Source organism: Agromyces kandeliae, from assembly GCF_009674665.1.
In the GTDB taxonomy this organism is placed as follows: domain Bacteria; phylum Actinomycetota; class Actinomycetes; order Actinomycetales; family Microbacteriaceae; genus Agromyces; species Agromyces kandeliae.
The window spans coordinates 1-226,685 of sequence record NZ_WKJD01000004.1; the positions used below are offsets into that span (position 1 = coordinate 1).

Annotated in this window: 224 protein-coding genes, 4 tRNA genes and 1 other RNA gene (1 of these 229 running past the window's edge); 148 read left to right on the forward strand and 81 right to left on the reverse strand. The window is 71.7% G+C overall.

The window, feature by feature from the left end:
• Nucleotides 1-439 precede the first annotated feature (439 nt).
• The 17 genes from GJR97_RS01090 to GJR97_RS01170 all read left to right on the forward strand — a co-directional run bounded on the left by GJR97_RS01090 (nt 440) and on the right by GJR97_RS01170 (nt 16,465).
• Nucleotides 440-1,393, forward strand: coding sequence for a hypothetical protein (locus GJR97_RS01090; protein WP_195760577.1), 954 nt, complete (start codon nt 440-442; stop codon nt 1,391-1,393).
• The gene (locus GJR97_RS01095) at nt 1,390-2,421 is read left to right on the forward strand and encodes an HAD-IIA family hydrolase (RefSeq protein ID WP_154344726.1); all 1,032 of its coding nucleotides are present in this window, start codon (nt 1,390-1,392) and stop codon (nt 2,419-2,421) included. The genes GJR97_RS01090 and GJR97_RS01095 overlap by 4 nt, the downstream gene beginning before the upstream one ends.
• An 83-nt stretch (nt 2,422-2,504) precedes the next feature.
• Nucleotides 2,505-2,693: a hypothetical protein gene (locus GJR97_RS01100; RefSeq protein ID WP_154344727.1), complete on the forward strand. Its 189-nt coding sequence runs from the start codon at nt 2,505-2,507 to the stop codon at nt 2,691-2,693.
• 3 nt (nt 2,694-2,696) lie between these two features.
• Entirely contained in the window at nt 2,697-3,506 is an 810-nt protein-coding gene (locus tag GJR97_RS01105; RefSeq protein ID WP_324612964.1) for a TlyA family RNA methyltransferase, read from the forward strand.
• Complete coding sequence (locus GJR97_RS01110; RefSeq protein ID WP_324612965.1) at nt 3,503-4,417, forward strand: NAD kinase; 915 nt, start codon at nt 3,503-3,505, stop codon at nt 4,415-4,417. The genes GJR97_RS01105 and GJR97_RS01110 overlap by 4 nt, the downstream gene beginning before the upstream one ends.
• Nucleotides 4,410-6,107 (forward strand): DNA repair protein RecN, encoded by a 1,698-nt coding sequence (recN, locus tag GJR97_RS01115; RefSeq protein WP_324612966.1) that lies wholly within the window; start codon nt 4,410-4,412, stop codon nt 6,105-6,107. The genes GJR97_RS01110 and recN overlap by 8 nt, the downstream gene beginning before the upstream one ends.
• A gap of 148 nt (nt 6,108-6,255) precedes the next feature.
• Nucleotides 6,256-7,950 carry a CTP synthase gene (locus tag GJR97_RS01120; RefSeq protein ID WP_324613038.1) on the forward strand — a complete coding sequence of 565 codons (1,695 nt, stop codon included), beginning with the start codon at nt 6,256-6,258 and terminating at the stop codon, nt 7,948-7,950.
• Between the two features lies 1 nt (nt 7,951).
• The gene (locus tag GJR97_RS01125) at nt 7,952-8,626 is read left to right on the forward strand and encodes an NUDIX domain-containing protein (protein WP_154344729.1); all 675 of its coding nucleotides are present in this window, start codon (nt 7,952-7,954) and stop codon (nt 8,624-8,626) included.
• Nucleotides 8,587-9,528, forward strand: coding sequence for a site-specific tyrosine recombinase XerD (gene xerD / locus GJR97_RS01130; RefSeq protein ID WP_324612967.1), 942 nt, complete (start codon nt 8,587-8,589; stop codon nt 9,526-9,528). Before GJR97_RS01125 ends, xerD begins: the two co-directional genes overlap by 40 nt.
• A 45-nt stretch (nt 9,529-9,573) precedes the next feature.
• Nucleotides 9,574-10,461, forward strand: coding sequence for a ParA family protein (locus GJR97_RS01135; RefSeq protein WP_324612968.1), 888 nt, complete (start codon nt 9,574-9,576; stop codon nt 10,459-10,461).
• Complete coding sequence (locus GJR97_RS01140; protein ID WP_407643561.1) at nt 10,445-11,329, forward strand: segregation and condensation protein A; 885 nt, start codon at nt 10,445-10,447, stop codon at nt 11,327-11,329. The genes GJR97_RS01135 and GJR97_RS01140 overlap by 17 nt, the downstream gene beginning before the upstream one ends.
• A complete protein-coding gene (gene scpB / locus GJR97_RS01145) occupies nt 11,319-12,059 on the forward strand; it encodes an SMC-Scp complex subunit ScpB (protein ID WP_229275898.1) in 741 nt (246 codons plus the stop codon). Before GJR97_RS01140 ends, scpB begins: the two co-directional genes overlap by 11 nt.
• Nucleotides 12,046-12,843: a pseudouridine synthase gene (locus tag GJR97_RS01150; protein WP_324612969.1), complete on the forward strand. Its 798-nt coding sequence runs from the start codon at nt 12,046-12,048 to the stop codon at nt 12,841-12,843. The genes scpB and GJR97_RS01150 overlap by 14 nt, the downstream gene beginning before the upstream one ends.
• Nucleotides 12,844-13,926, forward strand: a complete 1,083-nt coding sequence (locus GJR97_RS01155; protein WP_324612970.1) for a prephenate dehydrogenase — start codon at nt 12,844-12,846, stop codon at nt 13,924-13,926. It abuts the gene before it with no gap.
• Nucleotides 13,923-14,618, forward strand: coding sequence for a (d)CMP kinase (cmk, locus tag GJR97_RS01160; protein WP_407643562.1), 696 nt, complete (start codon nt 13,923-13,925; stop codon nt 14,616-14,618). Before GJR97_RS01155 ends, cmk begins: the two co-directional genes overlap by 4 nt.
• A gap of 50 nt (nt 14,619-14,668) precedes the next feature.
• Complete coding sequence (gene der / locus GJR97_RS01165) at nt 14,669-16,180, forward strand: ribosome biogenesis GTPase Der (RefSeq protein WP_154344731.1); 1,512 nt, start codon at nt 14,669-14,671, stop codon at nt 16,178-16,180.
• A gap of 48 nt (nt 16,181-16,228) precedes the next feature.
• Entirely contained in the window at nt 16,229-16,465 is a 237-nt protein-coding gene (locus GJR97_RS01170; protein ID WP_154344732.1) for a DUF167 domain-containing protein, read from the forward strand.
• Here the strand turns inward: GJR97_RS01170 and GJR97_RS01175 are convergent.
• Nucleotides 16,437-17,234, reverse strand: coding sequence for a YqjF family protein (locus GJR97_RS01175; RefSeq protein WP_324612971.1), 798 nt, complete (start codon nt 17,232-17,234; stop codon nt 16,437-16,439). The genes GJR97_RS01170 and GJR97_RS01175 overlap by 29 nt on opposite strands.
• An 84-nt stretch (nt 17,235-17,318) precedes the next feature.
• Between GJR97_RS01175 and GJR97_RS01180 the strand changes: the two genes are divergently transcribed.
• Nucleotides 17,319-18,275, forward strand: a complete 957-nt coding sequence (locus tag GJR97_RS01180; RefSeq protein WP_195760578.1) for a CHAD domain-containing protein — start codon at nt 17,319-17,321, stop codon at nt 18,273-18,275.
• A 36-nt stretch (nt 18,276-18,311) separates the two neighbouring features.
• Here the strand turns inward: GJR97_RS01180 and GJR97_RS01185 are convergent, their stop codons facing one another.
• Together GJR97_RS01185 and GJR97_RS01190 are read right to left on the reverse strand one after the other, a co-directional pair.
• Nucleotides 18,312-18,953 (reverse strand): GNAT family N-acetyltransferase, encoded by a 642-nt coding sequence (locus GJR97_RS01185; RefSeq protein ID WP_154344734.1) that lies wholly within the window; start codon nt 18,951-18,953, stop codon nt 18,312-18,314.
• Between the two features lie 9 nt (nt 18,954-18,962).
• Complete coding sequence (locus GJR97_RS01190; protein ID WP_154344735.1) at nt 18,963-19,475, reverse strand: nitroreductase family deazaflavin-dependent oxidoreductase; 513 nt, start codon at nt 19,473-19,475, stop codon at nt 18,963-18,965.
• Nucleotides 19,476-19,578: 103 nt separating this feature from the next.
• Between GJR97_RS01190 and GJR97_RS01195 the strand changes: the two genes are divergently transcribed.
• From GJR97_RS01195 to GJR97_RS01205, 3 genes are all read left to right on the forward strand, one after another.
• Nucleotides 19,579-20,055, forward strand: a complete 477-nt coding sequence (locus tag GJR97_RS01195) for a MarR family winged helix-turn-helix transcriptional regulator (protein WP_154344736.1) — start codon at nt 19,579-19,581, stop codon at nt 20,053-20,055.
• Entirely contained in the window at nt 20,052-20,312 is a 261-nt protein-coding gene (locus GJR97_RS01200) for a hypothetical protein (protein WP_154344737.1), read from the forward strand. Before GJR97_RS01195 ends, GJR97_RS01200 begins: the two co-directional genes overlap by 4 nt.
• A tRNA-Pro gene (locus GJR97_RS01205) sits at nt 20,290-20,363 on the forward strand. Before GJR97_RS01200 ends, GJR97_RS01205 begins: the two co-directional genes overlap by 23 nt.
• A gap of 97 nt (nt 20,364-20,460) precedes the next feature.
• Here GJR97_RS01205 and GJR97_RS01210 read toward each other — a convergent pair.
• On the reverse strand, nt 20,461-20,664 hold the full coding sequence (locus GJR97_RS01210) for a hypothetical protein (RefSeq protein ID WP_154344738.1): 204 nt from the start codon (nt 20,662-20,664) through the stop codon (nt 20,461-20,463).
• Nucleotides 20,665-20,728: 64 nt separating this feature from the next.
• Here GJR97_RS01210 and GJR97_RS01215 point away from each other — a divergent pair, with 64 nt between their 5' ends.
• Both GJR97_RS01215 and GJR97_RS01220 read left to right on the forward strand, forming a co-directional pair.
• On the forward strand, nt 20,729-20,953 hold the full coding sequence (locus GJR97_RS01215) for a hypothetical protein (RefSeq protein WP_154344739.1): 225 nt from the start codon (nt 20,729-20,731) through the stop codon (nt 20,951-20,953).
• A gap of 76 nt (nt 20,954-21,029) precedes the next feature.
• The gene (locus GJR97_RS01220; protein ID WP_324612972.1) at nt 21,030-21,767 is read left to right on the forward strand and encodes a restriction endonuclease; all 738 of its coding nucleotides are present in this window, start codon (nt 21,030-21,032) and stop codon (nt 21,765-21,767) included.
• Nucleotides 21,768-21,841: 74 nt separating this feature from the next.
• Here GJR97_RS01220 and GJR97_RS01225 read toward each other — a convergent pair whose 3' ends face one another.
• Together GJR97_RS01225 and GJR97_RS01230 are read right to left on the reverse strand one after the other, a co-directional pair.
• Nucleotides 21,842-22,270, reverse strand: a complete 429-nt coding sequence (locus tag GJR97_RS01225; RefSeq protein WP_154344740.1) for a hypothetical protein — start codon at nt 22,268-22,270, stop codon at nt 21,842-21,844.
• A gap of 140 nt (nt 22,271-22,410) precedes the next feature.
• Nucleotides 22,411-22,824, reverse strand: coding sequence for a hypothetical protein (locus tag GJR97_RS01230; RefSeq protein ID WP_154344741.1), 414 nt, complete (start codon nt 22,822-22,824; stop codon nt 22,411-22,413).
• 134 nt (nt 22,825-22,958) lie between these two features.
• Here GJR97_RS01230 and GJR97_RS01235 point away from each other — a divergent pair, with 134 nt between their 5' ends.
• The 3 genes from GJR97_RS01235 to GJR97_RS01245 are packed head-to-tail and all read left to right on the forward strand — an operon-like array spanning nt 22,959 to nt 24,813.
• Nucleotides 22,959-23,348 carry a hypothetical protein gene (locus tag GJR97_RS01235; protein ID WP_154344742.1) on the forward strand — a complete coding sequence of 130 codons (390 nt, stop codon included), beginning with the start codon at nt 22,959-22,961 and terminating at the stop codon, nt 23,346-23,348.
• Nucleotides 23,349-23,355: 7 nt separating this feature from the next.
• On the forward strand, nt 23,356-23,931 hold the full coding sequence (locus GJR97_RS01240; protein WP_154344743.1) for an HIRAN domain-containing protein: 576 nt from the start codon (nt 23,356-23,358) through the stop codon (nt 23,929-23,931).
• A 9-nt stretch (nt 23,932-23,940) separates the two neighbouring features.
• Nucleotides 23,941-24,813, forward strand: a complete 873-nt coding sequence (locus GJR97_RS01245) for a hypothetical protein (RefSeq protein WP_154344744.1) — start codon at nt 23,941-23,943, stop codon at nt 24,811-24,813.
• On the opposite strand, the gene GJR97_RS01250 is transcribed toward GJR97_RS01245, so the two are convergent.
• Nucleotides 24,810-25,193, reverse strand: coding sequence for a hypothetical protein (locus tag GJR97_RS01250; protein ID WP_154344745.1), 384 nt, complete (start codon nt 25,191-25,193; stop codon nt 24,810-24,812). The two genes, GJR97_RS01245 and GJR97_RS01250, sit on opposite strands and share 4 nt — an antisense overlap.
• Nucleotides 25,190-25,534, reverse strand: a complete 345-nt coding sequence (locus GJR97_RS01255; protein WP_154344746.1) for a hypothetical protein — start codon at nt 25,532-25,534, stop codon at nt 25,190-25,192. Before GJR97_RS01255 ends, GJR97_RS01250 begins: the two co-directional genes overlap by 4 nt.
• 185 nt (nt 25,535-25,719) lie before the next feature.
• On the opposite strand from GJR97_RS01255, the gene GJR97_RS01260 reads away from it, so the two are divergent.
• Nucleotides 25,720-26,388, forward strand: coding sequence for a hypothetical protein (locus tag GJR97_RS01260; protein WP_154344747.1), 669 nt, complete (start codon nt 25,720-25,722; stop codon nt 26,386-26,388).
• A 604-nt stretch (nt 26,389-26,992) separates the two neighbouring features.
• Here the strand turns inward: GJR97_RS01260 and GJR97_RS01265 are convergent.
• From GJR97_RS01265 to GJR97_RS01290, 6 genes are all read right to left on the reverse strand, one after another.
• Nucleotides 26,993-27,646 (reverse strand): hypothetical protein, encoded by a 654-nt coding sequence (locus GJR97_RS01265; RefSeq protein ID WP_154344748.1) that lies wholly within the window; start codon nt 27,644-27,646, stop codon nt 26,993-26,995.
• A 40-nt stretch (nt 27,647-27,686) separates the two neighbouring features.
• A complete protein-coding gene (locus GJR97_RS01270) occupies nt 27,687-27,935 on the reverse strand; it encodes a hypothetical protein (RefSeq protein ID WP_154344749.1) in 249 nt (82 codons plus the stop codon).
• Nucleotides 27,932-28,309, reverse strand: a complete 378-nt coding sequence (locus GJR97_RS01275; RefSeq protein ID WP_154344750.1) for a DUF7169 domain-containing protein — start codon at nt 28,307-28,309, stop codon at nt 27,932-27,934. The genes GJR97_RS01270 and GJR97_RS01275 overlap by 4 nt, the downstream gene beginning before the upstream one ends.
• Nucleotides 28,306-29,139, reverse strand: coding sequence for a hypothetical protein (locus GJR97_RS01280; protein ID WP_154344751.1), 834 nt, complete (start codon nt 29,137-29,139; stop codon nt 28,306-28,308). Before GJR97_RS01280 ends, GJR97_RS01275 begins: the two co-directional genes overlap by 4 nt.
• 179 nt (nt 29,140-29,318) lie before the next feature.
• Nucleotides 29,319-29,582 carry a hypothetical protein gene (locus tag GJR97_RS01285; protein WP_154344752.1) on the reverse strand — a complete coding sequence of 88 codons (264 nt, stop codon included), beginning with the start codon at nt 29,580-29,582 and terminating at the stop codon, nt 29,319-29,321.
• Nucleotides 29,583-30,070: 488 nt separating this feature from the next.
• The gene (locus GJR97_RS01290; protein WP_154344753.1) at nt 30,071-30,247 is read right to left on the reverse strand and encodes a helix-turn-helix domain-containing protein; all 177 of its coding nucleotides are present in this window, start codon (nt 30,245-30,247) and stop codon (nt 30,071-30,073) included.
• Between the two features lie 156 nt (nt 30,248-30,403).
• Between GJR97_RS01290 and GJR97_RS01295 the strand changes: the two genes are divergently transcribed.
• Nucleotides 30,404-31,555, forward strand: a complete 1,152-nt coding sequence (locus tag GJR97_RS01295; protein WP_154344754.1) for a tyrosine-type recombinase/integrase — start codon at nt 30,404-30,406, stop codon at nt 31,553-31,555.
• Nucleotides 31,556-31,844: 289 nt separating this feature from the next.
• The gene (locus tag GJR97_RS01300) at nt 31,845-32,684 is read left to right on the forward strand and encodes an NUDIX hydrolase (protein WP_154344755.1); all 840 of its coding nucleotides are present in this window, start codon (nt 31,845-31,847) and stop codon (nt 32,682-32,684) included.
• A gap of 18 nt (nt 32,685-32,702) precedes the next feature.
• Here the strand turns inward: GJR97_RS01300 and GJR97_RS18640 are convergent, their stop codons facing one another.
• Nucleotides 32,703-33,518 (reverse strand): 2-oxo acid dehydrogenase subunit E2, encoded by an 816-nt coding sequence (locus GJR97_RS18640; protein WP_195760579.1) that lies wholly within the window; start codon nt 33,516-33,518, stop codon nt 32,703-32,705.
• Nucleotides 33,515-35,068, reverse strand: coding sequence for a carboxylesterase/lipase family protein (locus GJR97_RS01310; protein ID WP_154344757.1), 1,554 nt, complete (start codon nt 35,066-35,068; stop codon nt 33,515-33,517). The genes GJR97_RS18640 and GJR97_RS01310 overlap by 4 nt, the downstream gene beginning before the upstream one ends.
• Nucleotides 35,069-35,393: 325 nt before the next feature.
• On the opposite strand from GJR97_RS01310, the gene lepB reads away from it, so the two are divergent.
• On the forward strand, nt 35,394-35,909 hold the full coding sequence (gene lepB, locus GJR97_RS18645; protein ID WP_195760580.1) for a signal peptidase I: 516 nt from the start codon (nt 35,394-35,396) through the stop codon (nt 35,907-35,909).
• 65 nt (nt 35,910-35,974) lie between these two features.
• Nucleotides 35,975-36,556: a mismatch-specific DNA-glycosylase gene (locus GJR97_RS01320; RefSeq protein WP_154344759.1), complete on the forward strand. Its 582-nt coding sequence runs from the start codon at nt 35,975-35,977 to the stop codon at nt 36,554-36,556.
• Between the two features lie 17 nt (nt 36,557-36,573).
• On the opposite strand, the gene GJR97_RS01325 is transcribed toward GJR97_RS01320, so the two are convergent.
• The gene (locus GJR97_RS01325; protein WP_154344760.1) at nt 36,574-38,082 is read right to left on the reverse strand and encodes a hypothetical protein; all 1,509 of its coding nucleotides are present in this window, start codon (nt 38,080-38,082) and stop codon (nt 36,574-36,576) included.
• Between the two features lie 155 nt (nt 38,083-38,237).
• Between GJR97_RS01325 and GJR97_RS01330 the strand changes: the two genes are divergently transcribed.
• From GJR97_RS01330 to GJR97_RS17995, 4 genes are all read left to right on the forward strand, one after another.
• On the forward strand, nt 38,238-38,672 hold the full coding sequence (locus tag GJR97_RS01330) for an ArsR/SmtB family transcription factor (RefSeq protein ID WP_154344761.1): 435 nt from the start codon (nt 38,238-38,240) through the stop codon (nt 38,670-38,672).
• On the forward strand, nt 38,669-40,327 hold the full coding sequence (locus GJR97_RS01335; protein WP_324612974.1) for a SulP family inorganic anion transporter: 1,659 nt from the start codon (nt 38,669-38,671) through the stop codon (nt 40,325-40,327). Before GJR97_RS01330 ends, GJR97_RS01335 begins: the two co-directional genes overlap by 4 nt.
• Nucleotides 40,328-40,490: 163 nt before the next feature.
• Nucleotides 40,491-40,658, forward strand: a complete 168-nt coding sequence (locus GJR97_RS17990; RefSeq protein ID WP_229275899.1) for a hypothetical protein — start codon at nt 40,491-40,493, stop codon at nt 40,656-40,658.
• 185 nt (nt 40,659-40,843) lie between these two features.
• Nucleotides 40,844-41,773, forward strand: coding sequence for an aggregation-promoting factor C-terminal-like domain-containing protein (locus GJR97_RS17995; protein WP_229275900.1), 930 nt, complete (start codon nt 40,844-40,846; stop codon nt 41,771-41,773).
• A gap of 30 nt (nt 41,774-41,803) precedes the next feature.
• Here the strand turns inward: GJR97_RS17995 and GJR97_RS01350 are convergent, their stop codons facing one another.
• On the reverse strand, nt 41,804-42,322 hold the full coding sequence (locus GJR97_RS01350; RefSeq protein ID WP_154344763.1) for a MarR family winged helix-turn-helix transcriptional regulator: 519 nt from the start codon (nt 42,320-42,322) through the stop codon (nt 41,804-41,806).
• 40 nt (nt 42,323-42,362) lie between these two features.
• Between GJR97_RS01350 and GJR97_RS01355 the strand changes: the two genes are divergently transcribed.
• Genes GJR97_RS01355 through GJR97_RS01365 form a run of 3 tightly spaced genes read left to right on the forward strand, consistent with a single transcriptional unit; the run spans nt 42,363 to nt 45,738 of the window.
• Nucleotides 42,363-43,328: a DMT family transporter gene (locus tag GJR97_RS01355; RefSeq protein ID WP_154344764.1), complete on the forward strand. Its 966-nt coding sequence runs from the start codon at nt 42,363-42,365 to the stop codon at nt 43,326-43,328.
• A gap of 54 nt (nt 43,329-43,382) precedes the next feature.
• On the forward strand, nt 43,383-44,651 hold the full coding sequence (locus tag GJR97_RS01360; protein ID WP_229275901.1) for an AI-2E family transporter: 1,269 nt from the start codon (nt 43,383-43,385) through the stop codon (nt 44,649-44,651).
• Nucleotides 44,652-44,682: 31 nt separating this feature from the next.
• Nucleotides 44,683-45,738, forward strand: coding sequence for a YihY/virulence factor BrkB family protein (locus tag GJR97_RS01365; RefSeq protein WP_154344765.1), 1,056 nt, complete (start codon nt 44,683-44,685; stop codon nt 45,736-45,738).
• Nucleotides 45,739-45,767: 29 nt separating this feature from the next.
• Here GJR97_RS01365 and GJR97_RS01370 read toward each other — a convergent pair whose 3' ends face one another.
• Nucleotides 45,768-45,929 (reverse strand): hypothetical protein, encoded by a 162-nt coding sequence (locus GJR97_RS01370; protein ID WP_154344766.1) that lies wholly within the window; start codon nt 45,927-45,929, stop codon nt 45,768-45,770.
• Nucleotides 45,930-46,084: 155 nt separating this feature from the next.
• Between GJR97_RS01370 and GJR97_RS01375 the strand changes: the two genes are divergently transcribed.
• The 3 genes from GJR97_RS01375 to ligD are packed head-to-tail and all read left to right on the forward strand — an operon-like array spanning nt 46,085 to nt 47,996.
• Nucleotides 46,085-46,642, forward strand: a complete 558-nt coding sequence (locus tag GJR97_RS01375; RefSeq protein ID WP_324612975.1) for a nitroreductase family deazaflavin-dependent oxidoreductase — start codon at nt 46,085-46,087, stop codon at nt 46,640-46,642.
• A 10-nt stretch (nt 46,643-46,652) separates the two neighbouring features.
• The gene (locus GJR97_RS01380) at nt 46,653-46,931 is read left to right on the forward strand and encodes a DUF2277 domain-containing protein (protein WP_129235046.1); all 279 of its coding nucleotides are present in this window, start codon (nt 46,653-46,655) and stop codon (nt 46,929-46,931) included.
• A gap of 36 nt (nt 46,932-46,967) precedes the next feature.
• A complete protein-coding gene (gene ligD, locus GJR97_RS01385) occupies nt 46,968-47,996 on the forward strand; it encodes a non-homologous end-joining DNA ligase (protein ID WP_154344768.1) in 1,029 nt (342 codons plus the stop codon).
• A 3-nt stretch (nt 47,997-47,999) separates the two neighbouring features.
• Here the strand turns inward: ligD and GJR97_RS01390 are convergent, their stop codons facing one another.
• Together GJR97_RS01390 and GJR97_RS01395 are read right to left on the reverse strand one after the other, a co-directional pair.
• Nucleotides 48,000-48,704: a GTP pyrophosphokinase gene (locus GJR97_RS01390; protein WP_154344902.1), complete on the reverse strand. Its 705-nt coding sequence runs from the start codon at nt 48,702-48,704 to the stop codon at nt 48,000-48,002.
• Nucleotides 48,705-48,832: 128 nt separating this feature from the next.
• Nucleotides 48,833-49,237, reverse strand: a complete 405-nt coding sequence (locus tag GJR97_RS01395; RefSeq protein ID WP_154344769.1) for a YchJ family protein — start codon at nt 49,235-49,237, stop codon at nt 48,833-48,835.
• A gap of 170 nt (nt 49,238-49,407) precedes the next feature.
• Here GJR97_RS01395 and GJR97_RS17810 point away from each other — a divergent pair, with 170 nt between their 5' ends.
• The gene (locus GJR97_RS17810) at nt 49,408-50,247 is read left to right on the forward strand and encodes an aggregation-promoting factor C-terminal-like domain-containing protein (protein ID WP_195760581.1); all 840 of its coding nucleotides are present in this window, start codon (nt 49,408-49,410) and stop codon (nt 50,245-50,247) included.
• Nucleotides 50,248-50,292: 45 nt separating this feature from the next.
• On the opposite strand, the gene GJR97_RS01405 is transcribed toward GJR97_RS17810, so the two are convergent.
• Genes GJR97_RS01405 through idi form a run of 9 tightly spaced genes read right to left on the reverse strand, consistent with a single transcriptional unit; the run spans nt 50,293 to nt 56,703 of the window.
• Nucleotides 50,293-50,583: a GNAT family N-acetyltransferase gene (locus GJR97_RS01405; protein ID WP_324612976.1), complete on the reverse strand. Its 291-nt coding sequence runs from the start codon at nt 50,581-50,583 to the stop codon at nt 50,293-50,295.
• A 36-nt stretch (nt 50,584-50,619) separates the two neighbouring features.
• Entirely contained in the window at nt 50,620-50,991 is a 372-nt protein-coding gene (locus GJR97_RS01410; protein ID WP_154344770.1) for an RNA-binding S4 domain-containing protein, read from the reverse strand.
• Between the two features lie 40 nt (nt 50,992-51,031).
• Nucleotides 51,032-51,934 carry a prenyltransferase gene (locus tag GJR97_RS01415; RefSeq protein ID WP_154344771.1) on the reverse strand — a complete coding sequence of 301 codons (903 nt, stop codon included), beginning with the start codon at nt 51,932-51,934 and terminating at the stop codon, nt 51,032-51,034.
• On the reverse strand, nt 51,931-52,257 hold the full coding sequence (locus GJR97_RS01420) for a lycopene cyclase domain-containing protein (protein WP_154344772.1): 327 nt from the start codon (nt 52,255-52,257) through the stop codon (nt 51,931-51,933). Before GJR97_RS01420 ends, GJR97_RS01415 begins: the two co-directional genes overlap by 4 nt.
• On the reverse strand, nt 52,254-52,610 hold the full coding sequence (locus tag GJR97_RS01425; protein WP_154344773.1) for a lycopene cyclase domain-containing protein: 357 nt from the start codon (nt 52,608-52,610) through the stop codon (nt 52,254-52,256). The genes GJR97_RS01420 and GJR97_RS01425 overlap by 4 nt, the downstream gene beginning before the upstream one ends.
• Complete coding sequence (crtI, locus tag GJR97_RS01430; RefSeq protein ID WP_154344774.1) at nt 52,607-54,223, reverse strand: phytoene desaturase family protein; 1,617 nt, start codon at nt 54,221-54,223, stop codon at nt 52,607-52,609. Before crtI ends, GJR97_RS01425 begins: the two co-directional genes overlap by 4 nt.
• Complete coding sequence (locus GJR97_RS01435; protein WP_154344775.1) at nt 54,220-55,125, reverse strand: phytoene/squalene synthase family protein; 906 nt, start codon at nt 55,123-55,125, stop codon at nt 54,220-54,222. Before GJR97_RS01435 ends, crtI begins: the two co-directional genes overlap by 4 nt.
• Entirely contained in the window at nt 55,122-56,168 is a 1,047-nt protein-coding gene (locus tag GJR97_RS01440) for a polyprenyl synthetase family protein (protein WP_324612978.1), read from the reverse strand. Before GJR97_RS01440 ends, GJR97_RS01435 begins: the two co-directional genes overlap by 4 nt.
• Nucleotides 56,161-56,703 (reverse strand): isopentenyl-diphosphate Delta-isomerase, encoded by a 543-nt coding sequence (idi, locus tag GJR97_RS01445; RefSeq protein WP_154344776.1) that lies wholly within the window; start codon nt 56,701-56,703, stop codon nt 56,161-56,163. Before idi ends, GJR97_RS01440 begins: the two co-directional genes overlap by 8 nt.
• 160 nt (nt 56,704-56,863) lie before the next feature.
• On the opposite strand from idi, the gene GJR97_RS18000 reads away from it, so the two are divergent.
• The 5 genes from GJR97_RS18000 (at nt 56,864) to GJR97_RS01470 (ending at nt 59,832) form a co-directional block, all read left to right on the forward strand.
• Nucleotides 56,864-57,331: an NUDIX domain-containing protein gene (locus tag GJR97_RS18000; RefSeq protein WP_324612979.1), complete on the forward strand. Its 468-nt coding sequence runs from the start codon at nt 56,864-56,866 to the stop codon at nt 57,329-57,331.
• A 9-nt stretch (nt 57,332-57,340) separates the two neighbouring features.
• Complete coding sequence (locus tag GJR97_RS01455; RefSeq protein WP_324612980.1) at nt 57,341-57,961, forward strand: CDP-alcohol phosphatidyltransferase family protein; 621 nt, start codon at nt 57,341-57,343, stop codon at nt 57,959-57,961.
• 17 nt (nt 57,962-57,978) lie between these two features.
• Nucleotides 57,979-58,479 (forward strand): FHA domain-containing protein, encoded by a 501-nt coding sequence (locus GJR97_RS01460; protein WP_154344777.1) that lies wholly within the window; start codon nt 57,979-57,981, stop codon nt 58,477-58,479.
• Complete coding sequence (gene ftsR / locus GJR97_RS01465; RefSeq protein ID WP_324612981.1) at nt 58,476-59,168, forward strand: transcriptional regulator FtsR; 693 nt, start codon at nt 58,476-58,478, stop codon at nt 59,166-59,168. The genes GJR97_RS01460 and ftsR overlap by 4 nt, the downstream gene beginning before the upstream one ends.
• Nucleotides 59,169-59,277: 109 nt before the next feature.
• Entirely contained in the window at nt 59,278-59,832 is a 555-nt protein-coding gene (locus GJR97_RS01470) for a MerR family transcriptional regulator (protein ID WP_154344778.1), read from the forward strand.
• A 95-nt stretch (nt 59,833-59,927) separates the two neighbouring features.
• Here GJR97_RS01470 and GJR97_RS01475 read toward each other — a convergent pair whose 3' ends face one another.
• Nucleotides 59,928-60,770: a ParA family protein gene (locus GJR97_RS01475; RefSeq protein ID WP_324612982.1), complete on the reverse strand. Its 843-nt coding sequence runs from the start codon at nt 60,768-60,770 to the stop codon at nt 59,928-59,930.
• A 78-nt stretch (nt 60,771-60,848) separates the two neighbouring features.
• On the opposite strand from GJR97_RS01475, the gene GJR97_RS01480 reads away from it, so the two are divergent.
• Genes GJR97_RS01480 through def (GJR97_RS01490) form a run of 3 tightly spaced genes read left to right on the forward strand, consistent with a single transcriptional unit; the run spans nt 60,849 to nt 66,158 of the window.
• On the forward strand, nt 60,849-64,253 hold the full coding sequence (locus GJR97_RS01480; RefSeq protein ID WP_154344779.1) for a pyruvate carboxylase: 3,405 nt from the start codon (nt 60,849-60,851) through the stop codon (nt 64,251-64,253).
• 38 nt (nt 64,254-64,291) lie between these two features.
• The gene (locus GJR97_RS01485; RefSeq protein ID WP_324612983.1) at nt 64,292-65,653 is read left to right on the forward strand and encodes a MinD/ParA family ATP-binding protein; all 1,362 of its coding nucleotides are present in this window, start codon (nt 64,292-64,294) and stop codon (nt 65,651-65,653) included.
• A gap of 13 nt (nt 65,654-65,666) precedes the next feature.
• Entirely contained in the window at nt 65,667-66,158 is a 492-nt protein-coding gene (gene def / locus GJR97_RS01490) for a peptide deformylase (RefSeq protein WP_154344780.1), read from the forward strand.
• A gap of 107 nt (nt 66,159-66,265) precedes the next feature.
• Here def (GJR97_RS01490) and GJR97_RS01495 read toward each other — a convergent pair whose 3' ends face one another.
• Nucleotides 66,266-68,101, reverse strand: a complete 1,836-nt coding sequence (locus GJR97_RS01495; RefSeq protein WP_324612984.1) for an AMP-dependent synthetase/ligase — start codon at nt 68,099-68,101, stop codon at nt 66,266-66,268.
• A gap of 142 nt (nt 68,102-68,243) precedes the next feature.
• Between GJR97_RS01495 and GJR97_RS01500 the strand changes: the two genes are divergently transcribed.
• The 3 genes from GJR97_RS01500 (at nt 68,244) to GJR97_RS01510 (ending at nt 71,408) form a co-directional block, all read left to right on the forward strand.
• Nucleotides 68,244-69,191 carry an ROK family glucokinase gene (locus tag GJR97_RS01500; RefSeq protein ID WP_324612985.1) on the forward strand — a complete coding sequence of 316 codons (948 nt, stop codon included), beginning with the start codon at nt 68,244-68,246 and terminating at the stop codon, nt 69,189-69,191.
• A 49-nt stretch (nt 69,192-69,240) separates the two neighbouring features.
• Nucleotides 69,241-69,936, forward strand: a complete 696-nt coding sequence (locus GJR97_RS01505; protein WP_324612986.1) for a lysophospholipid acyltransferase family protein — start codon at nt 69,241-69,243, stop codon at nt 69,934-69,936.
• Nucleotides 69,937-70,079: 143 nt separating this feature from the next.
• Nucleotides 70,080-71,408 carry a class II 3-deoxy-7-phosphoheptulonate synthase gene (locus GJR97_RS01510; RefSeq protein WP_324612987.1) on the forward strand — a complete coding sequence of 443 codons (1,329 nt, stop codon included), beginning with the start codon at nt 70,080-70,082 and terminating at the stop codon, nt 71,406-71,408.
• A 132-nt stretch (nt 71,409-71,540) separates the two neighbouring features.
• On the opposite strand, the gene pknB is transcribed toward GJR97_RS01510, so the two are convergent.
• Entirely contained in the window at nt 71,541-73,418 is a 1,878-nt protein-coding gene (gene pknB, locus GJR97_RS01515; protein WP_154344912.1) for a Stk1 family PASTA domain-containing Ser/Thr kinase, read from the reverse strand.
• A gap of 124 nt (nt 73,419-73,542) precedes the next feature.
• Nucleotides 73,543-74,766: a LysM peptidoglycan-binding domain-containing protein gene (locus GJR97_RS01520; RefSeq protein WP_229275902.1), complete on the reverse strand. Its 1,224-nt coding sequence runs from the start codon at nt 74,764-74,766 to the stop codon at nt 73,543-73,545.
• 133 nt (nt 74,767-74,899) lie between these two features.
• On the opposite strand from GJR97_RS01520, the gene GJR97_RS01525 reads away from it, so the two are divergent.
• On the forward strand, nt 74,900-75,238 hold the full coding sequence (locus GJR97_RS01525) for an Rv2175c family DNA-binding protein (protein WP_324612988.1): 339 nt from the start codon (nt 74,900-74,902) through the stop codon (nt 75,236-75,238).
• Between the two features lie 13 nt (nt 75,239-75,251).
• Here GJR97_RS01525 and GJR97_RS01530 read toward each other — a convergent pair whose 3' ends face one another.
• Nucleotides 75,252-76,361 (reverse strand): polyprenyl synthetase family protein, encoded by a 1,110-nt coding sequence (locus GJR97_RS01530; protein ID WP_324612989.1) that lies wholly within the window; start codon nt 76,359-76,361, stop codon nt 75,252-75,254.
• A 76-nt stretch (nt 76,362-76,437) separates the two neighbouring features.
• Here GJR97_RS01530 and GJR97_RS01535 point away from each other — a divergent pair, with 76 nt between their 5' ends.
• The 24 genes from GJR97_RS01535 to GJR97_RS01650 all read left to right on the forward strand — a co-directional run bounded on the left by GJR97_RS01535 (nt 76,438) and on the right by GJR97_RS01650 (nt 103,340).
• Nucleotides 76,438-76,824: a DUF3040 domain-containing protein gene (locus GJR97_RS01535; RefSeq protein WP_154344782.1), complete on the forward strand. Its 387-nt coding sequence runs from the start codon at nt 76,438-76,440 to the stop codon at nt 76,822-76,824.
• 408 nt (nt 76,825-77,232) lie between these two features.
• Nucleotides 77,233-77,664 carry a division/cell wall cluster transcriptional repressor MraZ gene (gene mraZ / locus GJR97_RS01540; RefSeq protein ID WP_154344783.1) on the forward strand — a complete coding sequence of 144 codons (432 nt, stop codon included), beginning with the start codon at nt 77,233-77,235 and terminating at the stop codon, nt 77,662-77,664.
• Nucleotides 77,665-77,767: 103 nt separating this feature from the next.
• Nucleotides 77,768-78,721: a 16S rRNA (cytosine(1402)-N(4))-methyltransferase RsmH gene (gene rsmH / locus GJR97_RS01545; RefSeq protein WP_154344784.1), complete on the forward strand. Its 954-nt coding sequence runs from the start codon at nt 77,768-77,770 to the stop codon at nt 78,719-78,721.
• Entirely contained in the window at nt 78,718-79,296 is a 579-nt protein-coding gene (locus tag GJR97_RS01550) for a hypothetical protein (protein ID WP_154344785.1), read from the forward strand. The genes rsmH and GJR97_RS01550 overlap by 4 nt, the downstream gene beginning before the upstream one ends.
• Nucleotides 79,297-79,372: 76 nt before the next feature.
• Nucleotides 79,373-81,142 carry a peptidoglycan D,D-transpeptidase FtsI family protein gene (locus GJR97_RS01555; protein ID WP_195760583.1) on the forward strand — a complete coding sequence of 590 codons (1,770 nt, stop codon included), beginning with the start codon at nt 79,373-79,375 and terminating at the stop codon, nt 81,140-81,142.
• A gap of 13 nt (nt 81,143-81,155) precedes the next feature.
• The gene (locus tag GJR97_RS01560; RefSeq protein ID WP_324612990.1) at nt 81,156-82,700 is read left to right on the forward strand and encodes a Mur ligase family protein; all 1,545 of its coding nucleotides are present in this window, start codon (nt 81,156-81,158) and stop codon (nt 82,698-82,700) included.
• A complete protein-coding gene (locus tag GJR97_RS01565) occupies nt 82,697-84,109 on the forward strand; it encodes a UDP-N-acetylmuramoyl-tripeptide--D-alanyl-D-alanine ligase (RefSeq protein ID WP_154344914.1) in 1,413 nt (470 codons plus the stop codon). Before GJR97_RS01560 ends, GJR97_RS01565 begins: the two co-directional genes overlap by 4 nt.
• On the forward strand, nt 84,106-85,200 hold the full coding sequence (gene mraY / locus GJR97_RS01570) for a phospho-N-acetylmuramoyl-pentapeptide-transferase (RefSeq protein ID WP_324612991.1): 1,095 nt from the start codon (nt 84,106-84,108) through the stop codon (nt 85,198-85,200). Before GJR97_RS01565 ends, mraY begins: the two co-directional genes overlap by 4 nt.
• The gene (gene murD, locus GJR97_RS01575) at nt 85,185-86,741 is read left to right on the forward strand and encodes a UDP-N-acetylmuramoyl-L-alanine--D-glutamate ligase (RefSeq protein WP_154344788.1); all 1,557 of its coding nucleotides are present in this window, start codon (nt 85,185-85,187) and stop codon (nt 86,739-86,741) included. Before mraY ends, murD begins: the two co-directional genes overlap by 16 nt.
• Complete coding sequence (gene ftsW, locus GJR97_RS01580) at nt 86,698-87,945, forward strand: putative lipid II flippase FtsW (protein WP_154344789.1); 1,248 nt, start codon at nt 86,698-86,700, stop codon at nt 87,943-87,945. Before murD ends, ftsW begins: the two co-directional genes overlap by 44 nt.
• Entirely contained in the window at nt 87,942-89,042 is a 1,101-nt protein-coding gene (gene murG, locus GJR97_RS01585; protein WP_154344790.1) for an undecaprenyldiphospho-muramoylpentapeptide beta-N-acetylglucosaminyltransferase, read from the forward strand. The genes ftsW and murG overlap by 4 nt, the downstream gene beginning before the upstream one ends.
• Nucleotides 89,043-89,085: 43 nt before the next feature.
• On the forward strand, nt 89,086-90,492 hold the full coding sequence (murC, locus tag GJR97_RS01590; protein ID WP_324612992.1) for a UDP-N-acetylmuramate--L-alanine ligase: 1,407 nt from the start codon (nt 89,086-89,088) through the stop codon (nt 90,490-90,492).
• 10 nt (nt 90,493-90,502) lie between these two features.
• On the forward strand, nt 90,503-91,558 hold the full coding sequence (locus GJR97_RS18650; protein ID WP_154344791.1) for an FtsQ-type POTRA domain-containing protein: 1,056 nt from the start codon (nt 90,503-90,505) through the stop codon (nt 91,556-91,558).
• 149 nt (nt 91,559-91,707) lie between these two features.
• Nucleotides 91,708-92,907, forward strand: coding sequence for a cell division protein FtsZ (gene ftsZ, locus GJR97_RS01600; RefSeq protein WP_154344792.1), 1,200 nt, complete (start codon nt 91,708-91,710; stop codon nt 92,905-92,907).
• A 46-nt stretch (nt 92,908-92,953) separates the two neighbouring features.
• On the forward strand, nt 92,954-93,619 hold the full coding sequence (locus GJR97_RS01605) for a YggS family pyridoxal phosphate-dependent enzyme (RefSeq protein WP_324612993.1): 666 nt from the start codon (nt 92,954-92,956) through the stop codon (nt 93,617-93,619).
• A gap of 39 nt (nt 93,620-93,658) precedes the next feature.
• Entirely contained in the window at nt 93,659-94,135 is a 477-nt protein-coding gene (locus GJR97_RS01610; protein ID WP_129234144.1) for a cell division protein SepF, read from the forward strand.
• Between the two features lie 10 nt (nt 94,136-94,145).
• Entirely contained in the window at nt 94,146-94,463 is a 318-nt protein-coding gene (locus GJR97_RS01615; protein WP_324612995.1) for a YggT family protein, read from the forward strand.
• A 114-nt stretch (nt 94,464-94,577) separates the two neighbouring features.
• Nucleotides 94,578-95,249: a DivIVA domain-containing protein gene (locus GJR97_RS01620; RefSeq protein ID WP_154344793.1), complete on the forward strand. Its 672-nt coding sequence runs from the start codon at nt 94,578-94,580 to the stop codon at nt 95,247-95,249.
• A complete protein-coding gene (gene lspA / locus GJR97_RS01625; protein WP_229275904.1) occupies nt 95,239-95,847 on the forward strand; it encodes a signal peptidase II in 609 nt (202 codons plus the stop codon). Before GJR97_RS01620 ends, lspA begins: the two co-directional genes overlap by 11 nt.
• 1 nt (nt 95,848) lies before the next feature.
• A complete protein-coding gene (locus tag GJR97_RS01630) occupies nt 95,849-96,769 on the forward strand; it encodes an RluA family pseudouridine synthase (RefSeq protein ID WP_324612996.1) in 921 nt (306 codons plus the stop codon).
• Nucleotides 96,770-96,906: 137 nt separating this feature from the next.
• On the forward strand, nt 96,907-100,377 hold the full coding sequence (dnaE, locus tag GJR97_RS01635) for a DNA polymerase III subunit alpha (RefSeq protein WP_154344918.1): 3,471 nt from the start codon (nt 96,907-96,909) through the stop codon (nt 100,375-100,377).
• A gap of 48 nt (nt 100,378-100,425) precedes the next feature.
• A complete protein-coding gene (hisD, locus tag GJR97_RS01640) occupies nt 100,426-101,739 on the forward strand; it encodes a histidinol dehydrogenase (protein ID WP_154344794.1) in 1,314 nt (437 codons plus the stop codon).
• A 24-nt stretch (nt 101,740-101,763) separates the two neighbouring features.
• Complete coding sequence (gene nrdR, locus GJR97_RS01645) at nt 101,764-102,237, forward strand: transcriptional regulator NrdR (protein ID WP_129233566.1); 474 nt, start codon at nt 101,764-101,766, stop codon at nt 102,235-102,237.
• Between the two features lie 47 nt (nt 102,238-102,284).
• On the forward strand, nt 102,285-103,340 hold the full coding sequence (locus GJR97_RS01650) for a quinone-dependent dihydroorotate dehydrogenase (protein WP_154344795.1): 1,056 nt from the start codon (nt 102,285-102,287) through the stop codon (nt 103,338-103,340).
• Between the two features lie 57 nt (nt 103,341-103,397).
• Here GJR97_RS01650 and GJR97_RS01655 read toward each other — a convergent pair whose 3' ends face one another.
• Complete coding sequence (locus GJR97_RS01655) at nt 103,398-104,456, reverse strand: App1 family protein (protein ID WP_154344796.1); 1,059 nt, start codon at nt 104,454-104,456, stop codon at nt 103,398-103,400.
• Between the two features lie 106 nt (nt 104,457-104,562).
• On the opposite strand from GJR97_RS01655, the gene GJR97_RS01660 reads away from it, so the two are divergent.
• The 5 genes from GJR97_RS01660 (at nt 104,563) to GJR97_RS01680 (ending at nt 108,484) form a co-directional block, all read left to right on the forward strand.
• The gene (locus GJR97_RS01660; protein WP_324612998.1) at nt 104,563-105,222 is read left to right on the forward strand and encodes a TetR/AcrR family transcriptional regulator; all 660 of its coding nucleotides are present in this window, start codon (nt 104,563-104,565) and stop codon (nt 105,220-105,222) included.
• Nucleotides 105,223-105,325: 103 nt separating this feature from the next.
• Nucleotides 105,326-106,138, forward strand: coding sequence for an ABC transporter ATP-binding protein (locus GJR97_RS01665; RefSeq protein WP_154344797.1), 813 nt, complete (start codon nt 105,326-105,328; stop codon nt 106,136-106,138).
• Nucleotides 106,135-106,821, forward strand: a complete 687-nt coding sequence (locus tag GJR97_RS01670; RefSeq protein WP_324612999.1) for an ABC transporter permease — start codon at nt 106,135-106,137, stop codon at nt 106,819-106,821. Before GJR97_RS01665 ends, GJR97_RS01670 begins: the two co-directional genes overlap by 4 nt.
• Complete coding sequence (locus tag GJR97_RS01675; protein ID WP_154344798.1) at nt 106,818-107,561, forward strand: ABC transporter permease; 744 nt, start codon at nt 106,818-106,820, stop codon at nt 107,559-107,561. The genes GJR97_RS01670 and GJR97_RS01675 overlap by 4 nt, the downstream gene beginning before the upstream one ends.
• Nucleotides 107,558-108,484, forward strand: a complete 927-nt coding sequence (locus tag GJR97_RS01680) for an ABC transporter substrate-binding protein (protein ID WP_154344799.1) — start codon at nt 107,558-107,560, stop codon at nt 108,482-108,484. Before GJR97_RS01675 ends, GJR97_RS01680 begins: the two co-directional genes overlap by 4 nt.
• Here GJR97_RS01680 and GJR97_RS01685 read toward each other — a convergent pair.
• From GJR97_RS01685 to GJR97_RS01695, 3 genes are read right to left on the reverse strand one after another with little or no spacing between them, the layout of a single operon-like run.
• On the reverse strand, nt 108,481-109,230 hold the full coding sequence (locus GJR97_RS01685) for a DedA family protein (protein ID WP_324613000.1): 750 nt from the start codon (nt 109,228-109,230) through the stop codon (nt 108,481-108,483). The genes GJR97_RS01680 and GJR97_RS01685 overlap by 4 nt on opposite strands.
• Nucleotides 109,231-109,264: 34 nt before the next feature.
• A complete protein-coding gene (locus GJR97_RS01690; RefSeq protein WP_195760584.1) occupies nt 109,265-110,197 on the reverse strand; it encodes a M56 family metallopeptidase in 933 nt (310 codons plus the stop codon).
• 1 nt (nt 110,198) lies between these two features.
• Complete coding sequence (locus tag GJR97_RS01695; protein WP_154344801.1) at nt 110,199-110,570, reverse strand: BlaI/MecI/CopY family transcriptional regulator; 372 nt, start codon at nt 110,568-110,570, stop codon at nt 110,199-110,201.
• Between the two features lie 111 nt (nt 110,571-110,681).
• Between GJR97_RS01695 and GJR97_RS01700 the strand changes: the two genes are divergently transcribed.
• From GJR97_RS01700 to holA, 10 genes are all read left to right on the forward strand, one after another.
• Complete coding sequence (locus tag GJR97_RS01700; protein WP_324613001.1) at nt 110,682-112,094, forward strand: cytochrome ubiquinol oxidase subunit I; 1,413 nt, start codon at nt 110,682-110,684, stop codon at nt 112,092-112,094.
• 12 nt (nt 112,095-112,106) lie between these two features.
• Nucleotides 112,107-113,111 carry a cytochrome d ubiquinol oxidase subunit II gene (cydB, locus tag GJR97_RS01705; RefSeq protein ID WP_154344802.1) on the forward strand — a complete coding sequence of 335 codons (1,005 nt, stop codon included), beginning with the start codon at nt 112,107-112,109 and terminating at the stop codon, nt 113,109-113,111.
• A 1-nt stretch (nt 113,112) separates the two neighbouring features.
• Nucleotides 113,113-114,774: a thiol reductant ABC exporter subunit CydD gene (cydD, locus tag GJR97_RS01710; protein ID WP_324613002.1), complete on the forward strand. Its 1,662-nt coding sequence runs from the start codon at nt 113,113-113,115 to the stop codon at nt 114,772-114,774.
• Nucleotides 114,767-116,569 carry a thiol reductant ABC exporter subunit CydC gene (cydC, locus tag GJR97_RS01715; protein ID WP_324613003.1) on the forward strand — a complete coding sequence of 601 codons (1,803 nt, stop codon included), beginning with the start codon at nt 114,767-114,769 and terminating at the stop codon, nt 116,567-116,569. The genes cydD and cydC overlap by 8 nt, the downstream gene beginning before the upstream one ends.
• A gap of 70 nt (nt 116,570-116,639) precedes the next feature.
• On the forward strand, nt 116,640-118,493 hold the full coding sequence (locus GJR97_RS01720; protein WP_154344804.1) for a PA domain-containing protein: 1,854 nt from the start codon (nt 116,640-116,642) through the stop codon (nt 118,491-118,493).
• Between the two features lie 89 nt (nt 118,494-118,582).
• Nucleotides 118,583-120,031, forward strand: coding sequence for an aminodeoxychorismate synthase component I (pabB, locus tag GJR97_RS01725; protein ID WP_154344805.1), 1,449 nt, complete (start codon nt 118,583-118,585; stop codon nt 120,029-120,031).
• A 117-nt stretch (nt 120,032-120,148) separates the two neighbouring features.
• Nucleotides 120,149-122,722 (forward strand): leucine--tRNA ligase, encoded by a 2,574-nt coding sequence (gene leuS / locus GJR97_RS01730; protein WP_324613004.1) that lies wholly within the window; start codon nt 120,149-120,151, stop codon nt 122,720-122,722.
• 106 nt (nt 122,723-122,828) lie between these two features.
• Entirely contained in the window at nt 122,829-123,518 is a 690-nt protein-coding gene (locus GJR97_RS01735; RefSeq protein ID WP_324613006.1) for a ComEA family DNA-binding protein, read from the forward strand.
• A complete protein-coding gene (locus GJR97_RS01740; RefSeq protein WP_154344807.1) occupies nt 123,519-125,921 on the forward strand; it encodes a ComEC/Rec2 family competence protein in 2,403 nt (800 codons plus the stop codon).
• A 29-nt stretch (nt 125,922-125,950) separates the two neighbouring features.
• Entirely contained in the window at nt 125,951-126,967 is a 1,017-nt protein-coding gene (gene holA / locus GJR97_RS01745) for a DNA polymerase III subunit delta (protein ID WP_324613007.1), read from the forward strand.
• Between the two features lie 75 nt (nt 126,968-127,042).
• Here the strand turns inward: holA and rpsT are convergent, their stop codons facing one another.
• The 4 genes from rpsT to GJR97_RS01765 form a co-directional block, all read right to left on the reverse strand.
• Entirely contained in the window at nt 127,043-127,303 is a 261-nt protein-coding gene (gene rpsT / locus GJR97_RS01750; RefSeq protein WP_129235614.1) for a 30S ribosomal protein S20, read from the reverse strand.
• 162 nt (nt 127,304-127,465) lie between these two features.
• Nucleotides 127,466-128,215: an alpha/beta fold hydrolase gene (locus GJR97_RS01755; protein WP_154344809.1), complete on the reverse strand. Its 750-nt coding sequence runs from the start codon at nt 128,213-128,215 to the stop codon at nt 127,466-127,468.
• A gap of 3 nt (nt 128,216-128,218) precedes the next feature.
• Nucleotides 128,219-128,845, reverse strand: coding sequence for a response regulator (locus GJR97_RS01760; RefSeq protein ID WP_154344810.1), 627 nt, complete (start codon nt 128,843-128,845; stop codon nt 128,219-128,221).
• Nucleotides 128,842-130,068 carry a sensor histidine kinase gene (locus tag GJR97_RS01765; protein ID WP_154344811.1) on the reverse strand — a complete coding sequence of 409 codons (1,227 nt, stop codon included), beginning with the start codon at nt 130,066-130,068 and terminating at the stop codon, nt 128,842-128,844. Before GJR97_RS01765 ends, GJR97_RS01760 begins: the two co-directional genes overlap by 4 nt.
• 79 nt (nt 130,069-130,147) lie before the next feature.
• Between GJR97_RS01765 and lepA the strand changes: the two genes are divergently transcribed.
• From lepA to hemW, 3 genes are read left to right on the forward strand one after another with little or no spacing between them, the layout of a single operon-like run.
• Nucleotides 130,148-132,004: a translation elongation factor 4 gene (gene lepA / locus GJR97_RS01770; protein ID WP_154344812.1), complete on the forward strand. Its 1,857-nt coding sequence runs from the start codon at nt 130,148-130,150 to the stop codon at nt 132,002-132,004.
• 8 nt (nt 132,005-132,012) lie between these two features.
• Nucleotides 132,013-132,663, forward strand: a complete 651-nt coding sequence (locus GJR97_RS01775; RefSeq protein ID WP_154344813.1) for a DUF1990 family protein — start codon at nt 132,013-132,015, stop codon at nt 132,661-132,663.
• Entirely contained in the window at nt 132,663-133,889 is a 1,227-nt protein-coding gene (gene hemW, locus GJR97_RS01780; protein WP_154344814.1) for a radical SAM family heme chaperone HemW, read from the forward strand. Before GJR97_RS01775 ends, hemW begins: the two co-directional genes overlap by 1 nt.
• On the opposite strand, the gene GJR97_RS01785 is transcribed toward hemW, so the two are convergent.
• Complete coding sequence (locus tag GJR97_RS01785) at nt 133,886-134,332, reverse strand: DUF4870 domain-containing protein (protein WP_154344815.1); 447 nt, start codon at nt 134,330-134,332, stop codon at nt 133,886-133,888. The genes hemW and GJR97_RS01785 overlap by 4 nt on opposite strands.
• A 114-nt stretch (nt 134,333-134,446) precedes the next feature.
• Nucleotides 134,447-134,860: a DUF4870 domain-containing protein gene (locus GJR97_RS01790; RefSeq protein WP_129235505.1), complete on the reverse strand. Its 414-nt coding sequence runs from the start codon at nt 134,858-134,860 to the stop codon at nt 134,447-134,449.
• 203 nt (nt 134,861-135,063) lie between these two features.
• Here GJR97_RS01790 and hrcA point away from each other — a divergent pair, with 203 nt between their 5' ends.
• The 13 genes from hrcA to leuA all read left to right on the forward strand — a co-directional run bounded on the left by hrcA (nt 135,064) and on the right by leuA (nt 148,421).
• The gene (gene hrcA / locus GJR97_RS01795) at nt 135,064-136,083 is read left to right on the forward strand and encodes a heat-inducible transcriptional repressor HrcA (protein WP_154344816.1); all 1,020 of its coding nucleotides are present in this window, start codon (nt 135,064-135,066) and stop codon (nt 136,081-136,083) included.
• Nucleotides 136,084-136,141: 58 nt separating this feature from the next.
• The gene (dnaJ, locus tag GJR97_RS01800; RefSeq protein ID WP_324613008.1) at nt 136,142-137,245 is read left to right on the forward strand and encodes a molecular chaperone DnaJ; all 1,104 of its coding nucleotides are present in this window, start codon (nt 136,142-136,144) and stop codon (nt 137,243-137,245) included.
• A 19-nt stretch (nt 137,246-137,264) separates the two neighbouring features.
• Nucleotides 137,265-137,999: a 16S rRNA (uracil(1498)-N(3))-methyltransferase gene (locus GJR97_RS01805; protein WP_154344817.1), complete on the forward strand. Its 735-nt coding sequence runs from the start codon at nt 137,265-137,267 to the stop codon at nt 137,997-137,999.
• Nucleotides 138,000-138,023: 24 nt separating this feature from the next.
• Nucleotides 138,024-138,380 (forward strand): histidine triad nucleotide-binding protein, encoded by a 357-nt coding sequence (locus tag GJR97_RS01810; protein WP_154344818.1) that lies wholly within the window; start codon nt 138,024-138,026, stop codon nt 138,378-138,380.
• A gap of 76 nt (nt 138,381-138,456) precedes the next feature.
• Nucleotides 138,457-139,491: a PhoH family protein gene (locus GJR97_RS01815; RefSeq protein ID WP_154344926.1), complete on the forward strand. Its 1,035-nt coding sequence runs from the start codon at nt 138,457-138,459 to the stop codon at nt 139,489-139,491.
• Entirely contained in the window at nt 139,488-139,949 is a 462-nt protein-coding gene (gene ybeY, locus GJR97_RS01820) for an rRNA maturation RNase YbeY (protein WP_324613009.1), read from the forward strand. Before GJR97_RS01815 ends, ybeY begins: the two co-directional genes overlap by 4 nt.
• Nucleotides 139,950-139,951: 2 nt before the next feature.
• Nucleotides 139,952-141,271 (forward strand): hemolysin family protein, encoded by a 1,320-nt coding sequence (locus GJR97_RS01825; RefSeq protein ID WP_154344819.1) that lies wholly within the window; start codon nt 139,952-139,954, stop codon nt 141,269-141,271.
• Nucleotides 141,268-142,161 carry a GTPase Era gene (gene era, locus GJR97_RS01830; protein ID WP_154344820.1) on the forward strand — a complete coding sequence of 298 codons (894 nt, stop codon included), beginning with the start codon at nt 141,268-141,270 and terminating at the stop codon, nt 142,159-142,161. Before GJR97_RS01825 ends, era begins: the two co-directional genes overlap by 4 nt.
• Before the next feature lie 118 nt (nt 142,162-142,279).
• Nucleotides 142,280-143,479 carry a sensor histidine kinase gene (locus GJR97_RS01835; protein WP_154344821.1) on the forward strand — a complete coding sequence of 400 codons (1,200 nt, stop codon included), beginning with the start codon at nt 142,280-142,282 and terminating at the stop codon, nt 143,477-143,479.
• Complete coding sequence (locus tag GJR97_RS01840) at nt 143,476-144,144, forward strand: response regulator transcription factor (RefSeq protein ID WP_324613010.1); 669 nt, start codon at nt 143,476-143,478, stop codon at nt 144,142-144,144. The genes GJR97_RS01835 and GJR97_RS01840 overlap by 4 nt, the downstream gene beginning before the upstream one ends.
• Before the next feature lie 100 nt (nt 144,145-144,244).
• Nucleotides 144,245-145,006, forward strand: a complete 762-nt coding sequence (locus tag GJR97_RS01845) for an ABC transporter ATP-binding protein (RefSeq protein ID WP_154344822.1) — start codon at nt 144,245-144,247, stop codon at nt 145,004-145,006.
• Entirely contained in the window at nt 145,003-146,403 is a 1,401-nt protein-coding gene (locus GJR97_RS01850; RefSeq protein WP_324613011.1) for an ABC transporter permease, read from the forward strand. The genes GJR97_RS01845 and GJR97_RS01850 overlap by 4 nt, the downstream gene beginning before the upstream one ends.
• Nucleotides 146,404-146,645: 242 nt before the next feature.
• Nucleotides 146,646-148,421, forward strand: a complete 1,776-nt coding sequence (gene leuA / locus GJR97_RS01855; protein ID WP_154344823.1) for a 2-isopropylmalate synthase — start codon at nt 146,646-146,648, stop codon at nt 148,419-148,421.
• 101 nt (nt 148,422-148,522) lie between these two features.
• On the opposite strand, the gene GJR97_RS01860 is transcribed toward leuA, so the two are convergent.
• Nucleotides 148,523-149,269 (reverse strand): SDR family oxidoreductase, encoded by a 747-nt coding sequence (locus tag GJR97_RS01860; protein WP_324613012.1) that lies wholly within the window; start codon nt 149,267-149,269, stop codon nt 148,523-148,525.
• A gap of 124 nt (nt 149,270-149,393) precedes the next feature.
• Here GJR97_RS01860 and recO point away from each other — a divergent pair, with 124 nt between their 5' ends.
• The 3 genes from recO to GJR97_RS01875 all read left to right on the forward strand — a co-directional run bounded on the left by recO (nt 149,394) and on the right by GJR97_RS01875 (nt 151,775).
• The gene (recO, locus tag GJR97_RS01865) at nt 149,394-150,131 is read left to right on the forward strand and encodes a DNA repair protein RecO (RefSeq protein ID WP_324613013.1); all 738 of its coding nucleotides are present in this window, start codon (nt 149,394-149,396) and stop codon (nt 150,129-150,131) included.
• Entirely contained in the window at nt 150,128-150,955 is an 828-nt protein-coding gene (locus GJR97_RS01870; RefSeq protein WP_324613014.1) for an isoprenyl transferase, read from the forward strand. Before recO ends, GJR97_RS01870 begins: the two co-directional genes overlap by 4 nt.
• A 154-nt stretch (nt 150,956-151,109) precedes the next feature.
• A complete protein-coding gene (locus tag GJR97_RS01875) occupies nt 151,110-151,775 on the forward strand; it encodes a DsbA family oxidoreductase (protein WP_324613015.1) in 666 nt (221 codons plus the stop codon).
• 240 nt (nt 151,776-152,015) lie between these two features.
• On the opposite strand, the gene GJR97_RS01880 is transcribed toward GJR97_RS01875, so the two are convergent.
• Nucleotides 152,016-152,501, reverse strand: coding sequence for an aminoacyl-tRNA deacylase (locus GJR97_RS01880; RefSeq protein ID WP_154344827.1), 486 nt, complete (start codon nt 152,499-152,501; stop codon nt 152,016-152,018).
• Between the two features lie 93 nt (nt 152,502-152,594).
• Between GJR97_RS01880 and dusB the strand changes: the two genes are divergently transcribed.
• The 12 genes from dusB (at nt 152,595) to GJR97_RS01940 (ending at nt 166,015) form a co-directional block, all read left to right on the forward strand.
• A complete protein-coding gene (dusB, locus tag GJR97_RS01885) occupies nt 152,595-153,749 on the forward strand; it encodes a tRNA dihydrouridine synthase DusB (RefSeq protein ID WP_154344828.1) in 1,155 nt (384 codons plus the stop codon).
• Nucleotides 153,750-153,753: 4 nt separating this feature from the next.
• A complete protein-coding gene (locus GJR97_RS01890; RefSeq protein WP_324613016.1) occupies nt 153,754-155,013 on the forward strand; it encodes a deoxyguanosinetriphosphate triphosphohydrolase in 1,260 nt (419 codons plus the stop codon).
• A gap of 48 nt (nt 155,014-155,061) precedes the next feature.
• Nucleotides 155,062-157,089, forward strand: a complete 2,028-nt coding sequence (gene dnaG / locus GJR97_RS01895; protein ID WP_154344829.1) for a DNA primase — start codon at nt 155,062-155,064, stop codon at nt 157,087-157,089.
• A 214-nt stretch (nt 157,090-157,303) separates the two neighbouring features.
• Nucleotides 157,304-158,938, forward strand: coding sequence for an ABC transporter substrate-binding protein (locus GJR97_RS01900; protein ID WP_154344830.1), 1,635 nt, complete (start codon nt 157,304-157,306; stop codon nt 158,936-158,938).
• 86 nt (nt 158,939-159,024) lie between these two features.
• Entirely contained in the window at nt 159,025-160,116 is a 1,092-nt protein-coding gene (locus GJR97_RS01905; RefSeq protein WP_154344831.1) for an ABC transporter permease, read from the forward strand.
• 1 nt (nt 160,117) lies between these two features.
• Nucleotides 160,118-161,188 carry an ABC transporter permease gene (locus GJR97_RS01910; RefSeq protein WP_154344832.1) on the forward strand — a complete coding sequence of 357 codons (1,071 nt, stop codon included), beginning with the start codon at nt 160,118-160,120 and terminating at the stop codon, nt 161,186-161,188.
• Entirely contained in the window at nt 161,185-162,879 is a 1,695-nt protein-coding gene (locus GJR97_RS01915; RefSeq protein ID WP_154344833.1) for an ABC transporter ATP-binding protein, read from the forward strand. Before GJR97_RS01910 ends, GJR97_RS01915 begins: the two co-directional genes overlap by 4 nt.
• Nucleotides 162,876-163,742: an ATP-binding cassette domain-containing protein gene (locus GJR97_RS01920; protein WP_229275905.1), complete on the forward strand. Its 867-nt coding sequence runs from the start codon at nt 162,876-162,878 to the stop codon at nt 163,740-163,742. Before GJR97_RS01915 ends, GJR97_RS01920 begins: the two co-directional genes overlap by 4 nt.
• Before the next feature lie 59 nt (nt 163,743-163,801).
• The gene (locus tag GJR97_RS01925; protein ID WP_324613017.1) at nt 163,802-164,749 is read left to right on the forward strand and encodes an NAD(P)-dependent oxidoreductase; all 948 of its coding nucleotides are present in this window, start codon (nt 163,802-163,804) and stop codon (nt 164,747-164,749) included.
• A gap of 71 nt (nt 164,750-164,820) precedes the next feature.
• Nucleotides 164,821-164,893: transfer RNA gene (locus GJR97_RS01930), tRNA-Asn, on the forward strand.
• 112 nt (nt 164,894-165,005) lie between these two features.
• On the forward strand, nt 165,006-165,713 hold the full coding sequence (locus tag GJR97_RS01935; RefSeq protein WP_324613018.1) for an AzlC family ABC transporter permease: 708 nt from the start codon (nt 165,006-165,008) through the stop codon (nt 165,711-165,713).
• On the forward strand, nt 165,710-166,015 hold the full coding sequence (locus GJR97_RS01940; protein ID WP_154344835.1) for an AzlD domain-containing protein: 306 nt from the start codon (nt 165,710-165,712) through the stop codon (nt 166,013-166,015). Before GJR97_RS01935 ends, GJR97_RS01940 begins: the two co-directional genes overlap by 4 nt.
• Nucleotides 166,016-166,051: 36 nt before the next feature.
• Here the strand turns inward: GJR97_RS01940 and def (GJR97_RS01945) are convergent, their stop codons facing one another.
• On the reverse strand, nt 166,052-166,618 hold the full coding sequence (gene def, locus GJR97_RS01945; RefSeq protein ID WP_154344836.1) for a peptide deformylase: 567 nt from the start codon (nt 166,616-166,618) through the stop codon (nt 166,052-166,054).
• 40 nt (nt 166,619-166,658) lie between these two features.
• On the opposite strand from def (GJR97_RS01945), the gene GJR97_RS01950 reads away from it, so the two are divergent.
• The 3 genes from GJR97_RS01950 (at nt 166,659) to GJR97_RS01960 (ending at nt 169,098) form a co-directional block, all read left to right on the forward strand.
• Nucleotides 166,659-167,576 carry a DMT family transporter gene (locus tag GJR97_RS01950; RefSeq protein ID WP_324613019.1) on the forward strand — a complete coding sequence of 306 codons (918 nt, stop codon included), beginning with the start codon at nt 166,659-166,661 and terminating at the stop codon, nt 167,574-167,576.
• A 196-nt stretch (nt 167,577-167,772) separates the two neighbouring features.
• Nucleotides 167,773-169,014, forward strand: a complete 1,242-nt coding sequence (locus GJR97_RS01955) for a glycosyltransferase (RefSeq protein ID WP_324613020.1) — start codon at nt 167,773-167,775, stop codon at nt 169,012-169,014.
• 10 nt (nt 169,015-169,024) lie between these two features.
• A tRNA-Ile gene (locus GJR97_RS01960) sits at nt 169,025-169,098 on the forward strand.
• Here the strand turns inward: GJR97_RS01960 and GJR97_RS01965 are convergent.
• From GJR97_RS01965 to GJR97_RS01995, 7 genes are read right to left on the reverse strand one after another with little or no spacing between them, the layout of a single operon-like run.
• Nucleotides 169,080-170,327: a HoxN/HupN/NixA family nickel/cobalt transporter gene (locus GJR97_RS01965; RefSeq protein WP_229275906.1), complete on the reverse strand. Its 1,248-nt coding sequence runs from the start codon at nt 170,325-170,327 to the stop codon at nt 169,080-169,082. The two genes, GJR97_RS01960 and GJR97_RS01965, sit on opposite strands and share 19 nt — an antisense overlap.
• On the reverse strand, nt 170,324-171,094 hold the full coding sequence (locus GJR97_RS01970; protein ID WP_154344837.1) for an urease accessory protein UreD: 771 nt from the start codon (nt 171,092-171,094) through the stop codon (nt 170,324-170,326). The genes GJR97_RS01965 and GJR97_RS01970 overlap by 4 nt, the downstream gene beginning before the upstream one ends.
• On the reverse strand, nt 171,091-171,882 hold the full coding sequence (ureG, locus tag GJR97_RS01975; RefSeq protein ID WP_324613021.1) for an urease accessory protein UreG: 792 nt from the start codon (nt 171,880-171,882) through the stop codon (nt 171,091-171,093). The genes GJR97_RS01970 and ureG overlap by 4 nt, the downstream gene beginning before the upstream one ends.
• Nucleotides 171,875-172,540 carry an urease accessory protein UreF gene (locus tag GJR97_RS01980; RefSeq protein WP_154344838.1) on the reverse strand — a complete coding sequence of 222 codons (666 nt, stop codon included), beginning with the start codon at nt 172,538-172,540 and terminating at the stop codon, nt 171,875-171,877. The genes ureG and GJR97_RS01980 overlap by 8 nt, the downstream gene beginning before the upstream one ends.
• The gene (locus GJR97_RS01985) at nt 172,540-174,243 is read right to left on the reverse strand and encodes an urease subunit alpha (protein ID WP_154344839.1); all 1,704 of its coding nucleotides are present in this window, start codon (nt 174,241-174,243) and stop codon (nt 172,540-172,542) included. Before GJR97_RS01985 ends, GJR97_RS01980 begins: the two co-directional genes overlap by 1 nt.
• Nucleotides 174,230-174,580, reverse strand: a complete 351-nt coding sequence (gene ureB, locus GJR97_RS01990) for an urease subunit beta (RefSeq protein WP_324613022.1) — start codon at nt 174,578-174,580, stop codon at nt 174,230-174,232. Before ureB ends, GJR97_RS01985 begins: the two co-directional genes overlap by 14 nt.
• 9 nt (nt 174,581-174,589) lie before the next feature.
• Complete coding sequence (locus GJR97_RS01995; RefSeq protein WP_154344840.1) at nt 174,590-174,892, reverse strand: urease subunit gamma; 303 nt, start codon at nt 174,890-174,892, stop codon at nt 174,590-174,592.
• A 490-nt stretch (nt 174,893-175,382) separates the two neighbouring features.
• On the opposite strand from GJR97_RS01995, the gene urtA reads away from it, so the two are divergent.
• The 6 genes from urtA (at nt 175,383) to GJR97_RS02025 (ending at nt 181,534) form a co-directional block, all read left to right on the forward strand.
• Entirely contained in the window at nt 175,383-176,651 is a 1,269-nt protein-coding gene (gene urtA, locus GJR97_RS02000) for an urea ABC transporter substrate-binding protein (RefSeq protein ID WP_324613023.1), read from the forward strand.
• Between the two features lie 102 nt (nt 176,652-176,753).
• Entirely contained in the window at nt 176,754-177,638 is an 885-nt protein-coding gene (urtB, locus tag GJR97_RS02005) for an urea ABC transporter permease subunit UrtB (protein WP_324613024.1), read from the forward strand.
• Nucleotides 177,635-178,726 carry an urea ABC transporter permease subunit UrtC gene (gene urtC / locus GJR97_RS02010; protein ID WP_154344843.1) on the forward strand — a complete coding sequence of 364 codons (1,092 nt, stop codon included), beginning with the start codon at nt 177,635-177,637 and terminating at the stop codon, nt 178,724-178,726. Before urtB ends, urtC begins: the two co-directional genes overlap by 4 nt.
• Nucleotides 178,723-179,505: an urea ABC transporter ATP-binding protein UrtD gene (gene urtD, locus GJR97_RS02015; RefSeq protein ID WP_324613025.1), complete on the forward strand. Its 783-nt coding sequence runs from the start codon at nt 178,723-178,725 to the stop codon at nt 179,503-179,505. Before urtC ends, urtD begins: the two co-directional genes overlap by 4 nt.
• Nucleotides 179,505-180,191 carry an ATP-binding cassette domain-containing protein gene (locus tag GJR97_RS02020; RefSeq protein WP_154344844.1) on the forward strand — a complete coding sequence of 229 codons (687 nt, stop codon included), beginning with the start codon at nt 179,505-179,507 and terminating at the stop codon, nt 180,189-180,191. Before urtD ends, GJR97_RS02020 begins: the two co-directional genes overlap by 1 nt.
• Nucleotides 180,192-180,301: 110 nt before the next feature.
• Nucleotides 180,302-181,534, forward strand: coding sequence for an aminopeptidase (locus tag GJR97_RS02025; protein WP_154344845.1), 1,233 nt, complete (start codon nt 180,302-180,304; stop codon nt 181,532-181,534).
• A gap of 103 nt (nt 181,535-181,637) precedes the next feature.
• Here the strand turns inward: GJR97_RS02025 and dinB are convergent, their stop codons facing one another.
• Nucleotides 181,638-182,834 carry a DNA polymerase IV gene (dinB, locus tag GJR97_RS02030; protein ID WP_154344937.1) on the reverse strand — a complete coding sequence of 399 codons (1,197 nt, stop codon included), beginning with the start codon at nt 182,832-182,834 and terminating at the stop codon, nt 181,638-181,640.
• A gap of 199 nt (nt 182,835-183,033) precedes the next feature.
• On the opposite strand from dinB, the gene GJR97_RS02035 reads away from it, so the two are divergent.
• On the forward strand, nt 183,034-183,483 hold the full coding sequence (locus GJR97_RS02035) for a hypothetical protein (protein WP_154344846.1): 450 nt from the start codon (nt 183,034-183,036) through the stop codon (nt 183,481-183,483).
• A 70-nt stretch (nt 183,484-183,553) separates the two neighbouring features.
• On the opposite strand, the gene GJR97_RS02040 is transcribed toward GJR97_RS02035, so the two are convergent.
• The 4 genes from GJR97_RS02040 to GJR97_RS02055 form a co-directional block, all read right to left on the reverse strand.
• Entirely contained in the window at nt 183,554-184,042 is a 489-nt protein-coding gene (locus tag GJR97_RS02040; RefSeq protein WP_154344847.1) for a hypothetical protein, read from the reverse strand.
• Between the two features lie 130 nt (nt 184,043-184,172).
• Nucleotides 184,173-185,429, reverse strand: a complete 1,257-nt coding sequence (locus GJR97_RS18010) for a Fic family protein (protein ID WP_324613026.1) — start codon at nt 185,427-185,429, stop codon at nt 184,173-184,175.
• Between the two features lie 81 nt (nt 185,430-185,510).
• Entirely contained in the window at nt 185,511-186,956 is a 1,446-nt protein-coding gene (locus GJR97_RS02050; RefSeq protein ID WP_154344848.1) for an MFS transporter, read from the reverse strand.
• Nucleotides 186,957-187,020: 64 nt separating this feature from the next.
• Nucleotides 187,021-188,361 carry a M20/M25/M40 family metallo-hydrolase gene (locus GJR97_RS02055; RefSeq protein WP_154344849.1) on the reverse strand — a complete coding sequence of 447 codons (1,341 nt, stop codon included), beginning with the start codon at nt 188,359-188,361 and terminating at the stop codon, nt 187,021-187,023.
• 95 nt (nt 188,362-188,456) lie between these two features.
• On the opposite strand from GJR97_RS02055, the gene GJR97_RS18655 reads away from it, so the two are divergent.
• On the forward strand, nt 188,457-191,345 hold the full coding sequence (locus tag GJR97_RS18655; RefSeq protein ID WP_195760585.1) for a helix-turn-helix transcriptional regulator: 2,889 nt from the start codon (nt 188,457-188,459) through the stop codon (nt 191,343-191,345).
• Nucleotides 191,346-191,369: 24 nt separating this feature from the next.
• Here GJR97_RS18655 and GJR97_RS02065 read toward each other — a convergent pair whose 3' ends face one another.
• Nucleotides 191,370-192,608, reverse strand: coding sequence for a hypothetical protein (locus GJR97_RS02065; RefSeq protein WP_154344851.1), 1,239 nt, complete (start codon nt 192,606-192,608; stop codon nt 191,370-191,372).
• A complete protein-coding gene (locus tag GJR97_RS02070) occupies nt 192,605-193,873 on the reverse strand; it encodes a TolB-like translocation protein (protein WP_154344852.1) in 1,269 nt (422 codons plus the stop codon). The genes GJR97_RS02065 and GJR97_RS02070 overlap by 4 nt, the downstream gene beginning before the upstream one ends.
• 38 nt (nt 193,874-193,911) lie before the next feature.
• On the opposite strand from GJR97_RS02070, the gene GJR97_RS02075 reads away from it, so the two are divergent.
• The gene (locus GJR97_RS02075; RefSeq protein WP_324613039.1) at nt 193,912-194,259 is read left to right on the forward strand and encodes a GntR family transcriptional regulator; all 348 of its coding nucleotides are present in this window, start codon (nt 193,912-193,914) and stop codon (nt 194,257-194,259) included.
• A gap of 85 nt (nt 194,260-194,344) precedes the next feature.
• Here GJR97_RS02075 and GJR97_RS02080 read toward each other — a convergent pair whose 3' ends face one another.
• From GJR97_RS02080 to GJR97_RS02090, 3 genes are all read right to left on the reverse strand, one after another.
• Entirely contained in the window at nt 194,345-195,805 is a 1,461-nt protein-coding gene (locus GJR97_RS02080; RefSeq protein ID WP_154344854.1) for a flotillin family protein, read from the reverse strand.
• A gap of 64 nt (nt 195,806-195,869) precedes the next feature.
• Nucleotides 195,870-196,349 carry an NfeD family protein gene (locus GJR97_RS02085; RefSeq protein WP_229275907.1) on the reverse strand — a complete coding sequence of 160 codons (480 nt, stop codon included), beginning with the start codon at nt 196,347-196,349 and terminating at the stop codon, nt 195,870-195,872.
• A gap of 85 nt (nt 196,350-196,434) precedes the next feature.
• Entirely contained in the window at nt 196,435-197,196 is a 762-nt protein-coding gene (locus tag GJR97_RS02090) for a hypothetical protein (RefSeq protein WP_154344855.1), read from the reverse strand.
• Nucleotides 197,197-197,338: 142 nt separating this feature from the next.
• Here GJR97_RS02090 and GJR97_RS02095 point away from each other — a divergent pair, with 142 nt between their 5' ends.
• Nucleotides 197,339-199,078: a bifunctional 3'-5' exonuclease/DNA polymerase gene (locus GJR97_RS02095; protein WP_324613027.1), complete on the forward strand. Its 1,740-nt coding sequence runs from the start codon at nt 197,339-197,341 to the stop codon at nt 199,076-199,078.
• Here the strand turns inward: GJR97_RS02095 and GJR97_RS02100 are convergent.
• Nucleotides 199,057-199,677: a PadR family transcriptional regulator gene (locus GJR97_RS02100; RefSeq protein ID WP_154344856.1), complete on the reverse strand. Its 621-nt coding sequence runs from the start codon at nt 199,675-199,677 to the stop codon at nt 199,057-199,059. The two genes, GJR97_RS02095 and GJR97_RS02100, sit on opposite strands and share 22 nt — an antisense overlap.
• 211 nt (nt 199,678-199,888) lie before the next feature.
• Here GJR97_RS02100 and GJR97_RS02105 point away from each other — a divergent pair, with 211 nt between their 5' ends.
• On the forward strand, nt 199,889-200,410 hold the full coding sequence (locus GJR97_RS02105) for a DUF3145 domain-containing protein (protein WP_229275908.1): 522 nt from the start codon (nt 199,889-199,891) through the stop codon (nt 200,408-200,410).
• Between the two features lie 154 nt (nt 200,411-200,564).
• Here the strand turns inward: GJR97_RS02105 and GJR97_RS02110 are convergent, their stop codons facing one another.
• The 6 genes from GJR97_RS02110 to aceE all read right to left on the reverse strand — a co-directional run bounded on the left by GJR97_RS02110 (nt 200,565) and on the right by aceE (nt 208,213).
• Entirely contained in the window at nt 200,565-201,800 is a 1,236-nt protein-coding gene (locus tag GJR97_RS02110) for a beta-ketoacyl-[acyl-carrier-protein] synthase family protein (protein ID WP_154344857.1), read from the reverse strand.
• Between the two features lie 89 nt (nt 201,801-201,889).
• On the reverse strand, nt 201,890-202,138 hold the full coding sequence (locus GJR97_RS02115) for an acyl carrier protein (RefSeq protein WP_154344858.1): 249 nt from the start codon (nt 202,136-202,138) through the stop codon (nt 201,890-201,892).
• 69 nt (nt 202,139-202,207) lie between these two features.
• A complete protein-coding gene (locus GJR97_RS02120; RefSeq protein WP_154344859.1) occupies nt 202,208-203,212 on the reverse strand; it encodes a beta-ketoacyl-ACP synthase III in 1,005 nt (334 codons plus the stop codon).
• Between the two features lie 30 nt (nt 203,213-203,242).
• Nucleotides 203,243-204,166: an ACP S-malonyltransferase gene (locus GJR97_RS02125; RefSeq protein ID WP_324613028.1), complete on the reverse strand. Its 924-nt coding sequence runs from the start codon at nt 204,164-204,166 to the stop codon at nt 203,243-203,245.
• A gap of 91 nt (nt 204,167-204,257) precedes the next feature.
• On the reverse strand, nt 204,258-205,472 hold the full coding sequence (locus GJR97_RS02130) for a PucR family transcriptional regulator (protein ID WP_324613029.1): 1,215 nt from the start codon (nt 205,470-205,472) through the stop codon (nt 204,258-204,260).
• Nucleotides 205,473-205,486: 14 nt separating this feature from the next.
• Nucleotides 205,487-208,213 (reverse strand): pyruvate dehydrogenase (acetyl-transferring), homodimeric type, encoded by a 2,727-nt coding sequence (gene aceE / locus GJR97_RS02135; RefSeq protein WP_324613030.1) that lies wholly within the window; start codon nt 208,211-208,213, stop codon nt 205,487-205,489.
• Between the two features lie 159 nt (nt 208,214-208,372).
• Between aceE and GJR97_RS02140 the strand changes: the two genes are divergently transcribed.
• The 5 genes from GJR97_RS02140 to rnpB all read left to right on the forward strand — a co-directional run bounded on the left by GJR97_RS02140 (nt 208,373) and on the right by rnpB (nt 211,092).
• Entirely contained in the window at nt 208,373-208,834 is a 462-nt protein-coding gene (locus tag GJR97_RS02140) for a peroxiredoxin (RefSeq protein WP_324613031.1), read from the forward strand.
• A 63-nt stretch (nt 208,835-208,897) separates the two neighbouring features.
• Nucleotides 208,898-208,970: transfer RNA gene (locus GJR97_RS02145), tRNA-Val, on the forward strand.
• Between the two features lie 82 nt (nt 208,971-209,052).
• A complete protein-coding gene (locus GJR97_RS02150) occupies nt 209,053-209,874 on the forward strand; it encodes a Nif3-like dinuclear metal center hexameric protein (RefSeq protein ID WP_324613032.1) in 822 nt (273 codons plus the stop codon).
• Between the two features lie 64 nt (nt 209,875-209,938).
• Nucleotides 209,939-210,676: a zinc ribbon domain-containing protein gene (locus GJR97_RS02155; RefSeq protein WP_324613033.1), complete on the forward strand. Its 738-nt coding sequence runs from the start codon at nt 209,939-209,941 to the stop codon at nt 210,674-210,676.
• A gap of 40 nt (nt 210,677-210,716) precedes the next feature.
• Nucleotides 210,717-211,092: RNase P RNA component class A (rnpB, locus tag GJR97_RS02160), an RNA gene on the forward strand.
• A gap of 28 nt (nt 211,093-211,120) precedes the next feature.
• On the opposite strand, the gene ppgK is transcribed toward rnpB, so the two are convergent.
• Together ppgK and map are read right to left on the reverse strand one after the other, a co-directional pair.
• The gene (ppgK, locus tag GJR97_RS02165) at nt 211,121-211,876 is read right to left on the reverse strand and encodes a polyphosphate--glucose phosphotransferase (protein ID WP_154344861.1); all 756 of its coding nucleotides are present in this window, start codon (nt 211,874-211,876) and stop codon (nt 211,121-211,123) included.
• A gap of 62 nt (nt 211,877-211,938) precedes the next feature.
• Complete coding sequence (gene map, locus GJR97_RS02170) at nt 211,939-212,802, reverse strand: type I methionyl aminopeptidase (protein WP_154344862.1); 864 nt, start codon at nt 212,800-212,802, stop codon at nt 211,939-211,941.
• 11 nt (nt 212,803-212,813) lie between these two features.
• Between map and GJR97_RS02175 the strand changes: the two genes are divergently transcribed.
• The gene (locus GJR97_RS02175; protein WP_129233531.1) at nt 212,814-212,999 is read left to right on the forward strand and encodes an SPOR domain-containing protein; all 186 of its coding nucleotides are present in this window, start codon (nt 212,814-212,816) and stop codon (nt 212,997-212,999) included.
• Between the two features lie 25 nt (nt 213,000-213,024).
• Here GJR97_RS02175 and panB read toward each other — a convergent pair whose 3' ends face one another.
• On the reverse strand, nt 213,025-213,912 hold the full coding sequence (gene panB / locus GJR97_RS02180) for a 3-methyl-2-oxobutanoate hydroxymethyltransferase (RefSeq protein WP_154344863.1): 888 nt from the start codon (nt 213,910-213,912) through the stop codon (nt 213,025-213,027).
• A gap of 87 nt (nt 213,913-213,999) precedes the next feature.
• Between panB and GJR97_RS02185 the strand changes: the two genes are divergently transcribed.
• Both GJR97_RS02185 and GJR97_RS02190 read left to right on the forward strand, forming a co-directional pair.
• On the forward strand, nt 214,000-215,337 hold the full coding sequence (locus GJR97_RS02185; RefSeq protein WP_154344864.1) for a glutamine synthetase family protein: 1,338 nt from the start codon (nt 214,000-214,002) through the stop codon (nt 215,335-215,337).
• 13 nt (nt 215,338-215,350) lie between these two features.
• The gene (locus tag GJR97_RS02190) at nt 215,351-218,365 is read left to right on the forward strand and encodes a bifunctional [glutamine synthetase] adenylyltransferase/[glutamine synthetase]-adenylyl-L-tyrosine phosphorylase (RefSeq protein ID WP_154344865.1); all 3,015 of its coding nucleotides are present in this window, start codon (nt 215,351-215,353) and stop codon (nt 218,363-218,365) included.
• Nucleotides 218,366-218,502: 137 nt separating this feature from the next.
• Here the strand turns inward: GJR97_RS02190 and glnA are convergent, their stop codons facing one another.
• Nucleotides 218,503-219,927 (reverse strand): type I glutamate--ammonia ligase, encoded by a 1,425-nt coding sequence (gene glnA, locus GJR97_RS02195; protein ID WP_154344866.1) that lies wholly within the window; start codon nt 219,925-219,927, stop codon nt 218,503-218,505.
• A gap of 138 nt (nt 219,928-220,065) precedes the next feature.
• Here glnA and GJR97_RS02200 point away from each other — a divergent pair, with 138 nt between their 5' ends.
• On the forward strand, nt 220,066-220,497 hold the full coding sequence (locus GJR97_RS02200; RefSeq protein WP_324613034.1) for an RDD family protein: 432 nt from the start codon (nt 220,066-220,068) through the stop codon (nt 220,495-220,497).
• A gap of 72 nt (nt 220,498-220,569) precedes the next feature.
• Here the strand turns inward: GJR97_RS02200 and GJR97_RS02205 are convergent, their stop codons facing one another.
• The 3 genes from GJR97_RS02205 to lipB all read right to left on the reverse strand — a co-directional run bounded on the left by GJR97_RS02205 (nt 220,570) and on the right by lipB (nt 223,006).
• Nucleotides 220,570-221,292, reverse strand: a complete 723-nt coding sequence (locus GJR97_RS02205; RefSeq protein WP_154344867.1) for a DUF4191 domain-containing protein — start codon at nt 221,290-221,292, stop codon at nt 220,570-220,572.
• A gap of 86 nt (nt 221,293-221,378) precedes the next feature.
• Nucleotides 221,379-222,368, reverse strand: a complete 990-nt coding sequence (gene lipA, locus GJR97_RS02210) for a lipoyl synthase (protein WP_154344868.1) — start codon at nt 222,366-222,368, stop codon at nt 221,379-221,381.
• Nucleotides 222,365-223,006 (reverse strand): lipoyl(octanoyl) transferase LipB, encoded by a 642-nt coding sequence (lipB, locus tag GJR97_RS02215; protein ID WP_154344869.1) that lies wholly within the window; start codon nt 223,004-223,006, stop codon nt 222,365-222,367. The genes lipA and lipB overlap by 4 nt, the downstream gene beginning before the upstream one ends.
• Nucleotides 223,007-223,120: 114 nt before the next feature.
• On the opposite strand from lipB, the gene GJR97_RS02220 reads away from it, so the two are divergent.
• Nucleotides 223,121-224,782 (forward strand): protein kinase, encoded by a 1,662-nt coding sequence (locus tag GJR97_RS02220; protein ID WP_154344870.1) that lies wholly within the window; start codon nt 223,121-223,123, stop codon nt 224,780-224,782.
• Here the strand turns inward: GJR97_RS02220 and sucB are convergent.
• A complete protein-coding gene (sucB, locus tag GJR97_RS02225) occupies nt 224,779-226,260 on the reverse strand; it encodes a 2-oxoglutarate dehydrogenase, E2 component, dihydrolipoamide succinyltransferase (protein WP_154344871.1) in 1,482 nt (493 codons plus the stop codon). The genes GJR97_RS02220 and sucB overlap by 4 nt on opposite strands.
• Before the next feature lie 67 nt (nt 226,261-226,327).
• Nucleotides 226,328-226,685 carry the end of a dihydrolipoyl dehydrogenase gene (lpdA, locus tag GJR97_RS02230; RefSeq protein ID WP_154344872.1) on the reverse strand. Its footprint extends 1,016 nt past the window's final position, so the window shows 358 of its 1,374 coding nt (coding positions 1,017-1,374); its start codon lies beyond the right edge, outside the window — the gene reads right to left on this strand; it ends in the stop codon at nt 226,328-226,330.

Below are 226,685 nucleotides of genomic sequence, written 5' to 3' on the forward strand. Positions count from 1 at the left end.
CGGTCAGCGTTCGTACGGTTCCCGTGACGGCCGTGGCGGGGAGCGGAAGTACGGTTCGCGGGATGACCGTGGCGGGGAGCGGAAGTATGGTTCGCGGGATGACCGTGGCGGGGAGCGGAAGTATGGTTCCCGGGACGACCGTGGCGGGGAGCGGAAGTACGGTTCGCGGGATGACCGTGGCGGTCAGCGTTCGTACGGTGCGTCGGATCACCGTGGGGGCCCGCGTTCCGCCGGTTCCCGCGATGATCGCGGAGGGGAGCGGGGATACCGGCCACGCGACGCCGGTGATCGCCGATACGGCTCCCGCGACGATCGTTCCGGCCGCGAGGAGCGCCGGTCCGATCGGCCCGGTGGGTCGCGCGAGCATCGCTCCGGCGGTCGTGTCGCAGGCCGTCCCGCCCAGCGCTCGTCGGACCGCGAGCGTGCCCCGCGTCAGGCCGTGCACGGCGCGGCCGAGCTCGCCGTTCGCCCACGGCACGATGATCCGCCGATCGCCGATCGCATCACGCCGAAGGATCTCGACCGGGCTGCTCGCGCGGAGCTGAAGACCCTCTCCAAGGAGAACGCGGAGACGGTGGCGCGGCACCTCGTCGCGGCATCCGAGGCACTCGAGGACGACCCGATGCTCGCGCACCGGCACGCGCTGTCGGCGTCGCGTCGCGCCGGCCGCGTCGCCGTCGTCCGCGAGACGCTCGCGATCACCGCGTATGCGACGGGCGACTTCGCGCTCGCACTCCGGGAACTGCGCACCTATCGCCGCATCTCGGGCAACGACGACCAGATCGCGCTCATGGTGGACAGCGAGCGCGGCGTCGGACGCCCCGACCGGGCCCTCGAGCTCGGCAGGTCGGTCGACCGTTCGACGCTGCCGGCCGCCGTGCAGGCCGCACTCGCGATCGCGATGTCGGGGGCCCGCCTCGATCTCGACCAGCCCGACCTGGCGCTCGCGGAGCTCGAGGTGCCGCAGCTCGACCCGGATCGCGCGTTCTCGTACAGCCCCGCCCTCTTCGCCGCGTATGCGGAGGTCCTCGAGGAACTCGGGCGTTCGACGGATGCCGCGCACTGGCGCGCGCTCTCCGAGCGTGCCGAGGCGGCGCTCGATGGCGCGCGTCCCGACTTCATCGAGGTCTTCGAGCTCGAGGTCGAAGAGGAGCTGGTCGCGATCGACGCGAACGAGGCGCGGCCCGAGGGCGACGAGTCCGCCGTGGCGGACACCGACGGCGCCGGCGCCGACACGGAGGCCGAGGCCGAGTCCGAGCCCCCTGCCGACGCGGATGCCGTTGGCGAGTCCGATCCGGCCGATGCGATCGAACCCGAGGTGGCCGCGATCCTCGCGGAGACTGCGGACCTCGACGACGAGCAGGGCGGCGGTCCCGACGCCGAGCGCGGATGAGTCCGCTCTTCGCATCACGGCGCGCCGCGTCGACCCCGCTCGACGGCGTCGACGCGGTCTTCGCCGACCTCGACGGCGTGGTCTACGCGGGGCCCCACGCGGTCCCGCACGCGGTCGAGAGCCTGAACGCCGTCGCCGAGTCGCTCCCGGTCGCGTACATCACCAACAACGCCTCGCGCAGCGACGAGCAGGTCGCTGCGCACCTGGGCTCGCTCGGGCTCTCGCCCGCGGCGCGCGACGTCGTGACCTCGCCGCAGGCGGCGATGCGGCTGCTCGCGGCATCCGTCGCCCCGGGTGCGCTCGTGCTCGTCGTGGGCGGGGACGGCATCATCACGGAACTCGAACGCGGCGGCTACCGCGTGACGCGCTCCGCGGACGACGCGCCCGATGCGGTCATGCAGGGCTTCCACCCGGACGTCGGCTGGCGCCAACTCGCCGAGGCCGCGTTCGCGTTGAACGCGCACGGTGGCCCCGGAGAGCCCGGCGGCATCCCCTGGATCGCGACGAACATGGACTGGACGATCCCGGTCGAGCGCGGCATCGCACCCGGCAACGGCACGCTCGTGTCCGCGGTGCACACGGCCGCCGGCCGATTCCCGGAGGTCGCCGGCAAGCCCGAGACGCCGATCTTCGACGAGGCGCGCGAGCGGTTCGGCGCGGAGCGCCCGCTCATGATCGGCGACCGTCTCGACACCGACATCCGCGGCGCGAACCGGGCCGGCATCGCCTCGCTCGTCGTGCTCACCGGCATCGACCGTGCGAAGCAGGTGCTGGCAGCGGATGCCGCGAGCAGGCCGGACTACATCGTCGCCGATCTCCGCCAGCTCCACGAGCCCTACCCGGAGGTCGAACGCCGCCGTGGCGGCGTGCGCGTCCGCGGGGCGGAGGTGCGGGTCGACGGGCGGCGCGTCGTGATCGAGCGCGATGGCGACGACCCGCTCGACCTCCTGCGCGCCGCGTGCGCGGCGATCTGGGAGAGCGGGACGGCGATCCATGCACTCGACGTTCCGGAGCGGCTCTACCGCTGACCGGGGCGATCGCCGGGCCCGTGGTGCGCGCTGTGCGCGTGGGGCCGGCCTCGTCGACGGTGGCACCCGGTAGCGTGGACGTCGTGAGCACAGGAGACTTCGACCCTGACGACCCGGTGGAGGCGCCGGAGGACCTCGCGGTCGCGGCCGCCGATGCGCTCTCGTCGATCGAGGCGTCGCCGCTGGAGGAGCGCGCGGCCGGGTTCGACGCGATGGCGGAGCAGCTCCGGCGCGAGCTCGAGCGATCCGACCCCGCCCGTTCCACGAGCTGATCGGTGTCGACGCAGCGACTCGACGCGGCGCTCGCGGCGCGAGGACTCGCGCGCTCGCGAACGCACGCGGCCACCCTGATCGCCGACGGCGCGGTGCGCGTCGACGGGCAGCCGGTCACGAAGTCCGCGCACCGCGTCGCGGCCGACGCCGTCATCGAGGTGGCCGCCGCGGACCACTACGTCAGCCGTGCCGCGCACAAGCTCATCGCCGCACTCGACGCCTTCGGCGTGGACCCCGGGGGTCGGGTCGTCCTCGACGCGGGGGCCTCCACGGGCGGGTTCACGCAGGTGCTGCTCGAGCGGGGCGCCGCGACGGTGCTCGCGGTCGATGTCGGGCACGGCCAGCTCGCGCCGGAACTGCACGGCCTCCCCGGCCTGGTGCCGGTGGAGGGATGCAACGTGCGCCACCTCGACGCGGCGACGCTCGCGCGCCTGACCGGTGTCGACGAGCGGCCCTCGCTGGTGACGGCCGACCTGTCGTTCATCTCGCTCACGACCGTGCTTCCCGCGCTGCATGCGACGGCGGCGTCCGACGCGGAGTTCGTGCTGCTCGTCAAGCCGCAGTTCGAGGTGGGGCGCAGCGGCACGCGCGAGGGTGTCGTACGCGATCCTGCAGCCCGCGGCGACGCGGTCATGAACGTGCTGTGGGCGGCACACGACCTCGGGCTGCGCACGGCGGGCGTCCTGTCCTCCCCGATCGCCGGAACGCACGGCAATCGCGAGGTCGTGGTCCTGCTCAGTCCGACGCGGGGTGCCGATCCGTCAGAATGGACCAGTCAGGTCCGAGCAGCGACGGGAGGCGTCACGGCGTGAGCGATGCGCGGTACTTCCTCGTGGTCTCCCACACCGGTCGGTCGTCGGCCCTCGAAGCGACCGCAGACGTGTGCGGGCAGTTGGCCGCAGCCGGAGCGGTGCCGGTCGTCGCTGCGGAGCAGTGGCACGACGTCATGACGGCGCTGCCCGAACTCGAGGGCGTGGTCAAGCGGTTCGAGGAGGTCTCGCCGAAGCACATCGAGCTCGTCATCGTCCTCGGCGGCGACGGCACGATCCTCAGGGCTGCTGAACTCACCCGCGAGCACCCGGTCCCGCTGCTCGGGGTCAACCTCGGCCACGTCGGCTTCCTCGCCGAGAGCGAACGCGACGACCTCGGCTACACCGTCGGCCGCGCGCTCGCGCGCGACTACACGGTCGAGGAGCGCATGACGCTCTCGGTGCGCGCGAAGGTCGGCGAAGAAGTCGTGTACGAGGGCTGGGCGCTGAACGAGGCGACCATCGAGAAGGCCGAACGCGAGCGCATGCTCGAGGTGGTGATCGAGGTCGACCGTCGACCGCTCTCGTCGTTCGGGTGCGATGGTGTCGTGATGTCGACCCCGACCGGATCGACGGCCTATTCCTTCTCGGCCGGAGGTCCGGTCGTGTGGCCGGCGGTCGAGGCGCTGCTGCTCGTGCCGCTGAGCGCCCACGCGTTGTTCGCGCGTCCGCTCGTCGTCGGCCCGGATTCGTCGCTCGCCGTCGAGGTGCTCCAACGGGCCGAGGCCGCGGCGGTGATCTGGTGCGACGGCCGCCGGATGTTCGAGCTGCCGCCCGGTGCGCGCGTCGTCGTCCGCCGATCCGCGGTGCCCGTGCGGCTCGCACGACTGCACCAGGCGCCGTTCACCGATCGGCTCGTGAACAAGTTCCAGCTGCCCGTCACGGGATGGAGGGGGCCGGTCGCCGGTGATTGAGGAACTCGCAATCCGCGACCTCGGCGTGATCGCCGAGGCCACGCTGCCGCTCGGCCCCGGCTTCACGGCGGTCACCGGCGAGACCGGCGCGGGCAAGACCATGGTCGTCACTGCGCTCGGACTCCTGCTCGGCGCGCGCTCCGACGCGGGCACGGTCCGCTCGGGCGCGAAGCAGGCGTGGGTCGAGGGCCGCTGGTTGCTCGCCGACCCCGAGCCCGTCGCGGAGCGCGTCGCCGACGCGGGCGGCGAGATCGACGCCGGCGAACTGCTGCTCGGCCGCTCGGTGTCCGCAGAGGGCCGCAGTCGCGCGATCGTCGGCGGGCGGAGCGCCCCGGTCGGCGTGCTCGCCGAATTGGCGGACCACCTCGTCGTCGTCCACGGCCAGGCCGACCAGCAACGACTCCGTTCGGCGACCGCGCAGCGGGAGGCGCTCGATCGGTTCGGCGGGCCCGAGCTCGCCGACGCGCAGGCCGCGTACCGCGACGCCTATCGCGACTGGCGTACCGGGGCCGATGAGCTCCGTTCGCTCCGCGAGCACCACGACGAGCGGCTCCGTGAGGCGGAGGAGCTCCGGCTCGCGCTCGACGAGCTCGAGACCGCCGACCCCCAGCCCGGCGAGGATGGCGCGCTGCAGGAGCGCGCCGAGCGGCTCACCAACCTCGAGGACCTGCGGCTGGCCGCGGCCCAGGCACGGGAACTCATCTCGGCCGAGGTCGCCGGCGACGACACGCCGGATGCCATCACCCTCGTCGAGTCCGCGCGCCGCCACGTCGACCGGGTGGTCGCGCACGACCCGGCACTGGCGCCGATCGCCGAGGCCGTCGCGAGCGCCGGCTTCGCCCTTGCGGACGCCGCGACCGAGCTCTCGGGGTACCTCGCCGGGCTCGATGCGGATGGCGCGGCCGAGCTCGAGGCGGTGCAGGAGCGCCGCGCGATCCTCGCGACCCTCGCGCGCCGGCACGGCACGCTCGACCAGGCCATCGCCTTCCGACACGACGGCGGGCTGCGCCTCGTCGAACTCGATGGCGACGACGACCGGATCGAGACGCTGGAGCGAGACGTCGAGCAGCGCGCCGCCGAGGTCGACGAACTCGCCGCCCGGATCAGTGCGCTGCGCGCGGACGCGGCATCCCGTCTCGCCGCCGAGGTCACGGCGGAACTCGGCGCGCTGGCCATGCCCGACGCCGAGCTCACCGTGACGGTCGAGCCGCTCGACGAGCCGACGTCGCACGGCCGGGACCAGGTCTCGATCCTGCTGCGTCCCCACCCGGGCACCGAGCCGAGGCCCGTCGCCAAGGGCGCATCGGGCGGCGAGCTCTCCCGGGTGATGCTCGCGATCGAGGTCGTCATCGCCGGCGCCGATCCCGTGCCGACGTTCGTCTTCGACGAGGTCGATGCAGGTGTCGGCGGTGCCGCCGCGATCGAGATCGGCCGCCGTCTCGCCCGCCTCGCGGAGCGTTCGCAGGTCATCGTCGTCACGCACCTCGCGCAGGTCGCCGCGTTCGCATCGAACCACCTCAGCGTCGTGAAGGGCACCGACGGTCGCGTCACCGCGTCGAGCGTGCGACAGCTCGACGGCGCCGAGCGCGAGGCGGAGATGGCACGACTGCTCTCGGGGCTCGCCGACTCCGCGTCAGGGCTCGCGCATGCGCGCGAGCTCCTCGAGATCGCCGACGCCGACGCGGCCTGACCGGCGACACGCCCGGACGATCGGGGTCCTCCGGCCGTGATCGTCCGGCGGTTCTCCTGCGATCACGGGCGTCGAGGCATCCGTCGTCGCGGTTCGGGGAAGGTTCGGGCCATTCCCAGCCGCGAGTCGGATAGACTACAAGCCCGTGGTGGATGATCGCGGCGCAGACAATTCGAACGACACGACCAAGCACATCTTCGTGACCGGTGGTGTCGTTTCTTCTTTGGGCAAGGGCCTGACGGCGGCAAGCCTCGGCAACCTGCTCACGGCGCGGGGACTGCGGGTGGTGATGCAGAAGCTCGACCCCTACCTCAACGTCGATCCGGGCACCATGAACCCGTTCCAGCACGGCGAGGTCTTCGTGACCGACGACGGAGCCGAGACCGACCTCGACATCGGGCACTACGAGCGGTTCCTCGACATCGACCTGTCGCAGGCGGCCAACGTCACGACCGGGCAGATCTACTCGACCGTCATCGCCAAGGAGCGACGCGGCGAATACCTCGGCGACACCGTCCAGGTGATCCCGCACATCACCGACGAGATCAAGCGCCGCATGCGCCTCCAGGCGACCGAGACGCCGAAGCCCGACGTGATCATCACCGAGATCGGCGGCACGGTCGGCGACATCGAGTCGCAGCCGTTCATCGAGTCGGCACGCCAGGTGCGTCACGAGCTCGGCCGCAAGAACGTGTTCTTCGTGCACGTCTCGCTCGTGCCGTTCATGGGCGCTTCGGGGGAGCAGAAGACGAAGCCGACGCAGCACTCCGTCGCCGCGCTGCGCTCGATCGGCATCCAGCCGGATGCGCTCGTGCTGCGCAGCGACCGGCCCGTCACCGAATCGAACAAGCGCAAGATCGCGCTCATGTGCGACGTCGACGAGGCCGCCGTGGTCAACGCGGTCGATGTGCCGTCCATCTACGACATCCCCACGATGCTGCACGAGCAGGGCCTCGACGCCTACCTCATCGAGGCGCTCGGGCTCGACGACAAGGCCGCCGACGTCGACTGGTCGGCATGGGCCGACCTGCTCCGCGTGGTCCACGACCCGGCGCACGAAGTCACCATCGGGCTCGTCGGCAAGTACATCGACCTGCCGGACGCCTACCTGTCGGTCACCGAGGCCCTTCGTGCCGGCGGGTTCGCGAACGACACCAAGGTCAGCATCGAGTGGATCCCCTCCGATGAGTGCCGCACCCCCGAGGGGGCGAAGGAGAAGCTGTCGCACCTCGACGGGATCTGCGTGCCCGGCGGCTTCGGCGTGCGCGGCATCGAGGGCAAGCTCGGGGCGCTGCACTTCGCACGCGAGAACGGCATCCCGACCCTCGGCCTCTGCCTCGGCCTGCAGTGCATGGTCATCGAGTACTCGCGTAACGTCGCAGGGCTCCCCGGCGCATCCTCGAGCGAGTTCGACCCCGACACCGAGTTCCCGGTCATCGCGACCATGGAGGAGCAGGTCGAGATCATCGCCGGCGGCGACCTCGGCGGCACCATGCGGCTCGGCCTGTACCCGGCGGCGCTCGACGAGGGGTCGATCGTCTCCGAGCTCTACGGAGCGACCGAGGTGTCGGAGCGGCACCGTCACCGCTACGAGGTCAACAACGCGTACCGCGACCGCATCGCCGAGGCGGGCATGGTCTTCTCCGGCATGTCGCCGAGCCGGCACCTCGTCGAGTTCGTCGAGCTGCCGCGCGACGTGCACCCGTTCTACGTGGCCACCCAGGCGCACCCCGAGCTGCGCAGCCGTCCGAACGACGCGCACCCGCTGTTCCGCGGCCTCGTCGGCGCGGCGCTCGAGCGGCGGCAGGCGAGCCTCCTGTTCGACGACGTCGAGGACGCCTGACATGACGCGCGAGGTCGGCGGGCCGGTGGAGCCGATCGCCGACCTGCCCGTCGACGAGTACGTCGACCTGCCGATCCTCGAACGCGAGACCGTGTTCGAGGGTCGGATCTGGGACGTGCGGCGCGACACGCTCGAGTACGGCCCGGACGCGACCCGCATCGTCCGCGAGTACGTGGCGCACCCCGGTGCGGTCGCGATCCTCGCACTCGACGACGAGGACCGCGTCCTGCTCATCAAGCAGTACCGCCAGCCCGTCCGTGCGCGCGACTGGGAGATCCCGGCGGGCCTGCTCGACATCGCGCACGAACCGCCGCTCGAGGCGGCCAGGCGCGAACTGGCCGAGGAGGCCGACCTCGTGGCGTCGGACTGGGCCGTGCTCGCGGACTACTTCACGACGCCGGGCGGCAGCGACGAGGCCATCCGCATCTTCCTGGCCCGCGGCCTCGCGGCGGCACCCGAGGCGCACGCTCGCGAGGACGAGGAGGCCGACATGGAGGTGCGATGGGTCGGACTCGACGACTGCGTCGACGCCGTCCTCGCACGTCGCGTCGGCAACCCGTCATTCACCGTCGGCGTCCTCGCGGCCGTGGCCGCGCGGTCTCGGGGCTGGGCGACGCTCGCACCCGCCGACGCACCGTGGCCCGCGCACCCGAACCGCAGGCCGGCCGCCGGGTGAGCTCGCGCGCGGTCGACGACTACCTGCGCCACCTCACGGTGGAGCGAGGACTCGCGCGCAACAGCCTGACCTCGTACCGGCGCGACCTCGCGACCTACGCCGACTGGCTGGAGCACGCGGGCATCGCCGGGCCGGAGGCCGCCGCGGAGGCCGACCTGACGGCGTTCGTCCGCTACCTCGGCTCCGAACGGGAACCCGCCCTCGCGGTCTCGTCGATCGCGCGCGTGCTCTCCGCGGTGCGCGGCCTGCACCGCTTCCTCGCCGAGGAGGGGCGCGCGCCGACCGACCCCGCGAAGGACCTCCGTCCGCCGAAGCTGCCGATGCGGCTGCCCAAGGCGATCCCGGTCGAAGAGGTCGCCGCGATCATCGAGGCGGCGCGCGTCGGGGACGAGGTCACCGCACTGCGGGACGTCGCCCTGCTCGAGATGCTCTACGCGACGGGCGCGCGCGTCTCAGAGGCGACCGCGCTCAACGTCGACGACCTCGTCGACGAGGAGGTCGTGCGCCTCTTCGGCAAGGGCGGAACCGAACGCATCGTGCCCGTCGGCAGCTTCGCGCGTGCCGCGCTCGACGCCTACCTCGTGCGGTCCCGCCCCGTGCTCTCGGCGCGGGGGAGTGCGACGCCCGCGCTGTTCCTCGGCGTCCGCGGCCGGCGGATGTCGCGCCAGGCCGTCTGGCAGGTGCTGCAGGATGCCGCGGAGCGGGCCGGGGTCGGGGCATCCGTCTCGCCGCACACGCTGCGCCACTCGTTCGCGACCCACCTGCTCGCGGGCGGCGCCGACGTGCGCGTCGTCCAGGAGCTCCTCGGGCACGCCTCCGTGTCCACGACCCAGATCTACACGCTGGTCACGGCCGATACACTCCGGGAGATGTACACGGTCGCCCACCCCCGTGCTCGTTAGAATCGACCAAGCATTCCGGAATCGACGGGGAGAGAGAGCCGCACCGTGACCTACGAACACGACCCGGCGGACGGCACCGCCACGCTGGAGTCGTCGGACCTGGGTCCCACCGGCCGCCCCGCTCGCGAGTTCCCGGAACCCGCGCCGCTCCGATCGCACGGACCGGCCAGGATCATCGCGCTCTGCAACCAGAAGGGCGGCGTCGGCAAGACCACGACGACGATCAACCTCGGCGCAGCCCTCGCCGACTACGGCCGCCGCGTGCTCGCGGTCGACTTCGACCCGCAGGGTGCGCTCTCGGCGGGGCTCGGGGTGCCGACGCACGACGTCCCGACGATCTACGACCTGCTGCTGAGCCGCAACGTGGCGCCGGTCGACGCGATCCAGCGCACCGGCGTCGAGGGGCTCGACGTGATCCCGGCGAACATCGACCTCTCCGCGGCCGAGGTGCACCTCGTGACCGAGGTCGCCCGCGAGCAGATCCTCGCGGGCGTGCTTCGCAAGGTGTCGGCCGACTACGACGTCATCCTGATCGATTGCCAGCCCTCGCTCGGCCTGCTCACGGTGAACGCCCTCACGGCGAGCCACGGCGTGGTCATCCCGCTCGAGTGCGAGTACTTCGCGCTGCGCGGGGTCGCGCTGCTCATCGAGACGATCGACAAGGTGCGCGACCGGCTGAACCCCGCCATCACGCTCGACGGGATCCTCGCGACCATGTACGACGCCCGGACGCTGCACTCGCGCGAGGTGCTCGAGCGCGTCGTCGACGCCTTCGACGAGAAGGTGCTCGAGACCGTGATCACGCGCACCGTGAAGTTCCCGGATGCCACGGTCGCCGCGACGCCGATCACCGAGTTCGCGCCCGAGCATCCCGCCTCGCGGGCGTACCGTCAGCTCGCGAGGGAGCTGGTCGACCGTGGCGCGGTCGCCTGAGCCCAGGGCGGCGGAGCCGAGCACCCCGGCGGGCGAGACGGGCGATGCGCCCCGCACGCCCGACGCCACCGGGCCAGGGGCCGAGCCGGAGTTCCGGGTCGCCCTGTCCAACTTCGAGGGCCCGTTCGACCTGCTGCTCTCGCTCATCGCCAAGCACGAGCTCGACATCACCGAGGTGTCGCTGTCGGCGGTCACCGACGAGTTCATCGCGTACCTCCGCGGGATCGAGACCGACGAAGACCTGGACCGCGCGAGCGAGTTCCTGGTCGTCGCGGCGACGTTGCTCGACCTCAAGGTCGCTGGGCTCCTCCCGCAGGGCGAACTCGTCGACGCGGAGGACGTCGCGCTGCTGGAGGCGCGCGACCTGCTGTTCGCGCGGCTGCTGCAGTATCGGGCGTTCAAGGAGGCGGCGCGCTGGTTCGGCGGCCGGATCGAGGTCGAGTCGCTGCGGCACGCGCGCACGGTCAAGCTCGAGGAGCGCTTCCGGCAGCGCACGCCCGAGCTCCGCTGGACGCTCGGGCCCGCCGACTTCGCAGCCCTGGCCACGCTCGCGCTCACCCCGCGCGAACTGCCGACCGTGGGACTCGACCACCTGCACGCGCCGCTCGTGTCGATCCGCGAGCAGGCCGCGCACGTCGTCGCGGTGCTCCGCCGCGGGGATCCGATCTCGTTCCGCCGACTCATCGCGGGCGTCGACCGGCCGGGCGTGGTCGTGGCGCGCTTCCTCGCGGTCCTCGAGCTCTACCGGCACGACGCGATCGGCTTCGAGCAGCTCGAACCGCTCGGAGAGCTGACCCTGCGATGGGCCGCGAACGAGAACTGGTCCGACGACCGACTGGACAGCCTGGGAGCCGACTATGACGAGTGAGACGGACGGCGCCATGCCGACGGACGATGCCATGCCGACGGATGACGCGGCGCCGACGGTGGCCGCCACGCCGCCCGACGGGCGCCCCGAGGTCTCGGTCTCGACCCCGCTCGACGTGCCCGGCCAGCCACGCCTCGACCTCGACCGCGCGATCGAGGCGCTGCTGTTCATCGCCGACGAACCGCAGGGACTCGTGCACCTCGCCGCGGCCGTCGCACGCCCGATCGCCGAGGTGAAGGCGTCGATCGCGCGCCTCGTCGCTGACTACGACGGCGGCGCTCCGTCGGGCGAGCCGAGAACGGACGCGGGGGAGCAGGCGGCGGCCGGAGGCATCCGCCGCGCCTTCGAACTCCGCGAGGTGGGCGGCGGCTGGCGTTTCTACGCGCGCACCGAGTACGACGCGCTCATCACGAACGCGGTGCTCGCGCAGACCTCGACGAAGCTGTCGCAGGCCGCGCTCGAGACGCTCGCGGTCATCGCCTACAAGCAGCCGATCTCGCGCTCGTCGATCGCGTCGATCCGCGCCGTGAACGTCGACTCGGTCGTCCGCACGCTGTACGGCCGCGGCCTCATCACCGAGGTCGACACGGACGAGGAGACGGGCGCGATCCTGTACGGCACGACGGAGCTGCTGCTCACGAACCTCGGCATCGCGTCGCTCGACGACCTGCCGCCGATCTCGCCGCTGCTCGACGGCGGCCAGGAGGGATTCGAACGTGACCTCGTCTGATCGCCCGGGAGACCGGGATGCCGCATCCGAGGGGGTGCGGTTGCAGAAGGCGCTCGCCGCGGCGGGCGTCGCGAGCCGTCGCGTCGTGGAGAACCTGATCGTCGAGGGTCGCATCGAGGTGAACGGTCGGGTGGTGACCGAGCTCGGGACGCGCATCGACCCGCTCGCCGACGAGGTCGCGGTCGACGGCGTCGCGGTGCAGCTCGACCAGGAGAAGCGGTACTTCATGCTCAACAAGCCGCGCGGCGTCGTCTCGACGATGCGCGACGAGCAGGGGCGGCCCGACCTGCGACGCTTCACCGACCCGCTCGACGTGCGCGTGTTCAACGTCGGCCGCCTCGACGGTGACACCAGCGGGCTGCTGCTGCTCACGAACGACGGCGAGCTCGCGCACGTGCTCGCGCACCCGTCGTTCGGCGTCGAGAAGACGTACATCGCGAAGGTGGCCGGTCGGATGACCCCGCAGACGCTGCAGCGGTTGAAGCGCGGCGTCGACCTCGAGGACGGCCCGATCCGCGCCGACCGCGCGAAGATCCTGCAGGCGCAGGGCGACCAGCGGCACACGATGGTCGAGGTGACGCTGCACTCCGGCCGGAACCGGATCGTCCGCCGGATGCTCGAGGCCGTCGGGCACCCGGTGGTGGAGCTCGTGCGCCGGCAGTTCGGCCCGCTGCACCTCGGCACGCTGAAGTCGGGCGCGGTGCGCGAGTTGACTAGAGTCGAACTCGGCCAGCTGCTCACCATCGTGCGCGCGGCGGACGTCGAGCGGAAGGGGAACGGGTAGGTGGTCGAGTCACGGCTCATCGGACCGGTGCGCGTCGTCGGTGCCGGCCTGCTCGGCACGAGCGTGGCGCTCGGGCTCCGCACGCGCGGCATCGACGTCATCCTCGCCGACGCGTCGCCGACGCACGTCGCGATCGCCGTCGACCTCGGCGCCGGGCGCCCCGCAGAGCCCGACGACGCGCCGCAGCTCATCGTGGTGGCGGTGCCGCCGGATGTCACGGCATCCGTCGTCGCGTCGGAACTCGCCGCGTTCCCGGGGGCGATCGTGACGGATGTCGCGAGCGTGAAGGCCGGCATCCTGGCCGAGCTCGAAGCCGCAGGCGCCGACGTGTCGCGCTACATCGGCTCGCACCCGCTCGCGGGGCGCGAACGCGGGGGACCGCTGGCCGCGCGCGCGGACCTGTTCGCGGGCCGCCCGTGGGTGGTCGCCGCGCACGACGAGATCAGCTACCGCCGCGCGAGTGCGATCGACGACCTCATCCTCGACCTCGGGGCGACGCTCGTCGAGATGACGCCCGAGGAGCACGACGCCGGCGTGGCGCTCATCTCGCACGTGCCGCAGGTCGTCTCGAGCATCATGGCGCGGAGGTTCCTCGACGCCCCGAACGCGGCGCTGGGACTCGCCGGCCAGGGCGTGCGCGACGTGACGCGGGTCGCCGCGAGCGACCCCGACCTGTGGGTGCAGATCCTCGGCGCGAACGCATCGCCGGTGCGCGACATCCTCCTCGCGTACCGCGAGGACCTCGACCGCTTCATCGACGCGCTCGCCGACCCCGCCGCGCCCGGCGCCCGTCGCCGCGTCGCCGAGGAGCTCACGGGCGGCAACACCGGCGTCGCGCGCCTGCCGGGCAAGCACGGCACCGACAAGCGCTTCACGACGATCGTCGTGATGATCGACGACCGGCCCGGGCAGCTCGCACGTCTCCTCGCGGAGATCGGCGAGATCGGCGTGAACCTCGAAGACCTCCGCCTCGAGCACTCGCCGGGCCGCCAGGTCGGCCTCGCCGAGGTGCAGGTCGTGCCCGAGGCGGCCGGCCGACTGACCACCGAGCTGGCCGAACGCGGCTGGCGGATCGCAGGATGACCATGCAGCACGATCCCGTCCACCCCGTCGTCGTCGCCGTCGACGGCCCCGCCGGCAGCGGCAAGTCGAGCGTCTCCAAGGAGGTCGCCCGTCGCCTCGGCTGGGGCTTCCTCGACACCGGCGCCGCCTACCGGGCGCTCGCGTGGCACGCGGCCGCATGCGGCGTCGACACGGCCGACGCGGCATCCGTCGTCTCGTGCCTCGACTCCTTCGACTACCGCATCGGCACCGACCCGACCGGCTACACCGTGCACGTCGGCTCGACCGACGTCACGCAGGCGATCCGCGAACCCGGGATCTCGGGCGTCGTGAGCCAGGTCGCCAGGGTCCCCGAAGTGCGGGCCCACCTGATCGAGCTGTTCCGGGCGATCATGGCCGGCGAGCGACGCGGCGGGATCGTCGTCGAGGGACGGGACATCACGACCGTCGTCGCGCCCGACGCGCCCGCGCGCATCCTGCTCACCGCGTCGGAAGAGGTGCGGATGGCGCGCCGATCCGCTGAACTCGTCGGCCACTCGGCCGCGACGACCGGCCAGCAGTTGCGCGCGCGCGACGCGGCGGACTCGAAGGTCGTCGACTTCATGAACGCCGCGGACGGCGTCGTCACCGTCGATTCGACCGACCTCGACTTCGACCAGACCGTGGAGGCGATGCTCGACGTCATCCGGGATGCTCAGGTTCGAACTGGTTGAATAGACAGGTTGTGCGCTCGCGCGCGACCCCGAGACACCCAGGAGTTGGAATGACCGATCGCAACGACGAGTTCGACGCCCCCGAGGACGACCTCGCCGAGCGCCTCGCGGGCGTCGACGACGAACTCGCCGAGCAGCGCGCGGCCGCACTCCGGTCCGGGCTCGACGACTACGACCTGGAGGACGAGGACCTCGACCTGCTCGAGCACTCCGACGAAGGCGTGGAGGGCATCCGCTACCTCCCGGCGCTGCCGGTCATCGCCATCGTCGGCCGCCCGAACGTGGGCAAGTCGGCGCTCGTGAACCGCATCCTCGGCCGCCGCGAGGCCGTCGTCGAGGACACGCCGGGCGTGACCCGCGACCGCGTGTCGTACAAGGGCGAGTGGCTCGACCGTCGCTTCACGCTCGTCGACACGGGCGGCTGGGAGCCCGACGCGAAGGGCATCGACGCGTCCGTCGCCGCGCAGGCCGAGGTCGCGATCGACCTCTCCGACGTGGTGCTGTTCGTGGTGGACGCCACAGTGGGCGCGACCGCGACCGACGAGCACGTCGTGCGACTCCTCCGCAAGACGAAGAAGCCCGTCTTCCTCGTCGCGAACAAGGTCGACGACGCCCGTCAGGAGCCCGAGGCCGCCGCGCTGTGGAACCTCGGCCTCGGCGAGCCCTATCCGGTCTCCGCGCTGCACGGCCGCGGCGTGGCCGACATGCTCGAGGAGGTCTTCAAGGTCCTCCCGCAGGTCTCGGCCGTCGCGAAGGACGAGTTCGGCGGTCCCCGCCGGGTCGCGATCCTCGGCCGCCCGAACGTCGGCAAGTCCAGCCTCCTGAACAAGGCCGCCCGCGAGGAGCGCGTCGTCGTGAACGACCTCGCGGGGACCACGCGCGACCCGGTCGACGAGCAGATCGAGCTCGGCGGCAAGGTGTGGCGCTTCGTCGACACCGCGGGCATCCGACGCCGGGTGCACCTGCAGCAGGGTGCCGACTTCTACGCGTCGCTGCGCACGCAGGCCGCGCTCGAGAAGGCCGAGGTCGCGGTCGTGCTGCTGGACGTCTCGCAGCCGATCTCCGAGCAGGACGTCCGCATCATCGACCTCGTGCTCGAGTCGGGTCGCGCACTCGTGCTCGCGTACAACAAGTGGGACCTGCTGGACGACGATCGACGTCGCTACCTCGAGCGCGAGATCGAGCAGGACCTGCACCACGTGCAGTGGGCGCCGCGCGTGAACATCTCGGCGAAGACCGGTCGTCACCTCGAGAAGCTCGTGCCCGCCCTTGAGACCGCGCTCGAGTCGTGGGACACCCGCATCCCCACCGGCAAGTTCAACGCGTTCCTCACCGAGCTCGTCCAGGCGCACCCGCACCCGCTGCGGGGCGGCAAGCAGCCGCGCATCCTGTTCGGCACCCAGGCATCGACGCGTCCGCCGACGTTCGTGCTGTTCACGACGGGGTTCCTCGACCCCGGCTACCGCCGGTTCATCCAGCGGCGCCTGCGCGAGATCTACGGCTTCGTCGGCACGCCCATCGTGACGAACATGCGCGTGCGCGAGAAGCGCCAGCGAGCCTAGGCCCGCCCGACGACCTGCCGAGCGGATGTCCCGACGAACGCGAGCGCGATGGAGCTGACCGTGCGCGTGAAGCCGGGCAGCCGTCGGGGTCCGCTCGTCGTGCCGACGCCGGACGACCCCGTGGCATCCGTCACCGTGCACGTGCGCGAGCGCGCCGTCGACGGAGCCGCCAACGCGGGCGTCGTGGCGGCGCTCGCCGCGCACTTCGGCGTGCGCAGGGCCGATGTCGAGATCGTGCGCGGGCACACCGCGCGGATCAAGCGGGTGCGGGTCGACGGCGCGTGATCGGCTGGAGGCGCCACGCCGGCGCCTCGATCGCCCGCGGTCGGCTGAACGCCGTCGCCACGCCGGTCGAGGCGAGCACCGAGTCGGGCGGGCGTTCGGCGAGGTCGTCGAAGCCGGATGCCGCGAGGAGTCCGTCGTCGAGTTCGAGGAGCTCGGCTCGCGAGAGGGGCCACGGTTCGTGCGCATTCCGCGCCCAGACGGTCCGACCGAGATGGTGCTCGTGGAAGCCCCACCGCGCGGTGAGGAAGCGCGCGAGCGCCGCATCGGGCGCGTCGGCGGCCATGGGCTCGCCGAGCCGCGCGCGGATGCGCGTCGAGGGGCCGCCGGGCCCGCGTCGGCGGCTCCGGAAGTCGAGCTCCTGGCCGGAGGCGTCGATCCGATGCACGACGCGTGAACTCGCCCAGTGGTACGGGAGCCCGAACGCGAGTCGCGCCGCGATGACCGGGAGCAGCCGGCCCGCCTCCAGCGTCCGGAAGACCACGCCGCGCCGGCCGTCGCGGTCCACCGAGTAGAGGCGCACATTCACCTCGACGAAGGTCCCGAGTCGGTGCATCGTCGGCAGCGGCGGGAAGCGCGTGTCGGCGAGCACGAACGGGATGAGGCCCACCCACGTCGCGCCGTCGATCACATCGGGCCGGGTCCCCGCGGGCAGGTATGGCGCGACGCGCTCGGGTTCGGTGCGCCAGTGCAGGAAGACGAGGTCGCGCCAGCGCTGCTCGACGACGGTGCGGCCGGGCAGCGGCGGGCTCTCGATGGGCAGTCCCTGCACGGTGCCATCCTCGCGCGAGCGGCGGTGCCGCCGGAAGTGCCTCGCGTGGTTGACGCGTCACCGCGGGGCGCGGACGATGGTCGGGTGGAGCCAGCACGGGGCGGGCCTGCGCGGGCGGAGCTCCGCGTCGACGCCGATGCCGGTGCGGCCGTCGTCGTCGCGCTCATCGCCGTCCGCGACCGGTTCCACGAGTTCCTGCCCCGTGCGCTCGCCGACGAGCCCGACGCGCTGCACCAACTCCGCACGCACGTGCGCCGTCTGCGCAGCGTGCTCGCGGCGTACGGCGCCGTGCTCGACGACGCCGTCGTGACCGAGCTGCGACGGCGGCTCCGCGAACTCGGTCACGAGCTCGGGACGGTGCGCGACCTCGAGGTGCGCGTGCAGGTCGCAGAGGCGGCTCTCGCCGACGCCGAGGAGGCTGGGCGGTTCGCGTCCGACGCGGAACGGGAGCGCGTGCGCGCCATCCTGGTCGACGATGAGCGGGCCGCGCACGATCGCGCGCACGCGAGGTTCGTCGAGCGCCAGGAGCTGCCTCGGGCGCCCCGGCGCATCGAGGAGCTCGACGGGGTGCTCGCCGCCCCGCCGTTCGTCGAGCGGGCGGGACGCGAGGCGGTCGTCGAACTCGCGAAGCTGCTCGACCGGGAGGCGAGACGGGCCGCGAAACGCGCCCGGCGACTCCCGGAGGACCCGACGCTCGACGAGCTGCACGACCTCCGCAAGGCGAGCCGTCGCCTCCGCTACGCGGCCGAAGCGGTCTCCGAGCCGCCGGTGGAACTGTTCGGCGCGCGCGCCGCGGATCTCGCGGACGCGGGCGACGACATCCACGACGTGCTCGGCGACCACCGCGACGAACTGCTCTTCGCGGAGCACGTGCGGCGCGCGGCCTCGCACGCGGCGCACGCCGGGGAGCCCGCCGAGGTGCTGCACCGGCTCGCAGACGACGCCGACGCCCGCGCCGCCGCGCATCTCGCCGAGCTGCCCGAGGTGGTCGCGACCCTGCGGAAGGCGGCGAGGGCCTGGCACGCGCACCGAGCGCGCTGACGCCGCGCGCGACCGGCGCGCGACCGGGTGGGGTGCTCAGTCGCGGAGCGGGTGCTGCATGACCACCCGGTGCGGCTTCGGTCGCGCCACCTCGCTGAACCCGGCGGCCTCGAACATCGAGACGGTGCCGGGGAAGAGGTCGGCAGCGGGCGGCTTGGTGCGCGCTGCGGGGTCGACCGCGTACGCCTCGAGCATGGTCGCGCCGTGCTCGCGCGCGGCCTCCACGGCTGCGGCCGCGAGCGCGCGGCCGACGCCCCGACGGCGGAACGCGCGAGGGACCACGAAGCACGTGACCGCCCAGATGGTGGCGTCGTCGAAGTCGGCGTCGGGCGAGGCCGAGGCGACCGGGCTGTGCCGGAGTCGCTCGAGGCCGCTGCGCGGTTCGACGGCGCACCAGCCGACCGGTGTCTCGCCGTCGTAGGCGATGATCCCCGGGCCGGTGCCGGGCGCGGCGAGCTGCTCGTGCAGCCGCTCCCGGAGCTCCTCGCGGGTCGCGGACTCCCACTCGGCGCCCCTGAGCTTGTACCACTGGCACCAGCAGGTCGCCGGATCGCCGCGCGTGCCGAACACGGCCTCGACGTCGGCGAACGGCACCGACGAGGCGGTGACCACGCGAAGCGTCGCTCCGCTGTCGTCGTCGGGGGCGGCGGCGTCGGCGGGCGAATCGGCGTCGATCATGCAGCGACGCTAACGCGTGCCGGCGACATCCGTCGATGCCTCGCTCGGCTCGAGGCGCAGCGCGCGGAGGTCCTGCGCGAGGACGCGGAGATCGTGCGGATCCGACGTGAAGGCCTCGCCGAGCGCTGCCTTCCCGAGCATTGCCGCGGCCCGCGGGTAGTGCCGCTGGTAGTCCGCGAGGAGGTCCACGCGCGCGTCCTCGTCGAGGTCGACGGCGCGTGCTGCGAACCGCTGGGACCGCCAGTCGACCCGCACGTCGGGGTGCGCGAGCGCGTTGCGATACCAGTCCGTCTTCGCTCCGCGACTGGCGACGACCCAGAGCGTCGGTGGAGCGGTCGGCGCGGAGCCGGCGCCGCGCTTGACCACCTCGAGCACGGTGCGACGTGCGATCCCGCTCGTGCGGCCGACCACGGTGAGCATGACGAACCGGCCGCCCATGAGCCACCCGAGGCGAGCGCGGTAGAGCGCGGACGGTGCGCGGTAGAACCAGGCGAGCAGGGGTCCGGGCTTCTTCATCGCCATACGGCCAGACTAGGCGCGGTCGGCCGCGGCGATCCGGATGCCCCGCAGCGGCGGGCCGCCCGCTCTATCGTGCAGCGAGGTGATAGTGAAGTATCATCACGGCATGGATGCTCCCGTGACCGTCCTCGATCGGCTCCTCGAGATCAGCGAGCTCTTCCAGCGTGATCTCGCCCGCGAGTTCGCGGGCAGCTCGCTCACGCCCGCGCGGACCCGCGTGCTCTGGGACCTCGTGCACGCGGGGCCCTCGACGCAGCATGCGCTGGCGACCCGGCTCGAGGTGAGCCCCCGCAACGTCACCGGCCTGGTCGACGCGCTCGAGGCATCCGGATACGTCCGACGCGAGCCGCACCCCGACGACCGGCGTGCCGTGCTCGTCACGCTCACGCCCTCCGCCGCCGAGCTCATGCACGAGATGCAGCGCGACCACGCCGAGCTCTCCGACGTGCTGCTCGGCGCCGTCGCGCCCGCCGACCGCGACGCGTTCCTCCGCGGGGTCGACGCGGTCGCCGACCGGCTGCGCGACCTCGTCGAGACCGCGGAGGCCGGCCGGATCGCCGCCCGCGCGGGAGTCGAGCAGTGATCGCCGACGTCGATCGCGCGCCCGCGGCATCCGTCGCCCATCGCATCGGAGGCGTCGCCCGTCGCGCGCTGAGGCTCGAGCTGCGCATCTCCGCGAGCATCGGCCGGCTCATCGCCCGGCGGCCGGCGATCGGGCCCGGCGCGACCGGCTTCGGCTACCTCGCCGCGTGCACGAGCACCCCCTCGGATGCCGCTATGATGGTCGAGTTGCCTTCGACGGAGACGCTGAGGGCATCGGGCTGTGGCGCAGCTTGGTAGCGCACTTGACTGGGGGTCAAGGGGTCGCAGGTTCAAATCCTGTCAGCCCGACCGGGAAGAGGCCCGGAATCACGCGGAAGTCGCGGGTTCCGGGCCTCTTGCGTTTCCCGTGTAAACGCGCCGTACGCCAACGCGTACGCCAACGGGCTCAGGCGTTACGCGCCCGCTCGAGCGCGACGGCGTGCGCGACGCCGACGAGCACGGCCTCCCGGGCGGCGGCGTCGATGACGCCGAGGTCGCCGGAGTGGACGTCGACACGTCCGTTCGCCGGGTCGACCGCGAGCACGAGCGCGGCGCCGTCGGTGTTGACGAACTTGACGAGGACCTCGGCGAGCGTGGGGTGGTGGGGCATGGCGCCACGCTAGGCGGAGCCTCCGACGGCGGGGGTGTGAGCGAGTCCGACTGGCGTTCCTCCCATGACGCTCGTGGAGACGCTGCAACGGATTAAGGACCGCCTCACGGATCAACAGGCGAGGACGGGTGAGACGTTGCTCATGCAGCGCTCCGAAATGGATGCGCTCTGGGCATGCGTGGAGGTGCGCGCACAGGCGGTGGACGGGCGCGAGGACATCGAGGTCCCCGACTACTTCGGCGACCCCAAAAAGCGGCTTCGTGGCGGCATCTTCCGTCGGAGTCGGTAGACCGCGCCGCGACCTTCGCCGCACGCACCGCTGCGCGCCATAGGCTTCGGAGAAAGGTTCGGCGAAGGGTTGAGCTGTGGTGGCGTGGAGGGAGTACCAGGAGCGAGCCGCTGAGTTCTTTCGGTCTCTCGGGATGACTGCGCACACTGACGTCCGTGTCGAGGGCGTCCGGTCGACGCACGACATCGACGTGCTAGTGGAGTTCGAGCGAGCGGGCATGCGCCAGACATGGCTTGTGGAGTGCAAGCACCTGAACCGCCGCGTGTCCAAGGACCGCGTGCTCGCGCTTCGCGAGATCGTCCATGATGTCGGCGCTGACCGCGGCGTCTTGCTCGCCGAGAACGGCTATCAGAGCGGCGCGCTCGAGGTCGCCACCAAGACGAACGTCGTCACGACCTCGCTCGCTGAGTTGTACGCGGCATCTTGGGATGAACTGTACGTCGTCGAGTTAGATCGCCTTGCGGCGCGGGTCGAAACAGCGATGGACGTGGCACGCCCCTACCTGATCTCCGACCGAGGTGCGGCAACGCGCGCTGGGCGGGGGCGAGCATCCATGGGGTTCGGTTCGTTGCGCGGCGTCGAAGTGATCGGTCTCCTCGGTATCGTCGAGATGGGGATCGGCTATGCGCGCAGGGATCGTTTCCCTGCCCCGTTCGCGGAGTCCGAGGACGGCCTGGGGATGGTGGGCGGGTTCACGCGCGAGGAGTTCCTTGCGGGTGCCGAGACTGAGGTCGGTCGGATCGAGATGCTGATCAGGCTCGCCCTGCTGCGGCTCTTCGTCCTGCGGCTCAGGACACTCATCGAGGCGCCCTAGGCCTGCGGCATCCGCCGAAACGCCGCAAGACCCCCACTCGGTCAGATGGACTGGGTGGGGGTCTTGTCGAGTTGTCAGGCGGGCGGGAGGAAGAGAGCCCAGATGCTCGCGACGGTGCCGCAGAGGAGGCCGACGCCGACGAGGAGCGCGTTGCCGACGTTGCCGCGCCCGATGAGGCGGAGCGCCTTGAGGACGGCCCGCTCGCCGACCGTGGAGAGGTTGCCCCATGTCGGGGCCTCGATGCCGAGCCGCTCGAACGCCGCCGAGTACTCCGCGTCCAGAGTCGCGAGTCTTGCCGCCCTCACGTCTGGCGCGTCGTTCCAGTCCTCAATGGCTTCGCGCTTCGTGTCGTGCTCGCGCTCGAGGCGGTCGTACTCGAGGATGTCCGCTGCGTGCCCCTCGAGCGTGTCCTTGGCGTGGAGGTACGCGCGCACGGAGCCCAGAACGGGCAGCACGAGGCCGAGCACGTAGAGCACGATGACGATGAGCCGGGGCAAGTCCATGCGCTCAACCGTTGCAGCGCCGGACGCGATGCACCTGCCGACACGCTCGGTACTACCCCCCCCGGATGCCGTCACCTCGGCGTGTACCCGCTCGGACCATCGACGTATGCGGTGGAGCGCACAGTGGAACGGGGCGGTGCTCAGCGAGCGGAGACGTCTCGATCAACGCGGGCCGCGCTTGAGCGCTCGACTTCCGCGAAGAACGACGAGGGGGCGACGTTGATCGCCGCGAGGATGCCTAGGAGTGTGTCAGTTCGGAGGTAGTAGCCCTCCCGCTTTCCCTTGAGCCGCTGCGTGAGTCCGGTGTAGTCCATGTCGAGTCGCTCTGAGAGCGACCGGATGCTCAGCCCGCTTGTCCTGATCGAGTCGCGGAGCACGCTGAGCGTGTCCGCGACCGTGACGGTCGGTGCGGTCGGTGCCGTCGGTGCGGCGGATGCCGCGAGTTCGTCGAGGACGCGGAGATGCTCCTCGGCAGCATCCAACGCCTCCCGACGTGCCGCGACTAGGTGGCGCAGGGCTTCTCGCTCGTGGTCAGTGCCGTCGTGCGCTGTCATGACGGCAGGCTAGCCCGATGTCGGTCGCATCGGATGAGGTGGCGGAGGCGTGGATAGTTCATGTCGGGGGGGTACGCCAGCGGTCCCGAGCGTGCCCGACCTGACCGGACGCGCTTGATCGATAGTGTCGGCGCATGACTTGGACTAGGAGCGCGGCGTTGGCCGCGACGGGGCTTGCCGTCGCCTGCACGCTGACCGCTTGTACCGTTCCCGAAGCGCGGCGGGTCTCGGCGGACTGCAAGGCGGCGATGGAGGGCGCGGCGGCGGTCGTCGACCTGAACAACGACGAAGCACTCATGGCGACCACAGAAGCATGCACGAACGCAGACGAGTGGATCGTCGCCCTACAGCACAACCCGGGCGCCGGGTCGCTGACGTCCTACACGCGTGAGGACGCCGAGTACCTCCTCGACCTCGTGTGCATCTACTCGCTCGAGTCGCCCGTGTGCCTCGACGCGTCCGCCCAGGGCATCCTCACGTACGAACTCGACGACCCGCAGGTCCTCGAACTCAACGCAGGGTAGCGAAGACATGACGCCCCGAGATGAAGCCCAGTCGCGCTACTTGCCGAGTAGCAGATGGGATGAGTTGCTCAGCCCCGCCGTCGACCCGCCCCGCCTGCGTCTCGTGCCGTACCGCGGCGAGTGGTGGCTCGAGGAGACCACGACGGGCCAACTTGTGAAGGTCGCCAACCGGCACCTCGCTGCGCTGGGCATCTGGACATGCGCGGTGCGCGGGGTCAAGTACTACGGAGACGCCGCGAAGGTAGCGTCGCTCTCCCCGGGCACCCCGGTTCAGTTGGTGCGAGAGCCAAACAACCCCCACGACGCCAACGCCATCGCCGTCGTCGCGGACGGTCTCCCGGTGGGCCACGTCAACAAGCAGATGGCCGCGAGGATGGCGCACCTGCTTGACGCAGGCGACCCGCTCAGGGCCATCTCGGTCGCCGGTTCAGCGGCGGGTGTAGAGCCCGACAGGGTGCACGTGCTCGCGGCGTCGCCCGCGCTGTTGTCGCACCTCCTCGGCGAGCGACCCACGCGGGCAGCCGAGTCTCGCGGCTGGTTCGCGCGGCTGCGCGCTTGTCATCTGCCTAGCGGGGACCGCTAGCGTTGGCCCATGGTGGTGACGGGGTGGTGGAATCTGCCGGGTTGGCCGCTGGCAGATGAATGGGCTGCGTTCTGGGGATTCGGCACGATGCTCGCCACATTCGGCACACTCGCCGCAGCCATAGTTGCGGGCATCTTCGCTGGCCTTGCGGCGAGGGCCACACGCGAACAAGCCAACGCCGCCGCGACGGACGTCGCTCTCGCGCGACGTGCGCTCGAAGTCACCGAGGCGGACGCGATCGCCGCCAGGTTGGAGGCGGAACGCGCCACGAGGTGGGCAGAGGAGCGTCGCCTCGACGGCTTGGCCCCGAGCGTGTTCATGGAGGCGTTTCCTGAGTCGCGCGACTCCGGAACCGGGTTCTTCCTCGAGCGTCAAGGTGAACAAGGGAGGTGGGTACCGGTCGAAGGGCCGGAGCCCTTCGATGTCGACGACCATCGCCGCACGCTCTTTCGCCAAGTCGTACAGATCCTGCTGCGCAATGTGTCGAGTGTGCCTGCTCGCGTTGACTTCGAGCGGCCAGACAACGGCAGGCTCTGGTACGAAGGCATCGTCTTGGGCGGAGGTGGGCCCATCTGGGTCATGCCCGGCGAGCGGGAGTGGGTTCGGTGGGAACGCTTCGTTCGGTTGGGGGACTTGCTCGCGAACGAAGACGCCCCAGTCTGCGGAAGTCGCTTTCGCGTCGAGGCATGGGTCCGAGACGCTGGGATGAACGTACGAGACGTCTACAAGTTCGACGGGCCGATCACGGTCGTCGACGGGAATGGGATCGACATTCGACTGCTGCCGGTGTCGCCCGCCGGTTGGGTGGACAGGGTTGCCTATCCCGTGGAGCGTGTTTACACGCGGCTTGCGACGGCCTCCGTGGTGACCGAAGCGGTCTAGGAGGGCGAGCGCGTGAGTCCGGGCGCCGCGGAGGCGGGCGCGGCGAAGGGTGCGAACACCGAAGGGCCGGGGTGCGCCGCGAGGTGCGCCCACATGGCACGGTTGCCCACCGCGCCGATGGCGTGAGACAGGCCGAGGAGCGGCGGCGCCGTCATGGCGAAGCCCGGGGCCGACGGGTTGGCCTCGCGGGCTCGAGCGTGGAGGAACTCCACCGCAGCGGAGACCGTCGGGGCGGACCGCATCGCGCGACGGCTCGCACGGTTCGCACCGAGGCGCTGCACTTCGGCGGGGTCGAGGACCAGGTGGACCGAGCGGAGAGCGGCGACGACATCGTCGGCGGTGCGCCACGAGGCGCCGCCAGCGGGCGGGCGGGACCTCATGCGCCACCTCCGATGCGACCGCGGCGGGAGCGGGCCTCGCGCTGCTGACGGTTGGGGCCGGATGGCGGGACGAGGCGGGCGAGGATCGTGAGCGCCGAGGAGCGCGCGAGCCTAGCCTCAACGAGCGACGGGTGCGCGATGGGCTGACCCGCGCTGCCGGTGGCGACGAAGCCGTCGGCCAGGGCGATGGCGTCGCCACGGTCGGCGACCGCGACGAGGTCGCAGACCTGCACGAGGGCGGCATGGGCGAGGCCCTTGAGGTCAGGCCGCTCCTCGATGGCCTCCTCATAGAGGTCGATGGCCCCCTGAGTCCACAGGGGCGGATAGGTCGAGTCGGTCATGCTGCTCCAAGTCGGGGGGTGGGGGGGGACGGGGGAGAGAACTGGCAGGCCCAACGCGTCACGACAGGCAGACGCTATGCCCTACCGGGAGAGGAGGAGGGGGGAGGGGGGAGGGGATGCCCAGGGGGGCGCGAGGATGTCGTGGCTCCGGACCCGGGACCCACGCAGCCGATAGTGTGCGCTCCATGGTGTTGGAAGCTCTGATAGAGAGTCGGCTACACAACGGCACGGAGGCCCTCAGGCTCAGCGTCTCCGGTGACGCACACGAGCCGTTCATCGACGCTGTCATCAGGGCCCACCGTGCTCTCGACCCGACACTCACAGAATCGGAGTGCCGGTTGAGGTCGGGAACTGAGGAGGCGAACTACGAAATCGAGTACATCGAGGACGACGATGGATTTCGGTTCCCCGCATCCATCCGACTTCCCGAGGACGCGACGTTCGAGACAGTCGCGGCGTTCTTCGGACCGGACCTCACCGACTCCTCTCCCCGGCTGCGCCTCGAAAAGATCGGTGGAAGGGGCGGCGACAACTACTACGTAGCGACCGTGGCTATCGACGCGGTGCGGGCTGTGGCCGAAATCTACGGCATCTACGTCGGAGGGCGGCAACTAGTCAAGTACGCGACACGCTGGTACCACCGAGTGCCGGTAGACGCCGTGAAGCGCTGGACGAACACGGGCGAGCCCGATGAGACATTGATCGAGTGGGTTCGCATGACGAACCCGGTCGAGTGGACACCCTCAGTGCTGGCGACCTTGCTGAACGTGGATGTGGCCCGTTGCCCTGAACTCCTCGCGGCGGCTGGCTATCACCCTGTGACCTCGAGCGGTGAGTACTGGATCCGCGACTAGTCGCATGGTTGAGCGCCTCGGGCTCCCGGGAGGCCACCGGGACAGCGACCGCGCTGAAAGGACAAGCGCGCGGCCACCGTCCCGAGGAGGTGGTCGTCGTTGACGACCTCGGCGGCACCTGGCAACCCCGTCCTGAGCAGGCCGGGTCTACTTGGTGGGACGGTCCCGCCGTGCGGGACGCTCGTGTCCCGGGACGTACCGGACTACTGGACAGGGCCCGCGCGCTGCGATGAGCACGCCGCACAGGCAGGCGCACGGGACACGCCAACCCGAGCGGGTGGGACGCTCAGGCGCCGGCCGATTTTCGGACGGGACGCTCGGGGCCAGCGTCTGCGCAACGCGGCGGGCGACGAGCGAGCGGATGCGCCGGACGCGGACGGATGACGGGAGCGCGTCCCACGCGCGGCCAGCGTCGCCCTCCCGCCACTCGGCGGTAACACCCTTGAACCCTTGCTGAATGCGCTTGGCGAGCGCCGGAGTGGCGGCGATAAACTCGTCGACCGCACGCTCGAGCGTTGCGGAGTTGGTGGGGGTCGTGGTCATGCGGGGCCTTTCGAGAGAGTGAGACGGGGCGCCCGTGCGCGGGACGGACGCCCCGGGTGAGTCAGCGGGAGGCGGGACGGGTGATCCGGCGCTCGCTCGTCACCTCGGCGGAGTGCGGCGTCACCACGACAGTCCGCGTGACGCCCTCGCCGTCGGTGTAGGTGACCGTCGTGACGCCGCCGACGGCAGCGCCGCCGATGGCACCCGGAGCGAGGCCCGCGAGGGCGTAGCGCTCCGCGAGGACGCGCTCGGCGCCGAGGGCGTCGCGCTGCGCGCCCGTCATGGGCTCGTGCTCGATGCGGTCGTCGATGGCAGCGAGGTGCTCGACGGCGACGCGCTGGCGGGCCTCCCGCTCGGGGATCGTGAGGTCGTGCCCGTACAAGCGGCCCTCGAAGCGCTTTACGGCGGCGTTGAGGGCGCGTTGGGCGGCGTCGCGGTCGCGGTCGAACACCTCGCGGGCGACCCTCGCCGCGTCGAACTCGGCGTAGGGCACCGTCGGGGCGGGCTTCCACGAGAACGCATCGACCCGGATACCGACGTCCTCGAGCGGGCGCACGCCCTCGGGGTACTCGAGGCGGACCGCGGCCAGAGCGTCGCGGGCGGCGTCGAGCGCCGTGCGTGCCTCGTCGAGCCCGGGCGTTGCGTCGAGGAGCCAGCCGGGGATGTCGGGAGTGCGTGAGCCGGTGTGGAGGATCGGGGTGGGGCGGGTGGTCATGGGGTTCCTTTCGTTGGTGCTGGTATGGGGTCGCCGGTCTCTAGACCGGCTCGGGGTGCCGAGCGCGCTTGCGCTCGACGTGAGCCGCGAGCCGCGCGGCACGGGCGAGGACCTCGGACTCGTCGGAGCCGTCGAGGAGGTCGACGACGTCCGCAAGGGCGGGGTGGGCTATGACGGCCCGGGCACGCCAGAGTGAGCGCCGGGTCTCGGTGAGTTCACGCTCGAGGCGGTCGACGCGTCGGTCGAGCGGCTCGTCCGCTGGCGGCGCGGGCTTGGGCGCGGCGGTCATGCGGCCACCGCGAGGCGAGCCTCGACGCGGTCGGCGGCGTCGGTGAGTTCGGCGAGGTCGTCGCCGACCTCACCCCGGTAGGGCGCCAACGCGGCGTCCAGTGCCCGCGACGCGGCGGCGAACTCATCCGCGCTCCGCGCGAGCGTCGACTCTGCGCCGATGATCGTCGCCCGGAGGCGCATCCTGTCCGGGTGGAGCGCCGTCCGCATCGTCGGGTCGGCGTGCTCGCCCTTGGGCCGCGGGGCGTCGTTCGCGGGCGACGAGGGCCGCGGCGGCGTGTCGTACTGGGACGTCGTCGCCTCACGGAGCACGCCGACGAGGGCGACGAGGGCCGCGCCGTGCGAGGCCAGGGCGACGGACGTGGTGGAGGTCATGAGGCGGGGTCCTCTCGGGTGGTCGGGTCAGCGGGGACGACGAAGGGGTCGCGGTTGGGCTCCGCGGGGATGATGTACAGGCGGGCGCGGGCCGTGCGGGTACGGGCGCCGAGGACGTGGTCGGCGACCGCGTAGAACGTGCGCTTGCCGGGGACTCGCCAGCGGGGGCCGTCCTCGTCGGCGTCGTCGAGGAGGTCGCCCTCGTACTCCTCGATGGATGACGCGGCGGACGCATAGAGGCTCGCGGCGTCGAGCCGGTTGCCCGGTCTCGCTGCGCTCTCCTCGTCGTCGAGGAGCATGAGCAGCCACGAGCGAGCGGAGCCCACCTCGGCGGCGCGGTGGCGCGCTCGGGTGGCGCGGGCGCGCTCTGTGCTCGTTCTCGCTGGGGCGCGCTCCTCACGCGCACGGCGGGGCGCACGGTACGCCGGGAGCGAGGCCCGCGCGGCGTCGTAGACCTGCCGCACGTACACGGCTCGATACGTGGACCCCGTCGCCATGAGGAGGCGGATGTCGCGGTACGGTTCAGCGGCGTCGGGCCGCTCGGGGAGCGCCTCGAGGAGGCCATGGATGCGGGCGAGGAGGGCGTCGGTCGATGCGATGGGCTCGCCGGTCGAGTCGACGATGAGGGCGCCGCGACGGAGGAGCGTGCGCCCTTCGGCGAGGACCTCGAGGACGTAGTCCGCGAGCAGGCTCGGGGCGGGGCACTCGATAGCCCTGCCGAGGCCGTCTGTGTCGATCTTGCGGGCGAACGCCCGGTCGTAGCGGCTCGAACCGCGGGCGTCGGCGCGGCGACTGTGTGCGAGGTGGTCGAGATGGGTCGAGTCGGTCATGGTGTTCCGTTCGGTTGGTGGCGGCTGGTCGGGACGGAGGTGGCCCTAGGCATGCACGCGCCGGGGCCAGCCGGTGCGTTGGCGGTGTGCATGGCCTAGGGCCGTGTCCCAACCGAAAGGACGAGCCCGGTGGAGGGCTCAGTGGAGGAGTCCGCCTATGGGCGGCTCCGTGCCCACGTTCAGGCGCCGAGGAGGGCGTCGAGTTCGGCGCCGAGGCGCTCGAGTTCAGGGCGGACGGCGTCCATGTCGAGGAGGGCCATGCCCTCGCGGATGGTTGCCGACTGGAGTGCGACGAGGGCGCGGATGCGGGCGTCGCGGGCGGCGAGCGTCGCGGCGTCGCGGCGTCGCTTGGCGCGCTGTCGGCAGCGCGGGCCGCAGGTGATCGCGTCCGCGCGGCTGGCGAAGAACTCGCCGTCGCACTCAGGGCAGATGTGGGCGAGCATGGCGCCTCCTCTCGTTTCTGTGAGTCACCCCTTGGGGGTCACAGAAGTAGTGCGCCAGTGTGCCCACGGGGTCCAGAGGGCGACCGCGGTGCGGCCCATGTCCGGGCCGGTGGTGACGGAACGTGCAGCGGTGACGAACTTGGTCGTGTTCCCCCTTTCCTCCTTGAGACGACGACGACTCAAGGAGGAATAGAGAGATAGGGGCTTCGTCGTCACCGCTGCGTGTTGGGTCACAGTGCTCGCACCCCACCCGGCGCCCGGGCTCCGCCCTCACCCCGGCGCGGGTCGTGTAAACGGCCCCGCACGGCGCTCGCACCCGGCGCAACGCGCACACGACGCCCACAGGCGCCCCGCTCGCAGGCTCTCACGAGCGGGGGAGCCGGGAGGACGTCCGCGGGCGACCGAGCGCGGATCAACCCGCACAGGGGCGCACGACGAGGCCCCCGCCCCGAGCAACGGGACGAGGGCCAGGAGGACAGGCGCCGGGGCTACGCCGCGAGTCGGTCGACGAGGGCGACGAGGTCCTCTCGACGGATGCGGCGCGCCCGCCCGATCTTGAGCGAGGCGAGCGAGCCATCGGCGAGGAGTTCGTAGACCGTCGAGCGTCCCACGCCGAGGAGGCGGGCGGCGGACTCGGGGCTATAGAGGAGCGGGGCGTCATTCATCGGGGGTCGGACCTTTCGGGCGGGAGCGGACTCGCTCGGACGTGTGTGGACGCTGGGGGAGTGCGCCAGCGCCGCGGGGCCTGCCCACCCGGCGCACGCCGTGACCCCTTGACACCTCGACGTCGTGTTAATCTCGAGGCCGTTGAGAGGAGCACGATGGGCGCGGCGGGCAAGCAAGCGAACGGGGCGGGGTCGGTCAAGTACCGCGATGACAAGGGGCTCTGGGAGGCGCGGTTCACCTACGCCGACCCGGTGACGGGGGCCACCAAGCGGGCGACGTGCTACGGCAAGACACAGCGCGAGGCGCGGGCCAAGATGCGGGAACGCCGCGCGCGCGTCGAGGCGGGCAAGCCCGTCCGCGACTCGCGGGAGACCGTCGGCGCGTACGTCGAGCGCTGGATCACGACAACGCTCGAGGTGAGCGACCGGAAGCCGACCACCAAGGCGACCTACGCGACCCTCGCGCGCAAGCACCTCATCGGCGGCGAGGTCGGCGCCATCACGCTCGACAAGATGCGCCCCACGGACGTCGAGGCGCTCATCCTCGCGCTACGGGAGGTCGGCCTCTCGTCCTCGACGATCCGCCAGACGTACACCGTGCTCCGCATGGCCCTCGACGCCGCGGAGCGCGATGGGCTCGTCGCCCGGAACGTCGCGGCGCTCGTCAAGCGCCCGGGCGTCGAGCGCGTCGAGGCGCGGTCCCTATCGCCGGAGCACGTCAGGGCCGTCCTCGACGCCGCGAAGGGGTCGCGGTACGAACCACTCCTATCGCTCCTCGCCAGCACCGGTATGCGCCGGGGAGAGGCGCTCGCGCTGCGCTGGGATGACGTGGACCTCGACGCGGCGGTCCTGCGCGTGCGGGCGACGGTGTCGAGCATCGGCGGGCGCCTAGTGACCACCGAGCCCAAGTCCGAGCGGTCGCGTCGGTCGCTGAACCTTGCGGCGTCGACCGTCGCGATGCTGCGGCGGCATCGCGCCACGCAGGCCGAGGCACGCCTCCGCGCCGGGGCGCTCTGGCACGACCTCGGGCTCGTGTTCACGACGGACGAGGGCAAGCACCTCGACCCGAACAACGCCGCCCGTGCGATGCGCAAGGCGGCGCATGCGGCGGGTATCGACGGCGTCGGCCTCCACACCTTGCGGCACTCGGCGGCGTCCGCGATGCTCGCCGCGGGGATGCCGATCACCGATGTCTCGCGGATGCTCGGTCACTCGTCCGTCGCCATCACGGGCGACATCTACGGCCACACCTCGACGGACGGCCAACGGCGGGCCGCGGAGGTCCTCGCAGCGGCGTTGGGCATGTAGCGCCGTACGCCAACGCGTACGCCAACGCCACGCCGCGAACGGCCTAGAACGGCCCCGGACGAGTGTGGACGCTCAGACGGCGCGTTGGGGCTCTCTGCCCCGGAAATCCGGGCGAGTTGGCGGATGTTGGTGGACCTCGGCGGACGCTCACGGAAGCGCCGGGTTCATCTGGGGGTCAAGGGGTCGCAGGTTCAAATCCTGTCAGCCCGACCGAAGGAAGTCCCGGCAGATCGAGCGATCTGCCGGGACTTCCGCGTTTCGGGCGGATCCGCAGCCGTATCGTGAGGCCATGGACGTCGTGCCGGCGGCCGGTGCCGTGATCACCGACGACGACGGGCGCGTGCTGCTCGTCAGGCGCGGGTCGGCGCCGCAGCGCGGCCGGTGGTCGGTTCCCGGCGGGCGCCTCGAGCCGGGCGAGTCGCTCGCGGATGCCGCGGCGCGCGAGGTGCTCGAGGAGACCGGGCTGCGCGTCGCCGTGGGCCGCGAACTGTGGAGCCTGCGGCTGCCGACGGCGGATGGGCGGCAGTTCGACATCCACGACTTCGCCGCGACGGTCGTGGGCGGCACGCTGGAGGCCGGCGACGATGCGGCCGACGCGCGATGGTTCGATCCCGGTGAGCTGCACCGCGTGCGACTCACGACCCACCTCGTCACCTACCTCCGCCAGGCCGGGGTCGTGGACCCCCTGCCGCACGTGGACGAGCACGCGGTCGAGGTCGCGGCCGGCCGCGACGCCGTGTGGGGCGCCCTCGGCGAGCTGCTCGCGCACGCGGCATCCGGCCGGTTCGCGCGTCTGCTCGGCGCCGAGGACACCTCGATGGGCGGGCCCGCGATGCCGAAGCCCGGCGCGGTCGTCCCGGGCTTCCACGTGGTCGCCGCCGAACCGCCCGACCGCCTCGCACTCGCGGGGCGGCACCGGTTCTCCGACTACGAGCTCCTGTTCCGCATCGACGAGCTCGCGCCCGATCGGAGTCGGCTCCGCGCGGAGACGAGGGCCGTGTTCCCCGGCATGCGTGGCACCGCGTACCGGACGATGCTCATGGGACTCGGCCTGCATCGGGCGGCGACGCGACGGATGCTCCGTGCCGTGCGCCGCCGTGCCGAGGCATCCGCTCGCACGCCCTCGTGAGCCGCCCCGCGATCGCCGTCAGCCGAGCACGGACGCGCTCTCGATCATGCGGCGCAGCGTCTCGGTGAACCGGGACGCGGGAGCGCCGTCGATCAGGGCGTGGTCGAAGCTCAGCGTGATCGGGAGCATGCGTCGCGCCACGACGCGTCCGTCGCGGACGACCGCGCGGTCGGCGACGCCGCCGACGGTCGCGATCACGGTCAGCGGGGCGAGCGGCACGGCCCAGCCCCAGCTGCGCGAGAACATGCCGATCGACGTCACGCCGACGGCCGGGCCGAACCCGGCGGCGACGCCGGGAAACGTCCCGGCGATGCGGATCGCGGTGCGCCGGAGCGGCCCGGGCAGCGCGAGGACGGCGCGCATCGGCCCACGCGGGCGGTGGTCCACGCCCGGACCGGTCTTGACCGAGTGCAGGAGTGCCGTGATCTCGGCCGGCGACACCCGGTCGGCGTCGTGGACGGTGACGATGTCGAGCGTCGCCCGACCCGCCCACTGCCGCTCGACCGTGGCGCCGATGTCGACGTGGTCGAAGGCCAGCACACGACCACCCGCGCGGCGGACGTTGACATCGGGATGCGCCGCGACGGCGCGCGCAAGGCAGGCGATCACGAACCCGGTCCACGACACGTGCGGCTCGGCGACCGCGAGGCGCGCGGCGGCCTCGCCGACGTCGAGCTCGACCAGCGCGTGCACCAGGAAGCGCCGCCGGGCGCCGGCCAGCCGGTCGAGCACGGGACGCCGCTCCCACGGGATGCGGCGGATCGTGTAGCCGGGCGATCGGCCGCGTTCGCCGACCGACCCCGACCCGTCGACCGTGCGGCCCCGCGGAGTCACCTGACGCCCTCCCACAGGCCGCGCTCCCATGCGCGCGGATCCACCGCGACCCGCGACTCCACGTCGAAGCGCATCGTCGCGCGTAGTTCGGCGTCGTACCGCGGCCATTGCTCGCCCGGGTCGCCCGAGCTCGCGAACGCGACCCACGCACCGTGCATCGCGTCGGCGAGCGGTCGCGGCGGATTCGGGCCCAGCATCGGGCCGAACAGCGGCACGTCAGGGGAGAGCGTGTCGAACACGAACGGGATCTCGAGGGCGTGGACCGCTCCGAGTCCCGGCGACGGCCACGCGAACTCGTACATGCGCGTGCGACCGCCTGCGGCCGCGTGCGCGTCCGCCAGTCGTATCGCGGGGATCCGCATCCACCAGTCGGTCTGCACCGAGGCGAGCAGGTCGCCCGGAACCGCTTCCGGGTAGCGCTCCCGGTACGCGGGCAGGGACGTCGCAGGCGGAAGGTCGTACGCCGCGAGCGACTGGGAGCCGAAGCGGGCGACCGGACCGGTGAGGATCTCGTCCGTGACCTGCGCGAACGCGCCGCTCACCATGAGCCAGAGGCGCCAGTCGTCGACGTTCGTGCCCACGATCAGGTCGACGTCGCGGGCGGCACCCGCCGCGATCCGGTCGATCGGCGCCGCGGGGACCACCTCGCCGTCGACGACGGGTTGCCACGGCATCGTGGTGGCCACGAGCGGCATGCCCCAACGGGCGGGGTCGGGGTGCGCGAGCAGGTCCGCCTTGAGTCCGGCCTGCGCGGCGAGCAGGCGCGGCACGCCGGCCGCCGCGATCGACGCACGGGTCGGCGATGTCCCGAGCCGCTCGGCGAGGAGGTCGGCGACGCGCCCGGCGTCCTCCGGCGGCAGCACGTGGTGCGCGGCGCCGCTCTGCAGGATCGCCCGCCGGAACAGCCCGGCGGCCGCCGGCATCGACAGCAGCGTCCCGATGCTCATCGCGCCGGCCGATTCCCCGAACACCGTCACGTCGTCGGGATCCCCGCCGAACGCCGCGATCCGGTCCCGGACCCACTCGAGTGCCGCGACCTGATCGAGGAGACCCCGGTTCACGTTGCCGTCCTCGAGTACCAGGAACCCCTCTGCGCCCGGCCGCCAGTTGATGACGACGCACACGACGCCGTCCCGCGCGAAACGACTCCCGTCGTACGCGGCCGTCGAGCTGAGCTCGAACATGCCACCCTGGATCCACACCATCACGGGAAGGCGCACCGCGCCGGGATCGGGCGTCCAGACGTTGAGGTTCAGCACGTCCTCCGCCGGCGCGGCGTGCTCGAGGCCGGCGAACGCGGCGTCGACCCCACCCCAGTCCTCAGCCGCGCCCGCCTCGGCACCGCCCGTCGCGGGCGGCGCGACCTGGGGCGGTTCCGGTCCGAGCGCGCCCGCGTCGCGGACCCCGTCCCACGGCTCGACCGGCCGGGGAGGCAACAGGCGGTTCGCGCCGAACGGCGGGGCCGCATACGGCACACCCAGGAAGACGTGCACGCCGTCGACGATCCTGCCCCGCACGGCGCCATGGTCGGTCCTGACCACCGTGTCCATGTCCCCACGCTGCACCCGCCGGTCGGGACCGTGCGGGGCGAAGGTCCCTCATCGGCCATTCGCCCACCCTCGGGCGTCGAACGGCGCCGGTGACGGCCGATCCGTGTCCGCCCCGCGGGCTGTGGACAGGCGCGGCGCGAGACGTGGGACCGGCCGTAGCCTACGCACGGCGCCGCCGTGGGCGCGACGCCGGAGGGAGCGTGGTGAGCGCGCGTCGGGAAGTCGGTCCGGGCAGCAGGCGGTCGCGAGAGGTGCGGGCCCCCGCACCGGATTCCGGCCCGCCCGACCGGTCGCGCTGCACCGAGCGGACCTCGGGGGCGGTCTCGTGACCGATTCGGCGGTCCCGGCCGTCCTCATCGCCCTCCTCGCGCTCATCGCCCTCGTCGTCCTCCTCCATCGGTTCGCCGCATTCCCGACCGTCGTCCGGTCGGACGCGATGCGACCGCTGCTCGAACCCGGTGACGTCGTCCTCACGAGCCGCCATCGTCGGCCGCACCGGCTCCGGCGCGGCGAGATCCTCGTGTACCGGGTCCCCGACCGTGCCGAGCCCGACCTTCGGCGCGTGATCGGCCTGCCCGGCGAACGCGTCGTCGTCGACCCGGACGGTCGGATCACGGTCGACGGCCAACCGCTCTACGAGCCGTACGCCCGCCGGTCCGGCAGCTTCCGCGGGTCGTTCGCCGTGCCGCGCGACCGCGTGTTCGTCCTCGGCGACCAGCGTGCGGGCACGCACGACCCGCAGGCGTGGCAGCAGTCGTTCGTCGCTGAGAGCACCATCCTCGGCGTCGCCCGGCTCCGGGTCTTCCCATGGCCGATCGTCGACACCCACGTGCGCGGCTGATCCGCCGAGTCGGCCGATCGGTCGGGCTCGCCGCAGGACCTTCCCGGCAGGTGCATGATCGGTGCATGGGATTCACCCGGTCCGAGCTCGAGTCCTTCCGCGACGCCGCCGTCGACGACCTGATGCCCGAGCATCCGAAGCTCGTGTTCGTCGGCATCAACCCGGGGCTGTGGACGGCCGCGACCGGCAGCCACTTCGCGCACCCCGGCAACCGCTTCTACCCCGCGCTCGTCGCAGCCGGGATCATCCCGCGCCTGCCGGACTTCGCGGCGGGCCTCGACGACGCCGACCGGCGGATGCTCCTCGAGGAGGGCATCGGCATCTCGAACCTCGTGCATCGGGCCACCGCGCGGGCCGACGAGCTCGGCCGCGCCGAACTGCGCGCGGGCGCGCTGCGGCTCGAGCGGGACGTCGAACGCTGGGGTGCCGCCGTCGTCGCGATCGTCGGGGTGACGGCCTACCGTCTGGGCTTCGATCGGCCGAAGGCTCGGGCGGGGAAGCAGGACGAGGTGCTCGGCGGCGCCGAGCTGTGGGTCGTGCCCAACCCGAGCGGCCTGAACGCGCACGCGACCGTCGACGACCTCGCGCGTGCGTACGCCGAACCGGCCAGGGCGGCCGGCATTCCGCTCACGCGGGAATCGGCCTGAGTCGACCGGCCGAGTGGTCAGTCTGCCTGCCGGCTCCAGAGCTCGAGCCCGCCGATTCGCTCCACCACTGCGAAGTCGCGCTCGAACTCATCGCGGTGCGCGGGATCGAGCCAGTCGAGCTCGTCGGGATCCAGCGCCGCGCCATCGGCGTCCTCGAGGTAGGACCACCACCGGTCCTGCCACTCCGAGGAGGCGAGGAAGCGATCGCGAGTGAGCCTCCCGGAGTCGGGGAGCGTCAGCGAGAGGCTCAGCGGGTCGACGTCCATCGTGCATCCGGCATCGAGGTTCGCGCCCACGTGGTCCGCGACGACCAGGACCGACGGCATGCCCGCCACGCAGTCGTGGTCGGCCGCCCAACCGGCCACGACGGATGCCTCCGGCCGCGGGCCGATGACCACGAGGTCGCCCACGGCCATGAGCCCGATCACGCCGAGGGCGCCCGCGGCCACGATGCGGCGAGCCCGCGCTCGCCGGAGTCGGCCGACGGCCGCACCGAGCGACAGGGCCAGCGGTGCCATGAGCCATGCGGCGTAGTGGTAGAACGAGACGCCGGATGCCGCGAGCGCGACCGCGTGCGCGAGCGTCACGATCGCCCACCAGGCCTCCGGCGGCCACGCGCCCGGCCGCGTCCGCCGCCCGAGCGCGCTGAGGAGCGGCAGGGCCGCGATCGCGAGCGCGATCAGGACGCCCGCCGCCGAGGCGGCCGTCGGGATCGCGTCGCGGATCGCGGGGAACGCGAAGTAGGGGGAGAGGTAGTCCGCCCGCTCCGCGAGGTCGACGTCGTTCCCGGCGCGCCCGAGCTGCGAGCTGACGGTGGATTCCCACATCGCCGACGGGTCGGCGAGGAGGAACGGCAGGCCGATGCCCGCCGCGACGATCGCACCGGCGACCAGGTAGCGCGATGCCGCGCCGCGGCCGAGCCGGCTCCAGGTCATCCAGCCGATGACGACGACGTCGATCACCGCCCAGAGCTTCACCATGAGCACGACCCCGAGCGCCGCACCCGCGACGATCGGGGCGAACCGCCTGCCGCTCGTCACGGCGAGGAGGGCGATGAGGAGTCCGAGGTTGAGGTACGGCTCGAGCAGGTACGTGCGCTCCGTCGCCACCGCCATGCCCCACGTGGCGTAGAGCCCGCCGCCGACCAGCACCGCGGCGACGCCGAACCGCCTGAGCAGGACCCCGATGAGCACGGTGTTCGCGGCGCCGACCGCGACGGTGAGCAACCTGGCCCCGGCGAGGCCGACCGCTTCGTTCGCGACGTCCCCGAATGCAGCGAAGGGAAGGAGGAGCAGCAGCGAACCCGGTGGGTGGACGTATCCGAAGTCGGCGTAGGGGAGTCTCCCGTGGAGCATCGAGAGGGCGCCCGCGAACATCACGCCGTCGTCGTTCTCGCGCATCCAGAGGAGTGCATCCGGATAGGCGAAGGCGGCGGCCCGGATGACGAGCGCTGCGACTCCGACGGCGACGATCGCGACCGTGGTCGAATCACGACGCGTCGCGGTCGCTCGGGCGGCCTCGGTCACGGTCTCCTCCTGGCCTCCTCGATGCGCGAACACGGCGCCCGAGCGGGCATCGCTGCGCACGACCCTAGCGGTCCGCGCGCGCCCGGTGTCCGTTCGGTCGGAACCGTGTCGGTCGCCGGTCGGGAGGCCGGACGCAGGAGGCGCATAATGGATTGATGGATCCATCAATCCATGGAGGAGCCCCAGTGTTCACCGACGCCAGCCGCCCGCTCTACGAGGTCAAGGCCAACCTGTTCAAGGGCCTCGCGCACCCCCTGCGCGTGCGCGTGCTCGAGGTGCTCGCGGCGGCGCCAGATGTCGAGACGCCGGTGTCCGAACTGCTCGACGCCACCGGGCTCGAGGCGTCCCACCTCTCCCAGCACCTCGCGGTGCTCCGGAACTACCGGCTCGTGACCGCGGAGCGCCGCGGGAACCAGGTGTCGTACCGGCTCGCGTACCCCCAGGTCGCCGACCTCCTCCGCGTCGCGCGCGCGCTGCTCGGCGAGATCCTCCAGACCACCGAGCGCCAGCTCGTCGAGCAGGCCGGGCTGCCCGACATCCCGCTCCGGTCGGCCTCGCCGGCATCGACCGGGCCGGCGGGCCGACCGTGACGGCGCCGATCGCGCAGCGCGCCGTGCGCGGCATCCGTTCCCTGCTGCCCGCCGTCGCGGACTACCGCGACGTGCGTCGAAGCTGGCGGAGCGACCTCGTCGCCGGCATCACCGTGGGGATCGTCGCGCTGCCCCTCGCACTGGCATTCGGCGTGAGCTCCGGCGCCGGCGCTGCGAGCGGCCTCGTCACGGCGATCGTCGCGGGCGTCGTCGCGGCGGTGTTCGGCGGTTCGAACGTGCAGGTCTCCGGGCCGACGGGCGCGATGGTCGTGGTCCTGGCGCCGATCATCGCGACGCACGGCGTCGGTGCGCTCGCGATCGTCGGGCTGCTGGCGGGCGCGATCGTGCTCGTGGCCGGCGTCCTCCGGCTGGGCCGCGCGGTGACCTTCATCCCCTGGCCCGTCATCGAGGGGTTCACGCTCGGGATCGCCGTGATCATCTTCCTGCAGCAGGTGCCGGCGGCCCTCGGCGTGCCCGCCACCGAGGGCGCGAATGCGATCGTCGGCACCGTCGACGCGATCGTCGCGGCGACCTGGCCCGACGCGGCGTGGTCGCTCGCCGTCGTCGTGACGGTCGCCGCGATCATGCTCCTCGCGCCGCGGATCCACCCCCTCGTGCCGGGGTCGATCGTGGCCATCGTCGTCGTCGCGGTGGTCGTGGTGCTCACGGGGATCCCCGTCGCGACGATCGGAGCCCTGCCCAGCGGGCTCCCGGCGCCGACCCTGCCCGCGTTCGACCCCGCGACCCTCGCCGCGCTCGCGCTCCCGGCGGCGACGGTCGCCGCGCTCGCCGCGATCGAGTCCCTGCTCTCGGCGCGGGTCGCGGCGTCCATCTCCGACACCGGTCCCTACGATGCCGACCGAGAGCTCGTCGGACAGGGGCTCGCCTCGATCGCGTCCGCGCTGTTCGGCGGCATGCCGGCCACCGGCGCGATCGCGCGGACCGCCGTGAACGTGCGTACGGGCGGTCGGACGAGGCTCGCCGCGATCGTGCACGCGGTGCTGCTCGCGTCGATCGTCGCGGTCGGCGCGTCGGTGGTGGCATCCATTCCGCTCGCGGCGCTCGCCGGAGTGCTCATGGTCACGGCGACGCGCATGATCTCGGTCGCCACCGTGCGCTCGGTCGTCGGGTCGACGCGGGCGGATGCGGTGGTGTTCATCGCGACGGCCGTCATCACCGTGAGCGTGGACCTCATCACGGCGGTGCTCGTCGGCATCGCGGTCGCGGCGTTCCTGGCGCTGCGGGCGCTCGCCCGATCGAGCGGCGTGCACCGCGAGGAGCTTCCCGGGCCGGCCGAGGTCGGCGACGAGCGGGTCGCGCTGTTCCGCCTGGAGGGCGCGCTCTTCTTCGGGGCGGCCGAGCGCATGCTCGAGCGCGTCGGCGCGATGCGCGACGTCGACGTCGTCATCATCCGGATGTCGCAGCTCCAGATCCTCGACGCGACCGGCGCGCAGGTCATCACCGAACTGGTCCAGGCCCTCGAGCGACGCGGCGTGACCGTCCTCGTGAAGGGCATCCAGGCGCGGCACCTGGAGCTCGCGCGTCGCGTCGGCGTCGTCGACTCGCTGCGGCACCGCAACCACCTGTTCGACGAGCTGCCGGGCGCGGTCGCGCACGCACGCAGCCACGTGCACCGGGCGTCCGCCGCGATGTGACGCCCGGGGGCGGGCCGACGTACGATCGAGGCACGCCGGCCGGGGCGCTCGGGAGGGAGCACCACTGGCCAGCTGGCATCCGATCCTCGCCGCCGACGAACCCGAACCGGGACGGTGGCGGCTCGTCGACTCGCTCGGCCGCGAGTACGGCCGGGTCGACATCGTGCGCCTCGACGGAGCGGTGCGCTACCGAGCCGAGTTCGACGGACGGGTGCTGGGCTGGGGCACCACGCTGCGGGGCGCGTGCGAGCGCGTGCACGAGGCGTTCGTTCGCTCGCACGGGCCCGGCGAATGGCAGGGATACCCGGATTTCACGCACGTCGACGGGTGAGGATCCCCCTTCCACGGACATGAGGTTCCGTCGACAGTTCGGATGACTTTCACAGGGAACGGGCACGACTCGTGGAGAAAGGGTGTGCAGACTGGCGACTTCGCCGCGGCGAGCCCCCCATTTCATGCACCGAGACGAGAACCGCGGCGCGCGAGGACAGCACCTCGAGCGCCGCCAGAGACTTCATGCGAAACCAGAACAGTTCCCCCAGCACCACCCTGACCACCTCGGACGAGACCGTCGACGCGACGCGCGCCCGCGTCCGTCGCACCCGCCGCAACCGCCGAGCGGCCTGGATCGCGTCCGGCGCGGTCGTCGCCGTGGGCGCGCTCGTGGGCTCCGGCTTCGCGGTCCAGTCGGCCGTCGCCGACCAGGAGCGTCGCGTCGCCGAGACCGCCGCCCTCGCGGAGGGCGCCGATCGCGGGATCGACCAGCTCGACGCGGCCGGCGGCCTGCTCGAGGCGCACGCCGTGAAGACGGCCGAGGACACGCTGAGGGCCGCCGACGACACCATCGCCAAGGCGAAGGGCAAGGCGGATGCCTCCGAGCTCGCCTCGACCGTCGCGACCCTCGACCACTACACCTACCTGGCCCCCGAGCGCGTGTTCGAGCTCGCGAGCCTCACGGCCGAGAAGGTCGACGAGGTGACGGCGAAGGTCACGGAGTTCGACAAGAAGGCCGCCGAGAAGGCCGCAGCCGAGAAGGCTGCTGCCGAGAAGGCCGCGGCCGAGAAGGCCGCAGCGGAGGCCGCGGCCGCCGAGCAGTCGGCCTCCACTGCCGCTCCGTCGTACCCGACCGGCCCCGCGAACCCCAGCGGCGCGCAGGCGATCGCCCGCGACCTCATGGCGTCGATGTACGGCTGGGGCTCGGACCAGTTCGGCTGCCTCGTCGACCTGTGGAACAAGGAGTCGGGCTGGAACGTCTACGCCCAGAACCCCTCGAGCGGCGCTTACGGGATCCCGCAGGCCCTGCCGGGCTCGAAGATGTCGACCGCCGGCGCCGACTGGGCGACGAGCGCCTCGACGCAGATCACCTGGGGCCTCGGCTACATCGCGGGTCGCTACGGGACGCCGTGCGGCGCCTGGTCGCACTCGGTGTCCGTCGGCTGGTACTGATCCAGCGCCCCGGACCGGACCGGTCCGGGTTCACCCGCCTGCGGTCGACGACTCGAACGTCGACAACCACCGGGTGAGCACCCGCTCGAGCACCGCCTGCTCGCCGGCGTCGATCGCCGCGAGCAGGCGGTGCTCGTTCGCCATGTGGGCGGTCATGACCTCGTCGATGAGCTCGCGACCGGCCGGCGTCAACGCGATGACGCGGCCTCGGCCGTCGACGTCGCTCGCGCGCCGCGTGACGAGTCCGCGGCCGACGAGCCGGTCGACCCGCTTGGTGACCGCACCGCTCGTGACCATCGTCGAGGCGGCGAGATCGCTCGGGGTCCGTTCGAACGGGTCGCCCGCCCGGCGAAGCGTGGCGAGCACGTCGAACTCGCCCTCGGAGAGCTCGAACCGGTCGTAGACGGCGACCAGTTCGTCGGTGAGCGCGTTCGCGAGTCGGTGCAGGCGGCCGATCACGCCCTGCGGTGAGACATCGAGGTCGGGTCGCTCGCGGCGCCATTCGCGCATGATGCGGGCGACGCGGTCGCCAGCGGCATCCGTCGTCATGCGCACCAGTATATCTTCCATGGAAGCTATACTGTCTTCCATGGAAACTACTTGGCGTTGGGTACTCGTGACGGCGATCGCGCCGATCGCATGGGGGAGCACCTACTGGGTCACGCGGGAGTTCCTCCCGCCCGATGCCCCGCTCTGGGGTGCGGTCCTCCGCGCGCTTCCGGCCGGCCTGCTGCTGCTCGCCGTCCGACCGAGGCTGCCCAGGGGAGCGTGGTGGTGGCGGGCCGCCATCCTCGGCACGCTCAACGTCGGCGTGTTCTTCGCGCTCATCTACCTCGTCGCGCAACTGCTGCCGACGAGCCTCGCCTCGACGATCATGGCGACCTCGCCCGCCGCGATGATGCTCCTCGCATGGTTGTTCGCCGGTGAGCGGCTCCGGCTCGTGCCGCTCGTCGGCGCCGGCCTCGGCATCGTCGGAGTCGCCCTCCTGCTCGCCGGTGAGGGCGTGGCCCCCGCGCCCGTCGGCATCGCCGCATCCGTCCTCGCGATGGCACTCTCGTCGCTCGGGTACATCCTCGCCAAGCGCTGGCGCGAGGGCACGGACGTGCTCTCGGTCACGTCGTGGCAGCTGCTCGCCGGCGGCCTGCTCCTGCTCCCCGCCGCCCTCGTCGTGGAGGGAGGGCCGCCGACCCTGGACGTCCACGGCCTGCTCGCGTTCGCGTACGTGAGCCTGATCGCGACGGCGGTCGCCTTCGTGGCCTGGTTCGCCGGTCTCGCGCGCCTGCCTGCCGGAACGGTCGGCCTGGTGGGGCTGCTCAACCCGGTCGCCGGCGTGCTGCTCGGCGTGCTCGTCGCGGGCGAGCGACTCGGAGGCTGGCAGGTCGCCGGTCTCGCGATCGTGCTCGTCGGCATCGTCATGGGGCAGCCTGCCGCCCGGCGTGCGATCGCATGGGCGCGCGAACGGCGCCGACGCCGGTCGCTCCGGCCGGTCGCGAGCCCGCGATTCGCACGCGGGCACCGGACCGAAGTCCCATCGCCGCTGGCCGCCGACTGCTAGCGTGCGCCGCAGGTGCCGCGCCGGATGCCCCGGCGGCGGCGGATCGGGGAGATCATGGCTCGCGGCTGGTGGCGTCGGAAGACCGCTTCCCCCTCCGGGACGAACCCTGCCCCGGACCCGGCCCGGGATTCGACCCCGGCCTCGGCAGCGGCCCCGGATGCTGAGGCCGCGGCGTCGGTCGCCCGCCCTTCGGTCGCCCTGCCCCGCGCGAGCATCATCCTGCTCGGCTTCGCGGGTGCGGTCGTCGTCATGTTCGGCCTCGCGGCCGCCCGATCCGTGGTGGCACCTGCGTTCCTCGCGCTGGTCCTCACGATCTGCGTCCATCCCGTGCGGCTCGGCCTGGTCAGGCGAGGCGTCCCCGTCGGGCTCGCCACCGGGGGCGCGATCGTCGCGGTCTTCGCCCTGCTCGCCGGGTTCGTGGTCACCCTCGTGTTCGCGCTGGCGCAGTTCACGACGCTGCTGCCCGAGTACACGCCGCAGATCCAGGCGGCGGCGGCCAACATCGGCGATGCGCTCGAGGGACTCGGCATCGGTGCGCAGCAGGCGCAGGCCATCGTCGACGGGCTCGAGCCGTCGCGCATCATCGACGTCGTGACCGCGGTGCTCGGCGGGGTCGCCGGCATCACGTTCTCGCTGGTCGTGATCCTCACGCTGCTGATCCTCATGGCCATGGACGGCACCTACGCGCCGGCCATCCTCTCGCAGCTGCGCTCGCGCCGCGCCGCGCTCGTCGACGCGCTCGTGCTGTACACGCGGAACGTGCGGCGGTACATGGTCGTCACGACCGCCCTCGGCGCCGCGCAGGGCGTGCTGAACTGGATCGCCCTGCTCGTGCTCCAAGTGCCCGGGGCGCTGCTCTGGGGCGTCCTGTCGTTCATCTGCAGCTTCATCCCGAACATCGGGTACTTCATCGCGATCGTGCCGCCGCTCGTCTTCGGGTTCCTCTCGGGCGGGTGGCCGGTGTTCATCGCGGTCCTGCTCGTGTACGGCGTCGTGAACGCGGTCGTGCAGTCGATCGTGCAGCCCAAGGTCGTCGGCGGCGCGGTCCGGCTGAGCGAGACGATCACGTTCGTCTCCGTGCTGTTCTGGGCGCTCGTGATCGGGCCGATCGGCGCGGTGCTCGCGGTGCCGCTGACGCTCCTCGTCCGCTCGGTCCTGCTCGACGCGGATCCCACGCTCGCCTGGTGGCGGCCGGCGACGGGCGACGTCGAGGAGACGAAGGGGATCGCTGCGGACCTGTCCGCCCAGGCGCGCGCCCAGGCGAAGGCCGATCGCGCCGTGCGTCCGCCGCGAGGACGGGCGGCTCGCGCGTCAAGGCCGTGATCGGCCGAGGTGCGCTCGCTAGCCTGACGGGATGAGCGAGCAGACGGGGGAGGCGGCCGCCGGGGGCGGAATCCGCGAACGGGTCACGCGAGTCGTGCAGTGGGTGCTCAGCACCAAGCCCGCACGGGCGTTCCTGCTCTACCAGGAGCAGCACGGGGCGATGCTCGCCGACAGCGTCACCTATCGGACGCTCTTCTCGGTCTTCGCGGGCACCTTCCTCGGCTTCGCGGTCGCGGGCATCTGGCTCGCGGGCAACCCCGACGCGATCGACGCGATCGTGGCCACCGTGAGCGGGGTCATCCCCGGTCTCATCGGCGAGGGGGCGGTGATCGACCCGGAGACCCTGATCCAGCCCATCACCCTGAGCATCGCGGGAACGCTGGCCCTCATCGGCGTCGTCGGCGCCGCGATCGGCGCGATCCGCTCGCTCCGGATCGCGCTGCGACAGCTGGCGGGCCGCCCCGACGACGCCGGCTTCTTCCTCTGGCAGCTGATCCGCGATCTCCTGATCGCGATCGGCTTCGGGGGACTCCTCATCGCGGGTGCGGCCGTCACGGTGGTCGGAACCGGTGCGCTCGACGCGATCGTCGGATGGCTCGGTCGACCGTTCGGCGGCGTCCTGCTCGACGCCGGCTCGCGCACGCTCTCGGTCCTCGTCGCCTTCGCGATCGACACCGCGGTCATCGCCGGGCTGTTCCGACTGCTCGCCGGACTCCGCCCGAGCGCCCGAGCGCTGTGGGCGGGATCGCTCCTGGGCGGCGCCGGGCTGACGGTGCTCCAACTGCTGTCGAGCCTGTTCGTCGGCGGCGCGACGAGCAACCCGCTGCTCGCCTCGTTCGGATCGCTGATCGCGCTGCTGATCTGGCTCAACCTGTCGAGCCAGGTGGTGCTCATCGCGAGCGCCTACATCGTCACGGGCGTCGACGAGGAGCACGATCGGGTCGCGGCCCGGTACGGTGCGACGTCGATGGCGCTGCGCCGCCTGAAGCGCGCCGAGCGTCGGGCGGCGGATGCCGCGGCCGAGGTGGCCGCCGCCCGCGACGCGCTGCCCGGGGTGACCGACCCGGCCGCCCGCGGACGACGCTGACGACGAGCCGTTCGGCCGACCCCTTCGGGCTAGGGGTTCGTGCCCGGATCGCGATCGACCTCGATCACCTCGACCTCCTCGACGACGACCACGTCGTCGGCCTCCTCGTCCTTCGGCAGCTCGGCGTCGAGCGGCAGTTCCGAGTCGGTGTACTCGCCTTCCGCGGGATCGTGCGGCACGCGTTCGGCCATGATCGCCCTCCTGTTCGGGTGGAGCCTCGTCCAGCCGGTCGGATGGACGCCCCCACGCTAGGCAGGGCACTCATCGGGCGGCAGGGGATTGACGTCCGCTCGCCGGGGGCGTAGCGACTCTGGCGCCACCGGGGGGCGCACGCCACACTGGTCGCGTGCCGTCCGTCCTCCAGCTCACCCGTGCCGTCGTCGCGCCGCTCACCCGGACCCGGCTGTTCCGCCTGGTCGGCCCAGTGATCCTCCCGCCGATCGAGGCGGTCCTCGGGGCGCTCAGCGGGGGCCGCCTCCAGCTCGCGTCGCTGCTCGTGCCGTCGCTCGTCCTGCACAGCGTCGGTGCGCGCACCGGCGCCCCGCGACACGTGCACCTGATGTACACGCCCGACGGGCGCGGACGCGCCATCGTGGCGGGCACGAGCTTCGCGCGCGACCGCCATCCGGGTTGGACGTACAACCTGATCGCGAACCCCGACGCGTGGATCACGGTGCGCGACCGGACGCTCAGGGTCCGCGCGACTCGCGTCCCGGCCGCCGAACGCGACGCCGCATGGGCTCGGATCGAGGCGCAGTGGCCCGGCTATCGCGGGTACGAACGCGACTCCGGTCGCGTCGTGCGGCTGTTCGTCCTGCGACCGGTCGCCGAGTCCGAGGCCCCGCCCCTCGCGTCCGCCCGCGCCGTCGACGGACCCCTCGACGCGTCATCCGCCTCGGATTAGGCTGCACCGCATGTGCAGGAACATCCGAACCCTCCACAACTTCGAACCCGCCGCGACGAGCGACGAGGTCCGGGCCGCCGCGCTCCAGTACGTCCGGAAGGTCAGCGGCTCGACGCACCCGTCGAAGGCCAACCAGGCCGCCTTCGACGAGGCGGTCGAGGAGATCGCGCACGTCACGCAGCACCTGCTCGACCACCTGGTGACCTCGGCGCCGCCGAAGGACCGCGAGGTCGAGGCGGCGAAGGCCCGCGCCCGCGCGGCGCAACGCTACGCCACGGCGGGCGCGTGAGCGACGACGTCGGGGGAGCGCGGTAGCGTCGCCGTCATGGCCCGCGACGCGACGACCCTCGAGATCGACGGACCCCACGGCGCGCGCGTCGTACGGGTCTCCAGCCCCGAACGCGTGGTCTGGCCCGAAGCGGGGATCACCAAGCTCGAGCTCGCACGGTACTTCATCGCCGTCGGCGAGGCGTTCGTCGCGGCGAACGGCGATCGCCCCGTTTCGCTCGAGCGCTTCCGCGACGGGATCGGCGGTGAGTCGTTCTTCTCGAAGAACCCCCCGAAGGGCGCGCCCGAGTGGATGCGCGACGTGATGGTGACGTACCCGAGCGGCCGCAGCCATCCGCAGCTCGTCATCGACGAACCCGCCGGCGCCGTCTGGGCCGCGCAGATGAACACCGTCGTGTTCCACCCCTGGGCGTCCCGCGCGGGGACGCCCGACCTGCCCGACCAGTTGCGGGTCGACCTCGACCCGCAACCCGGCACGGGCTTCGCCGAGGCGGTTCCCGCCGCGTTCGCGTTGCGCGACCTGCTCGAGGAGGCCGGCCTGACGGGGTTCGTGAAGACCTCCGGGAACCGCGGCATCCACGTCTTCGCACCCATCGAGCCCGTGCACGAGTTCCTCGACGTGCGGCACGCGGTCATCGCGCTCGGGCGCGAGCTCGAACGCCGCATGCCCGACCGCATCACGACGGCGTGGTGGAAGGAGGAGCGCGGCGAGCGCATCTTCGTCGATTTCAACCAGGCCAATCGCGACCGGACCATGGCCGGTGCCTACAGCCCGCGGGCGCTGCCGGGCGCGTCGGTCTCGTGTCCGCTCGAGTGGGACGAGCTCGAGGGCGCCGAGCCGGCGGCGTTCACGGTGCGTTCGGTCCCCGATCGGCTCGCCGACCACGGCGACCCGTGGGCGACGATGCACGCCGCACCGGGCCGCATCGACACGCTGCTCGACTGGTGGCGGCGCGACCTCGCCGACGGGCTCGGCGAACTGCCGTTCCCGCCCGACTTCCCCAAGATGCCGGGGGAGCCGACGCGCGTGCAGCCCAGTCGGGCGCGCAAGCCCGACGCCGAGTGAGCCTCAGACCTCGGTGGTGAGCGCACCGCGGGCGGGCGGCGGCTGGCCGTGCACCTCGCGGTGCAGCCGCTCCATGCGCGCGTCGAGCTCTGCCGCGGTGCGCGCGGCGTCGGTCAGCTGGTCGAGCAGTTCATCCGGCACCCGGCGGTCGAACTTGTAGTAGATCTTGTGCTCGAGGCTCGCCCAGAAGTCCATCGCGATCGTGCGGATCTGCACCTCGACGGCGACCGGGTGGGCTCCCGTCGAGAGGAACACCGGGACTTCGACGATCAGGTGGAGGCTCTGGTAGCCGTTGGCCTTCGGTTCCGCGATGTAGTCCTTGACCTTGAGGACCCGCACGTCCTGCTGCGCGGTGAGGAGTTCGGCGATCCGGTACGCATCCGAGACGAAGCTGCACGTCACGCGGACGCCGGCGATGTCGGTGATCGTCGACCGGATCGCGTCGAACGAGGGCTCGATGCCCTTGCGGCGCATCTTGTCGATCACGCTGTCGAGGCTCTTCACGCGGCTCGAGATGTGCTCGATCGGGTTGTAGGCGTGGGCCTGGCTGAACTCCTCGCGGAGGATCGAGAGCTTGGTGATGACCTCGTCCATGCCGAACTTGTACCGCTGCATGAAGCGCTCGGTCTCGTCGCGGAGGGTGCGCATCTCCTCGAGGGTCTGCCCGTCGATCGTGTCGAGTGTCCGCTGCGCCCGGTCGGTCAGCATCGGCTGCCGGGCGGGGCGGGCTGGCGGGGTTCCGTCGAGCGGCGTCACGCAGGCAACGCTACGGTGCGAACCTCGGTGTTCCCTCAGCGGGATCGATGGATCGGCCATGCGCCCGGTCCGCCCGAGGCTCAGTCGACGGCGTCGAGGTAGCGCCAGCGGTCCTCGCGGACGAATCGGCTCGACTCGCGCTGAACGCCTCGCTCGGCGCCGTGCGCGTACCGCGCGGCGAACTCGACGACGCCCTCCCGGTCGAGCGGACCGCCGCGCTCGGTGCGCACGATCTCGAGCGACCGCCAGCGGAGCTCCGGGTCGAGGTCCAGTCGCTCGGGCCTGGTCGACGGATGCCACGTGGCGAGCAGGTACGCCGCGTCGCCGACGACGAAGGCGGTGTAACGCGATCGCATGAGCTGCACCGCCGTCGGCGCAGCGCCGCCGGCGAGGAGCGGGCCGCAGCAGTCGCCGTAGGTGCCCCCGCTTCCGCACGGGCAGCGGGCATCGTCGGTCGGCGTCGCGAACGTCCGGTCGGGCTCCATGGACTCCAGTCTCGCGCAGCACGGTCATGCTCTGCCCAGCAGAAGTCGAGGGTTCGTTCAGGAAACCCGTGCAGAGTAGGGGATTCGTGCGCCCGGGCCGTCGGCTCGGGCCCGTCCATGCCCCAGCTCGGAGGGCCACCGACCCCCAGGATCCGAGCCACTCCATGCCTATGCAGTCTTCACACTCGATCACGCCTGCCCCCACCGGGACCACCCCCTTCCGGACCGAGGCCGCGAGCCGCCGTGCCGCGCGCCGCGACCGCGTCGGCCGCCGTCGCCGCCTCGTCCTCGCCGGAGCGCTCGTCGCCGTCGGCGCGGTCGCGGGCACCGGGCTCACCGTCAACTCGACGCTCGCCGCGCAGCGCGTCGCGGAGACCACCGCGCTCACCGAGTCCACCGGTCTCGCAGCGGAGCAGCTCGGCGCCTACGCCGGCGTCGCCCAGGCGAAGGTGCACGCCGAGGCGCAGGACACGCTCACCCTCGCGGAGGACACGCTCTCGGACGTCGAGGGCAAGGTCGACGTCGAGCCGCTCGCCTCCTCGGTCGCCACCCTCGGCGACTACGAGGCGCTTCCCCTGGACGAGGTCCGCGACCTCACGATCTCGACTCGCGCGGAGATCCGCAAGGCGGACGAGGCCGCGAAGGCGCACGACCGCGAGGTCGCCGAGCGCGAGGAGGCCGAGGCGCTCGCACGGGCGAACACTCCGGAGGGCGCCAAGCAGACCGCGCGCGCCATGGCCGCGTCCCAGTACGGCTGGGGCGAGGCCGAGTTCCAGTGCCTCGTGCAGCTCTGGACCAAGGAGTCCGGCTGGAACTACCAGGCCGTGAACGCGTCGAGCGGTGCGTACGGCATCGTCCAGGCCTGGCCCGCCGAGAAGCTCGCGACGGCCGGCGCCGACTGGCGCACCAACGCGGCGACCCAGATCGCATGGGGCCTCGACTACATCGCCCGGGGCTACGGAAGCCCGTGCGCCGCGTGGGGCCACTCGCAGTCCCTCAACTGGTACTGAGCGACCCCGCCTCCCGTGAGCCGCCGATTCGTCAGGGTCGGCGGCTCATGCCGTCCGCGGGTCCAGCAGGGCGCGTCGATTCGGATGCCGGTCGAACCACTGCTCCACGTACCAGCAGCTCGGGACGATCCGGAGGCTGGAACGGGCCTCGACGTCGTCGACCGCGAACTGCACGAGCTCGGCCGCGAGGCCGCAGCCGCGGTACGGCGGATTCGTGAAGGTCCGCACGAACGCGACGGTGTCGCCGAGTTCGCGGTAGTCCAGCGCGCTCGCGACCTTTCCGTCGATGCGGAGCAGGTACCGGCGGAGTTCGGGTTCGTGAACGAGTTCCTTCACCCGCCCAAGGCTACGCCCGGGCGAGCGCTTCGACGGTCAGCGACCCCGGAGACGGTCGAGGTCGCGTCGCTCGCGCTTGGTCGGTCGCCCGGCGCCTCGGTCCCGCAGGGGCACGGATGCCACGGCCTCGCGAGGCGGCGGCGCCGGCGTCCGGTCATCGGCCGCGGCGGCCGCGAGCTCTGCCGACACGCGCTTCACGATCGGCCGGCGCACGATGAGGATCCGGTCGAACCCGTGCAGCCGGACGCGGACCTCGTCGCCAGGCCGTACCGGCTGCGCCGCCTTCGCCCGCTCGCCGTTCACGCGCACGTGGCCGGCGCGGCACGCCGACGTCGCGGCCGAGCGCGTCTTGCACACCCGGACCGCCCACAGCCACGCGTCCACGCGCGCCGAGTCGAGCTCCGCCATCCTCCAAGCCTAGGACGGGTGCGCGCGTGGGACCGCGCGGTCAGCGCACCAGCGCCCACCAGATCATCAGCATCGTGACGAGGAAGCCCACGACGTAGTTGATGAGGATGAAGTGACGCCAGCCGCGGTTCGACGCGCCGGATGCGGCATCCGTCACCGAGCGGTACGGCCACGCCGCCCACAGGTAGGGGAGCACGAGCACCGAGGCGAGCGGCCCGGGCCACTCGGTGGCGAGCATCAGCAGCCCCGCCGCCGCCCAGAGGCCGAGTGCGATCCGCACGGTCGCCGCGGCGCCGAACGCCGTCGCGATCGAGGCGATGCCGGCCTCGCGATCCGGGACGACGTCCTGCACCGCGCCGAACGCGTGGCTCGCCATCCCCCAGAAGAAGAACGCCGCCAGCAGCGCGACGAGCGGCCAGGTGAAGTCCGCACCGGCGACTGCGAGGCCGTAGACCGCCGGGCTCGCGAAGTGCGTGCTCGAGGTGACCGAATCGAGCACCGGGCGCTCCTTGAACCGGAGTCCCGGCACCGAGTACGCGAACACCGCGAACAGGCTGATCGCCAGCACGAGCCACGACCAGGGCTCATCCGTCCCGCCGAGCCAGAGCATGACCGCCACGAGCGGGGCCGCGGTCGCGATGCCCGCCCACACCACGGTGCGGTGCAGGCTCGGGTCGAGCAGCGCGCCCTCTGCGCCGCCCTTCCGCGGGTTCCGCAGGTCGGATTCGTAGTCGAACACGTCGTTCACGCCGTACATCAGCAGGTTGTACGGCACCAGGAAGAACAGGGTGCCGACGACCAGCAGTGCGTCGACGCGGCCGGTCGTCAGGACGTATGCGGCCGCGAACGGGAAGGCGGTGTTGATCCAGCTGATCGGCCGTGACGAGAGCAGGACCTGGCCGGCCCGGTGCCCGAGGCCGCCGCGCGTCTCCGCCGCACTCATGCGTCGGTCCTCGCCGTGCGGTCGCGGCGCGTGAGGATGCTCCACACGGCGGGCAGCAGCAGCACCCCGGCGACCGGGTAGAGGAAGTCCTCGATCGGCGCGAGCCCGACGGCCAGGCCCGATCGGTGCGCGTCGTCGTACGCGACGATCCCGGTCCCGACGATGAGGGAGTCGAAGACGGCCGTGAGCACGAGGAGCACGGCAGCGGCGACCGCGGTGGCGATCGCGCGCCGCCGGAATGCGGTGCGCTCCCGCGGCCGCACCGCCCACGCCGTGATCGCGGCGACGGCGAGGAACGGGATGCTGATGAGCAGGTAGGTCATCGGAGGTCCTCCCGTCCCGGGGCGGCGACCCGTCGTCCGCGTGCGGCCAGGACGCGCTCGCCGCCGAGCACGAGCACGAGCGTGAGGTAGCAGAGGAAGACGAGGAAGACCGGCTCCTCGAGCGGGAGTTCCGGGGCCAGTTCGATCCCCGTCACGATGTCGGACCCGCCGCGGAAGAAGACCCCGGTGGCGATTCCCGCCGCGTCCCACACGAGGAAGAACGCGACGCCCGCGACGACGGACACCGTGGCGGCGATCGGCGCGCGCCAGAACACGAGGCGCCAGCGGGCGTCGATGAGCGCCATGCATCCGATCACGACGAGCAGGCCGGCGAGGTAGGCGAATGCCGTCATGCGACGGTCGTGCTCGGGTCGGCGGGTTCACGCTCGCCCGTGCCCGCGGGCTCCTCGATCGGCCCGGACGACCGATCCCCTCGCACGCGCTTCAGCACGTTCTCAGCGCTGATCAGGCACATCGGCAGGCCGATGCCCGGCGCGGAGGATCCACCGGCGTAGTACAGCCCGTCCACGCGGCGGGACCGGTTCGTCCCGCGGAGGAAGGCCGACTGCCGGAGCGTGTGCGCTGGGCCGAGGGCGCCGCCCTGCCACGAGTTGAGGTCGTCCGCGAAGTCCGCGGGTCCCACGGTGCGGCGGACGACGATGCGGTCGTCGAGGTCGTCGAGACCCGACATCTCGGCGATGCGGCGGATGGCGCGGTCGGCGGTCTCCTCGACCAGCCGATCGCCCGTCCCGTCCTCGCCGCCGCGTCCGATCGCGGTGTCGGCAGGCACCGGCACCAGCACGAACAGGTTGGTGTCGCCGGCCGGCGCGACCGAGGCATCCGTCGCACTCGGGCTGCACACGTAGAACGACGCGGGGTCGGGCACGTGGGGATCGGATCCGAAGATCGCGCCGAAGTTCGCGTGCCAGTCCTCGGTGAAGAAGAGCGTGTGGTGCGCGAGGCCCGGCACCTGCCCGCGGATGCCGAGCATGGCGAGCACCGCACCGGGACCCGGGTTGCGACGGCGCCACCAGGTCTCCGGGTACGTCTGCGCGTGGCGGGGGAGCAGTTCGGTCTCGGTGTGGTGCAGGTCCGCCGCCGAGACGATCCGGTGCGCCGGGGCGACGACGCTGCGCCCCGAAGCGGTGCGGAAGCGCGCGCCGGCGACCGCAGGCCTGGCCCCGCCCGACGACAGCTCGATCGACTCGACGCGAGCACCGGTCACGATGTCGACGCCGGCCGCGACGGCGATCGCGGCGATGCGCTCGATGAGTTCGGAGAACCCGCCGCGCGGGTAGAACACGCCCTGCTCGAGGTCCATGTGGCTCATCAGGTGGTACAGGGCGGGGGTCGCATCGGGCGACGAGCCGAGGAACACCGCCGGATACCCGAGCACCTGCCGCAGGCGACGGTCGTGCACGGCGCGCGCCGTGAAACGCTCGAGGGACGTCGTGAGCAGTGATGCGAACCGTCCCGACTGCCGGAGGACCTCGCCGGAGAGCAGCGAGCGGGGATCGTCGAAGTTCGTGTACAGGAATCGCCGGCGGGCGATGTCGTACGCGGATGCCGCGGAGTCGAGGTAGCGCTCGAGGGCGGCTCCGGCGCCGGGCTCGATGGACTCGAACAGCGCGACGTTCTCGGCGCGGGTCGTCTGGACGTCGAGCGGTTCCGGATGGCCGTCGGCCCAGACGCGGTACCCGGGATCGAGTTGCACGAGGTCGAGCTCGGCGGCGGCGGTGGTTCCGAACAGGCGGAAGAAGTGGTCGAACACCTCCGGCATCAGGTACCAGGAGGGTCCGGTGTCGAATCGGAACCCGCGGCTCGACCAGCTTCCGGCCCGCCCGCCGAGTTCGTCGCGCGCCTCCAGGAGGGTGACGCGGTGACCGTCCCTGGCCAGGAGCGCTGAGACCGCGAGCCCCGCGATCCCGCCGCCGATCACCACGATCCGCTCGGACTCCCCGATCATCGTCGATTCCCTCCGGTGGTGAGTACTGAACGGACGGCGATCGCGAGCTTCTCGCCGTCCGGGACGCGGATGCGCGTCGCGATGATCTCCGCGGCGGGCGTGGTTCGGCATCGCGCCGACAGGCTCGCGAAGAGGCCGTGAGCCGCAGCGACCGCGCTCCGGGCGCGCCTCGGCAGCTCGGGCAGGGCATCCCGGGCGATCGCGAGGTCCCGGTCGATGTCGTCGAGGATCGCCGTCTTGTCGGCCTCGGTGAAGGCGTCCGGATCCACGCCGGGGAAGTAGTTCCTGCCGAGGGTCCGCCAGTCGACGGCGAGGTCCCGGAGGAAGTTGATCTTCTGGAATGCGGCACCGAGGTGGACCGCCCCTCGCTCGAGGCGCGCCCGTCGGTCGGGATCCGCCGCCTCGATGGAACCGTGCGCGTCGGCGGCGAGGAAGGTCGCCAGGCACATCAGCCCGACGACCTCGGCCGAGCCGTGGATGTACGGACCGATCTCCTCCGGTGTGAAGGGCGCGGGATCGAGGTCGCGCCGCATCGAGGCGAAGAAGGGCCGCGTGAGCTCGGTGCCGAACCCGGTCTCGCGGGCCACCTGCGCGAATGCGTGCACCACGAGGTTCGCGGAGTACCCGCGCGCCATCGCGCGTTCCGTCTCCGCCTCGAGCCCGTCGAGGACCTCCAACTGCTCGTCCAGGGTGAGCCCGGCCTCGGCGGCCGCGCCGTCGACGACCTCGTCCGCGACGCGGACGAGCGCGTACACCGACCTGATCCGGCGACGGGACTCGGGCTCGAGGAGCCGCGCCGCCGCGCCGAACGAGGTCGAGTAGCGCGCGATGACCGTCGCGGAGCTCGCCTCGGCGGCGTCCGCGTAGCGCTCGAGGAGCGTCGGGTCGTGCCTCCGGCTCATCGCACCCGCTCCGTCGCGCGCTGCGCGAACTCGCCGAGCTCGGTGCGGAGCGCCTGCGGCAGGTCTGCGGCGTCGAGCTCGTACCGGGCGAGCGTGACGTGCTCGTGCGCGAGCGCGAGGGCCGCGTCGAGCGCGCCGCAGGCGCGGAGCTCCTCGCGGAGGCCCTCGGCCGACGCGTCGTCGAGCGACGGGTCGCCCAGCCGGTCCCGGATGCCCGGCCACGACGGCGTGGTCGCCGCGTGCGCGATGAGCGCCGTCCGCTTGCCCTCGCGGAGATCGGCCGAGGCCGACTTGCCCGTCACCCCGGGGTCGCCGAAGACGCCGAGGACGTCGTCGGCGATCTGGAATGCGACCCCGGCGAGCCGGCCGAACCGGCAGAGCGCGGCCACGGCGGAGTCGGGTGCGCCCGCGAGCACGGCGCCGGCCGCGAGCGGCGCCTCGAACGAGTACACGGCGGTCTTCTGCTCGAGCGTCGCGAGCACGCCCTCGAGCGCCGGGGTCGATCCGTCGAGGGACGACACCACGTCGGCGAGCTCCCCGGCGGCGGAGACGAACACGGCGCGGTCGAGGATGTCGAGCAGCGACTCGCGGCACGCCCGATCGACCGGCAGCATCGCGAGCTCGCGATGCGCGCGGCTGAGCGCCAGGTCGCCGGCGAGCACGGACGCGGTCGCCGCCCACACCTCGCCCGTCCGCGCATCGCCGCCGAGGGCCCGGGCGCGCGCCGCGAATCGTCCGGCGACGTTCGGCGCGCCCCGTCGAACCGTGTCGCGATCGATCAGGTCGTCGTGGATCAGGAACGCCGTGTGGAGCAGTTCGAACGCGAGGGCCACGCGAGTGACGAGCGCTCGCTCCGACCCGCCGAAGCCGCGATACGCCGCCCACACCAGTCGCGGTCGGACGCGCTTGCCCCCCGAGCTCTGCTGCTCGATCGACTCCCACAACGCCGTGTAGTGGCTGCCGTACTCGCCCGCCCGCTCCCGCGCTTCGGCGAAGAACCGGCGGAGTTCCTCATCGATGGCGGAATCGAGCAGTTCAGGCACGGAAGAGCTCCAGCTCCTTGGCCTGCAGCACGAGCCACGGGCTGAACGCCCACGGCGCCGCGCCCACCGCGGTGGCCAGAGCCCGCGGGTCGACCCAGCGGTACTCGGCGACCTCGCGCGGATTCGGGTCGGGCTCGCCCGCCGCGGTCGCGAGGTAGACGGGGCACACCTCGTTCTCGACGATGCCGTTGGCGTCGGTCGCGCGATAGCGGAACAGCGGCAGTGCGAGCTCGACGGTGTCCAGCTCGAGCCCGAGCTCGAAGTCGGCGCGCCGACGCACGGCGTGCAGCAGCGGCTCGGCCGGCTTCGGGTGGCCGCAGAACGAGTTCGTCCAGACCCCGGGCCAAGTCTGCTTCGTCACGGCGCGGCGGGTGATGAGCACCTCGCCGATCGGGTTGACGATGTGGCACGAGAATGCGAGGTGCAGGGCGGTGTCCGGTCCGTGCGCGGCGCTCTTCGGAGCTCGGCCGATGGGCGTGCCCGACTCGTCGAGCAGGACCACCTCGTCCTCGACGGTCTCGGTCGTGCGGTTCATGGTGGCCTCCTCGTCCGGTGGGCGATGCGACGAACCAGAGGTCCGTGACCCCGAAGCTAGCAGCGGGGCCGAGCCCGGCGGAACAACCGAAAGTTGGACGGGGATCGTCCCGACCGTCGACGGATGTCGCGCGCGGGGCATCGTGCGTCATGCTGGACGGGTGACGGGCGAGAGCGGGGACGGCTGGGCCGAGGGGCCCGGCGGCGCCCGGTACTGGGGTCGGTACGGCGCCGCCGGCTTGCTGCTCGTCGAGCCGGGGGGTTCGGTGCTGCTGCAGCACCGCGCGGCCTGGAGCCATTTCGGCGGCACCTGGGGGATCCCCGGCGGCGCGCGCCATCGCGGCGAGTCCGCCCTCGACGCGGCCGTGCGCGAGGCGACCGAGGAGACCGGCATGCCGCCCGGCGTCGTCACCGAGCGGTTCGAGAGCGTGCTCGACCTGGGCTTCTGGTCGTACACGACGGTCGTGGCGGACGCGGCCCTGCGATTCGAGCCGCGCCTGGCCGACCCGGAGAGCATCGCCCTGCGGTGGACGCCGGTCCTCGCGGTCGACGCGCTGCCGCTCCATCCGCGCTTCGCCGAGGCCTGGCCGGCGTTGCGCGCCCGGCTCGGCGACCCCACCGCTCGCTAGGATCGGAACGTGGCCGAGAAGCGCACGGGGGTGTCGGATCGGATCTGGACGCTGCCCAACGTACTGAGCATGCTCAGGCTGCTGCTCGTGCCCGTCTTCCTCGTCCTCGTCGTGCTCGGCGAGTACGTCCCCGCGCTGGTGGTGCTCATCGTCGCGAGCCTCAGCGACCTGCTCGACGGGTACCTCGCACGGCGGCTCGACCAGGTGACCCGGCTCGGCCAGCTGCTCGATCCCGCCGCCGATCGCCTGTACATCTTCGCCGCGCTCATCGGCCTGGCGGCGAACGACCTCGTGCCGTGGTGGATCGTCGTCGTCATCGTCGCGCGGGACCTGCTCCTCGTGGTCCTGGGCGTCGTGCTCGCGAACCACGGGTACGGCCCGCTCCCCGTCCACCAGCTCGGCAAGGCGGCCACGTTCGCCCTCTTCACCGGGCTCCCGGTCATCATGCTCGGCCTCGCGTTCCCCGTCCTGCAGCCGGTCAGCGAGCCCTTCGGATGGGCGGTCACGATCTGGGGCGCGTTCCTGTACTGGTGGGCGGGCGTGATCTACGCGATCGAGACCGCGCGTGTCGTCCGCGAGACGCGGGTGTCCGGGGCACCGGCATCCGATACGCTTGAGCCGGGAGGTTAGCGGTGGCGGATTCCGACATGACCCAGACCGGCGCGAACGGCGAGGAGCGCGAGCCGTCGACTGAGACGTCGGCGCATCGCGTCGGCCAGCCGAACGACACCACGATGGGGTTCAGCCGTGAGGCTGCGGCGCAGTTGAGTGCGCTCGACGCCGACGTGAGCGCGGCCGAGCAGGAGGCCATCGCGGCGTTGCCGTCCGCCTCTGCGCTGCTCATCGTCCGCCGCGGGCCGAACGTCGGCGCCCGATTCCTCCTCGACACCGAGGTCACCTCGGTCGGCCGGCACCCCGACGCCGACATCTTCCTCGACGACGTCACGGTCTCGCGCAAGCACGCCGAGTTCGTCCGTCACGGCACGGCCTTCGAGGTCCGCGACCTGAATTCGCTCAACGGCACCTACTTCGACGGCATCCGCATCGAGACGGCACTGCTCAGCGACGGCGCCGAGGTGCAGATCGGCAAGTACCGCCTCACGTTCTACGCATCGCGACACGACCTCGCGCCGACGGGCACCGGGTGAGCGAGGGCGCCGCGGCGCGGCGTCCGGCTCATGCCCCACCGCTGCTCGGCATCGGCCAGGTCCTGGCGAAGCTCCAGCCGGAGTTCCCGGAACTGACCCCGTCCAAGCTGCGCTTCCTCGAGGAACAGGGCCTCGTCACCCCCGCACGGACGGCGGCGGGATACCGCAAGTTCTCGCCGGCGGACATCGAGCGGATCACCGTCGTGCTCGCGATGCAGCGGGATCACTACCTTCCCCTGAAGGTGATCCGCGCGCACCTGGAGGAGATCGACGCCGGACGCACGCCCGCGCTGCCGGGCGTCGTCGATGCGTCCGCATTCCGGGCGACGGCCGCGCGGTATTCACGCGAGGAGCTGCTTCGCGAGGCGGGCGCCGCCGCGGCACTGCTCGACGAGGCCGTGAGCGCCTCGCTCATCCGGCCCGCCGAGGTGTACGGCCCGGAAACGAGGGACCTGCTCGCGGCGTTGGCCGCGCTGCGCGCGAGCGGGATCGAGCCGCGCCACCTGCGGGGGCTCCGCGCCGCCGCGGAGCGCCAGGCGGAGCTCGTCGAGCAGGCGATCGCTCCCGAGCGTCGCACCGACCCCGCCGGCCGCGCACGCAGCGCGGAACGAGCGAGGGAGCTCGGGGAACGGCTCACCGTCGTGCACGCCGCGGTGCTCCGCGACGTCCTCGACCGTCGCGCGCACTGAGTGGGCGACACGCCGTGACGTTCGGCCCGATGTCCTCGACTCCGCTGGTCGGCGTGGGTAGCGTTGACTCCGCGCCGCCGCGGCGACGACGAGAGTAGAGGGGCGACGGATGAGCGAGCTCGATCGGAGCGAACGAACACGCTACGACCTCGGACTGCTCTTCACCGACGGCCTGCCGGAGCACGACGACGGCACCGGGTATCGCGGAGCGGTCGCCGCTCGGGCCGCGGGGATCAGCTACCGTCAGCTCGACTACTGGGCGCGCACCCAGCTCGTGGAACCCACCGTCCGCGGTGCTGCGGGCTCCGGTTCGCAGCGGCTGTACGGATTCCGCGACATCCTCGTCCTGAAGCTCGTGAAGCGGCTGCTCGACACGGGCATCTCCCTCCAGCAGATCCGCGTCGCGGTCACCCAGCTCCGGGAAGCGGGAATCGACGACCTCGCGCAGACGACGCTCATGAGCGACGGTGCGAGCGTCTACCTGTGCACCTCCGACGACGAGGTCATCGACCTCGTGAACCGTGGTCAGGGCGTCTTCGGCATCGCCGTGGGCAAGGTCCTCCGAGAGGTCGAGTCCACGCTCGTCGAACTCGACACCCAGCCGGTCGACCACGTCGACGAACTCGCCGCGCGCCGCGCCCGCGCGTCGCGCAGGATCTCCTGACCGCGAGCGCGGTCGTTCGACGGAGCACGACGAGCCCTGCGCGCACGACGGGCGTTCGAGCGCCCGATGACGCCGTATGACGTCGCCGCCGCGGGTCAGCGCTGCGGTGCGTCGAGCTCCATGTGCGGGGCGCCGGCCTGGCCGTAGTCCCCGATCCGCGCAGCGCGCAGCACGCGTTCGAGCAGCTGGTCGAAGTGGCTCGACATCTCCTCGGCGCTCTCGCCGGGCCACATGTGGAGCGGCTTCGCCGCGCCCTGCGCCTGCTGGAGCGACGTGCGCTCCGGAAGCTGCGGGCTGAGGACGAGCGGGCCGAACATGTCGCGCAGCTCCTTGATGCGGAACTGGTGCTCGAGCGACTGCACGCGCGCGCGGTTCACGATGATGCCGAGCGGCTGGAGACGCGGCGAGAGCCCCCGCCGGATCTCCTCGATGGCGCGGAGCGCGCGGTCGGCGGCCGCGACGGAGAACAGGCCGGGCTCGGTCACGACCGCGACGCGGTCGCTCGCAGCCCACGCGGTGCGCGTGAGGGCGTTCAACGAGGGAGCGCAGTCGATCAGGACGAGCTCGTAGTCGGACTCGACGTTGGCGAGCGCCTCCTCGAGCTTCCAGATGTCGCGGATCGACGGGTGCGGGCCGTCGTAGTTGATGGCGGACGGACTCCCGATCATGACGTCGATGGTCGACTGCGGGTTGGACCTGGTCCACCCGCTCGGAGCGATCGCCGATCGGACGATCTTCTCCTTCGGCGATGCGAGGACGTCGGCGACGTTGAGATGGCCCGACACCTGGATGTCCATGCCGGTGGAGACGTCGGACTGCGGGTCCAGGTCGACCACCAGTGTTCGCACGCCTCGCGCGAAGGCAGCCGACGCCAGCCCGAGGGTGACGGTGGTCTTTCCGACCCCGCCCTTCAGGGAACTGACCGAGAGAACGTGCACGAGCGAATACGTTACCGTTACTCGCAGAGCGATACCTAAATGTTCGCTGTGCGGAAGACCCCCATCGGAAAGGCCTGCATGTTCTCGAAGATCCTGGTCGCCAATCGCGGTGAGATCGCCATTCGCGCGTTCCGAGCCGCCGTCGAGCTCGGTGCGAAGACCGTCGCGGTCTTCCCCTACGAGGACCGCAACTCGCTCCACCGGCTCAAGGCGGACGAGGCGTACCAGATCGGCGAGCAGGGACATCCGGTCCGCGCGTACCTCGACGTCTCGGAGATCATCCGCGTCGCGAAGGAATCGGGTGCGGATGCGATCTACCCCGGGTACGGCTTCCTCTCCGAGAACCCCGAGCTGGCCCAGGCCGCGGCCGACGCCGGCATCACCTTCATCGGCCCGCCCACGCGCGTCCTCGAGATGGCGGGCAACAAGGTCACCGCGAAGCAGCAGGCGATCGCCGCGGGCGTGCCCGTGCTGAAGTCGACCGAGCCCTCGACCGACGTCGAGGCGCTCCTCGCGCAGGCCGACGAGATCGGGTTCCCGATCTTCGCCAAGGCCGTCGCGGGCGGCGGCGGGCGCGGCATGCGCCGGGTCGACCGCAAGGAGGACCTGCGCCGCTCCCTCGAGGAGGCGATGCGCGAGGCCGACAGCGCCTTCGGCGACCCGACCATGTTCCTCGAGCAGGCCGTCCTGCGGCCCCGGCACATCGAGGTGCAGGTGCTGGCGGATGGCACGGGCGAGACCGTGCACCTCTTCGAGCGCGACTGCTCGGTCCAGCGGCGCCACCAGAAGGTGGTCGAGATCGCTCCGGCGCCGAACCTGTCCGACGACATCCGCCAGGCGCTCTACCGGGATGCGGTCGCGTTCGCGAAGTCCATCGGGTACGCCAACGCGGGCACGGTCGAGTTCCTCCTCGACACCGCGGGCGAGCGGGCCGGCGAGCACGTCTTCATCGAGATGAACCCGCGTATCCAGGTCGAGCACACCGTGACCGAGGAGGTCACGGACGTCGACCTCGTGGTCGCGCAGATGCGCATCGCGGCGGGGGAGACCCTGGAGGACCTCGGCCTGACGCAGGACCGCATCCACCTGCGCGGCGCGGCACTGCAGTGCCGCATCACCACGGAGGATCCGACCGCGAACTTCCGCCCCGACACGGGCAAGATCACCACCTACCGCTCGCCGGGCGGCGCGGGCATCCGGCTCGACGGCGGCACGGTCAACCCTGGCGCGCAGATCAGCCCGCACTTCGACTCGATGCTCGCGAAGCTCATCTGCCGCGGACGCGACTACCAGCAGGCCGTCACGCGCACGAAGCGCGCCCTCGCCGAGTTCCGCATCCGGGGTGTGTCCACGAACATCCCGTTCCTGCAGGCGGTCATGGACGACCCGCAGTTCATGGTCGGCGACCTCAGCACGTCGTTCATCGACGAGCGGCCGCAGCTGGTCCGCGGCCGGGTCTCGAAGGACCGCGGTACCAAGATCCTGAACTGGCTGGCCGACGTCACCGTGAACCAGCCGAACGGCTCGGCGCCGACGACGGTGGCACCCGCCGAGAAGCTTCCCGAGATCGACCTCACGGCCCCCGCGCCCGCCGGTTCGCGCCAGCGACTGCTGGAGCTCGGGCCGACCGGGTTCGCGGCCGCGCTGCGCGCGCAGACGCCGCTCGCGGTCACGGAGACCACGTTCCGCGACGCTCACCAGTCGCTCCTCGCGACGCGTGTGCGCACGAAGGACCTCGTCGCGGTCGCGCCGTACGTCTCGCGCATGACCCCGCAGCTGCTCTCGGTCGAAGCCTGGGGCGGTGCCACGTACGACGTCGCACTGCGCTTCCTCGGCGAGGACCCGTGGGAGCGGCTCGCCTCGCTCCGCGAGGCCCTGCCCAACATCAACATCCAGATGCTCCTGCGCGGCCGGAACACCGTGGGCTACACGCCGTATCCGACGGAGGTCACGGACGCCTTCGTGCAGGAGGCGGCGACGACCGGCGTCGACATCTTCCGCATCTTCGACGCGCTGAACGACGTCGCCCAGATGCGGCCGGCGATCGAGGCGGTCCTCGCGGCCGGAACCCCGATCGCGGAGGTCGCGCTCTGCTACACCGGCGACCTCCTCGACCCGAACGAAGACCTGTACACGCTCGACTACTACCTGCGACTGGCCGACGAGATCGTCGCGGCGGGCGCCCACGTCCTCGCGATCAAGGACATGGCGGGCCTCCTGCGCCCTGCGGCGGCCGAGAAGCTGGTCGCAGCGCTCCGCGAGCGGTTCGACCTGCCCGTGCACCTCCACACGCACGACACGGCGGGCGGGCAGCTCGCGACCCTGCTCGCGGCCAGCCGTGCAGGCGTCGACGCGGTGGACGTCGCCAGCGCGCCGATGGCGGGGACCACGAGCCAGCCGTCGGCATCCGCACTCGTCGCGGCCCTCGCGCACACGGATCGCGACACGGGCATCCCGCTCGACGCCGTCTCGGACCTCGAACCGTACTGGGAGGCGGTCCGGCGCATCTACCGTCCGTTCGAATCGGGCCTGCCCGGCCCCACGGGCCGGGTCTACCACCACGAGATCCCCGGCGGCCAGCTGTCGAACCTCCGCCAGCAGGCGATCGCCCTCGGACTCGCCGACGACTTCGAGCTCATCGAGGACATGTACGCCGCGGCGAACGAGATCCTCGGTCGGGTCCCGAAGGTCACGCCGTCGTCGAAGGTGGTCGGCGACCTCGCCCTGCACCTCGCGGCGGTCAAGGCCGACCCGGCCGACTTCGCTGAGAACCCCGACAAGTACGACGTGCCCGACTCCGTGATCGGCTTCATGGCGGGCGAGCTCGGCGACCTGCCCGGCGGGTGGCCGGAGCCGTTCCGCACGAAGGTGCTCGCCGGCCGCGACGTCCGCGTCGGGGTCGCGGAGCTCACCCACGCCCAGCGCCGCGGGCTCGCCGAGCCGGGCGTCGAGCGCCAGGCGCTCCTCAACTCGCTGCTCTTCCCGGCACCGACGCGCCAGTTCGAGCAGATCCGCGAACTGTTCGGCGACCTGTCGGTCATCGACACCGCGGACTACCTGTACGGACTGCGACCGGGATCCGAGCACGTCGTCGAGATCGACCGGGGCGTCAGGCTCTACGCGGGGCTCGAGGCGATCGGCGAGGCCGACGACAAGGGCATGCGCACCGTCATGACGATCCTGAACGGCCAACTCCGGCCGGTCTTCGTCCGCGACCGCAGCATCACCGTCGAGTCCAGGGCCGCTGAGAAGGCGGATGCCTCGCAGCCCGGGCACATCGCGGCGCCGTTCTCCGGCGTGGTCACCCTGCAGGTCGAGGCGGGCGCCGAGATCGAGGTGGGCCAGGCCGTCGCGTCCATCGAGGCGATGAAGATGGAGGCCGCGATCACGTCGCCGGTCGCCGGCGTCCTCGAGCGAGTCGCCATCCCGAAGACCCAGCAGGTGGAGGCGGGTGATCTGCTCGTCGTCGTGCGCCCGGGTTAGACTCGGGACTGTTCCGCACTGATGAGGAGGGGAAATCGGTGGCAGAGCACGAGGACGATCCGGACCGCGGCGGCCGCCGCCCGGTTTCCCGCACCACCGCCGACCGTGCACGGTCGGGCGGTGCGCACGCGGCCGACGAGGTCGACGTGCGCGTCGACCTCCCGCCGGCTCCGGCACGGGTCATGCCGGATGACGAGGTGGCCGTGGCGATCGATGACGTCGCGGTCGACCCGGGTGACCTGACCGCCGTGACGACCGGGACGACGTCCGTCGACGTGGTGCCCGCGCTGGCCGGTGCCGCGTACCGTTCCGCCGCGCGACACGATCCGTCGCCGTACGGCGCCCTCCTCGCGGCGGACGGCGCCCGCCTGCGTCGCGAGCGAGTGACCACCGACACCGGTTCGCACGTCGCGATCGTGGCCGACGGCGAGACGGCGGTCGCGCCGGCCGAGGTGCCCGAGACCGCCGAGTCGCTGACGGCGGATCGCCTGATCGACGTGAACCGGACGACGCGGCCGGCGCCGCAGGGCGGAATGAACCGCTTCCTCTACGAGGCGACCTTCCACTTGGTGAACCTCGGCGACTCGGCGAAGGTCCGAGCCCATCGCGAGATGAGCGAGCGCATCCGTCGTCGGTTCGAGGGCGGGGCACGCTTCGTCCCGGTGCTCACCCGCAAGGGCGGCGTCGGCAAGACGACCGTGACCACCCTGCTCGGCATGGCCCTCGCCGACGCGCGCGACGACCGGATCATCGCCATCGACGCGAACCCGGATCGGGGCACGCTCGCCGAACGCGTCGACCGGCAGACGAGGGAGACGGTGCGCGACGTCGTCGCGAAGGCGTCCTCGATCGGCGGGTACACCGACTTCTCGCGGTTCGTCTCGCGCGACGAGACGCGCCTGGACATCCTCGCGTCCGACACCGACCCGTCGTTGTCCGAGGCGTTCGACGACAACGACTACAACGTGGTCGCCGGACTCGCGGCACGCTACTACTCGCTCGTGCTGACCGACTGCGGGACCGGGATCGTCCACTCGGTGATGCGGGCGACGCTGCAGCGGGCCGACTCGATCGTGATCGTCTCGGGCGGCAGCGTCGACGAGGCGCGGCTCGCGAGCGAGACCCTCACGTGGCTCGAGGCGAACGGGTACGGCGAACTCGTCCGCAACGCCGTCGTCGCGATCAACCTGGCCACGCAGGGCACGCACCTCGTCAAGGTCGACGAGATCGAGGCCCATTTCCAGTCTCGCGTGCGCGAGATCGTGCGGATCCCGTACGACCCGCAGCTCGCAGCGGGGTCGGTGGTGAACTGGAGCGACCTGCGTCCGGTGACCCAGCACTCGGCCCGCGAACTCGCCGCCCTCGTGGTGGAAGGCCTGCCCGTCGAACGCGGGCACTGAACACGGAGCACCATTGCCGGAACGTCCCATTCGCCTGTTCGGCGACCCTGTCCTGAAGACCGTCTCGAGCCCCGTCGACCTCGTCGACGACCGCGTCCGATCACTCGTCGAGGATCTCGTCGACAGCGTGCGCCTGCCCGGGCGCGCGGGTGTCGCCGCGCCGCAGATCGGGGTGAACCTCCGCGTGTTCAGCTACAACGTGGACGGCGAGGTGGGATACATCATCAACCCCGTGCTCATCGAGGTCACGGGGGATCCCGAGCTCATCGACGAGGGGTGCCTCTCGGTTCCGGGGCTCTGGCACAAGACCCCGCGGCATCCGTTCGCCCGCGTGCGCGGGATCGACCTCGACGGGAACGAGATCGAACTCGCGGGCGAGGGGCTCATGGCGCAGGCACTGCAGCACGAGACCGACCACCTCGACGGCGTGCTCTACCTCGATCGCCTCGAGAAGGACGAACGCCGCGCGGCGATGCGCGCCGTGCGCGAATCCGACTGGTTCTGAGCGACTCGCGCGGTCTCCGGCACGGTCGTGCCGTGGCGGCGCGGCGTGCAGACGACGGATGCCCCGCGGCTCGCGCCGCGGGGCATCCGTCGTGCACGTCCAGCGCGTCAGCTGATGATCGAGTGACCCTCGGTCGCCGGTGCGCCCGAGTAGAGGCCGTCGATCTCCGAAGAGAAGTCGTCGAGGATGACGTTGCGCTTGATGCTCATCTTCGGAGTGAGGTGACCGCTGTCCTCGGTGAACTCGATCGGCAGGATGACGAACTTGCGGATCGACTCGGCGCGCGAGACGTTCTCGTTCGCGGCGTCGATCGCACGCTGCACCTCGGCGAGGACCACGGGGCTCTTCGCCGCCTCGTCGACGCTCATCCCGGCGTCCTCGCCGTGGTTGTTCAGCCACACGGGGAGCATCTCGGGGTCGAGCGTGACGAGCGCCGAGATGAACGGCTTCTGGTCGCCGACGACGACGACCTGCCCGACGAGCGGGTTCGCACGGATCGGGTCCTCGAGCGCGGCGGGGGCGACGTTCTTGCCGCCGGCCGTGACGATGATCTCCTTCTTCCGGCCGGTGATCGTGAGGAAGCCGTCGGAGTCGAACGCGCCGATGTCGCCGGTCTTGAACCACTCGCCGTCGAAGGTCGCCGCCGTGGCCTCGGGGTTCTTCCAGTACTCCTTGAAGACGTTGACGCCCTTGACCTGGATCTCGCCGTCGTCTGCGAGCCGCACCGAGACGCCCGGGAGCGCCGGGCCGACGGTGCCGATCTTGGACCTGTGGGCGAGGTTCACGGTCGCCGGCGCGGTCGTCTCGGTGAGGCCGTAGCCCTCGAGGATCGTGATGCCGAGCGCGTGGTAGAAGTGGCCGAGTCGAGGGCCGAGCGGTGCGGAGCCCGAGACGGCGTACTTGACGTTGCCGCCCATCGCCGCGCGGAGCTTGGAGTAGACGAGGCGATCGAACAGCGCGAACTTGAGCCGGAGCCCGAGCGGGATCTTCCCGCCCGCCTCCTGCGCCGTGGAGTACGCGACGGCGGTCTCGGCTGCGGCGTGGAAGATCTTGCCCTTGCCGCCGGCCTCGGCCTTCTGCTCGGAGACGTTGTAGACCTTCTCGAACACGCGGGGGACCGCGAGGAGGAAGGTCGGCTTGAAGCTGCCGAGCGAGGGCAGGAGCTGCTTGGTGTCGGGCTGGTGTCCGACGCGCACTCCTGCGTGCACGCAGAGCACCGAGATGAAGCGGGCGAAGATGTGCGCCGTGGTGATGAACAGGAGCGTCGATGCGCCGTTCGGGTCGAGCACGACCTCCTCGAGCGCGAGGGCCGAGTTGCGGCAGAGTTCCACGAAGTTCGCGTGCGTGAGCACGCAGCCCTTCGGCTTGCCGGTCGAGCCAGAGGTGTAGATGAGGGTGGCGATGTCGGAGCCGACGGCGAGGTTGCGACGTCGCTCGATCTCGTCGTCGGGGACGTCGGAGCCCGACGCGGCGAGCTTGTCGAGGTCGCCGAGATCGATCTGCCAGACGTTGCGGATGGCCGGGAGGTCGGGGTGCACCTCGTCGAACCGGGCGAAGTGATCGGCCGTCTCGAGGATCACCGCGATGGCGCCGGAGTCGCTCAGGTTCCAGCGGACCTGGGCCGGCGAACTCGTCTCGTAGACCGGGACGAGGATGGCACCTGCGAACCACGCCGCGAAGTCGATGAGCGTCCACTCGTACCGGGTCTTGCTCATGAGCCCGATCTTGTCGCCGGGCTGGATGCCGGCAGCGACGAGGCCCTTCGCGAGCCGGACGACCTGCTCGTGGAACTCGCGCGTCGTGACCGGGCTCCAACCGCCGTCGGCGGTGGGCAGCGAGAAGAGCACCGAGTCGGGCGTGGCCTTGACCCGGTCGACCAAGAGGTCTGTGGTGTTCGCGTCGGGGTCGGCGGGGACCAGTGGCGCGGTGGTGAATTCGATCACGGTAGCTCCTTCGGCACCGGGAGGGTCGCACGGGGTTCGGGGTCGCACGACCACGGCAGTGGGTTGACTACACTCTAGTCGGTGCGGCGCGGAGCATCCCGGCCGCTCCACACCCACGCATCCCCGGCGAAAGGCGTTCGACGTGCACGCGATCGGCATCGACATCGGCGGCACGAAGATCGCCGGCGCAGTGGTCGACGAACTCGGCGGCATCGTCCGCTCCTCGCGGGTTCCCACCCCGGTCGACACCGCAGCCCTCGAGGACGCGGTCGTCGAGATGATCGGCGAGCTCGAGGCCGGCGAACGGGTCGACGCCGTCGGCGTCGCCGCGGCCGGCTTCATCGACGCCGCGCAGTCGACCGTGTACTACGCGCCGAACATCGACTGGCGCAACGAGCCCTTCCGCGAGAAGCTCGAGGCCCGCGTGGGCGGCAGCGTCGTCATCGAGAACGACGCGAACGCCGCAGGCTGGGCGGAGTTCCGATTCGGCGCCGGCCGGATGGTCAGCGACATGGTCATGCTGACGATCGGGACCGGCGTCGGCGGCGCCATCGTCGCCGGCGACCGCCTGTTCCGGGGCGGGTTCGGCGCGGGCGCAGAGCTCGGCCACCTGCGGCTCGTGCCGAACGGCGTGGCGTGCGGCTGCGGACAGCACGGATGCCTCGAGCAGTACGGGTCGGGTCGTGCCCTCATGCGCATGGCGAACGAGATCGCCGATGCCGGAGGGATCGGCCAGAGCCTCGCGCGGGCGAGGGAGGAGCACGGCGCGCTGGACGGGACGATCGTGGGTGGGCTGATCGCCGCCGAGGATCCCGGGGCGGTCGCGGCGCTCCGGCACCTCGGCCGCTGGCTGGGCGAGGCGTCGGCGAGCCTCGCGGCGGTCCTCGACCCGCAGCGCTTCGTATTCGGCGGCGGGGTCGCGGTCGCGGGGGAGCTGCTGCTCGCGCCGATCCGGGAGTCCTTCCTCGAGCACCTCCCGGCGCGGGGCTACCACCCCGAGCCCGACTTCGTGATCGCCGAGCTCGTCAACGACGCCGGCGTCGTCGGCGCCGCCGACCTCGCGCGGGTCTGGGTCGAGGAGCACGCCTGACGCCGGCGGCGCTAGGCTTGCCGGCAGCGGGACGAGACGGAGGACCTGGGTGTTCTACTGGATCATGAAGCACATCGTGGTGGGGCCGCTCCTCCTCTCGATCTTCCGTCCGTGGGTCGTCGGGCTCGAACGGGTGCCGAAGGAGGGGCCCGTCATCCTGGCGTCGAACCACCTCTCCTTCATCGACTCGATCTTCCTGCCGCTCATCGTCGACCGGCCGGTCGTGTTCCTCGCCAAGAGCGAGTACTTCACGGGCAAGGGCCTCAAGGGCTGGGCGACCCGCATGTTCTTCCAGGCGGCGGGGCAGCTGCCCATCGACCGCTCGGGCGGCAAGGCGTCCGAGGCGTCGCTCAACACCGGCCTGCGCGTGCTCGGCGAGGGCCGCATCCTCGGCATCTACCCCGAGGGCACCCGCAGCCCCGACGGCAAGCTCTACCGGGGGCGCACGGGCGTCGCCCGGATGGTCCTCGAGGCGGGCGTCCCCGTGGTCCCGGTCGCGATGATCGGGACGGCCGAGATCATGCCGATCGGCACACGGCTGCCGAAGGTGCGGCGCGTCGGCATCGTCTTCGGCGAGCCGCTCGACTTCTCGCGGTTCCACGGCATGGAGGGCGACCGCTTCGTGCTCCGGTCGGTCACCGACGAGCTCGTCTACGACCTGCGGGCGCTCAGCGAGCAGGAGTACGTCGACGTGTACGCGAGCACGCTCCGGGAGCAGCGGGCCGCACAGACCCCGTCGAGGTAACGAGCCTCCGCCCCACGGTAGGCTGGGTCCACGGCGTCGCGACGTGCGGCGCCCGTTCCGTTCCAGCGCCCCGTGCGCCCGCACCCCCTCAGGACACTCCAGTGGTACAGCTCGTCGAGCCGGTCGTGAATGCAGATCCCTCCGTGATTGCCGGCCTCGACTATTGGCGCACGCTCCCCATCAAGCAGCAGCCGACCTGGCCCGACGCCGAAGCCGCGCACGCGGCATCCGCCGAGCTGGCCACGCTCCCGCCGCTCGTGTTCGCGGGCGAGGTCGACATGCTGCGCGACCGGCTCGCGGCCGCGTCGCGCGGCGAGGCGTTCCTGCTGCAGGGCGGCGACTGCGCCGAGACGTTCGCCGGGGCGACCGCCGACCAGATCCGCAATCGGGTGAAGACCGTGCTGCAGATGGCCGTCGTGCTGACCTACGGCGCATCGATGCCCGTCGTGAAGATGGGGCGGATGGCGGGCCAGTTCGCCAAGCCGCGCTCGAGCGACACCGAGACCCGTGGCGGCGTCACGCTGCCGGCGTACCGCGGCGACATCGTCAACGGCTACGACTTCACGCCGGAGTCGCGCGCGGCCGACCCGTCGCGCCTGCTTCAGGGCTACCACATGGCGGCATCGACGCTGAACCTGATCCGCGCCTTCACGCAGGGCGGCTTCGCCGACCTGCGTCAGGTCCACGCGTGGAACCAGGGCTTCGCGGCGAACCCCGCGAACGCCCGGTACGAGAAGCTCGCTCGCGAGATCGACCGCGCGGTGAAGTTCATGGACGCCTGCGGCGCCGACTTCGACGAGCTCCGACGCACGGAGTTCTACACGGGTCACGAAGGCCTGCTGATGGACTACGAGCGCCCCATGACCCGCATCGACTCGCGGACCGGCACGCCGTACAACACCTCGGCGCACTTCATCTGGATCGGCGAGCGCACTCGCGAACTCGACGGAGCCCACGTCGACTTCCTGTCGCGCGTGCGGAACCCGATCGGCGTGAAGCTCGGTCCGACCACGACGCCCGAGGTCATGCTCGAACTGGTCGAGAAGCTCGACCCGAACCGGGAGCCCGGCCGCCTCACGTTCATCACGCGTATGGGCGCCGGCAAGATCCGGGATGCGCTGCCTCCGCTGCTGGAGGCGATCAAGGCGTCCGACGCGAACCCGCTGTGGGTGACCGACCCGATGCACGGCAACGGCATCACGACGCCCACGGGCTACAAGACGCGCCGGTTCGACGACGTCGTCGACGAGGTCACGGGCTTCTTCGAGGCGCACCGTGCGGTGGGCACGCACCCGGGCGGCATCCACGTCGAGCTCACCGGCGACGACGTGACCGAGTGCCTCGGCGGCTCGGAGCACATCGACGAGGACACGCTCGCCACCCGCTACGAGTCGCTCTGCGACCCGCGACTGAACCACATGCAGTCACTGGAGCTCGCGTTCCTGGTCGCGGAGGAGCTCGCCGTGCGCTGACCCGCGAACGACGCCGACGGGCGGTCGTGGCAGACGGATGCCGCGGCCGCCCGTTCGCGTCCGAGCCGCCGGATTCGAGTGACGCTCGGGCGCGACGCGGAGCCGGAGGCTCGCCGGTCGCGCGATCGACGACTACGGCTGGAAGTTCACCGTGATCTCGGACCCGCGCGCGACGGATTCGCCGGCCGCCGGGTCCTGCACGGATGCGACGACCGCGCCCTCGAGGAAGCCCGGCACGTTCGACGCCACGGAGAACCCGGCCTCCTCGAGCTGCGCGCGCGCCTCGGCGATGGTCTGGCCCGTGACGACGTTCGGGACCTCCACGAGGTCGGGTCCCTTCGACAGCGTGAGGCGGACGACGTCGCCCGGGTTCATCGGATCGTCCAGCCACTCGGCGGTGATGACCACGTCGACGGCGATGTCGTCGGAGAACTGCGGATCGGCGAACTCCACGGTGAGGCCCGCGCCGTCGAGCCGCGCCTGGGCCTCGCCGACGGCCAGCCCCTCCACCGGCGGAACGGGACCGACGGACACGACGAGCGTCAGGGCTCCGCGCTCCGGGTACTCCGTGCCGACGGAGGCGCCGTCCGCATCGAGCACCGCGAGGACGAGCCCCTGCTCGACATCCGCCGAGAACTGCTGCGCGCTCTCATCGGCGACGGTGAAGTCGGCCAGCTGCCCGCGGGCATCGTCCTCGGGCTGGCCGACGACGTCGGGCACGGGCAGGATCTGCGGGCCGGTCGAGACGAGCATCGTCACGGTCGATCCGCGCCGCGCGAGGTCGCCGGCCGGGGGGTCGGTGCCGATGACCTGGCCGGCCGGCACGACGGGGTCGTTGCGCTCGGCGGGTTCGACGCCGAATCCGGCCTCCTCGAGCGCCTGGGTCGCGTTCTGGGGGAGCATCTCGGCGGTGTCCGGGATGCTCGCCAGCGCGCCCGGGCCGGCTCCGAAGTACCACCCGGTGCCGACCGAGAGTCCGGTGAGCAGGAGCACCAGCGCGAGCAGCCAGTACCCCCGGTTCCGACGGCGATTCGCGGACTGCTCGAGCGCGGCCGCGTCGTCGTCGCCCTCGTCGAGCGCCGTCGCGAGCGCCGCGCCGCCGGGCGCGAGCACGCGGGTCTCGGCGGTGGGCACGTCGGCGGCGCCGCCGATGACGAGCGTGTCGTGCATCGCCGTGTGCGGGCGCGCCGGACGCAGGCCCGGCTCGATCTCGCGCAGGCGGTCGAGCATGATCCGCGCATCCGCCGGGCGCTGGTCCGGGTCGCGTGACGTGGCCCAGAGCACGAGCGCGTCGAGCTCGGGCGGAACGGACGGGGTCCGGGCGCTCGGCGCGGGCACCGACTCGTTGGCGTGCTGGTACGCGATCTGCATCGGTGCCTCGCCGACGTAGGGCTGTTCGCCCGTCAGCATCTCGTACGCCATGATGCCGAGCGCGTAGATGTCGCTGCGGGCGTCGGCGACGCCTCGCGTGACGAGCTCGGGGGAGAGGTAGGCGATGGTCCCGAGCAGCGCCTGCCCGGTCGCGGTGTTCGCGCTCGCGGCCCGGGCGAGGCCGAAGTCGCCGAGCTTGATGCGCCCGTCGTCGGCGAGCAGCACGTTCTCGGGCTTGAGGTCGCGATGGACGATGCCCGCCTTGTGCGCCGCCGCGAGGCCAGAGAGCACGGCATCGAGGATGTCGACGGTCTGCTCCGGCGTGAGCCGCTTGTAGTCCTTGAGCAGGTCGCGCAGGGTGATGCCGGGAAGGTACTCCATGACGAGGTACGCCATGTCGGCGTCCTGGCCCTGGTCGAAGACGTTGACCACGTTCGGATGCGCGAGGCGTGCGGCCGAGCGCGCCTCCTGCACGAACCGCGTCTTGAACGTGTTGTCGTCGGCCAGGTGGCCGTGCATGATCTTGATCGCGACCCGTCGCTCCAGGCGGAGGTCGGTCGCGAGGTAGACGGTTGCCATTCCGCCCCGCGCGATGCGCGAGCGCACCTGGTACCGGCCGTCGACCAGACGGCCGATCATCGGGTCCGCGGGCGGGGCTGTGGTCACCGTACGAGTGTACGAAGTGGCATATGCCGTTACGTGAACAAACGCCGGGACCGTCGTGATCGAAACGGCATCGTGACGAACGGACGGAGCCCTCCGTTCAGCCCAGTTCGTCGAGCCACCTGCGGGCCGACGCCTCCCACTTCGCGTAGTGCTGCGGGTGGGCGCTGCGCTGCACGGCCTGCGCGGCATCCGTCACCGACATGTCCGCCCAGCCGGCGATGTCGAGCAGTCCGGGCGTCCGACCGTCGTTCGGGGTCGTCGGCCCGCCGTAGAAGGCCGTCGCGGCCCGCACGGGGTCGAGCACCTGCTCGGGCGTGCCCCAGCCCTGGCTGGGACGCTGCTGGAAGAGACCGAGCGAGTCGCGATCGCCGTGCCGGACGTTGCGGAGGCCCGATTCCTGCGCCGCCGCGGCGAGAGCCACCACGATGCCGTGGTCCGGGACCCCGAGCGACCGGCCCACGTCGACGATGAGCTTCGCATTCGCCCGCATCTCGTCGTCGAGGCGGACATCGAGGGCGGCGACGCTCGTCGCCTCGACGACCGCTCGGACGACGATCCGCTGGTCGGGGACGATGATGCTCGCTGCCGTCAGCCCGTTGAGCTCGAGGAGGCGATCGAGCGCGACGCCGTACCGCTCGCCGATCCCGATGAGCGTGTCGCCGGCGACGACGAGGTGGGACTCCGGCGCGGCAGGAGTCGGCGGAGGAGCGTCCGCCGAGTCGGGGGATGCCGCGGCGCTGCCCGTGCCGGGGATCGTGATGGCCTGACCCGGGAAGATCAGGCTCGCCCGGCCGAGGCCGTTCGCGCTCAGCACCACCTCCACGTCGAGGCCGTACTCGGCCGCGATCGCGCTCACGGTGTCGCCTGGGGCGACGATGTGCCGCGCGATGCCCGCATCGGGTCCGGCGACGACCGTCGGCGTCCCGCCGGGCAGGGCGAGTCGCTGGCCGGGGAAGATCAGGCTGGACCAGCTCAGGCCGTTCTCGGCGAGCACCTCGGCGGTGGAGAGTCCGTAGCGCTCGGCGATCGCGCTCACGGTGTCGCCCTGCGCGACGACCACCTCGTTCGGGATCGTGGCGGTGGCCGGCATCGCCTGACGGAGCATCGGCGTGGCCGGTGTCGCCTTCGGCTTCGGCTGTCGCTTCACGGACTGCGGCGCGGCGTCGGCGGGCTGGGCGATCCCGAGGGTCACTGCGACGGCCCCGACGACCGCGACGGGGATGGTGAGCAGGCGCCGCATCCCGGGTCGCCGGAGCACGGGTTCCCGGTCGCCGGCGTCCGCCGCGTCCCCCGTTGGCGTGTCGCCCGAGTACTGCCTCATGTTCCCCCTCCGCCTGCAAGCGGATGTCGTCACGGTCTCACGGCGACAGGGGCGAGTCAAACTCATCGTCGCGAGTCGCGCAGCGCGGGTCGGAGCGGTTCCGACGGAAGCCCGGTCGTGGCAGGCTGGTGCTGTGACCGACGTCGAACAGACCGAGTGGCTGACCATCCCCGAGCTGGTCGAACGGCTGGGCCAGAGCCCCGGCCGGATCCGGCGCCTCATCGACGACCGCCACCTCCTCGGGGCGCGCATCGACGGTGTCCTGAAGGTGCCCGCATCCTTCCTCCGCGACGATGCTCCGCTGCCGGAGCTGCACGGGACGGCGATCGTCCTCGCCGATGCGGGGTTCTCGGACGACGAGGCGCTCGAGTGGTTCCTCGCCGAGGAGGACAGCCTCGGGACCACGCCGATCGCGGCGCTCAGGGCGGGGCGGAAGTCCGAGGTGCGACGGGTCGCCCAGGCGCTCGCCTGACCGAGCGGGTGCCTCAGCTCTCGCGCCGGGTGACCGCGCGCGCGAGGTCGGCGAGGTCCCGGGCGGCCTCGCGGTCCATGCCGCTCGAGCCGAGCGCTGCGAGGGCGCGATCGGTGTTCGTCGTGATCTCGGTCTCGACCTCGTCGACCGCGCCGCAGTCGCGGATCGTGTCCTGCAGCATCCGGATCTGCTCGGCGTCGAGTGCAGGATCGCCGAGGAGCTCGTCGAGCAGCCTGCGCTGTCCGGTGGACAGGCGTTCACGTGCGATCGCGATGAGCACCGTGCGCTTGCCCTCGCGGAGGTCGTCGCCGGCAGGCTTCCCGGTGACCGCCGGGTCGCCGTAGACGCCGAGCAGGTCGTCGCGGAGCTGGAAGGCGATGCCGAGTGGGAGGCCGAACGCGCGGAGCGCCTCGAGCTGGCTCGCGGTACCGCCGGCGATCGCGCCGCCGATGGTGAGCGGGGCCTCGATGCTGTACCTCGCCGACTTGTGGACGACGACCCGCTCGGCACGGAAGCGCTGCTCCGCCTCGGGGCGGGTGAGCCAGGCGCGTTCCTCGAGGATGTCGAGGTACTGGCCGACGGTGACCTCCGTGCGCATGCGGTTGAACTCGACGCGGGTCTCGCGGGCGGCGGACTGGTCGCGAAGCGCGGCGAGCCCCTCGTCGAGCAGCTCGTCGCTCCACCCGAGCAGGAGGTCGCCGAGCAGGATCGCGGTCGCCCGGCCGTACTCCTCGCCGTCGCCGGCCCAGCGTCCGTCGCGGTGCTGCGCCTCGAACACGCGGTGGGCGGCCGGCGCGCCGCGACGGGTGTCGGAGTTGTCGATCAGGTCGTCGTGGACGAGCGCCGCCGCGTGGAACACCTCGAGCGCGGCGGAGGCCGAGACGACGGCGTACCGCTCCGCGGTCGCCGCCGCGTCGTGCCCTCGTCGGCTCCCGCGGACGGCATCGAACCCGAGGCTGCAGAACCTCGCCCGGAAGCGCTTGCCTCCGCTGAGAAACCGCTCCGAGAATGCGGCGAGCGGGTCGAGGTCGTCACTGATCGAGCGGAGAATGGATGCACGGTCGGCGAGAAACTCCTCGAGGCGTTCGTTCACCGCATCGACGAGTCGGGGAGCAGGGGCCACCTGCCTAGCCTAGCGAGGCCGCGGAGGACTAGAATGGCCTCACGAAGCGTCGGTCCCGAGAACTGAGGGGAATGAGATGCCGCTTTCGGAGCAGGAGCAACGCCTTCTCGAGGAGATGGAGCGGAACCTCTACAAGAACGACGCCGACTTCGTCGCGACCGTCGGAGGTGGCGGGCGCGGGCGCCCGAACTACCGGGCGATCGTGCTCGGCGTGCTTCTGGCCGTCGCCGGAGCCGGCGCCCTCATCGGTGGCGTCGCCTCCCAGATCACGGTCGTGGGCGTGCTCGGCTTCGCGCTGATGTTCGTCGGCGTCCTCGTCGCCATCACGCCGTCCAAGCGCCGCGGCGCGGCCGCGACCGCGATGCCGGCAGGGGGTGCCTCGGCGAAGCCCGCCAAGCCGCAGGCCGGCTTCATGGACCGACTGAACGAGCGATGGGATCGCCGCCAGGAGGGTCGCGACTGACCGTCGTGATCGACTGACCGGAACCGACTGACGGGCTGATCGCGGATCGGCCCGTTTTTCGTGCGTCCGCCCAGTGCGGGGCGCACCGAGGCGTCAGGCGCGCGGCGCTCCACCGCGATGCGCCGAACCCTCCACTTCCCACCACCGGGCGGCGGGCACGCGGCACGCTGCCGCGAGTCGCTGCTCGAATCGCGGACGGAGACCGCCCGCCACGGCGCGTCCCCGGGTGGTTCCGCGCCTCGCCGCGCCACGAGGCATCCACTTCCCTCCACCTTCGAGAAGCCTGAGAATCCGGGCCTGCACTGAGCACGATGCGGCGAAAACGGAGGAATGTCGTTGTTCGGTGGAGGGTAGTGGAGTAAAGTGGGGACCGCACCTGGTTCCTGGCCGGAGGATGGGGGTGACGGGATGTTCCTCGGAAGCTACGAACCGAAGCTCGATGAGAAGGGTCGCGTCATTCTTCCGGCGAAGTTCCGGGATGAGTTGTCGAACGGCCTCGTGCTCACGCGAGGTCAGGAGCGCTGCATCTACGTGTTCAGCGCGCGGGAGTTCGAGGACATGAGCGAGAAGATCCGCCAAGCCCCCGTCACGAGCAAGCAGGCGCGCGACTACATGCGCGTCTTCCTCTCCGGGGCCTCCGCGGAGACCCCCGACAAGCAGCATCGGGTCACCATCCCTGCGAACCTCCGCGCGTATGCGGGGCTCGACCGAGACCTGACGGTCATCGGAGCGGGGAGCCGGGTGGAGATCTGGGATGCGACGGCGTGGCAGACGTACCTCGCCGAGCAGGAGGCGGCCTTCGCAGAGACGGCGGAGGAGGTGATCCCCGGACTCTTCTGAGTCCCCGGGCCCCGACTCCCAGCCGTGCGAGCCTGCTGCACTTCCCCGCAGCAGGACGAACGGATGGGGATCGGGACCCGGAGGCCCGGAGGGAGGGAGACTCATGGACATCGAACGGATCCACACGCCGGTGATGCTCGAGCGGACGCTCGAGCTGCTGGCTCCGGCACTCGACCGCGAGGGTGCCGTGTACGTCGACGCGACGCTCGGCATGGGGGGCCACGCGCGGGCCGTCCTCGAGCGGTTCCCGAAGGCGATCGCCATCGGCCTGGACCGCGACACCGACGCGATCGCGATCGCGACCGAGCGGCTGGCGAAGTTCGGCGACCGGGCGCACTTCGTGCACACCGTCTACGACGGCATCGCCGAGGCGGTCCGCGGCGAGGGGTTCGCCGAGGTCGACGCGATCCTGTTCGACCTGGGCGTCTCGTCGTTGCAGCTCGACCGCGCGGAACGCGGCTTCGCGTACGCGAAGGACGCGCCCCTCGACATGCGCATGGACTCCACGCGCGGCAGGACCGCAGCCGACGTCATCGCGGAGTACTCGGAGGACGAGCTTCGACGGATCTTCCGGGACTACGGCGAGGAGAAGCTCGCGGCGCGGTACGCCCGCGCGATCGTGCGGGCGCGTGCCGAGGCGCCGATCACGCGTTCCGGCCGGCTCGTCGAGGTGCTCCACGACGCCACGCCCGCTGCCGTGCAGCGGGCAGGACACCCGGCCAAGCGCGTCTTCCAGGCGCTTCGGATCGAGGTCAACGAGGAGCTGTCGGTGCTCGAACGGGCACTGCCCGCCGCGCTCGAGCTCGTCGCCGTGGGCGGTCGGATCGTCGTGCTGTCCTACCAGTCGCTCGAAGACCGCCTCGTCAAGCGCGTCCTCGCAGCGGCATCCACCTCCACGGCGCCCGCAGGGCTGCCGATGGAGCTTCCGGAGCATCGCCCGCAGTTCAAGCTCCTCGTCCGGGGCGCCGAACTCGCCGACGAGTCGGAGCAGGCGGAGAACCCGCGTGCGAAGCCGGTGCGCCTGCGTGCCGCAGAACGAGTGAGGAGGCCGTCGTGAGCGCACTGCCGGCCCAGACCCGACCCGCGCGGCGGTGGGCGCCGACCGCGGCGCCCCGGCTCCGCCCGGCGCCCGAGCGGGGCGAGCGACGCGCCCGCCCTCGGCTCGCCTACGCCGTGGTCGCACTCGCCTCGATCGGAGCGATCGCGATCGTCCAGCTGCTCCTGTCCATCGCGATGACCCAGGGCGCCTACGAGATGGACGAGCAGCTCCTCCGCCAGGCCGAGCTGCAGCGCGAGCAGCAGAAGCTCTCCGACGACCTCGACCGACTCGAGTCGCCGCAGTTCCTCGCGGCCAACGCCGAGGCGCTCGGCATGGTCCCGAACTCCGCTCCGGTCTACCTCCGGCTCTCCGACGGCGCGGTGCTCGGGGACCCGACCGCCGCCGCGGGGGCTGCGACCTCGTCGGCGTCACTCGTTCCCAATGCGCTCATCGACGGCGTGCCGCTCGTGACCGAACGCGCCGAGGGGGAGACTGCGAAGGGCGGGGAGGGGAAGCCCGCGACGCCCGCGGACGGCACGCCTGCCGCTCCGCCGGCGCTGACGGGCGGACTTCCCACACCGGCGACGCACTGACCGCGCCGGCGACCCAGACCACGACCCGACGCCGGACGGAGCGAACCAGCCGATGAACCGAGTGAGCCGTCACCCGATGCGCCGCATCATCGCATCCGGGCTCGCCCTCGTGCTGATCGTCGGCTGGTTCGTGGTGCGCCTCGTCGACATCCAGGTGGTCCGCGCCGCCGAACTCAACGAGGCCTCGAAGGACGTGCGCTCGGAGACCCGGGTGCTCTACGGCGAGCGGGGCGCCATCCTCGATGCGAACGGCACCGTGCTCGCCGAGAGCGCGATGCGCTACAACATCACGATCTCGCCGAAGCAGGCGATGGCGACCGGCTCGTTCGAGCGGGCCGGGTCGGACGGCGAGGAGGTCGACGTGACGCTCGACGACGCCCTCGCCGAGCTCGGCGGGGTGATCGGGCGATCGGCGGGCGAGTTGCGCACGCAGATCGAGGGCGAGCTCGCGAAGGACCCCGGCGCCGACTTCTCGTACGTCTCCAAGCGCGTCGACACCGACGTCTACGAGCAGGTGAAGGCGCTGCGCATCCCGTTCGTCTACTCCGAGGAGGTGCCGAGCCGTCGATACCCGAACGGCGCCGTCGGCGGCAACCTGCTCGGCTTCGTCACCGACGAGGGTGAGCCGGGCGCCGGGCTGGAGTACTCGGAGAACGCGTGCCTCGCGAGCGAGGACGGCGAGATGACCTGGCTGCACAGCCTCAAGGACTGGGTCGCGATCCCGGGCTCCGAGGTCGTGAACTCGGCCGCGCACGACGGCGGGGACCTGCAGCTCACGATCGACGCGGACCTGCAGTACTTCGTGCAGCGGGTCGCCGCCGCCCGGGTCGCCGAGACCGGTGCCGACTGGGCGACCGTCACCGTGATGGAGGCCCGGACGGGCAGGCTCCTCGCGGTCGCCGACGTCCCGACGGTCGACCCGAACTCGCCGAGCTCGGTCGACGCCGCCGACCGCGGCTCGCGCGCGTTCTCGTCGCCGTTCGAGCCCGGTTCGACCTTCAAGGCGCTGACGTCGGCGTCGGTCATCGACGCGGGCGAGGGGTCGCCGACCAGCGGCGTCACGGCCGACTACCGGTACCTTCCGCCGAACGGCGCCAACATCAACGACAGCCACTACCACGGCCCGACGAACTACACGATGACGGGCATGCTCATCGACTCCTCGAACACGGCCATGTCGATGTTCGGCGAGAAGGTGAGCGACGAGCGCCGCTACCAGGACATGCTCGACTTCGGCCTCGGCGCGGTGTCCGAGGTCGGCTTCGCGGGGGAGGAGCCGGGCGACCTCCACGGTGGACCCGAGGGCTGGGACAACCAGACGAAGTACGCGACGATGTTCGGCCAGGGCCTGACGACGACGGCGATCCAGATCACGAGCGCGTACCAAGCGCTCGCCAACGGCGGTGTGCGCATGCCGGTGACGCTCGTCGACGGGTGCCGCAACGCGGACGGGACCGTCACCGAGGTGCCGGCCGTCGAGGGGCGGCGCGTGGTGTCCGAGGAGGCCGCCGACCAGACGAGCCGGATGCTCGAACAGGTCTACCTGAACGGTTGGCTGGCCGACCAGTGGCAGGTCCCGGGCTACCGCGTCGCGGCCAAGACCGGCACGGCCCAGGTGCCGGACGGCAACGGCGGGTACCAGTCGGGCTACCTGGTGTCGGTATCCGGCTTCGCTCCGGCGGACGACCCTGAGTTCGTCGTTTCGGTCAGCATCATGAACCCCGTTAAGATGAACTCGTCCGCCGCATCGGCTCCCGTCTTCCAGCAGGTGATGAGCCAGGTGCTGAAGAAGTATCGGACCGTTCCGTCCGGCGCCCAGGCGCCCGAGTTACCAGCCACCTGGTGAGAAAGTTGGGTTCGTGACCGGATCGCCTCCCACGGCACTCCGGCCGCAGCACCCGAGTCCTCGATCGCTCCGCGGCCTCGCGGACGCGTTCGGATTCGAGGTGCGCGGCGGGATCGACGACCTCGACGTGACCGGCGTCGCGATCGCCTCCGGCGCGGTCCACGGCGGCGACCTGTACGTGGGGGTCCCCGGCCGCCACGCCCACGGCGCCGACTACGCCGCCCAGGCGGCGGCGAACGGCGCCGTCGCGCTGCTGACCGATGCCGCAGGCGCCGAGCGGGCGATCGATGCCGGCATCCCGGTCCTCGTGACCCCAGACGCGCGCGCCGCGCTCGGCGACGTCGCGGCCTGGATCCACCGAACGTCCGACAACCCGGCGACCCTGTTCGGCGTCACCGGCACGAACGGCAAGACGAGCGTCGTCTACCTTCTGTACGCGGTGCTCCGCCAGCTCGGCACGACCGCCGGTCTCACCTCGACCGCCGAGCGCCGGATCGGCGACGAGGCCGTGACGAGCTCGCTCACGACCCCGGAGGCCAGCGAGCTGCACGCCCTCCTCGCGCGCATGCGCGAGGTCGACGTGCGGGCCGTGGGCATCGAGGTCTCCGCGCAGGCGCTCAGTCGCCACCGCGTCGACGGGATCGTCTTCGACGTGGTCGGATTCACGAACCTGTCGCACGACCACCTCGACGACTACGCGTCGATGCAGGAGTACTTCGACGCGAAGCGCGAGCTCTTCACGCCCGAGCGAGCGCGCCGCGGCGTCGTCACGGTGGACTCGGAGTGGGGCGAGCGTCTCGTGGCGGAGTCGCGCATCCCGGTCACGACCCTCGCGGTCGAGCCCGGCGTCGACGCCGACTGGCGGCTGGAGGTCCTCGACGAGACGCCGACTCGGACGAGCTTCCGACTCGACGGACCCGACGGCCGATCGCTCGAGACCAGCATCCCGCTCATCGGGCGGTACAACGCCGCGAACGCGGCCCTCGCGATCGTGATGCTCGTCGAGGCGGGGAACGACCTCGAGCTGATCGCCGCGGCGGTCGGAGCGCACGGCATCGACGCCTACATCCCCGGCCGGACCGAGCGGGTCTCCGGTGAGCGCGGCCCGGTGGTCTACATCGACTACGGCCACACGCCCGACGCGTTCGCGCAGGCGCTCGAGGCGATCCGCCGCACCACCGACGGTCGCGTCGTGATGGTCTTCGGCGCCGACGGCGACCGCGACACGACGAAGCGCGCCGAGATGGGCGCGATCGCGGCGCGCGGCGCCGACGTGCTGGTCATCACCGACTTCCACCCCCGATGGGAGGACCCGGCGGCCATCCGCGCGGCGCTGATCGCCGGTGCCAGGGCCGCCGTCCCCGATCGCGAGATCCACGAGATCGCCGATCAGCGCGCCGCGTTCCGTCACGCGCTCGCGCTCGTCGGAGAGGGCGACGCCGTCCTCTACGCGGGACCGGGCCACGAGGACTACCAGGAGGTCGCCGGAGTGAAGCACCCGTACTCGGCCCGGGACGACGCCCGGCTGGCACTGCAGGAAGCGGGGTGGCTCGGATGATCGCGCTGACCATGGCCGAGATCGCGGCCGCCACCTCCGGACGATTCGAGCCGGCCGGCACCGACGCATCGACCGGGACCGTCATCGACGGCGCCGTCACGACCGACTCGCGTGAGGTCGAGCCGGGCGGGATCTTCGTCGCCAAGCGCGGCGAGTTCGACGACGGGCACCGCTTCGCGCCCGCCGCGGTCGAGCGGGGCGCTGCGCTCCTCATCGTCGAGCACCTGCTGGAGCTGCCGGTCGCCCAGATCGTGGTGGAGGACTCCGTGGACGCGCTCGGCGCGCTCGCGACCGAGGTCGTCCGGCGCGTGCGCGCGCACGGCCGGCTGAGGATCGTGGGCGTGACCGGGTCGAACGGCAAGACCACCACCAAGAACCTGCTGCGCACGGTGTTGGAGCAGGTCGGCCCGACGGTCGCCGCCCGCAAGAGCTACAACAACGAGGTCGGCGCGCCGACCACCATGCTCGAGCTGACCGAGGACACGGAGTTCCTGGTCGCCGAGATGGGCGCGTCGGGGGTCGGCGAGATCGCCCGACTCATCCGCATGGCCCGGCCCGACGTGGGCATCGTCCTGAAGGTCGGGCTCGCCCATGCCGGCGAGTTCGGCGGCATCGAGAAGACCGTCCAGGCCAAGTCCGAGATGGTCACCGACCTGCTGCCGACGGATGTCGCGGTGCTGAACGCCGACGACCCGCGAGTGGTCCCCATGGCCGAGCGGACGGCCGCTCGCGTCGTGTGGTTCGGGCTCGGCGAAGGTGCGGACGTCCGCGCGACCGACCTCGTCGTGCACCCGAGGGGCACGGAGTTCACGATCACCGCGCCCGGCGGCGAGTCCGCGCGGGTGCGCTTCTCGGTGCTCGGCGAGCATCACGTCATGAACGCCCTCGCCGCGACATCCGCCGCCCTCGAACTCGGCGTGCCGCTCGCCACCGTCGTCACGGGCCTGGAGCGCGTCACGCTCGCCGAGCAGTGGCGCATGCAGGTCATGGGCGGGCGCGACGACATCACGGTGATCAACGACGCGTACAACGCGAGCCCCGATTCGATGGCGGCCGCGCTGAAGACGCTCGCACAGGTGAAGCGACCGGGTTCCCGCACCATCGCCGTGCTCGGCGAGATGAGCGAGCTCGGCGAGTTCTCCGGCGAGGAGCACGACCGCATCGGCCTGCTCGCTGTGCGGCTCGGCATCTCGCAGCTCGTCGTCGTGGGGGAGGGCGCGCGGCGCCTGCACATCACGACGATCAACGAGGGCTCGTGGGACGGCGAGTCGGCGTACGTGGAGTCCGCGGACGAGGCGTTCGACCTCGTGACCGGGATGGCCCGACCGGGGGACACCGTGCTCGTGAAATCGTCGAACTCGGCGGGCCTCCGCCACCTCGGCGACCGACTGGGAGAATGGTTCGCGTGAGAGCACTTCTGACCGCCGGAGCCCTGTCGCTCTCGTTCACCCTGTTCCTGACCCCCCTGTTCATCCGGCTGTTCACGAGGCTCGGGTGGGGCCAGTTCATCCGCGACGACGGTCCGAAGACGCACCACGTCAAGCGCGGGACGCCCACGATGGGCGGCATCATCTTCATCCTGGGCACGCTGTTCGGGTACTTCGTCGCGACGACCCTCGTGGGGGACGGCCCGACCGCCTCCGGGCTGCTCGTGCTGTTCATGATGGTGGGACTCGGCCTCGTCGGCTTCCTCGACGACTTCCTGAAGACGCGGAAGAAGCAGAGCCTCGGACTCGGCGGCTGGGCGAAGATCGCCGGCCAGACGCTCGTCGCGGCCGTCTTCGCGCTGCTCGCGCTGCAGTTCCCGAACGCGGAGGGGGCCACTCCCGCCTCGACGAAGATCTCGTTCATCCGCGACCTCCCGCTCGACTTCATGGTGCTCGGGACGATCGTCGGCATCATCGCGTACGTCGCCTGGATCGTGCTGCTCACCGCGGCCGCCTCCAACGGCGTGAACGTCACGGACGGCCTGGACGGGCTCGCATCGGGCGCGTCGATCCTCGCAATCGGCTCGTTCATCATCATCGGGTTCTGGCAGTTCAACCAGTCGCGGTTCAGCGAGAACCTCAATCCGAGCGACCTCTATCGCAGCTACGACGTGCGCGACCCGCTCGACCTCGCGATCGTCGCGACCGCGATCGTCGGCGCCGTCGTCGGGTTCCTGTGGTGGAACACCAATCCCGCCCACATCTACATGGGCGACACGGGCTCGCTCGCCCTGGGCGGCGCCCTCGCGGCGCTCGCGGTCACGAGCCAGACCGAGCTGCTGCTCCTGCTCATCGGTGGCCTGTTCGTGATCGAGACGGGTTCGGTGATCGTGCAGCGCGCGTACTTCAAGGTGACGGGAGGCAAGCGGATCTTCCTCATGAGCCCGATCCACCACCACTTCGAGTTGAAGGGGTGGGCCGAGGTCACGATCGTGGTGCGGTTCTGGATCATCGCCGGGCTGTTCGTCGCCGCGGGCGTCGGCGCCTTCTACTTCGAATGGCTCCAGAGTTGACGGATTCCGCGGCCGGGGCGGCGCGCCTCGAGGGGCTGACCAGCTGGCACTCCGACGGATGGCGCGACCTGCGCGTCGCCGTGCTGGGCCTCGGGGTCACCGGATTCGCCGTCGCCGACACCCTCGCCGAGCTCGGCTCGACGGTGACGGTCTACGCGGCCGCTCCCGACGACGAGCGCGCACGCATCCTGGAGGTGATCGAGGTCGGCTTCGTCGTGCACCCGCTCGATCGCGTGCCCGACGATCTCGCGGCATCCGCCCCCGACCTCGTCGTCGTGTCGCCCGGATTCCGGCCCGACCACCCGATGCTCCGCTGGGCGGCCGAGACCGGGGTGCCCGTCTGGGGCGACATCGAACTGGCGTGGCGCGTGCGCGACAAGGTGAAGGCGTCCGAGTGGATGCTCGTCACCGGCACGAACGGCAAGACCACGACCGTGCAGCTGGCCGCGACGCTGATCTCGGCGGGCGGGGCGCGCGTAACGCCGTGCGGCAACATCGGGGTGCCCGTGCTCGATGCCGTGCGCGACCCGATCGGGTACGACGTGCTCGTCGTGGAGCTCTCGAGCTTCCAGCTCCACCACCTGCCGACGACCGGGCCGGGCGCCGTGCACCCGGTCGCGAGCGTGTGCCTGAACCTCGCCGACGACCACTACGACTGGCACGGTTCGCCCGGGGCCTATCGCGACGCCAAGGCGAAGGTGTACGCCAACACCAAGGTGGCCTGCGTCTACAACCGCGCCGATGAGGCGACCCGGTCGATGGTCGAGGACGCCGAGGTCGAGGAGGGTGCGCGGGCGATCGGCTTCGGCCTCGACACGCCCGGTCCGAGCGACTTCGGGGTGGTCGACGGCATCCTCTGCGATCGCGCGTTCCTCGAGGACCGTCGGACCGCGGCACTCGAACTCACCACGCTCGAGGAGCTCGAGCCGCTCGGGCTCGCCGTTCCGCACGTCGTGGCGAACATCCTCGCCGCCGCGGCGCTCGCACGATCCATCGACGTCCCGGTCGCGGCGATCCACGATGCGCTCGCGGCATTCCGCCTCGACGCCCACCGCATCCAGACGGTCGCGACGGTGGGCGGCATCCGCTGGATCGACGACTCGAAGGCCACGAATCCGCACGCCGCCGAGGCGTCGCTGCGGGCGTTCAGCCCGGTCGTCTGGATCGTCGGCGGGCTGCTCAAGGGCGTCGACGCCGACGAACTCGTGGCGCGGCACGCCCCTCGCCTCCGCGCGGCCGTCGTGATCGGCGTCGATCGGTCGGCGCTCGTCGAGGCGTTCCGCCGACACGCGCCCGGACTGCCCCTCTTCGAGGTCGCGACGGATGACACTGAGAGCGTGATGCCCGACGCGGTCGCCCTCGCGGCCTCGGTCGCAGAGGAGGGGGACACCGTGCTCCTCGCGCCCGCGGCGGCATCGATGGACCAGTTCGCGGACTACGCCGACCGCGGCCGGCGCTTCCACGACGCCGTCCGCGACCGGCTCGGAGGGGAGGGGCATGACCAGCCCGCCTCGGACGACCCGGCCGGCCAAGCGGACTGAGCGGACCGGGCTCGCCGCCCGGATCCGGCTCGGCGCGTTCCGCCCCGAGTCGAAGGACTACTTCCTGCTCCTCGGCACGGTGCTGTTCCTCGTCGTGCTCGGCCTCGTGATGGTGCTCTCCTCGTCGCAGGTCGAGTCGGCCCTGGCGAACGACGGGGACTTCACGTCCCGTGCCGCGCAGCAGGCGACGTACGCCCTGATCGGGGTCCCGGTGATGCTGCTCGCCGGCAGGATGCCCGAGGGGTTCTGGATGCGCATCGCCTGGCTCGTGCTCGGCGCGGCCTGCGTGCTCCAGCTGCTCGTCGTCGCCACCCCGCTCGGCGTCGAGGTCGGCGGCAACACGAACTGGCTGCGACTCGGCCCGGTCCAGTTCCAGCCGTCCGAGCTCATCAAGGTCGCGCTCGTGCTCTGGCTGGGCCTCATCGTGACCAAGAAGCAGGACCACCTCGGCGACTTCGGGAAGGGCATCATGCCGATCCTGCTCGTCGGGGGCGGGGCGATCGGGCTGGTGCTGCTCGGCGGCGACCTCGGGACGGTCATGGTCATGGCGGTGATGCTGCTCGGCACGCTCTTCCTCATCGGGGTCCCCCTGCGGCTGCTCGCGGTGCCCGTGCTGTTCGGCGGGGCGGCGTTCGCGCTCGTCGCGGTGTCGAGCGAGAGCCGCATGCGACGGATCACCGCGTTCCTCGAGGAGGACTGCGCCAGGTACAACCTCGGCGACTGCTGGCAGATCCAGCACGGCACGTTCGCGATGGCGAACGGCGGCGTCTTCGGGGTCGGCCTCGGCAACTCGGCGGCGAAGTGGTCGTGGCTGCCCGCCGCCGACAACGACTTCATCTTCGCGATCATCGGCGAGGAGCTCGGACTGATCGGCGCGGTCGTCGTGATCGGGCTCTTCGTCGTGCTCGCGATCGCCCTCGCCAGGGTCATGCGCTCGGCGGCGACCCCGTTCGGCCGTACGGTCGCCGCGGCCGTCCTCGTGTGGGTCGTCGGGCAGGCGTGTGTCAATATCGGTGTCGTGCTCGGCGTCTTCCCCGTCCTCGGTGTCCCGTTGCCGCTCGTGTCGGCCGGTGGCACCGCCCTCCTCACGACCCTGTTCGCGATCGGCGTGGTGCTCTCCGTCGCGCGGGACCCCGGCGTCCCGGCGCGGTCGGGGGCACGGTCGTCCGCGCGTCGCACCTCGAAGGCGACCCGCTCGCGATGACGACGTACCTCCTCGCCGGCGGCGGCACCGCCGGCCACGTGAACCCGCTGCTCGCCGTCGCCGACCGGCTGCGCGAGCACGACCCGGAGGCGGTCGTCCTCGTGCTCGGCACGGCCGAGGGCCTCGAGTCGCGCCTCGTGCCCGCCCGAGGCTACGAGCTGCTCACCATCGAGAAGGTCCCATTCCCGCGCCGGCCGAACGGAGCAGCGCTCCGGTTCCCGGCTCGCTTCCGTCGCTCGATCGCCGACGTGCGCGAGATGATCGCCGATCGCGGCGTGGACGTCGTCGTCGGCTTCGGCGGGTACGTGTCGACGCCCGCCTACCTCGCGGCGCGCGGCGCCGGCATCCCGGTGGTGATCCACGAGGCGAACGCACGGCCCGGCCTCGCCAATCGGCTGGGTGCGCGCTTCGCGGCCGGGGTCGGGGTCGCGTTCGCGGGAACGCCGCTTCCGCATGCCGAGTTCGTCGGGATGCCGCTGCGGCGCGAGATCGAGACCCTCGACCGGGCGGCGCGGCGCGAGGAGGCCGCCGCGTTCTTCGGGCTCGATCCCGAACGACCGGTGCTGCTCGTGACCGGCGGGTCGCTCGGCGCCCGCCGGATCAACCGGACGACGGTCGACAGCGCGGACGTGCTGACGACGAGCGGCTGGCAGGTGCTCCACGTGACCGGTGCGAAGTCCGAGGTCGAGGACCCGGGCATCGCCGACTACCGGATGGTCGAGTACGCCGACCGGATGGACCTCGCACTCGCGATCGCCGACGCCGCGGTCTCCCGCGCCGGCGCCGCGACGGTGAGCGAGCTCTCCGCGCTCGGCATCCCGGCCCTGTACGTGCCGTACCCGGTCGGCAACGGCGAGCAGCGCTTCAACGCCGCGGGCGTGGTCGAGGCCGGAGGCGGCGTCCTCGTCGACGACGCCGACTTCCTGCCGGGCCGGGTCGCGAGCGAACTGGTGCCCCTGCTCGCCGACCGCGACCGCCTCGGGCGGATGGCGCGGGCCGCGGCATCCGTCGGCGCACTCGACGGCACCGACCGCATGATCGCGCTCGTCGACGGCGCGCTGCACCGCGACGGCGGCGTCGGCGCCGCAGGCGCGTAACGTTGAACCGACCGAACCACTCTCCAGGAAGCACCGCGACACCGTGACGATCAAGCCCGACCTCTCCATCGCGATCCCCGCCGACCTCGGCGCCGTGCACTTCGTCGGCATCGGCGGGTCGGGCATGAGCGGCATCGCGCGGCTCGCCCTCGGCGCCGGCCATCGCGTGACCGGCTCCGACGTCCGCGACTCGGCCAACGTCGCGGCGCTGCGCGAGCTCGGCGCCACGATCGCGATCGGCCACGCGGCCGAGAACCTGCCGGACGACGTCGACACGGTCGTGGTGACGGGTGCGCTCTGGCAGGACAACCCGGAGTACCAGTTGGCGCTCGAGCGCGGGCTGCCCGTGCTGCACCGCTCCCAGGCGCTCGCCTCCGTGATCTCCGGCCAGCGGCTCGTCTCGGTCGCGGGCGCGCACGGCAAGACCACCTCGACGGGCATGATCATCACCGGGCTGCTCGCGCTCGGCGAGGATCCGAGCTTCGTCAACGGCGGTGTCATCGAGGAGCTGGGCGTCAGCGCGGCATCCGGCTCGGGGGAGCTGTTCGTCGTCGAGGCCGACGAATCGGACGGTTCCTTCCTGCTCTACGACACCTCGGTGGCGCTCATCACGAACGTCGACCCCGACCACCTCGACCACTACGGTTCACTCGACGCGTTCGAGCAGGCGTTCGTCGACTTCGCCGACCGGGCGAGCGAGTTCGTGGTGATCTCCTCCGATGACGCCGGCGCGACGCGCGTGCGGGACCGGCTCTCGCACGAGCGCGTGCTCACGTTCGGCGAGGCGGCGGATGCGACGATCCGCGTGCACTCGATCTCGACCGACGGGCCCGTGTCGTTCGCCGTCGACCACGAGGGCCAGACCCATCGCGCGCAGCTGCGGATCCCCGGCCGGCACAACGCGATCAACGCGGCCGGCGCGTTCGCGGTGCTGGTCGGCCTCGGCTTCGACCCTGCGGCATCGCTCGAGGGCATCGCTCGGTTCGCCGGCACCGGGCGGCGGTTCGAACTGCACGGCGTCGTCGACGGCGTCAGCGTGTACGACGACTACGCCCACCACCCGACGGAGGTCGCCGCGGCGCTCGCGGCGGCCCGCACCGTCGTCGGCGACGGCCGCATCATCGCCGTGCACCAACCGCACCTCTACAGCCGCACGCGCCTGTTCGCGAAGGAGTTCGCAGAGGTGCTGGAGCGATACGCCGACGAGACCGTGGTGCTCGACGTGTACGGCGCCCGCGAGGACCCGGAGCCGGGGGTCACCGGCGCGTTGGTCAGCGAGAGATTCGAGCATCCCGGGCGGGTGGCGTTCATCGCCGACTGGCAGGAGGCCGCCGACCACACCGCGCGCATCGCGCGTCCCGGTGACTTCGTGATCACCCTCGGCTGCGGCGACGTCTACCGGATCGTGCCGCAGCTGCTCGGCTCGCTCGAACGCGAGCGGGACGCCTGATCGGAGTCCGGTGAAGCGGCCGCAGGGATTCGACGGGGCGCGACCGGCTCGCGGCGGTGGGGCGTCGTCGACGACCGCGGCTCCGGCCGCGGGGTCGGCGGCGGCCGCGACGGGCATGCGCACCGGCGGCGCCGGCCGCGACGCGACGCCGGCGCGGGGCGCGACCCGCCAGGACCGGAACGCGACGGAACCCATCGCGCTGCCCGTCGGCGGCGTCGCGGTCCTGGAGGGGGCGGCCGGTGACGACAGCGGGGGCGACGAGGGTCGCAGCGCCGATGCCGCGGCTCCGTCCCGGCGCGACGATCGTGCGTCACGTCGTGCACTGGCCGCTGCCGAGCGGGCACGACGCAGGTACGAGCGGCAGGAGGTGCGGCGCTTCACGCGGCGGAGCCGGCTCCGCCGGGCGACGTGGATCACCATCGTCGCGTCGATCGTCGCGATCGGCGTCGCCGCGGTCGCGATCGCGTACTCGCCGCTCATGGCGCTCCGCGAGGTGCGCGTCGAGGGGGCGTCCCGGATCGCCGAGGCCGACGTCCGGGCCGCCTTCGACGACCGCGTCGGCACGCCGCTTCCCCTCATCGCCCCCGACGAGGTCCAGCGCGCGCTCTCCGCGTTCCCGCTGATCGAGACCTACTCGACCGAGACCGTGCCTCCGGGCACGCTCGTCGTGCGGATCGTCGAGCGGTCGCCGGTCGGGGTGCTCGACACGTCCTCGGGCCTGATGGCGGTGGACGCCGCGGGCGTGGTCGTCGAGCGCGTCGACGCGGTGCCGGACGGGCTTCCGCTCATCCAGGTCGAGGGCGGCATCGACGATCCGTCGTTCCGGGCGGCCGGGCGAGTGCTGCGGAGCCTTCCCGCCGAGTTGCGTGCGGAGATCGCGTCGGTCACGGCGGTCTCCGCGGACGACGTGCGGTTCGAGTTGGACGGCGGCGCGAGCGTGATCTGGGGGAGCGCGGACGATGCGGCCCTGAAGACCACCGTGCTCCAGGACCTGATGGCGGCGGTCCCGCCCGACCAGGTCGCGCGATACGACGTCTCCGCTCCGCTCAGCCCGGTCACCGGGTGATCCCGGTCGGTCGGGATCGCGACACGCCGGGCTCGCCGTGCGGGCCGTCCGTCGGCGCCCCATACCTTCGATTCAGGAATTGCATACTCGGCATAACTTTAACCTTCGAGTAGAGGTTCAGGGTTCAGAGTTCGCAGAGAGGGCCGGACATGTCGACAAACCAGAACTACCTCGCCGTCATCAAGGTCGTCGGCATCGGCGGAGGCGGCGTCAACGCCGTCAACCGCATGATCGAACTCGGCCTCCGCGGCGTCGAGTTCATCGCGATCAACACCGACGCCCAGGCATTGCTCATGTCCGACGCCGACGTCAAGCTCGACGTCGGCCGGGACCTGACCCGCGGACTCGGGGCGGGCGCCGACCCCGAGGTCGGCCGCCGGGCCGCCGAGGACCACGCAGAGGAGATCGAGGAGGCGCTCGCCGGCGCCGACATGGTCTTCGTCACCGCGGGCGAGGGCGGAGGCACTGGGACCGGCGGCGCTCCGGTCGTGGCGCGGATCGCGAAGTCGATCGGCGCGCTGACGATCGGCGTCGTCACCAAGCCGTTCAGCTTCGAGGGCAAGCGCCGCCAGACCCAGGCCGAGCAGGGCGTCGGGCGCCTGAAGGAGGAGGTCGACACCCTCATCGTGGTGCCGAACGACCGCCTGCTCGAGATCAGCGACCGCGGGATCTCGATGCTCGAGGCGTTCGCCACCGCAGACCAGGTGCTGCTCGCCGGTGTGCAGGGCATCACCGACCTCATCACGACGCCCGGCCTCATCAACCTCGACTTCGCCGACGTGAAGTCGGTCATGCAGGGAGCCGGCTCGGCACTCATGGGCATCGGGTCCTCCCGGGGAGCCGACCGGGCGATCAAGGCCGCCGAGCTGGCGGTCGCGAGTCCGCTGCTCGAGGCCTCCATCGACGGCGCCCACGGCGTGCTCCTCTCGATCCAGGGCGGCTCGAACCTCGGCATCTTCGAGATCAACGACGCCGCACGACTCGTGCAGGAGGCCGTCCACCCCGAGGCGAACATCATCTTCGGCGCGGTGATCGACGACACGCTCGGCGACGAAGTCCGGGTGACGGTCATCGCCGCCGGGTTCGATGGCGGAGACCCGACGCCGAGAGCCGCGGAGGTCCGCCAGCCGAGCGCCGTACCGGCGGCCGTCGGAGCGGCCGGCGCCGGCGGAGCCGGGGCCGGACTGCTCGGCGGGGACGCGGTCGAGGGCATCACGGAGATCGACATCGAGGAACTCGTCGAGACGGCGAACTGGGGCGAGGCGAGTACGACCGCCGACCAGATCGTGTCGGACCCCGCGTTCGGGGACGACTCGGACGACCTCGACATCCCCGACTTCCTGAAGTGATTGCCGGGACTCCGCGGCGCCGTCCGACCAGCGCGGGCGGCGCCGCGTGAGCGGGCTCGCCGAACGCCTCGAGACCGTTCGCTGCGGCATCGCGGACGCGGCTCGCGACGCAGGTCGCGAGCCCGGGGAGATCACCACGATCGTCGTGACGAAGTTCCATCCGGAGTCGCTCATCCGCGAACTCGCGAGCCTGGGCGTCCGCGACATCGGCGAGAACCGGCACCAGGAGGCGCAGGCGAAGGCTCGTGCGCTCGCCGACCTCGACCTCCGCTGGCACTTCGTCGGGCAGCTGCAGAGCAAGAAGGCCCGACAGGTGCGCACCTACGCCTCGGTGATCCACTCGATCGACCGGGACTCGCTCGTCGACGCGCTGCGCTCCGACGAGGACGAGGTCGACGGCTTCATCCAGGTCAACCTGACCACGGATCCCAACCGCGGCGGCGTCGCACCCGACGAGCTCGAACCGATGGTCGAACGCGTCCTCGCCACGCCGGGGATCCGGCTGCTCGGGCTGATGGCCGTCGCGCCGCTCGACGAGTCCGCCCGGGTGGCCTTCGCGCGAACGCGTGCGCTCTCCGAGCGGGTCCGGTCGCTCGCGCCCGCGGCGACCGCGCTGTCCATGGGCATGTCCCACGACTATCGGGACGCGATCCTGGAGGGCGCGACACACCTTCGGATCGGCACGGCAATCACGGGCAAGCGCCCGGCCTGAGGCTAGCCTCGAAGCACGGAACCACTGACGGAGGCAGCGATGTCGAACCCGCTCAAGAAGACCATGGTCTACCTGGGACTCGCCGACGAGGAGCTCGAGCCCGAGTCGCCCCCGGCCGCGGCGTCGCCGGCGCCGGTCGTGCACGCTGCGCCCACGCCGGCCCCCAAGGGCGGCGCCGCCGTCACCCCCCTCCGAAAGCACCACGTGCAACCGACACCCCCGCAGGCGGAGATGAACGAGATCCTCACGGTGCACCCGCGCCAGTACCGAGACGCCCAGGTGATCGCCGAGTCCTTCCGCGAGGGGGTTCCGGTCATCATCAACCTGTCGCAGATGTCGGACGCCGACGCGCGTCGCCTCATCGACTTCGCGAGCGGCCTCTCGCAGGGCCTCTACGGCAAGATCGAGCGCGTGACGAGCAAGGTGTTCCTGCTCTCCCCGGCGCACGTCGTCGTGTCGGGCGAGGCCGGCGAGGCGGAGGGGGACGTGGAGTCCTCCTTCTTCTCGCACGCGTAGACTCCCGGACGTGAGCGCACTCGCAGTCGTCTGGAACCTCGTCTACTCGCTCCTCCTCATCTACTTCTTCGTGATGTGGGCGCGGTTCGTCCTCGACCTCGTGCGGACGTTCAACCGGTCCTGGCGGCCGCGAGGTGTCGTGCTGGTGATCGTCGAGGCCGTGTACACCGTCACCGACCCGCTCGTGCGGTTCTTCCGTCGCCTCATCCCGCCGATCCGCCTGGGGCAGATCGCCCTCGACCTCGGCTGGAGCGTCGCGATGCTCGTGGTCATCATCGCGATGACCGTCGTATCGTGGCTCGCGGCAGGTGCCGCCGCGGCGGCGTGAGCCGAGGCGCGATGAGGGCGCGCCGACCGGCCGGCGCACTGCATCGGCGAGGTTCTCTTGCTACCGTTAGCAGAACGTGATCGAACCGTTCGACAGATTTGAGGGTGGGAAGCCATGGCGCTAACTCCGGAAGATGTGGTCAACAAGCGCTTCCAGGCGACGAAGTTCCGGGAGGGCTACGACCAGGACGAAGTCGACGACTTCCTCGACGAGGTGGTGGTCGAGCTCCGCCGCCTGAACCAGGAGAACGAGGAGCTGCGCCAGCGCCTCTCCGCCGCCGAGTCGCGGGCAGCCGAGGGTGCCGGAGCCCCCGCCGCCGCGCCCGCTCCGGCTCCGACGTACGCCGAGCCCGCAGCCGCCGCCCCGACGGTCGCCGTACCCACCCAGGCCGCGGTTCCGCAGTCCGAGATCGACGAGCAGACGAGCACCACGAACCTGCTTCAGCTCGCACGTCGGCTCCACGAGGAGCACGTCCGCGAGGGCGTCGAGAAGCGCGATGCGCTCATCGCCGAGGGGCACGCCACCGCGGCGCGCATCGTCGCGGAGGCCGAGGCGAAGCAGCGAGCCCAGATGGGCATCCTCGACCAGGAGCGCGTCGCGCTCGAGAAGCGCGTGGACGAGCTCCGCGTCTTCGAGCGGGACTACCGCGCCAAGCTGAAGAGCTACATCGAGGGTCAGCTGCGCGACCTCGACACGGCGCAGCCGGTGCAGGTCGGCGGCGCCGGCTACGGCCAGACCGTCTCGGGCGAGCAGCCCGCACCGACCTTCCAGGGCTTTGGCGGCTGAGCGGCGGGCCAGGCTCGGCGTCACCGCACTGCTGGTCCTGGTCGGCGTCGCGATCACGGTCTACGCCGTCGACCAGGTCAGCAAGTACTTCGTGGTCACCACCCTCGCGGAGGGTGAGACCGTCCAGGTGATCGGCGACCTGCTGCACTGGCAGTTCGTACGGAACCCGGGTGCCGCCTTCTCGTTCGCGAGCGGCATGACCTGGGTGTTCACGATCCTCGCCGCCGGCGTGATCACGTTCATCATCTGGTTCGCCCGTCGGATCCGCTCGATCGCCTGGGCGCTCGTGTTCGGGCTCCTGCTCGGCGGCGTGCTCGGCAACCTCACCGACCGCCTCCTCCGTGAGCCGGGCTTCGGCATCGGGCACGTGATCGACTTCATCTCGACGCCCTGGATGCTCCCGGCGATCTACAACGTCGCCGACATCGCGATCGTGTCGAGCATGATCCTGTTCATGATCCTGACCATCCGGGGGATCGGCCTGGATGGATCCCGGCCCGTGAAGCCCGTCGAGGACGGCACCGGTTCGGCGGAGGCGGACGCCGCGGGGCACGACGCCCGCGGCGGGGCGCCGGCCGAGCTCGCACGCGAGTCCTGACGTGGAGCACCGTTCGCTGCCCGTCCCGGACGGGCTCGACGGGGTCCGCGTCGATTCCGGGCTGGCGAAGCTGCTCGGCTTCTCGCGCACCCAGGCGGCCGAGATCGCCGCGGCCGGCGGCGCCAGCCTCGACGGCACCGTCGTCGACAAGTCGGACAGGCTCCGCGCGGGCGCCTGGCTCGAGGTGAGCTGGGCGCCTCCGCGGACGCTGCAGGTCGAGCCGATCCCCGTCCCGGACCTCGGGATCGTGCACGACGACGACGAGATCGTCGTCGTCGACAAGCCCGCCGGCGTCGCCGCCCATCCGTCGCTCGGGTGGGAGGGCCCGACCGTGGTCGGGGCGCTCGCGGCATCCGGCTACCGCATCTCGACCTCCGGCGCCCCCGAGCGCCAGGGCGTCGTGCACCGCCTCGACGCGGGCACGAGCGGCCTCATGGTCGTGGCGAAGTCGGAGTACGCGTACACGATGCTCAAGCGCGCATTCCACGATCGCGAGGTCGAGAAGATCTACCACGCGGTCGTGCAGGGGCACCCGGACCCCCTCGCGGGCACGATCGACGCTCCGGTCGGCCGGCACCCCCGCTCGGAGTGGAAGTTCGCGGTGACCGTCGACGGCAAGCACGCCGTGACCCACTACGAGACGATCGAGGCGTTCCCGTACGCCTCGCTCCTCGAGATCCACCTCGAGACCGGGCGGACCCACCAGATCCGCGTGCACATGTCCGCGCAGCGGCACCCGTGCGCGGGCGACACGATGTACGGCGCCGATCCGACGCTGAGCGCCCGGCTGGGGCTCACCCGGCAGTGGCTTCATGCGCGGCAGCTGTCGTTCGTGCACCCCGGCACAGGGGAGTGGTCGACGTACGAGTCGGACTACCCGGCCGACCTGGAGCACGCGCTCGACGTGCTCTCCGGCGACTGAAACGCGCGCTGCCACCCGCTCGACGGGGGTTCGCCCATAGACTGAAATCACCCCAGAACCGCTCGCTGCACCATTCGAAGAGGAGCCCTGTGGCCGCCGATTCCTTCGTCCACCTGCACGTCCATTCCGAGTACTCGATGCTCGACGGGGCGGCCCGGGTGGGCGAGCTGATGAAGGCCGCCGCGGCCGAGGGCATGCCCGCCGTCGCGGTGACCGACCACGGGAACGTCTTCGGCGCGTACGACTTCTGGAAGCAGGCGACGGATGCCGGGGTGAAGCCCATCATCGGCACCGAGGCGTACCTCACTCCCGGCACCCATCGCACCGACAAGACGCGCATCCGCTGGGGCAACGGCGGCGGCGACGACGTGTCGGGATCGGGCGCGTACACGCACATGACGCTGCTCTCAGAGACCACCGAGGGCATGCACAACCTGTTCCGCCTCTCGAGTCGCGCATCCATCGAGGGGTACTACTTCAAGCCGCGCATGGACCGCGAGCTGCTGCAGACCTACGCGAAGGGGCTCATCGCGACGACCGGGTGCCCGTCCGGCGAGGTGCAGACACGCCTGCGGCTCGGACAGTACGACGAGGCGGTGCAGGCCGCGGCGGAGTTCCGCGACATCTTCGGCAAGGAGAACTTCTTCGCCGAGGTGATGGACCACGGCCTCGGCATCGAGAAGCGCATCATGGACGACCTCCTTCGGCTCGCGAAGGAGCTCGACCTGCCGCTCGTCGCCACGAACGACCTGCACTACACGCACGCCCACGACGCGAAGAGCCATGCGGCACTGCTCTGCGTGCAGTCCGGCTCGACGCTCGACGACCCGAACCGCTTCAAGTTCGACGCCGACGAGTTCTACCTGAAGTCCGCCGCCGAGATGCGGCACCTGTTCCGCGACCACCCCGAGGCGTGCGACAACACGCTCCTCATCGCCGAGCGATGCGACGTGCAGTTCAACACCAGTGCGAACTACATGCCGCGCTACCCTGTGCCGGCCGGGGAGGACGAGCAGAGCTGGTTCGTGAAGGAGGTCGAGAAGGGCCTGCACGAGCGCTACCCCGCGGGCATCCCCGACGACGTGCGGAAGCAGGCCGACTACGAGGTCGGCGTCATCTCGCAGATGGGGTTCCCCGGCTACTTCCTCGTGGTGGCCGACTTCATCAACTGGTCGAAGGACAACGGGATCCGCGTGGGGCCGGGCCGCGGATCCGGCGCCGGCTCGATGGCCGCCTACGCGATGCGGATCACCGACCTCGACCCGCTCCAGCACGGCCTCATCTTCGAGCGGTTCCTCAACCCCGACCGCGTCTCCATGCCCGACTTCGACGTGGACTTCGACGAGCGTCGTCGCGGCGAGGTCATCAAGTACGTGACCGAGAAGTACGGCGACGAGCGCGTCGCGCAGATCGTGACCTACGGCACGATCAAGGCCAAGCAGGCGCTGAAGGACTCCAGCCGCGTGCTCGGGTTCCCGTTCGGCATGGGGGAGAAGCTCACCAAGGCGATGCCGCCCGCCGTGATGGGCAAGGACATCCCGCTGTCGGGCATCCTCGACACGGAGCACGCGCGCTACAAGGAGGCCGGGGACATCCGCGCCCTCATCGAGACGGACGCCGAGGCGAAGACCGTCTTCGAGACGGCGCTCGGGCTCGAGAACCTCAAGCGCCAGTGGGGCGTGCATGCGGCCGGCGTCATCATGTCGAGCGAGCCGCTCATCGACATCATCCCGATCATGAAGCGGGAGCAGGACGGCCAGATCGTCACGCAGTTCGACTACCCGGCCTGCGAGTCGCTCGGCCTCATCAAGATGGACTTCCTGGGCCTCAGGAACCTCACGATCATCGACGACGCGCTCGACAACATCGAGGCCAACCGCGGGTTCCGCCCGGTGCTGGAGGACCTCGCGCTCGACGACCCCGAGGCGTACGCGCTGCTCTCGCGAGGCGACACGCTCGGCGTCTTCCAGCTCGACGGCGGTCCGATGCGCTCGCTGCTGCGCCAGATGAAGCCCGACAACTTCGAGGACATCTCGGCCGTCATCGCGCTGTACCGTCCCGGACCGATGGGAGCGAACTCCCACATCAACTACGCGCTGCGCAAGAACGGGCTGCAGCCGATCACGCCCATCCATCCCGAGCTCGAGGAACCGCTCAGGGACATCCTCGACACCTCCTACGGCCTGATCATCTACCAGGAGCAGGTCATGGCCATCGCGCAGCGCGTGGCCGGGTTCAGTCTCGGCCAGGCCGACATCCTCCGACGCGCGATGGGCAAGAAGAAGAAGTCCGAGCTCGACAAGCAGTACGAGGGCTTCTCGGGCGGGATGAAGGCCAACGGCTACTCGGATGCCGCGGTCAAGACCCTGTGGGACATCCTGCTGCCGTTCTCGGACTACGCCTTCAACAAGGCGCACTCGGCCGCGTACGGCGTGCTGAGCTACTGGACGGCGTACCTCAAGGCGCACTACCCGGCCGAGTACATGGCCGCGCTGCTGACGAGCGTCGGCGATGCGCGCGACAAGCTCGCGCTCTACCTCAACGAGTGCCGTCGCATGGGCATCAAGGTCCTGCCGCCCGACGTGAACGAGTCGATCGGGTTCTTCGCGGCCGTCGGCGACGACATCCGATTCGGCCTCGGCGCGGTCCGGAACGTCGGCTTCAACGTGGTCGACGCGATCCGCGCCGCGCGCGACGCGAAGGGGCGCTTCGAGTCGTTCCACGACTTCCTGAAGAAGGTGCCGACGCAGGTCGCGAACAAGCGCACCGTCGAGTCGCTCGTCAAGGCGGGTGCGTTCGACTCGCTCGGGCACACGCGACGTGCGCTCGTCGAGATCCACGAGGGTGCCGTCGAGGCCGCCGTCAAGGAGAAGCGTGCGGAGGAGAACGGCGACGTCGGCTTCGACTTCGACAGCCTCTTCGAGGACCACGAGAAGGAGGCCGCGCCTTCCCCGGTGCCGGAGCGGCCCGAGTGGGCCAAGCGCGACAAGCTCGCCTTCGAGCGCGAGATGCTCGGGCTCTACGTGTCCGACCACCCGCTCGCCGGCCTCGAGGCGACGCTCGCGAAGCACGCGTCGACGACGATCACCGACCTCATGACCTCGGATGCCACGCAGGACGGCGACGTCGCCACGATCGCCGGGCTCGTGACGAGCGTGCAGCACCGCGTCGCCCGCCAGTCCGGCAACCAGTACGGCATGATCCAGGTCGAGGACTTCTCGGGCGAGATCACGGTGATGTTCATGGGCAAGGCGTACCAGGAGTTCGCGCCGGCGCTGAAGGGCGACTCGATCGTCGTCGTGCGGGGCCGCGTGAGCATGCGCGACGACGGAATGAACCTGCACGCGTACAGCGTGTTCGAACCCGAGGTCGGACAGGACGACGGCACCGGTCCGGTCGTGATCTCGCTGCCCGACGTCCGGGCGACGACCGACACCATCACGGCGCTCGGCGACGTGCTCATCCGGCACCGCGGCGACACCGAGGTCCGGCTGAAGCTCACCAAGGGCCGGACGGCCCGCGTGTTCGAACTGCCGTATCCGGTCGCGGTGAGCGCCGACTTCTACGGCGAGTTGAAGAGCCTCCTCGGTCCGAACTGCCTCGCGTGACGTCGCTCCCAGCGGCCGTTCCGCGCGGCTCGCTAGGCTGAGCGGGCCATGCTACGCACGATCGACCTCCGCGGCACCCGTCCGACCCCGTCAGAGCTGCTCGCACTCGTCCCGAGGGCGGCGACCGACGTCGCCGCCGCGCTCGAGCCCGCCCGCGCCCTGATCGACGACGTGCGCGCCCGCGGCGAGGCGGCGCTGCTCGACCAGGCCGAGCGGTTCGACCGCGTGCGGCCGTCGGCCGTCCGGGTCGGTGCCGGTGAGCTCGCGGCCGCACGCGATGCGCTGCGGCCCGACGTGCGGCGCGCCGTCGAGTCCACCGTCGAACGGGTGCGCGCCGCGAGCGCGGCGCAGGTGCCGGCGCCGGAGCGCACGGTGCTCGCGACGGGCGCCGTCGTCGAGCAGCGGTGGCAGCCGGTCGGCCGCGTCGGGCTCTACGTGCCCGGCGGCAAGGCCGTCTACCCCTCGAGCGTCGTGATGAACGTCGTGCCCGCCCAGGTCGCGGGGGTGCGATCGATCGCGCTCGCCTCGCCCGCCCAGGCGGCGCACGCCGGGCGCATCCACCCGACGATCGCCGGCGTCGCGGCGCTCCTCGGCATCGACGAGGTCTACGCCATGGGCGGTGCCGGCGCGATCGGCGCGTTCGCCTACGGCGTTCCCGACCTCGGGCTCGATCCCGTGCAGCGCGTCACCGGGCCCGGGAACGTCTTCGTCGCCGCGGCCAAGCGGGTCGTGCAGGGCGTCACGGGCATCGATGCCGAGGCGGGCCCCACCGACATCCTCGTCATCGCCGACGATGGGGCCGACGCCGACTTCGTGGCATCCGACCTCGTGAGCCAGGCCGAGCACGACGAGCTCGCCGCGGCCGTCCTCGTGACCGACTCGGCCGCGTTCGCCGAGCGCGTGCTGGAGCGGCTCGTCGTCCGCGCGACCGAGACCCGACACTCGGAGCGGATCCGCGCCGCGCTCGACGGCGCCCAATCGGCGGTCGTGCTGGTGGACGACCTGGAGCAGGCGGCGGACTTCGCGAACGCGTTCGGCGCCGAGCACCTCGAGATCCAGGTGCGGGACGCCGACGCGGTCCTCGAACGCATCGAGAACGCCGGGGCGATCTTCATCGGCCCGTACTCGCCGGTCAGCCTCGGCGACTACGCCGCGGGCTCGAACCACGTGCTGCCGACGGGCGGTCAGTCACGGCACGCCGCCGGGCTCTCCGCGGCCACCTTCCTGCGCCCCCAGCAGGTCGTGCGGTACGACGAGGGGGCGCTCCGCGAGGTCGCGCCCGTCATCGCGACGCTCTCCGAGGAGGAGGACCTCCCCGCGCACGGCGAAGCGGTGAGCGCCCGCTTCGGCGACCGCCGCTGATCCCGACGCTACGCTGGGAGCACCATGTACTGCCCCTTCTGCCGCCACCCCGATTCCCGCGTCATCGACTCGAGGACGAGCGACGACGGACTCTCGATCCGACGCCGACGCCAGTGCCCGGAGTGCGGCCGTCGCTTCTCGACGACCGAGACCGCGAGCCTCGCGGTCATCAAGCGGTCGGGCGTGATCGAGCCGTTCAGCCGCGAGAAGGTCGTGCTGGGCGTGAAGAAGGCCTGCCAGGGCCGGCCGGTCACCGACTCCGACCTCGCGGTGCTCGCCCAGAAGGTGGAGGAGACGATCCGGTCGACGGGCGCGTCGCAGATCGAGGCCAACGACATCGGCCTGGCCATCCTGCCGCCGCTCCGCGAGCTCGACGAGGTCGCGTACCTGCGCTTCGCGAGCGTGTACCAGGCCTTCGAGTCGCTCGACGACTTCGAGTCGGCGATCGAGGCGCTCCGCGAGGAGCACGGACGGCTCCCGGCCCGACCTGCGGAGTGACGTGCGCGTCGGGCGGCCCGACGCCGCTCGGGTAGCCTGATCCAGGCATGTATCGACTCCTCTTCTCCCTCGGCTTCTCGCGCATGGATCCCGAGCGCGCCCACCACCTCGCGTTCCGCGTCATCCGCGCCCTCCCGGCGCTCGGCATCGGCCGTCTCGTGGAGCGCGCCACCGGGCCCTCGCCCGAACTCGCGGTCGAGGCGCTCGGCCTGCGATTCCCCTCGCCGTTCGGCGTCGCCGCCGGGTTCGACAAGGACGCCCTCGCCGTCGTCGGCCTCGGGAACCTGGGCTTCGGCCATGTCGAGGTCGGCACGATCACGGCCGTGCCGCAGCCCGGCAACGAGCGGCCCCGGCTGTTCCGCCTGATCGCGGACCGAGCCCTGATCAACCGCATGGGATTCAACAACGGCGGGGCGGATGCCGCGGCCGGCCGCGTCTCGCGGCTGTCGCGCCGTCGGCACCGCCCCGTGCTCGGCGTGAACATCGGCAAGAGCCGGGTCACGCCCGTCGAGCGGGCCACCGAGGACTACGTGCGGAGCACGAAGGTGCTCGCGCCGCACGCCGACTACCTCGTCGTCAACGTCAGTTCGCCGAACACGCCGGGTCTCCGCGGGCTGCAGGAGCTCGACGCGCTCGCGCCACTGCTCGAAGCCGTCCGCGCGGCGGCAGGCCGCACGCCGCTCCTGGTCAAGATCGCACCCGACCTCGACGACACCGAGGTCGTGCGGATCTGCGAGCTCGTGGTCCGCCTCGGCCTCGACGGCATCATCGCCACGAACACCACGATCTCGCGGGCGGGGCTCGTCACTCCCGCCGCGGAGGTCGAGGCGATCGGTGCAGGCGGGCTCTCCGGGGCGCCGCTCGCGGCGCGTTCGCTCGCGGTGCTGAAGCTCATCCGCGAGCACGTGCCCGGCGACCTCTGCGTGGTGTCGGTGGGCGGCGTCGAGACCGCCGAGGACGTGCAGGAGCGGCTCGACGCGGGTGCCACGCTCGTGCAGGGCTACTCCGCGTTCATCTACCGCGGACCGTCGTGGGCGCGGCAGGTCAATCGGGGCCTCGAGCGGATCCGTCGCGAGCGCCACGCCGCGGCATCCGTCGCCTGACCAGCGACGCCCGCAGCCGGCTCGAGGCGTGAACGAGCGAGCGCGCGGGAGTGGGTCTCAGAGCATGCCGACGTCGGACAACCGGTCGGCGAGGGTCGCGCCGTCGCTCGCGGACACCCACGGCACGTCGGCGCCGTGCTGCTCGGACCTCGAGCGGCCGCCGGCGAGGACCGCCTCGCCGGGGGAGAGTTCGCGGATGGCGACCGCCGCGACGCGGCCGGGGTGCTCCCGGGCGAAGGCGGCGTAGAGTTCCTCGTCGTGCTGCCCGTCGTCGCCGATCATCAGCCAGCGGATGTTCGGGAACTCCTCGGCGAGGCGGCGGAGGTTGTCGCTCTTGTGCTCACGTCCGCTGCGGAACCACCGGTCGTGGGTGGGACCCCAGTCGGTGAGCAGCAGCGGGCCCGCGGGATACAGGTTCCGCGAGAGGAAGCGGGTGAGCGTGGGGGCGACGTTCCATGCACCGGTGGAGAGGTAGATGACCGGAGACCCCGGGTGACGGCGGGCGAGGCGCTCGTACAGGACCGCCATGCCGGGCGTGGGGCTGCGGGCGTGCTCGTCGAGGACGAACGTGTTCCATGCCGCCACGAAGGGGCGGGGGAGGGCCGTCACCATGACGGTGTCGTCGACGTCGGAGATGATGCCGAAGTCGACCTCGGGCCCGACGATCCGGATCGGCGCATCGACCGGCTCAGCGCCGTGGACGCTGAGCACCGCGTGGGTCCAGCCGGGCTCGAGCGTGACCGGGACCCTGGTGTCGACGACCCCGCCGCGGTCGGCGAGCACCTCGATCCGCTGGCCGCCGACCTCGATCGTGACCGGCACGTCGCCGACGGGCACGCTGGTGAAGCTCCGCCAGCCGCGGATGCCCTGTTCGCGTCGCTGCCGGCGACGCTTGGACGTCTCGTCGGGGCGGATCGGCTTCGAGAGCAGCACCCGGCAGAACACGCGGACCCACTCGGTCGAACCGTAGCCGGTGTAGGGGACGACCGTCGGGACGTGGCCCCGGCTCCTCGCCCACCGTTCGCGCACCTCGTGGACCCAGTCCTCGGCGCGCGCGGCACCGTGCCGGGCCGGCCGTTGCCGGGGACCGGCCGGGTCGGGGGAACTCGCCGGCATCCCGTCAGTCTTTCACGGACCATGGGGCGGATGCGAAACCCGCCGGGCACGGGGAGCGACTTCCGTCCGGACACAGGTAGAGTGGACCGGCGAACAAGGAGGACCCGTGCCGAACATCGACCTGATCCTGGGGGCCGATCACGGGCGGAGGCGCTCGGTGCGAACCGAGCCGACGCAGCGACGCAGCTCCCAGCGGCTCGACGCCCTGCTGGACGCCGCCGCCGAGATCGTCGACGAACTCGGATTCGAGCGGCTGACCACGCAGATGGTCGCCGAGCGTGCCGGTGCGTCGATCGGCACCGTGTACCGGTACTTCCCGGACCGCGTCGCCGTCCTCCACGCGTTGCGCGAGCGGAGCGTCCGGCGCTTCCGGGAGCGGTTGGCCGAGGCGGTCGACGGCGCCGAGCTCGTCGCCTGGTGGGACGTCGTCGACCTGGCGCTCGATGTCTGCACCGAGCTCTACCGGGACGAGCCGGGGTTCGCCGTGGTCTACTCGGCGCCGCGCGAGGCGTCGGAGGTCGACGGAGAGCCCGAGATCGCGCACCGCGTCGCGCGGCTCCTCGAGCACGACTTCGGCGTGATCGACGACGCAGAGGTCCGCCTCCGGCTCGGCATCGCGCTGGAGATCGGCGCCACGCTGATCCACCGCGCGTTCGTCCGAGACGGCGCCGGCGATGCCCGATACCTCGACGAGGCGCACCGAGTGGTCAGGGACTACCTCGGGCGGCATCTGGCCGACCAGCTCGCGGCAGCCCCCGCGGCCTGAACATCCGCGGCGAACCGCCGCACGCCCGTTGCCACGTCGCCGCCGAGGTGTTTGGCTTGTGGACGCGGCGCCGGACGGCGCCCGGGACCGACGGAGAGGCAGCATGATCGAGTTCCGCGGCGTCACCAAGCAGTTCCCAGACGGGACGATCGCCGTCCACGACGTGGACATCGTCATCCCGCCGCGCAAGACCACGGTCCTCGTCGGCTCGTCGGGCTCGGGCAAGACGACGCTCCTTCGGATGATCAACCGCATGGTCGACCCGACCGGCGGGCAGGTGCTCATCGACGGCACGGACGTCGCGACCGTCGATCCGGTCAAGCTCCGCCGGGGCATCGGCTACGTGATGCAGAACTCCGGGCTCCTGCCGCATCGGAAGGTCATCGACAACGTCGCGACGGTCCCGCTCCTGCGCGGTGAGTCGCGGCGGGCGGCGCACGCGCACGCCCTCGAGCTGCTCGACACGGTCGGGCTCGATCGGTCGCTGGCCGACAGGTACCCCGCGCAGCTCTCGGGTGGACAGCAGCAGCGCGTCGGCGTGGCCCGCGGGCTCGCGGTCGATCCGAACATCCTGCTGATGGACGAGCCCTTCGGGGCGGTCGACCCGATCGTGCGGGCGGAACTGCAGCAGGAGCTCCTCAGGCTCCAGGGCGAGCTCGGCAAGACCGTGGTCTTCGTCACGCACGACATCGACGAGGCGTTCCTCCTCGGCGACCAGGTCGTCATCATGCAGCAGGGCGGACTGATCTCCCAGGCCGCGTCGCCGGCGGAGATCCTCGCGCATCCGGCCGACTCGTTCGTGGCGGACTTCGTGGGCGCCGACCGCGGCAAGCGGGCCCTGCACGTCACCGAGGTCGACGGACGTCGCGTGGTCGTGGATGCGGACGGCAGGGCGGCGGGAGTCCTGGCCTCGTGAACTGGCTGTGGTCGAACCTCGACCTCGTCGGCGAGCTCATGCTCGTCCACCTCGCGCTGTCGGTGCCGGCGATCATACTGAGCTTCGTGGTCTCGGTGCCGATCGGCTGGCTCGCCCACCGCTACCGGTGGTCGAGGGGCGTCCTCCTGTCGATCTGCGGGCTGCTCTACGCCATCCCGTCGCTCGCCCTGTTCATCGCCCTGCCGGCCTTCACCGGCCTCAGCCTGCGATCTCCGGTGAACCTCGTCATCGCACTCACGCTCTACGGCGTCGCGGTGATCGTGCGCACCTCGGCCGACGCGTTCGACTCCGTCGAGCGCGACATCCGGCAGTCGGCGACGGCGGTGGGCTATTCCGCGGCCGGGCGGTTCTGGGGGGTCGAGCTGCCCCTCGCAGGGCCGGTGCTCCTCTCCGGCCTCCGCGTCGTCATCGTGAGCACCGTGAGCCTCGCGACGGTCGGTGCGGTGATCGGAGTGCCGAGCCTCGGGAGCCTCTTCACGGACGGATTCCAGCGCGGCATCCAGATCGAGATCATCACCGGGATCGTGGCGACGATCGTGCTCGCGCTCGGACTCGATGCGCTCAGCGTGCTGCTCGGTCGCCTCCTGATGCCGTGGACGCGCCGTGCGTCGAGCAACGGCCGGGTCCTGACGGCGCGCCGAGTCCGGGAGGAGACCGCATGAACCTCTTCCTCGACGCGTTCGCCTGGCTCGCCGACCCGGCGAACTGGACCGGTCCCGGGAGCATCCCGCAGCGGATCGCCGAGCACCTGTGGGTCTCGGCGCTCGTGCTCGTCATCGCGTCCGCCATCGCGCTGCCGCTCGGTGCCCTCGTCGGCCACACGGGGCGGGGTCGGGAGCCCGCGGTCATGGTCTCGGGCGGCCTCCGTGCGCTGCCGACGCTCGGCGTGCTCACGCTCTTCGGCATCTGGATCGGGATCGGCCTCGCCGCACCGGTGATCGCGCTCGTCATCCTCGCCATCCCGCCGCTGCTGGCCGGCGCGTACGCCGGCTTCGAGTCCGTCGATCGGCGCACCATCGACGCGGCCCGGGCGATGGGGATGCGCGAACTCCAGGTGGTCGGGAAGGTCGAGCTCCCGCTGGGGATGCCGATCGTCGTGGGCGGCATCCGTTCAGCGACCCTCCAGATCATCGCGACCGCGACCCTCGCGGCCTACATCGCCGACGAGGGCCTCGGCAGATTCATCTTCGCGGGGCTGAAGACCCGCGACTACGGCGAGATGCTGGGCGGGTCGATCCTCGTCATCCTCCTCGCGCTCGTCATCGACGGATGCTTCGCGCTCACGCAGCGCGTCGTCGTCCCGGCCGGCGTCCGAGCGACGCGGACCGCAGAGCTCCGTTCGGGACCGACCCGGTCGCGAACGATCGTGGGGCGACCCAACACCGAAGGGAACCAGGAATGATCACAGCAGGAAAAGGCCGGCTCGTTGCGCTCGCAGCGGTCGCGGTCGGGGCGACAGTGGCCCTGGCAGGGTGCGCATCGGGTGATCCGCTCGACAGCGGATCGGATGGCGGCGACGCGACGAGCGAGACCATCGTCGTCGGCTCGCAGGACTACTACTCCAACGAGATCATCGCCGAGATCTACGCCCAGGCGCTCGAGGAGAACGGCTACACGGTCGACCGGCAGTTCCGGATCGGCCAGCGCGAGGTCTACATCCCGGAGATCGAGTCGGGCGCGATCGACGTCTTCCCCGAGTACACGGGCAACCTCCTCCAGTACTACGTGCCCGACACCACCGCCACGACGAGCGACGACGTCTACGCGGAGCTCTCGACGTCGCTGCCCGACGGGCTCCGCGTGCTCGAGCAGTCGCCGGCGACCGACCAGGACTCGTACAACGTCACCCGGACGTTCTCCGACGACAACGGGGTCACGAGCCTCGCCGACCTCAAGGACGTCTCGACGCCGATCACGCTCGGCGGCAACTCCGAACTGGAGACGCGCCCGTACGGGCCCGAGGGGCTGCAGTCGGTGTACGGCGTCGAGGTGGCGTTCACCCCGATCGAGGACAGCGGCGGGCCGCTCACCCTCAAGGCGCTCGTCGACGACCAGGTGCAGATGGTGAACATCTACAGCGCCGACCCGAACATCGCCGCGAACGACCTCGTGACGCTCGAGGACCCGGAGGGCCTCTTCCTCGCCTCGAACGTCGTGCCGGTCGTGAGCGACAAGGTGAACGACGAGATCGCCGAGATCATCGACACGGTGAGCGCGGCGCTCACCGCCGAAGAGCTCGTCGCCCTCAACGCGTTGAGCGTCAACGAGCAGCAGTCCGCGGAGCAGATCGCGACCGACTGGCTCGCGGAGCAGTCGCTCTTCTAGGACGCGGGATCCTCGCGCGAGGGGTCGGCGGCTTCGGCCGCCGGCCCCTTCGTCGGGTCGGTCGGGGCGATGTGCGGGGGGATCGCGGGGTGCGCGGCCGACTCGGCGGCATCCGTCATGTGCCGCGCCTCGAGGCGGAGGAGGACCTTCTTGCCGAGCCAGGTGAGCACGAGGAAGAGGATGATGGCGCCGACGAAGAGGTATCCCGCCCAGTGGAGGTTCTCGCTCAGTTCGCGATAGCCGCCCGCCGCGGCCGAGCCGACGCCGACGTAGGCGAACGACCAGATGATGCACGCGGGCGTGGTCCATGCCATGAACCGCCGATACGACATGTCGCTCATGCCCACCGTCAGCGGGACGAGCGAGTGCAGGACCGGCAGGAACCGGGAGATGAAGACGGCGGGGCCGCCGCGCCGCGCCAGGTACCGTTGCGCGCGGTGCCAGTTGTGCTCGCCGATGCGGCGGCCGAGGCGCGAATGCTGGATGTGCGGCCCGAACCAGCGGCCCAGCGCGAATCCGATGCTCTCGCCGATCAGGGCGCCCACGATCACCGCGAGCGCGAGCGCGACGAACTCGACCGGACCCTCGACCCCGGTCGCCGCGACGATGACGATCGTGTCGCCCGGGACGATGAGGCCGATGAGCACGGACGTCTCGAGCATGATGCCGATGCCGGCGAGCAGCGTGCGGACGATCGGGTCGACGCTCTGCACCGTCTCGAGGATGCCGTCGAGCAGCTCGTTCACGATTCAGAGCCTAGGCGCTGGCGCCGTTCGGTGCTCAGGCGGCGATCGCGGCGAGTACGCACACGGGGACTGCGACGATCGCCGTCGCGAGCAGCCACGTCGCGCTCCTCGCACGCGGGTCGAGGGGATGGAGGTCGGCCTCGAGTCGCGCGAGCCGGCGTTCGAGCACGCGTTCGTCGGAGGCGGCCGACGCGGTCGGCGAGTCATCGTACGCCGCCGACGCGCCGGAGCTGCCGACCCTGAGCAGTGCCGTGCGCAGCGGCTCGACGCCGACCCGCCGACGGGGTGCGTCGTCGGCGAGCATCTCGGTGAGCATCGCGACCGACCGCTCGGCGCGGTTCGCGATCGGGAACCAGGGGAGTGCCGCGTGCCAGGCGCGGAAGGCGAGCAGGACGAGGTGGTGGAGCTGGTCGAGGTGCGCGCGCTCGTGACCGACGACGGCGCGGAGCTCGGCCTCGTCGAGGAGCTCGACGAGGCCGTCGGTGATGACGGTGGCCGTCCGCAGGCCGGGCACGCAGTAGGCGGCCGGGACCGGATGCGCGAGCACTCGCGCACCGGTCGACTCGCTGGCGGGGCTCGCGAGGAGGTCGATGAGCCGGTGCTGGCGTCGCCGGGCGCGCTCGGCGCGGACGGCCGTCGTCGCGAGGTTGAGCGCGAGGTGGACGGCGAGGCCCACCGCGAGCGTGAGGGCCGCGAGGTGCACGACGCCGAAGCCCTCGGGGATCGGACCGGCGGCGGCCATGGGGAGCAGCGCGTTCGCGGCGCCGGCCAGGGATCCGGCGGGCGATGCCCCGAACGCGAGCAGGGCGCCGATCATGGACAGGCCGCCGCCCAGCGCGATGCCCTGCCAGAGCACGAGCGCGGTCGCGGGGGAGCGCGCCGGCCACTCCGCGCGAGAGAGCGCGACGGGAACGGGCCACGCGAGCGCGAAGGCGAGGGCGCCGAGCGCCACGGCGGCGACGATCACGTCAGTGGCGGACCACGTCGTCGAGCAGGCGGCGCAGCGTGTTCGCCTCACCGGCGCTCACGGTTCCGACGAACCGCGCGAGCGCGGCATCTCGATCGGACGAGGCGGAGAGGACCTCGTGCATGAGCTCGGCGGTGTGCTCGGCGCGCGACAGGAGCGCCGAGTAGCGATGCGGGCGCGTGTCGCGGCTGCGCCCGACGAACCCCTTGCGCTCGAGGCGCGAGAGGACGGTCAGCACCGTGGTCGTCGCCGGGGCGCGACCGGGGGCGGACGCCGACGCGAGCCGGTCGCGGACCTCGTTCGCCGTGAGCGCCGAATCGCCCATCCAGAGCTGTTCCATCACGGAGCGCTCCAGCTCGCCGAGACCTGCCATATCTCGAGGATACCGCGCAAGGGCCCAACGGTTCTACGTCGTGTAGAAAACATGCTCTACTCTCTGTAGAAGTGTCGCGTCGACGATCGTTCCCATGAAAGGGGCCCCCGCGTGAACGAGTTGCTCGATCCGCTCCTGCTCGCCAGGTGGCAGTTCGGTCTCACCACGGTCTACCACTTCCTCTTCGTCCCGATCACGATCGGGCTCGCGACCTCGGCGGCGATCTTCCAGACCGCCTGGGTGCGCACCGGCAAGGTCGAGTACCTGCGGATCACGCGGTTCTTCGGCACGATCTTCCTCATCAACTTCGCCATGGGCGTCGTGACGGGCATCGTGCAGGAGTTCCAGTTCGGCATGAACTGGTCGGAGTACTCGCGCTTCGTCGGCGACGTGTTCGGCGCCCCGCTCGCGCTCGAGGGCCTGCTCGCGTTCTTCCTCGAAGCCACGTTCATCGGCCTCTGGATCTTCGGCTGGAACCGGCTCCCGCAGAAGCTGCACCTGGCCACGATCTGGGCGACGGCGATCGGCACCATCCTCTCGGCCTACTTCATCATCGCGGCCAACGCATTCATGCAGAACCCGGTCGGCTACGAGATGAACGCCGAGCGCGGCCGCGCCGAACTCGTCGACATCTGGGCGCTGCTGACCAACCCGGTCGCCCTCGCCGCGTTCCCGCACACCATCGCGGCCTGCTTCATGGTGAGCTCCGGCCTCATCATCAGCGCCGCCGCGTGGCACCTGGCACGCAACCAGCACCTCGACACGATGCGACCGGCGCTCAAGTTCGGCCTCTGGGGGATGCTCGTCGCCGGTGCGCTCACCACGTTCTTCGGCGACCAGCTCAGCCTCGCGATGGTCGCCACCCAGCCGATGAAGATGGCGGCGGCAGAGGCGACCTACGACACCGTGTGCGGGGCGGCCGCCTCGTTCTCGCTGTTCACGCTCGGCACGCCCGACGGCACGACCGAGCTCTTCTCGATCCGCGTGCCGTACCTCCTGTCGCTGCTGTCGACGCACTCGTTCGACGGGTGCGTCGAGGGCATCAACGACCTCCAGGCGCAGTACGCCGAGCTCTACGGCCCCGGCGACTACGCGCCCATCATCTGGGTCACGTACTGGGCGTTCCGCTGGATGATCGGCCTCGGCGTGCTGCACGTGCTGATCGCGCTCGTCGGGCTCTGGCTCACCCGCAAGGGCCGCATGCCGAAGCAGCGCTGGGTCTGGACGGTCGCCGTGTGGAGCTTCCCGCTCTCGCTCGCGGCGATGATCGTCGGCTGGGTGTTCACCGAGATGGGCCGCCAGCCGTGGATCGTGTTCAGCCTCCTGCCGACCGAGTCGGCGGTCTCGCCCAACGTCACCGGCCTCGACGTGCTGATCTCGCTCGTCGCGTTCACGCTGATCTACGGCATCCTCGCCGTCGTCGAGGTGAAGCTCATCGTGCAGGCGGTGCGGAAGGGCCCGCCCGAGATCGCCCCGCCCGACCCGGAGACGGGCAAGGTCGAACACACCGCAACGGTCTACTAGGAGGACACGGACATGGATCTCGCAGTGCTCTGGTTCTGGATCGTCGCGTTCCTCTTCGTCGGCTACTTCGTCCTCGACGGGTTCGACTTCGGCGTCGGGATGTCGCTGCCCTTCCTCGGGAGGGACGACACCGACCGCCGGGTCCTCATCAACACCATCGGGCCGGTCTGGGACCTCAACGAGACGTGGGTCATCGTCGCGGGCGCCGCCCTGTTCGCGGCGTTCCCCGAGTGGTACGCGACGCTCTTCTCGGGGTTCTACCTCGCGTTGCTGCTCATCCTGCTGGCGCTCATCGCACGCGGCGTGTCGTTCGAGTACCGCCACCAGCGGCCGGAAGCCGCATGGAAGCGGCGCTTCGACTGGATGATCATCGTGGGCTCGGCCGTGCCGGCGCTGCTGTGGGGCGTCGCGTTCGCGAACATCGTCCAGGGCGTGCCGCTCGACGCCGACCACAACTACACGGGCACGCTCTTCGACCTGCTGAACCCGTACGCGCTGCTCGGCGGACTCACGACGCTGATGCTGTTCTTCACGCACGGCGTGGTGTTCGTCGCCCTGAAGACGGACGGCGACATCCGGCAGCGCGCGCGGCGCCTCGCGGCGCGAGCCGGTGCGATCACCGTCGTGGTCGCCGCGGCCTTCCTCGTCTGGACGGGATTCGCGTACGGCACGGCCTGGTTCTGGGGGCTCGCCGCCGTCGCCGCGCTCGCGCTCATCGGCTCGTGGCTGGCGAACGGTCGCGGTGCGGAGCGGGTCGCGTTCGCGCTCATGGCGGTGACGATCGGCGCGGCCGTCTTCGCTCTCTTCGCCGCGCTGTTCCCCGACGTCATGCCCGCATCGAACGATCCGGCGAACAGCCTGACGATCGCGAACGCCTCGAGCACGCCCTACACGCTGACGGTCATGAGCTGGACGGCGCTGATCTTCCTGCCGCTGATCCTCGCCTACCAGGGCTGGACCTACTGGGTCTTCCGCAAGCGCGTCACCCGGCAGACGATCGACGCCGCCGCGCACTGACGTGCGCCCGCTCGATCCCAGACTGCTCCGGCGTTCGCGCGCCGCCCGCGGCTTCATGGTCGCGGGCGGCGCGCTCGCGCTGCTCCAGGCGGGGGCCGCGGTCGCGTTCGCATGGGCCCTCGCCGCGCTCGTCGTCGGCCTGATCGAGGGGGATGTCCCGGGCGGAGCGAGCACGATCGTGGCCGTCATGCTGGTCGCGGCATCCGTTCGGGCGCTCACGGGGTGGCTGTGGGAGTGGCTCGGGTCGGCCGGGGCCATGCGCGTCAAGGCCGAGCTGCGGGACGCCCTGCTCGGACGGCTCGAGGACCGCGCGGGCCGGCGGTCGGTCACGACTGCGCGGGCGGCGACGCTGCTCGGGCCCGGCCTGGACGCCCTCGACGAGTACTTCGGACGCTACCTCCCGCAACTCGTGCTGACGGCGGTCGCGACGCCGGTGCTCGTGGTCGCGGCGTGGACCGCGGACTGGGTCTCCGGACTGATCCTCGTGATCGTCCTGCCCCTCATCCCGGTGTTCATGGCGCTCATCGGCATGGCGACCGAGGTCGTCCAGCGTCGGCAGTGGGACCGCCTGCAGGCCCTCTCCCGCGGCTTCCTCGAGGTGCTGGGCGGCCTGTCGACGCTCATGGTCTTCGGCCGCGCCGAACGGCAGTCGCGTCGCATCCGGACGGTCACCGACGAGTACCGCTCGAGCACCATGAAGGTGCTCCGGGTGACCTTCCTGTCGGGGTTCACGCTCGAGCTGGCCGGGAGCCTCTCGGTCGCGCTCGTCGCCGTCTCGATCGGGCTCCGCCTGGTCGCGGGGGACATGGCGTTCGCCCCGGGACTGTTCGTGCTGATCCTCGCACCCGACGTCTTCCTCCCGATCCGGAACGTCGGTGCCGCGTTCCATTCCGCGACGGCCGGCCTCGAGGCGTCCCGCGAGGCGCTCGACCTGCTCGACGCGGACGAACCCCACGGCCCGGTGCGCGGCGATCGTGCCGAACGGACGGATGCCGCGGCGTCCGGCTCCCACGATCCGATCACGGATGGTCTGCGCGGGGGCCTGCGGGTCCGCGACCTCGTCGTCCTCCGCGACGGGCAGCCGGTCACCGCTCCGCTCGACCTCGACGCCGCGCGCGGCGAACTCGTGGCGCTGACGGGGGCGAGCGGGTCGGGGAAGTCGTCGCTGCTCGCCGCGATGCTCGGGTTCGCCGACCGCACCGGCGAGCTCGACCTCGACGGCGTCTCGCTCGGAGCTCGGACGCGCCGGCTCGTGGCCTGGTCCGGACAGGTGCCGCAGCTCGTGGAGGGCACGATCGCCGCGAACATCCGCCTCGGCTCCGAGGACGCCGACCCGGCGCTGCTGCTCCACGCGGCGGCGGTCGCCGGCGTCGACGTCGACCCGGGGCTGCGGCTCGGACCGGCCGGTGCGGGCCTCTCGGGCGGGCAGGCGCAGCGCGTCGCCGTCGCGCGTGCCGTGCACCGAGCGCTCGCGATCGACGCGCCGCTCGTCCTCCTCGACGAACCCACGTCGGCCCTCGACGTCGACCGGGAACGGGCGATGGCGGTCGCGCTCCGTGATCTCGCGCGCTCCGGTCGGATCGTGCTCGTCGCGACCCATCGCGGCGGCCTCGCCGATGCCGCCGACCGCGTCATCCCGATCCGGGAGGCGATCCGTGCCTGATCGTTCCCGTCCGGTCCTGCGGCAGGCGGTCCCGCCCGTGCGCAGGCTCGTGCCGTCGGTGCTCCTCGGCATGCTCGCCGGCCTCTCGAGCGTCGCACTGCTCGCCTCGAGCGCCTGGCTCATCGCCCGCGCCGCCGAGCAGCCTCCGGTGCTGTACCTCTCGCTCGGCGTGGTCGGCGTCCGCGCGTTCGCGCTCGGGCGCGCGGTCTTCCGCTACCTCGAGCGGCTCGCCGGTCACGACGCGGCGTTCCGGCAGCTCGCCGAGATCCGGGTCGGCGTGTTCGAGCGGATGCTCCCGCTCGCGCCCGACGGGCTCGCATCGTCGCGGCGCGGCGACCTGCTCTCGCGCTTCGTCGGCGACGTCGACGAGTTGCAGAACGTGAGCCTGCGGATCGTGCAGCCCGTCGCGAGCGCCGTGATCGTCCTCGCCGCGGCGTTCGCGGGGCTCGCCTGGCTCGCACCGGGCGCCGCGGTGGCCGTGACCGTGGTCCTCGTGATCGGCATCGGCGGCGCCGTGCTCGCCCAGGTGCTGCTCGCCGCTCGCGCGGACGACCGGCTCGCGCCGCTCCGCGGCGAGCTGCAGGCGGCCGTCGTCGAGCACGTGCAGGCGCTCGACGTGCTCGTGGCATTCGGTGCCGCCGACGCCGGGCGCGACCGCATCCGCCGGCTCGGCCGTCGACTCGAGCGCGCGACCCGCGCCCGGGCGTCCGCGGTCGGTCTCGCGGCGGCCGCGATGAGCGCCGTCGGCGCGTTCGCGGCGGCGGCGAGCCTGGGCGCCGCGCAGCCGCTCCTCGAGGGGGGTCGGATCGACGGGCCGACGTTCGCGGTGCTCTGCCTGGTGCCGCTCGCGATCGCCGAGGTCGCCGCGGCGATCCCCGTGGCGCTCGGGTCGCTGCGCGTGGTCCGAGCCAGCGCGCGTCGGGTCGCCGACGCGGTGCCGGAGGTCGTCCCGCCCGAGATCCCGGCACGTCGGCAGGGCGAGCGGGTCGCGACATCCGGGTCTCGATCGCTCACGCCCGCCCCCGGCGGGCGGGGCGTTCCGGCGATCGCGCTCCGAGGTGCGAGTGCGCGATGGCCCGCGATCACGGGCGACATGACGGCTCCGGGTGCCGCCGGCGCATCCGCTCGCCCCGCGCTCGCGCCGCTCGACCTCGACCTCGTCTCGGGCGAGCGAGTGCTCGTCGCCGGACCCTCCGGGTCGGGCAAGACGACGCTGGCGCACGTGCTGGTCCGATTCCTGGAGTACGGCGGCTCGTACCGGATCGGCGGCGTCGAAGCGCGCGACCTCGACCCACGGGACGTCCGCCGCACGGTCGGCCTCGTCGAGCAGCGGCCGTGGCTCTTCGACGAGGACCTCCGGCAGAACCTCGTCTTCGCACGCGACACCGCGACCGACGCGGAACTGCTCGACGTGCTGGAGCGCGTCGGCCTGGCGGAATGGGCGGCCGCGCGCGGCGGCCTCGACGCGCGGGTCGGCGAGCGCGGCGCGCTCGTCTCCGGCGGACAGGCGCAGCGGATCGCGCTGGCCAGGGCGATGCTCGCCGACTTCCCGGTGCTCGTGCTCGACGAGCCGACGGCGAGCGTCGACCCTGCGCAGGCCGACGAGCTCCTGACGGACCTGCTGGCCGCGGCCGGCGACCGGTCGGTGGTGCTGATCTCGCACACCGGCGCGCCGACCGGACTCGTCGATCGCGCCGTCGCGCTCGGCGCCGAGGAGATCGGGCCGGCGGGGTCCGTCGACGAGGATTCCGTGCGTATCGCGCACGGTCGTTGCGGCGAGCGGGGAACCCCCTAGCGGTATCCACCGGGCGCTGGTTGAATCCGTGCATCCGCACCACCCCGATCGCGAAGGAGCCATCACCCCCATGAGAGCACTACGCACCGGTACCGCCGTCGTCGCCGTCGCGGCGCTCGCACTCGGCGCCGGACCGGCATTCGCCCACGACGACACCCCGTGGATCGACGACGGCGTCCTGGATTCCGGCAAGGAGACCCACCAGCACCACGCGCACGACCAGCAGCACGGTGAAGAGGACGGACACCTGCCGCCGTCGAGCGAGAACGTGACGAAGATCGCGAACCTCGATCTCTTCGAGGACGAGGAGGAACCGGGTCGCATCGCCGACGTGTCGGCCTACGGGAACTACGCCTACCTCACGGCCTTCTGGGAGCCCGAGTGCGACCGCGGCGGCGTCTACATCGTCGACATCTCCGACCCGGAGGCACCCGAGCTCGTTACGCTCATCCCGAGCCACCGCGGCACGTTCAGCGGTGAGGGGTCGCAGGTGATCCACCTGGAGACGCCGTACTTCACGGGCGAGGTGCTCGCGTACCAGAACGAGATCTGCCCCGGAGAGACCAAGGGCGTGGGGGGCATGACGCTCGTCGACGTGACCGACCCGACGAAGCCGAAGAAGCTCGTCGAGGGTGCGGGTGACTTCTCGGTCGCGGGCAAGGCCCAGACGAAGTCGAACGAGACCCACTCGGTGCGCATGTGGGCCGACGGCGACAAGGCCTACGCGGTGCTCGTCGACGACCTCGAGGACACCGACATCGACATCCTCGACATCACGAACCCGTCGAAGCCGAAGCTCGTCTCCGAGACCTCGCTCGACGCGGACACCGCCCAGTCGCCCGGCGAGGTGCACGGCGACGCGGTCTTCCTCCACGACATGGTCGTCGAGGAGATCGACGGCGAGATGATCATGCTCGCGTCCTACTGGGACGGCGGATACGCGCTGCTGAACGTCGACGACCCCGCCGACCCGGTCTTCCTCCGCGACACCGACTTCGAGGCGACCGACCCGGTGCGAGCGCTGTTCGGCCAGACCGTGACGCCCGAGGGCAACGCGCACCAGGCCGAGTTCACGAACGACCGCGAGTTCTTCATCGCGACGGACGAGGACTTCGACCCGTTCCGGGTCGTGGCGACCATGGAGGACGGCACGGAGTTCACCGCGATCCAGGGGTCCGACGTGCCGCAGGTCGACGCCGAGACCACGCTCGCGGGCGACACCCGCTTCGTCGGCCTCGCGTGCGACGCAGCGAGCGTTCCGGCCGCGAGCGCCGGCGAGATCGCGATCATCGAGCGCGGCGTGTGCGACTTCACGGTGAAGGTGCAGAACGTCGAGGCGAAGGGCTACGAGGGTGCGGTCGTCTTCAATCGCACGGGCGTCGACGGCTGCGACACGCTCATCTCGATGCTCGTCGAGGCCGGGATCCCCGCGGTCTTCGTCTCGCGGACCGACGGCTTCCGCATCCTGACGGGCGGCGTGCCCGGCGACTACACGTGCGACGCCTCCGGTGCGGGAACGACCGTTCCGACCCCGGTCGGCGGCCTCGGTCAGGACGTCGCCATCCAGGCGGTGTTCGACGGCTGGGGCTACGTGCACCTGTACGACGCCGAGACCATGGTGGACCTCGACCAGTACTGGGTGCCGGAGAGCCAGGACGCCGACTTCGCGTCGGGCTTCGGCGACCTCTCGGTGCACGAGGTCGCGACCGACCCCGATGAGGAGCTCGCCTACATCTCGTACTACGCCGCGGGCTTCCGCGTCGTGAGCTACGCGGGTGGCGAGTTCGAGGAGCTCGGCCACTACATCGAGGACGGCGGGAACAACTTCTGGGGCGTCGAGGTGCACCAGCATCCGAACGGCCAGGAGTACGTGCTCGCCTCCGACCGCGACAGCGGCCTGTACATCTTCCAGTACACGCCGTGATCCGCTGACCGCACCGCACGGCGGGCGGGTGCCGACGGCACCCGCCCGCTGCGCGCGCCGGCGGTGCTCCTCGGCCGTAGGCTGAGGGGATGCCCCGTCGGATCCGGAGTCTCGTGCTGCCCGAGTGGCGCGACCCGGCCGACGTGTTCCTCGCCCTCGCCGTCGGCGCGACCCGCGTCGCCTGGCTCGACGGCGGCGACGACGCGCGGGAGGGGCGGAGCGTGATCGCGATCGCCGCCGACGGCGCCCCCGTCGTGGTCGCGGGCGCCGATGCCGACCCGGATGCCGTCCAAGCGTCGCTCGCGGCCGGGCTCGGGGTCGATCCCGACGTGGCGCGCGAGCCCGGCGCGCGCGCCGCGGTCGGCTGGCACGGTTGGTTCGGCTACGAGTTCGGTGCGCGCATGCTCGGCGTGCCCGCGGCGCCCACCTCGACGCCCGAGGTCGCCTTCTTCCTCGCCGATCGCGTAGTGGTCTTCGAGCACGAGACGCGGCGGGTGCGGCTGGAGTGGATCGAGGACGACGCCGGCGTCCCCGGCGGACTCGACGGGTGGGTGCGCGAGACGACCCTGGCGATCGAACTGGTCGATCCCGGTCGCGGGCGAGCCGAGGCATCCGTCGCCCGAATCGGGGAGAACCCGGCGACGCCCGCGCGCACCCGCTGGCGCCACGACCCCGACGAGTACCGGCGCATGATCGCCGAGTGCCTGGCCGCCATCACGCGCGGCGACGCCTACCAGCTCTGCCTCACCAATCGCGTCGACGTCGACGTGCGGCCCGATCCGATCGCGGCCTACCTCGCCCTGCGGTCCTCGAGCCCGAGCCATCACGGCGGGTTCGTCCGCATCGACGACGTGGCCCTGCTCAGCGCATCGCCCGAGCAGTTCCTGCTCGTCGAGCCCGACCGCACGGTCGCGACCAAGCCGATGAAGGGCACCCGGCCGCGCTCGGCCGATGCGGCGACGGATGCCGCGCTCCGCGCCGAGCTCCACTCGAGCGAGAAGGAGCGCGCCGAGAACCTCATGATCGTCGACCTCATGCGCAACGACCTCGGCCGCATCGCCGAGCTCGGCAGCGTCCGGGTGCCGCACCTGCTCGAGGTCGAGGAGTACCCGCACGTCCACCAGCTCGTCTCGACGGTCACGGCGCGGCTGCGCCATCCGCTGACGGCCCTCGACGCCGTGCGCTCGGCGTTCCCCGCCGGATCGATGACGGGAGCGCCCAAGCTGTCGGCCATGACCATCCTGCACCGACTGGAGCGCGGCCCGCGGGGCGTCTACTCCGGGGCGTTCGGATGCCTCGGGGTCGACGGCACGGCCGACCTCGCGATGGTGATCCGCTCGATCGTGCTCACCCCCGACGGCGCGTCGATCGGCACCGGCGGCGGGATCACGGCGCTGTCCGACCCCGACGAGGAGGTCGAGGAGACCCGCGTCAAGGCGCGCGCGCTCATCGCGGCGCTCGGCGGGGACGCGCCGGATGCGTGGACAGGTGACTCCGGCGGGTCCGCATCGCCGGGCGCACCCGACGTGGACGCCTGACGCGAACGGCCGACGCACGACTCCGGGCATTGAGTAGGCTTGATCCTCGGGCGCCCGTCGTGCGCGCCCGCATCCGGGCGACTCGCCCGCCCCCCGCGCATCACGATTGAGAGTCACGTGGCACACGAGCAGGACACCCCCCAGGCCGAGGCAGGCACCTACGACTTCGCCGCGATCCAGGCGAAGTGGCTTCCGGTGTGGGAGGAGCTCGAGCCGTTCCGTGCGGCGCAGCCGGGGGATACGCGCCCCCGCAAGTACATCCTCGACATGTTCCCCTACCCGTCCGGCGACCTGCACATGGGCCACGCCGAGGCGTTCGGCTTCGGCGACGCCGCCGCCCGCTACTGGCGTCACCAGGGCTTCGACGTGCTGCACCCGATCGGCTGGGACTCCTTCGGCCTCCCCGCGGAGAACGCGGCGATCAAGCGGGGCGCCGACCCCAAGGCGTGGACCTACGCGAACATCGAGCAGCAGAAGCGCTCGTTCAAGCAGTACGCTCCGTCGTTCGACTGGACGCGCGAGCTGCACACGAGCGACCCCGAGTACTACAAGTGGAACCAGTGGCTGTTCCTGAAGCTGTACGAGAAGGGCATCGCGTACCGCAAGGACGGCCAGGTCAACTGGTGCCCGGTCGACCAGACGGTGCTCGCCAACGAGCAGGTCGTCGACGGCCACTGCGAGCGCTGCGGCGCCGTCGTGACGAAGAAGGCGCTCACGCAGTGGTACTTCCGCGTCACCGATTACGCCGACCGCCTGCTCGACGACCTGAACCAGCTCGAGGGCAAGTGGCCGAACAAGGTCCTGACCATGCAGCGCAACTGGATCGGCCGTTCGTCGGGCGCCGACGTCGACTTCGCGATCGAGGGGCGCGACGAGCCCGTCACGGTGTTCACGACGCGCCCCGACACGCTCTACGGCGCGACGTTCATGGTCGTGGCGCCCGACTCTGCCCTCGCGGAGGAACTGGCCGCGGGCGCGTCCGACGAGGTGCGCGCACGCTTCGACGAGTACCTCGGCTCGGTGCGCGCCGAGAGCGACATCGACCGCCTCTCCACCGACCGACCGAAGACCGGCGTCTTCCTGGAGCGCTACGCGGTCAACCCGATCAACGGCGAACGCCTGCCGATCTGGGCGGCCGACTACGTGCTCGCCGACTACGGGCACGGCGCGATCATGGCCGTGCCGGCGCACGACCAGCGCGACCTCGACTTCGCGCGCGCGTTCGAGCTGCCGGTCCGCGTCGTCGTCGACACGAATGCGCCGGTGACCGGGGTCATCCCCGTCATCCCGGTCGACGAGCACGGCGTGCCGCTGCCGATGGACGACCTGCCGACGCTCGACCCCGGGAGCACGGGCATCGCGCTGGCGGGCGAGGGGCGCCTGACGAACTCCGGGCCGCTCAACGGCCTGAGCAAGACCAACGCGATCCGGCGCGCGATCGAGATCCTCGAGGATCGCGGAGTGGGCCGTGCCGCGAAGAACTACCGCCTGCGCGACTGGCTCATCTCCCGCCAGCGCTACTGGGGCACGCCGATCCCGATCATCCACTGCGAGCACTGCGGCGAGGTCGCCGTCCCGGAGGCAGACCTCCCCGTGCGGCTGCCGGATGCCGCGGGCCTCGACCTGTCCCCGAAGGGCGCGAGCCCGCTCGGCGCCGCCGAGGAGTGGGCGCGCGTGACGTGCCCGCAGTGCGGGCGCGAGGCGCGCCGCGACTCGGACACGATGGACACGTTCGTCGACAGCTCCTGGTACTACCTGCGCTACCTGAACCCGAACGACGACGCGCGCGCGTTCGACCCGGCCGAGGCCGAGAAGTGGATGCCGGTCGACCAGTACGTCGGCGGCGTCGAGCACGCCATCCTGCACCTGCTGTACTCGCGCTTCGTCACGAAGGTGCTCTTCGACCTCGGCTACCTCGGCTTCACCGAGCCGTTCACGTCGCTGCTCAACCAGGGCATGGTCATCATGGACGGCACCAAGATGTCGAAGTCGAAGGGCAACCTGGTCGAGTTCGCGTCCGAGCTGTCGGCGCACGGCGCCGATGCGCTGCGCGTCACGATGGCCTTCGCGGGCCCGCCGGAGGACGACATCGACTGGGCCGACGTCTCGCCGGTCGGCGCGGCGAAGTTCCTCGCCCGCGCCTGGCGCATCTCGGGCGAAGTCACCTCGAGCCCCGACGTGGAATGGAAGTCCGGCGACCGGGCGCTCCGGCGCATCACGCATCGCCTGCTCGCCGACGCCCCCGGCCTGGCCGAGTCGTTCAAGTTCAACGTCATCGTGGCGCGACTCATGGAGCTCGTGAATGCGACGCGCAAGGCGATCGACTCCGGTCCCGGAGCCGGTGACGCCGCGGTCCGCGAGGCGGCCGAGGTGACCGCGATGATCCTCGACCTGTTCGCGCCCTACACGGCGGAGGACATGTGGGAGCGGCTCGGGTACGAGCCCACGGTCGCGAACGTGGCGTGGCGCAAGGCCGACCCCGCGCTCCTCGTCGAGGAGTCGGTCACGGCCATCGTGCAGGTCGACGGCAAGGTCCGCGATCGCCTCGAGGTCTCGCCGAAGATCGGTGCCGACGAGCTCGAGTCGCTCGCGCGCGCCTCGGCCGCGGTGACCCGCTCCGTGGGCGACCGCGAGATCGTCAACGTGATCGTGCGGGCGCCGAAGCTCGTCAACATCGCCACGCGCGGCTAGGTCGCGTCCGAACCGAGCCGTCCTCCACAGCGAGGCGGCTCGACCGGTGGATGTCGCGTGCCCGCCATGGGCCGAGTCCGGTCGCGCCTCGTCGTAGCGTCACGGCGTGACCGTCGAACCCCCCGACCCGCTCGACCAGCTCGCCGGCGCGCGCGCCCGCCCGCGGTCGCGCGCGGCCGTGGGCGGGGCGGTCGTGCTGTTCGTCGCCGCGGTCGCAGTCTCCGCGGTGCTGTCGTTCGGGGCGGGCGGCGGGGGTGCGCAGGGCGAGATCGTCCGCGTCGAGGGCGACGGTGCGGGCGGCGCCGCTCCCGGCGTCGGCGCGACGGGCGGGGTTCCTCCCGCGACCGGCGCGGCGGCGATGCCGACGATCCTGGTGCACGTGCTCGGCGCAGTGGCGGAGCCCGGCATCGTCGAGCTCACGACCGGAGCGCGCGTGGTCGACGCCATCGGCGCGGCGGGCGGACTCGCGGGCGACGCCGACCCGGCAGGGGTGAACCTCGCGCGCGTGCTCGTCGACGGCGAGCAGCTCGTCGTGCCGCGCGAAGGCGAGGTGCCGCAGCCGGCCGCCGTCGGCGGCGGCGGCAGCACCGTCGCGGGGAGCGACGGTCGGGTCAGCATCAACCGGGCGGATGTCGCCGCGCTCGACACGCTCCCGAGGATCGGGCCGGCGTTGGCGCAGCGCATCATCGACTGGCGTGAGGCGAACGGGCCCTTCACCGATGTCTCGCAGCTGATGGAGGTGGCGGGCATCGGCGATGCCGTGTACTCCGGGCTCGTCGACCTCGTGAGCCTCTGAGTGCGCGGCCGCCACGACCTCCGCCTGCTCGCCCCGGCAGTGTCGGCGTGGTCGGCCGCATGGATCGCGACCAACGCGCCCGATGCCGGCCTGCCGACGTGGGTGACCCCGATCACCGCCTGGGGCGTGGCGGGAGTCGCGCTCGGTGTCCTGCTCGTCCTTCGGGTGGGCGGTCGCGGGAGCACTGCCGTCCGCATCCACGCGGGCGCGCCGGTCCTCGTCCGTTCCGCTGCCGCGCTGCTGCTGGCGGCATCGGCCGCCGGCATGGTCACGGCCTCGGCGTGGGGTTCGCTCGAACGGCGCGCACCCGAGGCAGTCGCGGCCGCGGCATCCGGGCGCGAGGAGGTCGTGGCGAGCGTGAGGCTCGAGTCGGCGCCTCGCCCGGCGAGCGCGGCGCCCTGGTCGGGCGAGCCGAGGGTGCGCGCCGCCGCGACGCTCCTCGCACTGACCACGGACGGCGCCCCGACCGAGGTCGGGCGGATCCGAGTCGACCTGTCGCTGCCCGCAGACGAGCACCCGCTGGGCTTCGGCTCGACCGTCGTCGTCGAGGGTCGGCTCGCGGAACTGCCGCCGTCCTCGCGCGCGGCGTTCCGGCTGTCCGCATCGAGGATCCTCGACACCGGCCAAGCACCACCGTGGCTCGCGTGGACGCATCCGCTTCGCGAGGGGCTGGCCGAGGCATCCGCCCGGCTGGGCGGCGACGGCGGCGCCCTCGTGCCGGGTCTCGCGATCGGCGACACGTCGCGCGTCTCCGACGACCTGCGGGCCGCCATGACCACCGCGTCGCTCACGCACCTGACGGCGGTGTCCGGTGCGAACTGCGCGATCATCACGGCCGCCGCATTCTGGGTCGCGGGGCTCGCCGGCCTCCCACGGGCAGGCCGCGTGGTCGCGGCGCTCGTGGCGTTGACCGGCTTCGTCGCGCTCGTGACCCCGGAGGCCAGCGTCGTGCGGGCGTCCGCCATGGCGCTCGTCGTGCTCACGGCCTGCGCGACCGCGCGCGCCGCCGGCGGCATGCCGGCCCTCGGCCTCGCGGTCGTCGCGCTGCTCGCGCTCGATCCGTGGTACGCCGGCGACGCCGGATTCGCGCTCTCCGTGTGTGCCACGGCCGGACTCGTGCTGCTGTCCGGCCCGCTCGCGACCGTGCTCGCGAGGTGGGTTCCGCGGCCGCTCGCCACCGTCGTGGCGATCCCGCTCGCCGCACAGCTCGCGTGCCAGCCGGTCCTCATCCTCCTCGAGCCGGTCATCCCGGTCTACGGCGTGCCGGCGAACCTCCTCGCCGCGCCCGCCGCCCCGATCGCGACCATGGCCGGCCTGCTGGGCTGCCTCGTGCTGCCCGTGCTGCCGTCCGTGGGCCTCGCCGCCCTCCAGGTGGCCTGGGTGCCCGCGGCGTGGATCGCGCTGCTCGCCCGCGGCGTCGAGCGCATGCCGTTCACCGGCGTGCCGTGGCCGCCCGATGTCGGCGGTGCGATGCTCGCGGCGGCCGCGATCGGTGCCGGTCTCGTCCTCGCGCTCGGAGCCGGTCGGCCCGTGACGCGCGCACGGAGGGCCCTGCGGCGCGCGGCCGCCGTCGCACTCTGCATGAGCGTCGGCATTCCGCTCGGGCTCGCCACCGGCCCACCGATCCTCGCGAGCGCGTCGCGCCCGGCCGATTGGGACGTGTGGCAGTGCGACGTCGGACAGGGGGACGCGGTCCTCGTCCGCAGCGAGGACGCGGTGATGCTCGTCGACGCCGGGCCCGACCCCGACGCCCTCGCCGGATGCCTCGCCGTCGCCGGCGTCGATCGCATCCAGCTCCTCGTGCTCACCCACTGGGACGCGGACCACGTGACGGGCACCGCTGCGCTCGCGGGCAAGGTCGACGACGTGCTCCACGGGCCGCTCGACGGCACCCGTTCAGCGCGCGCGCTCGAGCCGCTCGTCGACGGCGGCGCGACGCACGCCGAGGTCGTCGCCGGGGCGCACGGAACGCTCGGCGCCGCCGCGTGGCGGGTCGTCTGGCCGCGCCCGGACGCGGCACCGGGGAACGACGCGAGCGTCGTGCTCCACCTGGTGACACCCGACTTCGGCGCCCTCTTCCTCGGCGACCTCGGACGGGAGGCGCAGGACGCGATGCGCCGCGCGACGGCGGTCGGCCGCGTCGACCTGGTGAAGGTCGCCCATCACGGCAGTGCCGACCAGAGCGCCGATCTCTACGGCGAGCTCGGGGCATCCGTCGGGCTGATCGGCGTCGGCGCCGAGAACGGGTACGGGCATCCGACGGCATCCCTGCTCGAGGCGCTCGACGGCGCAGCGACGGCGCCCGTGCGCAGCGATACGTCGGGGGCGGCGGCGCTGCGGGCCGTGCCCGGCGGGTTCGAACTCTGGATCGAGCGGGGCGTGGGTGTCGCGGGTGCTCCGTAGACTGGACCGGCACGAGGGAAGGGAGCGCCGTGGCGGCACGTCCGGGCACAGGCAGGTCGAAGACCGCGATCCCGCAGTTGGGGTGGAGCGAGGCTCGGCCGGCGCCGGTCGTCCTGGTCACTGGTGGCGAAGACGTGCTCGCCGAGCGCACGCTGACGATGCTGCGCGAAACGCTCCGCGCCGACGATCCGTCGCTCGAGGTCAGCGACCTCGAGGCCGACGGCTACACGCGCGGAACCCTGCTCACGCTCGCGAGCCCGTCGCTGTTCGGCGAGCCCCGGCTGATCCGGGTCACCGGCGTCGAGAAGTCGAGCGACGAGTTCCTGCTCGACGCACTGGAGTACCTCGCAGCCCCGGCCGAGGGCACCACGGTGGTGCTGCGCCACCGTGGGGGCAATCGCGGCAAGAAGCTGCTCGACGCGCTCCGTGCGGGCCAAGGCGGCGGCATCGAGGTCGTCTGCGCCGAGCTCAAGCGCGACGCCGACAAGCAGGACTTCGCCGCGGCCGAGTTCCGACTCGCGGGGCGGCGTATCGCGCCCGCCGCGCTGCGCGCCCTCGTCGGCGCGTTCAGCGACGACCTCGGCGAACTCGCCGCGGCGTGCCGGCAGCTCATCGCCGACGCCACGGGCGACATCGACGAGGCCACCGTGCGCAGGTACTACGGCGGGCGCGTCGAGACCAATGCGTTCGAGGTCGCCGATGCGGCCATCGCCGGCCGTCACGGAGATGCCCTCATCGCCCTGCGTCACGCGCTCGACTCGGGCGCCGACCCCGTGCCGATCGTCGCGGCGTTCGCCATGAAGATCCGCACCATGGCCAAGGTCGCAGGGTCGCGCGGCGCGACCGCGTCGTCGCTGGGCCTGGCGCCGTGGCAGGTGGACCGCGCACGTCGCGACCTCGGCGGCTGGAGCGACGAGGGCCTCGGCGTCGCCATCCAGGCGCTCGCCGCCGCCGATGCCGCGGTGAAGGGCGCCGAGCGCGATCCCGTCTTCGCGCTCGAGCGGCTCGTGGGCGTCATCGCCGCACGCGGGCGCGCCCTCGCCTGAGTCCCGGCCGGCACCGCGCCAGGAACGACGAAGGCCCCGCACCTGTCGGTGCGGGGCCTTCGAACGACACTCGGATCAGAGCGCGGCGACCTGCTTCGCGATGGCCGACTTGCGGTTCGCGGCCTGGTTCTTGTGGATCACGCCCTTGCTCACGGCCTTGTCGAGCTTGCGGGTCGCGACGCGGAGGGCGGCGGTGGCCTTCTCCTTGTCACCCTCGGCGACGGCCTTGCGGGTGGCGGTGATGACGGTCTTGAGCTCGCTCTTCACGGCCTTGTTGCGCTCCTGCGCCTTCAGGTTGGTGCGGATGCGCTTGATCTGCGACTTGATGTTTGCCACGTGGTTCGTCTTTCGTGTGTTCTGCGGGTACCGGAGTTGCCGCAATCGGTAGAGGGGCCGTCGCGGCGCATCGTGCGGGGGTGGGACCCACACGCAAGCCAACAGGCAACGATACCAGCAACGCCGGTGCGGTACCAAAGCGAACCGGGCCGGCACCGTCGGTCACCGGGTCGCGGCCGCCCGGCGTCGCACCTCCCGGAACTCGAGTTCGGCCACGGCGCCGAGCACGGCCGCCGTGAACTCCTCGGGGCGGGCGAGGCTGACGAGATGGGTGGCTCCCTCGATGTGCACGAGCCGACCGTCGGCGGCGGCGCGGAGCATCCGTCGTTCCTCGAACCGGAAGTGGTCGTAGCGCCCGTTGACGAACCAGACGGGCACCTCGATCGCGGCGATCGAGGCCTCGAGGTCGAGTTCGCCGATCGCGCCGATGGCCGGACGCATGACGTCGAGCGCGACCCCGCCCGCGATGATGTCGTCGACGGCGGCGGGAGAGAGGAAGAGGCGCGCCATCCGGTCGTTGAGGGCGCGGCCCTGATCGGGCAGCCGGCCGATCGCGTCGGCGAGACGCAGGTAGCCGTGCAGCCCCGGGCCGCGCGGGCGGGTGCCGCACGAGGCGGCGACGAGTCCCTCGAGGCCGTGCGGATGCCGCGCCGCGAACTCGATCGACAGGTACCCGCCGAGGCTCAGGCCCACGAGCAGTCGCGGCACGCCGGGGATCGGGTCGCCGATCGCGTCGCGGATGGTGTCGAGCGCACCGGCGAGCGTGAACGGCTCGCCGAGCCTCGAGCCGTGCCCGGGAAGGTCGACGGGCACCGCTTCGAGGTCGTGCCGTTCGAGCCGCAGCACCTGTCCGCGCCACATCGTGGCCGACGTCCGGATGCCGTGGACGAGGACGACGCGGGCTCGCGGCATCGCTCAGCCCGCCCGGATCGCCCCGAGCTCGCGGGCGCGCGCGACCGCCGCGGTGCGGGATCCGACGCCGAGCTTGGTGAAGATGTGGACGAGGTGCGACTTCACCGTCGCCTCGCTGAGGAAGAGCGCCTGGCCGATCTCCCGGTTGGTGCGTCCCGCGGCGACGAGCGCGAGCACCTCGGCCTCGCGCACCGTGAGGCGCTGGTCGCCGGCCCGCTGCGACTCGTCGAGGCGGGACGCGACGGTCGGGGCGAGCGCGGACTCGCCGGCCGCGGCGGCGCGGATCGCCGCGACGAGCTCGCCGGGCGGGGCGTCCTTCAGCAGGTACCCGCTCGCCCCGGCCTCGATGGCACCGAGGATGTCGGCATCGGTGTCGTAGTTCGTGAGGACCAGCACGCGCGGCGCGTTCGGCATCGAGCGGATCCGGCGGGTCGCGTCGACGCCCTGGAGTGCGCCCGGGAACTGCAGGTCCATCAGGACCAGGTCGATCCCGGGCGCCTCGGCGAGCCGGACCGCCTCCTCGGCGCTCGCGGCCTCGCCCACGACGTGGAGGTCGTCCTCGGCCTCGAGGAGCGCGCGCATGCCGGCCCGAACCACGGGGTGGTCGTCGCTGAGCAGGAGCCCGATCATGCCCGGACCACCGGGATCCGCACCGAGAGCGCCGTGCCGCCCCCGGGCGTCGACTCGACGTCGACCGTGCCGCCGAGGCTCTCGGCGCGGCGCCGGATGGCGCGGAGCCCGAACGACGGCGCCGACTCGTCGGCGCTCCCGAGGATCGACGGGTCGAAGCCGATCCCGTCGTCGACGACGTCGAGCGCGACCTCGTCGCCGAGGTAGCTGAGGGTGAGTTCGGCGCGCGCCGCGTCGGCGTGCTTGACGACGTTGGACAGCGAACCCTGCGCGAGCCGCAGGAGCGTGGCCTCGATCGACATGGGGAGCGGGACCGGGTCGCCGCTCAGGGAGAAGGCGATGCGCGTGCGCGTGCCGGCCTGGCGCGCCTGCTCGTTCGTGGCGTCCGCGAGGCGCCGCAGAGCTCCCGGCAGGGTCTGCTCGTCGAGCGCCGGCGGCGTGAGCTCGCGGATGAATCGGCGCGTCTCCTGGAGGTTCTCGGCCGCCGTCTCCCGCGCGAGGCGGAGCTTGTCGCGCGTGCCCGTGTCGGCGACGTCGCGCTCGGCGGCGTGGAGGAGCATCTGGATGCTCGACAGCCCCTGGGCGACGGTGTCGTGGATCTCGCGGGCGATGCGCTCGCGCTCCGCGAGTGTGCCGGCCTCGCGGCTGGCGGCGGCGAGTTCCTCGCGCGTGGCGAGCAGGTCGAGGATGAGCGATTGCCGTTCGCGCGTCTCGACCGCCATCGCCCGGTAGCCGAGGCCGATGATGACCGCGACGCCCGCCGAGATGAGCGGTCCGAGCACGCTGCCGACCTCGAACCCGAGCTGCGAGGTGGAACTCCACACGCTGAGGACGAAGGTGACGCCGACGAGCGGCACCGCCCACCGCGCGGGGAGCACGTGCAGCTCGAGGAAGAACAGCGGGAACGCCAGGAACGCCGCGTCCGGGGTCAGCGCGCTGAGCCCCAGCCAGAGTCCCAGCAGCATGACGAGCCAGGCCGCGCGCATCCACGGCGTCACGACCTGGTGCGCGGTGACCACGCCGACGAGGTACGCGCCGATGAAGGCGATCGAGAGGATCGAGATCGCGACGAGCTGCTCGCCGCCGGAGAGCACCGCGCGCGCGAGGACGAACAACGTGAGGCCGACCACGAGGACGTGGAGTCCGACCCGCAACGAGACGAACACGGGGCGCAGTGCGGACGGCTGCACCCGTCCGACGAGTGGGGCATCGAGCACGGTCATGGTGCGATTCAGCGTAGTCCGGGGCCCCTCGGGCGGCATCCGTCGAAAGTGGGATCGCCCGCATGGGAGAATCGACGGGATGTCTCCGAGAGCCGCTGCCCCACCGGTGCCCGCCGCCACCGATCCCGCGCTGATCCGCAACTTCTGCATCATCGCGCACATCGACCACGGCAAGTCGACGCTCGCCGACCGCATGCTGCAGATCACCGGCGTGGTCGCCGACCGCGACATGCGCGCCCAGTACCTGGACCGCATGGACATCGAGCGCGAGCGCGGCATCACGATCAAGAGCCAGGCCGTGCGGATGCCGTGGGAGCTCGCGGGCACGGGCTACGCCCTGAACATGATCGACACCCCCGGGCACGTCGACTTCAGCTACGAGGTGTCGCGCTCCCTCGCGGCGTGCGAGGGCGCGATCCTCCTGGTGGATGCCGCGCAGGGCATCGAGGCGCAGACGCTGGCGAACCTCTACCTCGCACTCGAGAACGACCTCGAGATCATCCCCGTGCTCAACAAGATCGACCTGCCCGCGGCCGAGCCCGAGAAGTACGCGCGCGAGCTCGCCGACCTGATCGGCGGTTCGCCCGACGACGTGCTGCGGGTCTCCGGCAAGACCGGCATGGGCGTCGAGGACCTGCTCGACCGGGTCGTCGAGCGCATCCCCGCGCCGACGGGCGATGCGGATGCCCCGGCGCGGGCGATGATCTTCGACTCGGTGTACGACAGCTACCGCGGCGTGGTCACCTACGTCCGGATGGTCGACGGCCAGCTGAACCCGCGCGAGCGCATCCAGATGATGTCGACGCGCGCCACGCACGAGATCCTCGAGATCGGGGTGAGCGCGCCCGAGCCGACGCCCACGAAGGGCCTCGGCGTCGGCGAGGTCGGCTACCTCATCACCGGGGTGAAGGACGTCCGCCAGTCGAAGGTGGGCGACACCGTGACGACCGCCGTCAAGGCGGCGGCCGAGCCGCTCGCCGGGTACACGGAGCCGCTGCCGATGGTCTTCTCCGGCCTGTATCCGATCGACGGCAGCGACTACCCCGAGCTCCGCGAGGCGCTCGACAAGCTGAAGCTCTCGGACGCCGCGCTCGTCTACGAGCCCGAGACGTCCGTCGCGCTCGGGTTCGGCTTCCGCTGCGGGTTCCTGGGCCTGCTCCACCTCGAGATCGTCACCGAGCGACTCCGCCGCGAGTTCGACCTCGACATCATCGCGACCGCGCCGTCCGTGGTCTACGAGGTGACCACGGAGGACAAGAAGACCGTTACGGTGACGAACCCGAGCGAGTTCCCCACCGGCGGCAAGATCGCCGAGGTGCGCGAACCCATCGTGAAGGCCGCCATCCTGGCGCCGAAGGACTACGTCGGCACGATCATGGAACTCTGCCAGTCGCGTCGCGGCACGCTCCTCGGCATGGAGTACCTCGGCGAGGACCGCGTCGAGATCCGGTACCACATGCCGCTCGGCGAGATCGTCTTCGACTTCTTCGACAACCTGAAGTCGAAGACCGCCGGGTACGCTTCGCTCGACTACGAGCCCGCGGGCGACCAGGCCGCCGACCTGGTGAAGGTCGACATCCTGCTGCAGGGCGAGCAGGTCGACGCCTTCAGCGCGATCGTGCACCGCGACAAGGCCTACGCGTACGGCGTGCTGATGACGGGCCGCCTGCGCGAGCTCATCCCGAGGCAGCAGTTCGAGGTGCCCATCCAGGCGGCGATCGGGGCGCGCATCATCGCGCGCGAGTCGATCCGGGCCATCCGCAAGGACGTGCTCGCGAAGTGCTACGGCGGTGACATCACCCGCAAGCGCAAGCTCCTCGAGAAGCAGAAGGAGGGCAAGAAGCGCATGAAGATGGTCGGCCGCGTCGAGGTGCCCCAGGAGGCGTTCATCGCCGCCCTGAGCGGGGACACCGAGAAGAAGGACGCCAAGAAGTAGGGGGAGCGATGACCCGGCGAAGCACGTTCACCGACCAGTCCGTCACCTATGGCGCGATCGGCGCGACGCTCGACCCCGACCTGCTGCGCTACCCGCCGGCGGGACTCACGCCCTCCGAGGACTCGGTGCGGCTGGGTTCCGGCCGCGAGCGCTTCGAGGCCTCGGCCGAGTCGCTCATGACGTGGGGCATCCAGCAGGGCGCCGGCTTCACGGTGCTGGACGCCTCGCCCGGCACGGGCGCGCAGTACACGGGCATCGCGTACGACGAGTCGGGCGCGCCGCTCGCCGAGCAGCCCGCAGCGCGCGTCGAGCAGCGTTTCGGCCCCGACGGCACGCCCTACATCAGCGCCGGGATGACCGCCACGCTCAAGCGTCGCGGCCGGTTCCGCTCGCACTCGACCCCGGTCCTCGTCGTGTACGTCGTCGACGAGCCGAACCGCATGGGGTTCGCCTACGGGACCACCGGAGACGCCTCGGAGAACGGCGAGGAGTCGTTCATCCTCGAGCACCGTGACGACGACTCCGTCTGGCTGACGATCCGCTCGGCGTTCGAGCCGAACGGCGGCCTGCGGCGCGTCTTCGGACCGCTCGTGCGGCGGCGGCGACGGGAGCTCACCAAGCGCGAGCTCCGTGCGCTGCATCCCGCCTTCCCCGTCTGATGGCGGGGTCGCTCCCGATCGCCGATCCGGCCCCGGCCGACGGCCTGCTCCCTGCCGGCGCGTTCACGTATGCCGCGTCCCGCGCGTTCGGCGTGTACCTGCACGTGCCGTTCTGCCGAGTGCGGTGCGGGTACTGCGACTTCAACACGTACACGGCGGGTGAGCTGCGCGGCGCCCGTCAGGAGGACTTCGCCGACCAGGCCGCCGCCGAGGTGGGATTCGCGCGCGACGTGCTCGCGGCGTCCGGTGCCCCGGGCCGCCCGGCGTCCACGGTGTTCTTCGGCGGCGGGACGCCGACGCTGCTGCCCGCCGGCGACCTCGTGCGGATGCTCGGTGCGGTGCGCGACGCGTTCGGCCTCGCGGACGGCGCCGAGGTGACGACCGAGGCGAACCCCGACTCGGTCGACGCCGACGACCTGCGCCGCCTCGCGGACGGCGGATTCACCCGGGTGTCGTTCGGCATGCAGTCGGCGGTGCCGCACGTGCTCGCCGCGCTCGACCGGACCCACGACCCGGCGCGGGTCCCGCTCGTCGTGCGGTGGGCGCGCGAGGCAGGGCTGGACGTCAGCCTCGACCTGATCTACGGCACGCCGGGGGAGTCGCTCGCCGACTGGCTCGCCAGCCTCGCGGCCGTTCTGGCCGAGCGCCCCGATCACGTGAGCGCGTACGCGCTCATCGTCGAGGACGGCACCAAGCTCGCCCGGCGGATCCGCCGCGGCGAACTGGCGGCCGTCGACGACGACCTCGCGGCCGACATGTACGAGGTCGCCGACGAGCTGCTGGGAGCGGCCGGCTACGAGTGGTACGAGGTCTCGAACTGGGCGACGGACGCCGCGCACCGGTCGCGGCACAACCTCGGGTACTGGCGGGGCGACGACTGGTGGGGCGTCGGTCCGGGTGCGCACAGCCACGTGGGCGGCGTGCGGTGGTGGAACGCGAAGCACCCCGCGGCCTACGCCGAGCGACTGGCCGCGGGCGTCTCGCCGGCGGTCGGCCGCGAGACGCTCGATCACGCGACCCGCGAGACCGAGCGCGTGCTCCTCGCGACGCGCATCCGGGAGGGCGTCGAGGTGTCGACCCTGCACGCGGGCGGTCGGCACGCGGTGGCCGGCCTCATCGCAGACGGGCTCGTGGACGCGCGAACCGCCCTCGCCGGGCGGCTCACGCTGACCCGACGAGGGCGGCTGCTGGCGGACGCCGTCGTGCGGCGCCTGCTCGAGGACTAGCTGACGAACTTGATCGCGACGGGATACACGTAGTACTCGCCGTTGTTCGCCTTGATGGCCGCGATGATGCCGAACACGATCGCGGCGACCCACGCTGCCAGCAGGATGAAGATGCCGATGATCACGAACGTCAGGATCGATCCCACGACGTAGGCGATCAGCAGCGTGATCTGGAAGTTCAGCGCCGTGGCGGTGTGCTCGCGGATGAAGGGGCCCTTGTCCTTCAGGACCAGGTACCCGATGAGCGCGGGCAGGAATCCGAACAGGATGCCGCCGATGTGGATCAGCGTTGCCCAGAGCTTCTCGTCGGCAGGGCTGAGCGGCTGGTTCTGCTGGTAGGGGCCGCCGCCGGGGGGCGGCGGGGGCGTCGGTCCGCCGGGCGGCGGGGGCGGCGGACCGCCGGCGGGCGGTGTGGGCGGGGTGGGAGGTGGTGCGTCGGACATGATGCGTGCTCCTCTGTGGTCGCGCCCGGACAGGGGACGTTCCCTCATGCTGGCATACGCCGACGCGCCGGTCGAGGGATGCCCGACCGGCGCGTCGAAGGCTCGCCCCGCGACCTACTTGATGAGGCGGATGGCGAACGGGTAGCGGTAGTGGTTGCCGTCCTTCGCGGTCATGAAGGCGATGATCGAGAAGATCACGCCGAGGATCCACGGGATGTAGGTGAGGAAGCCGAAGAGGGCGCCGAACCCGAAGGTGACGACGGTGATGATCGTGGTCAGCACCCAGAGCGCGACCGTGGCGAGCACGAGCGTGATCTGGAAGTTCAGCGCCTCCTTGCCCTCGGTGTTCGTGAACGAACCGCGGTCCTTGAAGACGAGCCAGATGATGAGGGACGGCAGGATGCCGAGGATGCCGCCGAGGTGGGCGAAGGAGCCCCACTGCACGTCCTGCTCATGGGAGAGCGGGGCGGCCGGAGTCGGCTGCGGGGCGGCGTTCGGATCCTGCGGCGGGAGGTTGGAGTCGGTCATGTCGGGAGCCTTTCGATGTGGGGAAGCGCACGTGCCGCGGCCGGGGAGGCCGCGCGGGGTGCGGGACGATGCACACGTTATCGGCGCGACGGACCGCCCGGCAACGGTGTGCGCCCTGAATCTCGCGATATGATTAGCAGTCACGTGGGCGGAGTGCCAAGCACGCGTCGTCCGGGTCCGATCGGTCGAGGGAAGCGAGGGTCATGGTCTCCGAACGCAGTCTCGCGGTCCTCCGCGCGATCGTCCAGGACTACGTCGAGTCGCGCGAGCCGGTCGGCTCGAAGTCGATCGTCGAACGCCACCAGTTCGGCGTGTCCGCCGCGACGATCCGCAACGACATGGCCCTCCTCGAGGAGGAGGAGCTCATCGCGGCGCCGCACACCTCGTCGGGGCGCATCCCCACCGACAAGGGCTATCGGGTGTTCGTCGACCGGCTCGCCGACATCCGCCCCCTCTCGGCGACCCAGCGGCACGCCATCGAGACGTTCCTCGGCGAGTCGAACGACCTCGACGAACTGCTCGGCCGCACCGTCCGACTCGTCTCGCAGCTGACCCGCCAGCTCGCCGTCGTGCAGTACCCGAGCTTCGCGCGCGCCCGCGTGCGGCACGTGGAGCTCGTCTCGCTCGCGCCGACGCGCGTGCTCTGCATCCTCATCTCCGACAGCGGCCAGGTCGAGCAGCGCCTCGCCGAACTCGACCAGCCCGCCGACGAGGCCACGCTCGCCCGGCTGCGCGACCGCCTCAACGAGGTGGCCGCCGGCCTCACGATGGCGGATGCCGCGACGGCCCTGTCGGCCGAGACCGAGCACGCCGACCGCGCCCACGCCGAGGTGCTCCACACGCTCGCGGCGACGCTCGCGGACCAGGCGAAGATCACGCGGTCCGACCGGCTCGTGGTCGCCGGCGCGGCGAACCTCGTGCGCACCGAGCAGGACTTCGCCGGGAACATCCTCGGCGTCATGGAAGCGATCGAGGAGCAGGTCGTCATCCTCCGGCTCTTCGGCGAGATGGCCGCCGACGAGGGCATCGCCGTGCGCATCGGCCGCGAGAACGCCGCGTTCGGGCTCGGCGACACCTCAGTGGTGTCGACCTCGTTCGCCGTCCCGGGGCGCGACGTGTCGCGGCTCGGCGTCGTCGGGCCCACGCGCATGGACTACTCCCAGAGCATGGCCGCCGTCCGCGCGGTCGCCCGCTACCTCTCCCGCACGCTCGGCGAGAGCTGAATCGCACGGAGCCGCCCCGCGGCATCCGTCACCGGCAATCGAAAGGAACCCGCCTCACGTGGCCGACCACTACGAGGTCCTCGGCGTCGCACGCGACGCCTCCTCGGACGAGATCAAGAAGGCGTACCGCCGGCTCGCGCGCGAGCTCCACCCCGACGTGAACCCCGGCGCGGAGGCGTCGGAGCGGTTCAAGGAGGTCACGCACGCCTACGACGTGCTCTCCGACCCGAAGCAGCGCCAGCAGTACGACCTCGGCGGCCAGGGCGGGTTCGGCGGCGGCGCGGCGGGCTTCGGCGGCTTCGGCGACATCTTCGAGACGTTCTTCGGCGCGGGGCAGGCGAGCCGCGGGCCGCGATCGCGCCGCGAGCGCGGCCAGGACGCGCTGATCCGGCTCGAGGTCGGGCTCGACGACGTGATCTTCGGCACGCACCGCGACCTCGAGGTCGACACGGCGGTCGTCTGCGAGACCTGCCACGGCTCGTGCTGCAAGCCGGGCACCTCACCCGTGACCTGCGACATCTGCGGCGGCAGCGGCCACATCCAGCGTGCGGTCCGGTCGCTGCTCGGCAACGTGATGACCTCCAGCCCGTGCGGCTCGTGCCGGGGCTACGGCACCATCATCGCCACGCCGTGCGTGACCTGCCAGGGCCAGGGTCGCGTGCGCGCCCGCCGCACGGTCCCCGTGGACGTGCCCGCGGGCGTCGACACGGGCGTGCGGCTGCAGATGCCCGGCTCGGGCGAGGCCGGCCCCGCCGGCGGCCCGAACGGGGACCTGTACCTCGAGATCAAGGTCAGGAACCACGAGGTGTTCAGCCGGAACGGCGACGACCTGCTCTGCACCCTCGAGGTGCAGATGACGGATGCCGTGCTCGGAACCTCCACGAAGGTCGCCGCACTCGACGGCGACGTCGAGCTCGAGTTGAAGGCCGGCGTGCAGTCGGGCGAGATCCTCACCGTGAAGGATCGCGGGATCACGCACCTCCGCGGCAGCGGACGCGGCGACCTCAAGGTCGCGGTGCACGTCGTCACGCCGACGAAGCTCACCCACAAGGAGCGCGAGCTCGTCGAGCAGCTGGCGAAGCAGCGCAAGGCGCAGCCGCCGCAGCTCGGCCACTTCCAGCAGGGGCTCTTCGCACGCCTCCGCGACCGGTTCCTGGGCTGACGGCGGGGCGGACGCGGCGATGAGCCACCTCTACCTCGACGAGTCGCTCGACCTCGACGCGGTGCGGCCCGGCGATGCGGTCGAACTCGACGGCGACGAGGCGCGGCACGCCGTGACGGTCTCCCGACTGCGCGTCGGCGAGCACGTCTCGATCGGCGACGGCCGCGGCCGCGTCGTGCACGGCCCGGTGACCGCCGCGGAGCCGCGCCGGCTCGTGATCGAGGTCGAGACGGTGGCCGACGAGCCGGCGGCCTCGCCCGGACTGACGCTCGTGCAGGCCCTCGCGAAGGGCGACCGCGACGAACTCGCCGTGCAGGCCGCGACCGAGCTGGGCGTCGACCGCATCGTGCCGTGGTCCGCAACCCGGTCGGTCTCCCGATGGGAGGGGCCGAAGGCCGAGAAGGGACGGGCCCGCTGGGCGAGCATCGTGCGGGAGGCCGTGAAGCAGTCGCTCCGGGCCCGCATCCCGGCGGTCGAGTCGGTCGCGTCGACGCGCGAACTGCCGGGCCGACTCGAGGGCGCCCGGATGCTGCTGCTCGTCCCCGGCGCGGAGACCCCGCTCAGCGGCATCCGCCCCGACGGCCGGGACCTCGCGCTCGTCGTCGGCCCGGAGGGCGGCATGGACCCCGTCGAGATCGAACGGCTCCGGGACGCCGGCGCCGAGCCGGTCCGCCTCGGCGACTCGGTGCTGCGCACCTCGACGGCCGGCCCCGCCGCGATCGCCGTCCTCTCGGTCGCGCTCGGGCGGTGGTGACCCATCCGTCGCTACGATGGAGGGATGAGCGGCACGGCTGAACCCACGGTCTTCGAGCGCATCGCCGCCGGCGAGATCCCGGCGAAGATGGTCGCCGAGACCGACCGCGTCATCGCGTTCCACGACATCGCGCCGCAGGCTCCGGTCCACGTGATCGTGACCCCGCGCGTCGGACGGCACCGCGACGTCGTCGAGCTCGCCGCCGAAGACCCCGAGCTGCTCGCCGAACTCGTCGCGGTGGCCAAGGGCATCGCCGACGAGCTGGCAGGCGGGCAGTTCCGCCTCGTCTTCAACACCGGCCCCGCTGCGGGCCAGACCGTGTTCCACGTGCACGCCCACCTCCTCGGGGGCGGCCTCAGGGAGGGATCGCTTGGCGGCTGACGACGCGGGGGACCTCCCGCTCTCCGGATCCGAGGTCCGCTCCGACGAGGAGCGACTGAAGATCGACGGCATCGCCATGGTCCGGCTCCTCGGACCGCAGGACCGCCTCCTCACGACGATCGAACGGGAGTACCCCGGCGTCGACGTGCACGTGCGCGGCAACGAGATCGCCATCCGCGGCGACGCCGAGGACCGGATGCGCGTGCGCCGCCTCGTCGAGGAGCTCCTCGAGCTCGTCCGCGGCGGCGGTGACCCGACACCCATCGAAGTGAGGAGCTCGGCCCGCATGCTCGACGCCGACCCGAATGCCCGACCGTCCGAGCAGCTCGGACAGGTCATCATCTCCAGCCGGGGCAAGTCGATCCGGCCGAAGACCGAGGGCCAGCGCGCCTACGTGGACGCGATCGACGAGCACACCATCGTGTTCGGCATCGGCCCCGCGGGAACGGGCAAGACCTACCTGGCGATGGCGAAGGCCGTCCAGGCGCTGCAGCGCAAGGAAGTCAACCGGATCATCCTGACCCGGCCGGCGGTCGAGGCGGGGGAGCGGCTCGGGTTCCTGCCGGGCACGCTGACGGAGAAGATCGACCCGTACCTTCGCCCGCTCTACGATGCGCTGAACGAGATGATGGACCCGGAGCTCGTGCCGAAGCTGCTCGCGACCGGCACCGTCGAGGTCGCGCCGCTCGCGTACATGCGCGGCCGCACCCTGAACGACTCGTTCGTGGTCCTGGACGAGGCGCAGAACACGACGCCCGAGCAGATGAAGATGTTCCTCACGCGGCTCGGCTTCGGCTCCAAGATGGTCGTGACCGGCGACATCACGCAGGTCGACCTCCCGGGCGGCTCCAGCGGACTGCGGCTCGTCACGCGCATCCTCGACGGCGTCGACGACATCCACTTCGCCCGGCTGACGAGCGACGACGTCGTGCGGCACTCGCTCGTCGGCCGCATCGTCGACGCCTACACCGAGTACGACCAGCGCAGCCAGGCTCAGCGGTACGAGCGCGAGCAGGCGCGCGAGTTCGCGAACCGCGCCGAACGTCGCGGCGCCGACCGGCGCGGCCCGCAGGGCCCGCGCGACCACCTCCCGAGGAAGAGGCAGCCGTGAGCATCGAGATCAACAACGAGTCGTCGATCGAGGTCGACGAATCCGCGCTGCAGCGGCTCGCCGTCTACGCCCTCGACATGATGCACGTGCACGCCGACGCCGAACTCGCCATCGTGCTCGTCGACGAGGGCGCGATGGAGCAGCTGCACGTGCAGTGGATGGACGAGCCCGGACCGACCGACGTGCTGAGCTTCCCCATGGACGAGCTGCGTCCCGGCACCGCCGAGGAACCCGCGCCGCCCGGCCTCCTCGGGGACGTCGTGCTCTGCCCGCAGGTCGCCGAGACGCAGGCGAGGGCGGCGGGCCACGCGCTGCTCGACGAACTGCTGCTGCTCACCACCCACGGGATCCTCCACCTGCTGGGCTTCGACCACGCCGAGCCCGCCGAGGAGAAGGAGATGTTCGGGATCCAGCGCGACATCCTCGTCGGCTTCTCGATGCAGGAGCGTCGTCGCTGACCATGCTGCCCTGGCTCTTCCTCGCGGCCGCCTTCGTCCTCGTCGCGTTCGGCGGTCTCATGGCCGCGGTCGACTCCGCGATCGGGGTGAGCTCGCGAGCCGACCTCGTCGAGCTCTCGGTCGGCGCGCGCGCCGAGCGGTCCCTCCGCGCGATCGCGGAGGACACCGGCGCGCACGTCAACGCCGTGAACTTCATGCGCATCCTCGCCGAGACCACGGCGGCGGTGCTCGTGACGCTCGCGTTCACGTTCTTCCTCGACGACGTCTGGCTCGTGCTGCTGGTGTCCGCACTCATCATGACCGCGGTCTCGTTCGTCCTCGTCGGCGCGAGTCCGCGGAGCGTGGGCCGGGCGCACGCCGCGGCCGTCCTCCGGCTCGCGGCGCCGCTCGTGCGCGGCGTGCGACTCCTCCTCGGGCCGCTCGCCAACGCGCTCGTGTCGCTCGGCAATCGCGTCACGCCCGGTCGGATCCGGTTCGCGGGCGTCTCGAGCGAGGAGCAGCTGCTCAGCATCGTCGACGAGGCGACCGAGCTCGAGGTGCTCGAGCAGGCCGACCGCGAGCTCATCCACTCGATCTTCGAGTTCAGCGACACGCTCGTGCGCGAGGTCATGGTGCCGCGCACCGACATGGTCACGATCGAGACGGGCGCGCACCTGCCGCAGGCGATGGCGCTGTTCCTCAAGGAGGGCTACTCGCGCATCCCGGTCATCGACCGCGAGGCCGACGACGTCGTCGGCGTCCTGTACCTGCGCGACCTCGCCCGGCTCGGGTTCGAGCGCCCGCTCGACGCGGCCACGCTGACGGTCGCCGACCTGTCCCGGCCGGCGGTGTTCGTCCCGGAGTCGATGGGCGCCGACGCGCTGATGCGCCAGATGCAGCTCGAGTCCAACCACCTCGCGATGGTGGTCGACGAGTACGGCGGCATCGCCGGCCTCGCGACGCTCGAGGACCTCATCGAGGAGCTGGTCGGCGACATCTCCGACGAGTACGACCGCGAGGCGGCGCAGGTCGAGGAGCTCGGCGAGGGGCGCTTCCGCGTGAACGCCCGCCTGCCCGTCGACGAGCTCGGCGAGCTCTTCGGGCTCGAGCTGGAGGACGAGGACGTCGACTCCGTCGGGGGACTGCTCGCCAAGGAGCTCGGCCGCCTGCCGGGGAGGGGCGATCGCGCGAGCGTGAGCGGTCTCCTCCTCGAGGCCGAGCGCACCGAGGGCCGTCGCAAGCGCATCGCGACGATCCTCGTCGAGGCCGACCAGGCCCTCATCGACGTCCGGACGGCCTTCGCCGACGACGAGCCCGCCACCCACGAGGGGATCCGCCCATGACCGACTACCGTGCCGGATTCGTCTCCTTCGTGGGGCGCCCGAACGTCGGCAAGTCCACGCTCACGAACGCGCTCGTCGGCGAGAAGGTCGCGATCACGAGCTCCAAGCCGCAGACGACGCGGCGTGCCATCCGAGGCATCGTGCACCGCTCGTACGGGCAGCTCATCGTGGTCGACACCCCCGGGCTGCACCGGCCGCGCACGCTGCTCGGCGAGCGCCTCAACTCGCTCGTGCAGACCACCCTCGGCGACGTCGACGTCATCGGCTTCTGCGTGCCGGCGAACGAGGCGATCGGCCCGGGTGACCGCTTCATCAACGAGCAGCTCGACCAGTACCCGCGCGCCCGCAAGGTCGCGATCGTCACGAAGACGGACGCCACGGGCAAGGCGAAGGTCGCCGAGCAGCTGCTCGCGGTCTCCCAGCTGCGCGAGTGGGACGCGATCATCCCCGTCTCCGCTCCGAGGGGCGAACAGCTCGACGTCCTGGTCGACGAGCTGCTGCAGCTGATGCCCCAGTCGGAGCATCCGCTCTACCCGGCCGAGACGACGACCGACGAGGACACGGCGGAGCGCATCGCCGAGTTCGTGCGCGAGGCCGCGCTCGAGGGCGTCTCCGACGAGTTGCCGCACTCGATCGCGGTGACCGTCGACGACATGGTCGAGCGCGAGGACAAGGACCTGCTCGAGGTGTACGCGAACCTGTACGTCGAGCGCGACAGCCAGAAGGGCATCATCATCGGCAAGGGCGGTACCCGCCTCCGCGAGGTGGGGGAGCGCGCCCGCGGCGAGATCGAGGCGCTGCTGGGTCGCAAGGTCTACCTCGCGCTGCACGTCAAGGTGGCCAAGGACTGGCAGCGCGACCCGAAGCAGCTCGGCCGACTCGGTTTCTGAGTCGCGCGGACGGCGCCGCGCCGGGCCGCGCGGATCGCGCCGCGCGCGGCGTCAGCCGTTCGGATGACTTCGCGGCGGCTCCCGGATCGCGTCGTCGTCGAGGGCGTAGCGTGGTGCGGTGAGCACACCGACCCAGCGGACGACCCTCATCGTCGACGGCGTCCTCGCGGTGCTGTTCCTCGCAGCCTGCTCGCTCTTCGTCCTCGTCGGCGGGTGGCCGGACGTGGTGGTGACGGTGCTGTTCGCCGCGGCCCTCGCGGTCCGTCGCCTCGCGCCCGGAGCCTCGCTCGTGATCGCATGGGTCGCGGCGTGCGTGCAGATGCTGCTGCTGCGCGACCTGCAGCCGGCGGATGTCGCGGTCTTCGCCGTCGTCTACTCGACCTCGGCGCACGGCTCGCGCGCCGTGCGCTGGTGGGGCCTCGGGTCCGCCGGCGCGGGTGCCGCCCTCGCAGCGGCCTACCTCGTGCTCGTGACGCCGCTCGTCCACGGCGCGGGGATCACGGGGGCGCCGGAGGCGCTGGCGCTCGTCGCGTGGACCGCACTGCTCTTCGGCGCCGCGCTCGCGGGCCTCGTCCTCGCGTGGACGATCGGGCTCCTCGCGCGCACGGTGCGCGACGCGCGGGAGCAGCGCCGGCGGGCGGAGTTCGACCGTCGCGAGCGCGAGCACGCCGAGTACCGGTACGTCGTCGAGCAGGAGCGGTCGCGCATCGCGCGCGACATGCACGACGTCGTCGCGCACTCCCTCGCGGTCGTGATCGCCCAGGCGGACGGGGCGCGATTCGCCGCGCGGACGCGTCCGGAGGCGGCCTCCGAGGCACTGCAGACCATCTCGGGCGTCGCCCGCGATGCGCTCGGCGACGTGCGCCTGCTCCTCGGCGAGCTGCGGCACCGGGAGGGCGGTTCGCCGCAGCCCGCGCTCGACGACCTCGACGACCTCGTCGAGCAGGTCCGCCGAGCCGGCCTCGACGTGCGCCGCACCGAGCGCGGCGAGCGGGTCGCGCTCGGCGCCGGGCACCAGATCGCCGTGTACCGCATCGTGCAGGAAGGCCTCACGAACGCGCTCCGCCACGGGGATCCGGGTGCACCCGTGCTGCTCGACCTCGACTGGGATCACGAGGGCGTCTCCGTGCGCGTCGAGAACGCACTGCCCGGCGAGGGCACCGACGAGGTCGACCCGTCGAGCCGGTCCGTCGCCGCCAGGCACGGCATCCCCGGCATGCGCGAGCGCGCCGAACTCGCGGGCGGATCCTTCGCTGCGACGGCGGGCGACTGGCGCTTCGTCGTGACCGCACGCATCCCGGCGCAGGCCGCCGCGTGAACGTCATCAGGGTCGCGCTGGTCGACGACCAGGCCCTGTTCCGAGCGGGGATCCGCATGCTCGTCGAGTCGCAGGACGACCTCGTGTTCGCCGGCGACGCCGACGACGGCCGTGCGGCGGTCGCGCTCGCGGCCCGCAGTCGACCCGACGTCATCCTCATGGACGTGCGGATGCCGCACCTCGACGGGATCGCCGCGACGGAGCGCATCGTGGCCGACGCCGATCGCGAGGGGCGGGAACCGCCGCGCATCCTCGTGCTGACCACGTTCGACCTCGACGAGAACGCGGCCCGAGCGATCCGCGCGGGAGCGAGCGGCTTCGTGCTGAAGGACGCGGACCCCGAGTTCCTGCTGGCCGCCATCCGCACGGTGCATCGCGGCAATGCGGTCATCGCGGCGAACGCGACGCGCGAGCTCATCGCGCACTCGTCCCGCGGTGCGGGCAGGCGCCAGGCTCCCGCGGCCTGGGCCGACCTCACGGCGCGCGAGCGGGAGATCTTCGCGCTGGCCGCGAAGGGGCTCTCGAACGCGGAGATCGCGGCATCCGAGTTCGTCAGCGAGGCCACGGTCAAGACGCACCTCAGCCGCGTGCTCGGCAAGCTCGGCCTCCGGGACCGCGTGCAGCTCGTGGTCTTCGCCTACGAGCACGACCTGCCGGCGGGCTGAACGAGCGGGCGACCCGCACGTCGAGGTCATCCCAGCGGATGACGCGGGCGCGACGATCGGCGGACGCGGACCGCGCGCCGCCGTCCGTAGCGTCGGCGCCATGGAGATCCAACCCTCAGACCTCGGACTCGTCGCCCGCGTCGCCGGACTCGGCAAGCGCTACGGAACGGGCGCCGGCGCCGTCGCCGCACTCGAGAACGTCTCGCTCGGACTGCGCCGCGGCGAGTTCACCGCGATCATGGGCCCCTCGGGCTCGGGCAAGTCCACGCTCATGCACATCATGGCCGGGCTGGACTCGCCGACCGCCGGCCGGGTGTGGCTCGGCGACACCGACATCACCCACCTGCCGGACGGCGCGCTGACCGTGCTGCGCCGTCGCCGGGTCGGCTTCGTGTTCCAGGCGTTCAACCTCGTGCCGACGCTCGACGTCCTGGGCAACGTGATGCTGCCGTTCGAGCTCGACGGGCGCCGTCCCAGCGGCGAGGAGCGCGCTGTCGTCGACGCGCTCGTCGAGCGGCTGGGCCTCGGCGAGCGGCTGCGGCACCGACCGCACGAGCTGTCCGGCGGGCAGCAGCAGCGCGTGGCGATCGCGAGGGCGCTCGCGACGCGCCCGGACCTCGTCTTCGCGGACGAGCCGACCGGCAACCTCGACTCCCGGACCGGCCGCGAGGTGCTCGCGATCCTCGCCGACGCGAGCCGCGCGCACGGCCAGTCGATCGCGATGGTCACGCACGATCCGATCGCCGCGAGCCATGCCGACCGCATCGTGTTCCTCGCGGACGGCCGCATCGTGCGAGACACCCAGCGGACGAGCGCCGAGGAGATCGCGACCTACATGCTGTCCATGGAGCGTGCCGCGTGATCGCCCGCCTCCGGACCGAGCACGCTCCGACGCTGCTCGTCGCGACGCTCGCGGCGGCGTTCGGCGTCGCGCTGTTGCAGGTCACCGGCTATCTGGGCTCGGCGATGCGCGCCGACGACGTGACGGGATCGAGCGCCACCGCTGCGCTGATGCTCGCCATCGTCGCGTGGGTGTTCATCGTCATCGCGGTCTACGTCAGCGGCGTGGTGACGGCGAACACCGTCGCGACGGTCGTCGCCGGCCGCACCCGGCAGATCGCGTTGCTGCGCCTCCTCGGCTCGACCGCCCGCGCGCAGCGCGGCGCGATCGCGAGGGAGGGACTCGCGGTCGGCGCGGTCGGCGCAGCGCTCGGCCTCGTCGTCGGAACGCTCGTCGCGATCGGACTCGCCGAGTGGGCGGCCGTCGCGGACGTGCTGCCGCGGGTCGACCACGTGTGGGCCGACCCGGCGGTGCTGCCGCCCGTGATCGTCGCCGTGCTGACGACGTGGCTCGCAGCATGGGCCGGTTCGCGTCGCGTCCTCGCGGTCCGTCCGTCGGAGGCGCTCGGCAACGCCGCAGCGCGCTCCCAGGAGGAGCTCACCGCGCGACGCGGGCGGACCGCGACCGCAGCCACGCTCGCGGCGTTCGGCACGCTGCTCCTCCTCATCGGCGTCGCGCTCGGCCTCGTCACGCCGCTCGGGGTCCTCGTCGGCCTCGTCGGCGGTGTCCTGTCGTTCACGGGGATCGTGCTCGGCGCGCACGCCGTGATGCCGCCGATCCTGCGCGTGGTCGGGCGGGCGCTGGGCACCTCGCCGCCTGCGCGGCTCGCCGCGGAGAACGCCGTGCGCCACCCGGAGCGGAGCTCGCGCATGACGATCGGGCTCGTCATCGGCGTGACGCTCGTGACGATGTTCGCGGTCGCGATGGAGTCGTACCGCGACCTGTTGCTCGCGGCGACCGAGGACCGCCCCGACCTGCGCGTGGGCATCGAGCAGACCGTCTCCGCGACGGTAGCGGTGTTCGGGATCCTCATCGGCTTCAGCGGGCTCATCGCGGCGGTCGGACTCGTCAACACGCTCTCGCTCAGCGTCCTCCAGCGGACCCGCGAGCTGGGCCTCCTGCGCGCGCTCGGCTTCGAGCGCCGACAGCTCCGCGCGATGGTGCTGGCCGAGAGCGCCGCGCTCACGGCCGCCGCGACGGTGACCGGGATCGTGCTCGGCACGTTCTACGGCTGGGCCGGCGCGCAGGCGATGCTCGGCAGCGTGCAGGGCATACCACTCGTCGTCGCACCGTCGATCCCGTGGGGCGTGATCGCCGTGCTCGTGGTCGCGGCCGGGGTCCTGACGCTCATCGCATCGCTCGCACCGTCCCGGCGGGCGACGACCGTCTCGCCGGTCGCGGCGCTCGCGATCGAGTGATCCGAGGCGGCTGACCAGGGGGCGGGTGCCGGCGATGGGGGGGCGGCACCCGCCCCGCGTGCGGCGTCGCCGCGGAGCATCCCTCGTCATGGTTGCGCTCGCCCGCGCGCGCGGTGTTAGCCTAGGTCCGTGCTTCACGGCCTGCTTCTCCTTAGCTGCCGCAGCGAGTCCTAGTTCACAGGCCTCCCTCGCTGCGGAGTTCGTCGTCGGCTGAAACCCCCGAATAGCGAGAAGAGCACCCAATGCAGAACCACCAGAAGCCGTCGCCGATGCCCGTGCATCGGTACCGTCCGTTCCACGAGCAGATCCGCGTCGAACTGCCCGATCGCACGTGGCCGTCCACGCGCATCGAGAAGGCGCCGCGCTGGTGCGCCGTCGACCTCCGCGACGGCAACCAGGCGCTCATCGATCCGATGAGCCCCGAGCGCAAGCGCATCATGTTCGACCTGCTCGTCAGGATGGGCTACAAGGAGATCGAGGTCGGCTTCCCGAGCGCCAGCCAGACCGACTTCGACTTCGTCCGCAGCCTGATCGACGAGGGCGCCATCCCCGACGACGTCACCATCCAGGTGCTGACGCAGGCGCGCGACCACCTGATCGAGCGCACCTACGAGTCGATCCGCGGCGCCAGGCAGGCGATCGTGCACCTCTACAACTCCACCAGCGTGCTGCAGCGCGAGGTCGTGTTCCGCACCGACAAGCAGGGCATCATCGACATCGCCCTGCACGGTGCGCGCAAGTGCCGCGAGATGGAGGCGACCGTGCCCGGCACGACCGTGTACTACGAGTACTCGCCCGAGAGCTACACCGGGACCGAGCTCGAGTTCGCGGTCGACGTGTGCAACCAGGTCATCGAGATCCTCGAGCCCACGCCCGAGCGGAAGGTCATCATCAACCTGCCGGCGACCGTCGAGATGGCCACGCCCAACGTGTACGCCGACTCGATCGAATGGATGAGCCGGAACCTCGCGCACCGCGAGAACGTCATCCTCTCGCTGCACCCCCACAACGACCGCGGCACCGCGATCGCCGCCGCCGAGCTCGGCTACATGGCCGGCGCCGACCGCATCGAGGGCTGCCTGTTCGGCAACGGCGAGCGCACCGGCAACGTCGACCTCGTCGCCCTGGCGATGAACCTCTTCACGCAGGGCATCGACCCGCAGGTCGACCTGTCCGACATGGACGAGGTCAAGCGCACCGCCGAGTACTGCAACCAGCTGCCCGTGCCCGAGCGCAGCCCGTGGGCCGGCGACCTCGTCTACACGGCGTTCTCGGGCTCGCACCAGGACGCCATCAAGAAGGGCTTCGAGGCCATGGAGGCCAAGGCCGCCGACCGCGGTGTCTCCGTCGACGACCTCGCCTGGGCCGTTCCGTACCTGCCGGTCGACCCGAAGGACATCGGCCGCAACTACGAGGCCGTCATCCGCGTGAACTCCCAGTCGGGCAAGGGCGGCGTCGCCTACCTGCTGAAGACGGACCACGCGCTCGACCTGCCCCGCCGACTCCAGATCGAGTTCTCCGGCGTCGTGCAGGCCAAGACGGATGCCGAGGGCGGCGAGGTCACGAGCGAGCAGATCTGGGCGATCTTCACCGACGAGTACCTCCCCGCGCCGCAGGAGCGACCCGACGACAAGTGGGGCCGGTTCGAACTGCTCTCGATGCGCAGCGAGAGCGACCTGACGGGCGAGGTGCGCGTCCGCGTCGGCCTCCGCGACGGCGAGGAGCGCGTCGACGCCGACGGATCCGGCAACGGACCCGTCGCGGCGTTCCTCTCGGTGCTCGCGGCCGAGGGCGTCGACGTGCGCGTGCTGGACTACAGCGAGCACGCGATGTCCGCCGGCGGCGACGCGATCGCCGCCGCCTACGTCGAGTGCCAGGTCGAGGGTCGCACGCTCTGGGGCGTCGGAATCGATGCCGACATCTCGACGGCGTCGCTGAAGGCGGTCGTCTCGGCCGTGAACCGGGCGCTGCGCTCGGTGCGCGTGCGCGAGGAGGAGGCCGAGCCGGCGCTCGCCTGACCCGCCCGTGCGCGGGCGGGCGCGGCATCCGTCATCGCCCGACCGCGATCACGGGGTGCCGGCGCGTCGGCCGACCACCGGGACGGATGGCGCGGCCCGGATCAGTGCGCGCGACCGAGGTACTCCTCGAAGGTGATGGTCCCGTAGGGTTCGCCGGGCACGAGGTTCGCGCCCGACCGGAACGCCTCGAACCGGGTTCCGGGGAGGCGGAACGCGGCCGTCGGCCGCCGCGACCCGCGAGCGGCGAGCCACGCCCTGGCGAGGTCGCGCGCGGTGCGCACCTCTGGTCCGCCGATGTCGGGTGCGATCCCGAGCACCTCGTCGTCGAGGAGTTCGACGAGTCGCCGGGCCACGTCGTCGACGGAGATCGGCTGGAACGAGAACGCCGGAGCGAAGACCACGGGGGAGAAGCGCTGGGCTTGGAAGAGCGTGGCGACGAAGTTGTGGAACTGGGTCGCCCTGAGCGTCGTCCAGCGCAATCGCGATTCGGCGATGATCCGCTCGGAGGCGCGCTTGCCTCCGTAGTAGGCCAGCGGGATCCGGTCGATGCCGACGATGGACGAGTACAGGATCCGGGGTCGACCCTCGTGCTCGGCGGCGCGCACGAGTCGACGCGTGATCTCGGTATCGTCGCGACTCGTCGTCGCGAGGTGCATCACCGCGCCGACGCCCTCGAGCGCCGCCTCGACGCCCTCGCCGGTCTCGAGGTCGCCGCGGAGCGTGCCCGGTGCGCCCGTCCTACTGAGCACGCGGACGTCGTCGCCCCGCTCGCGGAGTCGACGCACCACGGCGCGGCCGAGCGTACCGGTGCCTCCGGTGACGAGGACGGGAGTGGACGACGTGGTCACCCGACCATTCTGCCGCTCCGGCGACGTGCTGCGGCACGGCCGCCGAGGCATCCGTCTCCTCCCGAGCGCGATCCCGCGGCGCGGTCGCGGACCCGGGGTGGGCGGTCGGTGGGAGAATCGAGGAGTGCCCGTCTACCGAGATGACGCAGTCGTGCTGCGCACCCACAAGCTGGGCGAAGCCGACCGCATCGTCACGCTGCTGACGCGCCGCCACGGCAAGATCCGGGCGGTCGCGCGAGGCGTCCGGCGCACGGCGTCGAAGTTCGGCTCGCGGCTCGAGCCGTTCATGGTGGCGGACCTCCAGCTCTACGAGGGGCGCACGCTCGACGTCATCACGCAGGCCGAGTCGATCGGCGCGTACGGCGCCGAGATCAGCCAGGACTACGCGGCGTACACGGCCGCGAACGCGATGGTCGAGGCCGCCGACCGGCTGACCGAGGCCGAGGGCTCGCTGCAGCAGTACCTCCTGCTCGTCGGCGCCCTGCGTTCGCTCTCGCGCCGCGAGCACGGCCCCGACCTCACGCTCGACTCCTACCTGCTCCGTGCGCTCGCGATCGCGGGCTGGGCGCCGAGCTTCGAGGACTGCTCGCGCTGCGGCGCACCCGGCCCGCACACGGCCGTGGTCGTGCAGCTCGGCGGCGTCGTCTGCGAGTCGTGCGCGCCTCCGGGCAGCCCCCGCATCGCGCCGACGACGGTCCACCTGCTCGGCGCGCTCCTCGCGGGGGACTGGACGATCGCCGAGTCGTCGTCGCAGCGCGACCGGGGCCAGGCGAGCGGTATCGTCGCGGCGTACGCCCAATGGCATCTCGAGCGCGGACTGCGCTCCCTCTCCCACGTCTCCCGAGGAACGGCCCCAGAGTGACCCCGAAGCCCTACACCCACAAGGACGCGGTGCCCTACCGCCCGCTCGACTGGACCGGCCTCACCCCGCCCGACTTCCCGAAGGGCTCGGTGCCCGAGCACGTCGGCATCGTCATGGACGGCAACGGCCGTTGGGCCAACCGGCAGGGCCTCACGCGCATCGAGGGCCACAAGGCGGGCGAGGAGGTGCTGCTCGACGTGGTGGCCGGCGCGATCCAGGCGGGCGTGAAGCACCTGTCGGTCTACGCCTTCTCGACGGAGAACTGGAAGCGCTCGCCCGACGAGGTGCGCTTCCTGATGGGCTACAACCGCGACGTGCTGCACCGGCGCCGGGACCAGCTCAACGAGTGGAACGTGCGCATCAGGTGGGCCGGACGCCGGCCGCGGCTCTGGAAGTCGGTCATCGACGAGCTGCAGGTCGCCGAGCGGCTGACGGCGTCGAACACCGGCCTGCAGTTCACGATGTGCGTCAACTACGGGGGCCGCAACGAGATCGTCGACGCCGTGCGCTCGATCGCCGACGACGTGGCCGCGGGCCGGCTGCGCCCGTCGGCGGTGTCGGAGAAGCTCATCCAGAAGCGCCTGTACGTGCCCGACATGCCCGACGTCGACCTGTTCGTGCGCAGCTCGGGCGAGCAGCGCACCTCGAACTTCCTGCTCTGGCAGTCGGCCTATGCCGAGATGGTGTTCCTCGACACGCTCTGGCCCGACTTCTCCCGCGCCGAGCTCTGGGAGGCCATCGAGCTGTACGCCACCCGCAACCGTCGTTTCGGCGGCGCGGTCGACACGCCCGATGCGGCACCCGGTTCCCCGGAGGGCCTGTAGCCGATCGCGCGCGTGGCGGCGGAGCATCCGCTCGACACGCCGTGCCGGACCGGCGCGCCTGCCAATATCTCCTTCGCGGTGCACATGCCGGACCGCTTCGTGCATTCGTGCCGATCTGGGAATACGCGGGCCGATCCATCCGTTCGCATCCATCGTGACGTCCCCCATCAAGATCGACATCTGGTCCGACATCGCCTGCCCGTGGTGCTACATCGGCAAGCGCCACCTCGAAGCGGGGATCGCCGCACTCGGCGACGACGCCCCCGAGGTCGAGATCGAGTACCACTCGTTCGAGCTCTCGCCCGACACCCCGCTCGACTTCGAGGGCTCGACGACCGAGTACCTCTCGAAGGCCAAGGGACTGCCGCTCGAGCGCGTCGAGCAGATGCTCGAGCACGTGACCGGCGTCGCTTCGCAGGCCGGGCTCGAGTACCACTTCGAGTCGGTCGCGCACACGAAGACGCTGAAGGGCCACGAGCTGCTGCACCTCGCCAAGGCGAACGGCAAGCAGCTCGAGATGAAGGAGCGGCTCCTGAAGGCCTACTTCACCGAAGGCGGCCGCGTGAACCGCATCGACGAGCTCGTGGGCTGGGCCGAGGAGCTCGGCATCGACGGCGCCGACGCGCGCGAGGCGCTCGAGTCCGGCCGCTACGCCGACGACGTGCAGGCCGACATCGCGCAGGCGCGCGCGTACGGCATCCAGGGCGTGCCGTTCTTCGTGTTCGAGGGCAGGTACGGCGTCTCGGGCGCGCAACCCGCCGAGGTCTTCTCGCAGGTGCTCCAGCAGGTCGACGGCGAGCGCGAGGGGACGGCGGCGTGAGCCCGGAGTCGCGGGGTCTCCCGACGACGGAGGCAGCGCCCGCGCCGTTCACGATGATCGAGGGGGCGTCGGACGAGCTCGCGTGCGAGGGCGACGCCTGCCTGATCCCCGGGTTCGGGTCGGTCGATCCCGCGAGGTGACGCGAATCGACCGCCCGACGCGTATCGACGTCGATTCGCGTCATCTCGGCGGACGGCGGACGGCGGACGCCGGAACGTCGGCGACCGGGTCGGCGAACGGCTACTCGGGGTCGCTGATGTCGGCGACGGTCGCCCCCAGCGCGGCGATGAGCGCGTCGGCGTCGACGAACAGGCTGCGCCCGTGCTCGCCCGCGCCCATCGAGACGCGCCGTCCGACGATGGCCTCGTCGGCGACGACCGGCCAGGCGATGCTCGAGCCGAGCGGCGTGATGGTGCCGCGCTCGTAGCCCGTCGCGGCGAGCGCGAGCGAGGCGTCGGGCAGCTGGAGCTTGTTCACGGCGAGCAGCGCCCGGAGCTTGGGCCAGCTGATCTTCCGGCCGCCCGGGACGAGTGCGAAGACGTACGTGTCGTCGCTGCGCTTGACGACCAGGGACTTCACGATGTCGGCTGGCGCGATGCCGAGCAGCTCGGCGGCCTCCTCGAGGCTGCGCGCTGCGGGGCGTTCGATCACCTCGATGTCGAGGCCCCTCGCGGACGCGTCGGCCTGCACCCGCTCGACGCCCTCCAACCCGGCGAACCGCGTCATCCCGTCCTCCTCACCCTCGTCCTGCCCGCATCCTATGCGCCCCCCATGCGAGCCCGGGCGGATCAGGCCGACCGTCTGGGAGAATCGAAGGCGATGCCAACGACCACGACCCCCGCCCGCCCGCTCACGATCGGCGGCCTCGACCTCGAGGTGCCGGTCGTGCTCGCGCCCATGGCGGGCATCACGAACACCGCGTTCCGTCGCCTGTGCCGCGAGTTCGGCGCCGGCCTCTACGTCTCCGAGATGATCACGAGCCGCGCGCTCGTCGAGCGCACGCCCGAGTCGATGCGGCTCATCACGCACCACGAGTCCGAGACGCCACGGTCCATCCAGCTCTACGGCGTCGACCCGAAGACGGTCGCCGAGGCCGTGACGATGCTCGTCGCGGAGGACCGCGCCGACCACATCGACCTGAACTTCGGATGTCCCGTGCCGAAGGTCACGCGCAAGGGCGGGGGAGCGGCGCTGCCGTGGAAGTCCGGGCTGTTCCGCGACATCGTCGAAGGCGCGGTGACGGCGGCCGGCGACATCCCGCTCACGGTCAAGATGCGCAAGGGCATCGACGCCGACCACCTCACCTACCTCGAGGCCGGGCGCATCGCCGAGGGCGCCGGCGTGGCGTCCATCGCGCTGCACGCGCGCACGGCGTCGGAGTTCTACTCGGGCCACGCCGACTGGCCGGCGATCGCGAAGCTGAAGGAGACGGTCACGAGCGTGCCCGTGCTCGGCAACGGCGACATCTGGTCGGCCGCCGACGCGCTGCGCATGGTCGACGAGACCGGGTGCGACGGCGTCGTGGTGGGGCGCGGATGCCTCGGCCGGCCGTGGCTCTTCGGCGACCTCGCCTCGGCCTTCCGCGGCGAGCAGGCGAAGGCCGAACCGACCCTCGGCGAGGTCGCGCGCACCTTCCGGCGCCACGCCGAGCTGCTCGCCGACTTCTTCGACAGCGAGGAGCGCGGCTGCCGCGACATCCGCAAGCACGTCGCCTGGTACTTCAAGGGCTACCCGGTCGGCGGCGACCTCCGCGCGAAGCTCGCGACGGTCGAGTCGCTGGCGCAGCTCGACGACCTGCTCGGCACGCTCGACTGGTCGACGCCCTATCCGGGCGAGGGCGCCGAGGGACCGCGCGGGCGCGCCGGCACGCCGAAGAACCCCGCGCTGCCCGACGGCTGGCTGGACTCGCAAGACCTGGCGGGACACGACCGGGCGACCCTCGTCGGCGCCGAGCTCGACACGAGCGGCGGCTGACCGCGTGCGCGATCGACTCTTCGGCGGCTACGACGAGGCCGACGCCGAGCGCTTCCTGCCCGAGCAGCACGAGAACCGTCGGCGCAGCGACTTCGCGCGCGACCGCGCGCGTCTGCTGCACTCGAGTGCGCTCCGCCGGCTCGCCGCGAAGACGCAGGTGCTGAGCCCGACGTCGGGGCTCGACTTCGCCCGGAACCGGCTCACCCACTCGCTCGAGGTCGCGCAGGTCGGGCGCGAGCTCGCGACGAGCATCGGGCTCGACCCCGACGTCGTCGACACCGCGTGCCTCGCGCACGACCTCGGCCACCCGCCGTTCGGGCACAACGGCGAGAAGGCGATGAACGCGTGGGCGGCCGACTTCGGCGGTTTCGAGGGCAACGCGCAGACGCTGCGAATCCTGACCCGCCTCGAGCCGAAGGTGTTCTCGCCCGGGGGGCGCTCGCTCGGACTCAACCTCACGCGCGCGAGCCTCGACGCGAGCTGCAAGTACCCGTGGCCCCAGGACTCGGGCGTCGACGATCCGAGCGGCCGGACCAAGTTCGGCTTCTATGCCGACGACGTCGACGTGTTCGAGTGGATGCGACGCGGCGCCCCCGAACGGCGCCTGTGCATCGAGGCGCAGGTCATGGACCTCTCCGACGACATCGCCTACTCGGTGCACGACTTCGAGGACGCGATCGTCGGCGGCTACATCGACGTCGCCGCGCTCGGCCGGCGGGTCGACCACGACGAGCTCGTCGACTCGATGGTGGAGTGGATCGGCGGCGCATTCGGGCACGACGAGCTCATCGCCGCGTTCGACCGGCTCGATTCGCTCGACGTGTGGATCGCCGAGTGGACCGGCAGTCGGCGCGACCAGGCGGCGCTGAAGAACCTCACCAGCCAGTTGATCGGGCGGTTCGCGCACGCCGCCACCGAGGCGACCCGCGCGCACCACCCCGTCGCGAGCCTCATCCGCTTCGATGCCGACGTCGTCGTGCCGCGCTCGATCCAGGCCGAGATCGCCGTGCTCAAGGGCATCGTCGCCGCGTTCGTGATGTCCAGGAACACGCGCCAGCCGATCTACTCGCAGCAGCGGCAGGTGCTCGCGGCGCTCGCGGACGCGCTCTGGGAGACCGGCGACACCCACCTCGACGCCGGCTTCGCGGAGGACTGGCGGGCGGCGGCGGACGACTCGGCGCGGCGACGCGTCGTCGTCGACCAGGTCGCGAGCCTCACCGACCAGTCCGCGCTCGCCTGGTACGAACGGCTCGTGCAGCGATGAGGCTCGTGCGGGGCCGACCGGGGGCATCCGCGGAATAGGATTGACCACATGGCGGGCCGCATTCGACAGAGCGACGTCGAAGAGGTCAAGGCCCGCACCGACATCGCCGACATCGTCGGCGAGCACGTCTCGCTGAAGTCCGCCGGCGTCGGATCGATGAAGGGCCTCTGCCCCTTCCACGACGAGCGCAGTCCGAGCTTCCACGTGCGCCCGCAGCTCGGCTACTACCACTGCTTCGGCTGCGGCGAATCCGGTGACGCCTACACGTTCCTCCAGCGCATGGACCACGTGACGTTCACCGAAGCCGTGGAGCGTCTCGCGGGCCGCATCGGCTACGAACTGCACTACGAGGACGGGGGCCCGGCCGAGGGCGCGGGCAACCGCGCGCGGTTGCTCGCCGCGAACCGGGCCGCCGAGGAGTTCTTCCTCGAGCAGCTCGGCACCCCCGAGGCCGAGGTCGGCCGGAGGTTCCTCGGCGAGCGCGGCTTCGACGCCGAGGCCGCCCGGCACTTCGGGGTCGGCTTCGCCCCGAAGAGCTGGGAGACGCTCACCAAGCACCTCAGGGGCAAGGGGTTCACGACGGAGGAGCTCGCCGCGTCGGGGCTCGTCTCCCAGGGCGACCGGGGCGTCTACGACCGGTTCCGCGGGCGGCTCATCTGGCCGATCCGCGACGTGACGGGGCAGACCGTCGGGTTCGGCGCCCGGAAGCTGCTCGACGACGACCCGGGCCCGAAGTACCTGAACACCCCCGAGACGGCCGTGTACCACAAGGCGCAGGTGCTCTACGGGCTCGACCTCGCCAAGCGGGAGATCTCCAAGACGCACCGCGTCGTCGTCGTCGAGGGCTACACCGACGTGATGGCGTGTCACCTCGCCGGCGTCACGACCGCGATCGCGACGTGCGGCACGGCGTTCGGCGTCGACCACATCAAGGTGCTCCGTCGCGTGCTCGGCGACGACACGGGCCTCGGCGAGGTCGTGTTCACGTTCGACGGCGACGCCGCAGGGCAGAAGGCCGCGATGCGCGCGTTCGCGGAGGAACGGCGGTTCGCGGCGCAGACCTTCGTCGCCGTCGCTCCCGACGGGCTCGACCCATGCGACCTCAGGCTCGCGCGCGGCGACGCCGCCGTGCGGTCCCTCGTCGAGGCGAAGACCCCGATGTTCGAGTTCGTGATCCGCACGACGCTCGCCCGCTTCGACCTCGAGACCGTCGAGGGGCGAGTCGCGGCGCTTCGGGCCGCCGCGCCGATCGTCGCCGACATCCGCGACCCGGCGCTGCGCCCCGGGTACACGCGGGAGCTCGCCCGCATGCTGGGCATGGAGCTCGAGGAGGTCGGGCGGGCGGTCAGGGCTGCGGGCGCGCGCGCCCGCGACGGAGAGCGCGAGCGTCGTGGCGAACGGCCCGACGGCGAACGACGGCCCGACCACGCCGGTCGTCCCGGCGGGGCGGGCGGTGGCGCAGGCTCGCCGGGGCGTCAGGGCGAGCAGCGGCCCGACGGGCCCGTCTCCCGCGGCGCGGGGGGAGGGGCAGAGGGCGGCGCGGATGCGGCACCCGATCGCCCCTTCTCGATCACCATGCTGCCGAACGATCCGGCGACCCGCCTCGAACGCGACGCGCTGCAGGTCATGCTCCAGTACCCCGATCTCGTCGGCGACGAGCTCCTCCGCCACGGCGTGGACTGCCGGTTCGGCAACGGCACGCTCGCCGTGGTGCGCGACGGCATCGCGTCGGTGCTCGCCGCGGCATCCGTCGTCTCGCCCGCCGCGGTCGACACGCCGGCGGCGGCGACCCGCTCCGTCAGCGTCGAGCGCGTCGTCGCCGAGGTGCCGCCGCCGTTCGCGTCGATCGTGCAGCAACTGGCCGTCCTCCCGGTCCCGCAGCGGGGCGACGCCGAGCTCACCGCGTACGTGCGCGGCGTCGTCGGCGCCCTCGTCGACCGCGAGTTGCTGCGCCAGAAGCAGGAGCTGCTCGGCCGCCTGCAGCGGACCGACTCGGCCGACACGTCGACGTACGCGATGATCCAGCGCGCCCTCGTCGACATCGAGCGCGAGCGACGGTCCCTTCGCGGCGACTGACGGCGGTGCGAGGGCGGATCGACAGGCTCCGGACCCGAGGACTGCTCATCCTGTGCAGCTGCGTCCGCCGCGAAGATTGCAGATCGGTCACATTCGGCCGCCGAAGCCCCCCATGCCGGGCATCACGACCAGCCCCGTGTGCTAGCTCTGAGAGATACACGATCGCGACGCGGCGAACCCGCGCGCGCTCACCGACAGGAAGAGGTAGACGGATATGGCATCCGCATCCACGAACCGCCGGCGCGGCCTCGCGCTCGCCGCGGGCTTCTCCGCTGCAGCCCTCGCCCTCGCGGGCTGCTCCGCCGGCGGCGGCGACGAGGACTCGTCAGGTGGCGGCACGCTCACCATCGGCACGACCGAGCAGATCACCGCGCTCGACCCGGCCGGCTCGTACGACAACGGCTCCTTCGCCGTCATGAACCAGGTCTACCCGTTCCTGATGAACACGCCGTACGGCAGCCCCGACGTCGAGCCCGACATCGCCGAGTCGGCGGAGTTCACCTCGGAGAACGAGTACACGGTCACCCTCAAGGAGGGCCTGACCTTCGCCAACGGCAACGAGCTCACCTCGTCCGACGTGAAGTTCACGTTCGACCGCCAGCTCGCGATCGCCGACCCGAACGGCCCCTCGTCGCTGCTCTACAACCTCGAGAGCGTCGAGACGCCCGACGACCTGACCGTCGTCTTCACGCTGAAGTCGCCCAACGACCAGATCTTCCCGCTCATCCTCTCGAGCCCGGTCGGTCCGATCGTGGACGAGGACGTGTTCGCCGCCGACGCGCTGACGCCGGACGACGAGATCGTGGCGGGCGAGCCGTTCGCCGGCCAGTACACGATCACGAGCTACGACTTCAACAACCTCGTGGCGTACCAGGCCAACCCCGACTACGCGGGCATCCTCGGCGAGGCGAAGACCGAGACGGTGAACGTCAAGTACTACACCGACGCCTCGAACCTGAAGCTCGACGTCCAGGAGGGCAACATCGACGTCGCGAACCGCACGCTGAGCGCGACCGACATCGAGGACCTCCGCGGCAACGACAACGTCAAGGTCGTCGACGGCCCCGGCGGCGAGATCCGCTACCTGGTGTTCAACTTCAACACGATGCCGTTCGGCGCGACCACGGCCGAGGCCGACCCGGCCAAGGCCCTCGCGGTCCGCCAGGCGGTCGCCGACCTCATCGACCGCGAGGCCATCTCGGAGGACGTCTACAAGGGCACCTTCACGCCGCTGTACTCGTACGTGCCCGAGGGGCTCACCGGTGCCAACGAGGCGCTGAAGGACCAGTACGGCGACGGTGCGGGCCAGCCCGACGCCGACAAGGCCGCGCAGCGCCTCGAGGACGCCGGCATCGAGACGCCGCTCGACATCTCGATCCAGTACGTCGCCGAGCGCTACGGCCCGTCGTCGTCGGACGAGTACGCGATCATCAAGGACAACCTCGAGTCGAGCGGCCTGTTCACCGTGAACCTGCAGTCGACCGAGTGGGTCCAGTACTCCGACGACCGTGTCGCCGACCTGTATCCGGCCTACCAGCTCGGCTGGTTCCCGGACTACTCGGACGCCGACAACTACCTGTCGCCGTTCTTCCTCACGGAGAACTTCCTCGCCAACCACTACGAGAACCCCGAGGTCAACGACCTCATCCTCGAGCAGTCGGTGACCGGCGACGCCGACGCGCGCGCCGCGCTCATCGGCGAGATCCAGGACGCGGTGGCCGCCGACCTGTCGACCATCCCGTACATGCAGGGTGCGCAGATCGCGGTCGTGGGCGCCGACGTGCAGGGCGCCGAGGACACCCTCGACGCGTCGTTCAAGTTCCGCTACGCGGCGCTCTCGAAGGGCTGAGTCCCGGCTAGAGTCGTCGCAGCACGACGACGGGGGCGATCTGCTACCGCGGGTCGCCCCCGTCTCCCTGCATTCGTGAGGAACCCATGAGCACTGTTGACACCGCGCCCTCATCCGAGGCGCCGGCCGCGGCCAGACCCAGGCCCAAGGCCACAGGTGGAGGATTCGGGCGCTACCTGCTCGTCCGCTTCCTCCTGATCTTCCCGACCATCTTCATCCTGGTCACCGTCGTCTTCTTCCTGGCGCGCACCACGGGCGATCCGATCACCGCCGCGCAGGGCGGTCGCCTCGGGCCCGAGCAGCTCGCCGAGCTGCGAGCCGCCGCCGGCTACGACCGGCCGCTGATCGTCCAGTACCTCGAGTACCTCGCGCAACTCGCGACGGGCGACTTCGGCCGCACGATGACCACGAACCGGCCGGTCGTCGAGATCCTGACCACGTACGGCCCCGCCACCTTCGAGCTGGTGTTCTACTCGCTCATCGTCGCGTTCGCCGTCGGCGTCCCGCTCGGCCTGTACGCGGCCTACCACCGCGACAAGGCGCAGGACGCGATCGCCCGGGTCCTGGCGATCATCTGGTACGCCGTCCCGATCTTCTTCGCGGGCCTGCTGCTCAAGCTCGTCTTCGCGGTCTGGCTCAAGTGGCTGCCCGTCGCGGGTCGTGCCAGCGTCAGCGCCGAGCTGCAGATGCAGACCCTGCCCAACCGGACCGGGTTCTACACGATCGACGCCATCCAGACCGGCAACCCAGAGGTCCTCCTCGACGTGCTCTCGCACGCGGTGCTCCCCGCCGTCGCGCTGGGGCTGCTCACGGCGGGCATCTTCCTGCGCCTGGTGCGGACGAACGTCATCGGCACGCTCGCGACGGACTACGTCGACGCGGCGCGATCCCGCGGCGTCGCCGAGTCCCGCCTGCTCCGCAAGCACGCGTACCGCCCCGCGCTGATCCCGATCATCACCGTGATGGGCCTGCAGATCGCGTTGCTGCTGGCCGGCGCGGTCCTCACCGAGACCACGTTCGAGTGGAAGGGGCTGGGCTTCATCCTCGCCGAGTTCCTCGAGTCGCGGGACTTCGTCGCCGTGCAGGGCATCGTCGTGCTCCTGGCCGTGATCGTCGCGCTCACGAACTTCATCGTCGACGTCATCGCGGCGTTCATCGACCCGAGGGTGAGGTACTGACATGGCCGTCACCGCAACCGCGCGCCCGGGGCGCCGCTGGCGCGATCGCATCCCCGTCGTCCACCAGGTCAGGCAGAGCGTCGGGCTCCAGCGCGGCATGCTCGTCGCGGGCCTGCTCATGCTGCTCGTCTTCGTGCTCTGCGCGATCTTCGCGCCGCTGATCGCCCCGTACGGCTTCGCGCAGCGCGCAGACGCCGATGGCGGATTCGGCACGCAGCAGCCGCCCTCCGCCGCGCACCCGTTCGGAACCACGGTCGGCGGCTACGACGTGCTGTCGCGCGTCATCTGGGGCACGCAGACGGCGATCCTCGTGATCATCGTCGCCGTGCTCCTGGCGATCTTCATCGGCGTCGCGCTCGGCCTCTACGCCGGGTACTTCGGCGGATGGCTCGACCGCATCCTCGTCGTCGTGTTCGACGCGATCTACGCGTTCCCATCCCTCCTGCTCGCCATCGTGCTCTCGATCGTGATCTCGGGCGGGCAGTCGAACCTCTGGGGCGGCGTGCTGGCCGCGGCGGGATCGATCACGGTGGTCTTCATCCCGCAGTACTTCCGCGTGATCCGCGCGGAGACCGTGCGGATCAAGGCGGAGGCCTACGTCGAGTCGGCGAAGGTGCTCGGGGCGCCGAACCGTCGCATCGTGTTCCGGCACGTCTTCCGGAACGCCACGCGCACCCTCCCGCTCATCATCACGCTGAACTCGTCCGAGGCGATCCTGACGCTCGCCGCGCTCGGCTTCCTCGGCTTCGGCATCGAGCCGACCGCGGCGGCGGAGTGGGGCTACGACCTGAACAAGGCGCAGTCGGATGTCACGAGCGGCATCTGGTGGACCGCACTCTTCCCCGGTCTCGCCATCGTGTTCACGGTCCTCGCCATCACGCTCGTCGGCGAGAGCCTGAACGACCTCGCCGATCCGCGCCTGCGCGGACGACGCCGGGTCGCGCAGTCGGCGGGCGAGGTCGCCGAGACGTCGGTCGTGCCGGGCGGCACCCTCGACGCGGGTCCGGGAGGACTCACGGGTCTCGAGGACGGGGAGACGTTCGACGAACACGGGATCGAGGTCAAGCGATGAGCACAGTGGTCGACATCAGGAACCTCGGCGTCTCCTTCTCGACGGATGCGGGTGCGGTCAAGGCCGTCGACGACGTGAGCCTCTCGGTGGAGCGCGGCGAGGTGCTCGCCATCGTCGGCGAGTCGGGCTCGGGCAAGACCGTGACGGCGAAGACGATCCTCGGGCTGCTCCCGGAGACCGCGACGACGAGCGGCGCCGTCGTGCTCTCGAACCGAGCGGGCACGGGGGAGCAGGACGTCGTCTCGCTGAGCGGCGCCGCGCTCCGAGCCGTGCGCGGAACCGACGTCGCGATGGTCTTCCAGGAGCCGTCGACGGCGCTGAACCCGGTCTACACCGTGGGCTGGCAGATCATGGAGGGCTTGCGCGCGCATGGCGCGGTCTCGAAGGCCGACGCCCGGAAGAGGGCGATCGAGATCCTCGGTCGCGTCGGCATCCCCGACCCGGAGCACCGCGTCGACCATTACCCGCACCAGTTCTCGGGCGGTCAGAAGCAGCGCATCGTGATCGCCATGGCGCTCGTGCTCGAGCCGGGACTGATCGTCGCCGACGAGCCGACGACCGCGCTCGACGTCACGGTGCAGGCCGAGATCCTCGACCTGCTGCGCCGCGTGCGCGACGAGTTCGGCACGGCGATCGTGCTCATCACGCACAACATGGGCGTCGTCGCCGATCTCGCCGACCGCGTCGCGGTCATGTACCAGGGGAGGGTCGTCGAAGAGGCGCCGGCGCGCGAGCTCTTCGCCGACCCGCAGGCCGACTACACGAAGGCGCTGCTCGCGGCCGTGCCGTACGTCGGCCACGGCGTCGCCCGCGCGGCGGAGCGTGCCGCGGCGCGTCCGGCCGGGTGGGCGGAGCAGACGCCGGTCGTGGAGGCGCGGGGCCTCGAGATCGAGTACCCGGGCCGGTTCGGCCGCCCGGGCTTCCGCGCCGTCGACGGCGTCGACCTCGTGATCCGGCCCGGCGAGGTGCTCGGGCTCGTCGGCGAATCCGGGTCGGGCAAGACCACCATCGGCCGCGCGATCGCTGGCCTCACGAAGGTGACCGGCGGCTCGCTGCAGGTGCTCGGCCACGAGATGCTCGGCATCCGCGAACGTCGGTTCCGTCCGGCGCGCAGCCGGATCGGGTTCGTCTTCCAGGACCCGGCGTCGAGCTTCAATCCGCTGCTCACGATCGCCGAGTGCGTCGCCGAACCCCTCGTGATCCACGATCGTGCCGTCGACGCGCGCGACGCGCGCCCGCGGGTGGACGAGCTGCTCGAGGCCGTGCAGCTGCCGGCGTCCTACGGCGACCGGTACCCGCACGAGCTGTCGGGCGGCCAGCGGCAGCGCGCGAGCCTGGCGCGTGCGATCGCACTCGAACCCGAGCTGCTGATCGCCGACGAGCCGACCTCGGCGCTCGACGTGTCGGTGCAGGCCCGCGTGCTCGAGCTGTTCGCCGAGCTCCAGCGGGAGTTCGGATTCGCGTCGCTGTTCATCAGCCACGACCTCGCCGTCGTCGACCTGCTCGCCGATCGCATCGCGGTCCTCTACCGCGGGAAGCTGGTCGAGGAGGGGACCGGTGCCGAGGTCCTCGGCTCGCCGGCGGATCCGTACACCCAGCGCCTGCTCGCATCGCTTCCCGTCCCCGATCCGGTGGCGCAGGCCGATCGACGCGAGGAACTGCGACGGTTGCGGGAGGAGAGCGGACGATGAGTCGTGATGCGGCGCACGGCTACCCGGTGGTCGTCAGCGACCTGTCGGTCGAGTACCCGGCGCGCGGTCCGAGCGCTGCCCACGTCGCCCTTCGGGGCGTCAACCTGCGGGTGGCGCCCGGCGAGGTCGTGGGCCTCATCGGCTCTGCCGGCAGTGGTGCGTCGACGCTCGCGCGGGTGCTCTCGGGCGCGGCCTTCGAGCCGGTGCTCGCCGGTGGGGAGGTCCGTCCGGTGATCACCGGCGGAGACGCCATGGTCCTCGGCACCCCGCTCCGCGGCGTCTCCCGGCGACGACTGAACGCGCTCAGGTTCCACGTCGGCTACCTCGCACAGGACGCCGCGATGCGGCTGCCCGCCGATCGCACGGTCGCGGAGATCATCGGCGAGCCGATCCTGGAGCGCGACCACCGGTACAACCGGGCGGCGCTCGCGACGCGCGTCGCCACGATGCTCGACTCGGTGCGCCTGCCGCTCGGCATGCTCGAGAAGTTCCCGTTCGAGCTGAGCGGCGGGCAGCGCCAGCGCGTGGCGCTCGCACGTGCGCTCGTCCTCGGCCCGAAGCTGCTCATCGCCGACCAGCCGACGGCGGGGATCGACGTCACCGTGCGCGATGCGGTCGCGGGGCTGTTCACCGAGCTGCGCGCGGGCCAGGCCTTCTCCGCCATCGTGATCTCGCACGACCTGCCCGTGCTGCGCCGCGTCGCCGACCGCCTGGCAGTGCTCGACAAGGGCGAGCTCGTGGCCGACGGCACGATGGAGGAAGTCCTCGACGACCCGGTGCACCCGTACGTCAAGGCGCTCGCGGGCGCGATCGACGACGGGCACGCCGTGACCGACGACATCGGGCCCGACGGGCGTCGGTGAGCGCGACCGGCGGGGATCGTCCGCGGCATCGACCGGTCGCGGGTGCGCCCGGTGCGGCGGTGACCGGCCCGACGGCGCCGGAGGCCGGTCCGATCGCGATCCTGCCCGACGCCGATCCGGTGTTCGTCGACGCGGCGTCCGCCGCCGGGGGGCGCGTCGAACCGCTCTCGAGCGCGACGCGTGGCCTGGTGTGGACGAGTTCGGACGGTGGCGACCGCCTCGATTCGGTCCTCTCGGAGCACCCCGCGATCTCCTGGGTGCAGCTCCCGTGGGCCGGGGTCGATGCCTTCGCCGACCTGCTCCACCGCCACCGCGGCGATGGACGCGTGTGGACCAGTGCCAAGGGCGCGTTCGCGCAGCCCGTGGCGGAGCACGCGCTCGCACTCGCGCTCGCGGTGCTGCGCGAGCTCCCGCGCCGTGCGCGTGCCACCGCCTGGGAGGCGGACGAACGCGGCCGGACGCTGTACGGCGCAGAGGTCGTGATCGTCGGCGCGGGCGGCATCGCGGTCGAGCTCCTGCAGCTCCTCGCTCCGTTCCGGGTGCGCGCGACCGTGGTGCGACGAGCGGATGCCCCCGTGCCCGGCGCGGCACGGACCGTGACCACCGATCGCCTCGCCGAGGCGCTCGGCGCGGCCGAGGTGGTGTTCGTCGTCGCGGCCCTCACGCCGGCGACGCGCGGGCTGATCGGGGCCGGCGAACTCGCGGCGCTTCCGCCGGGTGCCGTGCTCGTCAACGTGGCGCGCGGGGGACTGGTCGACACCGACGCGCTCGTCGCGGCGCTCGGGTCGGGACGGCTCGGCGGTGCCGGGCTCGACGTCACCGACCCGGAACCGCTGCCGGCGGAGCATCCGCTCTGGACCGCCCCGAACTGCCTCGTCACGCCCCACGTCGCCGACACCGAGGCCATGACCGTGCCCTTGTTCGCGCGCCGGATCGGGGCGAACGTCGCCGCCTTCGTCGACGGCACGACGTTCGACGGACGCATCGATCTCGACGCCGGATACTGACGTCAGCTGAGCCCGGCTCGGATTGGGAGTCCGGCGCTCGCTTTGCTACAGTATCTCTGCGCCCAGCGTGATCCTCCATAGCTCAATTGGCAGAGCAATCGGCTGTTAACCGATAGGTTCTTGGTTCGAGTCCAAGTGGGGGAGCTTCCCCGGCCCGGACCGAATCGTCCGGGCCGTCGTCGTCTCCGGCCCGCTCGCGTGGCTGCTCCGGCGCACGATTTGCGCGGACCCGCCACGTGGGGGTCAACTGGGATCCGTGCCCGAATCCGACGTCGACGCCTCGATCCGCGGTGCGCGACGCGACGGCATCGCCGTCGGGCTCGCGACCGCCGCGTACGGGATCTCCTTCGGTGCGCTGTCGGTCGCGTCCGGGCTCGACGTCTGGCAGACGTGCTTCCTCAGCCTCGTGATGTTCACGGGCGGATCGCAGTTCGCCCTCGTCGGCGTGATCGGTGCGGGCGGCGTCGCGGCCGGGGGATCAGCGATCGCGGCCGCCGCGCTGCTCGGCGTGCGGAACGTCGTCTACGGGATGCGCATGCGACCGGTGGTCGGCGAGCACGGCCTCGCGCACCGGGTCGCCGCGGCGTGGCTGACGATCGACGAGTCGACGGCCGTCGCGCTCGCGCAGGCGACTGATCGCGCGGCGCGCGTCGGCTTCTGGGTCACGGGCATCGCGATCTTCCTCGGCTGGAACCTCACCACGCTCCTCGGCGCCCTCATCGGCGACGCGCTGGGCGACACCAGGGCGTACGGACTCGACGCCGCAGCCGCAGCCGCGTTCCTGGGCCTGCTCTGGCCCAGGCTCAAGCGAGTGCAGGCTGGCGCCACCGCCGTGCTCGCGGCCGTCGTGGCGACGGTGGCGACGCCGGTGCTCACGCCAGGCCTGCCGGTGCTCGTCGCGGCCGTCGTCGCTCTCGTGGTCGGCTGGCTCGACCTCTTCCGTCGTCGGGAGGCCGTCGGATGACCGTGTGGCACGTCATCCTCATCGCGACCGCGGCGACCCTGGCGCTGAAGCTCGCGGGCCACCTCGTCCCCGCCTCGTTCCTCGAGCGCGAGCGACCCGCGAGGATCGCCGACCTGCTCACCGTCGCGCTGCTGGCGGCGCTCATCGCGGTGCAGACCCTCGCGGTCGGCCGGACGCTCGTGGTCGACGCGCGGGTCCCGGCGCTCGTCGTCGCCGCCGCGCTCTACGCGGTACGCACGCCGTTCATCGTCGTCGTCGCCGTGGCCGCGGCCGTGGCGGCCGGCATCCGGCTCTTCGCGTGACGCGTCTGCGAGGCGCGGGCGAGCGGATGCCGCGGCTCACGCCTCGAGGTCGTCCACGCCCGGCGTCCAGCTCGAGCCCGGCCGGCCCCAGCCGCGCTTGCGCGTGATCTTCTGCACGATGCGCTGGTCGTGGTCGTCGAGGCGGTCCATGTAGAGCACGCCGTCGAGGTGGTCGTACTCGTGCTGGAAGATGCGCGCGAGCCATCCGTCTGCGACGATCTCGAACGGTTCGCCCTCGAGGTCGGTCGCACGCAGGATGGCACGTTCCGCACGTCGCAGGCCGAACCGCTCGCCGGGGAAGGACAGGCATCCCTCGGACTCGTCGTCCTCGTCGGGCATGCCGGGCACGGGCGGCGAGATCCACAGCTCGGGGTTGATGGCCACCCCGCGCCACTCGCGGTCGTCCTCGTCGGTCCACCCGAAGGTGAACAGTCGCAGCGGAACGCCGACCTGCGGACCCGCGAGACCGACGCCCGGCGCGGCATCCATCGTCTCGAACATGTCGCGAACGAGCGCGCGGATCTCGTCGTCGATGGACTCGACCGGCGAGGCCGGCGCATGGAGCACGGGGTCGCCCGTGATTCGGATCGGGAGCACGGCCATTCGCCAAGGATATCCGCGGGCGAGCCGGTAGGGTCGAGGGGTGGATCCGGACCTCAGCGAGCTCACCGAGCTGATCCCACTCGATCCGACGCAGTTCATCGGCATCCCGCTCGCGCTCGTCGGAGCGGTCTTCCTGTCGCTCGGGGCCCAGTTCCAGCACCGCGGCGTGGTCAAGGTCGAGGCGAACACGGCCGACACGCTCGGCAAGGGGCTGAACGGCAGGCAGCTCGCCCTGCTGCTCGCACGGCCGTCGTGGGTGCTCGGCACCCTCATGCTCGGGCTCGCGATCGTCTTCCAGCTCTCGAGCCTCTACTTCGCGCCGCTGATCGTGGTGCAGCCGCTCGGCGCGCTCGCGCTCGTGATCACGTCGATCCTGAACTCGCGCATCAACAAGGTGAGCCTCAACCGCAGGTCGATCACGGCGATCGTGATGTGCGTCGGCGGCGTGTTCGTGTTCGTCGGCGTCGCCGCGTTCACGGCCGTCGACAAGCCGGTCCAGGCGCGACAGCTCATCACCATCCTCATCGTCCTCATGGTGGTGCTCGCCGCTGCGGCGGTCACCTTCGCGCTCTTCCGCCGGCGCATCCGCGCGATCTTCTACGTGCTCATGGCCGGCGTGCTCTACGGCTTCGTGGCGACGCTCGCCAAGGTCGTGCTCTCGCGCGTCGACCAGGGCGAGTTCGACTGGCTGACGCTGCTCTGCGTGCTCGCCCTGCTCGCCGCGACCGGCCTCGGCGCGTACTTCGTGCAGAACGCCTACGCGAGCGGGCCGCCCGACCTCGTGATCGCGGGCCTGACGGTGGTCGACCCGATGGTGGCGGTGCTCATCGGCATCGTGGTGCTCGACGAGGCCTCGCAGGCGCCCCCGTGGGCGATCGGCGTGTTCGTGGTGACGGGCGCGATCGCGATCTGGGGCGTGTTCCTGCTCGCGAAGAACCATCCGCAGACACGGCTCTGACGACGACCGGACGCGAGGCTCCGATGCGCCCATCGTGCTCATGCGAGCAGGGGGCGATGCGTGAGATCGGCGCTGCGACGGCTGCTCTCGTAGACTAGGGTCGGATGAACCCAGCCCACGCTGCCCGTCCCGATCTCCCGAGGGGCCCGGCCCCGGTCACCCACCCCGTTCCACGAACAGCGAGGTACAGCACCACGTGTCCGACTCATCGAGCGTGTCCGCCGACCCCGGCTCGAAGCGCCCGCTCCGGATCCTGATCGGCGCCGACACCTTCGCGCCCGACGTGAACGGAGCCGCCCGCTTCGCCGAGCGGCTCGCCGCCGGGCTCGTCGAGCGCGGCCACGACGTGCACGTCGTCGCGCCCGCCGCGAGCCGCAAGCACGGCACGTGGAAGGAGGTCCACGAGGGCCAGGAGCTCACCGCGCACCGGCTGCTGAGCTGGCGCTGGTACCCGCACGACTGGCTCCGCTTCGCGCTTCCGTGGCGCATCAAGCAGAACAGCGCGCGGATCCTCGAGGAGGTGAAGCCCGACGTCGTGCACTTCCAGTCGCACATCGTCGTCGGCCGTGGGCTCTCGGTCGAGGCCGCGAAGCGCGGCATCCGCATCGTCGGCACCAACCACTTCATGCCCGAGAACATGCTCGAGTTCACGCTCATCCCGAAGGCGTGGCAGGACTGGGCCGTCGGGCTCGCCTGGAAGGCCGCGCGCCGCACGTTCGGCCGGGCCGAGTCGGTCACGACGCCGACGCGACGAGCAGCCGACTTCCTCGAGAAGTACACGGGCCTCCGCGGCGTGCACGCGATCTCCTGCGGCATCGACGCGCACAAGTACTCGCCCAACTGGGAGCCGCGGACCGAGAACCGCATCGTGTTCGTCGGTCGCGTGACCGGCGAGAAGCAGATCGACGTCCTGCTGCGCGCCGTGACGCTCCTTCCCGCCGAGCTCGACGTGAAGGTCGACATCGTCGGCGGCGGCGACCAGAAGCGCAACCTCGAGCACATGGCCGTCGAGCTCGGCATCGCCGACCGCGTCACGTTCACCGGCTACGTCACCGACGAGGAGCTCCGCCAGGCGTACCACCGGGCGTCCGTGCTCGCGATGCCCTCGATCGCCGAACTCCAGAGCATCGTGACGATGGAGGCGATGGCGTCCGCCCTGCCCGTCGTCGCCGCGAACGCGATGGCGCTGCCGCACCTGGTGCACGACGGCGAGAACGGATACCTGTTCGAGCCGGGCAGTGCCGAGGACCTCGCCGCCAAGCTCCGCGCCGTGCTCGAGGCGTCGCGCGACGACTACAACGCCATGAAGTCGCAGTCGCTCAAGCTCATCAAGGCGCACGACATCACGCGCACCCTCGACACGTTCGAGAGTCTGTATCGTGGTGAACGCGTGACCGATCCGGTCACCGAGTCGATCCCGGTCATCGTGCCGGAATGAGGTCGGTCGCGGGGCGGTAGCTCAGCCGGTTAGAGCAGTGGACTCATAATCCATCGGTCACGGGTTCAAGTCCCGTCCGCCCTACGGAGCCCTGATCGAGCGCCGTCTCCGGAGCTCGGGTCGGAGTGAGACGCGCGCTGCACGTGGTCGATCCGAGCGCCTTCCGGCGCGCGGATGCCGACCGCGCCTCGCTGGGGAGGGGCCGGAACGGGCCTCCGCTGCCGGCGCCGTGAGACGAGCAGTGCGCCGAGCCACATGAGGACCAGGGCGCCGACGATCCAGAATCCGACCGCGTTCAGGTCCACGCCCGCGGCCGACCGCCACTGGTCTCCGCCGAGGCCGAGTTCGTCGCCGAACAACGCGACGAGCTGGATGGTTCCGACGGCGACGGCGACGACCACGGAGATCGCGGTGATGGCCAGGTTGTAGCGGACCTTGCGTGCACCGTCCGCGAGCGCCCACCCGTACGCGTATCGCATCAGCACCCCATCGGCGGTGTCGAGGAGCGACATGCCTGCGGCAAAGAGCAGCGGCAGGGCCAGTAGCGAGTACCACGCGAGATGGGATGCGGTGCTGGTCGCGGCCAGGACGAGCAGGCCCACCTCTGTCGCGGTGTCGAATCCGAAGCCGAAGAGCACGCCGACTGGGTACATCTGCCAAGGCGCCCGGATCGCCGTGATCACGGGTGAGAGGAGCCGGGTCAGGGGACCGCGGGTCGCGCCCTCGGTCGGCATCCACCTCGTCGTCTCGCCGGAGCGCGCCTGCCGGTGCGTACGCCACGTCGATGCCAGCAGGACGACGTTGATCGCCGCGATGACGTAGAGGAACAGGCCCGACACGGTGGCTCCCACGATGCCGGTCACCCGATGCAGCGCGGAGTCGTCGTCGCGCAGCGAGCCGGCGAGCGCATCGACCCCGAGCGCGAGGAGCACCACGAGCGCCAGCACGACCGTGGAGTGGCCCAACGAGAACCAGAAGCCCACCGACACGGGCTTCCGGCCGTCGTCGAGCAGCTTCCGGGTGGTGTTGTCGATCGCCGCGATGTGGTCGGCGTCGAACGCATGCCGGAGGCCGAGCACGTAGGCGGTGACCCCCATTCCGACGCCGAGCGTCGTGCCGGCGACCGTCCCTCCCTCGCCACCGGCGAAGAGCAGGCCAAACCCCGCGAGGTGCAGGGCGAGGATCGTCACGAGCATCCCCGCGAGCGCGAGACCGGTCCGGTGGCGAAGCGGATGCCTCGACGCGACGGCGTCACCGTTCCGACCCGGCGGGATCCGAGGGCCCGCGATCGGTTCCGTGGTGAGACGGGTCATTCGATCGACCTCGCCTCGACCTCACGGGGCGGAGACCCCCCGCTCGCGGGTGCAGGCGCGACCACGCCTCCGAGCGACCTGGCTCCCGTAGACCACCTCGCCCAGACGTCGTCGAGGCGGGACTCGTGGGTCTGGTCGCCGAGATGCCGCGCCACCGCTCCGGGCTGGTCGAGCTGCATCGCGCCGGGCTCCGCCCCGGGCCGGAATCCGACCGCGACGACCGCATCGAGGACGCGTGCCGGGCCGAGCACGCCCGGCTCCGGCGCCGATCCGTCGACCTCGAGTGTCTCGAAGAGCACCGGGCCGTCGGCATCCGCGATCGAGACCTGCGAGGTGAGGGTCCCACCCGACTCACCCTGTCGTCCCAGCACGATGGTCTCGCGGATGACGGCCCTGGCGCCCGTGTCGAGCCCGAGTTCCGTGCGGCGCTCGACGCGCGCGCCCTCGGCGACGACCAGCGGGAGGGCGCGCCAGAGGAGCGTTCCGCCCGACCCGACCCGCGCATCCAGCGTCCACCGGGATGCCGCGCCCGTGGCGGGGTAGGCGACCGTGCCGCCGACGTCCTCGAGTTCGAGCGTGCTGTCGGGCCCGACGTCCACTTCGACGTGCACGACGTCGCCGCCCAGGAGAAGCATGCCGGCGGCGGAGACGGCGACATGGGCCGAGTTCGAGGTCCGGCTGACGAGTCGCGGCGCCAGCGAGCCGACGACCAGGTCGACGTGCGCCCGGGGATCACCGGCCCGTACCGCGATCCGGGTGGTCGTCATTTCCGAGCGGGCGAGTGGACGTGGACCTCGTCCGCCGACCTCGACTCGTGCTCGTGCTCGCTCGCCGCGTCGTGGGTGTGCACGAAGCCGCCCCCTGGGTGCTCCTCATCGGCGTGGAAGTGCGGTGCCATGGGACCCGGGTCCTGCGGCACGTGCGTACCGCGTCGGTGGCTCTCGAGGACGCCGAGCACCCAGGTTCGCAGCGCGGCGACGGACGCGGCATCCGTGCGCGACAGCGCGAGCACCGCGCGACCGTCGCGCGCCTCCGAGGCGTCGGCCACCATCTGCGGAACGTCGACGCCGACGTAGGGTGCCAGGTCGGTCTTGTTCACCACCAGCAGGTCGGCTCGGCCGATGCCCGGGCCGCCCTTGCGGGCGACGTCGCCGCCGCCGGCGACGTCGAGCACGAAGATCTGCGCATCGACGAGTGCCGGCGAGAACGTGGCCGTCAGGTTGTCGCCTCCGGACTCGATGAGCACGACGTCGAGGGGAGCGAAGTCGCGCTCGAGGTCCTCGGCGGCGAGCAGGTTCGCGGTGATGTCGTCGCGGATCGCGGTGTGCGGGCATGCGCCGGTCTCGACCGCGCGGATGCGCTCCGGCTCGAGCACTCCTGCCGAGCGGAGGAATCGTGCATCCTCGTCGGTGTAGATGTCATTGGTGATGACGCCGAGTCGGAGGTCGTCGGCCAGGGAACGGCACACGGTCGCGATGAGCGAGGACTTGCCGGTCCCCACGGGGCCGGCGACGCCGAGTCGAAGGGCGCGGTCGGCGGGGGTGATGTCAGGCACGGAAGAGCCTCCTGGTGGTCACGGCATGGGCTTCCGCCCACGCCTCGGCGTACGGCGCACTCGCCGCGGGGATCTGGTGGGTGGCGGTGATCGTCGAGACCGCGGCCACGTGCGGCTCGATCGACGAGCAGGCCTCGAGCACCATCGCGACCCCGTCCGCGGGATCGCCGGGTTCGAGCTTGAGCAGGGCCGCCACCGCGCAGGCCAAGTCGTCGTAGACGGTCAGGCGGACCAGGCTCTCGGCGTCCATCCCCGCGTGGGCGGCGATCGCACCGAGCACGAGCGGCCTCGGCGGGGAGTGGTCGAGACCGGCGAGCGAGGAGCGCACGTCGGGCCAGAACCGCCCGGCGAGGCGGAGCAGGCCGCGACCGAGGTCCTCGGAGGCATCCCGGATCGCACGGCTCGGCGTGCGTGCGGCCCAGGCCCGCTCGATCGGCGCGACCGGCAGGCAGTCGAGCGCCGAGTGCCGCGCGACCACCGCGGTGCCGGCATCCACCAGGCCCGTCGTCCTCGCCCTGGCGCGCAGGAACGCCGGCACGTCCGCGACCGGCATCCCCGCCAGGAGCGCCGGCTCCACCCCGGACGACTGCGCATGCCCGCCGCTGGGGAGGCGCGCATCCGCGAGGAGGAGCGTGATCGTCTGCGGTGCTGGCTGCATCAGAAGAGGTTGTACAGCTGGGCCAGGGGGAGCGACGCGGCGGGATCGGGCTCGACGTCGTCGCCGTCGATCGAGATCTCGAACGTGTCGGGACGGATGCGGATCGCGGGCAGCGCGTCGTTGTTCCGCATCTGCGCCTTGCCGATCCCGCGCGTGGGCTCGACCGCCGCGAGGCGTCGGCGCAGCCCCAGCTCGTCGGCGAGGCCGGCGTCGAGGGCAGCGGGCGAGACGTAGCTCACCGAGAGGTCGGCGCCGATCGCCTCGCCGAACGCCGGCCGTTGGAGCACCGGCTGCGGCGTGGGGATGGACGCGTTCGGATCGCCAAGGCTCGCCCAGGCGATGGTGCCGCCCTTGACCACGACGGCGGGCCGGACGCCGAAGAACTTCGGCTCCCAGATCGCCAGGTCCGCCATGCGGCCGACCTCGACCGAGCCGACGTCGTAGGCGATCCCATGCGCGACTGCCGGGTTGATCGTGTACTTCGCCACGTAGCGCTTGGCACGCTCGTTGTCGGCCGGCATCCCGCCGCCGAGCGGACCGCGACGATGCTTCATCACGTGCGCGACCTGCCAGGTCCGCGTGATCACCTCGCCGATGCGACCCATCGCCTGCGCGTCCGACGACGTGATCGAGAGCGCGCCGAGGTCGTGCAGGATGTCCTCCGCGGCGATCGTGGTGGCGCGGATCCGGGACTCCGCGAACGCGAGGTCCTCGGGCACGGCCGGATTGAGGTGGTGGCAGACCATGAGCATGTCGAGATGCTCGGCGACCGTGTTCACCGTGTGGGGGAGCGTGGGGTTCGTCGAGCCCGGGATGACGTTGGGGTGACTCGCCAGCGTGAGGATGTCGGGCGCGTGACCGCCGCCCGCCCCCTCGACGTGGAAGGCGTGGATGGACCGGCCGGCGATCGCGGCGATCGTCGACTCGACGAAGCCCGCCTCGTTCAGCGAGTCGGAGTGCAGCGCCACCTGCAGCCCCCACTCGTCGGCACCGCGGAGCGCCGCATCGATGGCGGCGGGGGTCGAGCCCCAGTCCTCGTGGACCTTGTACCCCGCTGCGCCCCCGATCGCCTGCTCGCGCAGCGCCTCGGCGGAGACCGTGTTGCCCTTGCCGAGCAGGAGCAGGTTCATCGGGACGGCGTCCAACGCCCGGTGCATCTGCCCGAGGTGCCAGGCGCCCGGCGTGACCGTCGTCGCCTTCGACCCCTCCGACGGACCGGTGCCGCCGCCGACGATGGTGGTGATGCCGGTGGCGAGGGCCTCGTGCAGCTGCGAGGGCGACAGGAGGTGGACGTGGGAGTCGATCGCGCCGGCCGTGACGATGCGGCCCTCGCCGGAGATGACGTCGGTCGACGGACCGATCGCCATGCCCTCCGAGATGCCGTCGCTGACATCCGGATTGCCCGCATGGCCGATGCCGACGATGCGTCCGTCGCGGATGCCGATGTCACCTCGCACGATGCCCCACCAGTCGAGGATGATCGCGTTCGTGATCACGGTGTCGAGGGCGCCCTCGGCCCGCGTGGTCACTCCCTGCGCCATGGACTCGCGGATCGACTTGCCGCCGCCGAAGATCGCCTCCTCGCCGCCGACGGTGAGATCCTGCTCGATCTCGATGTACAGGTCCGTGTCGCCGAGCCGCACCTGGTCGCCCGCCGTCGGCCCGTAGATCGCGGCGTAGCGCTCGCGACTAATCCTCACCATCGAGTGCCCCCTCGGCATCGGTCTTGATCTGGATCCCCGGGATCCGGCGCCGACCGCGGAACGCGACGGCATCGAGTTCGCGGGAGGCGCCGGGCTCGAACCGCTGCGACGTGCCTGACGGGATGTCGAGCCGGAAGCCGCGGGCGAGCGCGCGGTCGAACTCGAGCGCGGCGTTGGCGTCGGGAAGATGCAGGTGGGAGCCGATCTGCACCGGCCGGTCGCCGGTGTTGACGATGACGAGCCTGATGCGCTCGTCCGGACTCCGGTCGGCGTTGAGCTCGATCTCGCCCGGCCGGATTCGGTACGCGCCGGGACCGGCGTTCGCGGTGGAGGCCACGGGACTCCTTCAGTCGATGGGGTGGTGGAGGGTGACGAGCTTGCGCCCGTCGGGGAACGTCGCCTCGATCTGGACGTCGGTGATCATCTCGGGGACGCCCGCCATGACCTGCTCACGAGTGAGCACCCGTCGGCCGGCGTCCATCAGTTCGGCGACGCTCCGGCCCTCCCGCGCTCCCTCGATCACCCAGCAGGAGAGGAGGGCGACCGTCTCGGGATGGTTCAGCGCGATGCCGCGGTCGAGGCGATCACGCGCGATCATCCCCGCCACGGCGAGCATGAGCTTCTCGGTCTCAGCGGGTGTGAAATGCATGGCATCCCTTCGTTCCTCGCTCGTCGTGCCCTGTCGTCGGCGCCCTCGCGGCGACCGGGCGCGCGTGCGGGTTGTCCATAACGTAGACCAGCCCCGCCGGTTCCAGCACCGCGGGTCTCGGTTCGGAGGGGTCGCGGTCGCGGCCGAACGCCCGTCGTTCCTTGGACTTCGCAGGGCGACGGGCCGGTCCGTGCGGAAGGACTGTTTACAACGACGTCATGTTCGGGAAATCGCGATGGAACGCCGCGCCTCCATGGTGAGACCATCTCCAGCGCGCGACGGTGATCCGTCGCCATGAAGATCTGGGTCGATCGTCCGGGACGCCGGCGTCTGCTCGGGTAGCACCATGAACGCAGCGTGACAGCACCATGAGTAGCACCCGATGGCGGTCGTCCACTCGTCGATGTTCGGCGTCGTGCGTGCCCCGTCGGTTCCCTCGCACCCACAGTCATCGAATGGAGCCCCCATGCTCAACACCAGCAGACGGCGCGTGAAAACGCTCCTGGCCACCGGCGCGATCGCCGCGACCGCGGCACTCGTGCTCTCCGGTTGCGGGAGCCGCGCCGACGATGCGACCGCGGCAGCTGCAGGGAGCAGCTGCATCGACACCTCGGGCGACACCATCAAGCTCGGCTTCCTGAACTCGCTCACCGGCGGCATGGCGATCTCCGAGAAGACCGTCTCCAACGTGCTGCACATGGCCGCGGATGAGATCAACGCCGACGGCGGCATCCTCGGCAAGCAGATCGAGTACATCCAGGAGGACGGGGCCACCGACTGGCCGACCTTCGCCGAGAAGACCGAGAAGCTGCTCACCCAGGACTGCGTCGCCGCGATCTTCGGCGGCTGGACCTCGTCGTCCCGCAAGGCCGTGAAGCCGGTCGTCGAGGAGCTCAACGGGCTCTTCTTCTATCCGGTGCAGTACGAGGGACTCGAGGCATCCCCGAACATCTACTACACGGGCGCCACGACCAACCAGCAGATCATCCCGGCGATGGACTTCCTCGCCGCCGAGGGGGTGAAGACGCTGTTCCTGGCCGGGTCCGATTACGTGTTCCCCCGGACCGCGAACGCGATCATCAAGCTCTACGCGGCCGAGCTCGGCATCGAGATCGTCGGAGAGGAGTACGTGCCCCTCGACAAGGACGACTGGACCACCCAGGTGGCGAAGATCGCCGCGGCGAAGCCGGACTTCGTCTTCAACACGATCAACGGCTCGTCGAACGTCGGCTTCATCAAGGCCTACTACGACGCGGGTCTCACCCCAGAGACCACTCCGATCATCTCGGTCTCGATCGCCGAGGAGGAGGCGCCGGCCATGGGGCACGAGGTCACGGGCAACTACGCCTCGTGGAACTACTTCCAGTCGCTCGACACCCCCGACAACCCGAAGTTCATCGAGGACTGGAAGGCCTACCCCGGCAGCAGCGGCGTGACGTCCGACCCGATGGAAGCCGCATACATCTCGCTGTACCTCTACAAGGCCCTCGTGGAGAAGGCCGGCTCGTTCGAGGTCGACGCGGTCAACGCCGCCGCTGCGGAGGGCGGCATCACCTTCGACGCGCCGGAGGGGACCGTGACCCTGAACGGCGACAACCACCACATCTCGAAGCCGGGTCACATCGGCAGGATCAACGCGGACAACCAGTTCGACATCGTCTGGGAGTCGGACGGGTTCATCGAGCCCGACCCGTTCCTCGACGGCTACGACTGGTTCCCCGCCGACGTCCGCGACGCGCTGGTGGCTTCCGCGGGCTGATCGTCCCGACTCCCCGCGGGGTTCCGTGCCGCGAACGGCACGGAACCCCGCGCACTCCGATCAGCATCTCCGTCGCTCACCCCACACAGGAAGTTGCCGTACGTGGACGAACTCCTCCCGCCACTGCTCAACGGGACGGCTCTCGGCGCATTGCTGCTGCTGGCAGCGCTCGGCCTCACCCTCACCTTCGGCCAGATGGGGGTGATCAACATGGCGCACGGCGAGTTCATCATGGCCGGCGCCTTCGTCGCCTACGTGACGCAGCAGGTCATCCCCTCCAGCGACCTCTCGATCCCGCTGGCACTGCCGCTCGCGTTCGTCGTCGCGGGGTTCCTCGGGCTCCTGCTCGAGGTCACCATCATCCAGTGGATGTATCGCAGGCCCCTCGACACGCTCCTGGCCACGGTCGGCGTGGCCCTGATCCTCCAGCAGGCCGCGCTGCAGATCTTCCCCGCACAGGGCGTCCCCGTGGAGAAGCCGTCGTGGCTGGACGGGCAGATCGACGTCCTCGGCTACGAGTGGCCGCTCCGCCAGGTCTTCACCATCGTCCTCGCCGCGGCCTGCGTGGCCGCGTTGGCCGCCTGGCTCAAGTACTCGTCCTTCGGTCGACGGATCCGCGCGACCGTCCAGAACCGGGACCTCGCGGAGACCAGCGGCGTCGCCACCCGCTCCGTGGACCGGATCACCTTCTTCGTCGGCTCCGGCCTGGCCGGGGTCGCCGGCGTGGCCGCATCGCTGATCGGGGGCACGAACTCCCAGATGGGCGTGCAGTACATCATCCCGGCGTTCCTCGTCGTCGTCGCCGGCGGCATCGGCCAGATCGCGGGCACGGTCATCGCCGCGCTCGCGGTCGGCATCGCGATGACGTTCTTCGCCTACTGGACGAGCGGGAGCCTGGCGCAGGTGCTCGCATTCGTCCTCGTGGTGATCTTCCTGCAGATCCGCCCGCAAGGCCTGTTCACCGTCCGCACCAGGGGGTTGGCATGACGAAGTTCACGACGAGGCTCCCGCTCATCGGCATCGGCGTGTTCGCCGTGCTGCTGCTGGTCGTCGCTCCCGCCGTGCTCTCCGAGCACTGGATCAGCAACCTCGGGAAATACTGCTGCCTCGCGATCGCGGCCGTCGGGATCGGCCTGGCGTGGGGTCGAGGCGGGATGCTGGTCATGGGCCAGGGGGTGTTCTTCGGACTCGGCGCCTATGCGATGGCCATGCACCTCACGCTGGAGACCGCGGGACCCGGCGCGCTTCCCGGGTTCATGATCCTGTACGACCCGCTCGCTCCGCTCCCGGCGTTCTGGGAGCCCTTCCGGAGCGAGGTCTTCACGCTGGTGGCCATCGTGCTGCTCCCCGTGATCGTCTCCGCGATCCTCGGGTACGCGCTCTTCAAGCGCCGGGTGAAGGGAGCGTACTTCGCGATTCTGACGCAGGCCCTCGCCGTGGCGCTCGCCGTCCTGATCAGCTCGACGATCCGCGAGACCGGGGGCGACACCGGACTCAGCAACTTCAAGTACTTCTTCGGCTACGTGCTGAACGACGAGGCGAACAAGCTCATGGTCTACCTGATCGCCGCGGCGCTGCTCGTCGTCTGCCTCCTCGCAGTCTGGCAGTTCAACCGCAGCCGGTTCGGCGAGTTGCTCGTCGCCACGCGGGACGCCGAGGAGCGCGTCAGGTTCCTCGGGTACGACCCGGCCAACATCAAGCTCTTCGCCTTCGTGGTCGCCGCCGTGATGGCCAGCATCGGCGGCGCGATGTTCGTGCCGATCGTCGGCATCATCACGCCGCAGGAGATCGGCGCCTCCGCCTCGATCCTCATGATCGCGGGTGTGGCGCTGGGCGGACGAGCCTCGCTCTTCGGCCCGGCACTGGGGGCCATGGCGATCGGATGGGGTCAGTCGAGCCTCGGCTCCAGCTGGCCCGAGGGGTGGATCTACATCCTCGGCCTGATCTTCATCTTCGTCATCCTCTTCCTTCCCATGGGGTTGTCCTCGTTGTTCGACCGCGCGAAGGGCCTGATCCGGCGCTCGAGCGACGAGCCCGGTCCCGCGACACCCGAACTCCGGGAGGTGGTGAAGTGAGCGTTCCCGACGCCTCGCTCGTCGTGAGCGACCTGCACGTGCAGTTCGGCGCGTTCGTGGCGGTCCACGACGTCTCGTTCGATGCGCATCCCGGCGAGGTCCGGTTCCTCATCGGCCCGAACGGCGCCGGGAAGACGACGTGCATCGACGCCATCACCGGGCTCTCGAAGGGCACCGGAACGGCGAGGTTCGGCGACAAGGAACTGCTCGGCTCGCCCGCCCAGAAGATCGTGCGGCTCGGCGTCGGTCGCACGTTCCAGACCGCCAGCGTGTTCGCGCAGCTCTCGGTGCTGCAGAACCTCGACATCGCGGCCGGCCTGCGGCGTTCCCCAGTGTCGCTGCTGCGTGCACGGCGCGGCGTCGACGCCTCCGTGGAGCGGGCCCTGGAGGAGACCGGACTGGGCACCGTGCGCGACCTGCCGGCGGGCATGCTCTCGCACGGCCAGAAGCAGTGGCTGGAGATCGGGATGCTGCTGGTACAGGACGCGAAGGTGCTGCTGCTCGACGAGCCCGTCGCGGGGATGAGCCAGGACGAGCGCACCGCCACCGGGGAACTGCTCGGGCGGGTCGCCGCGAATCGCGTCGTGGTCGTCGTCGAGCACGACATGGACTTCATGCGGAGCTTCGCGACCAGGGTGACCGTGCTGCACCAGGGACGCGTGCTGAGCGAGGGATCGGTCGCTGAGATCCAGGCCGATCCCCGCGTGCAGGAGGTGTACCTCGGCACCGCGGGGGCACTCAGCGGTGCACTGGCACCCGGAGCAGAGGAGGTGGACTGATGCTCGAGATCGTCGACATCGACGCCGGCTACGGCGGCACGAAGGTGTTGCACGGGGTCTCCATCCCCGGCTCCGCGAACATCGTCGCCGTGCTCGGCCACAACGGCGCAGGCAAGACCACGTTGCTGCGCGCCACGATCGGTCTCATCCGACCCACCCGCGGCACGGTGCGCTTCGACGGCGAGGACGTCACGCACCTCGCACCCAACCGCCGTGTGCAACGCGGCATGGCCTACGTGGCGCAGGGGCAGCAGTCGTTCGAGCAGCTGACCACGCTGGAGAACCTCCAACTCGTCGCCGACGGCAGGCGCAACGGCCGGGCGAAGATCGCCGAGATGCTCGAGCGGTTCCCGGCACTCGCGGAGTTCGCGACGCGGAAGGCCGGACTGCTCTCCGGCGGCCAGCGACAGCAGCTGGCCATCGCCCGGGCGCTGATCACCGAGCCGAAGCTCCTCATCCTGGACGAACCGACGGAGGGCATCCAGCCGACCATCGTCGCCGAGATCGAGCAGACGATCATCGGGCTCGCCGAGGGCGGACTCAGCGTGCTGCTGGTCGAGCAGCACATCGGCTTCGCGCTGGAGGCGGCGGAGCACTACGTGGTGCTGGCGTCGGGACGGGTCGCGCAGGAGGGGACCGGCGGCACGGCCGCGATGGGCTCGGTGCGTGCGGCGATGGCGATCTGACCTGTCGCCGGAGGCCGAGGCGGCGTCGCCCGGGGTTCAGCGCACCCCGACCGGGGGTCGTGCGATCGCGGCGCGTGTGCCACGGTGGAGGCACCGACCGGGAGGCCACCATGCCGAGCGAAGAGCAGCTGAGGGACTACGCGCGCGTCGCGATCGAGGTGGGGCTGGGGGTGGAACCCGGCGAGCGGGTGCTCATCGCGGCGCCCGTCGTGCGACCCGAGTTCGCGCGGATGGTGGTCGACGCGGCCTACGACGCCGGGGCGATCTCGGCGGACGTGCTCTGGTTCGACGATGCGGTCGACCGGTCGCGGTTCACCCACGGTTCGGCCGAGGCCGCCGACGCCCTGCCGGGGAGCGCCCTGTTCCGCCTGGCCGACTTCGAGGCCGGCGCCTCGTTCCTTCGCATCCACGCGGCCGACCCGGCCAAGTTCGCCGGAGTCGACCAGGCTCGCGTGCAGCAGCAGAACCGCCGCGAGATGGAGCACATCCGACCCCAGATGGAGGCGATGGGCATCGGGCACGTGCCCTGGACGGTCATCGGGGTGCCGATCCCCGCGTGGGCGTCGAGCGTGTTCCCGGACGATGACGCCGAGGAGGCGGAGGAGCGCCTGTGGCAGGCGATCCTCCGCGCCGCCCGCATCGACACGCCGGATCCGGTCGACGGCTGGCGCGCGCACATCGCCGACCTGGAGGCGCGGGCCGCGCACCTCGACTCCCGCGACTACCGCCGGCTGCGCTACGAGGGTCCGGGGACCGATCTCGTGCTCGGCATGACGGATCGAGCCCGCTGGCGCGGCGGCGGCATGACGACCCCCGCCGGGAAGCCCTTCGCACCCAACCTGCCGACCGAAGAGGTGTTCACCTCCCCGCACCGGATGAAGGCGGAGGGCACGGTCCGCGCGACGAAGCCGTTGAGCTACTTCGGCGACCTCATCGAGGACTTCTCGTTCGAGCTCTCGGAAGGGAAGGTCGTCGGTTCGCGCGCCGGAGTCGGCGAGGCGACGCTGCGAGCGATCCTCGGAAGCGACGACGGAGCCGTGCACTTCGGCGAGGCCGCGATGGTTCCGCAGTCGGGCGCGGTCGCCGCCGAGCACCTGGTGTGGAAGAACATCCTCTACGACGAGAACGACGCGTGCCACATCGCCCTCGGACAGTCGTATGCGTCCTGCTACGACGGCGCCGACGCCCTGAGCGCCGACGAGCGGCTGGAGGTCGGCCTCAACCGCAGCTCGGTGCACGTCGACTTCGTGCTCGGCTCCCCTCAGCTGAGCGTCTTCGGCGTGCTCGACGGCGGCGGCGAGGAGCCGATCATCGCCGCCGGCGAATGGGGGTTCACCGTCTGAGGCGGAGACGCTCCCGCGGGAGCGAACGGGTCGGCGACGCGCTCGCACGGGCCATCGCCGACGGGCGGGCCCGCATCGCGGCATTCCGTCGGGCCGAGAGGACTCACCCGTGTTCGGGGAGCGTCGGCGGTGACCAGCCCGGATCGCGACCGAGGTGAGCGGCGCGGGCGACGGATGCCGCGCCGAAGCGATCGCGGACGGCGTCGAGCACCGTGTCGAGGCGTGCGTCGTCGTCCCAGTCGATCGGGAGCTCCGGTTGGAGGCTGTCGGCGCGCGCCAGCTGGGACAACGAGACACCGATCAGCGTGATGCCGCGCTCGGCGATCTCGGCCTGCGCCCCGCCGAGGAGGTCGCGCGCGACGGCCAGGAGCACCGCGGTGCGATCGGTCGCGGGATGGATGGAGTGCGATCGCGTGGCCTTGGTGAAGTCGCCGAAGCGAAGCCGCAGCACGACCGTCCTGCACACCCGATCACCGTCGCGCAGGCGTCGGGCGAGTCGATCGACGATCTGGGTGAGGATGAGCTCCAGTTCCCCGGGCGGGCGCGGGCGACTGCCGAGCGCCCGTTGCGAGCCGATCGAAGCGCGGCGGCGAGTGGTGTCGACGGGGCGTGGGTCGCGGAGCCTGGCCAGCGCGTGCAGGTGAGCACCGACCGCCTTCCCCAGCAGCTGCTCAGCGGCGACGGCCTCGAGTTCTGCCAGTTGCCCCACGGTGCGGATGCCGAGCCGGTGGAGCTTCTCGGCGGTGACCGCGCCGACGCCCCACAGCCGCTCCACCGGCAGCGGAAGCAGGAACGCTGCCTCGCGTTCGGGCTCGACGAGCAGCAGCCCGTCGGGCTTGCTGACGGCGCTGGCGACCTTCGCGAGGAACTTCGTCCGTGCGATCCCGACGGAGATCGCCAGGCCGACTTCGGCACGGACCCGCTCACGCAGTCGCACCGCGATCTGCTCGGGCGTGCCCGCGATGCGTCGGAGACCTCCGACCTCCAGGAACGCCTCGTCGATCGAGAGTCCCTCGACGAACGGCGTCGTATCGCGGAAGATCGCGAACACGGCGCGACTGGCCGTCGAGTAGGCCTCCATCCGCGGCGGGACCACGACGGCACCGGGGCACAGGTCGCGCGCCTGACGGCCGCCCATCGCGGTCCGTACCCCGTAGGCCTTCGCCTCGTAGCTCGCCGCCAGCACGACCCCGCCGCCGACGATGACGGGTCGCCCGCGCAGCTCCGGCGCGTCACGCTGTTCGACCGACGCGTAGAACGCGTCGAGGTCGGCGTGCAGCACGGTCGCCTCGCCCCGCATCCCGTCCTCCCGCAGATCGTCCGTCACGCGGATCGTCGCACGCACCGGGGACACGGGATGTTCGGTCGCGACGACGGGAAGCGAAGAAGGACGCGCGAATTCACACCAGAACTGGGGGACGGACATGGTTGACGAATCACCAGAGGCCTGAGTACTTCTGGTATCCAACACCTCATGGTCGCCACGAGAGGAACACACCATGCCCAAGATGCGCCGAACGACCCAGCACCCCTCGCTGCTGCCAGGCTGGACGATAGAGTTCGGCGATGATGGGCGGACGATGACGGTGATCGCGCCGAAGGGCGTGCGTCTGACCGGCGACCTCCTCCGCGGTATCGCCTGGGCCGAGGCGGTCGAGGCAGCGGGGATGAACTCGCCCGAGTCCGACGCGCACTGGCTGGCCGACTTCACGTCCGAACGAGCGCTGCATCGACCACGTGGCGGGTCCGCGGAGTTCGACGCCGAGGTGGGGCGGCTCTACCGCAAGGCCGTACTCGCCGGCCTGACGCCGCGCGAGGCCATCGCCGCGCTGTACGGGGTGGACGCACAGACGGCGGGGAGGTGGATCACTGAAGCCAAGCGCAACGGTGCCATCGGCTCGCTGACCGAGGAACGGTCACGCGCGCTGCGTGAGATCGAGGATGACTGACCAGCGCCGGGTGCCCTGAGGGGCCCGGTCTCGTCGTCGCGCCGGGCCCTGTGCGGCGGACCGCCTCGGGTCAGGACCGCCGAGCCGAGGCATCCGACCCGCGAACGAGGGCGCGAGCGAACGCGACGATCGCGGCGACGATGCCGATCGCAGAACCCGCGATCGCGAGGACGAGCACGGTGCGCACGATGATGACCCAGGGGAAGGTCGAGTCGCCGAAGTCGAACGGGAACACCGACCAGAGCCGGATCGTGGCCACCAGGCCGACGCTGGTCGACGCGAGGTCGCCGAGCGCCTTGAGCCACGCCCGGTCGAAGATGAGGTTGACGAGGTTGACGACGACCCCGACCGCGAGCGACGCGTTGATCCAGGGAAGCACGTCGAGGGTCTCGGCGGTGAGGAAGGGCAGGACCTGCCATCCCGGCCAGACGTTCCCCAGGTAGAGCAGGAGCAGGTTGACGAACGCCGCGACCGCGTAGCCGAATCGCCGCGCGGCGGGACTCAGCGGCCGGCGTCGTCGTGGTTCCCGGCGCTCGATCTCCGATGAGCCCGCAGTCATGTTCCCAGCCTCTGGTCCTTCGGCACCGAGCACAGGGCCGAACGGCCTTCGTGTTCGAGGGCACGCCGGACTCGACCGACGCGGAGTGAACGTCGCCTCGACCGCGAGACGGGCGGCCACGCCATCCCGTTCAGCGATGCCGCGTCGAGCGGCGGATCTCCGCGGCGTAGTCGTCGAGCGCGTCGAGGATGCCGGTGTGCTGCCAGACCCGATTGCGCGCCCGTCCGGAACGTTCGACGAGGATGCCGCGTTCGACGAGGGTCTCGATCGTGCGTTTGGCGGTGACGTCGTTGAAGCCGAGCTCACGGGTGAGGTACCGGCTGTTGACGATCGGCTGGGCGATCAGGCGGGGGAGGAGCGCCCATGCCTTCGAAACCGACCTGACGCCGGCGAGCTTCTGCCGGGAGGCCTCGAGCTGGTCGGCGAGGGCGTCGACGAGGACACGACCGGAGGTCGCCGCATAGCGGGAGGCGTCGGCGAAGCTGTGCGCGATCGGACCGGCGTCGCCGTCGCGGAACGCGCGCAGCGCGTCGAAGTATCGGCGCACGTCGACGAGCAGGCCGGCTGAGAGTGGCACGGTGGTGTGGGTGGCGAGTCCCTTGTTGCGCAGCATGGCCTGGGCGAGTGCGCGGCCGGTGCGGCCGTTGCCGTCGACGAACGGGTGGATGGACTCGAACTGCGCGTGCGCGACGGCGATCTGCAGGAGCGCAGGCAGGTCGACGCGGCCGGCGAAGGCCACCAGGTCGTCGATCGCGGCCGGGATCCGGTCCGGTTGCGGCGCGATGTAGTCCGCACCGCGCGGTCCGGCGTTGTCGCGACCACCGATCCAGACGAGCTCGGTCCGGAAGGTTCCGGCCTGGTCTTCGAGTCCCACCTGACGGCGGAGAAGCTCGCGATGCATCGCCAGGATGCTGTCGGCGTCGAGATGCTCGGACAGCGCGATCGCCGCCTCCATCGCCCGAACGTTGCCGATCACGGTAGCCGCGTTCGCGCGATCGCCCTCCTCGATCTCGGCGAGCGCGAGCTGGCGGGCCGAGGCGGTCAGCTGCTCGATCTGGCTGCTCGAGGCGCTCTCGGTGCGGAGGAGGATCGCCGACATCGGCCCGAGCGCCGGATGCTCCGCTCCGAGGCGGATGAGGGCGTACCGGTCGAAGTCGGCGAGCGCCAGGGCGGCCTCCTCGATATCGGCCGTGTCGATGCTGGAGAGGAGAGGCGACCACTCGGCGATGCTCGCCGTCCGCGCGGAGAGGTACGGACCCGTCTGGCGGCGCACCTCGGCGTTGGAGAAGCCCGCCGGATTCCGGGGCCTCCACTCGCGCGGCTCTGCGGCGGTCGGAGGGATCGCGATCCGGCGGCTCGCGACATCCGGCATCTCGTCTGAAGCCATGATCGAAGTTTACCTACATATAACTCGTTATGTGTAAGTAAGCGGGAGATCCACCTGCGGTCGGGACCGCCTCGAGCGGCGTCAGCGCACCACGGCCGCTTCGACCTCAGGCGCGTCCGAGAACGCGAGCTTCGGCACGAACGCGAGCACGATCGCTGCCACGGCCGCGGTGAGTCCGCAGACGAGCCAGACGGTCACGTAGCCGGCGAAGCTGCCGGCGGTACCCGTCGCCGCCTCACCCGCCGCGCCGAGGAGCGCGATGCCGAACACGCAGGACGCGATCGCGCCGCCGACGGTCTTCACCGAGTTGGTGAGCCCGGTCGCGACGCCGGTCTGCTGCGCGGGGGCCGCCGCGGCGGCGGCAGCGGGCAACGCCGCGACGAGCGCTCCCGAGCCGATGCCCGCGATGACCATGTTCGCCAGCGCCTGACCGTACGCGTCGTGGAACGGCAGGAAGAGCAGGTAGCCGATCGACACGAGCGCACTCGCCCCGATGAGGGCGAGGCGAGGCGACACCCACCGGGTGACGAACGGGAACAGCATCGCGCCGACGACGAGCGAGAGCACGTACGAGCCGATCAGCAGCGAGGTCTGGAAGCTCGTCGCCCCGAGCCCGTAGCCGTAGGTCGCGGCATCCGTCCGCGCGAACGTCGAGAGGGGCGCCTGCGCGCCCAGGACGCTGACGCCGAAGAGCCCCGCGGTGAGGAAGACCGGCCAGAGGCTCGGCGAGCGGAACATGCGCACATCGATGAGCGGGTCGGGATGCCGCAGTTCGTACCGCACGAAGGGCACGACGAGCAGGACGCCGAGGGCGACGAGCGACCACGACAGCAGGTCGCCGGGGCCGTTCAGGCGCATGAAGCTGAGCCCGCCGGTGAGGGCGATGAGCGCGAGCGAGATGAGCACGAGCCCGCCCGTGTCGAGCGTGCTGCCCGTGAGGTCGGGCGATTCCTTCACGCCGAAGAGGATCACGAAGAAGCACGCGATGACGGCGACCGCGGGCACGAGCAGGAGCATCCGCATCGGAAGGGCCTCCGCGAGCGCGCCCGCCGAGAGCGCACCGGCGATGGCGCCGAGCTCCAGTGCCGCGACCAGCATGCCCGCGGCCCGGCGCGTCATGGCTGCGGGGCGATCGGCCGAGCGGCTCCGCGACCACACCAGCGCGATCTCCAGCGGGAGCCAGACGACGTAGAACCCCTGCAGCGCCCACGCGACGAGGAACACCCAGAACTGGTCCGTGAACGCGAGTGCCGTCGAGGCGACCGCCGTGATCGCGGTCGACCAGACCAGCATCCGCTTGTGGCCCACCATGTCGCCGAGCTTCGCGAAGGCGGGCACGACGAGGGCCGAGAGCATGAGCTGCGACCCCTCGAGCCAGTTCACGTCGGCATCATGGACGCCGAGGTGACGTGCGATGTCGGTGAGCAGCGGCGTGTAGTAGCCCTGGATGATGCCGCTCGTGAACTCGACGAAGGCGAGGAAGCCGACGATCGCGGCGACGGGTCCGAGCTTCGCAGCGCGCTTCATGTCGGGTCCTTCGGGTGGGCGGATGCAGGGGCCGGGGTGGATTCACCCTAGTGGGTCGGATGTCTCATTCCGGCAACGAGCGGATCAGTGCGCGGTGGAACCGTTCGCCCCGTTCGAGGCTGTCGATGCTCACGTGCTCGTCCACGCCGTGGACGGACGCGCGCTGCGCCGCGCTCATGGCGAGCGGCGCGAAGCGGTAGACCGCGGGCGCGTAGCGGTGGAAGTGGCGCGAGTCGGTCGCCGCCATCATCAGGTAGGGCGCGGTGGTCGCCTCCGGGTAGGAGGCGGCGACCGCGTCGACGATCGCCGCGAACTGCGGGCCCTCGGTCGGCGACTCGGGCGACGGGGCGTAGCCCTCGACGACCTCGATCTCGACCTCGCGGTCGCGGATGGTGCGCCGCAGGCGCCGCACGACCGAGTCGACGTCCTCGCCCATCGCGACGCGAAGGTTGACGGTCGCCGAGGCGCGCGCCGGCAGCACGTTCGCCGCGCTGCCGCCGTCGAGCATGGTCGGGGCCACCGTCGTGTGCACGAGCGCGGCGGGTTCGCCGCCGAGTCGCGCGAAGACGCGCGCCGTGAGCCACGGGAGCGCGGTGAGCGCGCTGAGGAGCAGCCGTGCACCGCCGCGCGCGTGGGGCGTGAAGCTCGCGAGCATGGCGCGCATCGATCGCGGCATCCGCTTGGGGAACGGGTTGGGGTCCAGCCGCGCGACCGCCCTGGCGACGCGGGCCGCCGCCGTGAGCCGGGGCGGCGCCGAGGCGTGGCCCCCGTCGCCGCGGGCGCGAAGCCGGACCGTCATCACGCCCTTCTCGCCGACCCCGACCATCGCCGCCGGCACCTTCAGGAACGGCAGCGGCGCGTCGACGACCGCGCCGCCCTCGTCGAGCACGAGCCAGGGGATGACGCCACGTTCCTCGAACCGTCGAGCCGCGGCGATCGCCGCATCGCCGTACGACTCCTCGTTGCCGCCGAACCAGAGGTACACGTCCCGCGACGGGACGAACCCCTCGGCGAGCAGGTTCTCGACCGCCTCGAGCAGCACGAGGAGCGGGCCCTTGTCGTCGAGCGCTCCGCGGCCCCACACCGACCCGTCGTGGATCCGTCCTTCGAACGGCGGGAACGTCCAGCCGTCCCCGTCATGCGCCGGGACGACGTCGAAGTGCGCCATGAGCACGACGGGGTCGCCGTCGGCCCGGCCGCGCCAGTGGTAGAGCAGCCCCAGCTCGGTCACCGGTTCGAACGCGAGGTGCTCGTGGACGAGCGGGTAGAGCTCGGCGAGCAGGTCGCGGAAGCGGTCGAACTCGGCGAACCCGCGTCGGTCGACCTCGGCCGAGACGGTCTGCAGCCGGATCATGCGGGAGAGCCGCTCGGGGGCGCCGGGGCGGACCGCGGGGGAGTGGGACATGCGTCCCACACTAGAGCGCCGAACGCGGCCGGCCGACCGATCACCCCCGCGCGGGGCACGGACGGATCACGGCATCGGGTGGGACAATGACTCCGATGAGTGGCGTCCCCACGGCAGCGATGATCGGACGCGAGCCCGAGTTGCACGCGCTCCGTGAGGCTTGGGCACGCTCGCGCGAGGGCGAACCCTCGGTCGTCGTGGTCGGTGGCGAGGCCGGGATCGGGAAGACACGCCTGGTCGAGGAGTTCCTCCGCGTCCTCGGCGGTGGCGCGATGGTGGCGCGCGGACAGTGCGTCGAGCTCGGTGACGACGGCGCGCCGTTCATCCCGATCCGCGCGGTGATGCGCTCGATCGTGGACCTCGCCGGAGCGGACGCCGTACGCACCGCGGCCGGAGCGGCGCTCGACACGCTCGCGCCACTGCTCCCTCCTGAGATCGGCGGAGGCGCGCCCGAGGCGGACCTCCGAGTCGGCCGCCTGCACGACGAGTTCACCCGGTTGGTCGAACGCGTCTCGGACCTCGAACCCGTCGTGGTCGTGATCGAGGACGTGCACTGGGCGGACGCGCCGACGATGCAGCTCCTGCGGTACTTCGCGCGCATGCTCCACGACGGCAGGGTGATGCTCGTCATGACCGCGCGGACGGCCGAACTGCCGCGTCGCCATCGACTGCGCGAGGACCTCGCCGAGCTCGAGCGGCTCCGCTCGGTCTCCGAGCTCGAGCTGCCGCGGCTCTCCCGTGACGAGGTGTCGCTGATGGTCGCGACGTCGGAGGGCGCATCGGATGCGGAGGAGCTCTTCGAGCGCAGCGGCGGGGTTCCGTTCTTCGTCGAGGAACTGCTCGGAGCGGGCACGGACGGCGCGCTCCCGCGACGGCTGAGCGACCTGCTCGCGGCACGCTACGAGCGCGCCTCCGCCGCAACGCGTGCGGTCCTCCGGCTCATGGCGGTCGGCGGGGCGCGCGCCGAGCACGACCTGCTCGAGCAGGTCTACGGTGGCGACCCGATCGACCTGGACGCCGCGATGCGCGAGGCCGTCGAGGTGGGCCTCGTCGTCGCGGACGAGTCGGGCTACGCGTTCCGCCACGCGCTGGTACGCGAGGTCGTCGAGGCCGAGCTGCTTCCCGGCGAACGTGCCCGTCATCACGCGACGTACGCCCGTGTGCTGGCAGCAGGCCCCGCTCGTCCAGGCCTCTCCGTCGAGGTGTCGACGCACTGGCTGGCCGCGCGCCGATTCCCGGAGGCGTTCGATGCGGCCGTCGCGGCGATGGAGGAGGCGTCGGCGACCTACGCGCTCACGACGGCGGCGGCCATGGGGGAGCGATGCCTCGACCTCTGGGAGCTCGTCGATCGACCCGAGGAGCGTGCCGGGGTGGATCACGCCGGGATGGCGGGCCGGGCCGCGCGGGCGCATCGCCGTGCGGGCGACATGGAACGCTCCGTCGCGCTGGCCGACCTCCGCATCTCGCTGGCGCAGCCCGCGGACCCGGTCGAGCTCGCCGACCTCCTCTTCGAGAAGGCCCTCGGCATGGGACTGATGGGGATGCCGGGTGCCGCCGACGTGCTCCTGGAGGGGCTCGAGCTCGTGGCTGAACGGACGGACTCCCGCGCCCTGGCCGTCAGGGCACGCCTGCGTTCCGAGCTCGCCGCGCGCCGCATGCTGGCCGGCGACCTGCGCGAGGCCATCGACCAGGGCATGCTCGCGGTCGCGGACGGGCTCGCAGCGGGCGAGGGCGGGCGCCGCGCCGCATCGATCGCGGCCAACATCGCAGCGACGACCATGGCCGATCTCGACGACGCCGGGCCGGAGGACGTCGAACGCTCGCTCGAACTGTTCGAACGGGCGCGCGAGTACGCCGGAGACGACTGGGACGCGCGAGTCCGCCTCGCCATCAACCGATCGGACACCTTGATCAAGCTCGGCAGGTACCGTGACGCGCTCGAGGTCGCGCAGGACGCGCTCGACGAGGCACGTCGCCGCGGAGAGGAGGGAAACGTCGGCGCCATCCTCGCCACCAACGCGATCGAGCCGCTCATCGCCCTCGGCGACTGGGATCGCGCGCGCACCCTGGTCGACCGCGCCCTGCGGTACGAGACGCCGCTCGTCTTCCGCCTCGGCCTCGAGGACCTGAAGCTCGTGCCCTTGATCTGGTCCGACGCGATCGACGACGCGCGCGAGTTCGTCGACCAGATCCGAGAGCGGCACGCGGAACTCGCCCGGGTCGACCGCCAGATCGAGTTCGGCTGGGTGAGGGACGAGTGCGAGCTGCACCTCGCGCTCGACGAGCCCGAGCGCGCGTGGACCGCCGTGGAGCCGCTGCTGTGGGACGGCCGCACCGAGCGGCCGACCGACCGCATGCGCCTGCTCGCCTTCGCGGCGCGTGCGCACGGTGCGATGCGGCGTCGTGGGCAGCAGCCCTCGAGGACGACGGACGAGATCCGGTCGGCGATCGCGGAGTTCGACGCGTGGGAACCCGGCGCGGTGTGGAGCGAGCTGTGCGGGGCCGAGATCGCCGTCGATCTCGAGGATCGCATCGCGAGGTTCGGTCGCGCCGCCGAGCTCTTCGAGTCGGGATCGGGTTGGCGCCACCTCGCCGGGTACGCCCTCGTCCAGCGTGCGGTCGCCGAACTGGAGACCGGGGACCGCGCAGCGGCCGCGCAGAGCCTCGACGCCGCGCGCGCGTCGGCGGCCGACATCGGCGCGCACCTCGTCACCAGGATGGCCCACGAGGTGGCCGCACGCGGGCGGCTCGGCGGGGATCGCTCGGGCGGCGGAGACGAACTGACCGCTCGCGAGCGACAGGTGCTCGAGCTCGTCGCGGACGGCCTCTCCAACCGGCAGATCGGCGAGCGGCTCTTCATCAGTACGAAGACCGTGTCGGTACACGTGTCGGCGATCCTGCGGAAGCTGGGCGCATCGACGAGGACCGAGGCCGCCGCGATCGCGCGATCCGCCGACGCCGCGGCGCAGCACCGTTCCCGCTGAGGCGAGCGGTGCTCCGCCATCCGGCTATCGCGGCGTGCTCGGAATCGGATGCCACGCCAGGCCGGTCCACGCGCTCGTGCCCAGGCTCGGGACGATCCGATGCGCCTCCGATCCGTCCGGGTTCATGACGACGATGCCGCGCCTGCCCACGTAGTCGATGGCCGCGATCTGCTCGCCGTCGGGCGACCAGGTCGCCGCGATGAAGTGACTCGAGGCGATGGGGTCGGAGATCTGCGCCGGAACGGAGGTGTCGGGCGCAGCATCCACGAGGTAGAGGCTCGTGTTCTGGGGACCCACCGGAGGACCGGTCAGGTTCACCCCGTTCAGCTCGACGTACGTGCCCGCGACGACGAGGAGTCGCGCCCCGTCCGGCGACCAGGTCATATGCCTGATGAAGTCGATCTCGGGGATGCGCACTTCTCGAGCGGTGCCCGCGACGAGGTCGAAGACGAAGATCGACGGCTGGGTCCACATCACCTCGTCCTCGTACACGCGCAGCGCGATCCGGCTTCCGTCGGGCGACCACGCCTCCCCGATGACGGGCGGGCCGTCCTCCCGTCCGAACGCCGGATCGACATCGACCTGGCGCGGTCTCGTGAGTCCACTGACGTCACGGAGCTGCAGTCGACCCGGCGCGACGAACTCGGCGACGGTGGAGCCGTCGGGCGCGAGCCAGGGGTCGCTCACGAAGAGGCAGCATCCGGTTTCGCCGGCCAAGGCGACCGTTCCTCGGGCGTCGACGACGTAGAGCTTGCCGGCGTCCTCGGAGGTGAGGGCGAGCCGCGTCCCGTCGGCCGACCAGCCCGACACCATCGCCGCGGCGTCCACGTCGTCGGGGAGTGCGATGCGCCGGATGTCGGTCGGATCGGCGGGGTCGACGGCCCGGAGCTCGCCGTCCGCGGCCCAGACGATGCGACCGCGCATCGGCTCGAACACTCCCAGCGACGTGTCGTCGACCTGTCCGCCGAGCGAGGTGCCTGCACCGTCGGACGAACCGGCGCCGTCGAGCGTCGCCGTGACGGCGATCGCCGCGATCGCGACGGCCGCGATCGCGACCGCGCCGACGAGCTGTCGACGACGTCGGGCGCGATGCCTCGCCTCCTCGATCAGCACCTCGACGGGTGGTCGCGTGGCGGACGCGTCGACTCCGGCGCGCTCCTCGCGCGCACCCGACGATCGGTCGCGGCCGGTCGCGTGACGCTCGTCCTCCCTGGACTCGGCGGGGGCCGAGGCCGGCGAGGGGAGTGGAGTCGTGGTGATCATCGCGACACCTGCTCTTGCCGCTCGCGCGGCCCGTTCATGACCGGATGCCACGCCAGCCCGGTCCACTCGTGCGTGCCGAGATCCTGGACGATCCGCCGCGCGCTCGAGCCGTCCCGCTGCATCATGACGAGGCTGTGGACGCCCGGGATTGCGTGATCGATGGCGGCGATCCGTGCGCCGTCGGGCGACCACGTGGCCGCGATGAAGTGGCCGGAGGCGATGGGCTCGGGCGCCGGCGCCGGTCCGAGCGGGCCGGGCTGCGTGTCGATGAGGTAGAGGCCCATCTCCACGGGGTGCAGGTGCGGGTTGTTCATTGCAGCGCCGCTCGTCACCGGCCACGGTCCCGCGACGACGAGCAGCTCGCCGCCGTCCGGCGACCACGTCAGGTGCCTGATGAAGCCGAGTTCGGGCCCGAGCACTTCCCGGTCCTGGCCGGTGACGAGGTCCACGACGTGGATCGAGGTCGGCGCCGGCTCCGCCTCGACGTCCTCGGCGATCACGACCGCGATCCGCGATCCGTCGGGCGACCACGCGTGCCCGGGTGCGGCTGGCCCCTCGGCGGCGCCGAGGGCCGGATCGACGGCGATGACGCGGGGCGGTGCGAGGCCGTCCACGTCACGCAGCTGGAGGCGTCCGGGCGCAGCGAACTCGAAGGCGGTGGCGCCGTCCGGGGCGAGCCACGCGTTCGAGACGAACATGCAGCAGCCCTCGTTCGTTCCGGCCGGGGTCACCGTGCCTCGGGCATCGAGGAGGTAGCGCTTCCCGGCGTGCTCGGAGGTGAGGGCGAGCCGCGTCCCGTCGGCGGACCAGTCCGACACCATCGCCTTCGAGTCCACGTCGTCGGGGAGTGCCATCCGCCGGATGTCCGTCGGATCGGCGGGGTCGACGGCCCGCAACTCGCCGTCCGCGGCCCAGACGATGCGACCGCGCATCTGCTCGAACACGCCGAGCGACGTCTCGCTCAGTGGTCCGCTGAGCGACGTGCCCCGGTCGCCGGTCGAACCGGCGCCGGCGAGCGCGGTGACGGCGATGGCGGCGACCGCGACGCCCACGACCGCGACCGCGCCGACGACCTGTCGACGGCGACGTGCGCGATGCCTCGCCTCCTCGATCAGCACCTCGACCGGTGGCCGCGAGGCGGGGGCATCGACGGCGCGGACTGACGGTCCACGCGGCGATCGGCCGTCGCCTGGCTCACGCGGTTCGGTCTCGTCCGACGCGGAAAGGGTCGACACCGTCGAGGAGAGTGGAGTCGTGGTGATCATCAGGACACCTGTGCTTTGGTGCTAATATTACTAGCATCATTACTCCTGTCAAGCTCGATCGAGCCGCTCCAACGGATCTCTACGAACAGGTCGCGGCGGAGATCCGTCGAGCGATCGCGGCCGGCGAGGCCGGACCTGGTGATCGCCTGCCGCCCGCACGGGATCTCGCGGCGGTGATCGGAGTCAACACGAACACCGTGCTCCGGGCGCTCCGCCTGCTTCGCGACGAGGGGCTGCTCGAGTTCCGCCGGGGGCGGGGCATCTCGGTCGCCGCGACGCCGGCCCGCGGCGTCGTCGTCGAGCAGGCGCGGGAACTGATCGAGTCCGCGCGGCGGCACGGGTACCGCGTCGAGGAAGTGACGCAGCTCATCGCCGAGCTCTGGTGATATCCATCCGCCGCCGGCGAGGCGGCACGGCGACGGGGGCCGGCACCGCGGATGCGAGGCCGGCCCCGTGCGGCGGTTCAGCGGGTCAGTCGCCCGCGGTGTGACGGGCGGCGTCGCGCCCCGCGATGGATCCGCCGGCGAGGCCGGCCAGGATGGAGCCGACGTCCAGCCCGGTGAGCGACTTCACGACCTCGGTGCCCTCGCCGAGCACCTGGCCGACGGTCTTCGTCATGGCGCTCGCGCCGTCAGTCGAGACCACGGTGAGCGTGTCGATGCTCGCGATGGGTTCGGCGGCCGCACGCACGATCTCGGGCAGGCGCGAGATGATCTCCTGGGCGAGCGCCGCCTCGCCGTACTTCTTCAGCGCCTCGGCCTTGGCGTCGGTGGCGGCCGCCTCGGCGACGCCCTCGGCCTGGGTGGCGGCGGCCCGAGCCTCACCCTCGGCTCGGATGCCCTCGGCCTGGGCGACCTGACGGTCGCGGTCGGCCTCGCCCGCGAACCGGACCGCCGTCGCAGCCGCCTCGGCGTCCTGGACGGCGGCGACCTTGTTCGCCTCGGCGATCTTCGTGCGCTTGTAGGCCTCGGCCTCGGTGCTGGCATTGGCGGCGTCGCGCTTCGCGGTGGCCCGCTGCACCTCGGCATAGGCCTCGGCCTCGGCGGGCTTGCGGATCTCGATGTCGAGTCGCTCCTGCGTGACGAGGGCCTGCTCGGAGAGCGCGTCGCGCTCCTCGACGGCGACCAGCTTGTCCTGCTCGGCCTTCGCGAGCTGCCCGGCGGCCTCCGCCTCGGCGTTGGCGCGATCGGTCTCGGCCTTGATGGTCGCCTGCTTGAGGCTGAGGGCCTTCTGGCGCTCGGCGATCTGCTCGGCGGCCTCGATACGGGCGAACTCGCTGGCACGCGCGGCCTCGGCCTCGCTCACCTCGGCGACCTGTCGGGCCCGAGCCGCCTCGGCGCGCCCGAGGTTCGCGAGGTAGTCGCTGCCCGGCGTGGAGATGTCGCTGATGTTCAGCAGGTCGACCTGGAGGCCCTGCTCCGCGAGGTCCGTCTTGGTCTCTGCGACGACGCGGTCGGAGAGCGACTTGCGGTCGGAGATGATCTGCTCGATCGTCATGTCGCCGACGATCGACCGGAGCGAGCCCTCGAGGGACTCGGAGATGATCTCGGTCAGCAGGTCCTGCTGCGAGAGGAAGCGCTGCGCGGCGCGGCGCACGCCCTCCTCGGTCCCGCTGACCTTGAAGTTGATCGATGCCTTGATCGCGATCTTGATGCGGTTGCGGTCGACGCCCTCGACGGTGATGCCGATCTGGCGCTGCTCGAGCGAGATCGGGAAGCCCTGCTGGAGGATCGGCCATACGAACGTGCGCCCGCCGATCACGACGCGCTGGCCGGCCGACTCCGCCGAACTGCGCCCGCCGGCACGTCCGACGATGACGAGCGCCTCGTTCGGCGGGACGCGACGGATGCGGCCGGCGATGAAGCCGAGCAGGCCGAGGAACGCGACGACGATCGCGAGGATCGCGCCGACCTGGATGATCTCAGGGGTCATGGGGTCTTCCGGTTCGGGTCGGTGGTGCGGGGGTGACGGATGTCGCGGCGCGACGCCCGAGGGGTCAGGACGGGTCGATGACGACCTTCACGCGGCTCCCCGCGTGGGCGATCACGCGGACTCGGACGCCCTCGTCGATGGAGCCGTCGGCGTAGGCGAGGCGCCGCTCGACCTCCCCGGGGCCGTCGAGGCTCACCTCGCCGCCGGCGGGCGAGATCGTTGCCGTCGCGACGCCGGTGAGGCCGACGGCCGAGGCGGGGACGCCGTCGGACGACCGCGCGAGCGACCGGACCGTGAGCACGGCGATCACGTAGGCGACGATCGCGAGCGCTCCGGCGATGACGTAGGCCCAGACGAGCTCGAGCCCGCTGCTCGCCGTGAGCGCGCCCGCGGCGCCGAACACGGTCATGCCGATGGCGAGCGCCGTGCCCGAGATCGCGCCGTCGCCGATCTCGAAGTGGTCGAGCACGTCGCCGATGACGAGCGAGATCAGGAGCAGGGCGAGGCCGAGGCCTCCGACGATGAGGAAGGGGAGCAGCACCATTGGCCTCTCTGCACGACGATGTCCCCGCCCGGGTCAAGCGGAGACGGTCCTCACCCTAGCGGCGGGAATCGCCGGCGCGCCAGCCTCACGAGGCGGTCGCGGGCCGGACGAGCAGCGCATCGACCGCATCGTCTCCGCGGATCACGCGCAGGAGCCGCACGACCTCGTCGGCGACCGCCGCGGTGATGCCACGGCAGGCGATGCTGTACGGCCCGAGCGGCGACAGGCCGCCGCCTCGGATGCGGATGACCTCCCACCCGACCTCGCGCAGCGCCTCGTCCTTCTCGACGTCGGAGCCCTCCTTGAGCCCGCGGTGGGCTCGTCCGGAGCGCCCCGGATCGTCGTACTCGATCGCGACGCGGAGCTCGGCAACGAGGATGTCGGGCCAGACCTCCTGGCGACCGTGGAACATGCGCGCGGTGCGCACCGCGTTCGCGCGGTGATGGAGCCGGATCCGCTCGCCGAGCAGGACCCTGAGCCGTTGCTCCGTCATCGACGTGCCGACCCTGAGGCCGGGCTTCATGAACGGCAGGCCCGCTTCGCGGGCCGCGCCGGGCGACGCGGCGTTCGCGCGGCACTTCGCGCACCCGGTGCCGGTCAGCACCTCCATCACGCTCGCACGGTAGCGGTCGTGGCCGCGGACGCAATTCCAGTCGTACTCGGCGCCGATCCGCGTCTCGGCGGCGAGGCGACGTCGCTGCGCGGGAGCCACCCGGCCGAGGAGCTCGCCCCGGCTGCGCTGGGTCTCGTGCACGAGCATGCAGACCGGGCAGGTGCGCCGCATCGCGACCGCGGTCGGATCGTCGGCATCGGCGCCGTGCCCGCAACCGAACCTCACCGCGACCATGTCGCCCGCCGTCCTCGCATGCCCTCATGCTCCCGGATGCCACCGACACGACCAGAAGGGGCCGTGACCGGCAGTGAACCACGCGCCGCCTCGTGCGTGGTCGTCGGCCGCCGGTGTCGGCCGTGCGGGGCAGAATCGACGTGTGCGGATCGCGATCGCGATGAGGGGCGCGGGGCGCGTGGAGTTCCTCGACCCCGACGCGGGCCTCCACCTCGAGTGCGACGCTGCCGACGTGGCGCGCGAGGTCGCGCGACTCGAGGCCGACGCCGCACCGCGATGGGTCTGGCGCGACACGCGCGAGTGGGCTCCGGCGCTCCTCGACGCGGGCGTGCGCGTGGCCCGGTGCCACGATCTGCGCCTGTGCGGGGCGATCCTGGCGTCGTCGACCGCGACCGCCGGGGCCGGGTCCGTCGTCCGGGACCGTCCGCACTGGTTGCCGGTCGGACCTGCCGAAGCGGTCCTCGGCGCCGCAGCGGCGCCCGCGGCACCCGTCGATCGCGGCCCGGCGCTGTTCGAGGTCGACCCCGGACCGGGTCCGGAGCAGACCGAGTCGCCGTCCGCCGCCGATCTCGTCGTCGAACACGATCGCCAGGTGGCCCTCGCCGCGGCATCCGACCGGCCTGGGGCCATGCGGCTGCTGCTCGCCGCCGAGTCCGCCGGCGCCCTCATCGCCGCCGAACTCCATGGCGCCGGCCTGCCGTGGCGACGCTCGGTGCATGAGCGCGTCCTCGAGGAGGCCCTCGGCCCGAGGCCGCCGGTGGGGCGCAAGCCCGCCCGGATGGACGAGCTCGCCGTCCGAGTGCGACGCGAGCTCGACGCTCCCGCGCTCCGGCTCGACTCGCAGGCCGACCTCCTGCGCGCCCTGCGCGCGGCGGGCATCGGCGTCGACTCGACGGCGAAGTGGGAGCTGCGCGAGCACGACCATCCCGCGGTCGCCCCGCTCCTGTCGTACAAGCGGCTCGCGCGACTGCTCACCGCCAACGGCTGGGCGTGGCTCGACGAATGGGTCGTCGACGAGCGGTTCCGCGCGGACTACGTCGCGGGCGGCACGGCTACTGGGCGTTGGGCCACCTCCGGCGGGGGAGCGCTCCAGTTGCCGAAGGCCGTGCGGGCAGCGGTGGTCGCAGACCCCGGGTGGAGCCTGGTGGTGGCGGATGCCGCGCAGCTCGAGCCGCGCGTCCTCGCGGCGCTCGCGCGCGACCCCGCGATGGCCGCGGCGGGGCGCGGCCGCGACATGTACCGCTCGATCGTCGACGCCGGGGTGGTCGCGACGCGCGACGAGGCCAAGGTCGCGCTGCTCGGTGCGATGTACGGGGCGACGACCGGCGACAGCGGCCGGCTCGTGCCGCAGCTCGCACGCGCCTACCCACGCGCGATGGCGCTGGTGGACCGCGCCGCGCGCGACGGCGAGGCGGGCCGGCAGGTCACCACGCTCCTCGGCAGGTCCTCGCCGGTGCCGCCGCGTTCGTGGCACGAGGCGCAGGCGGCCGCGTCGCAGCCCGATGCGACGGCGGTCGACGAGCGCCGCGCCCGGTCGTCGGCTCGCGACTGGGGCCGATTCACGCGCAACTTCGTGGTGCAGGGCACCGCCGCGGAGTGGGCGCTCTGCTGGCTCGCGGGCGTGCGCACTCGGCTCGCCGAGCTCGGCGCGGGCCGCTCGCGCGCCGCGGCGTCCGGCCCCGTGTTCGAGCGCTCGCCGCACCTCGTCTACTTCCTGCACGACGAGCTCATCGTGCACACGCCCTCCGAGACGGCAGATGCCGTGGCCGACGCGGTGCTCGAGTCGGCGGCGGAGGCGGGTCGACTGCTGTTCGGCGAGGCGCCCGTCGAGTTCCCGCTCGACCTCGCCGTGACCGAGAGCTACGCGTCCGCCGACGCGTGATCCTCCGCGCCGGTCCGTGGCCGCGCGGGCCGTCGCCCTCGCCTCGGGCGCTCGGTGCTCGGCGCGAACGCCGCCGCATCGAGGTCGGATGCCACGATCCCGCCGAGCCATGCGAGCATCGCGTCCGCTCGGGCGATCTCCGCGGTCGTGGCGGCAGCCGCGAGTCGTGCGCGCGGGTCGGCGTCGCCTGCGCGGCCGCCCGCCGCCGCCGAGGCACCCGCCCTGTCGCGTCGGCGTCGCCAGCGTTCGCGCTCCGCATCGATGACCGGTTCGGCATCGACGGAGGGCATCGACACGGCGATGAGCACGCGGTCCACGCTCTCGTGCCACGGGTCGGCGCCGGCGCCGTCGGCGCCGCTCAGCCACGCATCGGCCGCGACCCGACCGGCGGGCGTGAGCCGGTGCAGGGGGAGTCCGTCGTCGGTCGAGCCTGCCGGCTCGACCAGGCCCTGCGTCGTCAGCCGGTCGAGCGTCGCGTAGGTCTGCCCCGCGTTCACGACGCGCCGCCCGCCGGTACGCGCGGCGAGGTCCCCGTGCAGCTGGAACCCGTACGCGGGTCCGTTGACGAGCAGCACGAGCAGCGCATCACGGACGGCCACGTCGCCTCCTCGGGTCGGGGTGGAATCACTCACCGAGTAGGGAGTTTAGCGTCCCCGGCGCGGATCGCCGCGAGAATCCCTTGTCACTCCGGGCGAAGCGGGGCATACTCGACCTGACGACTCGCTCGTCACAACCGAACACGCCACCGCCACCAGGCACCGTTCCAGAGGTCGTAGGGGAAGACGCACCTCACGAGGAACGGAGCAGGAGATGGCGGAACAGGTCACGCGGGCTCAGCGCGCCGCGCGAGGCATGCTGTTCGTGCACTCGTCCCCGCGGGCGGTCGGCCCGCACGTCGAGTGGGCGGTCGGCCGCGCACTCGGCACTCCGGTGAACTTCGAGTGGACCGAGCAACCGGTGCTGCCGGGCACGCTCCGGACCGAGTTCTCCTGGACGGGGGAGCCCGGATCCGGCGCCCGCATCGCATCCGCCCTCCGCGGCTGGGAGCAGCTGCGCTTCGAGGTGAGCGAGGACCCGGGGGCGGACTCCGACGGCGCTCGCTGGATGCACACGCCCGAGCTCGGGGTGTACTACGCGCAGACCGACACGGCGGGCAACGTCGTGATCCCCGAAGATCGCATCCGCTACGCGATGGAGGTCGCCGCGTTCGACGCGGGCGAGCTGCATCGCGAGCTGAGGCTCGCGCTCGGCCAGGCGTGGGACGACGAGCTCGAGCCGTTCCGGCACGCGAGCGACTTCGCCCCGGTCATCTGGCTGCATCGCGTGGGCTGACGCGCACCGCGCGGTGGCGTGACGCGTCGACCGGTCGACCGAGGTCCTGGAGGCGTACGAGCGAAACCGCAGGCGGTGGACTGCATCGGGCCCCGACGCCGTGAGGCGATCGGGGCCCGATGCATGCGTCGGATGCCTCGGCGTCCGAGGTCGATCAGACGGCGCGGAACGCGGCGACCGCGTTGTGCCCGCCGAAGCCGAACGAGTTGCTGATCGCGATGAGGTCGCCCTCGCCGAGCGCGCGCGGCGACGTCACGACGTCGAGCGGGATCTCGGGGTCCTGGTCGTCGAGGTTGATCGTCGGGGGAGCGGTGCGCTCGTGGAGCGCCAGCACCGTGAAGATCGATTCGATCGCACCGGCGCCGCCGAGCAGGTGCCCGGTCGAGGCCTTCGTCGCGGTGACCGCGATGTCGTCGAGGCCGTCGCCGAACACGCGGCGCAGCGCGTTGTACTCGGCGATGTCGCCGACGGGCGTGCTCGTCGCATGCGCGTTGACGTGGCGCACGTCGGAGAGGCTCGCACCCGCCCCCTCGATCGCGGCCTTCATCGCGCGTGCGGCCGCCGAACCCTCGGGGTCGGGCGCCGTGATGTGGTACGCGTCACTCGTGATCGCGCCGCCGAGCAGCTCGGCGTAGATGCGCGCACCGCGCGCCTTCGCATGCTCCTCGGTCTCGAGCACGAGCGCGGCGGCGCCCTCGCCCATGACGAAGCCGTCGCGACCCACGTCGTACGGACGCGAGGCGATCGCCGGGTCGTCGTTCCGGCGCGAGAGCGCCTGCATCGACGAGAACGACGCGATGGTGACGGGGTGGATCGCCGCCTCCGAGCCGCCCGCGATGACGACGTCGGCGACGCCGTCCTGCAGGTGCTCCCAGGCGTTGACGAGCGACTCGGTGCTCGACGCGCAGGCCGATACGACGGTGCGGATACCCGCCCGCGCGTGCAGGTCCATGCCGACCGCGGCACCCGGGCCGTTCGGCATGAGCATGGGCACGGTCATGGGCAGCACGCGACGCGGGCCGCGGTCGCGCAGGGTGTCCCATGCGTCGAGCAGGGTCCACACGCCGCCGATGCCGGTCGCCCAGTCGATGGCGAGTCGCTCGGGGGCGACCTCGGGCGCACCGGCATCCGCCCATGCCTCGCGTCCGGCGATGAGGGCGAACTGGCTGGACGGGTCGAGGCGCTTGAGCTCGTGGCGCTCGAGCACGTCGGCCGGCTGGACCTTGGCCGACGCGGCGAACGTCACGGGCAGGTCGTACTTCTCGACCCACTCCTGCTCGAGGGTGCGCGCGCCGGACTCGGCGGCGAGCAGGGCCTTCCAACTGTCACGGGCGGTGCCGCCGATCGGCGTCGTCGCGCCGATGCCCGTGATCACGATCTTCTTGGTCATACGAAGTCACTCCGATGGGGCGATGGGAACGAAACGGCGTGGAACGGAACGGACGGGCCGGCGTCGCACGCCGACCCGTCCGAACGTCACTAGGCCTGCGCGCTGACGATGAAGTCGACGGCGTCACCGACGGTCTTGAGGTTCTTGACCTCTTCGTCGGGGATCTTGACGTCGAACTTCTCCTCGGCGTTGACGACGATCGTCATCATCGAGATGGAGTCGATGTCGAGGTCGTCGGTGAACGACTTGTCGAGCTCGACCGTGTCGGTCGCGATGCCGGTCTCGTCGTTGATGAGCTCCGCCAGGCCGGCAAGCACTTCTTCGCGGGTCGATGCCATGGTTCTTCTCCTTGCAGGGGTATGTCTCGTATGACCGAGACACAGTCTAGATGGACGGGGAACGGCGGCTCAGGGCAGAACCACCACTTGGGCGCCGAAGACGAGTCCGGCGCCGAAGCCGATCTGGAGGGCGAGGCCTCCGGAGAGCCCGGGGTTCTCCTCGAGCAGTCGGTGCATCGCGAGCGGGATCGACGCGGCCGACGTGTTGCCGGTCGTCGCGATGTCGCGGCCGATCACGACCGAGTCGGGCAGCTTCAGCTGCTTGGCGAACTCGTCGATGATGCGCATGTTCGCCTGGTGGGGGATGAACGCGGCGAGGTCGTCGGCGGTGACGCCCGCGGCGTCCAGCGCCTGCTTGGCGACCTTCGCCATGTCCCACACGGCCCAGCGGAAGACCGTCTGGCCCTCCTGGCGGAGCGTCGGCCACTCCGACGCGCCGTCGCGGAACTCCACGAGCGTGTGGTTCATGCCCACGGCGCCCGCCTTGGACCCGTCGGAGCCCCACACGGTCGGCGCGATGGCCGCCTCGTCGCTCGGGCCGACGACCACCGCACCGGCGCCGTCGCCGAGCAGGAACGAGATCGTGCGGTCGGTCGGGTCGACGACGTCGGAGAGCTTCTCGGCGCCGATGACGAGTGCGTAGTGCGCGGCGCCGGCACGGATCAGCGCGTCGGCCTGCGCCACGGCGTAGGCGTAGCCCGCGCACGCCGCGTTCATGTCGTACGCGGCGGCCGGGTTCGCGCCGACGCGGTCCGCGACGACCGCCGCGATCGACGGGGTCTGCTGCACGTTCGAGATGGTCGCGACGATCACGAGGTCGATCCGGTCGGCGGGCACGCCCGAGCGCTCGATGGCCTCGCGCGCGGCATCCGTCGCCAGGTCGACCGCGAGCACGTCGGCGCCGGCGCGCACGCGCGTGACGATGCCCGTGCGCTGGCGGATCCACTCGTCCGACGAGTCGATCGGTCCGACGAGGTCGTCGTTCGGGACCGCGTTCTCGCCGCGTGCCGCGCCCACCGAGTACAGGCGGGTGTAGGCGGGACCGGTCGACTGGCTGAGCGTGGGGTGCGTCATGCGTTCTCTCGTGTCGTGGGGTGCGGGGGTTCAGGCGGCCTGCTGCTCGAGGAGCGCGATCGCGGCGGGGAGGTCGTCGGGGGTCTTGACCGCGACCGTCGGCACGCCCTTCAGCGCGCGCTTGGCGAGGCCGACGAGCGCGCCGGCCGGCGCGAGCTCGATGATGCCGGTCACGCCCGCGTCGGCGAACGACGACATGCAGCGGTCCCAGCGCACCGGCGAGGCGACCTGGCCGACCAGCAGGTCGACGAAGTCCGTTCCGGATACCACGGTCGAGCCGTCGCGGTTCGTCCAGAGCGTGAGCGCGGGGTCCGCCGGGGAGAACGCGGAGGCGACTGCGGCGAGGCGATCGCGCGCTGGCTGCATGTAGCGCGTGTGGAACGCGCCGGCGACCTGCAGCGGGATGACCCGGGCGCCGGCCGGCGGCTCCGCCTTGAGCTGTTCGAGCGCCTCGAGGGCGCCCGCGACGACGATCTGGCCGCCGCCGTTGAAGTTCGCGGGCTCGAGGCCGAGCGACTCGAGCCGGGTGAGCAGTTCGGCCTCGTCTGCGCCGATGACCGCGCTCATGCCGGTCGCAACGGTCGCTGCGGCATCCGCCATCGCGCGCCCGCGCTCGGCGACGAAGCGCATCGCGTCGGCATCGCCGAGGACCCCGGTCGCGGCGGCCGCGGTGATCTCGCCGACCGAGTGGCCGGCGACGCCGCCGATGCGGGCGGCTCGGCCGTCGGCCGCGAGCGCGTCGAACGCCAGGATGCCGGCCGCGACGATGAGCGGCTGGGCGATCGCGGTGTCGCGGATCGTGTCGGCGTCGCTCTCGGTTCCGTGCAGCGCGAGGTCGACGCCGGCGGCCTCGGACAGCGCGGAGAGGCGCTCGGCGAATGCCGGCTCGGCGAGCCAGGGGGCGAGGAAACCGGGGGTCTGGGAGCCCTGACCAGGGCAGACGACGACGATCACCGTCTCAGTCTGCCAATCCCGCGCGGGGGATGTGTGTGCACTCGGCACAAGGTATTCGACGGACCCTTGTCCTGCGCGCACATATCACCCGTCAGTTCGACGGACGGCGGCGCGGCGTCGACTCGTGATCGCTCATCGACCCGATGATGAGCGCCGACTGCAGGATCAGCGCCTCACGTGCGCCCGTGGCATCCCACCCGATCACGTCGGAGACGCGCTTCAGGCGGTAGCGGACCGTGTTCGGATGCACGAACAGCTCACGCGCGGTCGCCTCGAGGGACCGGCCGTTGTCGAGGTAGCTCCAGAGCGTCGTGAGCAGCTCGGTCGAGTGCGCCTGCAACGGGCGGTAGATGCGATGCACGAGCGTTGCGCGGGCGAGCGGGTCGCCCGCGAGCGCACGCTCGGGGAGCAGGTCGTCGGCGTGCACCGGTCGGGGCGCGTGCCGCCACGACCGCGCGACCGCGAATCCCGCGAGGGCCGCCTTCGCGCTCTTCGACGCATCGACGAGGTTCGGCACCTCGTGTCCGAGCACCAGGTGACCGGGTCCGAAGTTCGACTCCAGCTGGGTGGCGATCTCGATGAACGAGAGCGCGGGCGCGGTCCCGACCGACTCCTCGGACTCGCCGCTGCTCGGCTCGGCCCGGCCGATCACGACGACCAGGCGATTGCCCTGCACGCCGATGAGGACGTCGGCGTGCATGTGCCGTGCGGCGCGGCGCACCTGGTCGACGTCGAACAGCTTCGGAGCCGTGCCGACGAGCACGGCGACCTCGCCGTGGCCGTGCCAGCCGAGCGCCGCGATGCGGCTCGGCAGCTCGTCGTCGTACTCGCCCGAGAGGATCGAGTCGACGACGAGCGCCTCGAGGCGCGCGTCCCAGAGGCCGCGCGCCTCGGCAGCACGTGCGTAGACGTCGGCGGCGGCGAACGCGATCTCGCGGGAGTAGAGCAGGATCGCCTCGCGGAGCGGCTCGCCGCCGTCCTTCACGCGCTCCTCGACGACCTCCACCGTCACCCGGATGAGCTGCAGCGTCTGCTGCAGGCTCACCGACCGCAGGAGTTCGCGCGGCGCCGCGCCGAAGACGTCGGCGGCGATCCACGGCGTCGACCGTGGATCGTCGAACCAGGCGATGAACGACGAGATGCCCGCCTGCGCGACGAGGCCCACCGCCGAGCGCCGGCTCGGCGGCATCTCGCCGTACCAGGGCAGCGTGTCCTCCAGGCGCTTCAGCGTCTGGGTCGAGAGCTCACCCGAGATGGTGCGCAACCACGCGAGGGTCTCCGCCTTGGTTCTGGGCTTCGTCGCCACCGTCTGGACGCCTGCTAGCTCTCGCCGCCGGCGTTGCCGGTCGTGCCCGCGTTCACGTCGTGGAGGCGGTACCGCTCGATCGCCTGCGCCGGCAGCGACCGGTCGACCTCGCCGCGCTCGGCGAGCAGCTGCAGCGTCCGAACCACGACCGAGGGGCCGTCGATCTTGAAGAATCGACGCGCCGCCGGGCGGGTGTCCGAGAAGCCGAAGCCGTCGGCGCCGAGCGTCGCGTACTGTCCGGGCACGAAGGGCCGGATCTGCTCCTGCACGGCGTGCATGAAGTCGGAGACGGCGACGAACGGACCGCGGGCGCCCGCGAGCTTCTGCGTGAGGTACGGCACGTGGCGCTCGGCGTCCGGGTGCAGGAAGTTGTGCTCGTCGGCGGCGAGGCCGTCGCGCGCGAGCTCCGACCAACTGGTCACCGACCACACGTCGGCCGAGATGCCCCAGTCCTGCGCGAGCAGGTGCTGCGCCTCGATGATCCACGGCACCGCGACGCCCGAGGCGAGCAGCTGCGCCTTCGGGCCCTCGCCCGAGCCCTCCGAGATGCGGTGGATGCCGCGGACGATGCCGTCCACGTCGACCGACTCGGGCTCGGCGGGCTGCACGAGCGGCTCGTTGTAGACCGTCAGGTAGTACATGACGTTCGGGTCGGCGTGGGTGCCGCCGTACATGCGATCCAGGCCCGACCGCATGATGTGGCCGATCTCGTAGCCGTACGCCGGGTCGTACGACACGACCGCCGGGTTGGTCGCCGCGAGGAGCGGCGAGTGCCCGTCGGCGTGCTGCAGGCCCTCGCCCGTGAGCGTCGTGCGGCCCGCGGTGGCGCCGATGATGAAGCCGCGCGCCATCTGGTCGCCCGCCGCCCACATCGCGTCGCCCGTGCGCTGGAAGCCGAACATCGAGTAGAAGACGTAGATCGGGATGAGCGGCTCGCCCTGCGTCGAGTAGGACGTGCCGACGGCGGTGAACGCGGCGAGCGCGCCCGCCTCGTTGATCCCGACGTGCACGATCTGGCCCTGCGGGCTCTCCTTGTAGGCCAGGAGCAGTTCGCGGTCGACCGACGTGTAGTGCTGGCCCATCGGGTTGTAGATCTTCGCGTTCGGGAAGAACGCGTCCATGCCGAACGTGCGGGCCTCGTCGGGGATGATCGGGACGATGCGGTTGCCGAAGTCCTTGGACCGCATGAGGTCCTTCAGGAGCCGGACGAACGCCATGGTCGTCGCGACCTCCTGCGTGCCCGACCCCTTCTTCGCGATCGCGTACGCCGAGTCGTCGGGCAGCGAGATGGCGGTGTGGTTCGATCGGCGCTCGGGGAGGTAGCCGCCGAGCTCGCGGCGTCGCTCGTGAAGGTACTGGATGGCCTCGTCGTCGTTGCCGGGGTGGTAGTACGGCGGCAGGTACGGGTTCTCCTCCAGCTGCGCGTCGGAGATCGGGATGCGCATGGTGTCGCGGAACGTCTTCAGGTTGTCCAGCGTCATCTTCTTCATCTGGTGGGTCGCGTTGCGCCCCTCGAACGCCGGACCGAGGCCGTAGCCCTTGATGGTCTTGGCGAGGATGACGGTGGGCTGGCCCTTGTGCTCGGTCGCCGCCTTGAACGCCGCGTAGACCTTCCGGTAGTCGTGGCCGCCGCGCTTGAGGTTCCAGATCTGCTCGTCGGAGAGGTCCTTGACGAGCTCCAGCGCGCGCGGGTCGCGCCCGAAGAAGTTCTCGCGCACGTACGCCCCGGACTCCGCCTTGTAGGTCTGGTAGTCGCCGTCGGGCGTGACGTTCATGAGGTTGCGCAGCGCGCCGTCCTGGTCGCGGGCGAGCAGGTCGTCCCACTCGCGGCCCCAGACGACCTTGATGACGTTCCAGCCGGCGCCGCGGAAGAAGCTCTCGAGCTCCTGGATGATCTTGCCGTTGCCGCGGACGGGGCCGTCGAGGCGCTGCAGGTTGCAGTTGATGACGAAGGTCAGGTTGTCCAGGCCCTCGTTCGCGGCGACCTGGAGCTGGCCGCGGCTCTCGACCTCGTCCATCTCGCCGTCGCCGAGGAACGCCCAGACGTGCTGGTCGGAGGCGTCCTTGATGCCGCGGTTGGTGAGGTACTTGTTCGCCTGCGCCTGGTAGATCGCGTTGATCGGGCCGAGGCCCATCGACACGGTCGGGAACTGCCAGAACTCCGGCATGAGGCGCGGGTGCGGGTAGGAGGACAGGCCCGCCGGAGCATGCGACTTCTCCTGGCGGAAGCCGTCGAGCTGGTCGGTCGACAGCCGGCCCTCGAGGAACGCGCGGGCGTACGTGCCGGGGGAGGCGTGCCCCTGGACGAAGATCTGGTCGCCGCCGCCGGGGTGGTCCTGGCCGCGGAAGAAGTGGTTGAACCCGACCTCGTACAGCGCCGCAGACGAGGCGTAGGTGGAGATGTGGCCGCCCACGCCGATGCCGGGGCGCTGCGCGCGGTGCACGAGCATCGCGGCGTTCCATCGGATCCAGGCGCGGTAGCGGCGCTCGAGCTCCTCGTCGCCGGGGAACGCGGGCTCGTTCTCGGGCGCGATCGTGTTCAGGTAGTCCGTGGTCGGCACCATGGGGACGCCGAGGTGGAGCTCCTTCGAGCGCTTGAGCAGGCTGAGCATGATCTCGCGCCCGCGCTGGTGGCCCTTCTCGGCGACGAGGGCGTCAAGGGACTCAGCCCACTCGTTGGTCTCCTCCGGATCGGAGTCCATCGCCTCGACCGAGTACGGGTCCTGGTCGTTGACAGTCACACTCGACCTCTCTCTTCAGCAGATCGTGCCTCTGAACCGTGCGTTGCGCACGACGAAGACCGGGTCACGGTCGGGGGCACCACGCCATCCTAGTGATTCTACGGCGGCCCATGACGGTCTAGGCTGGCGCGCGTCCAGTCAGAGCCCGAGGGAGGCTCCGTGATCCTCGGTTCCGGGGCGCCCGCGCCCGAGTTCGCACTGCCCGATCAGCACGGCGCATCGCACCGGCTCGCGGCGCTGCGCGGCGACCGGGCCGCCGTACTGGCGTTCGTGCCGTTCGCCTTCTCGCGCATCTGCACGGCCGAGCTGGCCGAGCTCGATGCCGCGTCCTCGATGTTCGACGCGGCGGGCGCCGACCTGTTCGTGGCGTCCGTCGACTCGAAGCACGCGCTGCGCGCGTGGGCCGAGGAGCAGGGCGTGCGGCTGACGCTCCTCTCCGACTTCTGGCCGCACGGTGCGGTCGCGCGCGCCTACGGCGCGTTCGACGAGGCGGCCGGGTTCGCGCGACGCGCCACCTTCGTGATCGGCGCCGACGGGGTCATCCGCTCGTCGTTCGAGGCGTCGCCGGGCGAGGCGCGCCCGCTCGCCGCGTATCGGGAGGCGCTCGCGGCGCTCGGGTGATCCCGATGCGGGCGGATGCCGCGGCCGCCGACGCTACGATCGAAGTGCCGCCGAGCGCGGCGGGGGCCTTTAGCTCAGTTGGTAGAGCGCCACGCTTACACCGTGGATGTCGTCGGTTCGAGCCCGGCAGGGCCCACCGGATCCTGTGCGAACGGAGGCGGGTCGCGGCCGGCGACCGCGGGCCCGGCTCACCGCGCGGTTCGGCGTAGGCTGGGCGGGTGCCAGTCCGCCTCGCCGACGTCCTCTCGACCGTGGAGCGCCTGTGGCCCGTCTCCGGCGCCGAACCGTGGGACGCGCCGGGGCTCGTGACCGGCGACCCGGCGAGCGAGGTCTCGCGCGTGCTCCTCGCGGTCGACGCCGTCGCGGCGACCGTCGACGAGGCCGTCGCCGAGGGCGCCGACCTGATCGTGGCGCACCATCCCCTCTTGCTTCGCGGCATCACCTCGATCGCCGAGGACCGCTACAAGGGCGCGCTGCTCGCGAAGCTCATCCGCGCCGACTGCGCGCTCGTCGGCGCGCACACGAACGCCGACGTCGTCGAGACCGGCACGTCGGCGGTGCTCGCCGAACGCCTCGGCCTCGTCGACGCGATCCCGATCGTGCCGAATGCGACGGTTGCCGCGCGAGGCCTCGGCCGCGTCGGGCGCCTCCCCGAGCCGACGACGCTGGGCCGGCTCGCGCGTCGCCTCGCCGAGATCCTCCCGCCCACGGCGACGGGCGTGCGCGTGGCGGGCGGGTTCGACGATCACGTCGAGACCGTCGCGGTCTGCGGCGGTGCGGGCGACTCGCTGCTCGCACACGAGGCCGTGCGGTCCGCCGACGTGTACGTCACGGCAGACCTGCGGCACCACCCGGCGTCCGAGGCACGTGAGCAGGCGATGCTCGGCGGCGGACCGGCGCTCGTGGACGTGTCGCACTGGGCCAGCGAATGGCTGTGGCTCGAGGCTGCGGCCCTCCAGCTCCGCGAGGCGCACCCCGACCTCGAGGTCGCGGTGAGCGACCTGCGCACCGACCCGTGGGACTTCCAGGTCGTGCAGTGACCCGCCCCGCGCCGAGCACCCGACCTCGATCCGTCCCGTTCCGAACCCCAACGAGGAGCACCACGTGAAGGCCAGCCCCGCCGACCAGGAGCAGCTGCTCCGCCTCCAGGCCATCGACACCCGACTGCAGCAGCTCGCGCATCGCCTGCGCTCACTCCCGCAGACGGCCGAGCTCGCGTCCCTCGCGGAGCGAGACACGGCGGTGCGCGGCCGGCGCGCCGAGGCGATCGGCGCCCTCGAGGACGCCCGCACCGAGCTCGGCCGCATCGAGTCGGACGTCGAGGTGGTCGAGAAGCGCATCGCCCGCGACGGCGACCGGCTGACGCACACCTCGTCCATGAAGGACGTGCAGGCGCTCGAGGCCGAGCTCGCCTCGCTCCGCAAGCGCCTCAGCGACCTCGAGGACGCCGAGCTCGTCGTGATGGAGAAGGTGGAGGAGGCCGAGTCGCACGTCGCCGGGATCGACCGCGAGCGGGCCGAGCTCGCCGAGTCGACCGCGACGCTCGAGGCCGCACGTGACGAGGCGGCCGGAGGGCTCGGCACCGAGCGCGAGCAGGCGGAGCGCGACCGGGGGACCCTCGCCGGGACGATCCCCGACGACCTGCTCCGCTTCTACGAGGACCGTCGGGTCCGGGGCGGCGGCATCGGCGCGGCCCTGCTCCGCCAGCGCACGTGCGGCGGCTGCACGATCACGCTCACCGGGTCCGACCTCGAGGCGGTCCGCCGCACCCCCGACGACGAGGTCGTGCAGTGCCCGGAGTGCGACCGGATCCTCGTGCGAACGGCGGAATCCGGGCTTTGACCGGCGCACCGCGCCCGGAGCGGTAGCCTTGAGGGGCGAGCGGGTCGGCAAGACGGCCGCGTCGCCCGAGAGATCGGGTGCCGAGGAACGTCCGGGCTCCGCAGGGCAGGACGGTGGGTAACGCCCACCCGGGGCAACCCGCGAGACAGTGCCACAGAAAGCAGACCGCCACGGGCCTCGGCCCGCGGTAAGGGTGAAACGGTGGGGTAAGAGCCCACCAGCGGCCGCGGTGACGCGGTCGGCTCGGTAAACCTCGTCCGGAGCAAGGTCAGACAGGGGACCATGGGGCTGCCCGTCCCGTCCCCGGGTAGGCCGCTGGAGGGCTGCGGTGACGCAGCTCCGAGAGAGATGGCCGTCCAGCCGGTGTCGCGCAAGCGCCCGGTGAACAGAACCCGGCGTATCAGCCGGCCCGCTCGCCCCACCCGCCCGTGACGGGCGCGGGACTCAGAACCTCGCCGCGAGGGCGGCGGCGCCGAGGATGCCGGCGTTGTTGCGGTGCACGGCGGGCACGATGGGCGTCTTCAGGTCGAGCAGCGGCAGGAACTCATCGTGGTGCTTGGACACCCCGCCGCCGACGATGAAGAGGTCGGGCGAGAACAGGAATTCCACGTGCGAGTAGTAGCGCTGGAGCCGATCGGCCCACTGCGTCCACGACAGGTCCTCGCGCTCCATCGCGGAGTACGCGGCGCGCGACTCGGCGTCGTGCCCGTCGATCTCGAGATGCCCGAGTTCGCTGTTCGGCACGACGACGCCGTCGAAGATGAGCGCCGAGCCGATCCCCGTGCCCAGCGTCGTCAGGATGACGAGGCCGTCCTCGTCCTTGGCGGCGCCGAACGTGGCCTCGGCGTAGCCGGCGGCATCCGCATCGTTGATGAAGTGGATCTCGCTCCGCAGTTCCTTCTCGAACATCCGCTCGGCATCCAGGCCGATCCACTCGTCAGAGACGTTCGCCGCGGACAGCGTGCGGCCGTGCTTGACGATCGCGGGGAAGCACACGCCGAGCGGCAGGGAGGTGTGGCCGCGGTCGGCGACCTCCGCCAGGAGCTCCGCGGTGGCCTGCAGGATGTCGGCGGGCCGACCGCCGGGCGGCGTCTTCACCTTGATGCGGTCGGTGACCAGTTCGCCGGTGCCGAGGTCGACCACAGCGCCCTTGATGCCGGTTCCGCCGATGTCGATGCCGATCGCGCGTTCAGTCGCCATGGCGCCACGATACCGCGCACGGGCGGCGTGCCCGGGCCGACGCGGGCGTCCGGGCAAGGTGATCAGGGCAGGGTCAGGATCTCCGCGCCGCGCTCGGTGACGACGAGCGTGTGCTCGAACTGCGCGGTCAGCGACCGGTCGCGCGTGACGACGGTCCAGTCGTCCGACCACAGGTCCCACTCGGTCGTCCCGAGGGTCAGCATCGGCTCGATCGTGAAGACCATCCCGGTCTCCAGCACCGAGGTCGCGGCCGGGTCGTCGAAGTGCGGGATGACGAGCCCGGTGTGGAACGCCCGTCCCACGCCGTGGCCCGTGTAGTCGCGCACCACGCCGTACCCGAACCGCTTGGCGTACGACTCAATGGCCCGGCCGATGACGTTCACCTGCCGGCCCGGGGCGACGGCGCGGATGCCGCGGGCCAGCGCCTCGCGCGTGCGGTCGACCAGCAGCCGCGACTCCTCGTCGGCCTCGCCGACCGGGAAGGTGGCGTTCGTGTCGCCGTGCATGCCGTCGAGGAAGGCGGTCACGTCGATGTTGACGAGGTCGCCCTCGTCGAGCACGGTGTCGTCGGGGATGCCGTGGCAGATCACCTCGTTCACCGACGTGCACGAGGACTTCGGGTACCCGCGGTAGCCGAGCGTCGACGGGTAGGCGCCGTGCGACACGACGTACTCGTGCGCGATCCGGTCGAGTTCGTCGGTCGTCACGCCGGGGCGGATGGCCGCCGCGGCGGCCTCGATGGCGCCGGCCGCGATCCGCCCTGCCGCTCGGATCCGCTCGACCTCGTCAGGCGTGTACCGATCGCCGCCCGTGTTCGGCGAGGGCGCCGCACGGCCCACGTACTCGGGGCGTGCGATCGTCGTCGGCACCGCGCGCGTCGGTGAGAGTCGGCCGGAGATCAGGTGGCCGGCGGGGTCCTTGGGCATAGGATCAGCCTATGTCGAGGGACGTGGAGCATCAGTTCTGGTACAACCTCAACACGGGTGAGGTCGAAGAGGGGTTGGTCTCGCCGGCCGTCGAGCGTGTCGGTCCGTTCGAGACTCGGGCCGAGGCGGAGCAGGCCCTGGAGATCCTCCGCGCCAACAGCGCGAAGTGGGCCGAGGAGGAGGCCGCCGAGGAGTGAGCGGCCCAGGCGGCCGGGCGGACCGTCAGTAGGAGTGCTCGTCCGTCGGGTAGGCGCCCGAGGCGACATCCGCCCGCCATTCCCGGGCGGCGTCGCCGAGCACGCTCGCCAGGTTCGCGTACTGCTTGACGAACCGCGGGATCCGGCCGGTGGTCAGCCCGGCCCAGTCGGTCCACACGAGCAGCTGTCCGTCGCAGTGCGGGCCCCCGCCCACCGAGATCGTCGGGATGTGGAGCAGCTCGGTGACCTGCCGTGCGGCGTCCGCCGGCACCATCTCGAGGACGACGGCGAACGCACCGGCGTCCTGGACCGCCCGGGCGTCGGCGAGCAGCTGCTTCACGCCCTCGCCGCGCCCCTGGATGATGTGACCGCCCAGCCCGTGCTCGCTCTGCGGCGTGTACCCGATGTGCGCCATGACCGGGATGCCCGCGCCGACGATGCGGCGGATCTGCTTCTGGCTGCGTTCGCCGCCCTCGAGCTTGACCGCGTGCGCGCCGGCCTCCTTCATGAAGCGGATGGCGGTGTGCAGCGCCTCGTCGGGTCCGTTCTCGTACGAGCCGAACGGCATGTCGGCGATGACGAACGAGCGCTCGACCGCGCCGGCGACGGCGCGCGTGAGCGGGATGAGCTCGTCGACGGTGACCGGAAGGGTCGTCTCGTACCCGAGCACGTTGTTGCCGGCCGAGTCCCCGACGAGCAGGAAGTCGACGCCGGCCTCGTCGAAGATGCGCGCAGTGAGCTGGTCGTAGCTCGTGAGGCCGGTGATCTTGATGCCGTCGCGCTTGGCGTTCTGGAAGTGCCGCGTGCGGACTCGCTTCGGGCCCCCCGCGGTGCTCGAGGCGCCGCCGTAGGGGTTCTCGGCCACGGGGGCCTCGGAGGGGGTCGCTGCGCCGTCGGATGCGTGGTCGGACATGGCGCCAGTCTCGCACAGCACCGCCGTCATCCGGGCGGGAGCGCGGGGCCCGACCGACTACGCTGAGAGCATCGAGGAAGGGTGTGCATGGACAAGCAGCGCGACTTCGTTCTCCGGACCATCGAGGAACGAGGAGTCAAGTTCGTCAGGCTCTGGTTCACGGACGTCGTCGGCACGCTGAAGTCGGTCGCGATCGCGCCGGCCGAGGTCGAGGGGGCGTTCACCGAGGGCATCGGCTTCGACGGGTCGGCGATCGAGGGTCTCAGTCGGACCTTCGAGTCCGACCTCCTCGCGTACCCCGACCCGACCACCTTCCAGACCCTGCCGTGGCGCGGTGACATCGACCCCACGGCGCGCATGTTCTGCGACATCACCACTCCCGACGGCGAGCCGGCCGTCGCCGACCCGCGCAACGTCCTCAAGCGCACGCTCGCGCGCGCCGCCGACGCCGGGTTCACGTTCTACACGCACCCCGAGATCGAGTTCTACCTGCTCAAGTCCTCGAAGTACGGCCCCGAGGGCCCGCAGCCCGTCGACTCGGCCGGGTACTTCGACAACGTCCCCGGTGGCACGGCGCACGACTTCCGACGTCGGTCCGTCCGGATGCTGGAGGACCTCGGCATCTCGGTGGAGTTCAGCCACCACGAGGCCGGTCCGGGACAGAACGAGATCGACCTCCGCTACGCCGACGCGCTGACGACGGCCGACAACATCATGACCTTCCGCACGGTCGTGAAGGAGGTCGCCATCGAGCAGGGCGTCTACGCGACGTTCATGCCGAAGCCGTTCTCCGACAAGCCCGGTTCGGGCATGCACACGCACCTGTCGCTCTTCGAGGGCGACGCGAACGCCTTCTACGAGCCGGGCGCGCAGTACCAGCTCTCCAAGATCGGCCGCCAGTTCATCGCGGGCCTCCTCCGCCACGCGAACGAGATCTCGGCCGTCACGAACCAGTTCGTGAACTCCTACAAGCGGCTCTGGGGCGGAGACGAGGCCCCGAGCTTCATCTGCTGGGGTCACAACAACCGGTCGGCCCTCGTGCGCGTGCCGCTGTACAAGCCGAACAAGGGGCAGAGCGCGCGCGTCGAGTACCGCGCCATCGACTCCGCCGCGAACCCCTACCTGGCGTTCTCGCTGCTGCTCGCCGCGGGCCTCAAGGGCATCGAGGAGGGGTACGAACTCCCCTCCGAGGCCGAGGACGACGTGTGGGCCCTGACCGACAGCGAGCGGCGCGCGCTCGGGTACCGACCTCTGCCGGCGAGTCTCGACCACGCCATCGAGTACATGGAGACGTCCGAGCTCGTCGCGGACACGCTGGGCGAGCACGTCTTCAACTACGTGCTCGCGAACAAGCGTGCCGAATGGCGCGACTACCGCACGCAGGTCACTCCGTTCGAGTTGTACCGCAACCTCGAGATCCTCTGACGGTCGGCACCGGATGACGCGCACCGCCCCGACCCTCGGTGCGTTGGCGCGCGCCGGCTTCAACGACCTCGACCTCGCGGCGGCCGCGTCGGTCGACCTCGCCGAGGCCGCCGGCGTCGAGCCGGAGGAACTGGTCGACGCGCTCGGTGCGGCCGCCGACCCCGACCAGGCGCTCGAGGAACTCCGACGACTCCACGAGCGCGCTCCCGAGCGGGTCGGTGCCGTCCTGCGCGACGCCGCCGCACTCGACCGCGCCGCGCGCCTCCTCGGCGCGTCTCGCGGGTTCGCCGAGTTCTTCCTCCGCAACATCGACGAGCTCGGACTGCTGCACCAGCGACCGACTCCGCCGCCGTCGCAGGCGGAGGCCGCGGCGGACCTGGTCGCGGCCGTGGCATCCGTCGACGCGCCACGGGCGCACCTGGCCGATGCCGGAGCCCGCGCGTTGCGCGTCGGATACCGGCGCCTGCTCGCCGGCGTCGCGATCTGGGACCTCACGCGCGCGGATGCGGTCGACGCGCTGGACGTCGTCGCCTCGGGACTCGCCGACCTGGCCGGGGGAGCGATCGACGCCGCACTGCACCTGTCCCGGAGGCTCGTCGCTCGCGCCGACGGGGAGCCGGCCGCGCCCGGGCGGTTCCCGGCGGCGCAGGTCGAGGCGACCCGCCTCGCCGTGATCGGCATGGGCAAGGCCGGCGCGGGGGAGCTCAACTACGTGAGCGACGTCGACGTCATCTTCGTCGCGGAGTCCGCCGACGAGGAGACCGCGACGACGCCGCGCGCCCTGGAGATCGCGACGAGGCTCGCCATGACGACGATGCGCGCGATCGGGGAACCCGGGATCGAGCCGCCGCTGTGGGAGGTCGATCCGAACCTGCGCCCCGAGGGCAAGGACGGCGCGCTCGTGCGCACCCTCGATTCGCACCTCCAGTACTACGACCGTTGGGCGAAGAGCTGGGAGTTCCAGGCCCTGCTCAAGGCGCGCCCGCTCGCCGGCGATCCCGACCTCGGCGCACGATACGCAGAGGGCGTCGCCCCGAAGGTCTGGTCGAGCTCGTCGCGGGAGGGGTTCGTCGAGTCGGTCCAGCGCATGCGGGAACGCGTCACCGACCACATCCCGTCCGACGAGGTCGACGTCCAACTGAAGCTCGGTCCGGGCGGCCTTCGCGACATCGAGTTCACCGTGCAGCTGCTGCAGCTGGTCCACGGTGCCACCGACGAGGCGATCCGCCAGGCCGGAACGCTGCCCGCCCTCGCGGCGCTCGCCGAGCACGGCTACGTCGGCCGCGAGGAGGCCGCCGAGTTCTCCCGCGACTACCGCGTGCTGCGCGTGCTCGAGCACCGGCTGCAGCTCGCGCGCCTGCGCCGCACGCACCTCATGCCGCGCGAGGACGCGGAGCGACGGACCCTCGCGCGCGCGTCCGGGCTGGCACGGACGGCCGGCGAGATCACCGAGACCTGGCAGGCGACGCGGCGCCGCGTCCGCGGACTGCACGAGCGCCTGTTCTACCGCCCCCTGCTCTCGGCGGTCGCCGCCCTGCCCGCCGAGGGGCTCGAGCTCACGAGCGCCCAGGCCGAGGCGCGACTCGCCGCGATCGGCTTCACCGACCCGCGCGGGGCGCTGGCGCACATCGCCGCGCTCACCGCGGGCGTGTCGCGACGCGCGACCATCCAGCGCCACCTCATGCCCGTGCTGATCTCGTGGTTCGCGGGCGGCGCCGACCCCGACTACGGCCTGCTCGCCTTCCGAAGGATCAGCGACGCGCTCGGCACCACGCATTGGTACCTCCGCCTGCTCCGCGACTCGTCGGACGCCGCGCTGCGCCTGACCCGCGTCCTGTCCGGATCGCGCTTCGCCGGCGAACTGCTCGAGCACATCCCCGAAGCGGTGGCGTGGCTCGAGGACGTCGACGAGCTCCGTCCGCGTCCGCTTCCGGCGCTGCGCGAGGCGGGTGACGCCGTCCTCGCCCGCCACGGCGACCTGGAGGCCGCGGCGAAGGTGATCCGCGCGATGCGCCGTCGTGAAGTGCTCCGGCTCGCCCTCGCCGCCATCCTCGACGTCTGCACGGTCGAGGAGCTCGGGCGCGGCCTGAGCGACGTCGCCGAGGCCCACCTGGAGTCGCTGCTCCGGGCGATCCGACGTGGCGACGACGGCATCGAGTTCGCCGTCATCGGCATGGGTCGGTTCGGAGGCCGCGAGCTCGGGATCGGCTCCGACACCGACATCCTCTACGTCTACCGTCCGACGACGGCCGAGCCGGATGCCGCGCACAGCCGAGCGCTGAAGATCGTCTCGGAGCTCGTCCGTACGAGCGAGGACGCGCGACTGCCGTTCGAACTCGATGCGGGCCTTCGCCCCGAGGGCCGGAACGGCGTCGTCGCCCGCTCGCTCGAGGCGTACCGGGCGTACTACGCCCGCTGGTCGCTCACCTGGGAGGCTCAGGCGCTGCTCCGGGCGCGCGGCGTCGCCGGAGACCGGGCGCTCATCGAGGCATTCACCGAACTCGCGGACACCGTCCGCTACCCGACCACGATCGCCGAGCAGGAGGTGCGCGAGGTCAAGCGCATCAAGGCGCGCGTCGAGAACGAGCGATTGCCGCAGGGCGCCGATCCGACACGGCACCTGAAGCTCGGGCGCGGATCGTTGAGCGATGTCGAATGGTTCGTGCAGCTCATCCAACTCGAGCACGCGGCGACCGTGCCCGCACTCCGGACCGCATCGACGCTCGACGCGCTCTCGGCCTCGGTCGACGCCGGACTGGTCGACGATGCCGACGCCGAGACGCTGCGCTCGGCCTGGGTCCTCGCCTCGCGCGCGCGATCGGCCCTGACGCTCTGGCTCGACAAGACGACCGACGTGCTCCCGGTGGAGCGAACCCAGCTCGAGGGCGTCGCCCGCATCATGGGCTACCCGCCCGGCTCGGCCACGGCGCTCGAGCACGACTACCTCGCCGTCACCCGCCGTGCACGGGCGGTCTTCGAGCGCGGGTTCTACGGCGTCGAACCGCGGCGCGAACCGACGGTCGGCTGAGCGCCGGGCCGTTCGCCTTCACCACGTCACGGGCGACGTGCAGCACGACGACGTGCCCGCAGGCCAACGACACGAGGGCCCGTGTCGCAGAACGCGACACGGGCCCTCGGCTCTCTGGGGGGATGGGGGGAGAGAGTCTAGACGCCGAAGTACAGCTCGAACTCGAACGGGTGGGGACGCTGAGCCAGCGGCTTCAGTTCCTTCTCGCGCTTGTAGTCGATCCAGGTCTCGATGAGCTCCTTGGTGAACACGCCGCCCTCGAGGAGGAAGTCGTGGTCGGCCTCGAGTGCGTCGAGCACGGCGTCGAGCGAACCCGGCACCTGCGGGATCGCCTTGGCCTCCTCCGGCGGGAGCTCGTAGAGGTCCTTGTCGACGGGCTCGTGCGGCTCGATGCGGTTCTTGATGCCGTCGAGGCCGGCCATGAGCTGCGCGGCGAAAGCGAGGTACGGGTTGCCCGACGCATCCGGAGCGCGGAACTCGATGCGCTTGGCCTTGGGGTTCGTGCCCGTGATCGGGATGCGGATCGCGGCGGAACGGTTGCCCGCCGAGTACACGAGGTTGACGGGAGCCTCGAAGCCCGGAACGAGGCGGTGGTAGGAGTTCACCGTCGGGTTCGTGAAGGCGAGCAGCGCGGGGGCGTGGCGGAGGATGCCGCCGATGTACCAGCGCGCGACGTCGGACAGGCCGCCGTAGCCGGCCTCGTCGTAGAACAGCGGCTTGCCGTCGTTCCACAGCGACTGGTGGGTGTGCATCCCCGAGCCGTTGTCGCCGAAGAGCGGCTTCGGCATGAAGGTCGCGGTCTTGCCCCACTCGTTCGCGGTGTTCTTGACGATGTACTTGAACTTCAGGATGTCGTCGGCCGCGTGGACCATCGTGTCGAAGCGGTAGTTGATCTCCGCCTGGCCGCCCGTGCCGACCTCGTGGTGGGCGCGCTCGAGGATGAGCCCGGCCTCGATCAGCTTGAGCGAGATGTCGTCGCGCAGGTCGGCCTGCTTGTCGACCGGGGAGACGGGGAAGTAGCCGCCCTTGTACGGGGTCTTGTTGCCGAGGTTGCCGCCCTCTTCGGTGCGACCGGAGTTCCAGGCGCCCTCCTCGGAGTCGACCGAGTAGAAGCTCGAGTTCTGCTTCACCTCGTAGCGGACGTCGTCGAAGATGTAGAACTCGGCCTCGGGAGCGAAGTACGCGGTGTCGGCGATGCCCGTGGACGCGAGGTACTTCTCGGCCTTCTTGGCGACCTGACGCGGGTCCTTGGCGTAGATCTCGCCGTTGCGCGGGTTGTAGATGTCGAACACCATGATCAGCGTGCGCTCGGCCCGGAAGGGATCGATGTACGCCGTGGAGACGTCGGGGATCAGCTGCATGTCGGACTCGTGGATCGACGCGAAGCCGCGGATCGAGGAGCCGTCGAAGAGCTGGCCGACGGTGAAGAAGTCCTCGTCGACAGTGGAGGCCGGGATGTTGAAGTGCTGCTGCACACCCGGAAGATCGGTGAAACGGATGTCGAGGAACTTGACGTCCGTCTCCTTGATGAACTTGAGGACTTCGGAAGAATCACTGAACATGTGACGGTGCTCCAAGGGCAGGTAGAGGGCGAGGACGCAGTCGTTCGACCGGTTGCGACGTTATCCGGGCGGGGTTTCCCTGCCGTGACACCAATGTTTCGACCGTGTTACACGGTGTGCGATCGGTAGACTCGTCCGGTGCCAGACCCCGCGAACCCGACCGGCGACATCCCACCCAGCAGGTACCCGGGCGAACGGCTCGGGCTTCCGGAGGAGGGCGCGGGGTCCGTCGGGCGAGTCGGCCGCCGCCTCGCGGCGATCATGGTCGACTGGATCATCGCGAACGTCATCGCGCTGCTGGTGGGCCCGTACGCATCGACGGCGCAGTCGTGGGCGACGCTCGGCATCTTCGCGCTGATGCAGGTGCTCTTCATCCCGACGATCGGCGGCAGCGTCGGTCACCGCCTGCTCGGCATGCGCGTCGTGGCGGTCCGTGGCGGATGGGTCGGGTCGTGGCGTCCGATCGTGCGCACGCTCCTGCTGGTCGTCGTCGTCCCGGCGCTCGTCTGGGACTCGGACCAGCGTGGATTCCACGACAAGGTCGCCGGAACCGTCCTGATCCGCGCCTGAGCGGCGTTCCGTTCCGGACACGACTGCGGCATCCGCCCTGGTGAACGGATGCCGCAGGCCGATGGTCGCCGGTCAGCGCATGCGACCGCGCTGCGGACGCACCCGCATCGGGTCGACGCCCTTGGGGATCGGGAGCGGGGCCTGGAGCGAGTTCAGCCGGTTCGTGACCGCGAGTACCTCGGGCTTGGTCAGGGTCCGCTTCGTCTTCCGGAGCGTCGCGGCGAGCCGGTGGAGTTCGACCGAACCCTCCTCGTGGCCCACCGAGAGCGTGCGCACGGGGACGTTCGGCAGCACTCGCTCGACCTTGCGCTTCTCGTCGGCGAGCATGCGCTCGGTCCGCGACCGCGGGCCCTCGCTGATCAGCACGACGCCGCCGCGACCGACCGCGCGGTAGACGGCGTCCTGCGTCTTGCCGTTCACGGCCACCGGCATCTCGTTGCCGACCCAGTTGCCGCGGAGGCCGCTGCGGAGCACCGCGCCGACCGCGCCGGGCTGGCCGTCGATCTGCGAGTACGCCGCGCGCTCGGCGCGCCGGCCGAGGATCACCAGCGCGATGAGCAGGCCCGCGAGCACGCCCGCGATGATCCACAGCGCGATCGTGAAGCCGTTGCCGCCGCTCAGCCACAGTGCGAGCCCGAGGCCGACGGCGACGGGTGCCAGGAAGCCGAGGAGCATGAGCCACTGGGCGCTGGAGTCGTAGCGGCGGGTCATCTGGAAGACCTGCCACATCTGCTTCATGCGGCCGGGCTCCTTCGGGGGCTTGGGAGCGGACCCGGCGTCCTTGGTGCGTGCCATGCGTCAAGGATACCGGCGGTCGAGGGGCCGCTCGGACCGCGAGCGGCGGTCCGAGCGGCCCCTGGTCACCGGATGGTCGGCGTGGTTCAGCCGACGGCCTGCGCGAAGCCGAGCGAGGCGTCCGCGAGATGCGCGAGTTCCTCCGGCAGCGGGCGGCCCTTCGCGTGCATGGACTGGGCCCACAGGCGCCCGGCGCGATAGGACGAGCGCACGAGCGGCCCGGCGAGCACGCCGAGGAAGCCGATCTCCTCGGCCTCTACCTTGAGCTCGACGAACTCCTCGGGACGCACCCAGCGCGCGACCGGGAGGTGGCGTGGGCTCGGCCGCAGGTACTGCGTGATCGTGATGATGTCGGTTCCCGCGTCGTGCAGGTCGTGGAGCGCCTGCGACACCTCGGCGCGCTCCTCGCCCATGCCGAGGATCAGGTTCGACTTCGTGATGAGGCCCGCGTCGCGCCCCTGCGTGATCACGTCGAGCGAGCGCTCGTACCGGAAGGCCGGGCGGATGCGCTTGAAGATGCGCGGAACCGTCTCGACGTTGTGCGCGAACACCTCGGGGCGAGCGGAGAACACCTCGCCCAGCAGCTCGGGGTTCCCGGAGAAGTCGGGCACGAGGATCTCCACGCCGGTGCCCGGGGACTGGGCGTGGATCTGGCGGATCGTCTCGGCGTAGAGCCACGCGCCCTCATCGGGCAGGTCATCGCGCGCGACGCCCGTCACCGTCGAGTAGCGCAGCTGCATCCGCACCACCGACTCGGCGACGCGGCGCGGCTCGTCCACGTCGTAGTCCGCCGGCTTGCCCGTGTCGATCTGGCAGAAGTCGCACCGCCGCGTGCACTGGGAGCCGCCGATGAGGAAGGTCGCCTCGCGGTCCTCCCAGCACTCGTAGATGTTCGGGCAGCCGGCCTCCTGGCAGACCGTGTGCAGGTCCTCGCCCTTGACGAGCTGCTGGAGCTGCCGGTACTCGGGCCCCATCTTGGCGCGGGTCTTGATCCATTCGGGCTTGCGCTCGATCGGGGTCTCCGCGTTGCGGACCTCCAGGCGCAGCATGCGCCGCCCGCCGGGATCGGCGCTCATGCGGCCACCGCCCGTGCGAACTCGGAGTCGAGCCGTGCGCGCACGACGTCGGCGACGTCTGCGGGCGCGACGGTGCGACCGAGGACGCGCGACATGGTGGTGACCCCGGCATCGCGGATCCCGCAGGCGATGATCTTCCGGTACGGCTCGAGCGAGTTCGAGCAGTTCAGGGCGAACCCGTGCATGGTGACGCCCTCGGCGACGCGGATGCCGATCGCGGCGATCTTCTCCTCGACGCCATCGCGCACGATCCACACGCCCGAGCGTCCGTCGACGCGAGTCCCGTCGATTCCGTACTCGGCGAGGACGTCGATCAGCACGCCCTCGAGCCGCCGGACGTATCCGACGACGTCGATCGGCTCCACGAGGCGCAGGATCGGATAGCCGACCAGTTGGCCGGGACCGTGCCAGGTGATCTTCCCGCCGCGATCGACGTCGACCACGGGCGTTCCGTCGGTCGGACGTTCGTCGGGGGAGGTCCGCTTGCCGGCGGTGTACACCGGCTCGTGTTCGAGGAGGATGACGGTGTCCGGTCGCTGACCGGAGACCACCGCCTGATGGACGGCGCGCTGGAGGGCGAGACCCTCGCTGTACGGCACGGAGTTGGCGCTTAGCCCCGTGTCGACGTAGTCGAGCATGGGGTCCAGTCTAGGCGTCGTCTCGTCCTCCACCGGTCGGTCGCCTCGGTCGCGGGTCTCCGGTGGTCGCGCGGCGCGCCTCGCTCGCGGGGCCGGGCGGCATGCTCTCTCGACATGGCCCATCGCTCCCGTCGCGAGGCCCGCACCGCCGGCCGCCGCACCCGACGTCCCGTTCCCGAACCCTCGAGCGCAGACCTCCCGAGCGCGGCGGACGCGGTGCTCGGGGGATACCGGCTCCTTCGCCGGCTCGCATCGGGCGAACGCGCCGACGTGCACCTCGCGGTCGCCCGACAGCCGCCGAGCGCTGCTCCCGACGCACCGGACCCCGAGCAGGTGCTCGTCGTCGTGCGCGTCTACGATCGCAGCGCGGATGATGATGCGATCGCGACCGAGATCCACGCGATGGCGGAGGATCCGACGGGCGCCGTGCCGCGGCTCCTCGACCTCGCCGCGCTTTCCGACGGCCGTGCGTGCCTCGTCGTCGAGCGCATCGGGGGAGGATCGCTCGCATCGATGCTCGAGGGCGCGAACCTCTCGCCCGGCCAGGTGGTGACCGTGCTCGCCCCCCTCGTCGTCGCCGTGCGCGCCCTCGGAGGGCGTGGGCTCGTGCACACCCGGCTCGCACCGTCGGACGTGCTCGTGGACGAGACGGGCCGACCGCGCCTGATCGGCCTCGGTGCGCTCGCGTGGACCGACGTGCGCGTCCCCGTCTCGGAACGCGTGGAGCGCGGTCGTCGTGCGCATGCCGCGCTGCTCGCGCTGATGGAGACGGTCGTCTCCGCATCGAATGCGCCGGCCCGGTTCGGTCCACCGGTCGAGCTCGCGCGTGCGATGCTGCACGGTCGGCCGTTCGCCCCCGATCACGAGGCGCTCGAGCGGGCGCTGTTCAGCGTCGCCGAACCGAGACCGCTCACCGTCCCGGAGCGATCGACGCTCGCCGAAGCGATGCCGTCGCGGGTACCCCCTGCGAGGGCCGTCGCGGACCCGGCGGCGGTCGATCCGATGATCCGACCGCCGCATCGGCTCGAACCCGCCTCACCGCCGTCGCCCGAAGAACCGTCCCCCCCGCCGGACGAAGCACCCCGCCGCAGCGCGGCACGGTCTCTTGCCGAACTGGCGCAGCTGCCGGGCGTCGCGGACGGCCTGGGTGAGGCCCTCGACCGGGGAGTCGGCGCGGCCGCGCGACGCCGGGTCCGGGACTGGGCCGGACGCCGCCGGGCCGTGCTCGCGACGGGCGGGCTCGTCGGCGCGGCTGCGCTCGTGCTGCTCCTCACCGCAGTGCCGCCGGCCGCCGAAGGCGATGGCGATCCCGGCGCTGCCGAATCGGCGTCGGTCGAGACGACGGCACGACCGACGGCGCCGTCGTCCATCGCTCCGGCAGGAGCGTCCATCGACGCCGCCGCAACGGGTGGCTCGGATGGCGGCGAGGCTGCAGGAGCCGGCGATCCCGGGGGAGCCGGACGCGAACGGAGCGACCCGGTCGAGGCTGCGGCCGCGCTGCTCGAGATCCGGGAGGGGTGCCTCGCCGGTCGTGATCTGGCCTGCGTGGCATCGTACGCACAACCCGGCGCGCCCATCGAGGCCCTCGACCTGGCCACGATGGCGTCGGGGGAGCCGGTGGCGTCGAGGTCGTCGGACCTCTCCGGTCTCTCGGTCACCGCAGATCTCGGCGACGCCGTCGTGCTCAGCGTACCCGGGGCCGGCGAACGCGAACCGGCCTCGCTCCTGATGATGCGGAGCGAGGCCGGTTGGCGTCTGCGTGAGTGGTTCGACTAGATGCCGAGGTCGCCCTCGAAGTCGCCCTCCTCGAGGCGCGCCTTGACCGCCGTGAGGAAGCGGGCCGCGTCGGCGCCGTCGATGATCCGGTGGTCGTACGACAGTGCGAGGTAGACCATGGAGCGGATCGCGATGGCGTCGGAGCCGTCCTCCGAGATCACGACCGGGCGCTTGACGACGACGCCGGTGCCGAGGATCGCGGTCTGCGGCAGGAACACGACCGGCGTGTCGAACAGCGCGCCGCGCGACCCGGTGTTGGTCAGCGTGAACGTGCCACCGGCGAGCTCGTCGGGCTTGAGCTGGTTGTTCCGGGTGCGCTCGGCCAGGTCTGCGATCTGCCCGGCGAGGCCGGCGATGTCGAGCTCGCCCGCGTCGCGCACGACCGGCGTCAGCAATCCGCGCTCGGTGTCGACCGCGATGCTCAGGTTCTCGCGCTCCGGGTAGACGATGGCGTCACCGTCGACCGTCGAGTTGATGATCGGGTAGGCGCGGAGCGCCTCGACCGCGGCGAGGGCGAAGAACGGCAGGAACGACAGCTTGGTGCCGGTCTTCTCCTGGAACGTGCCCTTCACCCGGTCGCGCAGGCGAGCCACGCGGGTGACGTCGACCTCGACGACCGAGGTGAGCTGTGCGGTCGACTGCATCGAGACGACCGCGCGCTCGGCGACGACCTTGCGCAGGCGCGTCATGGGCTGGGTGGTGCCGCGCAGGGGTGAGGTCTCGAGCGGCTGGCGCTCGGCCTTGGCGGCAGGCGCCTCGGCGGCCGCGGCGGGGGACCCCGCCGAGAGCACGTCCTGCTTGCGGATGCGACCGCCGACGCCGGTGCCCGTCACCGAGGCGAGGTCGACACCCTGCTCGTTCGCGAGCTTGCGGACGATCGGGGTCACGTAGCCGGACGTACCGGCGTGCGATCCGCCCTGCTGCGGGGCCGGGGCCTCCTGAGCAGGAGCCTGCTGCGCAGCCGGAGCGGCGGACGCCTGCTGCGGAGCGGGAGCGGCGGGGGCCTGCTGCGGAGCGGGAGTGGCGGGGGCCTGCTGCGGAGCGGGAGCCTCCTGAGCCGGCGCCGCAGGGGCCGGAGCCTCCTGAGCCGGGGCCGGCGCCTGCTGCGGAGCGGGGGCTTCCTGCGCCGCCGGGGCCGGCTCGGCCGGCGCCGGGGCGGGAGCGGGCGCAGCCTCCTGAGCCGGAGCGGGCGCAGCCTCGGCCTGCGGCGCCTCAGCCGGCGCAGCCTCTCCACCCCCGGAGCCGTCGCCGATCGTGACGAGCGCGGTGCCGACCTCGACGGTCTCGTCCTCCTGGACGAGGATCGCCTCGATGACGCCCGCCACCGGCGACGGGATCTCGGTGTCGACCTTGTCGGTCGAAACCTCGAGCAGCGGCTCGTCGACCTCGACTCGGTCTCCCACGTTCTTCAGCCAGCGGGTGACCGTGCCCTCGGTGACACTCTCGCCGAGTGCCGGGAGGCTGACGGATTCGCTCATTCGCTTGTCTCCTTCACAGCGTGTGACGCGTTCTAGCTTATTGCAGTCGTGTTTCCGCGCGACGGGATCAGAGCGCGTGGAGCGGCTTGCCCGCGAGCTTGAGGAACGCCTCGCCGAGCGCCTCGTTCTGGGTCGGGTGCGCGTGGATGAGCGGGGCGATGTCCTCGGGGTACGCCTCCCAGTTCACCGCGAGCTGGGCCTCGCCGATCAGCTCGCCGACTCGGGCGCCGATCATGTGCACGCCGACCACGGGGCCGTCGTTCACGCGGACGACCTTGATCGATCCGCTCGTCTCGAGGATGTGGCTCTTGCCGTTGCCTGCGAGGTTGTAGTCGTACGACGACACCTGGTCGGCGCCGAACTTCTCCGCGGCGCGCGCCTCGGTGTACCCGACCGACGCGACCTCGGGCTCGCTGTACGTGACC

Bases quoted from the DNA above. Each gene is read 5' to 3' on its own strand.
- GJR97_RS17810 (WP_195760581.1), top strand. From the start codon at position 49,408: ATGCAGTCTTCACACTCGATCACGCCTGCCCCCACCGGGACCACCCCC.
- GJR97_RS01380 (WP_129235046.1), top strand. From the start codon at position 46,653: ATGTGCAGGAACATCCGAACCCTCCACAACTTCGAACCCGCCGCGACG.
- GJR97_RS02035 (WP_154344846.1), top strand. From the start codon at position 183,034: ATGCCCAAGATGCGCCGAACGACCCAGCACCCCTCGCTGCTGCCAGGC.
- scpB (WP_229275898.1), top strand. From the start codon at position 11,319: ATGACGAGTGAGACGGACGGCGCCATGCCGACGGACGATGCCATGCCG.
- GJR97_RS01235 (WP_154344742.1), top strand. From the start codon at position 22,959: ATGACTTGGACTAGGAGCGCGGCGTTGGCCGCGACGGGGCTTGCCGTC.
- GJR97_RS01915 (WP_154344833.1), top strand. From the start codon at position 161,185: ATGAGCACAGTGGTCGACATCAGGAACCTCGGCGTCTCCTTCTCGACG.
- GJR97_RS01300 (WP_154344755.1), top strand. From the start codon at position 31,845: ATGGACGTCGTGCCGGCGGCCGGTGCCGTGATCACCGACGACGACGGG.
- GJR97_RS01790 (WP_129235505.1), bottom strand. From the start codon at position 134,860: ATGACCGACTCCAACCTCCCGCCGCAGGATCCGAACGCCGCCCCGCAG.
- urtC (WP_154344843.1), top strand. From the start codon at position 177,635: ATGACGAAGTTCACGACGAGGCTCCCGCTCATCGGCATCGGCGTGTTC.
- GJR97_RS01810 (WP_154344818.1), top strand. From the start codon at position 138,024: ATGAGCGGCACGGCTGAACCCACGGTCTTCGAGCGCATCGCCGCCGGC.
- GJR97_RS01370 (WP_154344766.1), bottom strand. From the start codon at position 45,929: ATGGCCGAACGCGTGCCGCACGATCCCGCGGAAGGCGAGTACACCGAC.
- GJR97_RS02070 (WP_154344852.1), bottom strand. From the start codon at position 193,873: ATGATCACCACGACTCCACTCTCCTCGACGGTGTCGACCCTTTCCGCG.
- GJR97_RS01785 (WP_154344815.1), bottom strand. From the start codon at position 134,332: ATGTCCGACGCACCACCTCCCACCCCGCCCACACCGCCCGCCGGCGGT.
- ligD (WP_154344768.1), top strand. From the start codon at position 46,968: ATGGCCCGCGACGCGACGACCCTCGAGATCGACGGACCCCACGGCGCG.
- GJR97_RS02085 (WP_229275907.1), bottom strand. From the start codon at position 196,349: ATGGTGCTGCTCCCCTTCCTCATCGTCGGAGGCCTCGGCCTCGCCCTG.
- GJR97_RS01265 (WP_154344748.1), bottom strand. From the start codon at position 27,646: ATGACCACCCGCCCCACCCCGATCCTCCACACCGGCTCACGCACTCCC.
- ftsW (WP_154344789.1), top strand. From the start codon at position 86,698: ATGACCAGCCCGCCTCGGACGACCCGGCCGGCCAAGCGGACTGAGCGG.
- GJR97_RS01880 (WP_154344827.1), bottom strand. From the start codon at position 152,501: ATGACGCGGTTCGCCGGGTTGGAGGGCGTCGAGCGGGTGCAGGCCGAC.
- GJR97_RS01825 (WP_154344819.1), top strand. From the start codon at position 139,952: ATGCTGCCCTGGCTCTTCCTCGCGGCCGCCTTCGTCCTCGTCGCGTTC.
- GJR97_RS01980 (WP_154344838.1), bottom strand. From the start codon at position 172,540: ATGCAGCCAGCACCGCAGACGATCACGCTCCTCCTCGCGGATGCGCGC.
- GJR97_RS02220 (WP_154344870.1), top strand. From the start codon at position 223,121: ATGGCCCATCGCTCCCGTCGCGAGGCCCGCACCGCCGGCCGCCGCACC.
- panB (WP_154344863.1), bottom strand. From the start codon at position 213,912: ATGTCCGACCACGCATCCGACGGCGCAGCGACCCCCTCCGAGGCCCCC.
- GJR97_RS17995 (WP_229275900.1), top strand. From the start codon at position 40,844: ATGCGAAACCAGAACAGTTCCCCCAGCACCACCCTGACCACCTCGGAC.
- pknB (WP_154344912.1), bottom strand. From the start codon at position 73,418: ATGATCGGCCGTCTGGTCGACGGCCGGTACCAGGTGCGCTCGCGCATC.
- GJR97_RS01910 (WP_154344832.1), top strand. From the start codon at position 160,118: ATGGCCGTCACCGCAACCGCGCGCCCGGGGCGCCGCTGGCGCGATCGC.
- cmk (WP_407643562.1), top strand. From the start codon at position 13,923: ATGACCATGCAGCACGATCCCGTCCACCCCGTCGTCGTCGCCGTCGAC.
- GJR97_RS01095 (WP_154344726.1), top strand. From the start codon at position 1,390: ATGAGTCCGCTCTTCGCATCACGGCGCGCCGCGTCGACCCCGCTCGAC.
- GJR97_RS18655 (WP_195760585.1), top strand. From the start codon at position 188,457: ATGAGTGGCGTCCCCACGGCAGCGATGATCGGACGCGAGCCCGAGTTG.
- GJR97_RS01425 (WP_154344773.1), bottom strand. From the start codon at position 52,610: ATGACGGCATTCGCCTACCTCGCCGGCCTGCTCGTCGTGATCGGATGC.
- GJR97_RS01410 (WP_154344770.1), bottom strand. From the start codon at position 50,991: ATGGCGGAGCTCGACTCGGCGCGCGTGGACGCGTGGCTGTGGGCGGTC.
- GJR97_RS01270 (WP_154344749.1), bottom strand. From the start codon at position 27,935: ATGACCGCCGCGCCCAAGCCCGCGCCGCCAGCGGACGAGCCGCTCGAC.
- GJR97_RS01230 (WP_154344741.1), bottom strand. From the start codon at position 22,824: ATGACAGCGCACGACGGCACTGACCACGAGCGAGAAGCCCTGCGCCAC.
- idi (WP_154344776.1), bottom strand. From the start codon at position 56,703: ATGAACCGCACGACCGAGACCGTCGAGGACGAGGTGGTCCTGCTCGAC.
- GJR97_RS02080 (WP_154344854.1), bottom strand. From the start codon at position 195,805: ATGACCCCTGAGATCATCCAGGTCGGCGCGATCCTCGCGATCGTCGTC.
- GJR97_RS01610 (WP_129234144.1), top strand. From the start codon at position 93,659: ATGTCGAACCCGCTCAAGAAGACCATGGTCTACCTGGGACTCGCCGAC.
- GJR97_RS01185 (WP_154344734.1), bottom strand. From the start codon at position 18,953: ATGATCGACGCCGATTCGCCCGCCGACGCCGCCGCCCCCGACGACGAC.
- GJR97_RS01995 (WP_154344840.1), bottom strand. From the start codon at position 174,892: ATGCATTTCACACCCGCTGAGACCGAGAAGCTCATGCTCGCCGTGGCG.
- dinB (WP_154344937.1), bottom strand. From the start codon at position 182,834: ATGCGGGGCGAGGCGACCGTGCTGCACGCCGACCTCGACGCGTTCTAC.
- GJR97_RS01280 (WP_154344751.1), bottom strand. From the start codon at position 29,139: ATGACCGACTCGACCCATCTCGACCACCTCGCACACAGTCGCCGCGCC.
- era (WP_154344820.1), top strand. From the start codon at position 141,268: ATGACCGACTACCGTGCCGGATTCGTCTCCTTCGTGGGGCGCCCGAAC.
- GJR97_RS02105 (WP_229275908.1), top strand. From the start codon at position 199,889: ATGGCGGAACAGGTCACGCGGGCTCAGCGCGCCGCGCGAGGCATGCTG.
- GJR97_RS01900 (WP_154344830.1), top strand. From the start codon at position 157,304: ATGGCATCCGCATCCACGAACCGCCGGCGCGGCCTCGCGCTCGCCGCG.
- dnaG (WP_154344829.1), top strand. From the start codon at position 155,062: ATGGCGGGCCGCATTCGACAGAGCGACGTCGAAGAGGTCAAGGCCCGC.
- GJR97_RS01620 (WP_154344793.1), top strand. From the start codon at position 94,578: ATGGCGCTAACTCCGGAAGATGTGGTCAACAAGCGCTTCCAGGCGACG.
- dusB (WP_154344828.1), top strand. From the start codon at position 152,595: ATGCCAACGACCACGACCCCCGCCCGCCCGCTCACGATCGGCGGCCTC.
- GJR97_RS01190 (WP_154344735.1), bottom strand. From the start codon at position 19,475: ATGGCGATGAAGAAGCCCGGACCCCTGCTCGCCTGGTTCTACCGCGCA.
- lepA (WP_154344812.1), top strand. From the start codon at position 130,148: ATGTCTCCGAGAGCCGCTGCCCCACCGGTGCCCGCCGCCACCGATCCC.
- crtI (WP_154344774.1), bottom strand. From the start codon at position 54,223: ATGATCGGGGAGTCCGAGCGGATCGTGGTGATCGGCGGCGGGATCGCG.
- GJR97_RS01310 (WP_154344757.1), bottom strand. From the start codon at position 35,068: ATGGACACGGTGGTCAGGACCGACCATGGCGCCGTGCGGGGCAGGATC.
- GJR97_RS01330 (WP_154344761.1), top strand. From the start codon at position 38,238: ATGGATCCATCAATCCATGGAGGAGCCCCAGTGTTCACCGACGCCAGC.
- ftsZ (WP_154344792.1), top strand. From the start codon at position 91,708: ATGTCGACAAACCAGAACTACCTCGCCGTCATCAAGGTCGTCGGCATC.
- GJR97_RS02050 (WP_154344848.1), bottom strand. From the start codon at position 186,956: ATGAAGCGCGCTGCGAAGCTCGGACCCGTCGCCGCGATCGTCGGCTTC.
- GJR97_RS01720 (WP_154344804.1), top strand. From the start codon at position 116,640: ATGAGAGCACTACGCACCGGTACCGCCGTCGTCGCCGTCGCGGCGCTC.
- GJR97_RS01355 (WP_154344764.1), top strand. From the start codon at position 42,363: ATGGAAACTACTTGGCGTTGGGTACTCGTGACGGCGATCGCGCCGATC.
- rsmH (WP_154344784.1), top strand. From the start codon at position 77,768: ATGGACATCGAACGGATCCACACGCCGGTGATGCTCGAGCGGACGCTC.
- GJR97_RS01765 (WP_154344811.1), bottom strand. From the start codon at position 130,068: ATGACCGTGCTCGATGCCCCACTCGTCGGACGGGTGCAGCCGTCCGCA.
- mraZ (WP_154344783.1), top strand. From the start codon at position 77,233: ATGTTCCTCGGAAGCTACGAACCGAAGCTCGATGAGAAGGGTCGCGTC.
- glnA (WP_154344866.1), bottom strand. From the start codon at position 219,927: ATGTTCAGTGATTCTTCCGAAGTCCTCAAGTTCATCAAGGAGACGGAC.
- GJR97_RS02090 (WP_154344855.1), bottom strand. From the start codon at position 197,196: ATGGTCGCGGTGAGGTTCGGTTGCGGGCACGGCGCCGATGCCGACGAT.
- hisD (WP_154344794.1), top strand. From the start codon at position 100,426: ATGCTACGCACGATCGACCTCCGCGGCACCCGTCCGACCCCGTCAGAG.
- GJR97_RS01195 (WP_154344736.1), top strand. From the start codon at position 19,579: ATGGATGCTCCCGTGACCGTCCTCGATCGGCTCCTCGAGATCAGCGAG.
- GJR97_RS01225 (WP_154344740.1), bottom strand. From the start codon at position 22,270: ATGGACTTGCCCCGGCTCATCGTCATCGTGCTCTACGTGCTCGGCCTC.
- GJR97_RS02190 (WP_154344865.1), top strand. From the start codon at position 215,351: ATGACGCGCACCGCCCCGACCCTCGGTGCGTTGGCGCGCGCCGGCTTC.
- cydB (WP_154344802.1), top strand. From the start codon at position 112,107: ATGGATCTCGCAGTGCTCTGGTTCTGGATCGTCGCGTTCCTCTTCGTC.
- GJR97_RS01940 (WP_154344835.1), top strand. From the start codon at position 165,710: ATGACCGTGTGGCACGTCATCCTCATCGCGACCGCGGCGACCCTGGCG.
- nrdR (WP_129233566.1), top strand. From the start codon at position 101,764: ATGTACTGCCCCTTCTGCCGCCACCCCGATTCCCGCGTCATCGACTCG.
- GJR97_RS01240 (WP_154344743.1), top strand. From the start codon at position 23,356: ATGACGCCCCGAGATGAAGCCCAGTCGCGCTACTTGCCGAGTAGCAGA.
- hemW (WP_154344814.1), top strand. From the start codon at position 132,663: ATGGCGGGGTCGCTCCCGATCGCCGATCCGGCCCCGGCCGACGGCCTG.
- GJR97_RS01905 (WP_154344831.1), top strand. From the start codon at position 159,025: ATGAGCACTGTTGACACCGCGCCCTCATCCGAGGCGCCGGCCGCGGCC.
- GJR97_RS01435 (WP_154344775.1), bottom strand. From the start codon at position 55,125: ATGAGCCGGAGGCACGACCCGACGCTCCTCGAGCGCTACGCGGACGCC.
- GJR97_RS01420 (WP_154344772.1), bottom strand. From the start codon at position 52,257: ATGACCTACCTGCTCATCAGCATCCCGTTCCTCGCCGTCGCCGCGATC.
- lipB (WP_154344869.1), bottom strand. From the start codon at position 223,006: ATGCTCGACTACGTCGACACGGGGCTAAGCGCCAACTCCGTGCCGTAC.
- GJR97_RS01985 (WP_154344839.1), bottom strand. From the start codon at position 174,243: ATGGTGAGGATTAGTCGCGAGCGCTACGCCGCGATCTACGGGCCGACG.
- GJR97_RS02175 (WP_129233531.1), top strand. From the start codon at position 212,814: ATGTCGAGGGACGTGGAGCATCAGTTCTGGTACAACCTCAACACGGGT.
- GJR97_RS01845 (WP_154344822.1), top strand. From the start codon at position 144,245: ATGGAGATCCAACCCTCAGACCTCGGACTCGTCGCCCGCGTCGCCGGA.
- GJR97_RS01255 (WP_154344746.1), bottom strand. From the start codon at position 25,534: ATGACCGACTCGACCTATCCGCCCCTGTGGACTCAGGGGGCCATCGAC.
- GJR97_RS01415 (WP_154344771.1), bottom strand. From the start codon at position 51,934: ATGAGTGCGGCGGAGACGCGCGGCGGCCTCGGGCACCGGGCCGGCCAG.
- GJR97_RS01695 (WP_154344801.1), bottom strand. From the start codon at position 110,570: ATGGCAGGTCTCGGCGAGCTGGAGCGCTCCGTGATGGAACAGCTCTGG.
- dnaE (WP_154344918.1), top strand. From the start codon at position 96,907: ATGCTCGACGGGGCGGCCCGGGTGGGCGAGCTGATGAAGGCCGCCGCG.
- GJR97_RS02055 (WP_154344849.1), bottom strand. From the start codon at position 188,361: ATGTCCCACTCCCCCGCGGTCCGCCCCGGCGCCCCCGAGCGGCTCTCC.
- GJR97_RS01565 (WP_154344914.1), top strand. From the start codon at position 82,697: ATGATCGCGCTGACCATGGCCGAGATCGCGGCCGCCACCTCCGGACGA.
- GJR97_RS02115 (WP_154344858.1), bottom strand. From the start codon at position 202,138: ATGGCATCGACCCGCGAAGAAGTGCTTGCCGGCCTGGCGGAGCTCATC.
- GJR97_RS01390 (WP_154344902.1), bottom strand. From the start codon at position 48,704: ATGCTGACCGACCGGGCGCAGCGGACACTCGACACGATCGACGGGCAG.
- map (WP_154344862.1), bottom strand. From the start codon at position 212,802: ATGCCCAAGGACCCCGCCGGCCACCTGATCTCCGGCCGACTCTCACCG.
- GJR97_RS01480 (WP_154344779.1), top strand. From the start codon at position 60,849: ATGTTCTCGAAGATCCTGGTCGCCAATCGCGGTGAGATCGCCATTCGC.
- GJR97_RS01755 (WP_154344809.1), bottom strand. From the start codon at position 128,215: ATGCCGCGAGCCCGCGTCGTCCTCGTCCACGGCATCCGGACGTCGGCC.
- GJR97_RS01365 (WP_154344765.1), top strand. From the start codon at position 44,683: ATGAGCGAGCAGACGGGGGAGGCGGCCGCCGGGGGCGGAATCCGCGAA.
- GJR97_RS01125 (WP_154344729.1), top strand. From the start codon at position 7,952: ATGACGCGCGAGGTCGGCGGGCCGGTGGAGCCGATCGCCGACCTGCCC.
- GJR97_RS01665 (WP_154344797.1), top strand. From the start codon at position 105,326: ATGATCGAGTTCCGCGGCGTCACCAAGCAGTTCCCAGACGGGACGATC.
- GJR97_RS02020 (WP_154344844.1), top strand. From the start codon at position 179,505: ATGCTCGAGATCGTCGACATCGACGCCGGCTACGGCGGCACGAAGGTG.
- GJR97_RS01970 (WP_154344837.1), bottom strand. From the start codon at position 171,094: ATGACGACCACCCGGATCGCGGTACGGGCCGGTGATCCCCGGGCGCAC.
- GJR97_RS02065 (WP_154344851.1), bottom strand. From the start codon at position 192,608: ATGATCACCACGACTCCACTCCCCTCGCCGGCCTCGGCCCCCGCCGAG.
- GJR97_RS01395 (WP_154344769.1), bottom strand. From the start codon at position 49,237: ATGGAGCCCGACCGGACGTTCGCGACGCCGACCGACGATGCCCGCTGC.
- GJR97_RS01360 (WP_229275901.1), top strand. From the start codon at position 43,383: ATGGCTCGCGGCTGGTGGCGTCGGAAGACCGCTTCCCCCTCCGGGACG.
- hrcA (WP_154344816.1), top strand. From the start codon at position 135,064: ATGGTCTCCGAACGCAGTCTCGCGGTCCTCCGCGCGATCGTCCAGGAC.
- GJR97_RS01285 (WP_154344752.1), bottom strand. From the start codon at position 29,582: ATGCTCGCCCACATCTGCCCTGAGTGCGACGGCGAGTTCTTCGCCAGC.
- GJR97_RS01260 (WP_154344747.1), top strand. From the start codon at position 25,720: ATGGTGTTGGAAGCTCTGATAGAGAGTCGGCTACACAACGGCACGGAG.
- lipA (WP_154344868.1), bottom strand. From the start codon at position 222,368: ATGAGCGCCGATCCCGGCGGGCGGCGCATGCTGCGCCTGGAGGTCCGC.
- GJR97_RS18010 (WP_324613026.1), bottom strand. From the start codon at position 185,429: ATGGCTTCAGACGAGATGCCGGATGTCGCGAGCCGCCGGATCGCGATC.
- sucB (WP_154344871.1), bottom strand. From the start codon at position 226,260: ATGAGCGAATCCGTCAGCCTCCCGGCACTCGGCGAGAGTGTCACCGAG.
- GJR97_RS01920 (WP_229275905.1), top strand. From the start codon at position 162,876: ATGAGTCGTGATGCGGCGCACGGCTACCCGGTGGTCGTCAGCGACCTG.
- GJR97_RS02205 (WP_154344867.1), bottom strand. From the start codon at position 221,292: ATGGCACGCACCAAGGACGCCGGGTCCGCTCCCAAGCCCCCGAAGGAG.
- GJR97_RS01295 (WP_154344754.1), top strand. From the start codon at position 30,404: ATGGGCGCGGCGGGCAAGCAAGCGAACGGGGCGGGGTCGGTCAAGTAC.
- der (WP_154344731.1), top strand. From the start codon at position 14,669: ATGACCGATCGCAACGACGAGTTCGACGCCCCCGAGGACGACCTCGCC.
- GJR97_RS01215 (WP_154344739.1), top strand. From the start codon at position 20,729: ATGACGCTCGTGGAGACGCTGCAACGGATTAAGGACCGCCTCACGGAT.
- GJR97_RS01245 (WP_154344744.1), top strand. From the start codon at position 23,941: ATGGTGGTGACGGGGTGGTGGAATCTGCCGGGTTGGCCGCTGGCAGAT.
- GJR97_RS01250 (WP_154344745.1), bottom strand. From the start codon at position 25,193: ATGAGGTCCCGCCCGCCCGCTGGCGGCGCCTCGTGGCGCACCGCCGAC.
- GJR97_RS01815 (WP_154344926.1), top strand. From the start codon at position 138,457: ATGGTCCGGCTCCTCGGACCGCAGGACCGCCTCCTCACGACGATCGAA.
- pabB (WP_154344805.1), top strand. From the start codon at position 118,583: ATGCCCCGTCGGATCCGGAGTCTCGTGCTGCCCGAGTGGCGCGACCCG.
- GJR97_RS01320 (WP_154344759.1), top strand. From the start codon at position 35,975: ATGGGATTCACCCGGTCCGAGCTCGAGTCCTTCCGCGACGCCGCCGTC.
- leuA (WP_154344823.1), top strand. From the start codon at position 146,646: ATGCAGAACCACCAGAAGCCGTCGCCGATGCCCGTGCATCGGTACCGT.
- GJR97_RS01470 (WP_154344778.1), top strand. From the start codon at position 59,278: ATGAGCGAGCTCGATCGGAGCGAACGAACACGCTACGACCTCGGACTG.
- GJR97_RS02110 (WP_154344857.1), bottom strand. From the start codon at position 201,800: ATGACCAAGAAGATCGTGATCACGGGCATCGGCGCGACGACGCCGATC.
- GJR97_RS01650 (WP_154344795.1), top strand. From the start codon at position 102,285: ATGTATCGACTCCTCTTCTCCCTCGGCTTCTCGCGCATGGATCCCGAG.
- GJR97_RS01350 (WP_154344763.1), bottom strand. From the start codon at position 42,322: ATGACGACGGATGCCGCTGGCGACCGCGTCGCCCGCATCATGCGCGAA.
- GJR97_RS01170 (WP_154344732.1), top strand. From the start codon at position 16,229: ATGGAGCTGACCGTGCGCGTGAAGCCGGGCAGCCGTCGGGGTCCGCTC.
- GJR97_RS01675 (WP_154344798.1), top strand. From the start codon at position 106,818: ATGAACCTCTTCCTCGACGCGTTCGCCTGGCTCGCCGACCCGGCGAAC.
- GJR97_RS01535 (WP_154344782.1), top strand. From the start codon at position 76,438: ATGCCGCTTTCGGAGCAGGAGCAACGCCTTCTCGAGGAGATGGAGCGG.
- GJR97_RS01655 (WP_154344796.1), bottom strand. From the start codon at position 104,456: ATGCCGGCGAGTTCCCCCGACCCGGCCGGTCCCCGGCAACGGCCGGCC.
- GJR97_RS01520 (WP_229275902.1), bottom strand. From the start codon at position 74,766: ATGAGGCAGTACTCGGGCGACACGCCAACGGGGGACGCGGCGGACGCC.
- GJR97_RS01680 (WP_154344799.1), top strand. From the start codon at position 107,558: ATGATCACAGCAGGAAAAGGCCGGCTCGTTGCGCTCGCAGCGGTCGCG.
- GJR97_RS01290 (WP_154344753.1), bottom strand. From the start codon at position 30,247: ATGAATGACGCCCCGCTCCTCTATAGCCCCGAGTCCGCCGCCCGCCTC.
- murD (WP_154344788.1), top strand. From the start codon at position 85,185: ATGGCTCCAGAGTTGACGGATTCCGCGGCCGGGGCGGCGCGCCTCGAG.
- GJR97_RS02185 (WP_154344864.1), top strand. From the start codon at position 214,000: ATGGACAAGCAGCGCGACTTCGTTCTCCGGACCATCGAGGAACGAGGA.
- GJR97_RS01965 (WP_229275906.1), bottom strand. From the start codon at position 170,327: ATGACCCGTCTCACCACGGAACCGATCGCGGGCCCTCGGATCCCGCCG.
- GJR97_RS01760 (WP_154344810.1), bottom strand. From the start codon at position 128,845: ATGATCGGGCTCCTGCTCAGCGACGACCACCCCGTGGTTCGGGCCGGC.
- GJR97_RS01775 (WP_154344813.1), top strand. From the start codon at position 132,013: ATGACCCGGCGAAGCACGTTCACCGACCAGTCCGTCACCTATGGCGCG.
- GJR97_RS01555 (WP_195760583.1), top strand. From the start codon at position 79,373: ATGCGCCGCATCATCGCATCCGGGCTCGCCCTCGTGCTGATCGTCGGC.
- GJR97_RS02120 (WP_154344859.1), bottom strand. From the start codon at position 203,212: ATGACGCACCCCACGCTCAGCCAGTCGACCGGTCCCGCCTACACCCGC.
- ppgK (WP_154344861.1), bottom strand. From the start codon at position 211,876: ATGGCGACTGAACGCGCGATCGGCATCGACATCGGCGGAACCGGCATC.
- GJR97_RS01275 (WP_154344750.1), bottom strand. From the start codon at position 28,309: ATGACCTCCACCACGTCCGTCGCCCTGGCCTCGCACGGCGCGGCCCTC.
- GJR97_RS01805 (WP_154344817.1), top strand. From the start codon at position 137,265: ATGAGCCACCTCTACCTCGACGAGTCGCTCGACCTCGACGCGGTGCGG.
- GJR97_RS02025 (WP_154344845.1), top strand. From the start codon at position 180,302: ATGCCGAGCGAAGAGCAGCTGAGGGACTACGCGCGCGTCGCGATCGAG.
- def (WP_154344836.1), bottom strand. From the start codon at position 166,618: ATGGCCGTGCTCCCGATCCGAATCACGGGCGACCCCGTGCTCCATGCG.
- GJR97_RS02040 (WP_154344847.1), bottom strand. From the start codon at position 184,042: ATGACTGCGGGCTCATCGGAGATCGAGCGCCGGGAACCACGACGACGC.
- murG (WP_154344790.1), top strand. From the start codon at position 87,942: ATGACGACGTACCTCCTCGCCGGCGGCGGCACCGCCGGCCACGTGAAC.
- GJR97_RS01210 (WP_154344738.1), bottom strand. From the start codon at position 20,664: ATGCCCCACCACCCCACGCTCGCCGAGGTCCTCGTCAAGTTCGTCAAC.
- GJR97_RS01460 (WP_154344777.1), top strand. From the start codon at position 57,979: ATGACCCAGACCGGCGCGAACGGCGAGGAGCGCGAGCCGTCGACTGAG.